This window comes from Microbacterium sp. A20, from assembly GCF_004794515.1.
Classification (GTDB): Bacteria; Actinomycetota; Actinomycetes; order Actinomycetales; family Microbacteriaceae; genus Microbacterium.
In genome coordinates, this window is the sequence record NZ_SSDF01000070.1 from 1 (window position 1) to 166,569 (window position 166,569).

Consider the following 166,569-nt stretch of genomic DNA (forward strand, 5'->3'; position numbering starts at 1 on the left):
TCCGCCCTGCCAGCATCCGCCCTGCCAGCATCCGCCCTGCCAGCATCCGCCCTGCCAGCGTGCGGCTTGAAGGAGTTCTCACGCTATGAAGGACGGAATCGGGCATCCGGTCCTTCATTCCGCGAGATCTCCTTCGGAACGTGCGGCGGATGCGCGGGCGGGCGGTGGCTGACGGATGCTCAGCCGCCGAACTCGCCCATCAGGATCAGTGGGCTGTGGTTCGTGTTGCAGGTATCGCTGATCGGGTCGATCAGGCTCGTGTCGTGCAGCACTGCTCCGGGGGTGTAGCCGTCGCCGCGCACCCAGGCGAGCAGGGCGTCGAATGGCTCCGCCATGGTGGTTTCCGAGGTGTCGGCGAGCGTGGCGAGCTCGGCGGCAGCCGCATCGACCCGACGCTTCCACTCCGCCTCGTCAAACGCCTGGTATCCGGTGAAGCCGATATCGGCGTTCGAGAACGCGCTGTAGACCGAGGAGAAGGCCTCGCTTTTCCCTGATGTCTACCATGCCGACCCGTGCCCGTGCCCGCGCCCGCGCCCGTGCCCTGCCCCTGCGGCGGTACAGATGTCGGGAGAATGCACGGATGCAGGACGACACGCCGTGCTTCGGCCCTGCACCCGTGCATCCGTCCGACAAATGATCGGCAGCGGACGAGACCCCGGCGGACGGGCTGCGGACGAGACCCCGGCGGGGCCGCGGACGAGACCCGGGCGCCGCGGACGAGACCCGGGCCCTGCGGACGAGACCCGGGCCGCCTACTTGACGCTGCCCGCGGTCAGACCGCCGACCAGGCGCTTCTCGATGAGCATGAACAGGATGACCACCGGCAGGATCGCGACGATCGAGACGCCGAACACATACTGCCAGCTGGTCTCGTACTGCCCGACGAACTTGGTCAGTGCGACCGACAGCGGCTGGTTCTTGTCGGTCGACAGGATCACGAGGGATGCCGCGAACTCGTTCCAGCAGGCGACGAACGTGAACACGATCGCGGTGACGATGCCCGGCCACACGAGCGGCAGGTTGATCTTGAACAGCACGGTGAATCGCCCGGCGCCGTCGATCTGCGCGGCCTCGTCGACCTCTTTCGGGATGCCCGCGAAGAAGGAGTGCATGATCCACACCGCGAACGACAGGTTGAACGCGGCGTTGATGAAGATCATCGCCATCCACGTGTCGCCGAGGCCGAGCACCGTGAACTGTCGGAACAGGCCCGAGGTGAGCACGGCGGGCTGCAGCATCTGCGTGATGATCACGAGGAACAGGAACACCATGCGGCCGGGGAACTTGAACCGGGCCGTGTAGTACGCCGCCGGCAGCGACACCAACAGCACGAGCAGCGTCGCGAACACCGCGATCACGATCGTCGAGATCAGGTTGTAGGGCAGGGGCGTCTCGGGGGTCGACCACATCGTGATGTAGTTCTCCCAGTGCCACTCCGTGGGCAGGTACGTCGGGTCGACCGACCGGATCTGCGGCTTGGTCTTCACGGAGCCGAAGAACATGATCAGGTAGGGCAGCACGAAGATCGCGAGCACCAGGAATCCAGCGACCGTGCGGAGGATGACGCGGGGAAGCGTCACCTGGTCCTCGGTGTAGCGGCGCTTGCGGCCCGGGATCGGCGGGGTGCGACGGCCGTGGCGGTCGGCGGTGGTCACGAGGGCGGTCTCGGTCACGGTCACGATCAGACCTCCTTCATGGGCTTGACGATCTTCACGTAGGCCGCGACGATCACGATGACGATGAGGAACGCGACCACCGAGAGGGCGCTCGCGACATCCACCTTCTTCTGCAGCTCGATGTACTTGAAGATGAGGGTCATGATCGTGTCGGCGCCGTATCCGGGGATCGACCCCGTCATCACCTTCAGGATCGGCAGCGAGTTGAACACGTTGATGATGTTGATGAGCACCGCGACGGCCAGCGCGCTGCGCAGCTGCGGCAGGATGATCGACCAGTAGGTGCGGGCCGGTCCAGCGCCGTCCATCTTCGCCGCCTCGATCGCGTCGGCGGGAACCGACTGGAGCCCGGCGAGGATCGTGTACGTGGTGAACGGCAGCGACACGAAGATCGCGATCACGATCGACCAGATGAAGGCGGTCGTCGGGTTCTTGGTCCAGCCGTACCCGACCGCGTCGTCCGAGAGGCCGATGTCGTAGAGGAACTTGTTGAAGACCCCGAAGTACGGCTCGAGGCTGTAGTAGAAGACCATCGTCGTCATGACGACGGATGCCGCCCACGGCACGATGACGGCCATGCGCACGAGCTGGCGTCCGGGGAACGCCTTGTTGAGGATCTGCGCGAGGCCGAGCGAGATGACGACCGTGAACAGCACGACCGACACGACCCACACGATCGTGCGGAAGAAAATCGGCCAGAACTCGGCGAACGTGAAGACCGTGATGAAGTTGTCGAAGCCGACCGACCCCTTGTCGAGGCCGGACAGCGAGATGTCTCGCGTCGAGTTGAAGAACATCACCCCGGCGGGGAAGAACACCACGCCGATGATGAGCAGGAGTGCGGGGGCGATCCAGGGCAGCGCCTGGAGGAGGTCCTTTCCGCCCGGCCTGCCGCGGAGGGCAGCCGGGGTCTTCCGGGGGCGGGGGCGGCCGGTGGTGGCCGCCCCCGCGAGGTTCGAGGACTCTGTCTTCTGGCTCATTCGGGTACCCGAACCTCTCCGTCAGCGGGCTCAGCCCGCGTCGACCTGCGCCTGGATCTCGGTCAGCACGTCCTGTGCCGGCTTCGTCTGGAGCTGACCGAACAGCGACTTGAACGCACCGTCGGCGGCCGACCACTTCGGGTTCGTCGACGGGTAGAACTGTGCGTCGGGCAGCACGTCGAGGAACGGCTTGAGTGCCTCTTCGCCGGCCAGGGCCTCGGACCCGGACTTGGTGACGGGCAGGAAGCCCTCGGCCTGCACCCACGGCACGTACACGTCGGCCGAGTAGTAGTAGTCGAAGAACTTGGTGATCGCGTCCTGCTTGTCGCCGTCGTTCTCGAACGCCATCAGCTGGTCCATGACACCGAGCGTGAAGGGCGAGCCGTCCTTCGTCGGGATCGGGACGATGGAGTAGTCCAGGTCGGGGTTGCCGTCGGCGATCTGGCCGACCGTCGGCGGGAGGCCGACCTGCATTCCGATCTTGCCCTGGATGAAGATGTCCATCAGCGGCGAACGCTGCGTCGAACCGGGGTCGGCCTGGGTCGCACCGGCGTCGATCATCTTCTTGATCTGCTCGGCGCCGACGAGGTTCTCCGGGGTGTCGATGGTGATCTCGGACTCGTCGCCGAACGATCCGCCGCCGCCCCACAGCCACACGGCTGCCTCGGCCTGCGCCTCTTCAGATCCGAGCGGCATGCCGTAGCCGGCCACGCCGCCGCCGAGTGCCGACACCTTGGTCGCGGCATCCAGCAGCGAGTCCCAGTCGGTCGGTGCCTCGACGCCGGCCTGCTCGAGCAGCGCGTTGTTGACGAACAGGGCGCGGGCCGACGCGATCATGGGCAGCGCGTACGCGGTGCCGTCGACCTCGGCGTTCTTGAGGAACGACTCCTGGAAGTCGGAGAAGGTCTCCTCGGAGACGACCTCTTCGGTCGGGTAGAGCAGCTCGTCGCCGACGAAGCCCGCGAACGGACCGCCGTTGTAGATGTCGGGAGCCTCGCCCGCCTGGATCTTGGTGGAGACGACCTTCTCCAGGTTGTCCCAGGACTGCACCTCGAGCTTGACGTCGATGTCGGGGTTGGCCTTCTCGAACCCCTTGATCACCGTCTCCCAGTTCGCCTTGGTGCCGTCGGAGTAGCTGGGGACGAGGAGGTCGAGGGTCGTCGACCCCTCTTCGCCTCCGCCGTCTCCGGACGATCCGCCGAACCCGCACGAAGCGAGCGAGAGCGTGGCGACGGCCGCAATGGCGGCGGCGCCGAACCGCAGTGACTTCTTCATGTGTATTGCATTCCTCACTGTGAGTGTCCGCCCCTCGGCGGCGGGCCGCTTCGGGAGGGGGTGTGGTGCACAGTCGCAAGCACAACTCACGCGACGGTGCGTGGTGATCGTTTCGCCGGGTGGCATCCGCGATCGTTCAAGCCGGGGCTCGGGGTTCTCGGCGACGATCGGAATCGACGACGAGGGTTTGGAACTTCTCGATTATTTGTCAGGGGAACAAACAAATCAAGAGTAACCGGGGGTTGCTCTTCTTTGACGCCATACTATGATTGATTCCGGCTTCAAACGATCACAAGTATGCAACATATCGCAGGAAGGGCATCTCGATGACTGAATCACTTCCCGGCGCGTACATGCGCGAGGAACTCCACTCCCAGCCGAACATGTGGGCACGGGCCGCCGATCTGAAGGCCGAGCAGGGCATGCTGCCGGCCACGGGCGCGCGCGTCGCGGTCGTCGGCTGCGGCACGTCGTGGTTCATGGCCCAGTCGTACGCCGCCCTCCGCGAGTCCGCGGGGCACGGCGAGACCGATGCGTTCGCGGCCTCGGAGGCGTTCATCGACCGCGGATACGACGCCGTCGTCGCGCTGACGCGATCCGGCACGACCAGCGAGGTGCTCGAACTCGTCGACCGCGTCAAGGGCCGCGTCCGCACCATCGGCGTCATCGGCGACCCGACATCGCCGCTCGTGTCGCTCGTCGACGACGCGGTACTGCTGCCGTTCGCAGACGAGAAGTCCGTGGTGCAGACGCGGTTCGCCACGACGGCGCTCGCCCTGTTCCGCGCGTCGCTCGGCGAGGACCTGACCGCCGCCATCGCCGATGCCGAGGCCGTGCTGGCAGAGCCCGGCGATGACGAACTGCGCGACGCCGAGCAGTACACGTTCCTCGGACGCGGCTGGACGATCGGTCTCGCCCACGAGGCCGCTCTGAAGCTGCGTGAATCGTCGCAGTCCTGGACCGAGGCCTACCCGTCGATGGACTACCGGCACGGCCCGATCGCCATCGCCGCTCCCGGCCGGGTGACGTGGCAGTTCGGCGAAGCTCCCGAGGGACTCGCCGGCGAGGTGGCCGCCACCGGCGCCCGCTTCGAGCAGCGCGCGATCGACCCGCTCGCCGACCTCGTGCGCCTGCACCGCACGGCGCTGGATCGCGCGGTGGAGCGCGGGCTCGACCCGGATCAGCCGCGCAACCTCACGCGATCCGTCATCCTGGATGCATGACCCCCACGCACTGCCGGAGCCGATGATGATCGACCCTGACGCGGCATCGGCCGTTCCCGACGTCGAGCGCGACGCGGCGGGAGAGAAGCTCTCCGACGTGCGCGCGCTCGGACGGGGCGCGCCGGTGCTGGCGTTCGACGTGGGCGGAACAGACATCAAGTCGGCGCTGTTCGACGCCGAGGGGACCGCGCTCGGACTCCGTCGCACACCGACGCCGGTCGTCGAGGGCGACCGCACGCACGTGCTGCTCGAACGGCTCGAGGTGCTGGCGGCCGAACTGCGTGACGCGCATCCCGAGGTGGTGCCGCAGGCGGTCGGCCTCGTGGTGCCGGGCATCGTGGATGCGGATGCCGGCCTCGGCGTGTTCGCGAGCAACCTCGGCTGGCACGACTCACCACTGCGTGATCTCGCCTCCGCGCGGCTGGGCCTTCCTGTGGCCTTCGATCACGATGTCCGCGCGGCGAGCTGGGCGGAGCGTCGGTTCGGGGGCGCCCGCGACTACGCCGATGCCGTCGTGCTCGTGATCGGCACGGGCATCGCCGGCGCCCTGCTGGTGGGCGGCGTGCCGTACACGGCAGGCGGGTACGCGGGCGAGATCGGGCACTCGCCCATCGCCGACGGGCCGATCTGCCCCTGCGGCGCGCGCGGCTGCCTGGAGGCCGTGGCATCCGCGGGGGCCATCGCGCGGCGCTACCGCGAGGCGACCGGCATCGCGCCCGACGGGGCCAAGGACGTGATCGCCCGCGCGGCGGCCGGAGACGGGGTGGCGGCAGAGATCTGGAACTCGGCGCTCGACGCCCTCACGATGTCGCTCGCGCAGCTCACCGCGGTCGTCGCTCCTCAGGCCGTGGTCATCGGCGGCGGCCTGTCCCGCGCGGGTGGAGCCCTCTTCGATGAACTGCGCGCGCGCCTCGCGGCCCGGCTCAGCTTCCACCGCATCCCCGTGCTCGTCCCCGCCGAGCTCTCCGGCAACGCCGGCCTGCTCGGTGCCGCCCTGCGAGCGAGGGAGCTCACGTGATCCTGACCGTCACCCCCAACCCCGCGCTCGACCTGACCTGGCACGTGGATCGACTCCGCGAGGGCGGCACGCACCGGGCGGATGCCGGAGTCGCACGCGCCGGGGGCAAGGGCCTCAACGTCGCCCGCGTGGCATACGCGGAAGGCGCGGATGTGCTCGCGGTCACCACCATGGGTGGGCGCGTCGGCGAGGAGTTCGCCGCCGAGCTCGGTGCCAGTGGCGTGCCGCACGCCCTCGTATCGGTGGCCGCCGAGACCCGGCGCAGCATCGCCGTGGTCGACGGGTCCGCCGGGGACACCACGATCATCAACGAGCGCGGCGTCAACCCGAGCGACAGCGAGTGGGCGGACCTCCTCGCCGAGGTCGTCGAACGGCTGCCGACCGCGACGGTCCTCGTCGTGTCCGGCAGTGTGCCGCCCGGCGCCCCGGAATCGCTCCTCCCCATGCTCATCGCGGTGGGGAAGGATGCCGGAGTCCCGGTGATCGCCGACACCTCGGGGCCCGCGCTCCTGCGTGCGGCGGATGCCGGCGCCGACGTCCTGAAGCCCAACGCGGCCGAACTCGTCGAAGCCACCGGCATCGCCGACCCCGTCGAGGGCGCCCGTTCGCTGATCGCCCGCGGCGCCGAGCTCGTGCTGCTCTCGCTGGGGGCCGACGGCATGCTCGCCGTCACCGCGTCCGACCTCGTGCACGCCCGGCTCGACGAACCTCTCGCCGGCAATCCGACCGGCGCCGGGGATGCCGGGGTGGCCGCGTGTGCCGCGCTGTATGCGGCGGGCGAGCGCGACCCCGAGCAGATCCTCCGTCGCGCCACAGCCTGGTCCGCAGCCGCGGTGCTCACTCCGCTCGCCGGCGACATCTCCCCGCGCTGGCGCGCACTCGAACAGCAGCTGCTCGTCTCGCATCCCGCCCCCGAATCGTTCCGGAAGGACCCTTCGTGACCCTCGTCTCCGCTCGCGACCTCGTCTCCGCGGCATCCGCCGCCGGCACCGGGATCGGCGCGTTCAACGTGATCCACCTCGAGACCGCCGAGGGGCTGGTGCGCGCAGCCGCGCTCGCCGAGCTGCCCGTGATCCTGCAGATCTCGCAGAACTGCGCCGACTATCACGGTGGGCTCGAACCGATCGCTCTGGCCACGCTCGCGGTGGCACGACGCGCGGAGATGCCGGTCGCCGTGCACCTCGACCATGCCGAACGGCCCGAGCTGGTCGACGAGGCCATCGAGCTGGGCTTCGGCTCCGTGATGTTCGACGGCGGAGCGCTGCCCTATGACGACAACGTGGCCCTCACGGCGGCCGTCGCGGCACGGGCGCATGCGGCCGGGGTCTACGTCGAGGGCGAGCTGGGCGAGGTGGGCGGCAAGGACGGAGCCCATGCGCCGGGTGTGCGCACCGACCCCGACGAGGCGCGGGCGTTCGTCGCGGCCACGGGTGTCGATGCACTCGCGGTGGCGGTGGGCTCGTCTCACGCCATGACCGATCGCACGGCGTCGCTCGACCTCGACCTGATCGCGCGCCTGCATGCAGCCCTGCCCGTCCCCCTCGTGCTGCACGGATCCTCGGGGGTGGCGGATGCCGTGATCGCCGACGCCGTGCGCGCGGGGATGACCAAGATCAACGTCTCCACGCACCTCAACGGGTTCTTCACCCGGGCGGTGCGCGAGAAGCTGGATGCGGACGAGCGGCTCGTCGACTCGCGGAAGTATCTGGCACCCGCGCGTGACGCTCTGGCCGCCGAGGCTGCCCGCATGCTGCGGTTGTTCGCCCTGCAGGGAGCATGATGAAGCGGGCGGCGCGGCTGAACGCGATCCTCGACCTCCTGGCCACGAGCGGCGAGGTCACGGTGGAAGACCTGGTGGAGCAGTTCGGCGCCTCGTCGGCCACGACCCGCCGCGACCTCGACTCGCTCGCCGAGCAGCGGCTGCTCACCCGCACGCACGGCGGTGCGGTGGCGCAGGCCGTCGCCTACGAGCTGCCGATCCGCTACAAGAGCCACCTGCGCACCCACGAGAAAGCCAACATCGCGCAGACCGCGGCGGGCCTGGTCGCCCCCGGCATGGTGGTCGGGCTGTCCGGCGGCACGACCACCACCGCGATCGCCGCGGCCCTCGCCGCCCGCGACGACCTGTCCGGCAATGGCGGCATCACCGTGGTCACGAATGCCGTGAACATCGCGGCGCAGCTCGCCACGCGACCCGATATCAAGGTCGTCGTCACCGGCGGAGTCATCCACTCCCGCAGCTACGAGCTCGTCGGCCCGTTCGTCGAACAGCTGCTGCGCGGGGTGCGGCTCGACATCGCGTTCATCGGCGTGAACGGGATGGATGCCGCCGCGGGCGCCACCACTCAGGACGAGCGCGAGGCCGCAGTGAACCGCATGATGGCCGAACGCGCCCGGCGCGCGGTCGTGGTCACCGACGGCAGCAAGCTCGGGGTCGAGGCGTTCTCGGCGGTCGGCGGCGTCGACCTCTTCCCGACCGTGATCACGGATGCCGGAGCGGATGCCGAGGCGCTCGCCGCCCTCCGCGCCGCCGGCTACGCGGTGCTCGTGGCCTGACGGTCGCGGTGGCTCGCCAGCGCCGGCGCCCGGCGCTTGACCTGCCCTGCCGACGCACAGCCTGAAGGAGTTCTCACGTTCTGAAGGACCGATTCGAGCATCCGATCCTTCATTCCGCGAGATCTCCTTCGAAACGGGTCCTCCCCGACCGCGCGCCGAGGTGCTGCAGTCCTGACCCCGGACACCCCAAGGGCCCCGACGTCCCCAGAACGTCGAGGCCCTCTGAGAGCGCCGCGGCTGCAGGCCGCGACACCCTCGAGCAGATGGTGTCCGTGTCGTATTCACGCTCCCCAGCGCGCATGATTCCCCAGATCCGACTGCGCCTCCCTCGCGCCTCAACCCTTCGAGGCCCTTCGCATGGCACCTTCCGAAGAACAGGAGCGTGCGGCACCCGTTCTGATACACCGAATGGAGGAAAAGGTCAGAATCCGTCACCGTGGCACTGGAACGGCGCGCTGAGGCCGGTGTCGACGGTGGCCCGGGCGAGCGCCACGGCGGGGGTCGCGCCTTCGGAGAGCCCGATGTGCACGGCGCTCAGCAGCTCCGCCGCCACCTCATCGGGCACGGCCACCGGAGCGGCGATCACGCAGTCGGCGCCCGCGTGCAGCCACACCCGCGTCATCCCGAGCGCCTCCTCGCCCCACCGCACCGAGGAACGCCCGAGCTCGCACGCCGAGAGGATCACGGTCGCCGGGACGCGCGGGATCAGGTCGACGTCGTAGCCGAAGAGGATGCCGTCGGCGAGCTCGAATCCCGAGAACAGCGGGTTGTCCACCGCGTGCCTGCCGTGCGCGGCGATGTGCAGCACGTCGCTGTTCGACGCGAGGTCGGTGGCCGCCGCCACCGTCGCCTCACCGCTGTCGAGGATCCGCGTCGCCACGCCGCCGCCGCTCCAGGCATCCGCTGCCCGCCGCACCTCTTCGCCGGCGCGGGGGACGCGGGGCCCCGCGGCGAATCCGATCATTGACGGGCGTCCGCGGACGACGGTCCCGCTGCCCAGCAGTCGCGAGACCGACGTCGCGAGCGTGAACGGGACTCCGGCCATGCCCGGCAGCATCGCCCACGGCACCCCGCCGAGCGCTCCGGGCACGGTGATCGCCAGACGACGTGCCGACGGTGCCGCCGAGAGCAGCGGCGCGAGCAGCTCGGCATCCAACAGTGCCAAGCGTGTGGCGAGTGCGCGTGCGGTCACGGCCCCCATCAGCCCGCCGCGGGTGAGCGCGGCCATGTCGAGATCGGCGCGCAGACCGTCGAGTGCGGACTGCACCCGCGACCAGGACAGGTCGGCGACCGTGGCCCCCGACGACGTCACCGCGACGGCGTGCAGCGCGGAGCCGGTGAAGACGTATGACAGGACGGCGGTGTCGGGATCGAGCAGTGCCGTCGCCTCGGCGAGCCCCAACCGCTCACGGGTGCCGCCCGAACCCGTCGCGGCCCACTGCCGCTCGCGCACCCGATCGCGCAGGGCGCGCACACGAGCATCCGTGGTCCAGTCCGCGCCCGCGAGCTCGGCGCGCAGCATCCGCAGCTCCGCGAGATCGACCGCCAGCGAGTCGTCGCGGGGAGGGCGCACCGGAGCGACCTGCTGGCTCAGGTGCCGGGCGCGCTCCGACCACTCGAACAGCGTCGCCGGGTCGTGCAGGCGGGCCGCGGCGGAGAGACCGGCGTACATCAGGTCGCTTCCGTGCATGGCGACCGAGGCCTGCAGGTCGAGGGCGCCGAACGACTGCTGCCAGGCGGTGAGCAACTCGAGTCCGTCGGCGGCGGCCTGCAGCGCGTCGCGGTCCCGACCCCGTGCAGCGGCACGCGCGGCTCGCACCTCGTGGGCGCGGAGGCGGAGCGGCGTCGGAGCGCTGTCGTCGAGTCGCGGGAGGCGCCCTGCCCCGTCTCGTCCCGCGCTCAGGCGCAGACCGGTGGCCTCGGTGCGGAACCCCGCGTGGTCGAGGGCCCTGGCGGTGCGGGCGAAGGCGGGCGCGTCGATCGGCTGGTCCGGCTTCGCCCGCTGCCGCGCTTCGAGCCGCACCGCTTCGGCACGCGCCGCCCATCCCTGGTTCCCGAGCGCGGTGAAGTGTCGTGCCGACGTGCGGGCGGTGCGCTCGGCGGCAGCCGGATCATGCCGCAGCAGCGAGCGGGCGAGGTGGAACTCGGCTTCACCCCTGGCCTGTCGCATCCGCTGCGCGCCGAACTCCGCGGCGACCCGACCCAGCAGGGCCTCCGCCTCGGTGGTGAGGCCGGCGTCGCGAAGCACTTCTGCGCGGTCGAGGTCGCTGATCGCGGCGGCCAGGTCACTGATCGCGGCGAGCGTCGGACGGGAGCGGGTCATCAACGTGAGCGCGGTGACGAGGTCGCCGCCCAGCAGCGCCGCGTAGCCCAGGTTGTGCCGCGCTTCGGCGAGCGGCTCCTGATCGTCGTTCGCCTCGTACACGGCCACCGCGCGCCGCAGATCTTCGACGCAGGTGTCGAGCTCCCGCCGCTGCATCCGCACGACCGAGCGGTTCATCAGGCAGTTCGCGAGCTCGGTGGTCTCGTCGCCGATGGCGGTGAACGTGTCGATGGCGCGGCTGAGCTCGACCTCCGCCTCCGCCAACGTGCCGGCGTGCATGAGGAGGACGCCGAGCTGGCCGCTGAGCACGGCGATCGTCTCGGAGCGCAGCCCGGAGCGGCCGAGCGCGTGTCGGCACAGCTGCTCGGCGGCCGCCGGCTGCCCGGTCTGCGCGAGCACATAGGCGGTCGTGCCGTCGATGCGGGCGCGCAGATCGGGATCCTCGGTGCGGGAGGATGCCGCGTCGAGCGTGCGCCTCGCCTGCGTGAACCGCCGCGCGTTCGCCGCCTCGACTCCGCGCCGATGCAGCTCGTTGGCGGACAGGGGCATCCGTCCAGAATGCCCTGCCCCGCGGCTGCGCGGAAGAGCACGGGTGCAGGCCGTGCGCCCGCGGCATCCTTCGGCGAGTCCGCCGGGTGGGCCTACGCACGGATGTCGGGAGGAAGGTGTGCGGATGTCGGGAGGAATCACGGATGCCGGGTGACACGCCGAGGTTCCGTCCGACGGGTGTGCATCGGTCCGACAAGTGGACCGGTGGACCGGGCGGGGACGGGACGGGACTGGGCGGGAGCCGGCGGGTCGGGGTGCACGGATGTCGGGAGGAATCACGGATGTCGGGTGACACGCCGAGGTTCCGTCCGACGGGTGTGCATCGGTCCGACAAGTGGACCGGGCGGGAGGGGACGGGCCGGGACGAGTGCGGGAGGGGACCGGCGGGCCGGGACGAGTGCGGGAGGGGACCGGCGGGAGGGGAGGGGACGGGACGGGCCGGGCCGGGCGCCGCGCACCAAGACGGACCGCCCGTATCGGTGCGGACGGTCCGTCTCGGGGGTCGTCAGGCCGGGTCGACCGGAGTCGGCAGCGACTTCAGCACGGCGGCGACGGCCTTCTTCGCGGCATCCGGGGTGGCGCCTGCGACCGGCACGGTGCCGAGCTGCGCGGCGATGCGTCCGGCGACGTACGGCGCCGCGAAGGATGTGCCGCTCCAGATCGCGAACCCGCCCCGATAGTCGTCGGGATCGATCGTCTCGCGGCGGATGCCGTCGACGTCCGCACGTGTGGCCGCCTGGGAGCCGCCGACGAACGCGGGCGAGGTGCTCACCACGGCAGCGCCCGGCGCGTAGGTCTTCACCCACGGGCCCACGTTCGAGAAGAGGGCGACCGACTGCGCCGAGGGGTTCAGCGCGCCGACCGACACGAGCGGGGTGCCGTCGTCGTGCGGGATGCCGTTGTGCGAATCCGGCCACGGCCACAGCGACGCCGGGAACGAGGGCCGATCGATGGCGTCGTTGCCCGCCGAGCACACGACCACGCAGCCGAGCTCGCGCGCCTTGGCCAGGAGCTGGTGCAGGGTGAGGCTGAACATGCCGTCGGTCGGCGTCTCGTGGTAGTAACTGAGCGACAGGTTCAGCACGTCGATCGGGAAGCCCGTCGTCGGGTCCTCCCGGTGGCGGATCAGCAGCATCACGACCTGCGCGACCGTGTCGAGCAGAGTGCTCTCGTCGACCACACCGAGTGCACCCGCCACGCGGATCGAGAGGATGTCGGCATCCGGAGCCGTCTGTCGGACGAGCCCGGCGATGAACGTGCCGTGGCCCGCGACCGCATCGATCGCGCCGTCGAGCTGCCCGTACAGGTCGGGGTAGCGCTCCGGATCGGCGTCGGCCGTGAGGCCCACCGGAACGCCGTCGAGGTCGACATGACGGGTGACGATGTCGTCGGGAAGCCAGGCGTGTTCGCCGCAGCCCGTGTCGAGCACCGCGACGACGGCCCGCCGCCCGCGCTTCGGCGCCGGTCCCCGCACGGGAGCCGGTCCCAGCCAGGTCACCGGCTGACGCGCGCCCCGTCCGGGCTCGAGGTAGTCGTCGCTGCCCGCGGCGCCCTCGCCGCGCACCGGGTTCGTGCGGGTGAACGGGTTGGTCCGCGTGAAGGGGTTGGTCCGGGTGAACGGGTTGAGTCCGACCGGGTCGATGGACAACACGTGGTCGAGGCTGGTCCGCGGCATGGTCGAGCGCGACATGCGGCGGGCGCGCTGGAGCACCCGCCATGCGTCGGGGGAGATCGGCGACTCCCCGCGCACGGGCTCGTCCGGGGTGGTCAGCCGCAGGCGCTGGAATCCCACGACGCCCGGCACGAGCTCCCCGTCACCGATCTCACGCGCTCCGTCCTCGGTCTCCAGCAGCCACCCGAACGTATCGGCCGCGTCGCGCAGCGTGCGCAGTTCACGGTCGTACGCCTCCTGATCGCCGAGCGTTCGGGTGATCAGGAGCCGCTCGGGCAGATAGGCGGTGGGAAAGGCGCGGATGCCGTCCACGGGCTCCGCGCTCGGGTCGAGGGCCGTGCCGCGGCGGATGGATCCCTCCGCGCGGTCCTGCCAGGTCCATCCCTTGGGCTGCTCCATCGTCATCCTCTCGGTGCGGGTCGCCCCGCGGCTTCATCGACGGGCGGTGCCCGTGGTCACAGCTCGAACTGCGGGGTCGCGAGCGTGCGCGTCTCGTCCCCGATCGCGGTTGTCAGGCGCACGCGCGTGAGACCGGGTGGCACCTCGTCGAACGCGAAGCGTCCGGTCTCCTCCGGCGAGGTGGAGATCGTCTTCTCGCCCTGGGTGAGGAACACCTCCGCGGCGCCGGTGTCGACCCAGCCGTCGACGCGGCGGCGGCCGGATGCGGTGGTCGTCACATGCAGCAGGATGCTGGTCGTGCCGTCGCTGAACTGCAGGGTGAGCGCATCCGCCTCGCCCCGCACGGCGCCGAGCTGCCCCTCGACGAGGGTGAGCAGCGCATACTCGCGGTTCAGCCCGTCGGCGGCGACGGCGGCGACCATGCGGTCGATCAAGCCCGCAGGCACGGGGTCGACCTCGCTCCACAGCGTGCGGAGTCGTGCGAACATCTCGGCGTCGTCGTGCGCGCTCATGCGAGTCCTCCTGCCTGGGCGGTCGGCGGTGCGTCCAGCAGCGCGCGCAGCTTGGCCAGGCAGCGGTTGCGCGTCGGGCCGATGCTCCCGATCGGCATCGCGAGGTCGGCGGCCAGCCGGGCGTAGTCGGGTCGGTCTTCGAAGGCGATCACGCGCAGGAGCTTCTGGCAGCGTTCGTTGAGGAGGCGCACGGCCGTCCACAGCCGGCGGTTCTCGTCGCCCAGCGTCGCGTGCTCCTCCGCCGAAGCCTGCTCGGGAAGAAGGGCGTCGAGGTCGTCGTCCACGGTGGTGTCGACCTTGCCGTGCGCTTTCGCGACCTTCCAGGCCTCACGGCGGGCGGTGGTCGTGAGCCAGGCCGATACGGCCCGGTGGTCGCTGATCGAGCCGTGGCCGCGGACGAGCTGCAGCCACGTGGTCTGCACCACGTCTTCGGCGAGCGTGCGTTCGAGTCCGTACGCGCGCACCACGTGCCAGAGCACGGGGGTCATGAGCCGTACGAGCTCGTCCATCGCGCGGCCGTCTCCCTCGCGCCATGCGTCGAACAGACCCGCGGCGCGCTCCCAGCGTGCGCGCCCGTCGTCCGAGGCAGGATCGAGAGCGGCGCCGGGTGCACCGTCGATCATGAAGCCCATTGTGATCACATCTACCAGGAGCACGGCAAGAGGTTTCTGATACATGACTTCATCCAAGAATTCCGCGGCTGATACGCGGTCGGACGCGGTGGCGGTTCTCGATAGCGTTGAGGGGTGATCGCCCTCTCCGTCCTGCTCTTCCTCAACGCCGCATTCAACGCCCTCGTCTGGCCACGGTTCTACAAGCGTGTGGCCGACGACCCGCGTGCCCGCGACGAGAACGGCAAGCCCACGACGTTCCTCAAGGTGCACGCGATCCTCATCGCGATCGCCCTGGTGCTCGCGCTGGTCTCGGCACTCGCCGGCATCGCCGCGCTGACCGGAGCCCTCTAGCGACGCACCGCTCCGGGATGCGGGTCAGGCCGACTCGAACTGCTTCGCATGCGCGGCCCACCGCGACTCGACGGGGAGTGCGCGCAGCGCGCGGTTGCTCACGGCCAGGGCCACGGAGGCGAGGCACAGCGCGGCGCAGAGCAACAGCGTCCACTCGCGGCCGATCCATGCGAGACCGAAACCGGCGATGAGGGGCGCGAGCGGCATCGCCCCCATGCCGAGCACACCGGCGGCACTGTTGGCGCGGCCGAGCAGGTGCGTCGGCGTCGCGACCATGAAGTAGCCCATCATCCCGGCGTTGAGGGCGGGCACGAGGAGCACCGAGGCGCCGAGCACGACGGCGATGGCCCAGGGCGACGTGACCGTCGTGAGCAGGATCACCCCGACCGCGGCGACCGACAGCCCCACGATCGTCAGGACCCCGGCCTTGATGCGGGGAACGAGCAGGGGTGCGCACGCGGCGCCCACGAGCATCACAGCCCCGATCGATGCGCTCAGCGTGCCGATCAGGAGCTCGGAGTGGCCGTCCTGCTGGAGCGCATAGATGACGGTGGTGATCGCGGCATTGAATCCCAGGTTCACGACCGTGGTGATGAGCAGGACTCCACCGAGGTCGGGCCGGGAGAGCAGCCAGCCGAACGCCTCGCGCAGCTCCGCCCAGGCGTTCGGCTTCGTCGGCGCGGCAGTTGGGGCGCCGAAACCCAGGTCATCCGTCGTGGCGGCGGCGTGTTCAGCCACAACACGCTGCAGGTCGTCCGGGTCGTCTGTGTTTTCGTCGGCCGCTCCGGTGTCGACCACTCCCGCGCGACGTGCCTGGCGCCCCAGCATCCAGGCGGTCAGGGCGGCGATCGCGTGGCAGAGCGTCATGACGACGCCGACCGCCCAGCCGCCGAAGCCCAGGAGCAGACCCCCGAGCGGTCCTCCCGCGAGCTGGAGCGCGGCATCCCTCCCCTGGTTCGCCGCCTGCGCGCGCCCCATGGCGTCGTCGGGCACGATCTCCTTGATCGCGCTCTCGCCGGCCACGTCGAACAATCCGCTGCGTGCGGCGAGGAGCACGTCGATCACGAGAAGGGTTCCGAAGGTCATCGCATCGCCGAGCGTGAGCAGGGTGAACGCCCCCGCCAGCACGATCCCGATGAGAGATCCGAGCAGCATCAGGGCGATGCGGCGGTGGCGGTCGGCGAGCACTCCGCCGGCGAGGGTCATGAGCAGGCGGGCGACCATTCCCGCGGCGCCGATGATGCCGGCCTGTGCGGGGTCGTTCGTCACGATGAGCGCGAGCAGCGGGATCGCGAACCCGAACAGGGCGCCCGCGAGGCCCTTGCTCGTGTCGCTCACGAGCCAGGTGAGGTACCGCGTGTTGCGCCACAGGCGGTGCGGCAGGGTGACGGTGGTCATGAGTCGAGAGTAGATGCGCAAGAACAATTGCGCAAGTTCTATTGCGCAAGTTCGGGTGCGGGTAGGATCGGCACATGACGGAGGACACCGCGAAGGGCACGAGCGAGGATCCCGTCTGGATGACCTCGGCCATGCTCAAGGCCTACTCCCACCCCTTGCGGCGCCAGATGATCCGCCTGTTCTCGCGGCGGGACTTCCTCCGTGCCGCCGACATCGCCGCCGAACTCGGTGTGCCGGCCAACAGTGCGAGCTTCCATCTGCGTGCGCTCGCGGATGCCGGTCTCATCGAGGAGGCGCCCGAGAAGGCCCGCGACCGGCGCGACCGCGTCTGGACCGGACACAAGGGGCCGCTGAACGTGGGCGGCCCGGAGAGCCCGGTCGCCGATGAGGAGCTGGGCAGCGCCGTGATCGCCGCGCTGGTGGAGGACCACCAGGATCTGATGCGCCGGGTGACCGCCTGGACCCCCGAGTATGTCGCCGGACGCACGACCGAGGTGCACGCCGCCTTCACCCAGCGCACGATCCGGCTGACCGAGGCCGAGTTCGACGACGCGATGGTGAAGTTCAACGATGTGCTGACCGCCGCCGAGGAAGCGCACGACGACGCCGACCCCGACGGCCGCTACTGGCAGATCGACGTGATCGCCGCCGACGACACCATCTGACGCGGTCCGGATTCAATCCTCGGTCGACGAGCCCGTTCCGCTGAGGATCAGGATGCGACGCAGGTGCATCGCGGAGAGCACTCCCGGGCCCATCGAACTGCGTTCGTCGACGGTGCGATCGTTCACGGTCTCGAGCAGGAGCCGGGTCGCACGGGCGGCCTCTGCGCGCGCACGGTGGTCCTCGCCGGATGAGGCGTCGCCGCGTGCGATGACCTCCGCCACCGCATGGCAGGCCTCCGACAGCGGCCCGGGCAGAGCGGGATCGAGCGGCAGCCCGGCCGGGCGGTCCCAGATGGTGTCGGCGATCTCGTCCGAGATGTCGCGGATGAGGTGCGCGATCCGGTCGAGTGCGGCGAGCTCCTCGTGGCTCTGCTGCATCCGCGGTCGATGGCCCTTCGCCCGGGGATTGCCGCGTCGGCTCTCGTCCGCCTCCGTCAGCGCCGCCCGCAGCTCGCCCGCCGTGTCGGCGAGCGAGGCCGCGTCTTCGGCCCACTGCTCGTGTTCCGGGGGCCACGATTCGGCCACCGCCGATCCGATGTCGTCGAGGTGCCGGGCGAGCTGTTCCCGGAAAGCCTCCAGACGTGCCGCCGCCACGCCGGTGAGCGGCGCGGGGGCGATCAGGAAGTTGACCACGAGTCCGACGGCCACCCCGACCGCCGTCTGGGTCAGGTAACCGAGCGAGTAGTCATCGGCGTTCTGCCCACCGATGATCAGCACGAACAGGGCGGCCATCGGGATGTACTCGCGTCCGACGCCGAACCAGCCCGTGCCCGACAGCAGCACGCCGACGCCGACGACGAGGGGGATGGTCCACCACGTCGGCCCGACCGTGAGCACCACGATCGTGGCGAGGCCGATTCCCGTGGCCAGCCCGAGCAGTGTCTGGAAGCTCGACTTCGCGGAGCCCATCAGCGTCGGGTACATGCTCAGCAGGGCGCCGAGCGGGGCGTAGTACGGGTATTCGTCGGTGACGCCGGGCATGTGCGGGGCGATCATCCAGGCGAGTCCGACCGCGAGCATCGTCTTCGCGACGAGCAGCAGGCGGGCGGGGAGGACGGCATCGTGCAGCGCGCGCGCGATGCCCGCACGTCGAAGGCGGGGATGGCTCTCGGCCACGGCATCCTCCCTTGGTCGGTATCGGATGGTCCGGTGTCGGATGTTCTGCAGGAGCGGTGCCGTGATCGTACGCACCCTCGACCCTGGAACGCGAACGGGTTGCTTCCGCGAGCGTGCACCGGTAGCGCGCGAAGACGCCGGCCGCCCGGGAGGGGCGACCGGCGTCGACGAGGAACGCTCGGCGTGGGTGGCAGGCCTACGGGATGGTCCGTCGGAATGCCAGGAAGGAGACGGCCGTCAGCACGGCGACCGCGACGAGCCCCCACAGGGCCAGGCCGACAGCGCCGAGATCCAGGATCCCCAGCCAGACCTGTTCCCACATCTCGAGCCGTGTCGCGAGGAAGGCGAGCCCGACGAGAACCAGGGTCAGCGCGATGCTGACGATCATGAGCACCAGCTGCCCCCAGCTCTTGTAGATCGTCGCCCCGGTGAAGCCGATCACGAAGAAGAACAGGGCTAGGGCGAAGTAGGTCACGAACGCGCCGAGCGGCCCGGCTTCCCACACCCACGGGAGGTGGAACACGTAGCCGTTGACCCCGTAGCCGTTCGTCGCCAGCTCGATGCCGCCGCCGATCAGGAACAGGATGCCCATGAGCGCGCTGGCCAAGACCGCGGTCAGCATCGTGCCGAAGAAGAACTCACGACGGGTGATGCTCATCGCCTGCGAGAACGGGAAGGTGAGCGTCATCGCCGACATGCCGACGGCGAAGAAGTACCAGAGCGGAGCCTGGCCACCGCCCCCGTATTTGGGGGTGTCGACCGGGATCAGGGCGTAGATGAGTATCGAGATCACGACGGCGGCCGCGAGGATGACGAGTGGGTACCAGACGAACGTGCCCTTGTTGATCAGCTGCAGGCGGATGACGTTGAATGTGCGTCGCATCAGCGTGCCTCCTCTTTCTCGATGGAGCCGGTGGCGGAGTGGGCGTCCGCCTTCTGGGTGAGCCGCACGATCAGCTGCTGCAGCGAGACCGGGGCGAGATCGAGACCGGATGCAGCGATCTCGGCGCGCTCCTCCGCGGAAAGCGTGCCGAGGACGGTGACGGATGCCACGCGCCCGAGAGCCTCGCGGTGCAGCACCTCGCGGCCCTGGATCCAGCCTTCGATCTTGGCGGCATCGCCGACGATGGTCACGGCACGGTCGCGGACGGTATCCGTGTCTTCGTGCAGGAGGATCTGACCGTTGTCGATCACGATGACCTTCTCGATGAGGTTGGAGACCTCGTCGATCAGGTGCGACGACAGGATGATCGTGCGCGGGTGCTCGGCGTAGTCCTCGACCAGGCGGTCGTAGAAGATCTGCCGGGCGACCGCGTCGAGACCCAGGTACGGCTCGTCGAAGAACGTGATCTCGGCGCGCGAGGCGAGTCCGATGATGACGCCGACCGCGGAGAGCTGACCGCGGGAGAGCTTCTTGATGGTCTGCTTCATCGGCAGCTGGAACTCGGCGACGAGCTCGTCGGCGAACGCCTGATCCCAGTGCGGGAAGAACAGGCTCGCGGCCTTGAAGGCGTGCTTGGGATACGCGTCGTCCGGATACTTCTGGCTCTCGCGGACGAAGCAGATCCGGCTGAGCACGTGCGCGTTCTCGTACGGGTGCTCGCCGAACACCTTGATGGTGCCGGAGGACTCGAAGTTCTGCGCCGTGAGGATCGACATGAGTGTCGTCTTGCCGGCGCCGTTGCGACCGAGGAGGCCGTAGATCGCGCCTCCCTCGATGGCGAGCGACACGTTGTCGAGCGCTCGCTTCTCCTTGTAGCGCTTGCTGAGGTTCTGCACCTCGATGACAGCGGTCATGCGGGGGTCTTCCCTTCTGAATCAGTGGTCAGTGCGGCGCGCTGCCGGAGCAGTGCGGCGAGGTCGTCGGCGCCGAGTCCGAGCGTGCGGGCCTCGGCGAGGAGCGGGTCGATGTAGCGGTCGGCGAACAGAGCGCGGCGCTCGCCGAGGAGGACCTCCCTGGCGCCGTCGGCGACGAACATGCCGATGCCTCGGCGTTTGTAGAGCACTCCCTTTTCGGTGAGCACGGCGACTCCCTTCGCGGCGGTGGCGGGGTTGATCCGGTAGAACGCGGCGAGCTCGTTGGTCGACGGCGCCTGGGCCTCTTCGGCGAGCGATCCGTCGACGATCGAGTCCTCGATCTGCTCGGCGATCTGGAGGAAGAGCGGCTTGCCTTCTTCGATCACAAGTCCTCCGGTGGGTTGGTGGGTTAGTTACTTGACTAAGTAACCATAGAACCCGGCCGGATGTCAACCCCCGCCGCCCGCCGCCCCCGAGCCGTGCACAACTTCGGAGATCGCGCGCGACTGGCCGGCCTCGGGGTGAAACGGCCGGCGTGTCGGCTTCGATCTCCGAAGTTGTGCACGGGGAAGAAGTGGGCAGGACAGGGCAGGGCCGGGCAGGGCAGGGCAGGGGAGGACAGGGTCAGGTGGGGCGGTGGTCGCGCCAGTCCTCGACGATCTGCAGCATCCGCGCCGAGAGGAAGCGGAAGAACTCGGCGAGCTCGACGGCCCGGTCATGGGCGCCCTGATCGTCGTCGTGCTCGGCGGCGATGTCGTCGATGCACTCCGAGAGGCGGGCGTACACGGGCATGTTCCCGACGATCGAGCGGTAGAACGGGTCGTGCACGAACTCGTAGCGGTCGCGCCGGTCGCCGGGGCGGGAGCGCCGCTGGATGAAGTGCAGCTGCTGCAGGTAGCGCACCGCGCCGGACACGGCGGCGGCCGAGACGCCGAGACGCTCGCCGAGCTGCGCTGCGGTGTATCCGCCCTCGGGCGCCGCGACCAGCGCCATCATCACGCGCGCCGGCATCCGCGGCATCCCGGCAGCGGTCATCATGGCCGCTGCCTGCTCGGCGGGTTCGATCCCCCGATGGGAGGCGGATGCTGCGCCGAGGGCATCGCCTGAGCTCGCGGCATCCACGTCGGGTCCGTTCTCGGTGCTGTCGTCGGGCATCGGGCTGCTCCTACGCGCCGGGGGCGAACTCGCGTCGTCGCATCAGAGCCGGGGTGGCCGCGCCGCCCGCGGCCAGGGCGAGCACCAACCACCAGAGTCCGCGCACATCCACACCGCTTCCGTCCACCACGGGCGTCACCGCGAAGGGGGAGATGTTCGCCGTCCACTCCGGCAGCCCGAACAGCGGCCCGAACATCCCGAGCATCGCCGCCAGCAGCACGAGGCTCCATGCCAGGGCGGTCGTCGCCCGGGGAACGAGCACGAACGCGAGGGCGGCGAGCACGGCGAACACGGCCGCCGCGACCGCCTGGCCGAGGCCCGCCACCGCGACGATCCGGTAGAGCGAGTCGTCGCCACCGTTCGCCCAGACGCCGATCCAGGCCGCCAGCACGGCGGCGGCGATCACGATCAGCACCGCGACGACGCCGACGATCACGAAATCCGCGAGCCAGCGCACACGTCCGATCGGGGTGGCGAGCACGGCTTCGGCGGTTCCGCGGGCTTCCTCCTGCCGCGCGCGCACGACGGTCTGCACCGCGCAGCAGGCGGCGAGGATGCCGAGCAGCGTGAAGAACACGGTCACGACGACCTCGTCGAGGCCGCCGGTCGCGCCGCCGATCTTCGTCAGGATCTCGGCGACGGCCGGGTTCTCGCCCGAGATCTGATCGACCAGGCCGCTCAGCGTCGTCGCCAGGATGCCGGTGATCGCACCGCCGACCGCCCAGCCGATGATGGAGCCCGAGGTGAGCCGCCACACGAGCGCGTGCGGCGAGGCGAGTGCCGGCCGCGCCGACACCCGGCCGCGACGCTCCGCCACGAAGCTCGCATCGATGTCGCGCAAGGACTGCAGTGCCAGGGAGGCACCCGCGAGCACGACGCCGAACCCGACGCCGAGGACCATCGGCCAGACGAGATCGGCATCGTACGGGCGCGTCTGCTCGGCCCAGCCGAACGGCGACAGCCACACCGGCCAGGCGCTGGTCATGCTCGACAGGTCGTCGCTCGGGGTCCCTGCAGCATTGCCGATGCCACGCACCAGGAACGTCGCGACGAGCACCCAGACCGTCAGGGAGTTCGCCCCGCGCGAGGTGCGCATGAGCTGCGCCGCGACGAGTCCGATGCCGAGGAACGCGATGCCGCAGCTGCCGGCCGCCGCGCCCGCGAGCCACGACCCGGCGGCCGGGAGACCGGTCGCGATCAGGGCGAGCGAGGTGAGCAGCGCGAGGACGATGTTGGCCAGGAGGCCGTGCACGATGGTGGCGAGAGTCGGCAGTCGGCGCCCGGCCGGGGTCGCCCACACGAGCTCCGCGCGACCGGCCTCCTCATCGCCGCGGGTGTGGCGCACGGCGAGGAACGTGCTCATCAGGGCGGCGAGGAGGGCGAGCCACGGGAGGATCTCGAACGCCAAGAACGCACCCTCGGAGGTGCCGGACGGCAGGCCACGGAACATCAGGATCACCGGGTTCGCGAGCGCCGCGGCGAGGATGTTCTGCCGGTCGGCGAGGGTCGCATACGACTGACTGACGCCGGCGTATCCCGCGAATGCCATCAGCGCGGTGCCGAGGATCCACAGCGGCAGCTGTACGCGGTCGCGCCGCAGTCGCTGCTGGAGCAGCACGGCGAAGCGCGTCATCATGCACGCTCCTTCTGCATCCGGCGTTCGCGGCGGCTGGTGGGGACCACGTCGTCCGGACCACCGTCTTCCGCCGCCTCGAGCGTCGCCAGGTCGTCTCCGTAGTGACGCAGGAACAGCTCCTCCAAAGAGGGCGGTGCCACCCGCAGGTCACTGATGCCGAGTGCGGCGAGTGCGGGCAGCACGGTGGCCGTGCGGTCGCTGTCGACCGCGAGGCGGATCCGGTCCCCGTGCTGCTCGGGGTCGTGCACGTCGGGGATGCGGGTCACCTGTTCCAGGGTGGCTCCGGATGGCGTGAACGAGACGTCGCTGCGGGTGAGGTGCCGGAGCTCCGCCAGCGTGCCGGTCTCGACGATGCGTCCGGCGCGGATGATCGACACCCGGTCGCACAGCTGCTCCACCTCGCTCATGATGTGACTCGACAGCAGCACGGTCGCACCGTTCGCGTGGGCGCGGGCGACCTCGCGCTGGAAGATCACCGCCATCAGGGGATCCAGTCCGCTGGTCGGCTCGTCGAGGATGTAAACGTCGGCGGGCACGGCGAACGCCGCGATCAGCGCGACCTTCTGCCGGTTGCCCTTCGAGTACGCGCGGCCCTTCTTGCGCGGGTCGAACTGGAACGCCTCCATGAGCCGCTTCTTCTCGTGCTGGTAGGCGGCATCCTTCGTGCGGGCGCCGCGCAGACGGGCGAGCAGGTCGACGGCCTCTCCGCCCGACAGGTTCGGCCAGACGCTGACGTCACCCGGGACGTACGCGATGCGTCGGTGCAGGTCGACCGCGCGCTCCCAAGGGTCCTCGCCGAACACGGTCGCGTCGCCCGACGTGCGGAGTGCGAGGCCGAGGAGGATGCGGATCGTGGTCGACTTGCCCGCGCCGTTCGGGCCGAGGAAGCCGTGCACCTGGCCGTGCTCGACGGTGAGGTCAAGGCCGTCGAGCGCGTGCACGTGGCCGTAGTGCTTGGTGAGGTTGCGGGTCGTGATGACGGTGGTCATGCGCGGGAGCGTACGCCCGTTTCACCAACTTGTGAATCGGCCGAAATCAACGCATGCGAAATCCTTACGACGCCTGGCCGGCACAACTTCGGAGATCGCGCGCGGCTCGCCGGGTTCACGGTGCCACGCCCGGCGTGTCGGGCCCGATCTCCGAAGTTGTGTCGGCGGATGGGGACGGCGGGTGGACGACGGTGGACGGCGGGCGGACGGCGGGTGCGGGCGACCGCCGCGTACAGTGGGCTGGTGCCGGAGTTCCCCTACAGCCGCCTGCGCCGCTGGCCCGATGTCGAGGCGGACAACCTCCAGGCGTACGACGCCACGGATCTGCTGCTCGTCGAGCGGGCGCTCTCCCTCGACATCCCCGGCTCAGAGACTGCTGTGATCGGCGAGGACTTCGGGGCGATCACGCTCGCTCTGACGGATGCCGGGCGCCACGGCATCCGCGTGCATCAGGACCTCGCGACCGGTCGCCGCGCCCTGCAGCGCAACGCCGAGGACCTCGGACTCGCGGGCTTCCGCGGCCGAAACGGAGACGAGGATGCTGCGGCGCGGCGCGTCGAGGGGCGACACCCCGACGGCGGGCCGGATGGTCTGGGTTCTCGCACCCCCTTCACCGCGCACGAGCTCGACGCCGAACTGCTCTCCGGTGCGCGGCTCGTGCTGCTGCAGCTGCCGAAGTCGCTCGCGGAGCTCGAGGAGATCGCGGATGCCGTGGCCCGCTGGGCCGCATCCGACGTGGTGCTCGTCGCCGGCGGCCGCGTGAAGCACATGACCCTGGCGCAGAACGAGGTGCTCGGGCGCAGCTTCGCGCACGTGCAGCCCCAGCGTGCGGAGCGGAAGTCCCGCCTGATCGAGGCATCCGGCCCGCGCGCCGTGCCCGCCGATCCACCGTTCCCGGTGTCCGCACAGCACGACGGACTGACACTGATCGCGCACGGCGGGGCGTTCGCCGGCGCTCGCCTCGACATCGGCACCCGGGTGCTGCTGGAGGTGCTCGGTCTTGACGGTGGAGCCCTTCGACAGGCTCAGGGACCCACCTCCGGTTCTGCGGGTGGGGCGTCTCGTCTCGCTTCGCTCGCTCAACGACCGACGTCCGGTGCCTCCGCCCGTTGGGTCGCTGAGCCTGTCGAAGCGTCGCGGCACGTGCTCGACCTCGGTTGTGGCACCGGTGCGCTCGCCGTTTCGTACGCCCTCGCCCACCCCGAGGCGCAGGTCATCGCCTCCGACCGGTCGGCTGCGGCGGCCGCATCTGCGCGGGCGACGGCCGCCGCGAACGGGGTCGCCGACCGCGTCACGGTGATGCACGACGACGCAGCCTCCGAGATCCCGGACGCGAGCATCGATGTCGTGCTGCTGAACCCGCCGTTCCACCTCGGCACGAGCGTGCACACGGGTGCCGCGACCCGTCTCTTCGAGGCCGCCGCGCGGGTGCTCCGACCCGGCGGAGAGCTCTTCACCGTGTACAACTCCTCGCTCGGATACCGTGCCGAACTCGCCCGTCTGATCGGCCCGACGGAACAGCGGGAACGAACTCCGAAGTTCACCGTCACGCGCAGCATCCGGAGCTCCGAAACGCCCGATATCTGACCACGGCGCCGCCGACTCAGGGATCGTTGAACACTCGTGCAATCCCCCGGTCAGCCGCCGAAACCCACACCCCTCACGGCCCCCAGGATTTGCCCCTGATCGGCCATTTCGTTACGTTGGAATGCGGGCCTGACGGTCCGAAGACCAGTCCGCGGTCACGTCCTTCTTTCGATGAGCTGTGCTGCGAAGAGGCGTGGGCGTACGGTCGATGCTCTATCGCGGCGGATCCGAAATCCGCCGTCTGTGCCGCCACAGCGATCATGTCGAACGGCCCCGAGAGCCTCACCCGGGCGTAACCGAAGCAGGCTCAGCCACCCGAAGGCGAGCCGCGGGGGAAACGTGTCCGAAATCGCTCTTGAAGCGCGCAATCTATACAAGGTTTTCGGTAAGAATCCGAACACCGCCGTCCGTCGATTGAAAGCCGGTGAGAGCCGCGCCGCCGTCGCGGATTCCGGTACCGCGGCAGTCATCGACGCCAGCTTCACCGTGAACCGCGGTGAGATCTTCGTCATCATGGGCCTGTCCGGATCGGGCAAGTCCACCATCATCCGCATGCTCAACGGGCTGCACGACGTCACCGACGGAACCGTCACGGTGAACGGCGACCCCATCACCGGGATCCCCGCCTCGAGGCTCCGCGAGATCCGTCGCGACCGCATCTCGATGGTGTTCCAGCACTTCGCGCTGCTGCCGCACCGCACGGTCGCCGCGAACGTCGCGTACCCGCTCGAGCTCAAGGGCACACCGAAGGCCGAGCGCCTGGCCAAGGCCGAGGAGATCCTCTCGCTCGTCGGACTCGAGGGCCAGGGCGAGAAGCTCCCCTCCGAGCTCTCCGGCGGGATGCAGCAGCGCGTCGGCATCGCCCGTGCGCTCGCCGCCGACAGCGACATCCTGCTGATGGACGAGGCGTTCAGCGCGCTCGACCCGCTCATCCGCCGCGAGATGCAGGAGCAGCTGCTCGAGCTGCAGCAGAAGCTCCAGAAGACGATCGTGTTCATCACGCACGACCTGAACGAGGCCATGTTCCTCGGCGACCGGATCGCCGTGATGCGCGACGGCCGCATCGTGCAGATCGGCACGCCCGAGGACATCCTGATGGACCCGGCCAACGACTACGTCGAGCAGTTCGTGCAGGACGTCGACCGCGCCCGCGTGCTCACCGCGGCGAACGTGATGGAGCGCCCGCGCCCCGTCGTACCGCACACCGCCGGCCCCCGCACGGCCCTCCGCCAGATGCGGGATGCCTACATGTCGGCGACCTACGTCGTCGGCCGCGATCGCCAGCTCATGGGCGTCGTCACCGATCGCGATGCGGTCAAGCTCGTGCGCAACGGCGCGACCACCCTCGACTCGATCATCAAGCCCGTTCTGCAGAGCGTGCGCGAGGACGAGGTGCTGATGAACCTGTTCGTCCCCGCCGTCGAGTCCCCGCTGCCGCTGGCAGTGGTGGATGCCGAGGGGCGGCTGGCCGGTGTGATCCCGCGCGTGACGCTGCTCGCCGCGCTCGGCCCCGGACCCGGCGCCACGGAAGAGATCATCCTCCCGATGATGCCGATGCCGCAGGCCGAGATCGACGCCGTGCTCGATGACGGGTGGACCGCCGACCCGGTCCCTTCGACAAGCTCAGGGACCCAGGTCGAGACGGAGGAGGTGCGCTGATGGACGGCTTCCGCATCCCCGTGGGGACCTGGATCGAATCCGGCGTCGACTGGATCAAGGCCAACCTCGACGGTCTGCTCGATGTGATCTCGTTCGTCGTGACGTTCCTCGTCGACGGACTCACCTCGCTTCTGCTGCTCCCGTACTTCTTCGTCGTGATCGCGATCGCCGCACTCATCGCGTGGCTGGTGCGTTCGTGGCAGCTCGCCATCGGCACGATCATCTCCTTCACGCTGATCGTCGCGATGGGACTGTGGGTTCCGGCCATGCAGACCCTCGCTCTCGTGCTCGTGGCCGCGGTGATCGCCGTGCTGATCGCGGTGCCGCTCGGCATCTGGTCGGCGCGCAACGCCACGGTCAGGGCCGTGCTCAAGCCGGTGCTCGACTTCATGCAGACGATGCCCGCGTTCGTGTACCTGATCCCCGCGATCGTGTTCTTCAGCATCGGCGTCGTGCCGGGTCTCGTCGCGACGGTCATCTTCGCGCTGCCTCCGGGCGTGCGACTGACCGAGCTCGGCATCCGCGGTGTCGACTCCGAGACCGTCGAGGCGGGCCAGGCCTTCGGTGCGAAGCCGGGGCAGATCCTGCGCGGCATCCAGCTGCCGCTCGCCATGCCGACGATCCTCGCCGGCATCAACCAGGTCATCATGCTCGCGCTCTCCATGGCGGTCATCGCCGGGATGGCGGGTGCCGACGGCCTCGGGAAGATGGTCGTCGAAGCGATCTCGACCGTGAACATCGCCAAGGGTGTGGAGGCCGGACTCGGCGTCGTGCTGATCGCCGTCTACCTCGACCGCGTCACCGCCGCACTCGGAACGCTGGGACAGAACCCCGGTTCGCTCCTCGCGGTCATCCGTCGCCGCGGTGCGCAGCGCCACGTGAGTGCCGCCGCGGCATCCGCTCCGATCGCGGAGACGCCCGTCGAAGAGAAGGAGCTCCAGAATGCGTAAGCGCAGGATCATGACCATCGCGGCCATCGGCGCCGTGGGTGCCCTCGCCCTGTCCGGCTGTGCCAGCGACGGTGCCGGCGGCACCATCGAGCTCGGCGGCGGAGGCGGCAACACCGGCGGCGGAGGGGACAAGGGCACGATCACGCTCGGCTTCCTTCCTTCGTGGACCGACGGGCTCAGCACCGCGTATCTGCTGCAGGACCAGCTCGAGAAGATCGGCTATGACGTCGAGCTGAAGACGCTCACCGAGGCGGGACCGCTGTACACGGGTCTCGCTCAGGGGGACGTCGACCTGTTCCCGTCGGCTTGGCCCGAGGTCACGCATGCCGAGTACATGGAGACCTACGGCGCATCGATCGAGGACCTGGGCACGTACTACGACAACGCCCGGCTGACGATCGCGGTGCCGGAGTACTCGGAGCTGACCTCGATCGAGGATCTCGCCGGCGCCGATCTCGGCGGCAAGATCTACGGCATCGAGCCGGGGGCGGGGCTCACGGCCCAGACGCAGAAGATGCTCCCCGCGTACGGTCTGGACAGCGAGTACGAGCTCGTCACCTCGTCGACCGCGGCGATGCTCACCGAGCTCAAGTCCGCGACCGAGAAGCAGGAGGACATCGTCGTCACGCTGTGGCGTCCGTTCTGGGCCAACGACGCCTTCCCCGTGAAGGACCTCGAAGACCCGAAGGGTGCGATGGGCACGGCCGAGGGTCTGCACTTCCTGGGCACCAAGGGCTTCGCCGAGGAGTTCCCGGAGGCCGCTGAGCTGATCGAGCAGATCAAGCTCGACGACGAGCAGTACGGTGCGCTCGAAGACCTCGTGGTCAACGAGTACGGCGAGGGTGAGGAAGCGGATGCCGTCGACGAGTGGCTGAAGGAGTACGGCGACCAGTTCGAGTGGGTCGTCAGCAGCTGAGCTGAGTTGAGCTGAGTCGCTGCCGCTCTGACTCGCAGCATCCGCTCTGAGTCGGCACGCGATACGAAGGAGATCTCGCGCTTCGAAGGACCTGTTCGCGCAGGCGCTCCTTCATAGGGCGAGATCTCCTTCATTGCGTGCGGGTTCTTTGCGTGCCGGGGGTTCCGGGCGCAAGCCCCCTTCCGTGCGGATGCCTGCGGCGTAGCCTGTGCCCGTGGACGGGTTCGCGGCGGTCGACTTCGGGTTCGCGCGCGAGGTGCTGCAGCGGGGCATCGCGGCGCTGTACCTCGTCGCGTTCGTGTCGAGCCTGAACCAGTTCCGTCCGCTCCTGGGCGAGCACGGGCTGCTCCCGGCGCCAGCCCTCCTCGAGTGGGTCGGGCAGAAGGCGGAGCGGCGGCGGATGCTGCATCCGACCCTGTTCTCCCGCATCCGCTACACCGACCGCCGGCTCGTCGCGCTGTGTGCGGCTGGGATCGTGGTCGCGGCGCTTCTCGTCGTGGGTGTCCCGCAGTGGGGCCCGCTGTGGGTGCCGATGCTGTGCTTCCTGGCGCTGTGGCTCGGCTACATGTCGATCGTCAGTATCGGGCAGACCTTCTACTCCTTCGGCTGGGAAATGCTGCTGCTCGAGGCCGGGTTCCTCGCAGCTTTCCTCGGCTCGAACGACCAGCCGCCGCCCACGGTCGTGCTCGTGCTGTTCTGGTGGCTGGTGTTCCGGCTGGAGTTCGGCGCCGGGATGATCAAGATCCGCGGCGGACGCGAGTGGCGCGACCTGACGGCCCTCATGTATCACCACGAGACGCAGCCGATGCCGGGTCCGCTCAGTCGGCGGGCGCATCTGCTCCCGCGCTGGTTCCATCGCGGCGAGGTGGTGGGCAATCACTTCGCGCAGCTCGTGGTGCCGTTCTTCCTGTTCGCGCCGCTGCTGTCGCTGTGGGTGGATGGTCCGGTGCCGCAGATCGTCGGCGCGGTGGCGGCATCCGTCGTGATCCTGACACAGTTGTGGCTCGTGCTGACGGGCAACTTCGCGTGGCTGAACTGGGCGACGATGGTCATCGCGGTCTCGGCGATCGGGCTGCCGGGGGTGGGGTCGGCGGACGTCACGCCACTCACCGACGCGCCCTGGATACTCTCCGGCATCCCCCTGTACTGGGTCGTGATCACCTCGGCCGTGGGGCTGCTCTACGTCGTGGTGAGTGTGCCGGCGCTGCGGAACCTGTTCGCGCGGCGGCAGCTGATGAACGCGAGCTTCAACCGGTGGCAGCTCGCCAACGCCTACGGGGCCTTCGGCACGGTCACCAAGGAACGCATCGAGATCGTCGTCGAGGGCTCAGCCGATGAGGAAGGGGTGGAGTGGCGCGAGTACGAGTTCAAGGGCAAGCCCGGTGACGTGCGACGGATGCCGCGGCAGTTCGCGCCGTACCACCTGCGGCTCGACTGGCTGATGTGGTTCCTGCCGCTCGGGCACTCGTTCGACGACTGGTTCACCGCGTTCCTGGTGCGGTTGTTGGAGGCGGATGCTCCGACGCTCGCGCTGATCCGGGTCGATCCCTTCGACGGCGAGCGGCCGCGGTGGGTCCGGGCCGTTTCCTACCGCTACTGCTTCGCCACCCGCGCCGAGAAGCGCGCCGAGGGTGTGGTGTGGGTGCGGAGTCGTCGCCGCGTGGTGCTGGGGCCGTTCGGGCTGCGGTGACGGATCCCCCGGTTCAGGTCGCGTCCCCCGCTCCCGCCCTGTCCCCTCCGGCGCTCCCCCCCCGCTCCCGCAGTCCCGTTCCGGTCGCACTTTCTGCCGCGCCGGCGGCCTTTTGGCGACAGAAACTGCGACCGGAGCGGGAGGGGGACGGGCCGGGACGCCGTCAGAGCTCGGCGGTCACCAGGGGGTCGGGCTTCGCACGGGAGACCACGTCGGCAACCTCGACCTCGAAGCCGTTACGGACCCAGTACTCGTATCCGCCGAGCAGCTCCCGCACGTCGAGGCCGGCGGCGAGCAGCACGCGCGCGGTCGCCGTGGCACCGTTGCATCCCGGTCCCCACCCGTAGACGACGAGCGTGCGATCGCGCGGGAGTGTCGCGATCCCCGACGCGATCTCGGCCTTGGGCAGATGCACCGCACCGGCGATGTGACCGTGCTGCCAGGACTCCAGCCGTCGCGTGTCGACCAGCACGGCCTCACCCGCAGCCACGGCCTCGTGCGCCGCGACCGCGTCGATCTCATATGCCAGGCGCGCATCGACATAGGCGAGCCGCGCATCGAGATCGGTCATGGGCGTGGCGCCGCACCGAGGATCGCGGCCAACTGCGGCAGCTGGGCGGGGTCTTCGAGCGCCGAGCCGACGGCGACGACGTGCGCCCCCGCGTCGAGGTACTCACCCGCATTGGCCGCGTTCATGCCACCCGTCGTCACGAAGCGCGCCTGCGGGAAGGGGCCGTTCATCGCGGTGAGCCACTGCGGACCCAGCACCGAGGCGGGGAAGGCCTTGAGCCACGTGAGGCCTGCGGCGAGGGCGGACTGCACCTCGCTCGCCGTGGCGACGCCGGGAAGGCTCAGCAGCCCCGCCTCCTGCGAAGCACGCACGACGTCAAGGTCGAGACCCGGGCTGACCGTGAAGGATGCGCCGGCGGAGACCGCCTGGGCGACATGCTCGACCGACACCACGGTGCCCGCGCCGACGACCTTGCCGCGTTCGCGTCCGGCGGCGGCGACGACGCGCAGCGCCTCGACGTCGTCAGCGGTCTGGATGGGGAGTTCGACGACATCGATTCCGAGATCCCAGGCGGTGGTCGACACAGCGAGGCTGCGTTCCGCCCCCATGCCGCGGAGGATCGCCATCAGCCGCGTGCCGCCGAAGAGCTCGTCGAATCCGGAGTTGTCCATCGTCATCCCTGTTCCCGTCATCCCTGTTCCCGTCATCCCTGTGTGCGTCATCGTGTTCTGGCCTCGTCGAGGTAGGAGTATGCGGTCACGCGCGAGATGCCGAGCCGCTTCGCGATCGCCTCGACGGACTTGCGCATCTGTGTGGCACCGCGCTGATCCAACCGCTCCAGCACCGTGATCTTGTCGTCGCGGGTCATGCTCTCGAGCGGGCGGCCGATCTCGCGGATGGCCTCGGTGATCATCGAGTCCATCACCGAGACGAGGTCGGCGCCGAAGTGCTCTTTGGGAGCATCCGCGGGCACGGACGATGGCAGCAGGGCGTCGAGCGTCTGGCGGGCGAGCAGCAGCGGGCTGAGGTCGACGTTCACGCACAGCGACGCGATGATGTCACCCGCGCGGTTGTGGAAGTAGACCGAGGAGCAGCGGAGCTCCCGTCCGTCGCTCGTGTAGCCGGTGTAGCCGAAGGCGTCGTGGTTCCCCCGGCGGTCCTTCAGCACGTCCAGGCCGAGCGAGGTGGAGGGGCCGCCGACGGCTCGCCCGGTGACGTGCCCGTTCTCGATGGCCATGATCGTGTGGCCGAGGTCGACGTCGGTGCCGTCGAGGTTGTGGAGCACGACCTCGACGGTCGGTCCGGCCGCGGTGGCGAGGGCGCGCAGCACCGGTCGATAGAGGCGGAGGACCTCCTCGGCACTCTCGTACGTCTCTCGCGTGAGGTCGTCGGCGAGGGCCGCGACCGCGTTCTCTGCTGTCGTCGATGTCGGCATTCTGTGACTCCAATCCGGAGCAACGATACAGGCGTACGAAAAATACGAGAGATAGACAGATTGTCTATTTCGCTGTTAGTTTATCCACGCCCCAGACGATCCGTCGAGGCCGACTGCAACGGATGCGGTCGCGCATCCCCCCGAAGAAGGAGCCCCGGATGGCCACTGTCGCCTCATCTGGCCTGACCCCGAAGCAGCGCAAGACGATCGCCGGCGGGGCGATCGGAACGCTCATCGAGTACTACGACTACTACCTGTACGGCCTCGCGGCAGCTGTCGTCTTCCCCGCGGTGTTCTTCTCCTCGAACGATCCGCTGATCGCCGAGCTCAACTCGTTCGCGACGTTCGCCGTCGGGTTCTTCCTCCGCCCGGTCGGAGGGATCATCTGGGGGATCGTCGGTGACCGCAAGGGCCGCAAGGTCGTGCTGATGAGCACGGTCATCGGCATGGGCATCGCGACCACCGGCATCGGCCTCATCCCCTCCGACCAGGTGATCGGCATCGCCGCACCACTGCTGCTCGTGCTGTGCCGGCTCTTCCAGGGGTTCTTCGTCGGCGGCGAGATGGGCGGCGCGGCCACCATGGTCGTCGAAGCCGCACCGACGGGCAAGCGCGGGCTCTACGGCGCCTTCCTCATCAGCGGCGCGGGCATCGCCAACGTGGTGTCGGGCGGCCTGATGGCAGGACTCGGCCTCGCTCCCGAATCGTGGTTCCTGCAGTGGGGCTGGCGCATCCCGTTCGTCTTCTCGATCGTGCTCGCGATCGCCGCTGTGCTGCTGCGTCGTCAGCTCGAGGAGTCCGACGCGTTCACCGAGACCCAGACGCTGCTCCTCGCCGCCACCGGCAAGAAGCCCAACCCGCTCGTCGAAGCGTTCCGGCACCCGAAGAACGCGATCATGGGCATCCTGATCGGCCTCCCGCAGTCCATCGCCGGCTACGTGGTGCTCACCTACGGTCTCGCGTACATGCTGGCCGACAAGGACATCCCGGTGTGGTTCGGCTTCGCCGGCACCATGCTCGTGGGGTTGCTGCAGATCGTCGTCGCACCGCTATGGGGAGCGATCTCCGACCGCATCGGCCGACGCACCGTCTACATCATCGGCTGCCTCGGCTTCGCCGCCATGGTCTACCCGGCGTTCATGCTGTTCGACACGGGCAACATGTGGCTGATCTGGCTCGGACAGATCCTCGGCTTCGTCGTGTTCGGCGTGGCGATGCAGGCGACGCTCTCGACGATGCTGGTCGAGATGTTCGACCCGGAGGCGCGCACCACCGGTGTCAACATCGGGTACCAGTTCTCCAACACCTTCGGCGGTGGCCTCGCTCCGCTCATCTGCACGGCGCTGGTCGCGGCCGCGGGAGGTGCTTTCTGGCCGGTCGTCGTCTACGCCGCGGTGATCGCGGTGGTCGGTGTGATCGCCACACTGGTCGCGTCGATCCAGCCCGACGTCGAAGGTGCGGGACGTCTGCACGAAGTGCGCTCGACCGCTCCGGTCGAGGCGGGTGCCTCGCGATGACGATGGGGGATGCGGAACTCCTCACGGTTCGCGACAAGGGCCTGCCGCTGCGCGCGGCGGGCCTGACGGTGGAGGAATTCCTCGCCACGGGACCACGGCTCGATGAGTTCTGGACGCCGCTGATCGTGCTCGACGACGCCGCGATGAGGGCCAACGTCGCGACGATGGCACGGTGGTGCGCGGAGCGGGGTCTCGCCCTCATGCCCCACGGCAAGACCACCATGGCGCCCGCGCTATGGAAGCGGCAGACGGATGCCGGTGCGCTCGGGATCACGTTCGCGACCATGGGGCAGGTCCGCACCGCCCGCGACCTGGGCGTCGACTCGGTGATGCTCGCGAACGCCGCCGTCGATCGGCCTGCGCTGGCGTGGCTGGCGCAGGAGCTGGCTGATCCGGACTTCCGGTTCGTGAGCTGGGCCGACTCGATCGCGACGGTCGAGGCGATGGAGGAGGCCCTGCTCTCCACCGGCGCACCGCGTCCGGTCGATGTCTGCGTCGAGCTCGGTGGCGCGGGCGGTCGCACCGGCGCGCGCTCGATCGAGGAGGCGGTGCGCGTGGCTGAGCGCATCGCCGCATCCTCCGTGCTGCGCCTGGCCGGGGTGGCCGGATACGAGGGGAGCCTTGCGCACGATCGCTCCACCGCGGCGCTCGCCGCCGTCCGCGCGTACCTGGAGTCGCAGCTCGAGCTGCACGCCGCGATCGCGCCCCTCTACGACGACGGTGAGCTCTACGTGACCGCCGGTGGCAGCGCGTACTTCGACGTCGTCGCCGACGTCTGGGGTGCGGCCCCGCGAGACGACCGCACGCACTTCACGCTCCGCTCCGGCGCCTACATCGTGCACGACGACGGGTTCTACCGCGGCATCTCGCCGTTCGACGAGGGGGCCGCGCAGCCGGAGGGCTCCCCGCGATTCGTCAACGCGATGCACGGCATCGCCCGCGTCGTGTCGGCGCCCGAGCCGGGCCTTGCTCTCGTCGACGCCGGCAAGAGGGATCTGCCCTTCGACGAGGGGCTGCCGATCCCGCGCTCCTCGTCCACCGGCGTCTCCGGCCCCTGGCAGCCGCTGCAGGGCGAGGTCTCGGCGATGAACGATCAGCACTCGTACGTGCGGTCGGAGCAGGCTCTCGCGATCGGCTCGGTCGTGCGTCTCGGGCTGTCGCATCCCTGTACTGCCTTCGACAAGTGGCGCGTGCTGCCGGTCGTCGAATCCGCCGACTCGGATGTGGTCACGGGCCTCGTCCGCACCTACTTCTGAGGGGAGCAGTGATGAACCGGGTGATCCTCCGCGGCGGCTCCGTCGTCGACGCGACGGGCCTCGTGCGCGCCGACGTCGCGATCGAGGGAGAGCTCGTCACCGAGGTCGGGCATGTCGACGCCCGCCCCGGTGACGAGGTGATCGACGTCTCCGAGCGCCTGGTGCTTCCCGGCTTCATCGACGCGCACTCCCACGCCGACGGCCTGCTCAGCGACCCGGATGTCACACTGTCGCTGCTGCGGCAGGGCGTCACGACCGTGATCGCCGGACAGGACGGTGTGTCGTATGCGCCGGGCGACGGTTCGTACGCCTCCGAGTACTTCGCCGCGATCAACGGGACGCACCCCACCTACCGGGGCGGGGGCGTGGATGCGTACCTGGCATCCGTCGACGGAACCTCGCCGGTGAACGCGGGCTACCTCGTGCCGGCGGGCACCGTGCGCTTCGAGGTGTGCGGGCGCACGAGCGGCTCGGCATCCGACGAGGAGCGCCGCCGCATGCAGGAGCTGGTCGCGCAGGGGATGCACGACGGTGCCCTCGGTCTGTCGACCGGGCTCGACTACACGCCCGGCATCTTCCAGGACGCTGCGGAGATCGCCGCCCTCTGCGAGCCGGTCGCTCGGGCCGGAGGCGTGTACGTGACGCACATGCGCGGAGGGTACGAGGCGAACACCGCTGCCGGCACGGGCGAGATCGCCGAGATCGCGCGGCTGGCCGCCGAGCAGTCGGGATCGCCGCTGCCGGTGCACATCTCGCACTTCCACGCCGATGCCGACATCGTGCTCGATCAGCTCGACGCGCTGGATGCCGCCGGGGTGGATGCGACCTTCGACGCGTACCCCTATACCCGCGGGTGCACGCTGCTGGGCATGCCGCTGCTCCCGCCCGAGGTGTCGGCGCTGCCCGTTGCCGAGGCGGTCGCCGTGATCGCGGATCCGTCGCGCCGCGCCGAGCTGCGCGCGCTGTGCACCCTGCGGGCGGAGACGAGTGCGAGCCTCGGTCCGGAGTGGGCCGACATGATCACCCTCGCCCACCTCGCCGCCCCCGAACTGGCCTGGGCGCACGGGCTCACGCTGCGCGAGGCCGCCGCGCGCGCGGGCGTCGCCCCGATCGACTTCGCGCTCGACGCGCTCGCCGCATCCCGTCTGGAGTGCAGCGCCGTCATGGCCGTACGCAGCCCTCGCTCGGGCGTCGAGCTCGCCCGCATCTTCCACCACCCCGCGCACATGGGCGGCTCCGACGGGATCTTCATCGGCGCCCATCCGCATCCGCGTGCTGCCGGTTCGTTCTCGCTGTTCCTCCGCGAGTTCGTGCGCGAGCGGGCGACGTGGACCTGGGCGGATGCCGTGCACCACCTGTCGGCCCTGCCTGCCCGACGGTTCGGGGTCGGACGCCGCGGCACCGTCGAAGCGGGCGCGGTGGCCGACCTCGTGATCGTGGACCCGGCGACGGTCGCCGACACCGCCACCTACGAGAGCCCGCGCGGACGCGGAGCCGGTATCGACGATGTGTTCGTCGCCGGCATCCGCGTTCTCGCCGACGGTGAGCGCACCGATGCCCTGCCGGGTCGGGGCCTGCGCCGTTCACCACAGACCTGAGTCGTCAACGAAAGGAAAGAAAGATGCCGAAGACCGGATTCTACGCAGACGGGGCACCCACGCCCGCCGGACCCTACAGCCACGGAGTGGTCGCCAACGGATTCCTGTACACCGCGGGTTTCGGCCCGCAGGACGCGGCGAATGACCACGCCGTCCCCGAGAGCGTGGGCGATCAGACCCGCCAGGTGCTCCGGAACATCCAGAAGGTGCTCGCCGTGCACGGGCTGACCACGGACGACGTCGTGAAGTCGACCGTGCACCTGCAGGACCTCGCCGATTTCGCCGAGTTCAACGAGGCCTACGAGGAGTTCTTCACCGCGCCGTACCCCGTGCGCACCACCGTGGGCTCGCAGCTGGCGAACATCCTGGTCGAGATCGACGTCGTCGCGGCGCTGCCCCAGGCCTGACGCCGCGTCCTCGACGCGGGTGCGACCCGCGTCGCCCGCATGATGCGAAGGAGATCTCACGCTTCGAAGGAGCCTTTTCACAAACAGCTCCTTCAAAGCGTGAGATCTCCTTCATAACGTGCGGCTCGCATCAGGTGACGCCCTCGATCCCGCGTGATCTGTCCGTCCGGGCGGAATCCTCCGCGTCGGGAGGAGTATCCCCGCGAGAGTCTCCTCCCGTCACGGAGTTCTCCGCCCTACACGTGGCGCCGATCCCCTACACGTGGCGCTGACCCCCGACGCGTGGCGCCGACCCCCTACACGTTGCGCGAAACCCTCGCCGAACCCTCGCCGAGCGCGGCGAAACGCCCCGGCCGGGTCGAGTGACCCGGTCGGAGCGTCCCGTCTCGCTGGGTGAAGATCAGCTGACCTTCTTCCGGTAGGAGATGATCGCGAACACGTAGGCGACCACGAGGATGCCGACGCACCAGGCGAGGGCGACCCAGATGTCGTTGCCGACGGGCTGTTCGGCGAACAGCGCCTGGATGGTGTTGACGATCGAGGTGACCGGCTGGTTGTCGGCGAACCACTGCACCGGAGCCGGCATGGTGTCGGTCGGCACGAAGGCCGAGCTGATGAACGGCAGGAAGATCAGCGGGTAGGAGAAGGCGCTCGCGCCGTCGACCGTCTTGGCGTTCAGGCCCGCGATGATCGCCAGCCAGGTGAGAGCCAGGGTGAACAGCATCAGGATGCCGATCACTCCGAGCCAGGCCCAGAAGCTCGCTCCGGTGCGGAAGCCCATGAGGAATCCGACGCCGAAGATGATCGCCAGGGTGATGGCGTTCGCCGTCAGAGACGTGAGCACGTGGGCCCACAGCACGCTCGATCGGGCGATCGGCATGGAGTGGAACCTCTCGAAGATCCCGCTCTGCATGTCGGTGAACAACCGGAACGCCGTGTAGGCGATGCCGGATGCGATCGCGATGAGCAGGATGCCGGGGAGCAGGTAGTTCACGTAGTTGTCGGTGCCGGTGCTCTGCTGGAGTGCACCGCCGAAGACGTACACGAACAGGAGCATCAGCGCGATCGGGGTGACCGCCGTGGTGATGATCGTGTCGGGGCTGCGGAAGATGTGCCGCATGGAGCGGCCGGTGAGTGTCGCCGTATCGGCGGCGAAGTGCGTGCTCATGCTGCGTTCTCCTTTCCAGGCTGGGTCCCTGAGCCCGTCGAAGGGCGGGGGCCGATGAGGGTGAGGAAGATCTCCTCGAGGGTGGGCTGCTTCTCGACGTACTCGACCTTGGCGGCCGGAAGCAGGCGCTTGAGACCTGCGAGCGTGTCGTTGGCGATGATGCGGCCTTCGTGCAGGATCGCGATGCGGTCGGCCAGCTGCTCCGCCTCGTCGAGGTACTGCGTGGTGAGCAGCACCGTGGTTCCGGTGTTCGCGAGTTCCTTGACCACGTCCCACACCTCGATGCGGGCTTCGGGGTCGAGGCCGGTGGTCGGCTCGTCGAGGTAGATGACCTCGGGGTGTCCGACCAGGCTCATCGCGATGTCGAGCCGGCGACGCATGCCGCCGGAGTAGGTGCCGACCTTGCGGGCACCGGCATCCGTCAGGCGGAACTTCGCCAGCAGGTCGTCGGCGACCTGCCCGGCGTCGGACAGGTGCCGCAGCTTCGCGACCAGCACGAGGTTCTCGCGACCGGTCAGGATCTCGTCGACGGCCGCGAACTGCCCGGTGAGGCTGATGCGCTCACGGACGCCGACCGGGTCGGCGGCGACATCCACGCCCTGCACGGTCGCCGTGCCGGCGTCCGACTTCAGCAGGGTGGAGAGGATGCGCACCATGGTGGTCTTGCCGGCGCCGTTCGAGCCGAGGAGGGCGAAGATGCTGCCCTTCTCGACCTCGAAGTCGACGCCGCGCAGCACATGCAGATCCTTGTACGACTTCTCGATGCCGCGCACCGAGATGGCGGGGTTCGTCATGACTCGTTCTCCTTCTTCTTCGCGTCGTCGAACGCCTTGATGAGGCGTGCGCGCTCCTTGTCGATCCACTGGCGTCCGCCGTACGCGGCGGCGTAGTTCTCGGCGAACTCCACGGGGTCGTCGCCGACGATCGCGGAGACCGGGGTGCCGTCGAGCGCTGCGCGCTCCCACATGTCGGCGATGTCGAGGAACATCTTCACGATGGTGTCGCCGTCGGTGATGCCGCCGTAGTACATGTTGTAGCGCTGCTGGGCCTTCGCGACCTCGCGGTACGGCTCGGGCAGAGCGTTGATGCGGGCCTGCGCCTGCTTGTAGAGCTTCTTCTCTTCGAGTGATCCGGTGATCGCTTCGATCCACTTCGCGGCCATGGTCAGTTCTCCTTGTTCTCGGTGTTGCGCTTTTCCAGCTGTTCGATGTGCGTCTTGAGGAAGCTCCAGGTGGTCCAGAACTCCTCGAGCTCCTGCCGGCCCTGTGCGTTGAGTGTGTACACCTTGCGGGGCGGACCCTTCTCGCTCGGAACCTTCGCGACGTCGACGAGGTTCTTCTGCTCGATGCGCACGAGGAGTGCGTAGATCGTGCCCTCGGCGATGTCGGTGAAGCCGTGGTCTCGGATGCGTGTGGTGATCTCGTACCCGTATGCCGGCTGCTCGGCGAGGAGGGCCAGGACGATGCCCTCCAGAGTGCCCTTGAGCATCTCGGTCATCTGCTTGCCCATCAGGTCCTCCTTTCGTTTCGGTTGGTACTCAGTGTTGCTGGGTACCGGTACAAAGTAACACTGAGTACCGGTACTTAGCAACACCGAATACCAAACTTTTTTTTGAGGCGGATGCCGAGACCCCGGGTACGCGTCGAGACCCCGCCCTGCGCGCGACGGCAGGGCGGGGTCTCGACGCCAGGGCGGGGTCTCGGCGAACGGCCCGCGGCGAACGAGCGTGCTGCTACGAGCACCAGAGCGGATGCCGGTCAGGTGCGCAGATACGCCAGCACGGCCAGCACGCGCCGGTGCCCGCTGTCGCTGGAGGCGAGCCCGAGCTTGCCGAAGATGTTGCCGATGTGCTTGCTCACAGCCGTCTCGGTGACGAAGAGCCGCCCGGCGATGGTGCCGTTGTCGAGGCCCTCGGCCATGAGCCCGAGCACCTCGCGCTCCCGCGGGGTGAGCGTCTGCACCGGATCGTCGGCGCGACGGCGGCTCATCAGCTGCGAGATGACCTCGGGGTCCATGACCGTGCCGCCGGCGGCCACGCGGTTGAGGGCGTCGATGAACGAGGCCACCTTGCCCACCCGCTCCTTGAGCAGGTAGCCGAGGCCATCGGCCCCGGCCGCGAGGAGTTCACCGGCGTAGCGGTCTTCGACATAGGCCGACAGCACCAGCACGGGGAAGCCGGGTCGGCGGGCACGGGCCTCGGCTGCGGCCTTGAGTCCCTCGCTCGTGAAGGTGGGCGGCATCCGCACGTCGACCACCGCGGCATCCGCCTCGTCGAGTCGCTCCAGGAAGCCCTCGGCGTTGTCGACCGCGGCCACCACGTCGAAGCCCTCGCTGCGCAGCAGCAGTGCCAGGCCCTCGCGAAGGAGGGTGTCGTCTTCGGCGATCACGATCCGCATGGCAGCTCCGCTCTCAGGGTGGTGGGTCCGCCGGCGGGGCTCGACAGCTCCAGCGTGCCCTCGAAGGCTTCGATGCGACGGCGGATGCCGGCGACCCCGCCGCCCGGACGCTCCACGGCTCCGCCCACCCCGTCGTCCTCGACCGTGATGAGCAGCACCTCGCCCGCGCGCGCGACTTCGACGGTCGCCCGCGTCGCCGCGCTGTACTTGCTGACGTTCGTGAGGGCTTCGGCCACGACGAAGTAGCTGGCGGACTCGACGGCTGCCGGCACGCGTCCGACGTCAGCGGCCTCGATCGTGCAGGGCACGACGCTGCGTCCGGCGAGCGAGGCGAGAGCGCCTTCCAACCCGAGCTCGTCGAGGATCGGCGGATAGATGTCGTGCACGGTGCGGCGGAGTCCGGCCAGCGCATCGGTCGCGGCATCCTGCGCTCGCCGCAGCGGTTCGAGCACGTCGCCCCCGGTCTCCTGCGCACGCTCGGCGATCCCGAGCATCATCACCACATTCACCAGACGGTTCTGCGCGCCGTCGTGCAGGTCGCGCTCGATGCGCCGGAGCTCGGCGGCATGCGCGTCGAGAGCGGCGGCACGGCTGAGGGTCAGGGCGTCGACCCGGGCGGCGAGGCGCGACTTCTCGGGCGTCGCGAGCAGCTGGGCGGAGACGAAGGACACCAGGCGAGCGACGGCCGGGATGAGGAAGACGGCGAGGATCCCGTACGCCAGAGCTACGAGCGGCATGGTCGCCGCGAGCTCCCACGAGGTGACCGGATACACGGCGCTCACGGGGTCGTCGGCGGGCGCGAACTGCCAGTAGTAGGTGATGGCGAGCGCGTTGACCGCCGCGACCGGGAGCGAGATCGTCAGCAGCGTGAGGAACAGCACCGGGATCCCCTGCACCGCCAGCCACAGCACGTCGCGACCCGTGGCACGCGAGAACGCGAAGCGCAGACGGTCGTCGATGGTGGATGCCGGCGGGAGCACGTGGCCGATCGGCGCCAGCTCCTCGCCGCGGTAGGCGCCGACGCGACGGCGGCTCAGGTCGGTCCACCCGTGCAGGCCCCGCACGGCCTCGGGCATGAGGAGCACACCGCCGGTGATGATCATGAGCGGGAGCAGCGCGATCCCGAGGCTGAGGAACACCACGGATGCGATCGAGACACCGGCTTCGATCGCCAGGTATCCCCACGCGCGCAGCCAGCGTCGCATCCGTCCGTCCTTCACTCTCACAGTCTGCCGGAGCGGTCGCAGCGGCACGGTATAGCCAGCACCAGCATCGATGCGGCAGCGGGCGGGATGGGATGCCGGATCGGCCGTCCCTAGCGTCGAATCATGACCCCCACACCACTCGCCCCCGCCGTCGAAGCGGGCACCTCCGAAGCGCTGCGCCTGCAGTCCGTCGCCAAGACCTACGGTTCCGGCGCCAGCCGCGTCACCGCCCTTCGCGGCGTGAACCTCGCCATCGCGAAGGGCACCTTCACCGCGATCATGGGCCCTTCCGGCTCGGGCAAGAGCACGCTGCTGCACAGTGCAGCCGGACTCGACCGGCCGAGCAGCGGCACCGTTCACCTCGGCGGAACCGAGATCTCGAGTCTGAAGGCCCGTCAGCTCACGGCCTTCCGACGCGACCACGTGGGCTTCGTGTTCCAGGCGTACAACCTGCTGCCGGCCCTGAACGTCGAAGACAACATCACGCTCCCCCTGCGCCTCGGCGGTCGGAGTCTCGAGGCGCGCTGGCTCGACTTCCTGCTCGACGCGGTGGGGCTCACGGAGTTCCGTCACCGGCGCCCCACCGAGCTCTCCGGAGGCCAGCAGCAGCGGGTGGCGATCGCACGCGCCCTCATCACGCGCCCGCACGTGGTGTTCGGCGACGAGCCGACCGGCGCCCTCGATTCCCGCTCGGGCAAGCAGGTGCTCGACCTGCTCGCGCACACGGCGCGTGAGCTGAACCAGACCGTCGTGGTCGTGACGCACGATCCCGTGGTGGCCTCGCACGCCGATCGGGTGATCTTCCTCGCCGACGGCGCCTTCGCGGGATACCTCGACGGCGCCGACCCGGCGCAGATCAACGACCGCATGAGCGCATTGGGGGAGTGGTGATGTCGGGGCCGCTCACGCTGGGCCGCCTCGTCCGGGCGGATCTCCGTCACCATCGCGGCAGCTTCGCCGGAGTCGCGGTCGCGGTGCTCGTCGCGAGCGCGCTGGTGACGGGTCTGGGAGTACTCGTCGAATCCGGGATGCGCGGCGGGCTCGCGCCGGAGCGCTATGCCGCGGTCGACGTCGTCGTGGGTGCGCCGCAGCAGGTGGATGTGCCGGAGGACCTCCCCGTCCCCCTGCGGGAGCGCGCGGCGCTGCCCGCCGATGCGGCGCGTGACATCGCCGGGCTGCCGGGCGTCGACCGCGTCGTGGCCGACGTGACGGTGCCGCTCGCTCTGCAGGGCGCAGGTACGGATGCGGATGCGGCGTCCGTCGTCGTCGAGGCGCACCCGTGGGAGGCCACGGCGCTGACCGGTTTCGAGCTGCGCGAAGGGCGCGAGCCCACGGCTGCCGATGAGGTCGTCGTCTCCGCCGGCAGCGGGCACGCCGTGGGAGACACGCTCGTGCTGGCCCACGGCGGCGTGCCGTCGGAGTACCGCGTGGTCGGCGAGGTCGCCGCTCCTGTGGCGCCCGAGCGGAGTGCGCATGCGTTCCTCACGAAGCAGCGCATCGGTCAGCTCGATCCGCACGGCGGTGCCGCCCAGGCGCTGGGTGTGTTCGTCGCCGGGGGCGACCCCGAGCAGACGGCCACCGCGATCCGCGATGCCTTCCCCGACCTGGTCGCCCGCACGGGAGATGCCCGCGGCGACGTGGAGTTCCTGGACTCGGGGGCGGCGCGTTCGATGCTCGTCGCCATCGGCAGCGCCTTCGTCGGCACGTGCATCCTCGTGGCGATGTTCATCGTGGCGGGCACGTTGTCGCTGTCGGTGCAGTCGCGTCGACGTGACTATGCGCTGCTGCGCGCCGTCGGTGCGAGTCCGTCCCAGGTGCATTCGCTCGTGGCCCGAGAGGTGCTGTGGGTGGCTGCGGTCGCCGCGGTGCTGGGCATCGCGCCGGGATACCTGCTGTCGACCGTGCTGCAGTCGGCGTTCGTCACCGGAGGCGTCATCCCGGGCGACTTCGCCCTCGCGTTCAGCCCGCTTCCCGCGGTCGGCGCGGTGCTGCTCGTGCTCGCCTCCGCCTGGGGTGCGGCCCGTATCGCGGCCTCGAGGGTCGCGAAGCTCGACCCGGTCGAGGCGCTGCGCGAGTCGGCCACCGGCGCTCCGCAGATCGGTCTGACTCGCATCATCATCGGCATCGTGCTGGCCGCGGCGGGCATCTCGGTGTCGACGGTGCCGCTCGTGGTGCGCGGGCAGATCGCGGCGGGCGCCGCGGCCGGGGCGGCGATGCTGCTCATCATCGCGCTCGCCGTGCTCGGTCCGTGGCTCGTGTCGCTGAGCGTGCGCCTGATCGGATCGGTGCTGCGGCGGATGTCGTCCGCGGGCTTCCTGGCTTCGGCGAACGCCACGGCGAACAGCAGGCGCCTGGCCTCGGCGATCCTGCCGATCGCTCTCGGCATCGGGCTGGGACTCGTGCAGATCGGAGCCCCGTCGATCATCGCGGCCGAGGCGGCGACGCAGGCCAGTGCCGGCGTCATCGCCGATCTGCGGGTGTCGGCGCCGACCGGGCTCTCCCCCGAGGGGGTCGAGGCGATCCGCGAGACCCCGGGTGTGACCGAGGCGTCGGGCATCGCGCTCAGCGCGGCGGTGGTCGATTCCCACGACTTTGAGGGGAAGCTCCAGCGCGAGGAGCACGTGCTCCAGGGCATCGATCCGGAGCGAACCGGGAAGAGCCTCGACCTGCGCGTGCGCGAGGGGTCGCTCGCCGACCTCGACGGCGCCACGACGGTCGCCGTGAGCACGGATGCCGCCCAGAGCCTCGGGCTCGACATCGGCGGCACGGTCTCCGGTCACCTCGGCGACGGTTCGCCGTGGGAGGCGACGGTCGTCGCGGTGTACGAGCGCGGTCTCGGGTTCGGCGACCTGACGATGGCTGCTGATGACGTCAGGGCGCACACCACGGCCGGCCTCGATGCGTTCGCGCTCGCGACGGTCGAGTCGGAGGCCCTCGACGAGGTCCGTGCGACTCTGACCGAGCGCGGCTTCGTCGTGAGCGACGGGTCGGGTCAGGAGGCCGCGGGTGCGGGTGCGCAGTCGCAGCAGGGTTGGGTGAACCTCATCGCGCTGCTGGTGATCCTCGGCTACATCGCGATCGCCGTGATCAACACGCTCGTGATGGCGACGGGGGAGCGCTCGCGGGAGTTCGCGCTCATGCAGCTGATCGGCTCGTCCCGCGGACAGGTGCGCTCGATGATGCGGATCGAAGCGGTGCTGGTGGCCGTGATCGGCATGGTGTTCGGTGTCGTGGTCGCGATCCCTCCGCTCATCGGGGTGAGCATGGGCATCTCGGGTCAGCCGATTCCCGTGCTGCCGGTGCTCGGCTCGCTGGCGATCATCGGCGCGATGGGCGCCCTGGCGCTCGTGGCGCTGTGGGCGGGAACCACCGCAGCCATGCGCACCCGCCCGATCGACGAGATCGGGTCGCGGCAGTAACGCCCGCCGAGACCCCGGGTTCGCGCCGAGACCCCCCGCTTCCGCCGACAGGAGCCCGGGGTCTCGGCGGCAGCCCGGGGTCTCGGCGGCACGCCTGCAACTTCGGGTCAGTGATCCCGCGGGCGACCCCGCCGACCGAGCTGTCGCCACGGCGCGGCGAGCCGCGACCAGACGGACGGCTCCCGCTCCGCTTCCGGAGCGGCGGGCAGCGCCACGGCGAACTGCACGAACTCCTCCGCCCCGTGATGCACCACCCGGTACAGCGCGGTGCCGATCAGCACGCCGAGGGCGATCGACATGATCGAGGTGAGCGCGGCCGTGAAGTCGGCGAGCCCGTTGTCGGTCGCGAACGCCTCGGTGAGGCCCACGAGCCCCGCGGCGCCCGGCACGAGCAGCCAGAACGCCGGGAGGAAGGTGAGCTGCGACGGAGCACCGTGACGCAGTCCGGCGATCCAGAACACGACCGGCGTCACAGCGACCGCCCCCACGAAGCCGCCGATCGTGGGGTCGATGAACTCGGTGCCGCCCCACTGCCCGACGTACGCGACCACCAGCGCGAGGAGCACCCATCCGAACGTCGAGGCGGGGGCGGAGAAGTGCAGGTAGTTGCCGAGCGCGAACACGAGGACGCCGAGCATGCCGACCCACCAGGGGAGGAAGGAGGAGGCGGCGAGCGGCTCGTACGACCGGGAATCGACCCCGACGACCGCGCCGGCGGCGAGGATGCCGAAGGCCAGCAGTGCGAGCTGCACGAATCCGTAGACCAGCCGTGCGGCCCCGGAGATCATCTGCCCGGCGGCGAGCTCGACGGTGGCGGTGGTGAGGACGCCTCCGGGGAGGAACGTCACCAGCGGCGCGATCAGCAGCCGGATGGGGTCGCCGATCTCGATCACCTCCGCGAGGAGGAAGACTGCGCCCGCGCACACGAAGGCGGCCGCGATCGGCAGGATCAGCTGCAGCGTCGGGGAGCGGACGAGCTTGAGCAGACCGATGCCGAAGCCGAGCACGAACGCGACGATCACGCCCTGCCAGGTCGGTGCCAGCAGCAGCGCGAGACCGGCGGTGAGCACGCCGTGTCCGAGAGTGCGGGTGAACCACCCCAGTCGCGGCCGCATCGCCCCGATCTCGTTCAGCCGGCGGATGCCGTCGAGCGGGGGGACGGCGCCGGTCCGCGCCTCCCCGATCAGGTCGTACAGCGCCGCGATCTGATCGAAGCGGAACGAGGCGTTGGTCGCCGAGCGGATGGCGACCCTGGACTCATCCGACTCGCCGGTCTCGACGAGGATGATCGTCGGCAGCACCACGAAGTCGGTGTCGTCGCCGCCGTACGCCCTCGCGATGTCGGTGAGGGTGTCGCGGATGCGGTCGACGGACTCCGCCGAGGCGTTCATCCCCTGCGCCAGTCCGAGTAGGAACTGGCGGAGCGCCGACCGGTCGACGGTATCGGTCATGTCAGCTGATCAGGAACGAGAGGCCGACTCCGACGATGATGGCGACTCCCACGTACACGAGGTTCGGCAGCTGGAACGAGTGGTCGAAGACGTACTTGCCCATCTTCGTCGTGCCGGTCTGGTCGAAGGCGACGGTCGCGACCTGGCTGCCGTTGGCCGGCAGGGTGTAGATGCCCATCGTCGCCGGCCACAGTCCCACCAGCAGCGGGGCCGGGAGTCCGATCGTGATGCCGATCGGGACGATCGCGTTGGTCGCGCTCGACTGGCTGGTGGTGAGCATCGCGACCGCGAACAGCGCCATCGCGAACAGCAGCGCTCCGAGGAATGCCGAGGATCCGGAGACCACCGATCCGAGGCCGTCGACGATGAGCGTCTGGTTCGCCGCGACGAAGGTGTTGGCGAGCCACGCGATACCGAAGAGGGCGATCGCACCGACGATGCCGGCGGGGAACGTGGGCTGCTTGGGGACGTCGGCGGCCTTGACCTTGCAGAACACGAAGATCAGCGCGGCGATGATGCCCATCGTGACCTCGATGATGACCGTGACGCTGAGGCGCACCGGGTCGCCGGCGTCGTCGGTGCCGATCACGGGTCGCAGTCCCTCGAACAGGCCGAAGAACACGATCACGCCGACGCCGATGAGGAAGAGCGTGGCCGAGAGCACCGCGGTCTTCGGCAGCTTGTTCTCGTGCGCGTCGACCTGCGGCGGCTTGATCTGTCCCTCGGTCAGACGGCGCTGGAACTCCGGGTCGTCTTCGAGGTCCTTGCCGTGGCGCATCATGACGAGCGCGGCGACGAAGAGCCCGGCGATCGAGGCCGGCCACATGATCAGCAGCAGTTGGCCGAGGTCGACGCCCTGCGGGGCGAGCAGCACGACCATCGAGGCGGTCGCGGCCGAGACGGGCGAGCAGAGGATGCCGACCTGCGAGGCGACGGCCGAGACCGACAGTGCGCGCTCGGGGCGGATCTTCTGCTGGTACGAGACGTCGTAGATCACGGGCAGCAGCGGGTAGAAGATGTTTCCCGTGCCGGCGCCGACCGTGAAGAGGAACGACATCGCGGGGGCGAGGAACACGACGGATTTCGGCTTGCGCCGGATCACTTTCGCCGCGACCGACACCATCCAGTCGATGCCGCCGGCCGCCTGCATGGTGGATGCCGCGGTGATGACCGTGATGACGATGAACACCGCATCCACCGGGGCGTTGCCCGGGGCTTCGCCGAACACGAAGATGAGCACGGCCACGCCGACCAGGCCCCAGACGCCGAGACCGATCCCGCTCGTGCGGGTGCCCATGTAGATCGCACCGATGACGACGATCAGCTGCGCGATGAGGATCCACACGTTGTCGTTCATGACGAAGGTCCCTTCACGATCGGGGCGTTCCCGGTGAGCACGGTCGTCGGCAGCTTCGTCTCGACGATCTTCCCGTCGATCGCTTCGACCCGGAGCGCGAGAGCATCCTCGACCGGGCTGATCGCGGTGACGAACTCGGAGTTCTCGAAGTGCAACGACTGCAGGTTGCCGACCGCGTATCCGGTGGAGAGCTCGCCGCTCAGCAGCGAGGCGTGGAAGAGGGGACGGCGCTGGTCCTCGGCGTCGTAGTGCGGGCAGAAGCTCCCGTGCAGGAAGCCGAGTCCTTCGGGCAGCACCTGCAGGGTCGGGCCGTAGCTGTCGGTCGTGCCGCCCTCGAACCAGCAGATGCCGCCGGCGCTGCCCCCGGTGAACACGACGTTCGAGTCGGGGTCCTCCCACATCTCCCGCATGATCTCGTCGAGGCCCTGGCGCTTCCAGACGTCGAGCATGTTCGCGGTGTTGCCGCCGCCGACGTGGATCACGTCGAAGCCCTTCACGAAGCCGGCCAGGTCGTCCACCGCCCGATGGAACAGCGGGAGATGGTGCGGCGCGCACCGGTCCGAGTCGTAGGTCGAATAGAAGCTCAGGATGTAGGCGGCGTCGTCGCCGGTCGCCGTGCCGACGAAGAGGACCCGGGGTCGCTCCTTGCCGGTCAGCTCGAGGATGTAATCGTGCGTCGGGTCGTTCCGACGCTCCATCATGGCCTTCCCGGCCCCTGTTGCCACCACGTGAGACATGCCCCCACCTCTCCGACGACTGCGAATGCGCTCAACCTAGTCGTGCGCACAGCCCGTCGTCCAGAGTGCTTTCACCCCGGGCGGGCGACCTGGCGGACGGGTGCTCAGCCGTTGACGCGTGCGGTGGCGACGAGACCTTCGAGGAGGGCGTGCGTGCGCGCCCGAGGTCCGTCGGGGCGGATGCCGAGGACGTTCGCGAGTTCGAGTGCCAGCGCGGCGTGGCCGGTGGCGCTCGGGTGGAACGGGTCGTTCATCAGCCCCCACGGCACGCCGCCCGCGCCGAGCTCGGCGAATCGCGCGAACTGGTCGACGAGGATCACGTCCTCGCTCGCGGCGACCTCGCGCACGGCCTGGGCGAACTCGCCGATCCGCGCCCGCTCCGGGGCGTTGCGGGTGTCGATAGCCGGCGGGGTCTGCAGCACGGGGATCGCCCCGAGTGCGCGCACCCGCGCCACGAAGTCCCGCAGTGAGCCCGCGTAGTCCGCCGCCGAGATCACCTCGCGGGGTCCGCCGTCGGAGGCGTCGTTCGTGCCGATCATGAGGGTGACCACATCCGGCTGCCAGGACGCGACGCGGCGGTCCCAGTCGCCGAGGAGATCGACGATGCGGTTGCCGCTGATCGCCGTGTTGAGCACGATGTCGCGCACGCGCTCGAGCTCGCCGCGGATCAGCTCGTGCAGGTGCTCCGGATAGCTGCGACCGCCCTGGGTGTGCACGAGGCCGTGCGTGATCGAGTCGCCCGTGATGATCCAGTTCAGCGGAGCCGGATCGGCCAGTGCGGCGGCGAGGCGGCGAAGGTCGGCGGCAGCGGATGCGGGAGCGGGGGATTCGGCGTTCGACACGGCTCCGAGCCTATCGGCGGAGCGGCTCCCGTCGACGAATGCCGGAACGTCGATATACGCACCCGGATTCACGCGGTCGACGGACGCGGTGACACGTACTGTCGGTGCGGACCCACCGGCAACCACTCATCACGTCGGCCACGGGAAGCCTCCCGGGGGCCGATCGAGGTACCCATGAACAAGTGCTCGACACCATCCGCATCCGCCCACCTGCCGACATCTTCGGTGATGGTCGTGTTCGGAACCCGCCCCGAGATCGTCAAGCTCGCCCCGCTGGTCCGCAGCCTCGGCGACGCTGCCTACGTCGTCCATACCGGTCAGCACTACGACCGCGACATGTCGGCCGTGTTCCTGAAGTCCTGCGGGATCACGCGGGTGCACCGCCAGCTTCGGATGGGCGGGCTCCCGCGGGCGGCGCAGATCGGCCGCGGGGCCGAGCAGATCGCCGAGACCATCGCCCAGGTCGAGCCGAGCTACGTCGTCGTGCAGGGAGACACGAACGCCACGATCGCCGCCGCCCTCGCGGCGAACGCCTCGGGTGTGCGGCTCGGCCACGTCGAAGCAGGGCTCCGCGCCAACGATCGCCGGATGCCCGAGGAGCACAACCGGATCATGGTCGACCACATCGCCGACGACCTGTTCGCGGCGACCCTGGCGAACCGCGCCAACCTGCTCGCGGAGGGCATCGACGAGGAGCGCATCCTCGTCACGGGGAACCCGGTGGTCGAAGCCGTCCGCACGCAGCGCGCCGCCGCCGGATCCGACGTCGACGAGCTGGAGCGTCTCGGTCTCGAGCCCGAGACGTACGTGCTCGCCACGCTGCATCGGCAGGAGAACGTCGATTCGCCGGACAACCTCCTCGCGACGCTGCATGCGTTCAACGAGATCGCCGCGTCGGGGTGGCCGGTCGTCTTCCCGGTGCACCCGCGGACGCGCGCGATGCTGACGGCCCTCGGCGCGGAACACCTGCTCGATGCGCTGATCGCCGAGGAGCCGTATACCTACGAGCGGTTCCTCGCTCTCGCCTCGCACGCCGCGGTGCTGGTCTCCGACTCCGGCGGCATCCAGGAGGAGGCCACGGTGCTCGGACGACCGGTGCTCGTCGTCCGCGACTCGACCGAGCGACCGGAGGCGCTGGGATCCTTCACCCGGCTGGTCACCCCGCAGACCCTCGCGGGAGAGACCTCCGCACTGCTCTCGACGGTCACCCGCACCCTCGCCGACCTCGATGCCCTCCCGTCGCCGTTCGGCGACGGCCACGCCACGGAGCGCATCGCCGAGCACATCCGCGCCGCGGTCGCCGGCGCGCGCGACGAGAGCGCATGATGCATCCTCGGCTGTCCGCTGCTGTTCGAGGTCGCGATGCTCGTCGCCGCTAGCGCCATATCGTTCATCGTCACGCTGACGTTCCTCGTCTACGTGTTCATGATCATCGTTCCCTTCCTGCGCCGCACGCCGGACCCCGATGGTCGCGTGGATGCCTTCGCGTGGCACATCTTCGTGCCCTGCCGAGATGAGGAGGTCGTCATCTCGCGAACCATCCGGATGCTCCGCTCCACGGTGCCGGAGGCGCACGTCTGGGTGATCGACGACGACAGCGACGATCGCACCGCGTCGATCGTCGGAGCCGCCGCAGAGGCGGACTCCTTCGTGCACCTCGTCCAGCGCCGGCGCCCCGACGCGAGGACCGGCAAAGGGGATGCGCTCAACGCGGCGTACTTCGCGCTGAACGCGTTCCTCCCCGCCGACACCGACCGCTCGCGCGTCGTCGTGTGCGTCGTGGATGCCGATGGCGAAGTGGCCGAGAACATCCTCCGCAAGGCCGCCTCGCCCCACGCGTTCGGGGACCCCGAGGTGGGGGCGGCGCAGGTCACCGTCTACATGAAGAACCGAGACGATCGGCGCCCCGTCCCGGATGCCGGGTGGGCCCGCAACACCTTCGGACGATTCCTCATCCGGATGCAGGACCTCGAGTTCCGCGGACCGATCGCCGCGATCCAATCCCTCCGTGGCTGGACCGAGACCGTCGGGCTCGGCGGCAACGGCCAGTTCACGCGCCTCTCGGTTCTGGACGACATCGCCGCGAGATCGGACAGGCCGTGGCACGGTTCTCTTCTGGAGGACTACGAGCTGGGGATCCACGTGCTGCTCGCGGGGCACAAGAACCGTCACCTTCACGACACGTACGTCGCTCAGGAGGCGCTGCACGACTTCCGGCGGTTCACGGTCCAGCGCACGCGCTGGGCGCAGGGGAACATGCAGTGCATCCGCTACATCCCCGAGATCGTCCGATCTCCGATGCTCACGAACGCCGGTATTCTCGAGATCTGCTACTACCTGCTTCTCCCGGTCTTCCAGGTGGTGGCCAGCCTCGCTGCGGTGACCCTGGTCGTCGGGGCGATCGTGGGAGTGGTCTCCGGGGCCTTCGCGCTCCCCTGGGGCATCCTGCCCGTCCTCGGCATCCTCTTCCTCCTGTTCGGCATCGGGCCCTTCTTCATCTGGGGGCCGCTCTACCGCCGGTACAGCGAGCCCGACGCCGGATTCTGGACGGGGGTCCTCTGGGGATTCGGGATGTGGGTGTACGACTACTACGTCTATCTGACGGGTGCCCGCGCTCTCTACCGGATCGTCCGCGGCCGGAACGGGTGGGCGAAGACCCGCCGCAACGCGGAGATCGATGTGGCCGGTCCGATCGCGAAGGACGCCTGATGCCACGCACCGCTTCCCCGTCTCCCACCGTTCGCGTCAGGACTCCTCGCCGCTCCTCGTTCGCGATGAAGCTGCGGCTGATCGCGGGAGCGGGGTTGATCGCCGCCGCTGTCGTGCTCGTCTTCCTCGAGGCGCAGGTCGTCTTTCTCGAAACGGAAGTCGCCCGCTTCTGGCTGCCCGTGATCGGCGCGGGCGCGCTCGACGCCGCGATCGAATCCCCGGTGGCTTTCCTCGCGGCGCCGCTGTGGGTGCTCGGGGGTGTGATCCTGGCAGCGACGCGCGTGAGTGGGCGCCGAGTGTGCATGTCGGTGGTGCTCTCCACGCTGCTGATCCTGGTGACGAATCAGCTGCGGCTCGGCGTCGTCGCGTGGGGAGCGGAGGCGGCGGGATCCGCTGAGGGCTACGAGGTCGCGCTGCGGCTGGGCGGGTCCGTGCTGAGCATCCTCGGGTTCAGTGCCGCCTATCTGCTGTTCGTGATCGTGATCGCCGACCTGCCGCTGTTCGGCCGGAGGCGGACTCCGTCGGCCGGAACTCCTGCGGTACGGTGGGCGGGTGAGCCCTGAGTCGGATAGACGCTAGATCGCGGGTGTGAGCGCACGTCGTGCGCTCCCCGCATCCTCGTCGACCTCACTCACCCGCCGCACGGCGCGCCTCGGAGCGCGCGCGGCTCTGCGCGTCTGGATGCTCCATGCCTCTGCTCATCCCTGTCCTCGCTCTGGCGATCTTCGCCCAGGGCACCAGCGAGTTCATGCTCGCCGGTCTTCTGCTCCCCCTCGCCGCCGACCTCGGTGTCGATCCGTCGACCGCAGCCCTGCTTACCTCCGCCTTCGCGGTGGGCATGGTCATGGGTGCGCCGCTGATGGCCGTGTTCGCCAGCCGCTGGCGTCCGCGGCAGACCCTCGTGCTGCTCCTCGTGATCTTCATCGCCGCGCACGTGATCGGTGCGGTGGCCTCGTCGTTCCCGCTGCTGCTCCTCACCCGAGTGCTCGCCGCCCTGGCGAACGCCGGTTTCCTGGCGATCGCTCTGGCCACCGTGCGGGGAATCGTCGCACCGGCCCAGACGACCAGGGCTGTCGCCGTGCTGCTCGCGGGCACCACGCTCGCCACGATCGTCGGCGTGCCGGCCGGTGCGATGCTCGCGAACGCCTTCGGGTGGCGCTCGACGTTCTGGGCCGTGGTGCTGCTCTGCCTCCCTGCCGTCGTCGCGCTGCTCCTCGACCGCACGCTCGGCACCGTCCCGCGCTCGCCGCAGATCGACGTGCGCACCGAGGTCGCCGAGCTTCGTCGCCGCCCGGTTCTCGTGGCCGTGGTGCTCGCCGTGCTCGTCAACGCCGCGACCTTCGGGGTGTTCACGTTCCTCGCCGTCATCGGAGCGGATGCCGGGGTCGGAGCCTCGTGGATCCCGCTGCTTCTTGCGGTGTTCGGGGTCGGTGCCTTCCTCGGGGTGGCGGCCACCGGGCGCTGGGCGGCGCGCCGACCGCGCACGTGGATCGTCGTCGGTGCCGCGGCCACGACCGTCGTCTGGGGAGTGTGCGGCCTCGCCGTCGCGTCGATTCCGGTCGTGTTCGTCGGTGCGCTGATCGGCGGGATGCTGTCGTTCGCGGTCGGCTCGGCGCTGATCGCACGCATCGTCGGTGAGGCCGAGGGAGCACCGGTGCTCGGCGGCGCCTACGCCACGGCGGCGCTGAACCTCGGCGCAGTCGGCGGTCCGGTGCTCGCCGGCATCGGGTACTCGGGCGTCGGTGCGCCGGGCGTGCTGTTCGTCGCGACGGGGATCACCGCCGTCGGGGTGATGCTCACGCCGTTGCTGCGACGATGATCGCCCCGTACCGCGATGGATGCGAAAGACTGGAGGCATGACTTCGCCTGTGCTCGACTCGCTCCTCGCCCGCATCGTCGAGAGCGGGCTGCTCGAAGACCCGATCGCCGAGAACGGTCTCGTGTACGGACGGGCGAGCATCGATGCGGCCGGCACCGTGGTGAACGTGAACATCGATCCGGAGCTCGACGAGCACGGCGAAGATGTCGACCATGAGGCACTGATCGGGGCGGTCTCGCGCATCCTCTCGGTCGGGGAGTCCCGGTGGCGGGCCATCGTCGACGAGGTCGCCACCGACATCGATGACGCCGTCGACGACGAGCCCGTGATCGAGCAGATCGACCTGCGCGACGACCTCGAGGCCACGTCGGTCGTCGTCTTCGCGGATGCCGTGCTGCTCGCGTTCCTCGCCCCAAAGCAGTTCCCGGAGTCGCGGATCCTGGTGCAGCTCGACGAGGAGCTCGAGGTCGACGGTGTCGAGGTGCGCGAGCTCGACGGCACCGAGACCATCGACTTCGACACCCTCGACGAGCTGCTCGACGAGATCAGCCGCGCCGACGAGAGTTGAGTTGTCGCGAGTTCAGGCGGTCCCGCCGGATCAGGCGATTGAGCCGAGAATTTGCCTGATTCGGCGCGATCGCCTGACGTGCGCGGTCGCCTGAGTGGCGACAGGCCGCGGAGGGATGGGAAAGGGAACGGATGAGCAGCAGCGCGGGCTCCGTCTCGCCCCCGGAATCTCGCCGGCCGGGACGGGGGAGCATCCTGCTGTCCGTGCTGGGCTCGGCGGTGGTCGGATGCGTGGTGGCCTGGTGGATCACGGTGGCGCAGCGGGTGCCCGTGCTGTCCGACGCGGACCTGGCGGACGTGCGGTTCGGGTTCCCGCTGCCCTGGATCACGCAGGACCATTCGTCGAACCCGTTCGCGGCGTATCCGGCCGACGTCGCCCTGCGGCTCACCGGTCGCACCGGCATCCCCTATCCGACCACCTACGACTGGCTGCCGTTCATCGGCGATGCGCTGATCTGGGGCGCCGCGGCCTGGGCGCTCGGGATGCTCGTTCTTCCGGCGGTGGTTCGCACGATGCGCGCGAGGTCAGAACCGTGAGCTGTTCGACCGAGCTCGCATTCTGCGCGTACGAGACTCGAACCCGCATCTCGTGAGGCACATCGCCGGGCGGAGAACTCCGCGTCGGGCGGAGGAATACGCCTGGATCCTCCGCCCGACGGCGAGTTCTCCGCCCGACGCGGCGGCGCCTACAACCACTTCTTGTAGCGGAAGACCCCGTACAGCGCCACGGCGAACGCGGCCATCGCACCGATCGCCATCGGATAGCCGAAGGCCCAGTGCAGCTCGGGCATCACGTCGAAGTTCATGCCGTAGACCGTGCCGACCAGCGTCGGCGCGAAGATGATCGCCGCCCAGGAGGAGATCTTCTTGATCTCGTCGTTCTGTGCGAGCCCGGCCTCGGTCTGACGGCGGGCGACGAGTGCGGAGTGCACGGTCAGCGCGTTCTCGAGGATCGCCCGGAACGAGTCGACCCGCTCGTTGACGCGGATCGTGTGGTCGAGCACATCGCGCAGGGAGCGCTGCAGCTCCTCGTCGATGCGGTACTTCTCCGACCCGCGACGCAGCCACTCCAGCATCCCGTTCAGCGGGTGCACGGCCCGCTGGAAGTTGATGACCTCGCGGGAGAGCTCGTAGATGCGGCGGGAGAGCGCGCTGTCGTCATCGCCGTCGCCGAAGAGCTGGTCCTCGATCTCGTCGATGTCGTTCAGCAGGCCCGCGACGATCGGCTCGTACCCGTCGACGACCTCATCGAGGATCGCGTAGAGCACCGCCTCGGGGCCCATCGCGAGCAGTTCGGGGTTGGCCTCCATGCGCATCCGCACCGCGGCGAGGTTCGGCGACTCGGCGTGGCGGATCGTCACCACGAAGTCGGGGCCGACGAACAGGTGCAGCTCACCGAACTCGATCGACTCCTCCTTGTCGCGGTAGCGCGCCGGACGCAGCACGGCGAAGAGCGTGTCGCCGTAGCGCTCCACCTTCGAGCGCTGGTGCCCGGAGAGCGCGTCCTCGACGGCGAGCGGGTGCAGGTCGAACTCACGGGCGACCGACGCGACCTCTTCGGGGCTGGGTCGATACAGGCCGATCCAGGCGATGCCGCCGGCGGCATCCAGCATCCGGTAGGTCTCGTCCAGGTTCTTGGGGGTCTCCACGCGACGTCCGTGGACGTACACGCCGTTGTCGATGAGCGCCATGATTCGGCTCCGTTCTCGCAGGTGCACGGCAGCGGAGAGCTCCGTGCGCGGATTCGTCAGGGGGCGGATGACGCCGCCGACGGCTGCGGGAAGGACGTGCGAGAGCGGACCGGAAAGGTCAACGCATCAGTGCAGGGAGTCTCGACGCAGCGAGGGCGGCGTCGTAACTATCACCGGACATCGCCATCACCGCCTTTCGGGACTCTGCGGGCCGAGCGACCCAAGGGGTCAGCATACTCCTGCCGCCTGGGAGGAGGTGTACGGGCGATGGCCTGCGGCTCGGGCGCGGGCTGGTGGCACGGTCATCCGAGAACCGTCAGATAGGTGTCGTACCAGGAGGCGGCGATCTTCGTCGCCGTATGAGCGAGGGGCACGCGGACGGGGGTGCTGAAGGTCCCTGCGGTGTTGCCGACTCCGGCGCCACCGGTGTCGTTCAGCCCCGCGAAGTAGACAGCGCCCGTGTTGAGGAGGAACAGGGTCGTGTCGTTGGCCATGGCGACGTCGGTGACCACGCTGCCGGCGGGCATCGCCACCGCGGTCAACGTCGTGCCCGGCGTAGCGGAGCTGCCGATGCCCTGTGAGCTGCTGGTGTTCGCGCCGAGGGCGTAGACCGAGCCGTCGGTCATGATGACGAGCATCCGATACTGCCGGACGATGACCTTCGCGGCGGTCTTGCCCGCAGGCAGCGCTTTCTCCACGAGGTAGAACGTGCCGCTGCCGCCGTACGCCGCCGTGCCCGCGGTGAACAGTCGGCCGTCTTCGGTGACCACGGCCGACGAATGCCAGCCGATCCCCCCGGAGACGACCCCCGTGATCGGCGTGCTCGGCGCGGTGAGCATGACCAGCCCCGTCGAGCCGGCCGCGGCGCTGACCGCGCTCCCCTGCGCGGAGTATCCGTAGCTGTCGGCGCCGGCGACCATGGCCTGCCCGTTCTCCAGCACCATGAGGACCGCTCCGTAGGGGTTGACCTCCGCGGAGAGGGCGCCGGACGGCATCGTGTAGTTGTCGCTCACGCGCTGCCAGTAACGGGTGTTCGTGTAGCCCGTGCCGAAGCCGCTGAGCTCGTTGTCGCCCGTGGCCCAGACTCCGCCCGACGCGTCGACGGCGGTGGAGGAGAGCTGGTCGGTGCCGGTGCCGATGTAGGTGATGCCGCCGAGCTGGGTGCCCGGTCCGGTGAGTGCCGCGACGACGGTCGACCGACTCGTGGTGGTGCCGTCGCCGATGATGCCGGAGGCGTTGTAGCCACGCCCCCACAGGTTTCCGTTCTGGTCGGAGTAGAGCAGTGTCGAATAGCTGGAGCCGATCGCCGTGGCCCCGGTGATGGAGAGGTTGTCCCACAGGGGCACGGCGCTGGTGCGCGCCACGCTCAGGTCATCCGAGCCGGTCTGCCCCTGCGCCGCGTAGCCCCACGCCACGAGCGGCACCGAGGTGACCGGCTGGGCCGACAGGATCGTGAAGGCTCGCGGGGACTCCACCCGCACCGGGCCCTGCGCGGGTTCCGAGCGGTTGCCGACCACGCGGAACTCCACCGTCCCGGTGGCGCTCGTGGTGAAGGTGCCTTCGCTGAGATCTGCGAACGGGCCCGACTCGAACGCGAGGCCGTCGGGGAGCACGATCGTCACCGCGGTGTTCGGCACGAGGGCGTTGGTGGTGATGTCGCGGACGGTCACGGTGTAGATCGGCGTGCGTCGACGGTCCTGCAACGATGGGGGCAGCGACGACGTGGCCGAGGTGCCGACCGGGATGACGCGGGAGATCGGCGGCGTCGTGGCGATCAGGCCCGTCAGGGTGAGCGTGTGTCCGAGATCGCAGGTCGCCGAGCCTCGCCCTCCGTCGAGGGTGCCGACGGCCACGGTCCGCGACGCGGGCGCCGATCGCCACTCGGTGCCCGCCCGCGTCGACACCGCGACCCCCACGCTCGCCCCCGCGAGCGGCCCCAGCGCCCCTTCGAGTTCTGTTGCGGTCACCGTGACCGTGTAGGTGTACAGCCCGGCGGCCGGCCCCGTCACCTGGATGCGATCGGTGGGAGCCTCGAAGCTCGCCCCCGCGCCGACTGCGAATGTCGCCAGCATCCGTGCGGGATCGTCGAGCTCGGAGGTCCACACGATGGTGACGCCGCTCATCGCCCCGTTCGTCCCCTCGTTCTCCGTCGTGCAGGCCGTGATCGTGGGAATGTCGAGCGTGCCCGCCTCGACCGGTCCCTCGGCGTATTGGGCGTCGAGCCACGCGGCCTCCGTCGTGCTGAGGAGGGCATCACCGCCGACGCCCGCGGGAGCGACGGAGACCGTCAGCGCGGCGAGACAGGCCGCGGTGAGCAGGACGAGGAGTCGACGGAGCGCCTTCATTCCGTCCTCCCCGGGACCGTGCGGCGGCGGGCGAGCAGGGCGATCCCGATTCCGACGAGCACCGCAGCGGGGGCGGCCAGCATCACGAAGCCGGAGCCACCGGTCGGCGGAAGCTCCGACTCACCGTCGATGCCGGTGTCGACGGTGTCTCCGGCGGCGGTCGCTCGCACTGTGACGGATGCTCCGGCCGCGGCGGCCTCGGGCGTCTCGGGTTGCGCGGTGAGAGCGACCTGCACGTGGACCACCGCCGGCGTCGTGGCCGTGTCGAGTGGCTGCCACAGGCCGTCGGGAAGCAGGGGTCCTTCGGGGCGGAGCACCCGCTCACCGGAAGCGCACGTCCCGTCGGATAGCCATGGTTCGGCGCAGGCGCGCACCTCGGCCCGCAGCCCGAACCGCGCATCGCCCGTCGACGAGAGGGCGAGCGCCAGTTCCCCGTCCGGAGGCGCCGCCGACGCATCCACATCGAGGTGCCAGAGGAGGGGGTCGAGCGGGTCCAGCCCCTGGACGCCGGCGCCGGCGAGGTCGGAGCGGACGACGAGGTAGTCGGACGTCGTCGCGGCATCGGCCGACGAAGGAGTGAGTGTGGCGCCCATGGCGGACGCCGTGACGATGAGCACGGTCGCCAGCGCGCCCCGACCCGCGGAGACCTGCGTCGCGGTCTCCTCCGGCGGGGGCATCGGGCCGGGTGGCGCATCATCGTCGTCGGGCCGTGTCGTCTCCCGCCGCGGCCAGAACGCCCACGCGACGAGGAACGCGGTGCCGAGGGTGAGCGAGCCGAGCACCCAGGGGTTGCCGAACTGCGCGATCACGGGCGCGAGATTCGGCACCGATCCGCGCACGATCCGCGCCTCGGTGATCGTGTAGCTCGTCGGGTCGTCCACCGGGTTGGCGTCGCCGCGCATCGTCAGCACGCGTTCGGCCGGCCCCGCGCCATCGCGGACGCTCGTGACCCGGTGGGTGATGGGCAGTGTGCCCGCGCGGTCGACCGTGACCACGTCGCCGACGACGATGTCGGATGCGGGGACCCGCTGGACCAGCGCGACCGAACCCGCGGGGATCGTGGGCGACATGGAACCGGTCTTGAACATCATCAGCGAGTAGCCACCCGTGAACGCCAGGACGGCGAACACGATGCATGCGGCCCCGCCGATCGCGGCCATGGCGAGCACCACGTCCCGGACGAGGCGGCTCGTCCGGGCGGCACCGCGTGCGAAGGAGGTCATCCCGTGCTCCCCGTGATGACCCAGGTGGGAGTGAGGGCGACACCCTGCGTGATCGCCGGCGCATCGATCGGCAGGGTCAGGACGATGCAGTACGTCACCGTGGAGCCGCCGGCGGCTGCGACCTGCTGGGCCGGAAGAACCGGGATCTGCGTGAGACCGGTGACCTCGACTCCCGGAGTGCTCGCGGTGCACTCGGGTGGGGTCGGATCCGTCGACGACGTCACCGAGGCGCGCACGAGCAGCGCGTCCCGCAGCGCCGCCTCGGGACTGCCGGCGGCCGGGTCCACCGAGAGCGCGACGCCGCTCAGGCTGACGCTTCCATCCACCGACCCCGTGCCCTGCACCTGCACCCACGCCGCCGCACTGTCACCCGGGTAGAGAGGTGCGAGCGTCCAGCTCAGCGCAGCGGGATCGGCCTCGGGATGCGTCGCGAACGCGCCATCGTCGGTGCGGGATGCCAGGGCGAAGCTCCCCGCAGCGAACGGCGACCGAGCGATCTCACTGTCGGACCAGGATGCGAGGGTGCCGGCCGAGCCGACGCCCAGGAGCAAGGCGCAGGCGAGCAGGGCCTGGACACGCGTGAGCGCTGTCCGGCCTCGGTCGCGCGTGCGCCGAGCCACGATCCGGTCGTCCGGTTACTGGGAGACCGCGTCCCACTGCCAGAGCGCGGTGCCGGTGTCACCCTGAGCGATCGCCGCGCCCGCCGTGACCTGCAGGCACAGGTACACGATGTCGCCCGGATCCATGGTGGCGGGGACAGCGGTGCCGGCGGCGAAGGCCGCGGCGTCACAGCCGAAGGCCGCCGTCGAAACCGCGCCGAAGGTCAGCTGGCCGGCGAGATCTCCGGTCACCACCGGCGCCACGGCCGTCAGTCCGGCCGGCGACGTGCTCGCCGCAGTCAGCTGGAGCGCGAAGGGCGCGTAGACGACGTCATCCGGTGAGAGGTTGTCGAAGCCCGTGCTGAACGTCAGTGTGGCCGCGTCGCCCTCCACCGCATGATCCGCCCACGTGGCGCCATCGGTCGAGCCTTGGAATTCGAATGTTCCTGCCGCGAAGTCGCTCGTCGCGAACTCCGAGTCATTCCACGCGGCGAGTGTCAGCGCGGAACCCACGCCGACGACGAGCCCACCGGCGAGGACGGCGAAGATCTTCCTTCGGGTCTGAGCAGAGCGCTCCGATCCCGTCAAAGCAGTGCGAACCATGATTCCTCCTGGTCATCCTGCTCCCCCGCGTGAAGCATAGCCATCGGCGGGAGCCCGCATAAGGGGTCGTTCGTGCGGGGCGGCGCCCGATTAGTACCCCCGCCACCGACGGGCGATCACCGGAGGCGAGCTCGCGCTCCCGGCATGCGTCTCAGGGAACGATCGAGTCGATGTAGCCGCCGTCGACCCGCACGGCGGCGCCGGTCGTCGCGGAAGCGAGAGGAGATGCCAGGTAGACGACCATGTTCGCGATCTCCTCGGGCTCGATCAGCCGCTGCAGCAGCGACTGCGGGCGGTGCAGGCGCATGAACTCGCGCTGCGCCTCGTCCCACGGCAGCGTCGGGTCGACCAGCTCGTACACGAAGTCCTCGACGCCGCCGGTGTGGGTCGGGCCGGCCAGCACCGAGTTGACGGTGACCCCCGTGCCCGCCGCCTCCTTGGCGAAGCCGCGGGACACCGCGAGAAGGGCCGTCTTCGACATTCCGTAGTGGATCATCTCGGCGGGGATCACCACGGCCGAGTCGCTGGCGATGTCGAGTACCCGGCCCCAGCCGCGCTCGGTCATGCCCGGCAGCGTCGCGCGGATGAGGCGGACCGCGGCCAGGACGTTGACGTCGAAGTATCGCCGCCACTCGTCGTCGGTGATGTCGAGTGCGGGCGTCGCGCCGAAGATCCCCAGGTTGTTGACGAGGATGTCGACATCGCCGGTCGCGGCCAGCACCGCATCCGCTCCTGCCTGGTCGGTGACGTCTCCCGCTGCGGCGACGAGATCCCGTGCAGAATTCTCCTGCTGCAGCTCGGTGATGACGGAGGCGACCGTTTCGGGCTTGCGGCCGTTGACCGCCACGCGTGCGCCCGCGTCGGCGAGTGCCGCGGCGATCGCCCGCCCGATGCCCTGCGTGGAGCCGGTGACGAGTGCGGTCCTGCCCGTGAGATCGATGCGCATGGTGTTCCCTCCGTGATGGATGCTGCCAGCTGGTGCAACGGTGGTCGCAGCGATTTCATGCCCGAGGCGTCCGGCATTCGCGGGGGAAACGAGTGTGGACGAAAGTAAAACGTTAGCTGGTCAAATGTCGTATAGGATGGATGTGTCGTTGCTCGGAGCGGACTGGGGAAGCTGTCCGAGCGCAGACGTGGGCCGCGATCCCTTCGCTGCCGCGCGTCACTGGCCGCGGCGAGAGCCGCCTATTCTCGGTGCGCCTCCCCCTCCCGCACCGGGCAGCGCCCCCCGACGTGGAACCCGAGGGTCCACGTCGGGGGGATGTGTCGTCCACCCGATCCTGACGCGGCGTTTCGTCGGCCTCTCGTTCGGCAACGTGTAACATTTCACTCAACTCTGCCGGGCAGGTGCGAGGAATGGATTGCGAGGCGTCTCCATGGACGACGAAACGGATCGGGCGACACGGCTCCGACTCGGACTGCGATGGCTCGTCGGCGGCGCCGCGAGCGCCATGATCTTGATCGTCGCGTGGTTCGCCTACGGTGCGGCCATCGATTCGCCCGTGACCATGACGGCCGCGGCCGGGGTCTTCGCGGCTGTCCTGGCCGCCGGGAGCAGTTGGCACGCGGCACTGCGGACGCAGCTCGATCTGATCGCAGCGGAGGCCGAACCGCTCGCGGACGCCTCCCGCCCGCTGTACGGATCACGCTGAAGCCGGCGCCCGGGTCGCGCCGGAAGCGGCGTCTCCGGGGATGTGGCGTCAGGCGAGGAGGGCGGTCGCGTTATCGGACGTGATCGCTCGCAGCGCGGAGGGTGAAAGCGCAGAGGCCGCGAGCTGCAGCGCCGTGGCCTCCGGGGCCTGCACGGGGAAGGCGCTGCCGAACATCCAGCGCTCCGGGTCGCCACCGAGGCCGTCGGCGACAGCCGTGGGGCCGTTGACGTGCCACAGGTCGAGCCGCAGCCATTCGGGCGCAGCGTCACCGAGGTGCCGGTTCAGCGTGATCCAGTCCGCGCGGTTCAGCCCGCTCAGCAGCAGTGGATGAGCGGGGCTCTCGCGCACGAGGTCGGCGATCCGGTGCAGCTCGAGGTCGACGGCGGGGGAGAGCGGATGCCGCACCCGGGCATCGTCGAGCCGGGCGATCAGCTGCAGGGGCAACCCGCGGTCGGCGCACACCTCGAGCACGGGGCGCACGGCAGAGACCTCGTATCGGTGGAAACCGGGAGCGACGCGCACGCCGCGCGCACCGGCGGCCACGGCATCGTCGAGCTCCTCGCGCCACGTCGGGTCACGCGGATCGATGGTCGCGAACACCCGGAACAGCGGGTCGTCGGCACACGCCGCGAGCGCGGCCTCGTTGCCGGTGCGCGTGTCGAAGCCGAAGAGCGATGCCAGATGCGAGACCCAGACCGAGTGCAGGCCGAGGCGGTCGGCGTGGGCGCGCAGGGCGTCAGCATCCGCGGCGGCGGAGAGCCGGTACGGCCACTGCCCGAGGAAGCACGTGGTGTCGGTGGCGCCGAGGTCGGCGAACGCGCGAAGCATCCGTCGGGCCTGCACGGTCATGCCGCGACCTCCGCGAGCCAGCGGGCCACCGTGGCGCCGAAGACCCGCTCTTCCGCCTCGGGGTCGAGCCCCGCGCCGAGCACCTTGCCGACGTTGGCCGCGAGGTCGATGTGGGGCAGGTCGGAGCCGAAGACCACCCTATTAGGGCCGAGCCGCTCGACGGCCAGCGCCACCTCGCCGGCACCGATGATCGTGCCCGAGGTGTCGACCGCCACGTTGGCGCACGAGCGCACCGTGTTCACCGCCGACTCGGGCTGACCTCCCAGATGCGCCATCAGGAAGCGCACGTCGGGGTGGCGGCGGGCGGCGGCCGCGATGTGCTCGGCCGTGGACTCGTAGGGGAAGCGGTCGACGGTCTTGCGCCACGCATGGGCGAGCACGATCAGGCGGTGCTCGGCGGCGTACTCGAGGATCGGGTCGCTGAGCGGATCGTCGGCCAGCGTCGCGATCCAGAGCTTGATGCCGATCATGCCCCGGTCCTCGATGTTGCGGCGCAGATCGTCGAGGCTGTCGCGACCGAACCGCGGATTGACGTAGCAGTAGCCGCGCAGCCGGTCGGGGTATCGGCGGAGTTCGCCGGCCAGCACGGTGTTCATCTCGCGCACCTCGTCGAGGCTCGGGTGGGCTTGGAAGCCTCCGAGGTTGCTGCACAGGAACAGCTCGATGCCGAGGCGGTCGCCGGCGTCGAACACCGCAGGATCGAAACGGCCCTCGTCGAGGTGCGTGTGGGCGTCGATGCCGGTCATGCCATCGCCTCACTGACGGCGACCGCGGCCCGGCGCAGCGTCTCGTCGATGTCGGCCTCGGTGTGTGCGGCATTGACGTACACGACCCGATAGAAGGAGAGCCCGTGGCGGAAGGCCGCCCGCAGGAACGCCTGGATCTGGGCGTCGGCGCCGACGAGCTGCGGGCACGCCGGGTGCCCGACGAGTCGGATGTCGGAGCCGGCCTCAGCGAACACCGAGTTCATGCCGTTCTGCAGTCGGGCACCGGAGGCGAGCAGTCGCGCGATCACGTCGCGGTCGCGGATGGCGGTCATCGTGGCGGTGGCGGCTGCGAGCGACAGGGTCTCGCCGCCGTAGGTCGAGGTCACGACCACCTCGCCGCGGTCGAGCACGCCGAGCACCTCCCGGCGCCCGCAGTAGACCGCGAGGGGCATCCCGTTCGCGATGCCCTTGCCGAACACCGACAGGTCGGGGAGGACACCGGTCGCCTCGGCCATGCCGCCGAGCGCCACCCGGAAGCCGGTGACCATCTCGTCGTAGGCCACCAGGGCGCCGTGCCGGTCGGCGAGGTCGCGCAGGTAGCGGTAGAAGCCGGCCGCCTCGGGGATGTCGGGGTAGTCGGCGGCGACGAGGATGACCGCGATCTCCGAACCGCGGGTGAGGAACAGGCGGTCCAGGGTGGCGCGATCTTCCCAGTCCACCGCGTGGTGCAGCGCAGCGAGGGCGGCCGGCACGCCGGGCACAGCATCCGTCGTCGCACCGGGCAGCACGCGGGCGCCCGCGGCGAGCGAGTTGAGCCAGCCGTTGTAGCCGATCTGCACGACACGGTCGCGACCGGTGTGCGCACGAGCGATGCGGATGATCGCGGCCAGCGCTTCGCCGCCGGTCTTCAGGAAGCGCGCGGCCTCGGCGCCGGGCACGAGGGAGCAGAACAGTTCGGCCGTGGTCGTCTCGAGCGGATGCGGGTGGCCGAACAGGATGCCGTCGTCGAGCTGGGCGCGGATCGCGGCGTCGACCGTCGGATCCGCATACCCGAGGGTCACGGGCCCGAGAGCGCAGCGGTAGTCGATGAACTCGCGGCCGCGGTCGTCCCACACCCGGCATCCGCGTCCGCGGACGATGACCTCGGGCTCCTCCGGCAGCAGCGTCGGCGCCTTGGAGTTGGTGCTCGACCCGACCGGGATCACGGCCAACGCGCGCTGCCGCCATCCGGTGGTGGTGTGCGCGGTGTGCATGCCTGGCCTCTCTGCCGTTCGGATCCTGCGGGTGTGGTGTCTAGGCGAGAGTGACGACCTCGCCGGCGCGGGCGGCGGAGAGCTGGGCGGCCTTCGCGATCTCGACCGTGCGGATGCCGACACCGGCATCGGGCTGCGGCTGCCGTCCCTCGCGCAGGGCGCGGACGAACTCGTCGAGCAGCAGCGCATCGAGGTCGGCCCCGACGGGACTCCACGTCTCGCCGAGCGCATCGTGGCCGGCCACGCCCTTCGCGAAGGGGCTGACCGTGACGGTGCCGCGCTCGGCCACGACCTGCAGCGTGAGGCCGCCCCAGGTCGCCGAGCTCATCGGCCAGCTCCAGGAGCAGTCGATCGTGGCGATCACACCGCTCGGGTACTGGATGGTGACGAGTCCGCCGGTCTCGACCGCGAGCTCGCGCTGCGCGTGCAGGATGCTGTTCGACACCGCCCGCACGGACTGCGCCCGCTCACCCAGCAGTTCATCGAGCAGGTCGGCGCAGTGCACGACGTGGTCGACGAGTGCGCCACCGCCCGCCAGCTCGGGGTCGGTGAACCAGGCCCGATCCTGCGGGAGCTTGCCATTGTTGATGCCGGTGACGCCGAGGACCTTGCCGAGCCGGCCGCTGCGCAGCTCGGCGATCGCGTCGCGCACGCCCGGGGCGAAGCGCACCGGGTACGCGACCATCAGGATCACGCCGGCCTTCTCGCAGGCCTCGCGCATCGCGATCGCGTCGTCGACGGTCGTGGCCAGCGGCTTCTCGCACAGCACGTGCACCCCCGCGGCGGCCGCGCGCTCGACGAGGGCACGGTGCCGGGAGTTCTCGGCGGCGATCACGACGGCATCCGGCTTCCAGGCGAAGGCCTCGTCGTATGTGTCGACATACGCGACGTTCAGCTCGGCGGCCAGTGCGGCACCGCGGGGGGCGTCGTCGGGCGCCGTGGCGCCGTCGGGGTCGGTGGCGATCAGCTCGATGCCGGGCATCTGCTTCAGGGCATGCACGTAGCTCAGGGCGTGGGTGTGCGCGAACGACAGCACGGCGATGCGCAGCGGCTTGGGGGCGGTCATCGGACGGCCTCCTCGGCCTCGGAGCGGTCGGGGGCGGGGGCCACGAAGGGCAGCGCGACGGGGGCGCCGGCGGCGATCGAGGCGTAGGCGGCCTCGGCGACCGCGACGGCTTCGATGCCGTCGGCCGGGCTGACCCTGGCGTCGCGGCCTTCGCGCAGCGCGGCCACGAAGTCGGCGATCTCGGCGTAGTACGGGCTCTCTTCCGGCGACATCGGCGGCAGGTAGTCGGTGGCTCCGGCATCGAGCACGGCATCCGTGCGCAGCGAGGCGTCTTCGGCACTGTCGTAGCGCAGTCGCCCCTCGGATCCCGCGACCTCGACGCTCGTGCGGAACGGCATGCCCGGCGCGACCCAGCTGGCGTGCAGATGGCTGATCACGCCGCTGCGGTGCGTCAGTACGACGTGCGCCGTGACGGGCGCGGGAACCCGGTCGTCGACGGTCGGCGGGTTCTGCACCGCGAAGACCGTGGCGACGGGGCCGGCGAACCAGACCGCCTGATCGATGTCGTGGATCATCAGATCGCGGATGACCCCGCCGCCCGTGCTCTCCGAGAAGAACCAGGGTGTCTGGGGAGCGGAGCCGGCGCGGCTGAACCGCTGCACGGCGAGTGTGCCGATGCGTCCGGCGTCGATGCCGGCCTTGATCTGCGCGTACTCGCCCATGTACCGCACGACGTGGGCGGGGAAAAGTCGCACACCGGCATCCTCGGCGGCTCGAGCGACCGTCGCCGCGGCCTCGGCGGTGGCGGCCAGCGGCTTCTCGCAGATGACGTCGCGCCCACGCCGGATGGCCCGCAGCGCGAAGTCGGCGTGGGTGCTGCTGGGGGTCACGATGTCGACGATGTCGACCAGCTCGATGAGCTCGTCGACGTCGGGGACGAGCGCGAAGCCGTACTCCTCGGCGATCTCCTCGGCGCCAGCGAGAGAGGTGACGTAGCCCTCGGCGCCCAGCGCCCGCCACGCGTCGGCGTGCACGCGGGAGATGCCGCCGGCTCCGATGAGTCCGACCTTCAACGTGCTCACTGCTTCTCCTCGGTGTTCTCGGCGGTCGTGTTCTCGGACGTGGCCGACTCAACCGGCAGGGGGGTGATCGGCGGGGCCGGCATGTCGTCGATGCCGTAGATCTCGGCGGCGTGCCGCTGGAAGGCATGCACCACCGCACCGTGCGCTGCGGCCTCGGCGCCCAGACGGGCCTCGGCGAGCGGCACCTGGAACGGCAGGCCGAGGTGTCCGGGGAGCGCGGCCCGCAGCGGGTCGAGCAGCTGCTCGTGCGCGGCGGAAAGGCCGCCGCCGATGACGATCATCGCCGGGTCGACCGTCATCGTCAGGGTAGCGATGCCGTGGGCGAGCTCGTCGATGAAGCCGTCGAGCTCCTGCTGGGCGGCGGCGTCTCCGCCGCGCGCCAGAGCGAAGACCTCGGCGGCGGTCGGGGCGGTGCGCCACGAGATCTGTCCGGTCTCGCTGTTGAGTCCGCGGAAGGCGAGGCGACCGATGTCGCCGGCGGCGTTGTGGATGCCGCGCCGCGGGCGACCGCCGAGGATGAGACCCATCGCGATGCGGTTGCCGACCGAGAGGTAGATGACGTCGTCGACGAGCTGTGCGACGCCGAGGTGGTGTTCCGCGACCGCGGCCAGGCGCACGCCGTTGTCGACCGCGACGGGGCATCCGAACGCCTGCCGCAGCTGCGAGCCGATGTCGATGCCCGACCACTCGGGGATGACGACCGAGGTGGTCACCCGCCCGGTGTCATCGACGATGCCGGGGAGCGAGACGCCGACCGCGCGCAGCTTCGACGCGGGGATCGCGACGTCGGACAGGGTACGGCGCACGTCGTCGATGACCGCGGCGAGCTTGGAGGCGCCGTCGGGCTGCTCGGCGACGCCGGGGTAGCTGCGCTGCACGATCACGGCTCCCGCGAGGTCGGCCAGCACGACGCGCACGCTGGCGACGCCGATGTCGACGCCGACGACGGTGCCGGCGGCGGCGTGGAACGAATAGCGGCGGGCAGGGCGGCCGGCTCCGCCGCCGTTCTGCGCCGGAGCATCGACGATCAGCCCGGAGTCGCCCAGGGCGGTCACGGCATTCTCGACCGACGTGCGCGAGATCTCGAGGGAGCGGGAGAGGTCGTTGACGGTCGCGGGGCCCGTGTCGCGCAGCTGCTGAGCCGACCGCGCGACGATCGAGCGCGGACTGTTCACGGCCATGTGCTGCCCCCTCTTCTTCTCCGTCGTCGGGTGCGATCAAATTAGCACACCGAATTCTCAGATCAAGCTTTGTTGTTTTCGAACGGGAAACACGCCTGAAACAAGCGCCTGAGAACTTGTACTTGACGAATTATCCCATCCCAGTGTCATAATGAACCGTACTCAGCACGGTTCAAGCAAAGGAGCACCATGCGCGTCAGCAAGTTCATCGGCGTCGCCGCGGGAGTCGCGGCCGCCACCCTGTTGGCCGGATGTTCGGCCGGCGGAGGCAACACCGCAGAGGGTGAGCAGGACATCACGGTCTGGCTCTACCCGGTCATCGCCGACGAGGCGGTGCACAAGGACTTCTGGGACTCGACGATCGCCGACTTCGAGAAGAAGAACGAGAACATCAACGTCGACTACGAGATCTTCCCGTGGGCCAACCGCGACGAGGCCCTGCAGACGGCTATCGCGGCCGGCAAGGGCCCTGATGTCGTCTACCTCATCCCCGACCAGCTCGCGGCGTACCAGAAGTCGATCGCGCCGCTCAACGACCTGCTGAGCGAGGAGCGTCAGGACGACCTGCTGCCCAACGTGAAGACCTCGGTCACCCTCGACGGCGACATCCTCGGAGCGCCGCTGCTCACCAGCGCCCAGCCCCTTCTGTGCAACGCGGCCGCGTTCGAGGCCGCCGGCGTCACCGAATACCCCGAGACCTGGGACGACATCGCCGAGATGGCCCCCAAGTTCACGGCGAAGGGCATGTACGCCCTCAACTACCCGGCATCCGCCGAGAACACCCTGAACCTCACCTATTACCCGCTGCTGTGGCAGGCCGGTGGCGAGGTCTACACGAAGGACGGCGACGTCGGCTTCGACAGCAAGGAAGGCGAGAAGGCGCTCACCTTCCTTACCGACCTGGCCGAGGCCGGAGCGCTCGACCCCGAGGCGCTCACCACCAACGTCCCGCTCGAGCAGACGGCCGTCGCTCAGGGCAAGGTCGCCTGCACCTGGAACAACGCGGTCCCCGAGGTCCTGCCCTTCTGGGGCGAGGAGAACGTCAAGGTCCTCGCACCGCTGACCGAGAAGGAGACCGTGGCCTACGGCACGGTCGGCTCGCTCTCGGTGCTCAAGGGCTCCAAGGCACAGGATGCCGCGGCGAAGTTCGCGGAGTACGCGACCGGCGCCGACGTCATCGAGCCGTACCTCAAGGCGGCCGGATTCTTCTCGGCGCTCAGCACCACCGAGCCGCTGTACGCGGACGACCCGCTGCTCGGCGAGGTCGAGAAGTACGTGCCCGACACCACGGTCGGCGAGCTCAACGCCTCGTCGCGTGCGCTCATGGGTGTGCTCGCACCCGAGATCCAGGCCGCCCTCCTCGGGGACAAGTCCCCGGAGGACGCGCTGAAGGATGCCGCGACCGCCGCAGCACCGCTCACCAAGAAGTAAGCAGCATCCGGGGGCGTGCAGAGCCCGAACTCCGCACGCCCCCGTTCCCTTCACTCCCCCACGTGAGGAATCACTGATGACGACGGCAACCACGGCGAAGAGGCCCGCAGGGCGGGTCGCACGGGTGCTCGCACGGCGAGAGGCGCGCATCGCGTTCCTGTTCGTGCTCCCTGCGTTCCTCCTCTTCATCGCCTTCCGCTTCGGCCCCAGCATCGTCGGCGTCGCCTTGAGCTTCTTCGACTACGACATCACCGGCGAGATCTCCTGGCGCGGGCTCGATCACTTCCAGCGCATGATCGCCGACCCGCTGTTCTGGCGGGCGATGGGCACCACGCTGATCTACACGGTGTTCGCGGTGCCGATCGCGCTCGTGCTCTCCACCGTGATGGCGCTCGGCGTGCGCCGCGCCTTCCGGGGTGCGCGCTTCTTCCGCTCGATCTTCTTCCTCCCCGTCATCACCTCGCTGGTGCTGGCCGGGTCGATCTTCGTCTGGATCTTCTCCGCCAACGGCCCCTGGTCGGCGCTGATGACCCCGCTGGGTCTCGGCGGATCCTGGCTGGGCAGCACCGTGCTCGTCATCCCGGCCATCGTCGTCGTGGGCGTCTGGTCGCGATTCGGCTACGGGATGATGATCCTCATCGCCGCGCTGCAGGACGTGCCGCGCGAGCTCGAAGAGGCGGCCCTGATGGACGGAGCAGGCGCCTGGCAGCGCTTCCGCTACGTCATCCTCCCGGTGCTGCGTCCGACCTTCTTCTTCCTCGCGGTGATCGAGACGACCGCCGCGTTCCAGGTGTTCGACGTCATCTACGTGATGACCCAGGGCGGACCCGCGAACGCCAGCTACTCGCTCGTGTACATGCTGTACGACCAGGGCTTCCGCTACTTCGACTACGGCTACGCGGCCGCCATCGGCGTGGCCCTGTTCATCATGACCCTCGTCGTCGCGCTCATCCAGCGCCTGGTGATCGGAAAGCAGAAATGACCGCTCTGTTGCAGCCGCCGACCCAGCCGCCGACGCAGTCGCCGGTGATGCCGCCGAAGCCGTCGACCAAGCAGCGCCGCGCGTACCGCGCACTCCAGCCCACCGGTTGGGGGATCGTCGGGCGATGGATCTGGCTGAGCCTGGCCGGCATCCTCAGCTTCTTCCCCTTCTACGCGATGGTCGTGCTGAGCCTGAAGCCGGGCATGGTCGTCGAGCTCCCCGGTTCGCTGCTGCCGTTCCAGGACATCTCGTTCGAGGCCTACGAGCAGGTGCTCGCCGGACAGAACATCCTCGGCTGGCTCGGCAACACTCTCATCTACTCGCTCGTCTCGGTCGTCGCGGTGCTGTTCCTCTCGGCGCTCGCGGGGTACGCCTTCGCCAAGAAGCGCTTCCGCGGCAAGGAGGTGATGTTCTGGTCGTTCCTCGCGATGGTCATGGTCCCGTTCCACGTCACCCTCATCCCGACGTTCATCCTCATGGCCAACCTCGGCGGCGTCGACACGTACTGGGGTCTGATCCTGCCGTCGCTCGCCAACGCGCAGGCCGTGTTCCTGATGCGGCAGTTCATCTCGGGTCTCCCCGACGAGCTGTTCGAGGCCGCCCGCATCGACGGCGCCGGCGAGTTCCGCATCTTCCTGCAGATCGTGCTGCCGCTGTGCAAGCCGATCCTCGCGACCCTCGGCATCTTCGTCTTCCTGTGGCACTGGAACGACTTCCTGTGGCCGCTCATCATCGCGAAGTCCAACGCGATGTTCACACTCACCGTCGGCATCTCGTCGCTGCAGCAGCAGAACGTCCCGCTGAGCACCATGCTCGCCGGATCCGTCGTGGCGCTGCTGCCCATCTTCCTCGCGTACCTCATCGCTCAGCGGTACGTGCAGGAGGGCGTGGCCGGTACGGGCATCAAGGGCTGAGAAGAAGGGAAAGCACCACATGACTCAGCACAGTTTCACCTCGGAAGCCGATCTCGAGGAGGCGCTCGCCACCCCGAGCGCCGGCTTGATCGACGACCTCTCGCGCGGGGCGGGCGACCTCGTGATCCTCGGTGCGGGCGGCAAGATGGGCCCGACCCTGGCGATGCTCGCGCGCCGCGGGATGGATGCCGCCGGCCGCCAGGACGACGCGGTCTACGCCGTCTCCCGCTTCGGCGACGCCGCGATCCGCGAGCGCCTCGAAGCCGCGGGGGTGAAGGTCGTCTCGTTCGACCTGATCGAGAACGATGACTTCGCGTCGCTGCCGGATGCCCCGAACGTGGTGTTCATGGTCGGCGCGAAGTTCGGCGCCGCGACCAACGCCTCCTGGGCGTGGGAGGTCAACGCCGCCCTGCCCGACCGCGTCGCCCGCCGCTACCGCGACAGCGCCATCTCGGTGCTCTCCACGGGCAACATCTACCCGTTCCTGCCCGCCTCGTCGGGCGGCGCATCCGAAGAGGTGCAGCCGGCGCCGATCGGCGAGTACGCGCAGTCGTGCCTCGGGCGCGAGCGGGTGTTCGAGTTCGGCGCCCAGGAGCGCGGCACCAAGGTCGCGATCATCCGCCTGAACTACGCCGTCGACCTGCGCTACGGGGTGCTCGCCGACATCGGCAGTGCCGTGCACGCGGGGCAGCCGGTCTCGGTCGCCACCGCCAACGTCAACGTGATCTGGCAGGGCTACGCGAACGAGGTCGTGCTGCGCAGCCTCGTGCATGCCTCGACCGACCCCTTCACGATCAACCTCACCGGTCCCGAGCTGCTGAGCGTCGAGTCGATCGCCCGCCGCTTCGGCACGCTGTTCGACCGCGAGGTCGAGATCGTCGACGAGCCGCAGCCGACCGCGCTGCTCAGCGACGCCCGCCGGTGCATGGCGCTGTTCGGCTACCCGGCGGTCTCCGCCGAGACCCTGATCGGCCTGCAGGCCGACTGGATCGAGAAGGAGCTGCCGATGATCGCCAAGCCGACCAAGTGGGCCGTGCGGGACGGGAAGTTCTGATGACGGAGTCCGCCGCACGCACCGCGACCGTGCCGTCGCTGCGCCCCGAGGCCGCCGCCACGCTGGCGCGCGGAGCGGTCATCCCGGCGCATCCGCTCGCGCTCACCGCCGACCGCGCGCTCGACGAGCGTCGTCAGCGCGCGCTCTCCCGGTACTACCTGGATGCCGGTGCCGGGGGCCTCGCCGTCGGCGTGCACACGACCCAGTTCGAGATCCGCGACCCGGAGCACGCGCTGTTCGAGCCGGTGCTCGCGCTCGCAGCCGAGGAGATGGACGCACGCGGCGACGCGAGCCTCGTGCGCATCGCCGGAGTGGCCGGCGACACCGCCCAGGCGGTGGCCGAGGCGGAGCTGGCCCGCTCGCTGGGCTACGACGCCGTGCTGGTGAGTCCCCGCGTCGCGGGCGCCGACGAGCGTGCCCTGCTCGAACGCGCCCGCGCCGTCGGCGAGGTGCTGCCGCTCGTCGGCTTCTACCTGCAGACCGCGATCGGCGGACCCGTGCTCGACCGCGACTTCTGGCGTGAGTTCGCGTCGATCCCGGCCGTCGTCGCCGTCAAGGCCGCGCCCTTCGACCGGTACCGCACCCTGGAGCTGGTGCGCGGCGTCGCCGCCTCCGGTCGCGCCGACGAGATCGCGCTCTACACCGGCAACGACGACGCGATCGTCGCCGACCTGCTCTCCGAGTTCCACGTGGAGTCGCCGTCGGGTCCGCGCACGCTGCGCTTCGTCGGCGGACTGCTCGGGCAGTGGGCGGTCGGCACGCGTGCTGCCGTCGCGCTGCTCGAACGCGCCCAGCGGGCGATGGCCGGCGACGCGGAGGCCTACCGCGAACTCGGGCTCGTCGCCTCCGACATGGTCGACGTCAACCAGGCCGTGTTCGACCCGGGCAACGACTTCCACGGGGTGATCGCCGGCGTGCACGAGATGCTCCGCCAGCAGGGCCTGCTCGACGGCACCTGGTGCCTCGACCCCGCAGAAGGGCTCTCGCCGGGGCAGGCCGAGGAGATCGCACGGGTGCGCCACGCCTACCCCGACCTGAACGACGACGCCTTCATCGCCGAGAACCTCGAGGCCTGGCTGGCATGAGTGCTGACACGAGCTCGGGCACGGGTGCGCCGGCCGTGGTCGCGGTCGTCTCCGCGGAGCTCTTCGCGGAGTTCTTCTCGGCGGAGGATGCGGGGCGGCTGCAGACGGTCGCGGACCGTCTCGGCGGATCGTTCGTCCGCGTAGATCGACTCGCCGATGCCGAACTCACCGAGGCGCGCATCGTCATCACGAGCTGGGGCGTCGGCCCGTTCGACACGGCGGTGCTCGCCTCGCTGCCGAAGCTCGAGCTCATCGCGCACACCGGCGCCACGATCAAGCCCTTCGCGACGGATGCGCTGTTCGACCTCGGTGTCGTCGTGACCCAGGCGGGTGCGGGCATGGCGCGGCCGGTCGCCGAGGTGTCGCTGACGTCCACGCTCGCACTGCTGCACCGGGTGCCCGAGATGCACAACGCCCTGCGCGGCGGCGACGGTTGGTACGACGCGGATGCCGTCGGCGTGCAGCGCGAGATCCTCGGCACGCCTATCGCCGTGATCGGGGCCTCGCGTACCGGACGCGCGTACCTCGAACTGATCCGTGCGCTCGGGGCCGAACCGCTGCTGGTCGACCCGACTCTCGATGCGGCGACCGCTGCCGTTCTCGGGGCCGAGCTGGTCACCCTCGACGAGGCACTGCAGCGCGCGCAGATCGTCGCCGTGCACGCGCCGACCCTGCCCGAGACCCATCACCTGATCGGCCGCCGTGAGCTCGCGCTCATGCGCGACGGCGCGGGGCTCGTGAACACGGCACGGTCGTGGCTGGTCGACGAGGCCGCGCTGATCGAGGAGGTGCGCAGCGGTCGGCTCAGCGCCGCGATCGACGTGTTCGACGAGGAGCCGTTCGCCGTCGACAGCCCGTTCCGCACGCTGCCCGGAGTGCTGGTCACTCCGCACCGGGCGGCCGGCACGAGCCAGGGACGACTGCGTCAGGGGCGGATCGTCGTCGACGAGGTCGAGGCCTTCGCCGCGGGGCGTCCGCTCGCGCACACCATCTCCCGCGACCAGCTGTCGTCGATGGCATGACCGGGTCGGCGCTGCGGGTGGCCTTCGCCGGACTCGCGCACTCGCACCCGTACACCGATGCCGCGAACGTCCGCGCGCTGGGCGCCGAGGTCGTCGGGGTGCACGATGCGGATGCGGTGGTGGCCGACGACTTCGCGGCACGGTTCGGCGGTGCGGCGGTGGACTCTGTCGGCGCCCTCGCCGCACTGCAGCCCGACTTCGTGATCGCGACACCGCGGCCGGATGAGACGGTCCCTTTCCTGGAGGTTCTCGGCGGTGGGGGCGCTCCCGTGTTCGTGAACAAGGTCATCGCGGCGACGGCGGCCCAGCTCGATGAGGTCGACCGCGCGCTCGCAGCATCCTCGGTGCCGGTCGGCACGAGTTCCGTCCTCCGTTTCGCCCCTGCGCTCGCCTCTCTTGCCGGGGAGATCGCGGTCGACGACGTCCTCGCGCTCCGGGTGCACGCCCAGCACGACAACGCGGCGTTCCAGTTGCCGGGCCGCTCCTGGCAGGACGACCCGCAGCGTGGCGGGGGCACCGCCGTGACGGTCGGCGTGCACGCCTGGGAGATGGTCGACGTGCTGCTGCCGGGAGCTGACGTCGTCTCGAGGTCCGGCTGGACGCGCACGAGCGGCGGATCCGCCACTGCGTCAGAGGATGCCGCCGGCGTCGACGGTCTGCTGCGCGTGCCCGGGGCGCATCGCGAGGTGCCGGTGCAGGTGCTCGTCACCGGGGCGCCCGGCGCGGATGCGTACGCGGTGGACGTGGTGATGGCCGCCGGCATCCGATCCGTCTCGCTCGGTGTCGATGACGGTGCCGATGGTGAGGGCGTGAACGCGACGCTGGGTTTCCTCGGCCTGATCCGTGCACTGCTCGACGCGGCGGCACAGCGCGCGACCGCGGCTCCCTGGAGCGAGGCACGGGGCGTCGTGGCGAACACCGTCCGTGCCGCCGAGATCGCTCGAGGTGTCTCGTGAGCGCGGCGACGATCCGTGTGGCCCGCGCCGCCGACCAGCAGGCACTCGCCGCGCTGTGGGCGACAGTGTTCACTCCGCCGCTCGCCCCCGACCAGTGGCTCGTCGACGACGAGCGGCTCGCGCACACGCTGGTGGCCGAAGACGGCGACGGTCTGTGCGGGTCGATCTACGGACTGCCCAAGCGGCTGCGGGAAGCCGACGGCGGGATCGCCGAGGTGCACGCCATCGGCAGCGTCGCGGTCGCCGAGCGGGCCCGGGGTCAGGGGCTCGCACGTCAGTTGGTCGCCGCGACGCTGCAGGCGGGTCGCGACGCCGACTGGGCGCTGCTGTTCACCGGAACCCCCGAGGTGTATCGCTCCAGCGGGTTCGAGACGTTCTCGATGGCGCGCACCCTGGCCGGACCCTGGCGCGCTCCCGCTCCTGATCCCGGTCCCGTCGAGGCCGATGGTCGCGTCGAGCGGGAGACCGTCGGGCTCGGGAGTCTCCGCCCGCTGCGCGAGATCTACGAGCGTTCGCGCGACGGCAGGGTCGTGCTCGCCCCGGTGCGCGGCGATCGCGACTGGGCGATGGCGGAGGTGCGGATGAGCGGCGCCACCCTGTACCGGCGGGTCGAGGGATCGACGGTGGTCGGCTACGCGATCGCCGAGCGCCGTGGCGAGGTCGGCGTGCTCCTGGAGGGCGCGGTGCTTCTGGAGGCCGCCGTCGCGCGCGGTGAGCTGCTCGCCGCGGTCGCCGCGGACTGGGCTGCGGCCGGGGTGACCTCGTGCGAGCTCGCCGTGCCCGCCCTGCCGGAAGACGACCTCGCGATGAGCGATTTCGCGCCCGAGGCCGTGCGGCAGGACGACCGCACCGGGATGATCCGCCCGCTTCGGCGCGCGGCTCGATTGCACGGCATCCGCCACTTCACGGCGGGCGACTACTTCTGAGCATCCGCTCGGAGCACGGCACTGGGGACTGGGGATCAATCGGATGATGCGGCTCGGCCGGACGGCCGGACGCCTGACCGCGGTGATGACGCCGCACGGAAGGATGAGCATGACCCCGCAGGAGATGACCCAGACCGAAACCGCCGCGCTGCGCAGCAGGCGCATGCTGCTCGCCGGGTTCGGCGCCGCCGCGATCGGCGGAGTGGCGGCCGTCGGCATGCCCGCGGCCGCGCAGGCCGCAGGACCCGTGGCACCGCAGAGCTCGTCGGGCTCGGCGAACGTCGCCAACGGCGGCACCGCGACCGACCTCGCGAAGCGCAAGGGCAAAGACGGCGACCTCGTGCGCACGGTCGGGTACGCGGCGGCCGGAGACGGTGGCGACGGGCTGTACCGGTTCGTGAAGAAGGATGCCCCGAAGGCGAACGGCGGCACCGTGATCGCGGCCCCCAAGGGCGGTGCCTGGCTGCTCGTGCACGACGGGGTCGTCGACTTCCGCCTGTTCGGCGTGATGGACGCGAAGGTCAACGCCGATGATGCTCTCGACGCGATGGTGAACGATGCGAGCATCCATCGGATCGAGGCCCACAGCGACCTGAACTTCGTGCGCCGCCACAAGTTCTCGCGGTCGAACATCGCGTTCGACTTCGGTGGCCACCTCATGACGACGGTCGGCATCGAGAACGCCGGCAAGGACGACCCCTTCGCCGCGGTCATGTTCTTCCGCGGCGAGGTGACGGATGCCGTGCACGAGGCGCGGCTGAATGAGGTGGTCCCCGACCTCGGCGACGTCTTCCCGGTCGCCGACTCCTCGTTCTTCGCGGTCGGCGACTGGTACGCCGCCGAGGTGAACGCGTTGGCCGGCCGCTGGGAGCGCGAGCTGCAGCGGCTCGTGCAGGTCACGCAGATCGTCGACGGCACGCACATCCGCATCAATTACAAGAACGGCTGGCCGCTCGGCAAGGACCGCACGATGACGTGGCGCCGAGTGGTGCCGGTGCAGGACGTGACCGTTTCGAACCTGAAGTTCCTCGGCACGGGGAAGGACGAGTACACGGGCTCGCACCCGCTCGCCTTCGAGTACGCGGTGCGCTGCGACGTCGACCACATCGACGGCACGGGAACCTTCTGGCCGCTGATCCAGCGCCGGTGGAACACCTACTTTTCGACCGTCAGCTGCACGCTGAAGAACCCCACCTCGGTGACGTGGGGTGGCGCCGGCTACCTGACGCAGCAGATCTACTGCCTGTACGGGTACGTCGCCAACTGCCACACCGCCAACTCGCGGCACCTGAACGACTTCACCGCGAGCGCCTACTGCCTCGTCGAGAACTGCCACGGCGACGGCGACGACCAGGGTCCGTTCGTCACGCACGGCCAGTACGAGCACGACCTCACCTACACCGGCAACTCCGGGCTGATGACGTTTGCGAACTCGGGGGCGGCCTGGGGATCGGCGGCCAAGCGCATCACGGTGCGCAAGCACGTGTGCTCGTGGTTCGTCGCCCGCGTGCGCATCACCGACCTCACCCTCGAAGATGTGCAGGTGATCGGCAAGCCCTCGCTCGCCGGCTCCGGGATGCTGTGGATCAACGCCGACGGCGCGCAGCTGCGCGGGTGCACGGCATCCGACACGCTCGTGATCACGCAGGCATCCGACAACTCCGGTCGCCCGACCGTGATCGCCGACTCGCACTTCACGTTCGTCGCGCCGGGCGAGCTCACCAACGCCACCGTGAAGACCCCGGTCACTTTCGTCGACACCGTGCTCGACCGGGTCGGCGGCATGAAGATCGCGGGCTCGGGGGCGGTCACGTTCCGCGGTTCGACGCTGAACGCGGCGGATGACGCGGCGCCGATCGTCTCGTCGTCGGCGCAACTGCGGTTCGAGGGGTCGACGCTGCGCAACGCCCGCATCGCTGCGGCGCGGGCGGAGCGCCAGGTGGTCGAGATCGCGGGATCGGATGTGTCGATCAAGGGCGGAACCGGTGTATCCCGGACGGGCGACGGCGAGCTGCACCTGACGTTGTCGGACAGCAGCTTCCGCGCCGAGGGATCGTCGACCCATGTCGCGATCACGAAGGGTACGACGCACTACCGCGCGGTCGGCAACCGGTTCGAGGGCGGCGCGCTGGAGCTGGCGGATGCCGCGTTCGGCGGTTCTTCGACCCTGCTGCACACCGGCAACGTCGAGTCGGGCGTCACCCGCACGGCCTTCCCCGCCGAGGGCGACCGCGTGGTCGACACCGCCAACCTCGTGGTCTGAGTCGCGGAGCGCCGCCCGCGCCCCGCTGCGCGTGCCGAGTGCCGCCGCCCACCTCCACCCCCCTGCCGCCCCGGCCCCCGCTGTCGCCGAGTGCACGGGTTGTTCTCGAGTGCACGGCTTCTCGACGTGAAGATGCCGTGCACTCGGCGCGAAGCCGTGCACTCGGCGCAGGGGTGAAGGGGGTGCAGGGGCGCAGGGGGCGAGGGGCGGGAGTGACCGGGCGGGAGTGACCGGGCGTCAGCGCGGGCGGCGGGGGCTGTCGGGGTTCATCAGCGAGTGGCGGCGACCGTAGGCGAAGTACACGATGAGCCCGATCACGAGCCAGACGCCGAAGCGCAGCCATGTCTCCCAGTGCAGCTGCGAGATGAGGAACAGCGAGAAGCCGACGCCGACGATCGGCACCACCGGCATGAACGGCAGCCGGAACGTGCGCGGGGCATCCGGCTTCGTGTAGCGGAACACGACGACGGCGATGCACACGACGACGAACGCCGCCAGGATGCCGATGTTCGTCAGGTCGGCGACGGCCCTGATCGGGAAGATTCCCGCGAAGAACGCGGACCCGATGCCGGCGATCCAGGTCACCCGCTGGGGCACACCGCGACCGTCGACCTTCGAGAACCAGCCGGGGAGCAGTCCGTCGCGGCTCATCGAGAACCACACGCGGGTGGCGCCGAGCAGGAACGTGAGCATGACCGTGAGGATCGAGAGCACCGCGAACACGGAGATGATCGACGCGATGACGGGCAGCCCGACGCTGGAGAACGCCGACGCGAAGCCGGCCTTCGGATCGATGTCCTGGTAGTTCTGCATCCCGGTGAGTACCAGCGTCGCGGCGACGTAGAGCAGCATGGCGATGACGAGCGACAGGATGATCGCCTTCGGCATGTGCTTGCGCCCGTCCTTCGCCTCTTCGGCCGCGGTGCTCATCGCGTCGTAGCCGAACACGGCGAAGAACACCGTCGCCGCCCCGGTGAAGACCGGACCGAAGCCGGAGGGCATGAACGGGGTGTAGTTGTCGGTGTTGATGTAGAAGATGCCGAGCCCCACGATGAACAGGATCAGCAGGATCTTGATCGCGACCGCCACCAGCTCGAATCGGCCGAAGGTCTTGGTGCCGCGACTGAGGAGGAACGTCACGAGCAGGCAGATCAGGATCGCCGGGATGTTGACGACGCCGCCCGGCTGGTCGAACGTCTCGGTGACCGCGGTCGGCAGGTGCACGCCGAAGCCGGAGAGGAACGCGTCGAGGTAACCGGAGATCCCGATCGCCACGACGGCCACGATGGCCACGTACTCGAGGAGCAGATCCCAGCCGATGAACCAGCCGGTGATCTCGCCGAGCGCGACGTAGCCGTAGCTGTACGCCGATCCGGCGCGGGGGATCATTCCCGCGAACTCCGCGTACGAGAGTGCGGCGGCCGCCGAGGCCAGCCCGGCGATGAGGAACGAGATGACGACGGCGGGTCCGACGCCGGGGTTCGTGGCATCGCCGTGCGCGACGAGTCCGGCGAGCGAGAAGATTCCGACTCCGACGATGCCGCCGACGCCGATCGCGGTGAGCTGCCACAGCCCGAGGGACTTGAAGAGACCGCTGCTCTCCGCCTCTTCGTTCAGATCGCCGACGGGCTTGCGCCGCCAGACGGAGTACGCCGGATTCTTCGGATTCGTGCGGGGCATCCTTGCCTCCCTTAGTGGCCGCCCTGGTGGGGGCGGCGAGCGATGGCTGAGCTTTTGGCCTGTAACACGTTACGCCCGCCTCAGCTGCCGCTCAATCAGACTTCTGGCCAGTTCCGACGCCCGGGCGTGCGCCCATCCGCAGCATCCGTCGGGCCACCACCACCGCCGCTGCCGCTGCCGCTGCCGCTGCCGCCGCTGCCGCCGCTGCCGCCGCTGTCGCCGCTGCCGCTGCCACCGCTGTCGAGTGCGCGGGATGTTGCCGAGTGCACGGGGTGCTCCCGCGACGAAGCCGTGCACTCGGCGGGAAGCCGTGCACTCGGCGAAGGGGGAGGGGGAAGGGGGCGGGGCGGGGCGAGGGGGGAAGAGGAGGGGGCTCAGCCCGCGGGGATGCCGACGAGCTCGGCGCTGCGCTGCCAGAGGGCCTCGGCGAGATCCGGGTCGTGCACCTGCGGATTGACCTTCGTGGTGAGGGTGCGCTCGTCGTAGTAGGCGCCGGAGAGCCACGTCTCGCCGGGAGTGCCCTCGAGGAACCAGCGGAGGGTGTCGCCGCCCTTGTCGGCCCCGATCAGCAGCAGGTGCTTGAGGGGCGTGCGGTAGAGCAGCCGCATGACGCTCGACGAGTCGGACGCGAAGTTCGTCTGCACGGTGCCGGGATGGAACGCGACCGCGCTGAGCCCCTCGGCATGGAACTTCGTGTGCAGGCTCTTCGCGAACAGCACGTTGGCGAGCTTCGTGTCGCCGTACGCCTTGTTGGGGGTGAAACGGCGGGTGTTGTCGAGGTCGTCGACGTCGATGTGCCCGAAGATTCGGTGGGCGATGCTCGAGGTGTTGATGACCGCCCCGCCGGATGCCCGCAGCTGCGGCAGCAGCAGGTTCGTGAGCAGGAACGGTGCGAGGTGGTTGACCTGCATCGTCTTCTCGAAGCCGTCGACGGTCGGCGTCTGATCCCCGAAGATGCCGCCGGCGTTGTTCGCCAACACGTGGATGCCGTCATCGCCGACGGCATCCGTGATCTTCTCCGCCAGGGCCCGCACGTCGTCGAGGCGGGCGAAGTCGGCGGTGAACCACTCCGCCCCGGCCTCCTCCGCGATCGCGCGGGTCTTCTCGACGGACCGGCCGATCAGGATGAGCCGGTGCGGTGACGGCGCGAGTTGGCGGGCGGCCGCAGCTCCGATGCCGTCGGATGCTCCGGTGAGGACGATCGTCTTCTGAGGCACGGGTCGCGTCACTCGGCCGTCGGGGTGATGCGACGGACGGCCCGGGTCACGTGCTCGGCGATGACCGCCTGCGCCCGGCCGGGGTCGCCGCTGGCGATGGCGTCGACGATCTGCTGGTGGCTGTGCACGTGCTCCTCCTGCTCGGCGGGGTCGAGGGCCGCGTTCGCCGCGTGCAGGAAGCCGGTGATGCGGCCGCGCAGCTGCCCGCTCAGCTCGTCGAGGAAGCGATGCTCGGCGAGATCAGCGAGGGTTTCGTGGAACAGGCGGTCCTGGCGCAGGACCTCGTCGATGTCGCCGGGTGCCGCATCCGACATCGCCTGGATGATGGCCCCGAGTCGGGCGGCGGATTCCTCGTTCCACCGCTCCTGCACACGGATGGCCATGAACTGCTCGAGCACGATTCGCAGGCTCGAGATCTCTTCCAGATCCTGGGCACTCAACTGCGCGACGCGGGCGCCGCGGCGGGGCTCGCGGGTGATCAGGCGTTCTTCGGCGAGGCGGGTCAGGGCTTCGCGCACGGGGATGTGACTCACCCCGAGGCGGTCGGCGAGCTTGCGCTCGACGAGGCGCTCGCCGGGGGCGAGCTCTCCGGAGTGGATGGCAGCGCGCAGCTCGTCCGCGACCTGTTCGGCGATGTTCTGATCCGAGACGCTGCGCATTCGGGGGCCCTCTCGATCCGCGGCGCAGCCCCGTCGAGCGGGCGCGCATTCGTTCGCTCGATGCTATGGCATTTCGCGGATGGGTGGACACCGGCCGAGATCTGCTAGATGCTATAGCAAGCCCACACCAACGAAGGAGTTGTCATGTCCAGGAACGCAATCGCCCCCGATACGCGCACGCCTGACCAAGTCGGGGCCTCCGCCATGAAGAAGGCGATCTGGCGGCTCGGCCCGTTCCTCGGGCTGCTCTACCTCGTCGCCTACATGGACCGCAACAATGCGGGCTTCGCCAAGCTCGAGATGACGGCGGCGCTGCAGATCACCGAAGCCGCGTTCGGGTTCGCCGCCGGCATCTTCTTCATCGGATACCTGCTGTTCGAGGTGCCGAGCAACCTCCTCCTCGAGCGCTTCGGCGCCCGCAAGTGGATCGCGCGCATCATGGTCTCCTGGGGTCTGGTCGCCGCCCTCACCGCCTTCGTGCAGGACGCCACCCAGTTCGCGATCGCCCGCTTCGTCCTGGGCATCGCCGAAGCCGGCTTCTTCCCCGGCGTGCTCCTCTACCTCACGCTCTGGTTCCCGCGGCAGTACCGCACCCAGGTGCTCGCGGTGTTCGTACTGTCCAACCCCATCGCGAACGCGGTGGCCGCCCCGCTCTCCGGCTGGATGCTCGAGCTCCACGGCATGTGGGGACTCGACGGCTGGCAGCTCGTCTTCCTGCTGCAGGGCATCCCCGCCGTGCTCCTCGCCTTCGTCGTCTTCTTCTGGCTGCCCGACCGTCCGCAGGATGCGCGCTGGCTCGATGCGACCGAGCAGCGGTGGATCAACGACACCCTCGCCGCCGAGACCGCCGCGACCGAGCAGAAGCACGGACGTCTGCGCCTGCGCGAGGTGTTCAGCAACGGACGCCTGTGGACCCTGATCGTGCTGTTCTTCGGCGTCGTGTTCGGTGCGTACGGTCTGGGCATGTGGCTCCCGACCATCGTGAAGAGCATGGGCGACTTCTCCAACGTCACGACCGGCTGGCTCGTCGCGCTGCCGAACCTGTGCGCAGCGCTCGTCATGCTGCCGTGGGAGCGCGCCGCCAGGAAACAGGGCAACATCCCCCTGCAGATCGGCATCACGCTCACCATCACCGCCCTCTCGCTCATCGCGGCGGTCGCGGCGCAGGGCACGCCGATCCTCGCGCTCGCCGCGCTGTGCGTCGGCATGTCGGCCCTGTTCTCGACGACGCCGCTGTTCTGGAGTCTGCCGCCGATGGTGCTCACGGGCACCGCGGCCGCTGCCGGGCTCGCCTTCATCAACTCGGTCGGCAATCTCGCCGGGTTCGCCGGTCCGTACGCGATCGGCTGGATCAGCGAGACCACGGGATCGGCGATCTGGGGGTTGCTCCTCATCGCGGGGCTCACGTTGCTCGGCGCGACCATCGCGTTCGTGCTGAGCCGGCGCGCGGACTTCACGGTTCCCGCCGAGGTCCTCCTGAAGGCGGACGCGAAGACCGGGGTGCGCTGATGGTCGCTGACGCGGAGGGGAGCGTGCGCTCCACCGGGCGCCGCGCCCTCATGGCCGGGCTCGGTGCGGTCGCGCTCGGCACTGCCGGCTCCCTCGCCGCCACGACACCCGCGCAGGCGTCGCCCGTCGCCATGGGGGCGAAAGACATCACCCGGGCGGAATCCGTCGCCGAGCTGTCGCGGCTCCGCGCGCGGGACGGCGAGGTGGCGATCGTCGCCGGGTACCGGACGCCGGGCGACGCCGGGCTGCTCGTGTACGTGGGCAGCGAGAACGGGAAGCTCAAGCCCAACGGCGGCACGGTGATCGCCGGCAAGCGCGGCACCAGCTGGCTGCTGCAGCACGACGGCACCGTCGACTTCCGGGTGTTCGGCATCACGGGGCCGAAGACGGCGGCCGACGATGCGCTCGCCGCGATGGTGAACGATCCCCGCATCGCCCGGATCGAAGCCCACACGGATCTGCTGTTCCAGCGGCGGCATCGCTTCACGCGGTCCCACCTCGAGATCGACTTCGGCGGTCACGTCATCTCGACGGAAGGCATCGAGGCGAACTCCCACGACAACCCGTTCGGTGCGGTGATGTTCTTCACCGGGGTGTCGCGAGACGTCGTCGTCGAGCATCAGCTGGCGGAGGCCTGGCCCGAGCTGACGGATGCCGTCGCCGTGCCCGACGCGTCGAAGTTCCCGGTGGACTCCTGGTGGGCGGTGCAGTGCGACCCGGTCGCCGGAGGCGGAGCCGATGAGCGCGAGATCCAGCGGTTCGTCCAGGTGACGCAGCAGATCGACGGGACGCACATCCGGATCGACTACCTCAACGGGTGGCCGCTGGACAAGGGACGCAAGCTCACCTGGCGACAGATGGCCCCCGTCGAAGGAGTGCGCATCTCGAACATGCGGTTCCTCGGCGCCGGCCCCTTCGACGGGCCCACCGACGGCTCGTTTCCCGACTCCCGCGAGCTGACCGGATCGCATCCGATCGCCTTCGAGTACGCGATCGGATGCGATGTCGCCGATGTGCACGCGAGCCGCACCTGGTGGCCGGTCGTGATGCGGAGGTGGAACACCCACTTCACGACCGAGCGCTGCTCCGTCGAGAACCCGCCCACGGTGTTCTACGGGGGCGCGGGGTACCTCACGCAGCAGATCTACTGCCTCTACGGCCGGGTGAGCGACTGCACGTCGTCGAACGCGCGGCACCTCAACGACCTGACCGCCAGCGCGTACTGCATCGTCGAGAACTGCCACGGTGACGGCGACGATCAGGGCGGGAACCCCTTCACCACCCACGGTCAGTACGAGCACGACCTCACCTTCATCGGCAACTCGGGGCTGATGGACATCGCCAACTCCGGCGCGCAGTGGGGCACCTCCGCCAAGCGGATCACGGTGCGCGATCACGTCTGCTCGTGGTTCGTCGCCGGCACCAAGATCAGCGATCTGACGCTCGAGAACGTCCGCGTCATCGGACGGTCGACCTTCGACCCGCAGGCGACCATGACGATCAACGCCGACGGCGCCCAGCTGCGCGGCTGCACCGCCGGACTGCTGGCCATCGGTCAGCGCTCGGCCCGATCCTCGCGGCCGACGACGATCGAGGACTGCACCTTCGCGCTCTCCAAAGACCAGGTGCTCATCCAGACCCCGGTCACGGTGCCCGTGAGCTTCGTGCGCTGCACGATCACGGGGATCGACGGGGTGAAGGCGCGCGGTGCCGGCGCCGTCGAGTTCGTCGACTGCCGGTTGAGCGGTCCCGCGAAGGGTGCTGCGGCCGAGTTCGGTGCGTCGCGGGTGACCATCCGAGGCGGCGCGGTGCGCGATGTCCTGCTCACCGCGACCGCGGTGCGCGACCAGGTCATCGCGGTGGACGGGGTCGAGCTCAGCACCGAGCGCGGCGAGGGAGCCATGCTGTCCCGAGCCGCCGGTTCCGGGGTCATCACCTGGCGTCTGAACGGCGTGACCTCGACGGCGCCGAAGGGCGTGGCGCACGTCGACATCGGCACGGGCGTCAACCACGCACGCGTCACCGGCAGCCAATTCGTCGGCGGACGGCTGCGGCTGGCCGACGGCTTCTCGGAGCCGTCCACGCTGCTGTTCAGCGACGACGTCGTGCGTGGCGCCGAGGCGGATCTCCCCGAGGCCGGAGACCGCGTGCTGATCGCCGACGTGCTGACGATCGCGTGAGCGGCGGCATCATGGAGCACATGGAGGACTTCGAGTGAACGACACCTCAGCCGCGACGCACGTCGGCGATCGCATCCGGATCCCGCGCACGCGGGCGCGCATCGGCGTGGCCCGGCAGGACATCACGCCGCCGCTCGGCATCCGCGCGAAGAACTGGGGTCCGGCCGACTGGGAGCGCTCCGAGGGGGCGCATCGGCCGTTCGAGCTGACCGCGCTCGCCGTGATCGGCGGTGACGAGCGCCCGCGGCTGCTGCTCGCCGTGGACGGCACCTGGTGGCGGCGGGTGGCCGACGAGCAGGGCGTGCGCGGGGCGATCCTGGCCGGACTCGGGCTCGACCCCGACCAGCTGATGCTCTCGCTCTCGCACACCCACGCGGGCGCGGTGCTCTGCGCGGCCGACGCGCACCTGCCGGGCGGAGAGCTGATCCCGGGGTACCTCGAGGCGCTTGCCGCCGCGGGCATCGCCGCCGGGCGGGAGGCGCTCGACGGGGCGGTCCCCGGACTCATCGAGTGGACCAGCGGGCGCTGCACGCTCGCGGCCGATCGAGAACTCGACGTCGACGGTCGCGCGCTGGTGGGCTTCAACCCCGCCGGCGCCGCCGACGACACGGTCATGATCGGCCGCCTCAGCGTCGACGGGGTCGTGCGCGGCACGCTCGTGAATTACGCGTGCCACCCGACCACGCTCGCCTGGCAGAGCCGGGAGGTGTCGCCGGACTACGTCGGCGCGATGCGCGAGATCGTCGAGGCCGCCACGGGTGCGCCGTGTCTGTTCGTGCAGGGCGCCTCCGGCGAGCTGGCCCCGCGCGAGCAGTACACCGGCGACGTCACGGTCGCCGACCGCCACGGACGCTCGCTCGGGCACGCGGTGCTCGCGGCCCTCGACTCGCTGCCGGCGCCCGGGGAGGAGTTGACGCTCGAGGGCGTGGTGGAGTCCGGTGCTCCGTTGGCGATCTGGGCAGGGCAGGCTGCTCGGGGCGGGGAGGGCGCGGCCGGTTCGGTGACGAGCGTCGAGTTGCCGCTGCGCGACCTTCCGACGCTCGACGAGCTTGCCGAGGAGTGGAAGGACATCGACCCCCGCTCGCGCGAGGAGCGCCTCGGTCGCGCGCGCAACCTGCGCGACGGCTACATCGACGGCCCGACCGTGCAGCATCCGGTCTGGGCCTGGCGGCTCGGGGATGCCGTGATCCTCGGGCACCCCGGCGAGGCGTACTCGCGCTTGCAGACGACGTTGCGGGTGAGGTTCCCGGAGACGCCGATCGTCGTGATGAACCTCACCAACGGTCCCGGCTTCGTGTACCTGCCGACGCGGGACGCGTATGAGCGCGGGGCGTATCAGGCGTGGCAGACCCCGCTCGCGCCGGGCGCCCTGGACTTGCTCGTGGAGCACGTCACGGCGGTCGTGGCGGACCTGATCCCCCGCTGACCCGCCCTCCGACTACACTTGCTATAGCAAATCTCGAACCCCTGAGGAGAGCAATGACCGCGCCCGTCGCCATCGTCACCGGAGGATCCGCCGGCATCGGCTGGGAGATCGGCCAGCGCCTCGCCGCCGACGGCTACACGGTCGTCGCCGCCGACCGCGTGCCCGGACTCACCGCGGGAGAGAACCCCGCCGGCATCCTGTGGCGCGAGCTCGACGTGACCGACCACGCCGGCGTCGACCGGGTTTTCGGCGAGATCGAGGCCGAGCTCGGACCCATCGAGGTGCTCGTCAACAACGCCGGCATCCAGCGCCATCGCGGCATCGAAGACCTCAGCTGGGACGAGTGGTCGGCCGTGGTCGACGTGAACCTGCACGGCGTCTTCTCGGCACTGCAGGCCGCCGGCAAGCGGATGCTGGAGCGCGGCGAGGGCCGCGTCGTGAACATCTCGTCGATCTCCTCGCGCGGTTCGTCGGGGCGCGCGCCGTACGCCACCACGAAGGCCGCGGTGATCGGCCTCACCTCGACCGCCGGTGCGGAGTGGGCCTCGCGCGGTGTGCGGGTCAATGCGGTCGCCCCCGGCTACGTCGACACGGGTGTCTTCCGGCAGGGCGTCGAGGCGGGCACCCTCAGCCTCGACACGATCCTGTCGCGCATCCCCGCGAAGCGCCTGGGTGAGGCGAGCGAGATCGCTGCGGCGGTCAGCTTCCTCGTCTCCGACCAGTCGCGCTACATGAACGGTCAGACCCTGTACGTCGACGGTGGTTTCATGGTCGACTACGGCGTGCCCCTGGCGAAGAAGCCCGAATGAGCGCGATCGCCCGCATCGACACGGCCACGGCCGCGCTGCCCCTGCCCGCCCCGCTGCAGCTGGGCGCGATGACCGTGACCCGCCGCGAGTACAGCGCGGTGCGGGCGACGGCCGACGACGGCACGACCGGAGTGGCGTACTGCTTGTCGCGCGAGGCGCCGATGGCCGAGATCGTCGATCGGCTCGTCGCCGCGCACGCAGTGAGTGCGGATGCCGACGACCCCGCGTCGACGTGGGAGCGGATGCTGCGCGGCAGTGCCATCGTGGGTCGGGTGGGGCTCGTGCGGCGGGCGATCGGGCTCGTCGACATCGCGCTGTGGGACATCGCGGCCCGGCGGGCGGACGTGCCGCTGTGGAAGATGCTCGGCACCGGAGACGCCCCGCGGGACTCGATCCTCGTCGCCGCGTATCCGTCGGCTTCCCGCACGCCGCGCGAGGTCGCCGACGAGGTGCTCGCGCAGGCAGACGGCTGGACGCACGTGAAGATCTCGCGCATTCCGGATCCGGCATATATGCGTGAGCTGCTCGCTCTGCTGAACGCCGAGCTGCCCTCCGCGACCGGCCTGATCGTCGATGTCGGCTTCGGTTGGCCGGATGCCGATGCCGCCCTGGCCGAGATCGCGCAGTGGGGCGACCCGCAGCTGGCCTGGCTCGAAGACCCGCTGCTCCCCGAAGACGCCGCGGGGGTCGCGCGCATCCGTCGGGAGTCGGGACTTGCCGTCTCGGTCGGCGATGAGGTCACCGACCCTGCGGTGCTGAAGGCTCTGGTCGGGGTCGGTGGAGTGGAGGCGCTGCGGATCGACGTGGTCGCGATCGGTGGTGTGACCCCCGCGCGCGAGCTGATCGCCTGGGCGGCCGAGCGCAGCGTGCCGGTCTCGGGGCATGTCTATCCGGAAGTCACCGCTCACCTCGGCATCGGCGTCGAGACCTTCGCGCGGGGCGTCAACCCCTACGACCCGGCGCCGTCTTTCGTGCGCGGCGGACCGTCGTTCGAGGGGCGGATCCGGCCGACGGATGCCGTGGGCCTCGGGTTCGCGCTCGATCCGGGCGTGTTCCGGTTCCGGAAGGGCTGAGGGCGGTCACGCCGCACGTTCTGAAGGAGAACTCGCGGAATGAAGGCTGTCCTGCGCTGTCGGCTCCTTCATTTCGAGAGTTCTCCTTCGCGACGGGGGCCGCGCGGCCGGGGAGAGCGACCTAGCGCCGCACGCTGCACGGAGCCGGACGCTGCTCGACGCCTGGCATACCTAGAACCACATCACCGGAGATACGCGTCCACGAGGAGTGCGCCGCGGATCGCCCGCAGCTCGTCGAGAATCCGCGCGATACTCTTCCCGCTCACCGACGACAGCGCGAGGTCGTGCGGCCCGAGGGGCTCGAGCTTCCCGGTGCGGATGCGGATGACCTCCCACCCCGCGGCGCGGAGGGCGCGGTCTTTCCGCAGATCGGCATCCTGTCTCTTGCCGACGTGCTCCAGACCGTGACGGCCGACCGTGTCGTACTCGAGCGCTACCCGCAGCTCCGGGAACACGATGTCGGGCCAGATCTCGGTGTGGCGGAAGAACGGACGCGACACCTTCACCGCGTTCACGGCCGCGTCGAACTCGATCCGTGCCGCGAGCTCCGCGCGCAGGCGTCCTTCCGTCGCGGATGCCGGCCGCGGCGCGCACTCGCTCACGAACGCGGTGCCGGCGGGAAGGTCGGGAGTCTTGGTGCAGAGTGCGGGTGCGGGGCGACGGGGCTTGCGGGGAATGGCGCGTGCTTCGCCGAGCACGACCGGTTGCGGGCGGGCCAGCGCGGAACACTCCGGGCACCAGGCGGAGCGGCGCCGCACCTGCCCAGGGCGTTCGCGCTGCTCGGCCGGGGTGGCGGCGAACCGATGCCCGACCGGGCACTCCCAGCACAGGAGCACGTCCGCGGCGAGCGGGATCTGCGAGAGGGCGATGCCGTGGTTCAGCTCCGGGTGGTACTGGCGGATCAGCTCGGGGTACGCCGCCCATCCGGCGCGGTAGGTGCCCACGTCATACGGAACGGCGCGACCGCGGGAGAACTGCCGTCGCGCCCACCACTGCATCACCGGTTCCGGCACGCGCCGACGATATCCGCGAGCACCGACATCCCGCCGCCCCTGCTCGATTCCGACCCGGATGTCCCCGGTCCGTGCGACGATCCGCACGTCGACGGGAGAACGGATGCGCGGGGAAGCCACGGTGCTGCACGCCGACCTCGATGCGTTCTACGCCTCGGTCGAGCAGCGTGATGCGCCCGAGCTGCGCGGTCGTCCCGTCATCGTGGGCGGCGGGGTCGTGCTGGCCGCGAGCTACGAGGCGAAGGCGCGCGGTGTCCGCACGGCGATGGGCGGCCGGCAGGCGCGCGAACTCTGCCCCGACGCCGTCGTCGTCCCTCCGCGCATGGACGCCTACTCCGCCGCGAGCAAAGACGTGTTCGCGATCTTCCGCGACACCACGCCGCTCGTCGAGGGCCTCTCGATCGACGAGGCGTTTCTCGAGGTCGGGGGTCTGCGACGCATCGCCGGTACGCCGGAGCAGATCGCGGCGCGGCTGCGCGAACGCGTGCGCGCGGAGGCCGGGCTGGCGATCTCGGTCGGGGTCGCTCGCACGAAGTTCCTCGCCAAGGTCGCCAGCGCCGTGAGCAAACCCGACGGCCTGCTGGTCGTCGAGCCCGAGCGGGAGGAGGAGTTCCTGCTGCCGCTCCCGGTCGAACGGCTGTGGGGTGTGGGAGCCGTGACGGCCGAGAAGCTGCACCGCTACGGCATCCGCACCGTCGGCGAGCTCGCCGAGCTCGAAGCCGCGACAGCGGAGCGGATGCTGGGCAAGGCGACGGGCGCGCATGTGCACGCGCTCGCTCGGCTACGGGATCCGCGACCGGTCGACGCCACTCGGCGGCGGGGATCCATCGGCTCGCAGCGTGCGCTCGGGAGACGCCCGCGATCTGCCGAGGAGCTCGACCTCATCCTCACGCAGATCGTCGACCGGCTCGCTCGGCGGCTCCGCGACGGCGACCGCGTCTGCCGCACCGTCGTGCTGCGCCTGCGCTTCGGCGACTTCACGAAAGCCACCCGTTCTCGCTCGCTGCGCGCTCCCACCGACCGCACCGCCATCGTGCTCACCGTTGCCCGTGCCCTGCTCGCCGCGGCTCAGGCCGACATCACCGCGCGCGGCATCACTCTGATCGGCATCTCGCTGTCGCAGCTCGACCGCGCAGGAGACGTGCAGCCCGAGCTGCCGATCGACTGGGGTGATGAGGCGCGCCTCGACTCCGTGCTCGACACGCTGCGTGACCGCTACGGGTCGACTTCGGTCTCGCGGGCGGCGCAGCTGGGTCGCGACCCGGGGTGGTCGTCGCCGATCCTGCCCGAGCACGAGTGAGCCGCGCCGGGCCTCGCACGTTCGGCCGCTGCGACCGCGCGTTCGGCAGCTGTGCCCGCGCGTTCGGTCGCTGTGACCGCACGTTCGGCCGCTGTGACCGCGCGTTCTGAAGGAGATCACACGATATGAAGGAGTCTTTTCGCGGATGGCTCCTTCATTTCGCGAGATCTCCTTCATTTCGTGAGATCTCCTTCATGTCGGGAGGGCTCCTAGCGGCGAGATCTCTTTCATGTCGGAGGTCATGTAGCCGGGAGGGCTCCTAGCCGCGAGATCTCCTTCAGGTAAGGAGGGCGCCTTCTCGCTGGGAGGGCTCCTTCGCGTCGGGACGGCTCTATCGCCCACCGCTCGGACGTCTACCGCCGAATGTGACGCCGCGTCCTGCGCAGCATCAGGCCTTGAGCATCGAGGCGCGGGAGATCAGCCCGTCGACCACGTCGAAGGTCGCGATGGTCTCGGTGGCGACGCCCCCGTTGATGACCTGCTCCTGCGCGACGACCCACCGGGCACCGAACAGCACGCTCGTCTCGATCACGCACGACAGCTCGGGGTTCTGCAGCCGCGGCTCGTAGAACGCGCGGATCGCGGCCGACCCCACCACGGGCTCGGGAGCGACGCCGGTGATCACAGCATCCGCGGCATAGGTGGCCACGAAGGCGTCGAGGTCGTGCGCGTTGAACGCGTCGAGCTGCGCCTGCACGGTGTCCAGGGCAGAGCGGGAGGCGGCAGAGCGGGAGGTGGCAGAGCGGGAGATGAGGTCAGTCAATGCGAACGCCTCCGTTGACGTCGTAGGTGGCTCCGGTGATGAAGCGAGCGCGCTCCGATGCGAGGGAGGAGATGATCCAGGCGACGTCTTCCGGCTGCCCGAACGCCCCGAGCGGGATGCCGGCTTCGAGCTTCTCGCGGCCCGCGCCCTGCAACTGGTCGGTGATCGCGCTCTTGACCGGGCCGGGGGTGACGGCGTTCACGCGGATGCCCTCGGATGCGAGGTGCCGGGCGAAGCTGCGCGTGATGGCGAGCATCGCTCCCTTGCTCGCGGCATAGTGGATGCCGGTCTGCAGCGCGCCGACCTGCCCGGCGATCGAGGCGATGTTGATCACGGAGCGATCTCCCTCGGCGGACCGTAGCAGCGGGAGGGCGCCGCGGGTCAGGAAGAACGTGCCGCGGGCGTTGGTCTCGAGGACCATGTCCCACTCGTCGAAGTCGATGTCGTCATAGGGGGTGTACGGGCAGACGCCGCCGTTGTTGACGAGCACGTGCAGCGAGCCCCAGGCGGCCGTGATCTCGTCGACCAGCGCGTCGATCGACTCGCGTTCGCGCAGGTCGAGGCGCGAGACGTGCACCTCGGGCGATCCGGCAGCGCGGCATTCCTCGGCGACACGGAGGGCTTCGGCCTCCCGCCCCGCATACGTGATCCAGAGGGCGGTGCCTTCCCGGGCGAGGTCGAGGGCGGCGGCGGTTCCGATGCCGGAACTGGCCCCCGTGATCAGAGCGCGGCGCGTAGTCATGCGTCCGATGCTATAGCAAAATGCGGGTGCGGCGCCGAGGCCAAAAAAGGGAGACGATCGAGGGCGGCTACGGCGCGCCGAGCCTCGACACGCGGATGCCGCATCGGTTCGTCTGGGTTTTCGCCCCGCTGGCCTCGACCCGAGCGACCCCCACAGCCTCACCCCACTGCCTCACCCCACGGCGCCCGCTCGCCGCAGCGCCGTGCAGACATTTGCTAGATGCTATAGCATCGCTGTCATGACTGAGCCCTTCATCCTCGTCAGCGACTGCGACCTGCCAGGAATCGTCATCGAAGACACTCTCCGGCAGGCGGGGCTGCGTGCCGAGCGCGCGGCCTCCGGCAGCCTCGAAGACATCGCCGCAGCCGGTTCCGACGCCGAGGGGCTCGTCGTGCAGTGGGCGCAGATCACCGGCGACGTGATGGACCGGATGCCGAACCTGCGCATCATCAGCCGCGTCGGCATCGGCTACGACATGGTCGACGTCGAGGCCGCCACTGCGCGCGGCATCGCGGTCGCGAACACCCCCGGCTATTGCATCGAAGAGGTCGCCGCGCACACGATCGCGATGATCATGACGCAGGCCCGCGGCCTCCCCGCCTACGACCGCGCCGTGCGCGCCGGCACCTGGAAGGCCGTCGACGCCCGCCCGCTCGCCGTGCGCCCCTCGGCCACCACCGTCTCGGTGCTCGGCTTCGGTCGCATCGGATCGATGGTCGCCCGCGGCTGCCGTGCGCTGGGCTTCCGGGTGCTCGTCGCCGACCCGTACGCCCCCGCCGACGCCGTGCGCGAGGCCGGTTGCGAGCTCGTCGAGATCCCGGATGCCGTGGCTCGGGCCGACATCCTCACCCTGCACGTGCCGCTGACCGACGAGACACGGCACCTGATCGATGCCGCAGCCATCGCGACCATGAAGCCGGGGGCCGTCGTCGTCAACACCTGCCGCGGTCCGCTCATCGACGAGGAGGCGCTCGCGGCCTCACTCCGCGCCGGGCACCTCGGCGCCGCCGCCCTCGACGTGTTCGCGGGCGAACCCCTCGCCGCCGACTCCCCGCTCCGCGACCTCGAGCAGGTGCTGCTGACCCCGCACGCCGCCTGGTTCTCTCCCGAGGCGTTGGCGGATCTGCCCGTGCACGCGGCCGAGAACATCATCCGGTACCTCGCCGGCGAGTCCGTGCCGATCGTCAACCCGACCTACGCCCCCGCGCGCTGACCGAAGGATCATCATGGAACTGCTGCGACTCGGCGCCTCCGGCCAGGAACGCCCGTACGTCCGCGAGGCCGGTGTCGTCTACGACCTCGCACCCCTCACCGCCGAGATCGACGGAGCCTTCCTCGCGTCCGACGGCATCGCGCGCGTCCGCGCGGCACTGAGCCGCAGCGAGCTGCCCACGGCGGAGGTCGAGGGGCTGCGCATCGGCGCCCCGGTCGCTCGTCCGACCGCGGTGGTCTGCATCGGCCAGAATTACGCCGCGCACGCAGCCGAGTCGGGGTCGCTGCCGCCCGAGCATCCGGTGATCTTCTTCAAGCATCCGAACACCGTCGTCGGCCCGAACGACGTCGTGCTGCTGCCGCCGGGCGCCGAGAAGGTCGACTGGGAGGTCGAGCTGGCGATCGTGATCGGCAAGACGGCTCGGTACCTGTCGTCGCCGGATGCCGCGCGCGAGGTGATCGCCGGGTACACGATCTCGAACGACGTGTCAGAGCGGGCCTACCAGCTCGATGTCTCGGGCGGCCAGTGGTCGAAGGGCAAGTGCTCCGAGACCTTCAACCCGCTCGGTCCCGTGCTCGTGCCCGCCGACGAGGTCGACCCGCAGGCGCTGCGGCTGCGCTCGTTCGTGAACGGCGAGCCGCGTCAGGACTCGTCGACCGCCGACATGATCTTCCCGGTGCTGCAGATCGTGCACGAGCTGAGCCAGTACCTCGTGCTCGAACCCGGTGACGTGATCAACACCGGCACCCCGCAGGGCGTCGCGCTCTCCGGCCGCTTCCCGTACCTGCAGGACGGCGACGAGATGACGATCGAGATCGAGGGTCTCGGCCGCCAGCACCAGCGCACCGAGCGGGTGCACCTGGGCTGAGCCTGCGCCACCCGGCGGCCTGTGTCCGAGGCACGGTTCCTTTTGCTGAGTGCACCGTGCCTCGGGCAGAGGTCGTCGGGGGTCCGTCGGTGTCGCGGAGGGATGTCCCGGATCAGGCGATCCGGCGAAATCAGGCGGATTCGCTGCGAAGGAGCCTGTTTTCGTGGACTCGCCTGATTCGGCGGGGCCGAAAGGGCGCGCAGTCCGCGGCGCGCCCGTCTCAGCCGGCGAACAGCGCGACGGGCAGCCCCCGCACGCCGGGCCGCACCGCGAACACCGAACCCGCCTCCGTGCCGTGGTCGTCCGGGAGCCCCTGCGCCGACGTCGTGATGTAGAGCGTGCCGAGGTCGTCGCCGCCGAACGTGCAGGCCGACACCTGCGGCACGGGGAGCTCGATCGTCTGCACGAGGGATCCGCTCGCGTCGTAGCCGTGCACGGCGCTGCCACCCCAGAGGGCGACCCACACGCTGCCGTCCGCGGCGACCGTCAACCCGTCCGGCGATCCCTGCTCCTCGGGAATCGAGACGAACGCCCGCCGCCCGCGCAGCTCGCCCTCGGCCACATCGAACACGTCGATGCGGTGCGTGGCGGTGTCGACGTAGTAGGCGCGGCGGCCGTCGGGCGAGAACCCGATGCCGTTCGAGATGGTGGCCCGGGGCAACACGGTCGAAGTGCCGAGCTCCGCGTCGACGCGCAGCACGAACCCGGCGTCCGGGGTCGAGTCGTAGGCCATCGACCCGGCCAGCAGGCGGCCGCGCGGGTCGCAGCATCCGTCGTTCATGCGCACGTGCGGGTCGTCGCCCAGGGTCGCCGCCGCGCGGGTCTCGCCGTCGACGTCGTCCGCCAGGTAGAGCGTGCGGGCGCCGACGGCCACCAGCCCGCCGTTCGTGCGTGGCCGTGCGAAGGCCAGGTATTCGTCGTCGATGTGCTGGCGGGTCACTCCGTCGGAGCGCAGCGTGAGCAGATCGCCGGCCTCGCCGTCGACCCACCGCAGCCCACCCCAGCCGGGCCACCACACGGGACCTTCGGCGTGATGGGCGACGGGACCGGTGACGTTCTCCGGGGTCATGCTTCATCTCTCGGCTGGGTGCGCGGGGGTGCCGGGCGGAGCGGGTCGGCGATCGGCATCCGCTCGGGTTCCGGTGCGGTTCCGGGCGCGGAGTCGGCTGCGGATGCCGGAGCGGCGGCTGCCCCGGCCGGAAGCTCCCGCGCCACCTGCTTCTCGAGCACGGTGACCGCATCGTCGGAGAGCAGGATGAGGCCGTCGAGCTCTTCGCGCACCCGCTTGTAGGCCACGTTGCGCTCGGCCTGCGTGGCCGATTCGTCGACCGCGACCTTGAGCAGCTGCTGGGCGCGCTCGAGGCGCTTGCGCTCCGGCTCGGTGAACGTCGAGTCGCGCAGCCGCCGCGCATCCTTCTCGGCGATCTCGAACGCGACCGCGTAGTCGCCCACGGCCTGCAGGTACTCGGTGATCTGCTGCTCCGAGACCTTCGCCTCGGCAGATGCCGGACGCAGCGCATCCGCGGTCTTCTTGGCCCGCAGGAACGCGGCGGTCAACGGCTGACGGCCATCGCTCATGGCGGGGAAGGCGATGAGCTTCGCGACGTCGAGCTCATAGTCGAGCCAGCGTGCGGTGATCTCGTCGTGCTCGGCGAACAGTCGCGCGACGAGGTCGTTCGGGGCGACGGATGCCGTGGTGTCGACCACCGAGGGTCCGCGGCGCTTGGCCTGCTGGGTGAGTGCGCGCGCCTCGATCTCGGCGGTCTTCAGCTGCGCCTTCATGCGCAGAGTCTCCAGGCGGCGCTCGTGGCGGCGCTTGGAGCCCTGCTCCCACGCCTTCGCGGCACCGCCGGCCATCCCCATGATGGGGAAGATGAGCCACCAGTAGTTGCCCGCGAAGTTCCAGAAGCCCTGGATGAACTCGTCCATGATGCGTTCAGCCTACTTCTCGGGGTACTCGCGCGATGCGTGGTCTTCGTCGGAGACCCGCGCACCCGAGCGCCGACACCATCCGTTCACCCGACGTTCCATTCGGAGTACGGCGGTCTCGTAATTGCCCGTCACCTTCGGGAGTTGGAATACCGATGTTCTCGGAATTCCGAGGACTCTCCTCCCGAAAGGTCATCATGCGCCGCTTCACCCTGCCCGTCGTCGGCCTCCTGGGCGTGGCCGCCCTCGCCCTCACCGCATGCCAGAGCCCGACCGCCGAGGCGGCCCCGGCCGATCCCGACGCCCCCATCACGATCGCCACGCTTCCCGTCGGCGACGATCCCACCGCCGAGAACCCGATCGAGGTGTTCGCCGAGCTGTTCGAAGCCGCGACCGGCCGCGACGTCGAGGTCACCGACGTGCCCGACTACCTCAGCGTCGTCGAGGCGATCCGCGCCGACCACGTCGACATCGGCATCATGAGCGGCTTCCCCTCCGCGCTCGCCGTGAACACCGGAGAGGTCGATGCCCTGGTCGCCTTCGAGGGCGACGGCAAGCCGGTCTCGACCTGCGTCGTGCTCGAGGACTCGCCCATCCAGACCGTCGAAGACCTCGAGGGCAAGACCGTGGCGTTCGCCGACCAGGCCTCCAGTTCGGGCTACTTCATGCCCGTGTACATGCTGCACGAGGCCGGGCTCGAGCAGGGCGCCGACTACGAGGCCATCTTCGCGGGTGGACACGAGGGCAGCTTCGCCGCGCTGGAGCAGGGGCAGGTGGATGCCGCGTGCACCGCGGTCATGCTCACCGAGCTCGGCGCCCCGATGTTCCCGTTCGCGGACGGCGAGTGGCGCGCGGTGGGCGAGAGCCCGGCGATGGACATCCAGGGCGCCGTGCTCGGTCGTCAGTCGCTGGATGCCGAGACCCGCAAGGTGATCCAGGACGGTATCGCCGAGGTGTTCTCCCCCGAGAACGCCGAGCGTCTGGGCGCATTCGGCGCGTTCGCCGCCGCCCCGCAGACGGCCGACCCCGAGGGAGCGGACTTCGAGTCCTTCGCCGAGATCGCCGCTGTCGCCGGCGTCGAGCTCAAGGACCTCAAGTGACCGTGCTGATCCACCGCCGAAACGGAGACGAAGCGGCTCCGGGTGGGCGTGTTGCCGACCGACCCGCCGCACCCGGCACGGATGGTCTGGGTTTCGGCGCGGAGGCCCCCGCGGTGCGCACCCCCACCGCCGAGCTGCGCCAGGCGCTCCCCCTCGTGACGGTGCGCGGCCTGCAGGTGGCGTACGACGAGAACACGGTGCTCGACGGCGTCGACCTCGACCTGTTCCCGGGTGAGATGGTGGCTCTGCTCGGGGCCTCCGGTTCCGGCAAGTCGACCCTGATGCGCAGTCTGACCGGGTTCGCGCCGATCTCGGCCGGCACGGTGCGGGTCGCCGGGCACGACGTCACGAACCTCGCCCGCGGTGAGCTGCGCACGCTGCGCTCCGAGGTCGGGCAGGTGTTCCAGCAGTTCAACCTGATCCCGCGGCTCAGCGTCATGACCAACGTGCTCACGGGCGCACTGCACGGCGCGGGGCCGATCAACCTCGCCGGGGGCTTCTCGACCGCACACCGCCGTCGGGCGCTCGAACTGCTCGATCGGGTCGGCATCGCGCACAAGGCATCCGCCCCCGCGCGCTCGCTCTCGGGCGGGCAGCAGCAGCGCGTCGCGATCGCCAGGGCGCTCATGCAGCAGCCGAAGGTGATCTTGGCCGATGAGCCGGTCGCCTCGCTCGACCCGAAGCTCGCGGGCTCGGTGCTCGAACTGCTGCGCGAGATCGCGACGCAGGACGGCATCCCCGTGCTGGTGAGCCTGCACGTGCTGCCCCTGGCCCTCGCCCACAGCGATCGGATCGTGGGACTGCGGCACGGCGAGATGCTCGTCTCGGGAGTGACATCGCAACTGGATGCCGCCGCCCTCAGCCCGCTGTACGACGACGAGGAGGACGGCGATGACCACGACCACTGAACCGCGGGCCGACCGAACGGACCGCACCGCGCGCCCCACGCTCGATCCGGCCGAGCGCGCCCGGCTCGAGAGCGCGTTCCGGGTGCCGCGCGCCCGCTTCCTGATCGGCCTGCCGGTGGCGTTCCTGCTGCTGCTCTGGTCGTTCAACGGCGCCGAGTTCAACTTCGTGAAGCTCGGCGAGGGCGCGGTCAACATGGGCGAGTTCCTCTCGCGCCTGTTCCCGCCCGACTTCTCGAAGATCGGCACCATCCTGGCGCTGCTGCTCGAGACCTTCCAGATGGCGGTCGTCGGCACCGTGCTCGGCGCGGTGCTGTCGCTCATCGTCGCGTTCGGGGCCACGTCGACCCTCGCGCCGAAGTGGCTGTACTACCCGACGCGCTGGATCATGAACATCATCCGCTCGGTGCCCGATCTGGTGTTCGCGCTCATGTTCGTCTCGGCCGTCGGGCTCGGCCCCTTCGCCGGCATCCTGGCCATGACGCTCGGCTCCATCGGCTCGATCGGCAAGATCTTCGCCGAGGCGATGGAGCAGGTCGACCGCGGGCCCGTCGTCGCCATGGAGGCCGTCGGCGCCTCCAAGCGCCAGGTCATCCAGTACGGCATCCTGCCGCAGGCCGCGCCCCTGCTCACCTCGTACACGCTGCTGCTGTTCGAGGGGAACGTGCGCGGTGCGACCATCCTCGGCCTCGTCGGCGCGGGCGGTATCGGCCTCGAGCTGACCACCGCCATGCGCATGTACGACTACGGCCACCTCAGCGCCATCATCATCTGCATCATCGTGCTCGTCACGGTGATCGACCAGGGCAGTGCCCTCATCCGAAGGAGAATCACATGACCATCATCGACACCGACCTCGTCCTCAGCGCACCGGTCAACCTGCGCGACCTCGGCGGCATCGCGATCGACGGCGGCGTGCTCCGCGAGGGGGTCGCCATCCGCACGGACGACCTCGCCTACGTCACCGAGCAGGTCGCGGACGAGCTCGTCGCGGGCGGGCTCACGGCCATCATCGACCTGCGCTCGCCGCTCGAGGTCTCGGTCACCGGCCGTGGACCGCTGGGCGAGCATCCGGTCGCGTACCACCACCTGCCCCTGATCGCGGATGTCGGGGAGTCGATGGACCGCGACAAGCCGGCCCTCACGCACGAGGCCATGGGTCTGATGTACCGGCGCATGGTCGACGGGGCGGCGCCGCAGCTCGTGATCGCGCTCAACGTGATCGCGTACACCCCCGGCACGGCGGCCTTCCACTGCGCGGCGGGCCGCGACCGCACCGGGGTGCTCGCGGCCATGCTGCTGCTCGCCCTGGGGGCGCACGACGACGACATCGTCACGGACTACGCTCGCACGGGCGACAACATGGTCGCGATCATGGCGCGCACCGCACCCGTGATGGGGGCGATGTGGAAGGCCCTCGGCTTCGACGCCGACGCGCTCGGGAAGACCTCATCGCTGCTCGAAGGCTCGATGGACGTGTCGATGCGCAGCCTGCTCGACACCCTCCGTGCGCAGCACGGTGACCCGCTGACCCCGCTGCGCGCCGCGGGGCTCTCGGATGCCACGATCGCCCGGCTGCGGGAGCGGGCGCTGGCCGTATGACGGTGCCGACCACGGATGCCGGGGCCGCGGTTCGCCGCCGCCCCGGTCGTCCGCGCGACGAAGACCTCGACGCGCAGATCGTCGCGGCGACGCTCGCGATCATCGACGCCGGCGACGAGGTGACGGTGTCGCGCGTGGTCGCCGGCAGCGGGGTGAGCAGGGCGGCGCTGTATCGGCGCTGGCCGTCGCTCACACTGCTGATCGCGGCGGCGCTCGACGTCGGTCGCGAGGTGCCGCCCGAGTACCCCGCGGATGCCGACCTGCACGAGATCCTGCTCGCGGGGCTCGGGCTCGGAGCCGAGGGAGTCGCCCCCTCAGCACCCGGATACTCCGAGGAGCGGTTCCGTCAGCGCATCCGTCTGGTCATGGCCGACCGTGCCCTGCAGCGGACGTATTGGGAGTCGCACGTGTCGCGGCGCCGGGTGCCGTTGCAGAACGCGCTGCGCGCGGGGATGGCGCGGGGTGAGCTGCGGGCCGACCTCGACGTCGAGGCCTGCTTCGACGCGATCGCCGGGGTGGCCTACTACCAGCTCGTCGTCCGCGGCGACCGGGTCAGCGACCCCGCCGTGGTCGATCGGATGCGGGCCGCGATCGAGGTGATCTGGCGCGGGATGGTGGCGTGAGAGGCAAGTATGTACATAATCTCTCTAAAGGTGATTATGCCTATAATGGAGACATGACCACGCTCACCCGCAGCATCCCCTCCAAGGACCTTCGCGACAGCCTCGCCGATGTGCTCGGTGGAGTCGCTTACGGGTCGGAGCGCGTCGGGGTGACGCGGCATGGCAAGCTCACCGCTGTCGTGATCAGCGTCGACGATCTCGAGCTGCTGGAGGAACTGGAGGCCGCGCGCGATGCGGCGGAGTTCCGTGCGGCGAAGGCTGCGGATGACGGCGAGCGCATCTCGCTCGACGATCTTCGCGCCGAGCTCTCGTGACGGCGTATCGCGTCGAATTCACTGCGCCAGCTGCGAAGGAGATCCGCAAGCTCGACCCCCAGGTCAGGCGTCGCATCCTCGCCGGCATCGCCGCGCTGGAGAAGGAGCCGCGTCCGAGCGGAGTCCGCAAGCTGACCGGGTTCGACAATGCCTGGCGCATCCGGATCGGCGATCACCGCGTGTTGTACGAGGTCGTCGACGATGTCGTGGTGGTGACCGTGTTCCGGGTCGCGCATCGTCGGGACGTGTACGGCGAACTGTGATGTGTGCTGCCGGCGTCAGCTCTTGGTGAGGTCCTGCGCGAACATCACGAGGATGCCGCTGGGGCCGCGGAGATACGTGAGTTTGTAGACGTCCTGGTAGTTCGCGACGCCGCGCAGCGGGTGGTAGCCGTGGCGGGCGGCGATCGCGAGCGACTCGTCGATGTCGTCGACCGAGAAGGCGATGCGGTGCATGCCGATCTCGTTCGGCAGGGTCGGCTCCGTCTCGATCGCGTCCGGGTGGATGTACTCGAACAGCTCGATCTGGCCGCGTCCGTCGGGGGTCTGCAGCACGGCGATCTTGGCGTGGTTGCCGTCGAGTCCGACCGCGGTCGACGCCCACTCCCCGCTGACCTCGTCGCGACCGAGCACCGTGAGGCCGATGTCGGTGAAGAAGGAGATGGTCGCTTCCAGGTCGCGCACGGCGATCCCGACGTTCTCGAGTGTGATGGGCATGGGAGGGATGCTACTCGCGCGCGCCCGCCGTGTCCCCGGGCAGTTCCCGCACAACTTCGGATCCTGGAACCGGCGCGCCGACGTATGCCCTTCGTGATCGGCGTGTCGCTCGCGATCTCCGAAGTTGTGCGTGCGGGGACGGACGGGCGGGGGAGTCGGGATGGCGCGGAGATGACGGGAGCGGGGACGGGGAGTCGGGGTCAGTGCCCGAGCTTCTCGGCGCAGGCCACGCAGTACTCGGCGAACGGGCGCGCCTGGAGCCGGCCCGCGGGGATCGGCCGGCCGCAGTTGGCGCAGACGCCGTAGGTGCCGGCATCCACTCGGGCCAGCGCGTCGTCGACCTGGCGGAGCTCGGATGCCGCGGCCTCGGCGAGCCCGGTCAGCCGTGACCACTCCGACGACAGGGTGACGCCCTCGGGGTCGTGCTCGTCGTCGTCGTTCGAGCTCTCGCGGTCGTGGGTGAGCTCGTCGAGGGTCGCGGCCGTCGCCTGCACCCGCGCCTCGGCCTGAGCGCGCAGTGCGAGCAGACGTTCCCGGGCGGTCATGCCCTCACTCTAGGCAGGTCCACCGACACCCGGGTCGACGTCGGCGGGTGTCGTTTGGCGCCCGGGCCTCCAGGCGGAGAACTCCCCGTCGGGCGGAGAACTCCCCGTCGGGCGGAGAACTTCCCGCCAAGCGGAGAACTCCCCGTCGGGCGGAGAACTTCCCGCCAGGCGGAGAACTCCCCGTCGGGCGGAGCTTTCAGCCCAGTTCGTCCTCCCGACACGGAGAACTCCGCCCGACGCAGACTGCCCGTCGACCGACACTCCTCGCCGACACCGGGCACTCTCAGGACGAGTGCCGTGCCGTCGGCACCGAGTCGGTCGTCGTCGGAACGGCCACGGCCTTCATGCCGGGGTGGTCGCGTTCGAGCGCCGCGCCCTCCATGTCGACGTTGGGCAGGATGCGGTCGAGCCAGCGCGGCAGCCACCAGGCCGAGCGGCCGAGGAGGTGCATGAGCGCGGGCATCAGCAGCATCCGCACCACGAACGCGTCGAGCAGCACACCGAACGCGAGACCGAACCCGATCGAGCGGATGATGGTCGACTCCGAGAAGATGAACCCGCCGAACACCGACACCATGATGAGGGCGGCGGCGGTCACGACCGAGCGTCCGGCGCGGAAGCCCTGGGCCACGGCATCGCGCGCCGAGGCTCCGTGCACATACGCCTCGCGCATGCCGGAGGCAAGGAACAGCTGATAGTCCATCGCGAGCCCGAACAGGATGCCGACGAGGATCACCGGCAGGAAGCTCAGGATCGGCCCGGTGCTGTGCAGCCCGATGACCTCGGCGCCCCAGCCGAACTGGAACACCGCCACGATCAGGCCGTACGTCGCGAACAGCGACAGCACGAAGCCACCGGTGGCGATGAGCGGCACGAGCAGCGAGCGGAACACCACGATCATGATCAGCAGCGAGAGCCCGACCACGACCACGAGGTACAGCGGCAGGACTCCGGCCAGCGCCTCGGAGATGTCGATGTTGATCGCGGCCTGACCGGCGACGCCGAGAGTGATCCCGTCGCCGACCGCCGGCATCGAGCGCAGGTCCTGCACGAGCTTCTCGGTGGAGGCGCTGTTCGGCCCCTCCTCCGGCAAGACCTGGAACGCGAGGAGGGTGTTGTCGTCGGATGCCGCGATCGGCGCGACGGCCACCACGTCGTCCTGGTCGGCGATGGCCTGCGCGATCGTGACCTGGGTGGAGAGCAGGTCGTCGTCGCTGACCGCGTCGTCGAGGGTGGCGGTGACCAGCAGCGGGCCGTTGGCCCCTTCGCCGAACTGCTCGTCGACGGTCTGGAACGCGCGGTAGCTGGTCGAGTCGCTCGGCTCGCTCGATCCGTCGGGCAGGCCGAGCCGCATCGACATGGCGGGGATCGCGATGATCAGCAGCGCGACCACGCTCACGAGCGTCGTGACGACGGCGCGCAGGGTCGACATCCGCTTCACGGGCTTGCCGGCCGCGTGCTCCTGACCGACCGTGGCGCGAGCGCGACGGCTGAGTAGACGGTCGCCGACGAGGCCGAGGATGGCGGGGGCGAGGGTGATCGCGACGAGCACGGCCACCGCGACGCACACGGCGCCGACCGTGCCCATGAGGCCGAGGAACGGCACGCCGGTCACGTTGAGCGCGAGCAGTGCGACGATCACGGTGGTCCCCGCGAACACCACGGCCGTGCCGGAGGTGCCCGTGGCGAGGCCGATCGATTCGCGCACCGGGACGCCGGCGAGCAGCTGCTTGCGGTGCCGGTTGACGATGAAGAGGGAGTAGTCGATGCCGACCGCGAGACCGAGCATCACACCCAGCACCGGGGTCACCGAGGCCATGTCGACCACACCGGAGAAGGCGAGGGATGCCGTGACTCCGACACCGACGCCGACGATGGCGGTGACGATGGGGAGGGCTGCGGCGATGAGCGAGCCGAGCATCACGATGAGGACGATCGCGGCGAACACGAGGCCGACCGCTTCGCCGACGCCGAAGATCTCGGGCACGCCCTGCGCGATGTCGGTGCCGAAGTCCACCTCGGTCCCCTCGACCGGAGCGGAGGCGAAGTGATCGATCGTGCCCTGCTTGACCTCTTCCGAGAGCTCCAGGCGCGGGTCGACGAACGAGACGTTGACGATGGCGGTCGAGCCGTCTTCGGACACCACGCCGATGCCATCGGCCAGGTCGAGCAGGGTCGAGCCCAGCTCCGCCTGGTCGGCGTTCTCCTGCAGGGTGATGCGGGACTGATCGAGCTTCGCGTTCTGCGCTTCGAGTTCGGCGGCCTGGGCGTTCAGTGCCGCGACCTGGGCGTCGAGGGCGGCGAGCTGCTCGGGACCGGCGCCGGCCTGCTCCGCCTGGGTGCGGGCGGCCGCGAGCTGCGTGAGACCGGCTTCGATCTGGGCTCTGCCCTCGTCGATCTGCGTCTGAGCGGCATCCAGCTGGGTGCGGCCGTCGGCGATCTGCTTCTCGCCGTCGGCCAGCTCCTGGGCCCGATCTGCCTGCTGCTGCTGTGCGTCGAACGGATCGATCACGGACGCGACTCCGTCGAGGTCCTCCGCGCCGGCAGCGAGGTCCGAGATCTCCTGCTTCTGCTCGTCGGTGAACGCCGAACCGTCGGTGGTCCGGTAGACGACCGTTCCGGTGCCGCCGGCGGAATCCGGGAGCTTCTCGGCGAGCTCGTCGGTCACCTCGCCCGAGGCGGTGCCGGGGATGTCGAAGCTGTTGCTCAGCGTGCCCCCGAGGGTGAGGAAGGCGCCGACGCCGAGACCGAGGATCAGAATCCACGACACGATCACCGTCCACGCCTTGCGCGCAGCGAACGAACCCAGACGGTACAGCAGTGATGCCACAGTGGTCTCCTTCAGACTCAAAGATCATACGGCACGTCTCGTCTAGCGATCTGTGGCTATCCTGAACGCATGGTAAACGAGCATCGGAGCGGGCCTGTGCGCAGCACGGCGGCGCGCGAGGCGATCCTCGATGCGACATCGCGACTTTTCCACGCGCAGGGGTACGACCGGCTCACGATCGAGGGCATCGCCAAGGAAGCCGGCGTCGGAAAGCAGACGATCTACCGCTGGTGGCCCTCGCGCGGTGCACTGATCGCCGATTGCCTCGTGGACGGGCGTCTGATCCCTGTGGACTTCGTCGTGCCCGACACCGGCGACCTGCTCGCCGACGTCGAGAGCTGGCTGCGTTCGGTGCTGTCGATCCTGGAGGCGCCCCAGGGTGATGCGCTGCTGCGGTCGCTCGTCGCCGCAGCCGCCGATGACGCCGACGTCGGAGTGCATCTCAGCGAGAGTCTCGGAGTCGAGCAGCATCTGTCGGAGCGCCTGCGCGGCGGCATCCGAGACGGGCAGCTGCCGGCCGATGCGCCGGTCGCCCAGATCGGGAGGGCCATCCTCGGGGCGATCATCGTGGAGTCCCTCGGCCGTGAAGCCCGGGACTCCGCGGCGGTCGTCGAGCTGGTCGGGTACCTCCTCCGCCGCTGAGTGCGGGCGGATGGCACACGGAATTGCGGTCACGTCAGGTGGCCTCGTTCGCCGGTCTGCGCTTCCCGGCCGGACCGGTGCCCGAACGCGAACGCACCGGCATCGGGATTGCGCCGCGGCCGGGCGTGCCGGGTCGCCATCGCATCGACCGCCTCGTCCACTCGATCGCGGCGGGAGGCCAAGACGAGTGCGGTGCCGGTGCCGGCCTCCTCGACGATCGATCGTCGGCTGTCCTGGATGCGGCTCATGACGCCCCGGGCGAAGCCTCGCAGGAAGCCGCTGCGCGCGCGCCGCTTCTCGGATTCCGTGTGCCGCCCGTAGATCTCGCGGTGCACGGACCACCACTTCCGCATCGCGACCATCGCCTGCACCTCGAGGCTCGCCGTGAGGGTGCGCACCTGCGCGACGTCGGACGCATGCCCGACCAGGAGGAGAGCCGCGCCGGGGGAGATGTCGATACCCAGCGGCCGCACGGTGCCCAGCGCCTGCGCGACTCCCGAGCCGATCTCCTGCAGATCCCGGGCGTACACGCCGCTGAACAGCATCCGCTCGTGAACGATCTGCTCCTGAGCCTTCCCGAGTCGACCGCGACGCTCGTCGATACGGGCCTGATCTATGCCGTACTTCACGATCAGCCGCTCGGCGTGCTCGGTCAGAGCCTCCGCCTCTTCCGGCGTCGTGCTCTCGGCCTTCGCCAGCAGTTTCGTGATCAGATCGAGTTTCGCCTCGGTCATGGCATCCCCCTTGGTGGTGTGATGCTTCGTATCCTCCGCGGGGGCACCCGCATTCAGAGGGGCGATCACGACGAGTGGGGAGAAGGCTGTTCTCGGATGACCTGTGGAGGATTGCTCCGCGGTTGCCGGTCGCGAGTACGAGCGGATGCCGTGACTACTCGAGCCACTCCGTGACGAAGCGGTCGTTCGCGTGGATGTGGGTCGCCTCGTACGTGCCGCCATCGAGCACCTCGAAACGGTGGGAGACGAGTGCGGGGACGACGAGGATCTGACCGCCGACGCCGACGACCTGCTCGTCGCCGACCGTGAACAGCGCGCGGCCCTGGTGGATGACGAACGTCTCGGCATACGGATGCTGATGCAGTCGCGGTCCTCGACCGGGAGTCGTGATGAACTCGCGCATGATGCTCACGGGCGAGCCGAGCAGGTATCCCTCGATGTCTTCATCGCGGGCCACGTCTCTGGGCTGGATGGTCATGGTGCCTCCGTTCCCGCCCGAGGGTACGCGCGCGGCGCGACGGCGTCGAGAGTCAGGACTGTTCCTGCGGAGAAAAGCGCCTGCCGCGGCCTTCTGCCCGCAGCGAGGCCGCGGGAAGTGCATTCTGCCGACGGAAGCGACGCGCGCCGCCCGTGCGACTCCAGCCGCGCCGTCCTCGGCCAACTACGCCTGCCGCGGCCTTCTCGGCGCGAAGAGGCCGCGGGAACTGCTTTATGCCGACGGAAGCGACGCACGACGGAGGCGCCGCTGCCCACGGAAGCGACGCACGACGGAGGCGCCAGCGGCCCGGAGCCGCCGCCTCAGCCCAGGATGAGCGTGATCACGGTCGCGCCGCCACCGCCGAGGATGAGCGCGATGATGACGGTCCAGGCGACGATGCGGATGCGCCGGTTGCGCTTCTCGCCGAGGTCGCCGTAGTCCTCTTCGTTCGGGTTCTGCCGGCTCAGGTCGCTCATGCGCTGACCTCCGTGACCGTCGGACCGAAGTACGAGGGCAGCGTGGCCTGCGAGCGCTCGCGCAGTTCGGCGATCGAGACGGTGAAGACGTCCTGCACCTCGAGCTTCGCGCCCTCGGTGTCGGTCACGCCGATGCGCATCACGGGGTAGTCGCGTCCTTCGCAGAGTCCGCGGAACTTCACGTCGTCCTCACGCGGCACGGTCACGATCACGCGGCCGGTCGACTCGGAGAACAGGGCGGATGCGGCATCCACGCCGTTGCTCTCGATGATCTCGTTCAGCCAGACGCGGGCGCCGACACCGAAGCGCATGACGCCCTCGGCGAGAGCCTGTGCGAGGCCGCCTTCGGAGACGTCGTGCGCCGAGGAGATGAGCCACTCGTCACGGGCGGCCGAGAGCAGACCCGCGAGACGCTTCTCGCCCGCGAGGTCGACCTTGGGCGGCAGGCCACCGAGGTGGTCGTGCACGACGTCGGCCCAGGCCGAACCCGAGAGCTCGGTCGAGGTGGTGCCGAGCAGGTAGATGTTCTGACCCTCGTCCTGCCATCCGGAGGGGATGCGGCGCGAGACGTCGTCGATGATGCCGAGCACGCCCACGAGCGGGGTCGGGTGGATCGGCACGTCGCCGGTCTGGTTGTAGAACGAGACGTTGCCGCCGGTGACCGGGGTGCCGAGCTCGTAGCAGCCGTCGGCGAGGCCGTCGACCGTCTGACCGAACTGCCACATGACCTCGGGGTTCTCGGGAGAGCCGAAGTTCAGGCAGTCGGTGATGGCCGTGGGCACGGCACCGGTGACGGCGACGTTGCGGTAGGCCTCGGCCAGGGCGAGCTGCGCACCCGCGTACGGGTCGAGCTGGCAGTACCGGCCGTTGGCGTCGGTCGAGATCGCGAAGCCGAGGCCCGACTCCTCGTCGACGCGGATCATGCCGGCGTCGTCGGGGAAGCTCAGGGCCGTGTTGCCGAGCACGTAGTAGTCGTACTGGTTGGTGATCCAGCTCGTGTCGGCCAGGTTCGGCGAGGCGACGAGGGCGAGAAACTGCTCGCGCAGCGTCTCCGGGTCGTTCGCGCGGGGCAGGTTCTCGGCGGCATCCGCCTGCAGGGCGTCGATCCACGTCGGGTACGCGACCGGACGGTCGTAGACGGGGCCGTCGACGGCGACGGTCGAGGGGTCGACGTCGACGATGCGCTCGCCCTGCCAGTCGATGATGAGGCGTCCGTCGCCGGTGACCTCGCCGAGCACGGAGGTCTCGACCTCCCACTTGTTCACGACCTCGAGGAAGGCGTCGAGCTTCTCGGGAGCGACGATCGCCATCATGCGCTCCTGCGACTCCGACATGAGGATCTCCTCGGCCGTGAGCGTGGGGTCGCGCAGCAGCACGTTGTCGAGCGAGACCTTCATGCCGCTGTTGCCGTTGGCGGCGAGCTCGCTGGTCGCGCAGGAGATGCCGGCGGCACCCAGGTCCTGGATCGCCTCGACGAGCTCACCGCGGTAGAGCTCGAGGCAGCACTCGATGAGCACCTTCTCGGCGAACGGGTCACCCACCTGCACGGCGGGGCGCTTGGTCGGGCCGGTCGAGTCGAACGAGTCGGAGGCCAGGATGCTGGCGCCGCCGATGCCGTCGCCACCCGTGCGGGCACCGAACAGGACGACCTTGTTGCCGACGCCGGTCGCGTTGGCGAGCTTGAGGTCTTCGTGACGCAGCACGCCCACCGCGAGCGCGTTCACGAGCGGGTTGGCCTGGTAGACGGAGTCGAAGACCGTCTCGCCGCCGATGTTCGGCAGGCCCAGGCAGTTGCCGTAGAAGCTGATGCCGCTGGTCACGCCGTGCACGACGCGGGCGGTGTCGGGGTGGTCGACCGCACCGAAGCGCAGGGCGTCCATGACCGCGACCGGGCGAGCGCCCATCGAGATGACGTCGCGGACGATGCCGCCGACGCCGGTCGCCGCACCCTGGAAGGGCTCGATGAAGGACGGGTGGTTGTGCGACTCGGCCTTGAAGGTGACGGCCCAGCCCTCGCCGACGTCGACGACGCCCGCGTTCTGGCCCATGCCCACCATGAGGCGTTCCTTCATCTCGTCGGAGACCTTCTGGCCGAAGCGGCGCAGGTAGTTCTTCGACGACTTGTAGGAGCAGTGCTCCGACCACATGACCGAGTACATCGCCAGCTCGCCCGACGTGGGGCGGCGGCCGAGGATCTCCTTGATGCGCTCGTACTCGTCGGGCTTGAGTCCGAGGGCCGCGTACGGCTGCTCCTTCTCGGGCGTCGCGATCGCGTTCTCGACGGAGTCGGGGACGTGCTGGTGGGAAGGTGCAGGGGCGGTGGTCACGCGCACTCCAAAGGAAGGGGCCGGCGGGGCATGCTCAGTCTACCGGCGCGGGTGGCGAGGCTCTCCCGCGAGCGCGGGCGGTCAGATCGCTCTCGGTGAGGGCGGCAGCGATGTCTCTCCTCGTGTGAAGCACGCGATGGACTCGCACGGCGTCCGGATCATCGGTGTAGATGACGAGGTACGGATGGTTTCGAAGAGGGAAGGCGCGGATGTCGGGAATCTCGGTCACCAGCTCGAAGCGCGCCGATCCCAGCGAGGGATACGCAGCGAGCCGGCTCATCGCATGCTGGAGGTCGTCGATGAACGCGATCACGACCGGCGGCCCTGCTTCGCCGAGGTAGCGCGCGACCGCGCCGTCGATGTCCTCATCCGCCCGCCTGGTGGAGACGACTCGCCCCGCAGTCACGCGTCGGCGGCGTCTGCGTGGACGCGGTCTCGGAGGCGATCGAAGTACGCCTGGTCCACTTCGGAACCCGGCCCCGACGTCATCCCGTCGACAACCAGGGATCGCAGCTGCTCGCGGGCCTGCTCATGGCGGATCAACTCACGCATGAACTCGCTGCTGTTGCTGTAGCCGCGCTCGGCCACCTGCGTTTCGACGAAGTCCTTCAGCGCGTCCGGAAGAGAGATGTTCATCGTGGCCATACCTCCACGCTAATACCGATGGCAAAGTTTGTCATTGCACTAGTGAACGTCATCGCCGGCACCGGCTCTGCCCCGTGGCCGCTCAGTTGCAGTGAATGAGGAAAGGTCGCGAAACTCCCGGAATCCGGAGGGGGAGTCGACCGATGTAGAGAGCCGGGACGGATGCAGGGAGTGCGGACGGATGTAGGGAGATTTGCGCGCTTTCGCCCCTGCATCCGGCCACACTCCCGACAGGTGTACCGCCCCAACCGAGCACGCCGCCCCGCGCGCCGACCGTCACGCGGGAGGCCACTGCGGATGCCGTGCCACAGCGACCCGCGCGGTGAGATCCGCGAGCACGGGCGACCCGGCGCCGCCGACCCCGACCGCCTCGGCCCACCGGAGCGCGAGCAGGGCGTGCCCCGCCGCGCTCGGGTGGAACGCGTCGTCGAGCAGGCCCCACGGCATGCCTTCGTTGCCCGGCCCCGTCCCCGCCGAGAACTCCGCGAACGCGGCGTGCTGATCCACCAGGACCACCACGTCCCGCGCGGCCACATCCCGGACCGCTTGGGCGAACTCGCCGATGCGGGCGCGGTCGGGCGCGTGCAGCAGGTCGACGGTCGGCGGCGTCTGCAGCACGGGCACCGCACCGAGCGCCCGCACCCGCCGCACGAACTCCGCGATCGACTCCGCGAACGCCGACATCTCGATCACAGGGTCGAGCCACTCCGTCGTGCAGTCGTTCGTGCCGATCATGAGCGTCACCACGTCGGGCCGCCAGTGCGCCACGCGACGGTCGAAGTCCCCGAGGATCAGGTCGGCCCGCCACCCCGTGATCGCGGTGTTGATCACGGCATCCTGCACCCGTCCGGCATCGCCGCGGATCAGCTCGTGCAGGTGATCGACGTAGTTGCGGGCACCGCGGGTGTGGATGAGGCCGTGGGTGATCGAGTCGCCCGTGAACACCCAGGTGACCGGCGCTCCGGAGGCGAGCAGCTCCCGGAGCGCCGCGCGATCATCCGTCATCCGGTGACCTTCAGCTGCACGTCGATGAACCGCGGCCGGTAGATCGAGGCGTCGTCGTACACGTCACCCACGTTGTCGAACGTGTTCACGTTGTAGGAGACGAGGATGCGGTTGCCCTGACGCAGATTCGGATGCTCGTGCGCGTTGTAGGTGAACACGTCGGGGTCTCCGTAACTGCCGAGCGCCCCGGTCTCGGGCGTGCGGTACAGCTCGACCGGATCGGTGAACGGACCCGTCGGCGAGCACGAGGTGCGCGCGACGATGCGGGTGCTGAACAGCTCGGACGTGTCCTGCGTCACCAACAGGTAGCCGTCACGGAAGGGGGCGACGCTGAACTCGTTGGCCACGTAGGGCACCACGGGCACGGCATCCGCCTCGTTCGCGGCCCAGGTCGTGCCGTTCCAGTACGTCCATGTGCCCTTGAGGCCGTCTTTGCCCTGCACCTTCGCGACGTACGCCGAGCGTACGCCGCCCGGGTCGGCGATGCCGTAGATGTAGGTCGTGCCGCGCTCCTCCAGCGTCCACGACCCCCAGTTGATGCCGGTGGCCGAGGGCAGATCCACGATGCCCTCGAGCTGCAGGGTCTGCCCGTCGAGCGTGGCGAGGCGGTTCGCGGTCCACGCGAAGTCCCACTGCCCGGTGCCGGTGCGCGCGAACTGCAGCAGCGGCACCTGCACGGTGCCGTGACGGCCGGGCGTCGGGTCGCCGATCCAGTACCACTTGCCGTCGGGTTCGGGCGGGATGATGCCGGCCGGGTCCTCGGGGGTGCCGCCGGTGATGGTGGTGAGGTCGCCGCGGCGGTCCTGCACCACGACGGAGTTGTTCACGAACGGCGAGTCGGTCGGGCGCGACCCGTCGGGGTTCACGGTGCCGAGGAAGGTGTCCGAGAAGAACCAGCCGGTCTTCCCCTTGCCGAGCGGCAGCGAGTAGGTGCTGTCGCCGCCGGTCCACTCCCCGCCGGTGTTCCCGTAGGTCGTGAAGGTCTCGGTCAGGTTCTGGTTCACAGTCGATGTCGCCGTGAGCGTCTTGTCCACCAGCGAGCACTGGCCGGGTCCGTGCCCGCCGCCATGTCCGCCCCCGGCCGGAACCGTCGCGCTCGCCGGGGCGGCGAACAGCGCTCCGGCGCACAGGAATGCGGCGGCGAGACCCGCCGTGATCATGCGTCTTCTCATCTCGATCACTCCTTCGTGTTCGTGTGGGTACAGCGTGGTCCTGCGGGTCGTGCAGTGCTCCGGCGGTCGTGCTCAGCGCCCGGCGGTCTCGGCGATCCCTCCCGAGGCGTCGATGTCGTAGGTCTTCTCGCCCACGCGCAGCCCGCGCAGCACCGCATGCGGGTCGAGTGCGGCGACGCAGCCGGCCGCGCGCACCGTGCCGTCGGTCGCGACCGAGACGCCGAAGAGGGCCTCGATCACGAGCTCGACCCAGGCGCCCGACGACGAGCACGACCAGTCGATGATGTACGGCAGCTGCGGCGGGGCTTTGCGCGCGCCGCCGTTGATCCCGGGCACGGCCTCCTCGACGAAGTGCGCCTGCCCCATCGGGCCCTGGTTCGCCGTGCGCGACAACCCTTCGACCCACGAGGTGAGTACCTCGGGGGCACCGAGAGCGGCGAGCGCGCGTCCGGCATCCGCGGGCCAGGCGGGGTAGGCGCCGTTCCACTGATGGTCGGGTCGGGGGCTGTAGCTGGCGTCGGGGTCCCACGGCGAGAGCGCGCGCATCCAGTTGTCGGTCTGCAGTTCGCGCTGGAAGAACGAGACCATCTCGTCGCGGATGCTCGGCGCGAGGTCGTCGGCCACGGTCGTGCCGACCACGCTGAAGTCGTAGCAGTGCCGCACCGGCAGCATCGTGCCGTCGGGCTGCCCGGCGGCGAAGATGCCCTCACCCGGGAGGTAGCGCTCGATCACGGCCGGGAGCAGGGCGTCGGCCTCGGCGCGCAGCTCCGCACCGCCCGGCGCGTCGCCCTGCAGGTCGGCGAGGGAGGCGGCCGTGCGCATGCTCCACACGTTCGCGGCGTTCAGGCTCGCGACCTCGTGTGTGTACGAGCTCACGCACTCGAGCAGGTTGTCGATCTCTCCGTAATCGGCCAGGGCGGTGTCTCGGCGTAACTCCTTCCACGCCATCGCCCACTGCCGCACCGACTCGGCGACGGTCTGATCGCCGACGATCTCGTCGAGGAACGCGGTGTCGCCGGTGAAGCGCACGTAGTCGTGCACGAGCCGGGTCATGGCGTAGTCGTTCACCGAGTACCAGCGCCCGACCGGCCCGCCGGTGAGCGAGGAGGTGCCGAAGTGCGAGTGGATGTCGAGAGAGATCCAGTGCCGCACCTGGTTCCGCATCTCGGCGGGGTCGAGCAGCGCATGGCTGACCGAGCTCAGGCTGTAGTCCCAGATGAACGTGGTGGTGCCCCAGTAGTTCGGCATGAGGGTGTCGTACGAGCGGCCGAGCACGTTCCCGGCGAAGTCGCGGCGGAACCAGATCACGCCCAGCACCGCCCACCAGTACAGGCGGCGGAGCGGCGCGGATGCCGTCTCCAGCACCGGCAGCGCGCCGGAGAACTCCCCGTCGTCGGGGTCGAAGGCGGCGTGCAGCTGTCGGTTCCAGAACTCCTCGGCCGCAGCGACGGCACCGGGCACATCCGCGGCGACGGCGTCGTACGCGCGCGCCGCATCGTCCTCGGAGATCCCGACCGCCTGCACGTAGGCCGTGCGCGCGACGCCCCCGTCCGGCACGGCGAGCACCACGGCCAACTCGCCGCCGCGCCCGTTCCCGCCGATGCCCGTATCGAACGCCTCGGGCAGGTCGGCCACTCCGCTCAGCACCGCTGATCCGCCCGCCAGCCCCTGCACGCTCCAGGCCGCGGCATCCGCCGACGAGAACACCAGGCGCTCGCCGTCGACGGTCGCGGTGTCGCGCTCCGAGGGCGACTCCGCGTCGAGCCAGGCCTCCTGCGAGCGCGTGACCCGTGCCGCGGCCGAGAGCCCGATCCGCACCTCCCGATCCTGCGATCCGGTGTTCCGCACCGCGATGTCGATCGCCACCGCCGTCTTCCCCGGCACGCACACCGTCGTGGTCTCGATCTCCAGGTCGCCGACGGTGGCGCGCCGCACCACCCGATCCGCCCGCCACTCGTGTGTCACGGGCGCCCCGTACGAGGCGAACAGCCGTCCGTCGACGAACAGCACCGCGGTCTGCGTGAGTCCCTGCGACACGGGCGGGAACTGCACCGCGCTGATCGCGGTCAGGTCGTGATCGACGCGCACGGTCCCGAACATGTTGGTCAGGCCGGTGGGCGCGATCATGTCGTCGTAATGGTGGGTGACGGCGTCGGCGGCGAGGTCCTCGACGGTGGGGATGAGCAGATGCATGATGCCTTTCGAGGGGCGGGAGAGAGGGTCAGTACTGGCCGAGCGCGAGGCCCTTGGCGAAGAACCGCTGGGTGCAGAGGAACAGCACCACGGTGGGGAGCGAGACGAGCACGGCCGCGGCGAGCACGACCGACATCTGCGCGCCGCCGTAGGTGCTCTGCATGCCCGACAGGGTCGTGATGATGGGGCGGATGTCGTCGGACTGGCTGAGCGTGAGGCCGAGCAGCAGGTCGTTCCACACGAACGTCGCCTGCAGGATGAAGATCGCGACCAGCGCGCTCGACGCCATCGGCAGGTACAGCCGCACGAAGATGCGCCAGGTGGTGGCGCCGTCGAGCACCGCGGCCTCGAACACGTTGTGTGCGACGCCGGTGAAGAAGTTGCGCATCACGAAGGCGGAGAACGGGATCGAGATCACCGTGTAGATGATCACCATGCCGACGCGGGTGTCGAACAGGCCGATGCGCGAGTAGGCGTCGAACAGCGGCAGCAGCACCATCTGCAGCGGGAACACCGTGCCGCCGAAGATCACGACGAACCACAGGAAGCCGCGCTTGAGTCGCAGGGCCACGATCGCGTATCCGGCCGCGGCGCCCACGAGCACGGCGATGGTCGGCGAGACGATCGAGTAGATGAGGGTGCTGAGGATGCTGTCGCCGAGGCCCGACAGCTCGAACGCGTCGGCGAAGTTCTGGAACAGGTGGAAGTCGGTGGGGATCCAGGATTCTTTCGAGGTGAAGGTCATCGGGTCCTTCATCGCGTTCACGACGAGGAGGTACGCGGGCAGCAGCCACACGAGTCCGAGGATGACGAGCACGGCGGTGCGGATGATCTTCGACATCACATCTCCTTCTTCGGGGAGAGCTGCTGACGCAGGTACAGCACCGACGCGACCAGGGTGATGACGGTGAGGAACACCGCGATCGCCGAGCCGAGTCCGTAGTCGCTGTTCACGAACGTCTCCTTGTACATGGTCAGCGCGAGGGTCTCCGAGACGGTGCCCGGTCCGCCCTTGGTCATGCCCCAGACGATGTCGAAGGTCTTCAGGCTCGCGACGATCGAGAGTCCGACGACCACGGCCGTGAGCGGGCGGAGCATCGGCCAGAGGATGCTGGTGAACAGGCGCACGCCGCCGGCGCCGTCGATGCGGGCGGCCTCGAGGGGCTCCTTCGGGATGGCCTGCAGGCCGATGGTGAACAGCAGCGCGTTCACGCCGACGCCCTGCCACGACGAGGCGATGATCATGACGATCGTGTTGAGCGGAGCATCCAGCAGCCACCGCGGCGGGTCGGTCACGCCGAACGCGGCGAGGGCCTGATCGAGCGCTCCGCCCGAGGAGAGGATGAACGACCACACCACGCCGACGCCGATGCCGGAGAGGGCGTAGGGGATGAGGAAGGGGAGGCGCAGCCAGATGCCGCCGCCGAGGTTCCAGGTGAGCAGCGCGATCGCCAGGCCGATGCCGACCGGGATGATCAGGGTGCCGATCACCCAGAGCACGGTGTTCATCGCGGAGCCCACGAAGTCGCCGTCGGTGAACATCTCGACGTAGTTGTCGAGCCCGATCCAGTCGGGGCTGCCGAGGCCGTTGTACTTCGTGAAGCTGAGGAAGACCGTCCACAGCAGGGGGAGGTAGAGCAGGACCGCGACCAGGATCACGCCCGGGGCGATGAAGCCCCGGGCGGACCACTGGTACGGCGACTTCTGATGCGCCATCCGGTGCTTACTCCTGCTCTGCCCAGTACTTGTCAGCCGTGGCCTGGATCTTCTCCAGGAACGGCATCGGGTCGCCGGGGTTGGCGTTGAAGGCGCCGAACTGCTCGATCGCGGTGGTCACGATCTCGGTCGGCATGGCCTCGAAGAACCGGTCGTACAGCATGTAGTCGTCGCCGGCGATCTCGGTGCCGAGCTCGGCGAGCGCGGGGTCTGCGACCTTCGCCTTCGGGTTGAACGCCACGTCGCCGTGGGCGTCGTTCCAGGCGGTCTGCGCGTCGGGCGACATCCACCATTCGGCGTAGGCGAGTCCGAGGTCGCGCTGCTTCGAGTTCTCGGCCGTGCAGATCGGGCCCGACTCGACGGCGACCGGGGTGGCGTCGAGGTCGTCGCTGACGGCCGGGATCGCGAACATCCCGTAGTCGTCGGTGGTCATGCCCGCGCCTTCGAGGTTGCCCGCGAAGAACGTGCCGAAGTTGATCATGGCGTAGTCGCCCTGCTTGAGGCCGACCGCGGGATCGGTGGTGCTGCCCGCGTCGCTGAACCAGCCGGCCTCCTGCTCTTCGAGCCACAGGTTCATGACGTCGACGATCTCGGGGTCGGTGTACTTGACGTCGCCCGTGGTGAGGCCGGCGTACAGGTCGGGGTCGGTCGAGGCGACCAGGTGCTGGAACCACTGGAAGGTGAAGAGCACGCTGGTCTGGTAGTACGGGGTGACCCCGGCATCCTTCAGCGTCCCGGCGGCGTCGTTCAGCTCGTCCCAGCTGGTGGGCACCTCGATGCCGTTGTCGGCGAAGGCGGCCTTGTTGTAGAACATGATCCAGTAGGCGATGTTCATCGGCACGCAGTACTGCTTGTCGTCGAACGTGTAGCTGTCGCGCAGGTCTTCGCTCACCCAGCCCTCGTCGACGGCCTTGGTCCAGATGTCGGTGGTCTCGGCGACCAGGCCCTCGTCGACCAGCTGCTTGAGCGAGTCGCCGGTGTGCCAGGTGAACAGGCCCGGCGACTTGTCGGTGCGGAACGACTGCTTGATGAAGGCGTCGTACTGGTTCGCGTCCGAGTACCCGGTGGTCTTGAGGGTGATGTCGACGGCGTCGCCGCTGACCTCGTTGAGCGACTCGAAGTCGGGCTTCCACGCCGCCTTGTCGGTGTAGAAGTCGAGCGTGCCGGTCACCTCGCCGGCGTCTCCGGATCCGGAGTCGCCGGAGCATCCGGCCAGAGCCAGGGTGCCGAGGAGGAGACCGGCCGCGGCAGCGGCGATCGTGCGTCGCGAAATCATTCAGAACTCCCTTGTTCGTTTGGTATCGTTACCAGAAAATCTGGTTTCACGCTACCAAGGTGATGAGTGCGGTGCAAGGGATTCCCTCGCGGGATCCTCGCGGGTGCTGCGTCATTGCGGGTGCTGCTTCGGGTTGCTGTGTTCGGTGCGTGTTCAGTTGTCGCTCGTGCGCGAGCCGCGTACGTACGCCTTGACGGTCGCGAAGCGGGCGCTGCGCGAGTTCTCGGTGCGCTCGATCCGGTACGCGCCCACCGCGGCCGGGACGATGAACGTCTCGGCGTAGTGGATGACGAAGGGCTCGAAGGCGTGGGTCGGGCTGACGACCTGCACCTCATCCCCCTCGACCAGGTTGAGCACGTTGACCGTGCCCTCCGTGTCGTGGTCGGCACCCTCGGCGAACCAGTGCCGGCGCACCTCGATGAACTCGAGCTCGTGCAGGCCCGTGCTCTCCTCGGTCACGTCGCCCTCGGTGCGGATGGTCTTCACCTGGCCGAGGAGGTTGTCGCCGACCCAGGTGGTGTCGCGGTCCCACTGGATGTTGCGGGCGCCGTGGTCGAGGTGCACGGGGCGGGGGATGCCGTCGAGGCCGACGCGGCCCCAGTCCCAGAGCTTGAAGGTGAAGATGAACGGCGTCGCCGAGATCTCCAGCACCATCGAGTTCGCGCCCGAGCAGTGCACGGTCCCGGCCGGGATGGCGAAGTGGTCGTGCTTGCGGGCCGGGAACGAGTTGACGTACTTGTCGGCGGGGAACGGATGCTCGCCGTCCTGCGCCGTCGCCAGATCCTGCAGCATCTCGGTGCGGTCGATGCCCTCCTTGGTGCCGAGGTAGACCACGGCATCGTCGCCGCCGTCGAGCATGTAGTAGCTCTCGTCCTGCGTGTAGTGCATGCCGAACGTGTTCTGGATGTAGTCGGTCAGCGGGTGCACCTGCAGGCTGAGGTTGCCGCCGTCCATCGTGTCGAGGAAGTCGAAGCGGATCGGGAACTCGGCGCCGAAGCGGGAGAACGTCTTCGGGCCCAGCAGGTCGACCGGGCGGCGGAAGACCAGGTCGAGTGCGGGGATCTCGATCACGCCGCCCTCTCCCTCCAGCAGCAGGGAGTTCTCCTCGGGCACGCAGTCGAAGCACCACGCGTAGTTGTCCTTCGAGGGGTCGAGGCCGATGAGGTTCTTCATCCACTGCCCGCCCCACACTCCGGGGTCGAAGAACGGCACGACGCGGAACGGCCGGTGCGCGGCATCCTTCAACGCCTGGCGGAACGCAGTGCCGGTGATCATGCCGGCTTCGGGGGAGTCCGGATGCTGCTCGGCCGGGGCGATCGCGTTGCCGTCGAGCACGAAGTCGACCGTGTCGAACAGGCTGCGCTTGTGGCGGTCGGCGACGCGCCATTCGACGAAGAACCCGCGCTTGTACTTACGCAGATTGTCTTCCGCGGCGTTGTCCGCGCGCCAGTTCGTGGCGCCCTTGCGCTGGCGCAGCTGGATCTCCCAGCGGGCCATGTCGACGAGCACGGTCGCTGCGGCGCCGTCGAGCCGGGGGCGGAGGAGCTCGGATCCCCAGCCGATCACGACGGTCGGGTTCTGCGCGATGCTGCCCGCGAGGGCATCGAGCTTCGCGGCGTCGTAGAAGTCGGTCAGGGTGAAGTGGCTCATCACACCGAAGACGCGGTCGTCGGTGAGGTTCGGGGCGATCAGCTGCTCGACCTCGGCGACCGGGCGGGCGGCGGTCTCGACGTCGACCACGGTCCAGTCCGGCAGGGCCGCGCGCACGGCGGTCGTGAGGGCGGGGATGTCGACTCCCGGATAGGCGTCCACCAGCAGCACCGGGGCGGTGCCGGTCACGCGGGCGCAGGCCTCGGCGAGTTCGGCGGCGGCGGTCCAGCCCTCGGTGCCGCGGAGGATGCGCTCGCCCGCGGGGAGCGCCACGGTGGGCTGGGTGTCGTAGCGACCTCGGGTGGTGTGCCCTTCGTGCATGTCGCTGATCGGGGTGGTCACTGTTCCTCCTGCGGTGTGGCGGTGTGTGTGGTCGTGGCGCGGGCGAGGATGCTGAGTCCGCGGGCGACGGAGAGTTCGGGCTCGGGCGGGACGATGAAGCGCGGCGGCGTCATCGAGGGCCAGAGGTGTGCGCGGACGTGGGCTTCGATCGGGGCGCGGACCGCGTCGCCCGCGCGCAGGATCCCGCCGGACAGGATCACCACCGCCGGGTCGTACGAGTGCACGAGCGAGGTGACGACCGCGCCCCACACGTGCAGGAAGCGGTCGCGGATCTCCGGGTGCGCGTCGGTCGTGAAGACCTCGGTCATGGTGGTGCCGGCGGGGAGCGCCCACGTGCTCGCGAGCGCCTCTCCGCATCCGAGATTCCCGCACGGGCAGACCGGCCCTTCGAGGTCGACCGTGAGGTGTCCGCCGAGGATGCCGGCATGCCCGGTGCGTCCGCGCAGGGGTGTGCCGTCGATCAGGGCGGCGGTGCCGATGCCGGTGCCGAGCGTGACGAGCACCGCATCGCGCTCGCCGGCCGCGCTGCCGGTCGAGGTCTCGCCGATCAGGGCTGCCCTGGCGTCGTTCTCGACCACGGCGGGGACGCCGAACTCGGTGAGCGCCCAGGTGTTCAGGTCGAAGTCCTCGAGGAAGTCGTACTTGGCGTTGGCGTGCAGCATCCGTCCGGTGCGGGGGTCGACGACGCCCGGGACGGCGATGGCGACTGCATCCGCGGTTCGGCCGGTCTCGGCGGGGTCGGTCTCAGCGGGGTCGGGCGAGGTTCGGCCGGTCTCGGTTCGGCCGGTCGAGGTTCGGCCGGTCTCGGCGAGGTCGGTCTCGGCGAGGAGTCGGCGTGCTTCGGCGGCGGCGGCGGGCAGGTCGGCGGGGCTGCCGAGGACGGGAATGCTGCCCGTTGCGACGACACGGCTGCCGTCGGTCACGGCGAGCTTGATCTCGGTGCCCCCGAAATCGATGCACAGCTCCATCCGGCCTCCTCGTCGCGTCATCCGACTGCCTCGTCGGTGATTGGTAACGTTATCAACGAGGGGTGGGGGTGTCAAGACTCGACCGGATGTCGGGAAGTTCTGCCGAGTGCACGGCCTCCTGGCGGGGATTTTCCCGACAGGTGTCCGAACTCCCGACGGGTGTCCGAACTCCCGACAGGTGTCCGAACTCCCGACGGGTGTCCGAACCCCCGACGGGCCTTCCGAGCCCCTCGCGGCGACGATTCGCCGAGATCATGACGATTCGCCGACTTTTCGTCACGAATCGTCCGGGAATCGTCCGACCCTCGGCGAATCGTCCGACCTCGGCGCGAGTCGTCGCCCCACCCGCCCCGCGGCGAGTCAGCGCACGCTGCGGAGCGACACCGGCAGCTCGACCTCGCGCGGCGCGGTGTCCCCGTCCCCACCGTCGAGGCGGTCGAGCAACAGGCGCGTGGCGGTGCGGCCGAGTTCGCGCGGGTCGTGGTCGATCACACTGATCGGCACCGGCGAGAGTTCGGCGAGCTCGAAGTCGTCGAAGCTCATGATCTCGGGGAAGTCGGCGGGCGTCCGCAGTCCGGCGTCGAGCTGGGTGCTGATCTCCTTGAGCGCGCCGATGGCGTTGCGGTTGTTGGCGCAGAAGATGGCGGTGGGCGGATGCTCGGCGCCGAGCAGTGCGCGCGTGGCTTCACGGGCCTGATCGACGGTCTGCTGGTTGGCGGCGACGATGTGCGGGTCGACGGCGAGTCCGCGTTCTTCGAGTGCCCGCACGTAGCCGGCGAATCGGCGTTCACCGGTGAAGATCGACAGGGCGTTGCCGAGGTAGCCGATGCGGGTGTGGCCGTGGTCGATGAGCGCGATCGTGCCGCGGTAGGCGCCGTCGTCGTCGGCGAGCACGACGCTGTCGACCGCGAGTCCGTCGATGCGGCGCGAGGCGAGCACCACGGGCACGCCCTGGTTCTGCGAGTGTGCGAGGTGGGCCGAGCTGGGGCCGGCCGGGACCACGATGAGCCCGTCGACGCGGCGACCGAGGAAGTCGCCGACCAGGTCGGCCTCGCGCACGGCATCCTCCGACGTGTTGCCGAGCAGGATGCGGCGGCCGGTGAGTGCGGCTTCCTCTTCGACGCCGAGCGCGAAGGTGCTGTAGTACGGGTTGGCGATGTTCGTGATCGCGACGCCGATGAGTCCGCTGCTGTGGCCGGGGCGGATGCTGCGGGCGTTCTCGTTGCGGTGGTAGCCGAGTTCGGCGACGGCTTCCATGACGCGCTGCTGCACGTCGGGTTTGACGTTGAGTCCGCCCGAGAGCGTGCGCGAGACGGTCATGGGGCTGACGCCCGCACGGATGGCGACCTCTTTGACGGTCGGGCGGCGCGTGCGTTCGCTCATCCTGCCCTCCGGAGTGTCGTGCCTGCGATCTAGGGAACGTTACCAGCGGGTTCTGGGATCCGCGGGGCCGTCGCGGGATGCCGCGCCCACCGTCACGCACGGAAACGCGAGGTGCGACCGCGCCGGACCGTCCGTAGATTGGATGGACCCCGCTGTGAATGGAGTCTCCCGTGCCCGGAATCCGCGCCCTGCGCCCGTCCTGTACGAACGCCGTCGGCTGAGCCACCGGAAACCACGACGATGACCGCGCACACCTCACCGCATCCGTTCGACGAACGCACCCGCCTCTTCCTCGACAGGCCGCAGAGCCGCAAGTGGAGTCTGCACCCCGGTCGCATCGGGGCGTGGGTGGCGGAGATGGACTTCGGGGTCGCGCCCGAGATCGCCGAGGCGCTGCACCGGGCGGTCGACGACGAGAACCTCGGATACCTCTCTCCGCCGCAGGCCGCAGAGCTGGGTGAGGCCACCGCCGAGTGGATGCAGGGGGAGTACGGCTGGGCGGTCGACCCGGAGCGCGTGCATCCGGTCTCCGATGTGATGGCGGCTCTCGGCGTCGCGGTGCAGGAGTATGCGCCCGCAGGTTCGCCAGTGATCGTGCCGACTCCGGCCTATATGCCGTTTCTGACATATCTGCCGGCGATCGGGCATCCGGTGATCGAAGTTCCCGGTGTGGAGGTCGACGGACGCTGGCAGCACGACCTGCAGCGCATCGATGAGGCGTTCGCCGCCGGTGCCCGGACGCTCGTGCTGTGCAACCCGCACAACCCGACCGGAACGATCGTCGGCCGCGAAGAGCTCGAGGCCATCGCCGAGATCGTCGAGCGGCACGGCGGCCGGGTGTTCGCCGACGAGATCCACGCGCCGCTGCGATACGACGGCGCGCCGTTCGTGCCGTACGCGTCGGTGTCGGAGGCGACGGCCGCGCACACGGTGACCGGCACGAGCGCGTCGAAGGCGTGGAACATCCCCGGGCTGAAGACCGCGCAGCTCATCACCTCGAACGAGACGGATCAGCAGCTGTACAAGCGGTTCGGGTTCGCGGTGCAGCACGGGGCTTCGACCCTCGGCGTGGTCGCCTCGACGGCCGCGTATCGGGCGGGCAAGCCCTGGCTGTCGGACGTGCTCGACTACCTCGACGGGTCGCGGCGGGAGCTCGCCGCGCTGGTCGCGGAGCATCTCCCCGGCGCCGTGTACCGGGTCCCCGAGGCGACCTACATCGGCTGGATCGATACCCGTGCGCTCGGTATCCCGGGGCCGCCGGCGGAGTTCTTCCGCGAGCAGGCCGGGGTAGTGCTCACAGAGGGTCGGCTGCTCGGGCGGGGTGCCGAAGGCTTCGTCCGGGTCGTGTTCGCGACTCCGCGCCCGATCCTCGAAGAAGCGTTCGCGGCGATGGGCGATGCCGTGCGGCGGGCCGGCTCCGCGCGCTGAGGCGATCGAATCGGACACCTCCGCGGAAGGTGTCAAGGGGCTCTGCCGTTGTCGGTCTTCTGTCGTACAAAGGGAGGCGAGAGAAGGGATCCCGCATGGCTGCAGGTGATATCGAGACGTTCCAACGCAATGGCATCTGGTTCAACCGCATCGAGGGTGAATCGCAGACGTTGGGCGCGAGCTTCGAGACCGAGGCCGAGGCGGTGAAGGCCGCTCGTGGTGCGGCGATGGCGCGGCAGGTAGCCCACACGGTGCGCACCGAAGAGGGGCCGTCGAAGGATGAGAGCGCGTACGAGCGTCACCCGCGAGACCTGATCGGATGAGCGTGCCGCCCGAATCGACACCCGTTGCCGGGTCCGAGCGACGGATGCTGTTGCAGGCATGTGTCAACGGTGCCAGGGATCCGGCGGAGCATCCGTGGCTGAGCCTGGATGAGGGCGTGGTCGCCGACGATGCCGCCCGGGCCGTGGCCGCCGGTGCCCGCGAGGTGCACGTGCATCCGAAGGATGCGGCCGGGCGAGACAGCCTGGCGGCCGACGATGTCGCGCGATGGGTCGCGGCGGTGCGTCGAGCGGCGCCGGGTGTTCCGGTCGGGGTCACGACCGGGGAGTGGGCCGAGCCCGACGTCGAGCGTCGCCTGGCCGCGATCGAGTCGTGGACCGAGCTGCCCGACCACGCATCCGTCAACTGGCATGAGTCCGGTGCCGATGAAGTGGCGGCCCTGCTGTTGCGGCGAGGCGTCGCGGTCGAAGCGGGGCTGTGGGATGCGGCGGGCTTCGAGGTGTGGAAGCGCTCGCCCGTGCGTGCACGGTGCCTGCGGGTTCTGATCGAGCTTCCGGATGAGCCGGCCGAGACCGTTCGCGAGCACGCCGAGGGGATGATCGCGCACGTGTCGCTCGAGGAGCCCGATCTGCCCATCCTGCTGCACGGCGAGGAGGGTTCGACGTGGCCGTTGTTCGACCTCGCGGTCGAGCTCGGCGTGGATGCGCGCATCGGCTTGGAAGACACACTGCTGCTTCCCGATGGGAGCACGGCGCCGGGGAATGCGGCCCTGGTGCGCGCGGCAGTGGAGCGGATGCGGGGAGTCTGACGCGAGGAGCCGTGGGTCTGCGGCATCCTGAAGCCATGTTCGGCGACAGCATCCTCCTCATCATCCTGTTCTGGTCGGCCGTGATCCTCATCGGCGTCCTCATCACGTGGCTGGTGATCTACTCGGCCGTGCGTGCGGCTCTCACGTCGCACCGGCAGGCGATGGCGAGGGACGGGCGTCCCGGTCAGGTCTGAGCAGCGGGCGGAGCGACGGACGGCGGGTGTCGTCGTCTGCTCGCGGATTCGGTCGCGCCTGCCTTGAGCGGCGGGTTCCATCTGGCAGGGTCTCCCCATGACCGAAATATCGCCCGCTGCCGATCAGCCCGCGCGCGCTCGCGCCCTGCCCTTCGCGATCGGCGTCGGCGGGGGCGTGCTGGGGATTCTGCCCTGGCTGATCGGCGGCGGCATCCTTCCGCTGCAGAACCTGTGGGCGACGGCGACGATGCCCGAGGACATGCCGTTCGTGCTGTTGCCGCTGAGCCAGTACTTCGCCACGTTGCTCTTCTCTGTGTTGTTGCTCGGTGGGGTCTTCGCCGGGTTCGTGCTGCACTTCGTGGCGCGCCGTCGCGCGGTCGCCGTGTGGCCCGCGGCGCTCGGGGTGCTGCTCGTGCACGTGATCGCGGTGGTGCAGAGCTTCGCTGTGCTGGCAGGAGGGCTCGGGCTCGGGCGCGGTGGCGACAGCCGGGTGATGCTCTACTTCGCCGGGCTCCTCGGTGGTGTGGTCGCGGCGATTCTCCTCGCGCAGCTGGGGTGCTGGATGACGTCGCGGCGTTCGGTCGGCGTGGTCGCGCTCGGTGTGGTGCTCGCGGCGGTGCCGTTCGGCACCTGGGTGGGCCGCTGTTTCCTGGCCGTCACGGGCGACGCGTTCCCGCCGGTGTTCCTGCCCTATCTGTCGCCCTGGCTGCCGGCGATCGTCGTCGGTGCGGCGCTGGTGTGGTGCGGAGTGCGGCCGGCGTGGCGGATCGTGGTCTGGGTCGCAGGACTGCTCGCGCTGTGGATCCTGCCCGCGCTGTTCACGGCGATCCAGTACGGACTCGGCATGCGGGTGCTCGACGGCGATGTTCCCGAGATGATGAGGGCGTCGGTGGGGGTGTTCCCGATGGTGCTCGCCGAGGTGTGGCAGCCGGTGATGGTGGCGTTCGTGATCGGGGTGGTCGGCACGGTGGTGCGGATGGTGGTCGAGCCGGATCGGACGCCGGCGGTCGTGAACGACGCCGCGCCCGACGTAGCGGTCTGAACGCACCCCGACCGAGGTACTCCCCGGGGGTCTGCTAGCGTCACAGACGTCGCTCGACTCCCTCCCAGAAAGAAGCCATGAACGCTGCTGCCGCCAAGACCGTGTCCGCCCTCGCCCTCCTCGCACTGTTGGGTGTGGGAGCTGTCGGGTGTGCCGGCGAGCCGGCGTCGAACGGAACCAAGGAAGACACGCAGTCATCGTCGGAGCAGAAGGAAGAGGCGCCCCAGCCGGTCGACCTGACCGGTGAGTGGAAGCAGAGCAATTCCAACGACCCGGAGAGCTTCCAGACGGCGACGATCACGGCCGACACCATCGAGGTCTTCTGGAACGCGCCCGACACCAAGTCGCTGTACTGGGCAGGCACGGTCGAGGTTCCGGAAGACGGTTCGACCTCGTTCACCTGGGACTCCGTCAACGACAAGACCAAGACCGACTCGGCGATGCTCGCATCGGGCGACGACACGAAGACGTTCACTTTCGAGAACGGCGAGCTCTCCTACGACGTCACGGCCATGGGCACGACGATGACGGTGCGCCTCACGCAGGAGTGATGTCGGGGTGCGTCGCGGCGGTCACTCGTCGCCCGCGCGCTCCCATCCCGACCAGTCGGGGCGGTCGACGATGCAGAACCGGTTGCCCTCCGGGTCTTCCATGATCACGTAGTCCGCGTCGGCGGGGCGGTTGTCCCAGTGCACCTCGCGCGCGCCCAGCTCAGTGAGTCGACGCACTTCGGCGGCCTGGTCTTCGGCGTAGATGTCGAGGTGGATGCGCGGCGGCAGCACCCGTTCGGAGTGGTGCGCGTCGAGGGAGATGCAGGGGGCGTCGGCGTCGCGGGGCTTCAGCACGACCCAGTCGTCTTCCGCCGGGTCGCGCTCGACGTAGTCGAGGGCCGCTTTCCAGAAGCGTGCCTGTGCGGGGAGATCGTTCACGCGGATCACGATCGATGCGAGCTTCAGCATGCGGTCGAGTGTAGGGCGGGGTGGGACGGCCGACCATGGTTGATTCCGATATGAAGCACCACGATCGAGCACTCAACGTCTCTCTTCGTGCGAGAGTGTTCGGCTGACGTACTGTGACAACTCAGCCCCACCGGAGATCACATGAATCGCTCACCTGCGCAGATGGCCCCTGACTCGTACACGAACTCGTTGCGCACACGGCTGCGGGTTCTCTTCTCGCCTGTGCGTCTGACTCTCTACATCGCGGCGATCACCTTCTCGGTGGTGGCGAATGTGATCTACCTCCGCGACGGCACCGGCACCGAGTGGCTCGGGCCGGCGTCCGTGGTGCCGCTCCTCGCTTTGGTCGCCTGGCAGTTTGCGACCGACAAGAAGATGAGGCGGCTCGACCGCGAGAGCGCAGACCGCGACTCATAGCGGGTCCGCTCGCAGCGCGACAGGTGAGCGGTCTCCTCGGCCAAGGGCGTAGGAACGCGAAACGCCCCCGCCGTTCGGGTCGGCGGGGGCGTTGGTTTCGCGGGTGCGGGTTACTGCACCGACCATCCGCCGTCGGAGGCGAGGATGGCGCCGTTGATGTTCACGGCGTCGTCCGACAGCAGGAACGTGATGGATGCCGCCAGGTGCTCGGCCGTGGCGACGGTCGGGATCGCCTGCTGGAACGGGGCGAGGCGGCCGGAGCCGTACTCCGACATGTTCGGGGGCATCGGGATGCCGGTGGCGACGCCGCCCGGGGCGACGGAGTTCACGCGGATGCCCTTCGGCCCGTACATGAAGGCTGCGGACTTCGTGACGCCGATGATGCCGTGCTTGCTGGCCGTGTAGGCGTTGCCCGAGGCGTTGCCGCGCAGACCGGCCTCGCTTGAGACGTTGAGGATCGCGCCGCGACCGGCTGCTTCCATGACGGGGATGACCGCGCGCATGAGCTTGAACGGAGCGGTGAGGTTGATCGCGATGACGCGGTCCCAGACGGCGTCCGGGGTCTCGCCGGCGGGGGAGAAGTCGTCGTTGATGCCGGCGACATTGGCGAGGCCGTCGATGCGGTCGCCCGCGGCGGCGACGACGGCGTCGATCGCGTCCTGCTTGGTGAGGTCGCCGGCGACCGTGACGATGTCGGCATCCGGGAGCTCGGCCTTGAGGGCGTCGAGCTTCTCGGCGGCGATGTCGCTGGCGATCACGCGTCCGCCTTCGCGGGCGATGCGCGAGGCGGTGGCCTTGCCGATGCCCGAGGCGGCGCCCGTGACGATCACGGTCTTGCCGGCGAAGCGGCCGGCGGTGACCTTCTCCGTCCAGCCCTCGGAGGCGTCGTCTTCGGGGATCTCGCCGCCGTTGGCCGCGCGCACGAGGTCGTCGACGACCGACTGGGGGAGCTGGCCCTGGCTCATCGCGACGAGCTGCTGAAGGGGCAGGCCCAGCACGGGGGTGAGAAGTTCGGGGTCGGCGCCGGTCTGCTCGAAGAGTGCGCGGATGAGGGGCCCGCCGGTCGGGTCGTTCATCCAGTCGCCGATGGTGGAGTGTGCGGTGAGGGCCATGCTCTTTCTCCTTGTTCGAGTTTCGCAACGGTGCGTCTACTTATATTCCAGTGTACGCCTGAGTACGCTCGAAAGGTGCCCCGTCCTCGTAGTGAAAAAGCCCGCCAATCCGTGCTGGAGGCGATGCGGCGCGCGCTCGCCGCAGACGGGTACGAGGCCGTGACGATCGAGGGTCTCGCCGAGTCGGCGGAGGTCTCGAAGCAGACGATCTATCGGTGGTGGCCGTCGAAGGCCGCGATCCTCGGTGAGGCGCTGCTCGAGGGCGGGTTGCCCGGGGCGGATGTCGCGGTACCGATGACCGCCGACCTCGGGGCGGATCTGCGGGCGTGGTTCTCTGCGATGAGCGCATCTCTTGCAGATGCCGACGGCGTGGCGATCGCGCGGGCGCTGATCGTGATCACGGCATCCGATCCGGAGCTCGGTCTTGCGCTGAACGAGAAGCTGGCCGCGCCGATTCGGGAGTGGGTCGCCGCGCGGATGGCGCTGGCGGTGTCGGCCGGCGGTGTGAGAGGGGATGCGGATGCTGCCGCTGTCGCGGACCAGTTCATCGCGATGGCGAGTTACGCAGCGCTGCTGGGCCAGCCGTTGAGCGCCGAGCGGATCGATGCGACGGTGGCCGTGCTGCTGCGGGGGATCTCGGCGCATCCCGGTCGGTGAGCGTCGTCAACGGTGGGCGAGGCCCTCGCAGGTCACGGCATCGCGGAACTCTCCTTCTTCTACCTCGACCTTCACTGACGCCGTGTATGCGCTCCTCGGGATGATCGAGATCTCGGCGGCGCCCGCGCTGCTGATGTGAGGATCGTCGGCGCAGATCGCCACGACGATCCATTCCGTCGGATCCGACGTCGACAGGTTGAAGGATGCGGGCTCGCCCACGCGTGGGGACGAGTCCTGGATCAGGAACTCCGTGTCCGTCGACGCGACGTCATTCACCCAACTGAGGCGCTTTCCGATGGCCTCACCGGTCTTCACGGCAGGTGCTCCCGAGCAGGCCGTGGCCGTCACCATCAGAGTCATGGTGACGATCCCGACAGCTGCGGCTCTGGCTACAGTCCGCACGAGATCGCTGAGCGTGAAGGGTTGAAAGCGGTCAGCGTACCGCTCGTCCCGACGGTGTTCCGGGTCACTCCTCGGCGGCGGACTGAGTGACGAGTGAGAGCGGACAGGAAGACCCCCTTGCGTAGTGTTCCTTGAGATCACGAGCACAGCCGCAGGGTCTCTGTGATGATCGTGATATTCACATCAAAGACACATATGACGACATAAGCAATATATTTGACGACGGAGTGGATGTGGATGCTGCCGCGATCGCGGACCAGTTCATCGCGATGGCGACGTACTTCGCGTGATCGGGGCGAACGGCGACTCCGGACCACCGCTCTGCGTCACACCTCTATGCGAGTGGCCTTGTCCGTCAGACGCCACGGCACCGAGTACTCCGCATACTTCATGCCGTTCGAGGACATGTGCTTGATCTCTTCCGCAAAGGCCGCCGCATCCTCAGGATTGTCGAAGACGCCGTAGATACCAGCGTCATCCTCGTCATCGAACACAATCCACACAGAGCTCATGCCTACATCCTCCATGCGGCGACCAGCTACCCAAAGCGCACCCCGCTCCACCGCCCGCAGCGTCCGCGCCGGTCGCTCAGGGGGATGAAGAACCGCCTCGCTACTGAATGAGCAGCGAGGCGGTTCGGTGACGGAATCAGGACTCGCGGGAGCGTCGGTCGCGCCAGATGATGCGCAGGACCAGAGCCAACGCGCCGAGCATGAGCACGAACGCTGCGAGCCAGAAGATCCACACAACGTCCTGGAACAGGGGGAGCTTGGCGACGATCGGGAGCATTGCGCCGACGAGGATCATCGCCGCGACGGTCGTACGCTCACGCGCGGTGCCGCGGACACGCTGAGTCATCGCGAGACCGTTGCCTTCGCCGCGCAGTCTCCCGTGCTGAGTCCGATCACGCCTCCGGTTGCTGTGACGCATACTGCGATTTCCACGTGGCTCCTTATCGATCAACCCTGCATGATGTGTAAGATGTTACGCCGTCCGACGGGGCTCGTCTGTCCACCGTTAGGGGACCTGGGAGGGTCGGCTCCGACGCCGGTGGCAACCGGCCGACGCTCAGATGACTAGATGTCCCCCTCGGCGACCTGGAAACAGATGGGCATGGTGCGAGGGTACTGGTTCGCGGTGGTCGCTCAGCGCTTCACTCGGTAACGCAGGTGGAGCACCCCGGCGCCCGGAATGACGTCGACCGGATCCTCCAGCAGCTGCTGCGCGTCGATGGGGCCGAAGAAGCGCTTGCCCGTGCCGAAGACGACGGGCGCGACGTCCATCCGCACCTCGTCGACCAGCCCGGCCGCGAACACCTGTCCGCCGACGTCGCCCGCCGATACCTCCACGATCCGATCCCCCGCCAGCTCCTGCGCCTTGGTCACGGCCGCCTCGATGCTGTCGACGAAGTGGAACGGCGCCGCGGGATCCCAGCCCTCGGGCGCAGGGCGGTGGGTGACGACGACCACGTGCTCGACGCCGCCCGGAGGCACGCCATCCCAGCCGTCGGTGAGGTCGAAGACGTGGCGTCCGACGATGGTCGCCCCGACCTGGTCCCAATACGGGCGGGTGTAGTCGAAGGATGCCTGCGACACCTTCAGGGCTCCGCTCTCGTCGAGCGGCACGTCGCCGCTCATCAACCAGTCGAAAACGGGACCTGGTTGGTCGTTCTCGTCGGCGATGAATCCGTCGACCGACACCGATGCGTACATGACGACTCTGCCCATGGGGTGCTCCTCTGCTCTGCGGTGTCCTCAGGCTAGGCGCGCGGCTCACGGGAGCGCTTGTAAGAAATCAATCGGTCGGCAGCGACCAGTTGTCGAGTGCATGATCGGGATGCTCGCGCAGGAACCGCTGGCGCACCTCGACGTACCGGGTGGGGGTGAGGCCGGTGAACGCGCGGAAGTCGTGCCCGAAATGCGCCTGGTCGAAGTAGCCCGCGCGCGTGGCGACGTCTGCCCAGTCGATCGGCGCGGCGAAGTCGATCGCGAACAGGGTGGCGGCGAAGCGGCGGGTGCGGGCGAAGCGCTTGGGCGTGACGCCGATGATCTCCTTGAACCGCTGGGTGAGATGGGTGCTGCTGACACCGGATGCCGCGGTCAGGTCGCCGATCGCGACGGTTCCACTGGTCTCGACGATGGCGCTTGCCGCGTCGCGCACCAGGTCCAGGCCCGGGACATCGCGCAGCTGCCGCCCCAACTCCTCTTCGAGGATCGCCATCATCCCTTCCGGCCCGTCGGCCGCGACCAGCCTCTGTCGAAGTTCGGTGACAGCGGGCCTTCCCCACACTTGCTCGAGCGTCACCGGTCGATCGCAGAGGGCGGATGCCGGCATTGGCACGAACGGTGCCAGACCCCAGGCTTGGAAGTGCACGCCGACCGATCGCGTCGTGGGTGGGTATGCGAAGTCGATCGCGCGGGTGGGCGTGCTGACCACGCATCCGTCGGCATACTCCGATGCTTCGGGCTCTTCGCCGGCGCGGATGCGGAACGGCTCCCCGAGGTTGACGATGAGGAACGACCCCGGCATCGGCGGGAGCGTCAGGCGAGGGTACGGCGGCGCGCCCTCGAGGAAGTAGAGGTCGTCGATCAGGCCGTCGAGCGGCGGCTGCGGCACTGCGGATACGTACTCCACGGGATCACAGTAGCCCTGGCGGTGCGGACCCCCGCATGCCGCCAGCCGAAACATCCCGGGCGTCCGCACGTGTGTGCTTTGATCTGTGGGTATGCCACCGGTCGTCGAGGTTTCATTTGTCTCGTTCGGCCCTTTCTTGAGGAGCGCGAAGTATGACCGGGTCCATGTTCAGCTGGTGGGGTCTCGTCATCAGCGTGGTCGTTCTCGTCGTGATTCTGGCGATCGTGTTCTTCGTCGTGCGGGGGATCGTTCGGTTCTTCCTGCGACGCCGGCCGGAGCGGCCGGGGCCGCCTCGTTCCTCTCTGGAGTGAGGCGGCTCCGGCCGTCGTTCGATCGGTCGTTACTGCTCGACGCTGGCTGAAGACTGCGCCTCCGTCCGCCCCTCCGCGAACCGCGCCTGCGCCCGGTCCTGACGCCGTCCGACCTCGACGAGCTCCGTCGCCTTCGGCAGTCCCATGGGCTTCGTCGAGACGTAGACGCTCTCGGCGGTGTCGACGCGGAAGGTCTCGTGCCAGACGCCCACCGCTCCCGGAGCCTTGCGGGCTGCGCGGTTGAAGGCGGTCCAGGCGGGGCGGTGCTGCTGGTTCGGGCTGGACGCGTAGGCGTAGAGCTTGTCGACGGATGACCAGTACTGCACGACGTAGGGTCCACCCGAGCCGAAGAGCAGGTGGTAGCCGAGCATGCCCGAGTCGGGGTCGGTGCTGAGTTCGCGCAGCATCCCCGGCATGGCGAAGAAGGCCGGCATCCACAGGTCGGGGCGCCACCAGCGGTTGATCTGCATCCCGATGTGGAACACGACGAGCTCGCCCTCGTGGCGGTGGGTCATGCGGCCCGTGATGACTTTCGACATGATGACTCCTTGGTTGGATAGTTTCACTATCCATAATGGATAGCGCTACTATCGAAGTCAAGAGGTGGCCATGAGAATTTCCGAACTGTCAACCCAGACCGGCGTGACCGTGCCGACGATCAAGTACTACCTGCGAGAAGGGCTGCTGCCCGAGGGTGAGCGCAGCGCGCCGACTCAGGCCGCGTACGGCGAGAAGCACGTGGAGCGGCTGCGGGTGATCCGGGCGCTGCTCGACGCGGGGGTGAGCATCGCCGAGACCCGGCGGGTGCTGACGGCCCTGGATGAGCCGCCGGAGAGTGCGCACAACCTGCTCGGGATGGCGCATGCGGCGATCACTCCGCCGGTGGATGAGTCTTTGGATCTGACGGACGCTGAGGCTCTTGTCGCGGGGCTCGGGTGGAAGCCGGGTATGTGTGACGAGGCGGTGCTGCATGCGGTCGCGCGGGCGTTGCAGGGGCTGGAGCGCGTGGGGTTCACCGTTCCGGATGCGGCGATGGCGGAGTACCTCGCGAGCATGCGGCGGATTGCGGATGCGGAGATTGCGGGGGTGCCGGAGGAGTCTGCGGAAGCCGCGGTACGGTACGTGGTGTTGGGGTCGGTGCTGGTGGAGCCGTTGTTGTTGGCGTTGCGGCGGGTGGCGCAGCAGGTGAGCTCGGGGGAGAGGTTTGGTGGGGACGGATAGCGTCATTCTCAGCGAGCGCTGAGATATCAACCTGATTCACCCCGGCCGCCGATAGATGCGCCTACCGTTGCGGCGATGATCGCTGCTACGCCCTCGGGTGCCTCATGCTCCCAGAAGCGCAGCACTGTCCATCCTGCGAGTTGCAGGCGCGCGTCCGACTCGCGATCGCGCTCGATATTCCGCCGAAGTTTTGGAAGCCAGTAGTCGCTATTACGTTTCGGGTAGGTGGCATGAATCGGGCAGCCGTGCCAGAAGCAGCCATCGATATAGATGGCGACACGGGCGCGAGTGAACACGATATCGGCGCGGGATCGACCGCCAATCGGCGCGAAGTCCACCCGATATCGGAGACCAGCAGCATGAATCAACCGTCGGACGGCCAACTCCGGCTTGGTGTCGCGGCGTCGATTTCCGCGCATCGAACGTCGTGACCCCTCGGTGCTCGCCCACGACATGAGAGCAGCTTATGTCGCCCTGGTTTAACCGAGTACGAACTATCAGCTGCTCGCTTTATCGTCAGGAAGTCGACTCCAGAAGATACAGATGCCCTTCGTTCAACAGAGTCGCATAGCGCTGACGGACACTTGAGGCGAAATCCGGGTCTCGGATGATGACGCCAGCCTCAAGGTTCTTCTCGTGAGCGGCCTCGGAGAGATTCGCACTGGTGATGAAAGCAGTGCTGGAGTCGACGACGACCACCTTGGAGTGTTGAACACCGCCGAGGGGGCCGGGCTTGAAGCCGAGGAAGCGCGCGCCGTGCAGCTTCTCCTGCATCCAGGCGGCTGTTTTCCCATCATTCAAGTTCGCATCCACAAGTACGGTTGTTTTCACCCCGCGCGCCACGGCTCGCCACAGGGATTGCATGTACGCCGAGTTCGATGAGGCAGAGTACGTCGAGGCGAAGACGTCCTCGGTGGCTTCGTCGATGAGGTGCGCGATGGCGGCAGTGGTGTGGTCGCCGTCGCCCGCAAAGGTCGGTCCGCTCCACACTGCACGCAGGTCCATCCCGTTCGACTTCGCCGCTGCAGAGAACCCACGGAGCACCGCCGCCAGATTGGCCGCGCCGAGCACCGTGAAGCACTCGGCAAGCGATGCTTGAGATAGACCAGCCGGTAGTTTCGCCGACGCCTTCGCGAGGCTTCCGTCGATCTCGAGGCTCGAAGCGAGCTTGAGTGCGAGCGACGGCGATATCGCCCGAGCCAGCTTCTCGATCGCCTCGGCCACGCGTCAGCTCCAGCTCTCGTAATCGATGCCGGCGAGCAGCGGGGCGAGCCCCTGGGAACCGGCACTCAGGTCGAGCACGAACCGTCGATCGAGGAATCGATTCGCCCGCTCGCAGGAGGTCTCCGAGACGAAGGCGCAGAAGTGGCAGGCGGCTCCGTGCAGGAAGTCCTCCTGATCGCGCGGCACGCGGTGGGCGCATATCGGATCGGATGAGCATCGTCGAGAGCGGTGCAGAGCCTCATGCATCACCGACTCGAGCCGCTCCGTGCGTGCCAGGTCGACTAGCCCGCCGAGTGTGCCCTCGCTGTCGGGCGAGGTCGTCGTGATCAGGATGCCGGCCGCTGGCGCTCTGCCGTCTGCCTCCCGCCACGCATAGATCCGCTCCGACAGCGATGCCGATCCGTAGCCGCTCGACATCGCCATCTCGCGGATCAACAGGTGCGACAGGGTATGCAGCGCCCAGTAGCGGGGCGGAGGCATCCGCGCGTCGGCGTCGAGTTCGGCGGCGGTGCGGCTCTGGCGCCGAGCGAGGTTGCGTTCATGTGCTGCGACGTGCGCATCCCAGACCTCGTTCTCCAGGACGCTCGACTCCCATGAGGAGATGACTTTCTCGTCGAAACGGAGGAAGACGCCTTCACCACGGTCCTCGGTGGCTGGCACCCATGTCGGCTTGCCGGACAACGAGATGGGTGCGACCCGGCCGGGCTCATCGCCAACCCGGTCGAGCGCATCGATTCGGGTGAATCCGATGAAAGCGTTAGCTTTCCGGATGCGGTCGACGGCAATCACTTCGTGGAGAGGAGCTGCGATGGAGGATGCGATCTCAACCGAATGCACTTTGAACCCGTTCCTCCGATCCTCGGCGAGGAACTCGTCCGGGTGTGTGAGCGTTTCCCATTCGGGCACCAAGAGGTGGTTGGGGTCGTAGACCGTCGACACCGGCGAAGCCGGGATGAGTGGAGGAAGATCGCCCTTCGCCACCTGAACGGCGTGCCAGAGGTCTTCGTCAGAGATACCAGCGAACTTCCCGGTCATGCTCTCAGGTGCGAACTCGCGCCACGAGCTCACCGCTGCGAGCGAGGTGAGCTTCATCACCTGGGCCGGAGGCAGTCCCATGACCTCACCTACGGTGTCGGCGGGCTTCGGTTCCCTGCGCGATGGCAGCACGAGCACACTCGCCGTTGCCGGAAACCACTGATTCGCCGCACCGAGCAGCATCAACCGAACCTCGCCCTCGCAAGGATCGGTCGTCGAGGCGAATGAGGGCAGGTGCGGGTGCCGCCCGCGGCAGTTCGGCAGGGAGGTTTCGCCACCGGCCCGCGTCAGCTCGGCGATATTACGGGACGAGTCGCACTGCACGCATTTGATCGTCACCTGCGGGCCGAGGTTCGAGCGCCACTCCAGCATCCGCAACTGTGGATTCGGCACGCAGTCGGTGGGATGCCCGTCGGCGCCGTGCACCCAGTCAATGTAAGGGAACTCGTCGAGATGACCGTTCGTGCAGGCGATCAAGTAGCGGGCCGGTACAGCGATGCGATCCCGGCCAGTGCCACCCTTGAATCGCCCCTTGCACTTCCGGTGCAGGAAGCGTGCGAGGTCGGGCCGGTGCTTGCGGGTGTTCTCGAAGTCGAAAACCCCCGCCGAAACGGGCGCGAGCAGGTCGCATCCGGTGCAGCGCAACCACTGAGGGAAAACTCGGGTCGGGATGCCGATAGGCGCCGTCTCTCCACCGCCGAACATCTCTGGCATCCACGGCGGCTGGCGAAGCTCGCCGACCTTCTCGAGCCCGGGCTGGGAACGCACCGCCTGAAGAAGTCGGGGCACAAGAACGAGCGTCGGGTCCCCGCCCATACGCGCGTACGCTTTGTCCCACGCATCGATGCCTTGTGGCATGACCGCGATGTGCGGGAGGTCCACGGTCGCACCGATACCCGACGTGTAGAGCATCGCATTCGGCCTGACGGATCCGACTCGCGCTCGATTCTTCGTCTTCAGCTCGGAATCGACGAACGGGTCGGCGACCTCACCGGGCACCCCTGGTGCGACGTTAGGAATGACGCCTTCGGATGCTGCGGGGGCGTCGCTCTCGAGATCGGTCATTTGTCGTCCTTCCTCCGCGTAAAGGTCCACTTCGGGGTCGCGGTCGACGCGGGTTCCGTCAGTTTGCCGGGGAACGGCGATACGAGCAGGTCGATCTCAGGCTGCACCTCGCGCATCGAGTTCGCGACCTGGAAGAGTCGGTCTCCGTCTTCGCCGATCGTGTCCTCGGGGCTGACCAGCAGCGGCACGATGTGTTGCTTGGGCAACGACTTGCGGGCATACGTCAGCCCACCGCCGTGCAGGTCGGACCGCTCGGTCCATTCGTCGAGTCGGAAGACGAGCTTGCTCTTCGTCAGCGCGGCCGCGGCGTCATCGCTCGCCTGTGCGACGCGGTCTACGAGCCTGTCGACGAGCGCGTCGACGGTTGCACGTCGGTACGTGATGCGCCCGGCGCCGGCTACTGCATCCGGCGAGAGCGAGACGTCAGCCGCGGCACCCGCATCGATCACGCGGGCAGCCGAGACGATAAGCCCCGTGAGTCCGCGTTCGAGGGAGGCCTCCGAGAACGGTGTGACCGACAGCGCCTCAACGTTCGCGTAGAACGTGTCGTGGTAGTGCTCGAACTGCTCGTAGTGCGCCATGTCGCGAGGACGCGATCGGTTTGCGAGGGTCACGACCAGACCCGGCTTCTCCTTCTCACGACCGACTCGGGAGGAGGCCTGGATGTACTCGGCCGTGTTCTTCGGCTGACCGACGATCAGCATGAGTCCGAGACGGGGCACGTCGACACCGACCTGGAGCATGGATGTTGCGAGCACGACATCGAACGGCAGTTCGCGATCGGGCAGCTTCTCGCCGGCTTTGAGCTTCGTGGCGATCAAGGCACGACCCGTGGTGGAGTCGAGCTCGGCATCGAACGGCGATGCGAGGTGCGTGAGCGTCTTGCTGATCTCCGACGACGAGATGCGCGAGGTCAGCTCGCCGATGCGTAGCGGGGTCCGCCGACGCGGGTACCCGCTCGACTTGTCCGGGTTGCTGACACGTGTTGTGACATCATCCTCGAGGTAGCGCCGCATGCCCGCGAGCTCGCGCGTGGCCGAGAAGTAATCGACCACGGTGAGGTACGGCTCGGCGGCATCCCCGTGAGTGTCGAAGAGCCGCTGTCCAGCGAGCAGCAGGATTTCGCTGAGACGGATCTCCGCGAGCGTGAGCCGGGCGCCGTGGAGACAGACACCCAGGTACTTGCGCCCGGGCTCCTCGTCGAGCGGAACCTCCTTCGAGAAGAAGGTGTCGCTGACGCTGAGCACCTGAGGCGGGAACACCTCGACATCGCGCGCGTATAGCCGTTGCACCTGCTCGGCCGCCTTGCGCACGGTCGCCGTGGACGCGATCACGAGCGGCTTGGCCGTCTTCGCGGCATCCGCTTCGCCGAGCTCCCAGCTCGACAGCACATCGATGGCGCCTTCGAAGAGCCCGACGGCGGTGCCGAGGGCGCCGGTGATGAGGTGCAGCTCGTCCTGGATGATGAGGTCCGGCGGTCGGAGTCGACCGGTCGGCTGCACCTGCGTCGGCGGGTACGTGCTTCCGTTCGCCGTGCTCGCGTTGTGGTGGTCAGCCCCGCAGATGCTCGCGTCCGTGTCCGGGTGCTTGTACCCGTGGCGCGGGCACTTCTTCGCCACGTAGCCGAAGAGGCTCGCCGCCTCGCCTTCGCGTGCGAGTCGAGCGAACTTGTCGACCGTCGCGAGCAGGAAGGTCGGCGGGTGCCGGTAGATCTCATCGTCGACCGTGAGCACCGGGAGGCCCTCGACAGCCGTACCACCTGCACTGAACGGGCATCCGTTGCGATTGTTGCCGCAGTAGACCCGGATGCGTTTCGCGACGTCGTCGGCCTCGACGTTCGCCTTCGGATTGATCGGAGTTCCGCACCACGGGCAGTGGCTGAATTGCAGCACCGTGAGACCGAAGGCGGCGCCCTCGCTGTCGCGCACGCTCTTCACCTGGTCGGCCGCTTCGGCGTACCGCTTCGGGCTCACGCTCGATCCGACCCAGAGTCCGATGCGGAACGGCACATCGCCCCAGACGGTCGGATCTTCCCGGCGCACTATCTCGGCGGCACACATCAGCGTTGTCGCTCGCAGGAACTGCTGCGATGTGAGCAGTCGCAGCGTGTACCGCATGAGTACGGCGACACCGTCGCCGCCGTCGAGCAGCCCGTCGGGTGTCTCGACCTTGCCCTGCAGACGACGGATGCCGAAGGTGAACGCCGCGAGACCGAGATACGCCTCGGTCTTGCCGCCACCGGTCGGGAAGAACAGCAGCTCGGCGCGAGGGAAGTCGGACGAGCGGCGCTTGTGGGTCGGATCGACGACCGCCGGCAGCTGCATCAGGATGAAGGCCAGTTGGAACGCGCGCCAGGATGCCGCCTTGTCTCCGTAGCCCTCGATCTTCGTGGTCGCCGCAGCGATCGTGACAGAGGGCTCGGCGATGCGCACGGCCGCGATCTGCGAGCGGATGCGCTGGTCGCGCATTGTGCGATTCATGAACCAGAACGCCCGCTGCGCATGCTGGTCGGTCGTGAGCAGGTCGAGGCCGGCGCGGAGCCGGTCGAGCGCAGCTTCACCGTCAGCAATACCGATGGCGCCTTCCTTGCGGAGCCACTCGGGGAGCTGCTCCTTCGCAGCCGCCTGCTTCTTCAGCCACACGTCGTAAGCATCGATGAGCGGTTGGAGCCCGGCGCGCAGCTGGGTAGGGTCCGCTTCCATGAGCGCACGCATGCTGAGTACGGCACCCGGTACGTCCGGCGCCTGGGTCTGCGGTACCTCAGCGGTCGGCAGCCAGGTCGTGCGCACGGCCGATGCGCGACGGACATCCTCGGGGGAGACATCCCAGGTGGCGGACGCGGTGCGACCGACGGCAAACTCCAGACGGTCGCGGTACAGCAGGTCGAGACGACGAACCTCCTCATCGCGCGAGGCGCGATCGTCGACGAGCGCATCGCGAGTCGGGAGGAATACGGCGGATGCCGCGTCGGGGGCGGTTACTTCGAGCTGGGCTTGGAACAGCCAGAGTCTCGGAGGCAGCTCGCGCCCGGTCTGCTTGGAGTTGAGCAGGGCCGCCTCCACGACGCGACGACCTTCGTGATCGAACACCTCAACGGAGAGGTCCACATCGTCGGCGAACGCACGGCGCACGGATGCCCCGCTCTCGATCGTGGAGATGCCGATATCGACGGTCTCTTCGAACGGGGTGCGGTCGTAATAGGTCTGGGTCCGGCCCTTCTCATCGACCTTGCGGTGCGACTCGTACCTGCCCCAGCGGGCGATGAAGCGCAGCGTCAACGTCTCGGCGCTGACCTGGAAGCGGATGCCCATCGACGACGGAGCGATGATCTTGGACTCGGGTCCACGATCTTCATCAGAGTCGGTGGGAGACGCCTCACCGATGGTCTCCTCTTCATCGGCCGGCACGCCCTGCACTTCGTGCGCAGCCGACAGATCGGCGACCGCGAGCGTTTCGTCATTGCGGACGTCGTCGAGCGTCGCCGCGGAGGCGGTGGGGGTCGTCGCTGAGTCGGGCCCCTCGAGCAGAGAGATCGGCGCCAACGCGCCCGCCAGGTAGCGACCGCGCGGCGTGCCGACGATCGTCTCGGTCGGCCCGTCCCACGGCCCGACGAGGTCGCGTTCGAGCAGGTCGAACAGCTCGTTGCGAACGTGCGCCGAGGTTGTGCTGGTTTCGTCGCTCACTAGAACATCGCTCCTTCGGGCTTCGCGGAATCCTCCAGCGACTTGCCCTTCTTCTTCGAGCCGAGCCCGGCCGCGGCCTCGGCGGCCGCGCGTCGGTGGTTCTCCTCGAGCAGCCGGTCGAGGATCTCGACCCGCGCCGCTGGGCTCACCGTCCACCGCTCCATCTGACGGTATGTGTGGAAGCCGTGGTCGAGCAGAATGTCGGTCCATCCGTACGCATCCACCACTGCCTCATCGATCTGCACATGGATCGAGCGGATGAGGTCGACATCCGCATCGCCCTGCGCATCGGGTGAATTCACGAGATTGTAGAGCGCGGTCAGCCCGAGCTGACGCCGCAACATGATCTCTCGGCGTAGGTTGTCCAACTGCCATCCGGCCTCGGCGAGCTGCGCCGTACTCCTCGGTCGAGGAAAGGTTACAAACACGTCCGACGGCGTATAGCGGGGGTCTGAGCGAAGGCCGGACCCGTAGTAGATCGCCCAAACTTGGTGTGTCGTAGACGACAGGACGGCCTGCTGGGCGAAGTTGTCGGTTGCGAACACGACGACGGAGTGAGTGAACACCTGTTGAGCCGGCACCCGAAGTGGCATAAGCGCTTTGCTGGTGATAGCGATGGCAAGCACAGAGCTCAAGGAGGAAATCGCGGTCCGCATTGCCCTCGCGTCCCGCTCGTATCTCCACCACCGCGCCTGCAGCTTTGGTTTCTTGTCCAGAGTCATTCGATGCGGTCGAACGTGAGTTTCAACGTGGTCGAGGACTGCTCTGTACTCCTGAGCCTCTGTCAACTCCATGTTGTAGAAGTCCGCCGCCCACATTGGGGCCGAACCGGACGGGTTGCTGTTGATGTCGATTCCACCGAGGGTGGGGAAAAGGACACGCGAGTTCCGCGAATCTAGCGCGATGAATTCTTCTGCGCGGTCAAGAGTGAGTTCGAATCCCGTCCCATTCATATAGCATCCGACAAACGCTTGGTTCAGATTCTCAGCCAACGATTCGGGCAATCGCTCAGACCGCCCGCTTGGCTCAAGGAAAGACGAGATCCTTGCCGTCGGGACCCCGTCGCAGATGGCTCGAACACCCTCGGCCAACGGTCGTCTGGTTGCCCATACAGCTGCGTACTCGACGTTGGCGCCACTGGCAGGCCACGGGCGACTCTGAATCGCCCGAACTATAGTCATCCCTTTCCCTGAGAGCCGGTCAAGTGCCACTTCGCGCGTGTCGCCTTGCGCGATGGTGTTGGTCGCAATCAGCCCAATCGTGCTTCCCGCCGAAGAGATGTCCGCTTGTCGGCAGAAGAAATAGGCAGACAAGTCGGCGTTGCCCCGCGCTCCGTCGGCCACGACGCTCACGAGCCACTCGCGCAGATCAGATCCGATCGCGTTGGAGACCTGTTTCCCGGGTACGAACGGCGGATTTCCGATGATCGCGTCAAACCCTCCATGATCGTGGAGCACATCGGGGGCTTCGATGATCCAATGCAACGGCTTCCAGCGCGCTTCACCGGTGTTGACTGTCGGGGTGAGCCCGGCTCGGGTGATGGTTTCGAGGCGTCGATGGTCGGGAGTGGCGTCGCTTTCGGGGTACGCATCGCGAAGCGCATCGGCAAGTTCGTCATAGCGAGCATCAAGCTTCATGCCTGGCTTGCCCCCCTGAAGCAAGCCAGCTGCGATGATCCCGTCAGCAACATCGCGCAGCTTCGACGTGACCCGCTTTGACTCTTCAAGCAGCGCTCGCTTTGCCCGTGTCGAGCGCATTCGATCCGCGTCGTCAACCTGCCCCGAGGCGAGCTCCCGTCGCAGTCGAGCCGCCTTCTCCAAGTCTGCATCGACATCGAAGCGCAGCAGCTTCCGCGGCTTTATCTTGCTCTTCGACGGATCGATGTGCTGGTAGCGCAGTTGATCCTCAGTCGTCACCCCGAGCAGCGAGTTCCCATGGAACACTCGGTCGTCGACGAACGAGAACGGTTTTCCAGGATCCATCGAGATGAGCCAGAGCGAGAGCTTGCACATTTCGACGGCCATGCCGTTGATATCGGCACCGTAGAGGCAGCGGGCGACGACCTCGCGGATCGCCCAGCGTTCGAGCTCGGGCTCCTTCGCGACATCCAGACCTTCGAGTGCTCGCGCCTCGACGAGTCGGGCCGCTAGATACCGTGCCGCCGCGACGAGGAAAGCGCCGGAACCCACGGCGATGTCGGCGACCTTGAGGTCGAGGATCTCGGTCGACGACTTCAGCTTCCACTGAGTTTCGTCTTCGGTATCGAGCGGGCCGGGGGAATACACGAGCGGCTGGAGTGCGTGCATCACGACCTCTTCTGCAAGAGATCGCGGGGTGTAGTGCGTGCCCGTGTTCGCGCGCTGCGGTGATTCCGTCATCACGATGCCGCCGGCTGGGACGACATAGGGGAAGTCGCGCAGGTCGGTGCGGATGAGGCCGGCGAAGGGCAACAGCTGCTCTGCGGTCTCGTCATCATCGAGCAGCGTATGGCGGAGCTTCGTCCGGGCCTCGGCCTCCTGCTCGTCATCCGCTGACGCATACGACTTCGCGATTTGATTCGCGGTCTTCGGCTTCGCGTGCTCCTGCGTCTTCTTAAGATGCTCGATGAGGCGCTTCGCGAAGTTCGCCGGTGTTGTGGCCGCTGCAGCGATCGCTTCGAGTTCGGTAAGCGGGATCTCGGGCTCGAAGCCCGCCTTCCCCTTGAGTCCGACCGTGAGCTCGGTCGCATACTCTGCCGAGTAGCCGAGCAGGCCTTCGTACACGTATCCGATCTGTTCGACGTCGAGCTCACGGAACGAGAGGTGCCGTGCGTCGCCGGCGACGATTGCGATCTGCACCGCATTCAGCACCTTGAGCATCGCCCGGTCGGAAACGCGGACGAGGAGGCGGCCTTGTTGGTTGGTGGCTTCGAGCCATGGGAAGCGGGCCGGTTCGAATAGCGACCCCCCGTAGGCCGGCATCCGTATGTCTTCGAACGAGGCACCGTTGTAGACCGCGTTGCTCGCGGCGAGCAGGCGGTGCCAAGTCTCCCAGGTGTGATCGAGCGCCTCAGCGGAAGTCGCCTGCGCTTCGGTCGCGAGCCTATCGCGGATGTCCGAGATCGCGTATGCGGTGCGGTAGAGCTCATGCTCGGGCAATAGACCGCGTTCTTCGGCGAAGAGGAGGAACACGACACGCATGAGCACAGTGACCGCGCCTTCGTAGACGAGCTTCGGGTCCTCGGGCATTGGCGACTCACCATGCTCGGCGAGAGCACGCAGGTGAACATCCGAGAAAGACTGCAGCACGAGCTCCACCGCGCGACGCACCTGATCGCCGAGTGCCTCTGTGATCTGCTCGGCGCTCGCGACACTCTCGGTGAACAGGAGGTCGAGCCGCTTCTCGGGCAGGCCGCCCGCGATCGAGGTGAAACCCGCGAGCGCCAAGAACGCGTCGCGGCTCGGGCGCTCCTGCCGCCACAGGTCCGCGTCGAAGACACCGCTCGCCGTCGTGACGTCCTTCGCCGCGGAGACGATCGCCCACCAGCGGCCGTCGGTGACGATGCCGACCGTGACGCCTGTCTCGCGGAGGAGGTTCGCCATGCGGTCGATCGCATTCGCCGACCACCCGTCGGCGCCGGTTGAACGCAGGTTCGCCGTGCTATTGACGACCGTGACGAGCGCGCGCGGCGCACCATCCGTCTCAAGAGTCGCCCAGGGAGCGACCGTGGCCGCGCTGTTCGGTGAATGAGCTTGGAGAGATGCCGCTGGCGCGAGGTTCAGGTCGTCCTCCCACTGCAGGAGATCGCGCAGAACGACGGTGACCCAGCGGTCGCGCGCCTCGCGGGCGACGTCGGCCGAAGCCGAAGCGGATGCCTTCAGCCAGCGCGTATGCTCCTCGACGAAGGTCGCGTTGACATCGTCGACCGAGGCATCGGGCTTCGGAAGGCCATGCGGGTAGAACGAGCGAAGCGCTGCCTTCGAGATGAACGGCCCATCGGTGTCGACGAGCGTCAGCCACTCCCACGTGTCTTCGGTTCGGGTCCTAGCGCCCACCAGCGGCCTCCAGCTTCTGCACATCATCGGGAGTGAGGGCGAATACGAGCGCGGCCACGAACGTGTGGGCGGTTACGTTGCGATAGCGGCGCTCTACGGACTCGCGCTCCGCTCGTTGCTCGTCGTCGAGGGTAGCGAGGCGCTTGCGTACGCGTTCGAGATCCTTCTCCCGCTGCGCTTTCTCCTCATCGAACTGGAACAACATCTGCTCGCCGGCTAGACGCGCCTCTTCAGCTGCTGCGAGGGTGCCCGTAAGGGTACCTCGGAAGCGATCGAAGATCGCGTCGATGGCGGCGAGGTCGGCGACGCGGCGTGATTCGAGATCGTCGGAGACTTCGCGCTTGCGGCGTTCGGCGCGCTTCTCGACAGCGTCCTTCACACGGGCTCCGAGGCCCTCGGAGTGGCCGGCGTCCGTGTTCCAGTTCTCGGCTACGCGCTGCAGCGCCGACTCGCTAGGGGCCGAGAGCCGAGAACCGTCGAGCGCCGACGCGAGCAGATCCTCTGCCTTCTCGATGCCCAGTTCCTGCCTGCGGGAGATGCGAGTTCCCGCCAGGAAGATCTCCTCGTGCAGGCGAACACCGCCCTCTCCGACGAGAACGAGACGCGCGACGCCGGCGGCGAATGACTGGTCGAGTCCTTCAACGACCACCGCGCTGACGCCGCGCACCTGGTCGGTTCGAGTCCAAACCTGGCCTCGCAGTTCCCGTGCCGCGCGCTGGATCAACGGATGGCCGAGATGAGCGAATACGGTATCGGTGCCGATGCGCGCCCGCTGCTCCTCGAAGGTCAGCGCGCGGTAGACGCCGCGATTGAGGCGCGTGTCCAGCCCGTCGAGGGCTGGGACCCACGACTTCGAGAGTCCGCGGGGAACCTCGTACAGCACGCCGTCCCGTCGGGGATCGTCTATCTCGCGCAACGGTGGCTGCCCCGACAAGCGCAAGCCCTCCTCCATCACACGGAGCAAGTTCTGTTCGTGGAGGTGCATCCGGTCACGTGAGCTGTCGAGGCGCTCCGCAAGTCGCGTGAGTTCTCGGCCCAGCTCGTGCTCCTCCTGGAGCACCCTATTTATGACGTGCTCGCCGGCATCCGTCTTCTGCTTGCGTGCCGGGCCCTCGCCGAATCCGAGCTCGCGCTGGAGGTCTGGGGCGATGATCTCGTTCGCCGATCCGATGTCGCGACGAACCTGTGAGATCTTCTGGGCCACGCGCAAGAGCAAGTCGACGTCCTTCGCGTAGGCGCTCTCTCCACCCGTCGCCTGGGGGTGCCATACCAGCGGCGTCTGTGTCTGCCCGTACCGGTCGATGCGACCGATGCGCTGCTCGAGGCGGTTCGGATTGAACGGGATGTCGAAGTTCACCAGGCGGTAGCAGTTGTTCTGGAGGTCGATGCCCTCGCCCGCGGCATCCGTCGCGATCAGAATGCGCACGGGCTCGTCCAGTGGGGGTGCGGTGAACCGCGCGCGGATGTCCTCCCGCGTCTCGGCATCGACCGAACCATCGATTACAGCGAGGCGGTCGCCTCCGTATCCATGCGCGGTGAGCACGTCTTTCAGCCAGTCGAGGGTGCTCACGTACTCTGTAAAAACGACGATTCGTTCGTCGCCCCAGCCGTGGCCAGGTACCATCACGATGCCATCGATCAACCGCATGAGTGCTTGGAGTTTGGTGTCTGGGCGGCCCTCGTGCTGTGAGCCCCAGGCGATCAAGGCCTCGAGGTCGGCGATGTCCTCCGCGGTCAGTGCGACTTGCGCGCGCTTCGCGCTGCGGAGTGCTTCGAGCTCTGGCTGCTCTGCGCGTCCCTCCTCCTCGTCGGCCGCTTCCTCGCCAAGTACGTCGTCGTACTCGGGCAGATCGAGGGCATCGTCGCCTCGTGCTGCGAGGTACGCCTCGGCTGTCGATGCGAACGCCACTGGCGAAGAGAAGAACCGCTTCTTGAGGATGAGAGTCGCGAGATCCGTCGCCCGTTTGCCGCGATCCTGCTTCACCGCGGCGTTGCGGCGCTTCGTGAAGGCGATGAGCCGCTCGTATGCCTCGGCTTCGCCTGCGGTCGGCTCGAAAGCGAGGGTCTGGACCTTGCGTGGGAGGAACCCCTTCTTCGGGAGGTCGCGCTTCAGGCGCCGCACGGCCACCTCGCGGAGCGCCTGCTCATCGAGGTCAGCCCCCCGCGCGAACCGCTGCTGGTCGATCATCTCGAGTAACGCCGTGAACGACTCCGTGTAACCGTTGTGCGGGGTCGCGCTCAGGAACAGCCGGTGCTCGCAGGCTTCCGCGAGACGGCGAACGGCGACGGTGCGGTGGCTGTCGATGGCGTAGCGGGCCTTCTGGTCGTTGGCACCGCGACCCGGCGTAGCGGGGGCTACGTGATGTGCCTCATCGACGACGAGGATGTCAAACGCGCGACGCGAGGCGGTACCGGCATCTTTTACGCTCGCGTACACCTCCTCGAGCATGCGTTCGGCTCGGGGGGCGGGAAGCCACGACATCGAGACGATCACGCGGGGGTAGACGCGGAACGGATTCGCATGCACGCCGAACGTGCGGCGGAAGGTCTTCATCGTCTCGGAGTTGACGATCTCGAAAGTCAGACCGAATTTGTCGCGCGTCTCCTCTTGCCACTTGAGCTGCAGGCCGGCCGGACAGACGATGATGACCGAGCGGGCGCGATGTCGAAGGAGAAGCTCCTGGATCACGAGGCCCGCCTCGATCGTCTTGCCGAGGCCGACGTCGTCAGCGAGGAGCATGTTGGCTCGCGGCGACTCGAGCGCTCGCCGCAGCGGCTCGAGCTGGTAGTCCTCAACGGTTGCGCTGCTACGGAACGGCGCCTGGAGCGTCTTAGGATCAGCACTCGTCAACGCGCCCCAGCGGAGCGCGTCGACGTAAGCGGCGAAGGTGCTCGGGTTGTCGAACTTCGACGGGTCGATGTGCTCGGGGAGGCCCTGTTCGCGAACCACGCTGCGACCCGGCTCGAGCTCCCAGATTACGGTTAGCTCGCGGCCGTAGTGATCGTCCTCGATCGATTGCAATGTCACAGCATGCTGCAGCTCGGCTCGACCATCGTCCGCACTGCTGCGTGGAAGCGACTGCGCTGAGACGTCGGTCACCGACCAGCGGGCGCCTCTCACGTTCACCAGGCGACCGACCTCGGGCACCTCGATCGAAGCCACTGTTGCCTCCGCAATCGAACTCACGCCTTCATCCCCCTAACCGCTGTTGGCCTGTCGCGCTTTTTACAACTTCACGCTGAATGAGCCTCGCTCACGACGCCTGAGCCCTGCGAGAACTCGCGGAAATCGAGGACTGCTTTCACAATTGCCGCTCCAAGTTGTGGAGGGACTGCGTTCCCGATCATCGTTGCCAGGGCCGAGCGCGTTGGACACGCCGAGAAATCGAAGTAATCGGGGAAACCTTGAATGCGTGCTGCCTCATGGGCGGTGAGAGCACGTGGCTGGTCTGGATGCATGTAGCGCCCCTGACCGATGCTGCCAAAACCGCTGGTGATGGTCTGCGCCGGCTCGCTCCAACGAAGCTGTCCATACATCGACTTGTAGCTGTGCTCACCCTGGTGGCACTCCGGGCGTAGTGCGTTTGGCAGGTCGAACACATCAGGATGCTCGAGGAGCCATTTCATTCGGGCGAGGTTGTCACCTTTCGCCTGGGGGCGGCGGTCGAAAGGCGTGCCGTCGTCAGCATCGCGCAGATCGGCAATCGCCCATTCGAGATCCCGTTCGATGGCGTTCGCGGCAAGCTGCTGAAATGCGTCCTTCGGAAGCACCTCACCGCGCTGTGTGGCCAAGAGCAAGTGACGTCGCCGATTCTGCGCAACCCCGAGGCTTGCGACGGAGACGACTTCGTCGGCGACCTGATAGCCCAGGTTCTCGAGATGTCGGCGGGCACGAACGACCACGCTTTCGCCCTCGTGTCGATCTCGCAGCACCGCCGGCACGTTCTCGACGAGAAGCACACGCGGCTTGAGCACCTCGGCAGCGCGAACCATCCGTAGATAGAGCGCATTCTTCGTGTCCACGCGCCGAGTGTGGTTGTTCAGGTTGCTGTGCCCTTGGCAAGGGGGCCCGCCTACGAGAACATCGACCGCTCCTGTCGACTCGCGTGTCCGAGTCTCCCTGAATGTCAACGGAGCACCGAGGTCGCCATCGAAGAATTCCTCTACCGAGGCGAGCTCGACCCGCCGAGCGTCAGGAAAGTTGTTGCGGTAGACGTCGATCGCTGTCTGCTCGAAGTCGACGGCGAGCGCGATGTCGGTCGCCACACCGTGCTGATGGGCAGACTGGTTGACGCCCAGAGTGATCCCGCCGCAGCCGGCGAACAAGTCGACCAGAGTGATCGACTCCGCGCCGGCGCCGAATTCCGGACGAATAACCTGGCGGAGAGGATGCTCGACTGGGGACCCCTCTGCGCTCATGTATGAACTGTATCCGAGTCTATGAACTGTATCCGAGTCCAGATCTACCGCGCCGTGGCGCGCTGTGCGGTAACTCGGCCGAAGGAAGGGATCGGCTGGCGGGGTCAATGCTCCTATCGGCCTGCTTCTCCATTACGACGTGGGGCGGAGGGAGCATTGGGGCCCCGGGAGGCGGCCCAGGTTCGGTCTGCCTTCGCATCTCCAGCGGTAGCGCTGTTACGGTCCTCGATCATCGCTGAGGCAGCACCTCCTTGCGAGAGCTGGTGCGGTGTTACGCACCGGCCGCACCAGCTCTCGACGCTAGGCCCTGCCCTTGCCCTTCTGGCTGAGCGCGCTGGCCGCGGCGGTTTTCGAGGCCACCGAGGTGCGCCCATCGCGGAGCACCTTGCTTGCTGCGGTCGCTGCCTTACTGCTGGTCTGCTTAGAGTTCTTCGACATACTGGGTCCTTACTTTGGTTGATCCTTGAGGGGGCGTTGCGCTTGGGTGCCGAGCCGCACCGAAGCGCAACGCGTATCCATCACCGATCAGCCGCGGGGCTTGATACGAATACGGATACGGACAGTGCGACGTGTGATACGCGCCATGGCCGACCTGCCTTTCCCGAAAGCTCAGGTTCCCGCTCCGGGGGAGATTGACATCTCCCCCTCAGGCTCGTAAGGTCGATGACTGTAGGTTCGCAACTACGATCATCACCCGGAGTGGAAACGTAACCTCGGACGTTCCGAAGCTTTCTTTCGACTTGTGTGGCATACCTCCGACTATTTCTTCGGGCGCCAAGTGAAACATGATTGGTGAGCGGAGCGGCTCGGCTAGACATCTCGACCCCGCTCCTTCGTCTCGGAGTTCGGGCGAGTGACGATGCCGAACTTCTCTTCCAGTTCACGACGGTTCCGCTCGATCTCCACTCGCTCGTCGCGTTCAGCGCGAGAAATGCTCTGCTCCCTGGCGTGAACCACGTCTTCGTTGTGGCGAGTGGCGCGCATAAGCTCTTCTTCGGCAAGGCGCGCACTCCGCAGCAATTCGCGTTCTTGTGCTGATCCTCCGGACGCGAGATCTCGCTGAGCGTCCTGTTCATCGAGCAGTTGGCGTCGGCCAGCGCTGGCCGAATGGGTCACGCTATTGCGCGCCTTGCTCATTGGTGTGACACCTCGTCGATAAATGTAGGTGCCGCGCTCTTCGTTGCGCTCCACGCCACTGTCGTTCTCCTCGGCGAGCCGTCGCAAGGCCATGTCGTAAGCGGCGATCCCCGACTTCATCTCTGTGTTCACCATGCCGTGCTCAACGAGGTAGTCGTAGATGCGCCGCGGCGTGAAGTTGTAGCCGGGTCGACGCTTGAGTACGTGCAGCACAGCATCGCGGGGGCGCATGTTGGCTTCCGTCTCTTGCGGCCCCGCAGCCCCGTTCAGCGTGTCTGGGCGAGGACGCGCGACTCCAACGTCCACACCCGCGGCGTTGAGAAGCCCAGTCAGGCCATCGACGACCTGTTCGAGGTGTGCAACGCGCACACGAGCTTCGTTCAGTTCTCGTCGAGCGTCACGAAGCATCATTGAGGCTGCCCCGATGTCCATGGCCCCTCCAATCGTCTTCGTCGGCCAACATCATCATGCTAGCATCTTGCGTTGAATAACTAACAACATCTGTTGGTGTTTGCAGCTAACTCCCAGCTTTAACCTGATATTGATCCTGCGCGGGGGCAACGACGTGTACTCATCTGGGGCGTCTCGGCTGCCGCAGGGCGGAACTGCGTGTAATCCTTGTCGACTTATGAGGTCGGCCCGTTGCGCTGCGCGACGCGCGGATCAACCCACTTAAGGCTTCGTTCCGCTCGACTACCGCGGACCCCCCGCGACCGGCGATCCGTCTCCCGGCCTCCTGAGGCGTCACCGACTCCTCAACACATCCCCGCAGGCCTCGAGCCTGACGGCCTAATGCGTGATCGTTCCGTCGCACTGGGTGCAATCCCTGCACCGCAGTCCGCACGCCCGCAGCCCCATCAGCCGGCCAGAAACTGCCCGCACGCTGAACACACATGCTGTACGACACGTCCGTCGCCGGATTTTTGGCGAACCCACAGAGCGACCGGTGATGCACAGGACCCCACAGGACCCCGCAAGCCCCGGCGCCGCCGGCGCCGCGCCAGCGCCCGTCTGCTACCGCAGCGGCTTGCTTGAGGTATCGGCTCGATCCGCGGTTGAGGTCAGGGGCTGGCCCGTAGGCTCTCATGTCGAGCCGCGACCATGTCGGCGTCGCCGTAGCTCAGCAGCTGAACGCGCGCGGGGCGACTTCTCGTGGAGTATCGCAGCCTACTCGAACCCACCCGTCAACCGCCCGCGCATCCGCGAACTACTCTCATTCATCCCGACGATCTCCACCGTCTTCCCCAACGCCTGATACTTCGTCTCGATCGCATCCAACGCGGCAACGGTCGACGCATCCCACACATGCGACCCGGACAGATCAATCACGACCCGAGATGGATCGTCTGAGTAAGAGAACAACGTCGTCAGGTCATTGCTCGACGCGAAGAACAACTCCCCCTCCACGACGTACGTCACAACATCCCCTGCCTCAGACAACACGCGCGTCACCGACACGAAGTGCGCCACCCGCCGCACGAACAGCACCGACGCAACCAGCACCCCGCCGACCACCCCGACCGCGAGATTGTGCGTAATCAACACCAGCACCACCGTCGCGACCATCACGAACGTCTCGCTCTTCGGCATCCGCTTCAACGTCGACGGTCGCACGCTGTGCCAGTCGAATGCCCCGATCGCGACCATGATCATCACGGCCACGAGGGCTGCCATCGGGATCGTCCCGACGAAGTCCCCGAAAACGACGACTAGCAGGAACAGGAAGATTCCGGCGCAGAACGTCGAAATTCGGGTCCGCGCGCCGGACGCCTTCACGTTGATCATGGTCTGACCGATCACGGCGCAGCCGCCCATGCCGCCGAAGATCCCCGACAGCACGTTCGCCACGCCCTGTCCCCACGCCTCACGACTCTTGCGCGAGTGGGTGTCGGTGATCTCGTCGACGAGCTTCGCGGTGAGCAGCGACTCCATCAGCCCGACCAGCGCAACCCCGAGCGCGAACGGCGCGATGATCGTGAAGGTCTCCCACGTCAGCGGAACGTTCGGGATGAACAACTCCGGCAGACTCTTCGGCAGTTCGCCCTGGTCGCCGACCGTGGGCACGGTGATGCCGAACGCGAGCACGACACCCGTCACGATGACGACCGAGACGAGCGGCGCCGGCACGATCTTGGTGATCTTCGGCATCAGGATCATCACGACGATCCCGAGCGCGACCAGCGGATACACCAGCCACGGCACGTCGATCAGCTGCGGGAACTGCGAGCTGAACACGAAGATCGCCAGCGCGTTCACGAACCCGACCATCACGCTGCGGGGGATGAAGCGCATGAGCTTCGCGACGCCGATCACCCCGAGGATCACCTGGAAGATGCCGGCGAGGATGACCGTCGCGATGAAGTAGTCGAGCCCGTACGTCGGCGCGACGGGTGCGATCACGAGCGCCACGGCTCCGGTCGCCGCTGTGACCATCGCCGGACGCCCGCCGAGGAACGCGATCGACACCGCCATGATGAACGACGAGAACAGCCCCACCTTCGGGTCGACGCCCGCGATCACCGAGAACGCGATCGCCTCGGGGATGAGCGCGAGCCCGACGACGAGCCCGGCCAGCACCTCCCGGGTCAGCATCCGCGGGTTCTTCAGCGCGGTCAGCACCGAGGGGTTCGCCCGGTACCGGGCGCGATCGTCGATCGTCATTGCAGACATGGATGCTCCAGGGAAAGGCGCCTCGAGAGTGAGGCAGACGTTCCAGCGTAGATCCGTCATGGAGCGGCGCGTCACCTCCACTAGTCTCAGAATCGATCGGGCGCGGGGCTCGGCGACGCGGCAAAGGGAGATCCGTGGAAGAGACGAACGCACCGGATCGACGCACCGTGTTGCGAGCGGCCGTATGGGCCGCGCCCGTCATCGCCGTCGCCGCCGCGACCCCGCTCGCCGCAGCGAGCACGCAGGCCCTGACGTGGACATGGACGGCCCAGATGGTCACATCCCGACAGGCGGAGACCTACTTCACCGCGACGAACTCCAGCGACGACCCCATCGACGTCGTCTTCGTCGCCCCCAGGTCGCAAGGGGCCGTGGAACTCTACGGATACGGGTTCGGCCCCTGGGAGGTCTCGCTCACCTCGACCACCGCCGTATGCACGGCGACCATTCCCGCGCAGGGATCGCTGACCACCCCGTTCCTCGGCTACTTCACGCGCACGCCGCCCACGACCGAGGTGCTCGTCGCTTCGCTGACTCCCAGCGCGTCGTCCGCGCCGAGCCTCACCCTCACCTTCACCTGAGCGCCGCTCGGCGCGCTCGGCTCCTCCGCCCTTCCGCCCCGCCGGTTCCTCCGACATGATGAAGGGGACCGACCTCGAAGGAGTCCGCCGTGTCACTCACCCCGCCCTCACCCGCGCAGGCCGACACCGCCGTCTCCGGGCTCCCCTTCGCCGCAGTGATCGCGGGCATCCGCCGAACGCTCATCTGGACGATCGTCGCGGGACTCGTGTACGCCACCTTCATGACCGGCAGCAAGGGCCTCTGCCCAGGCGGCGTCGACGCCAACGGTGGGTTCATCGACGCCGACGGCCGGTCGGTCGACCAGGCTCCGCTCTGCGTCTCACTGACGCTCCGCCCCAGCGTGTTCGTCTACGCAGGCATCGCGCTGATCGTCCTGCTCGCGATCGGCCGCGTCGCCAAGGCATCCGACGAGCGCGCGGCCCTGCGGACCCTGGAGCGTGCGATCCAAGGAGCCGGCCTGCTCGTCGCCATCGCGCTCGTCGTGTCGCATGTGTGGTTCCAACTCACCCCGCTCGAGCACTTCTCCTCCGGCTCGTGGACTTACTTCAGTCCGTTCCCGCTCGGGGTCATCGACGTCGTGACCGAGCCGATGACGGGGTCCTGAGCTCAGCATCGCGCACCACCGACGGTCGGACGAGTACACCGGTATTCCCTGGAGGAAAATCCGCCCGTCGGCCTCCCGTCGACGGATGCCGTCCCTACATTGACGGCATGCAGCTCGGATCCGTCGCAGACGTCGTCACCGCCCTCACCGCCATCGGAGCTCTCCTCGCCGCCGTCTTCGGTGCGAAGAATGCGGCCCGCCTGTTCGGCATCGAAGCGAAGCGGGACGCCACCGCAGCAGCGCGCGAAGTGCAATCACAGGCGAGCAAGGCGTTCGCGTGGGTGGCGACCCGGATCAGTCAACGAGAGTTCTACGGGGTCGTCATCGTGAACTCCTCCGAGCAGGCGATCTACGACGTCGAAGTTCGGGTGACCGGCGCCGACGAGGTGGAGCGGACTCCGGTGCGGCTCACGATTCTGCCGCCCGGTTCCTACTACCTCGAGGAAGGTCCGCAGGCCTATGGCTGGACGTTCGCCTCACGGTTGCGTTCGTTCGACGAGGAGATCCGCCCGGTCACGAAGTCGAGAAAGCGCCGCATCGTCGGGATGTCGTTCCGCGACAGTTCGAACGTCGCCTGGGTTCGCGACACCGAAGGTCTGCTCGCACGCGCATAGGGTGCTGGCGCCCCCGATCATCCTGGGTTGATCGCAGGGCGCTCCCGCTGATCGGGCTCCCATAACGAAGCAGCAACGCCGCCGATCCGGCTCACAGCGTTCTGCCAGGATGAGCCCATGACAACACCGAACACCCCTCCCGCCGGCTGGTACGACGACGGTTCCGGTCGTCAGCGCTGGTGGGACGGTCAGCAGTGGGGAACGTTCGCCGATGAGTTCAACGCTCCGGCAGCCACGACGACCGCCGCGCCGGTAGCTTCCGCCGAGCCGGCTCCCAAGAAGCTCAACGTTCTCGCGCTCGTTTCTGCCATCGTCGCTGCGGTCGGGTTCATCTTCGCCTGCATCCCGGGCGCCCTCATCGTCGGCTGGATCCTGCTGCCGACCGCCTTCGTGCTCAGTATCGTGTCGCTCTTCCTGAAGGGCGACAAGAAGTGGCTCGGCATCATCGGCCTCGTGCTGTCGATCGTCGGCACGATCATCGGGGTCGTCGTGTTCGCCAGCGTCGTCGCGGCCTCTGTCGATGACGCGTTCGGGAGCGGTGAGACCACTGTCACTGAACCCGGCGATTCGGAAGAAGAAGCCGCCCCGGCAGAGGAAGAGTCCACTGACGCAGAGGCCGGCACGCGCGACAACCCGCTGCCGCTCGGATCCAAGATCAGCAACTCCGACTGGACCGTTGTGGTCAACTCCCACAACCCCGACGGCAACACGATCGTCGCCGAAGCCAACCAGTTCAACGAGCCGGCGCCGGCAGGTTCTCACTACGAGATCGTCAACTACACGATCACGTACACAGGCGCGGACTCGTCGTACTCGATGGAGGTCATGGTCGATGCCGTCACGTCGGCGGGCAACGTCATCGACAGCTACGACAGTTTCGTGAGTTTGACGGACGACTTCTCGCTGGACGAGCTGTATTCGGGCGGGAGTCTCACCGGCTCACAGGCGTTCCTGGTCCCGGACGGCGAGGCGATCCTCATCCGTGTGCAGCCCGGATTCCTGGCCGATGAGGTCTTCATCAAGCCGTAGCCGTTTCGCAGTCGCATCGAACCGAGGCCCCGGTCAGCTCATGCTGCCGGGGCCTCGATTCGTGAGCGGATCTACCGCCCCGCCCGCACGCGCAGTCCGAACGCGACCCCCGCCAGCGCGATCACCACGACCCCGTATCCCACGCACACGGCCTCGAGTCCGACCACCCCGACCAGTGCTCCGGCGATCACGGCCGGCACCCCGAACGCCAGGTATGCCAGCAGGTAGATCACGGCGAAGGTGTCGGCGCGCTGCGTCGCCGGGATCCGCGGTGCGAGCGATGCGACGACTCCCGAGAACGCGGTGCCGAAGCCCATTCCGGTGACGGCGGCGGCGAAGAGGTAGAACGGCAGCGAACCGACGCCCAACGCGATCAACGACAGCAGAGTCCCGACCGCGAGCGCCGACGTGCCGAACAGCACCATCGACCGCGCGGCGATCTTGCGCAGCACGAACGCCGTCACGGCGCCGACCCCGGCGAGCAGCACGACCCCGAGCCCCTGCCACACATGTGCCTCGCCGCCGAGCTCCCCGCGCACGATGTTCGCGCCCAGCGACAGGAACAGTCCACCCGTCGCCCAGCCCGCGATCACGGCCGGAGCCCCGCGCCAGAAGTCCGCGCGGATGGCGGGCGGGATCGACAGCCGGAAGCTCAGCGACGCCCACACCCCTGGCTTGCGCGGCGCCGTCTCGGGCACCAGGAAGAACAGCGCCGCGAGCAGGATGTACGCCGAGCTCAACGGCGCGAACACATCGAGCAGCGCCTCGCCGCTGACGTCGAGCACCACGGCCGACACGAGTGCTCCGAGCGCGAGTCCGATCCCCGGGCTCAGCGCGTTCCACAGTGCCGCGACCCCGGCGCGCCCGCCCGGCGCGAAGTCGAGCACCGTCGCCGACAGCGCCGAGATCAGCAGACCGCTCGCGACCCCTTGCAGGATGCGCGCGAGGAACAGCATCGCGACGGCATCCGCGTGCCAGAACAGGAACATGCTCCCCGCCAGCAACAGGAACCCCGCGATCACGACCGGACGACGGCCGGCGTGGTCCGAGAGCGACCCGGCGGTGAGGAGGGTGAGCAGCAGTGCCACCGCGTAGACGGCGAACACGGCGCTGATCACGACTGCCGGGAACCCGATGTCGTGCGCGAGCACCGGATAGAAGGGCGACGGCGCACTCGCCCCGACCATCATCAGGATCTGCGCCACGATCGCGAGCACGAACCCGAACCGCGTGCGGGGGACGGCACCCGACGACGCGCTGCCCGCGATCGACGGGCGGATGATCGGCGCGGTGCTGGTCATGGCGACTCCTTATAAGGTTCGAGAATCATCGAACTATCGGAGCGTACTCGCCATCCATCGATTGTTCAACTATTCTCGAACCATGCCTGGCGATCTTCCGCACCCGGAGCGCTCCGAGATCCAACTCACCGATGTGCTCTTCGCGCTCAGCGACCCCGAGCGCCTCGCCATCACGCGCCAGCTCGCCGACGGTCCCCTCGACATGGCGTCCTGCCACGCCACCGACCCGAACCTGCCGAAGTCGACCAAGTCGCACTTCATGAAGGTGCTGCGCGAGTCCGGCGTCATCCGCAACGAGCCGAACGGGCGCCGACGGATGCTGACGCTGCGGCGCGACGACCTCGACGCGCTCTTCCCCGGGCTGCTGGACTCCGTGCTCCGCTGACGGATGCGATCCGTCGGTTCAGCCCTTCTTCCGGCTCCCCGCTGACCGCGGCGGGTTCGCCCGCAGGTGGGTGCTGACCTGCGTGAGCACGCGCTCGAGTCCGTCGACATCGTCGGCGGTGAGCGAATCGAACAACAGGCTCTTGACCGTCTCGATGTGCCCCGGGAAGACCGCCGCGAGCACGCCGCGTCCCTCCTCGGTGATCGTGACGTTCGTGCTCCGCTCATCCTCCGGTGACGGAGTGCGGGTGACGAGGCCCCGCTGCTCCAGCAGCTGCGCCTGATAGGTCAGACCGCTGCGGCTGTAGACCACTCCGTCGGCGAGGTCGGTCATGCGCTGACTCCCGCCCGGAGCGTCGCCGAGCCGCGCGAGCAGCTGGAACTGCACATAGCTGAGCTGCCCGGCATCCTTCAGCTGCTTCTCGACCGAGTGCCGCAGCAGGCTGCTCACCTCGGTGAACGCGAAGTATGCCGAGAGCTCTTTCGGCGACAGCCGGGGAGGAGTGGGGCTCATCCGTCCAGTATACGTGTTGCTTCGAATTCGAAGCAGTGCTACTGTCGCGTTATTGCTTCGAATTCGAAGCATCAGACGAAGGAGAGAATCATGAAGGCAGTACGGTTCCACGAAGTGGGCGGACCTGAAGTCCTGCAGTACGGCGAGATCGAGCAGCCGAATCCCGGCGCGGGTCAGGTGCGGCTGCGGGTCGCAGCCTCGGCGTTCAGCGCGGCGGACAACGGCATGCGGGCGGGCTTCCTGCCGATCCCGCTGACCCTGCCGCACATTCCCGGCTACGACGTCTCGGGCACGGTGGATGCCGTCGGCGAGGGTGTCACGGGCTTCGCGATCGGCGACCCCGTGATCGGCTTCCTGCCGATGGGCGAAGACGGCGGCGCGGCGGAGTGCACGATCGCGCCGGCGGATGCCCTGGTGCCGGCCCCGACGAGTGTTCCGCTCGCCGATGCCGCGGCATTCCCCTCGGTCGTGCTCACCGCGCGGCAGGCGCTCTTCGAAGACGGCGACCTGCAGGCGGGCCAGCGCGTGCTCATCGTGGGCGCCGGAGGAGTCGTGGGGAAGTATGCGATCGCGCTCGCGGCCAGGGCGGGGGCGCACGTCGTCGCGACCGCGAGCCCGCGGAGTGCGGATGCTGTGCGCGCCGCCGGTGCGCACGAGATCATCGACCACACGGTCACGCCCGTGCTCGAGGCGGTCTCCGAGCCGGTCGACATGCTCCTCAACCTGGCCCCGATCGAGCCGGACGAGTTCGCCGCCCTGGTCGCGCTGGTCCGCGACGGAGGCATCGTCCTGAGCACGACCGCCTGGATGCCGGCGCCCGACGACGCCGACCGCGACGTGCGCTCGGTGGTCGTGTTCGTCCGCAGCGACGCCGCACGGCTGGCGGAGCTTGTCGGACTCGTCGATTCGGGTGATCTGCACCTCGAGGTCACGCGGCGTATCCCGCTGGCTGAGCTCCCGGCGCTTCATGCCGAGGCGGCTGCCGGGCCGATCGCGGGCAAGGTGATCGTCGTGCCGTGACGACGGTGTGGGGGGTGCGGTGCGGATGTCGGGAGGATGTACGGATGTCGGGTGACACGCTGTGCATTGGTCCGACAGGTGTGAATCGGTCCGACAGGTGTGCGCCGCATCTTGCGCCTCGAAGACGAGTGAGTGTACAGTCACTCATATGTTCACGACGCGCAGTTCCATCCTCTCGACGGCCGATGCCCGCCGGCCCCTCGTGGCCGCGGCGGCGTTGGCGGCGTTCGCGCGCAGTGGCTACCACGGCACGACCGTCGCCGACGTGGCCCGCGAGGCCAAGATCTCCCCGGCCTACGTCTTCAAGCTGTACTCCGGCAAGGAGGCGCTGTTCGTCGTGGCGCTCGAGGCCTGCTTCGACGCGATCGTCTCCGCCCTCGAAGAGGGTGCGGATGCCGCGGCCGACACCTCGCCCGAAAGCGTGCTCGACGCGATGGGCGACGCCTACGCGCACCTCATCGCCGACCGGAAACTGCTGATGCTGCAGGTGCACGCGCAGTCGGTCGCCGAGATCCCCGCGATCGGGGAGGCGTTGCGCAAAGGGCTGGAGCGCGTGACCACCTTCGCGAAGATGCGTTCGCGGGCGAGCGACGACGACGTGCAGCGCTTCATCGCCTACGGGCAGCTCTGCCACCTGATCGTCACGACGCAGCTCGACGGGCGCCCGGGAGACTGGGTCGCTCTGTTGACCAGGGGGATCACGCACCCCGACTGATGCACCCGCCCGGGGCGTCGTCCCTTCTGCATGCCCGCAAGAGTGAGTGAGTAATCACTCATCAGATCGACTCTGAGCCATCACAGACAAGAAATCAGAAACGGAGCACGTCATGACCACTCTCACCTCCCTCCCGACTGCCGCCGCGCCGCGCAGTACGCGCCGCTGGCTCGCCCTCAGCGTCCTCGCGCTCGCGCAGTTCCTCGTGGTGCTCGACGCCTCGATCGTGAACATCGCCCTCCCCGTCCTCGGCCGCCAGCTCGGCATGGACACCGCCGCCCTCGCCTGGGTCATCACCGCCTACGTGCTCGCGTTCGGCGGACTGCTCCTCCTCGGCGGACGCCTTGCCGACCGCTACGGGCACCGCCGGGTGTTCCTGATCGGAACGGCCGGATTCGTCGCGGCGTCCGCCCTCGCCGGCCTGTCCGTCTCGAGCGAGATGCTTCTCGCCGCCCGCGCCCTGCAGGGCGTCTCGGCTGCACTCCTCGCCCCCGCCGCCCTCGCGCTGCTGACCCAGCTGTTCCCGAACGACACCGAGCGCACCAAGGCGCTGGGCGTGTGGGGAGCCGTCGCCGGCATCGGATCGGCCGCGGGGGTGCTGCTGGGCGGGGTGCTCACGGCGACACTCGGCTGGCAATCGGTGTTCTTCGTGAACGTGCCCGTCGGAGCGCTCGTGCTCATCGCGATCCCGCTGCTTATCAACCGCGACGGCATCCGCACTCCCGGACGTCTGGATGCCGCCGGGGCTGTGACCGTCACCGCTGCACTCGTCGCGCTGGTCGGCGCCCTCAGCGCAGTCGAGCGGGTCGGCTTCGTGCACCCGCTCCCGCTGGGTCTGCTCGCCCTCGCCCTGGTGCTCGGCGTGGTCTTCGTGGCGATCGAGCGCCGTGCCGCCGAGCCCCTCGTCCCGCTCCGCGTGTTCCGCAACCGCAATCTCGCGCTCGGCAACACCGTCATGCTGCTCGGCGGGGCCACCATGGTCGCGCTCTTCTTCGCCCTCTCGGTCTACATGCAGGCCGTGCTCGGCTACGACGCCCTCACTGCGGGCCTGACCCAGCTGCCCCTCGCCGGTGTGCTCGTGATCGTCGCCGGTGGCGTGCCCGCCCTGATCGCCCGCGTCGGCACGCGGCCGGTGCTGATCGGCGCGTTGCTCGTTCTGGCCGCTGGCCTCGTCTGGCTCGCCGCATCCCCGGCGGATGCCGTGTTCGTCACACACCTGCTCGGCCCGACCCTCCTGATCGGGGTCGGACTCGGTGGCGCAGTCGTCGCGACCACTCAGCTGGCGGTCGATGGCGTCGAAGGTGGAGAGGCCGGGCTCGCCGGCGGACTCGTCAACACCAGCCAGCAGATCGGCGGCGCGATCGGACTGGCCGTGCTCGGCACGGTCGCCGGTTTGCGCACCGCCGCGCTGTCGGCAGAGGGTGCGTCGTCTGCGGAGGCGCTCACCGGCGGATTCTCCTGGCTCTTCCTCGGGGCAGCAGGGCTCGCGGTCGTCGGGGCGGGGATCGTCGCGGTCTGGCGTCGCGACTGAGGTCCCGGATGCGCGGGCCCGCGGAGTGCGTCTTCCTGTGCTCCACGGGCCTGTCGGTTTTGCAGGGAGAGCGATATGTCATCTCGTTGGTGATGAAAATAACCGTAATGGCACATGACGGAGGTAAGTCACTTGTCACATTGCTCCCAGATTTGGAGCGAATGCAGCGATGGGCGGATACTTCTGGCATCCGGACCGCCCCCACTCGGCCGGGGAATCGACATGCAGACCCCCACCACCCTTGCGCCAGGAACGACCATCGCCATCGTCGGCGCCGGTCGTCTCGGACGCGTACTCGCCCGCTCGCTGCGCGGGGCCGGATTCGACGTCCTCGGACCGCTCCGCCGTGACCAGTCGATGCCGAACGCCGACATCGCGCTGCTCTGCGTCCCCGACGCCGCGATCCCGGCGGTCGCGTTCGTCGCTCGGCCGCACGTGCGGCTCGTCGGACACGTCTCGGGTGCCACCTCGCTCGACGACGTCGACTTCAGCCTCCACCCGCTGCAGACCTTCACGGGTGCGGAGACGCCCGACGTGTTCCACGGCATCGGAGCCGCGCTCGCCGGCCGCACCGACGACGCCCGCGCGGTCGCCGAACAGCTGGCCCGGGCTCTGGGGGCTCGTCCCTTCACCGTCGACGACCGCGCGAGCTATCACGCGGCGGCATCCTTCGCCTCGAACTTCGTGCTGACGGTGCTCGATGCGGCGGAGCAGCTCGCCGCGGCCGCCGGCATCCCGAGCGACGATGCTCGCGAACTCCTCGCCCCGCTCGTCGGGCAGACGGTCGAGAACTGGAAGGGCCTCGGCGCGCAGGACGCCCTCACCGGGCCGATCGCCCGCGGCGACGGGGAGACGGTTGCCCGCCAGAGGTCTGCCGCCGAAAAACTCGCCCTGCAGGAACTGTTCGACGCCCTCGCGGCCGCCACGCGGACGATCGTCTCCCGCGCTGAAGACCCGGTACGGATGTCGGGAGAAAGTACGGATGCAGGAGGAAACGCGGCCGTTCCGCCCGACATCCGTACATTCTCCCGACAAGTGACCGGTGAAGCGGCCGGCGAGGTAGCCGGCGACACGACCAATGAGACGGCCGGCGAGGTGTCCGGCGACACGACCGGCGACACGACCGGCGCCCCGAAGGAGCCTTCCGCATGAGAATCCTCCGCACGATCCCCGAGGTGCGCGCGGCCATCCGCGAAGCTCGGCTCGCCCACCGCACGGTCGGCCTCGTCCCGACGATGGGCGCCTTCCACGACGGGCACCTCTCGCTCATGCGGGCCGCGCGTGCGGCATCCGACCTCGTCGTCGTCTCGCTCTTCGTCAACCCGACCCAGTTCGGCGCGAACGAAGACCTCAGTAGCTACCCGCGCGATGAGGCCCGCGACGCGGCGCTCGCCGAAGCCGAGGGCGTCGACATCCTCTTCGCACCGGCGGCATCCGAGATCTACCCTGACGGGTTCGCGACGAACATCCACGTCGCGGGGCTCACGGAGGTGCTCGACGGCGCGAGCCGCGGAGCGCACCACCTCGACGGCGTCGCCACGGTCGTCACGAAGCTGTTCGGGATCGTCCGGCCGGATGCGGCGTACTTCGGGCAGAAGGATGCGCAGCAGGTGCTGGTCGTCCGCCGCGTCGTGCGCGACCTCGACCTCGACGTGCGGATCGTCGCATGCCCGATCGTGCGCGAGGCCGACGGGCTCGCCATGAGCTCGCGCAACGTCTACCTCGACGATGCCGCACGGCTGCAGGCGACCGCGTTGAATCGGGCGCTGGATGCGGCGGCATCGGTGTTCGCGGCGGGGGAGCGCGGGGCTTACGGCATCCTGTCGGCGGCGCATCGGGTGCTCGATGCGGCCGGGATCTCGCCCGAGTATCTGGAGCTTCGCGATGCCGAGACCCTGGAGCCGGTCACCCGCGTCGAGCGGGATGCGCTGCTCGCGGTCGCCGCACACGTCGGCGCCGCCCGACTGATCGACAACCATGTGCTGTCCGCTGTTGATCCGGATGCTGCTGGTTCGGATGCTGCACATCCGGAAGCTGTCGACCCGGATGCCGGCCTGCACGGTGCCGATCCGGATGCCGCTGTCCCGGATGCCGCCGATTCCGCGACCACCGACCCGGATGCTGCCGACCTGCTGTCCGCCACCGACCCGAAGGGCGACGCCTGATGCGACGCACGATGCTGAAGTCGAAGATTCACCGCGCGACCATCACCGCCAGTGACCTGCACTACGTGGGCTCGATCACGATCGACCCCATCCTGCTCGAGGCCGCCGACATCCTGCCGCATGAGCAGGTGCACGTCGTCGACGTCGACAACGGCGCCCGCTTCGAGACGTACACGCTGGTGGGGGAGCGCGGATCCGGCGTCATCCAGGTCAACGGCGCCGCCGCCCGCCTCGTGCACACCGGCGACACGATCATCGTCATCTCCTACGCCGACTACTCGCGCGAAGACCTCGAGGGCTACGAACCGGTGGTGGTGCACGTCGACCGGGACAACGCGATCATCCAGGTCGACGACGCGGTCGACCTGCTACTGACGGAGGCCCGCGCATGAGCGCGCACGCCGCCCCGCGAAAGCGCGTCACGCTCGCCGCCCTGGCCGCGAAGAGGGATGCCTCCGAACCGATCGTCATGGTCACCGCCTACGATCACCCGAGCGCGCAGATCGTCGAAGCCGCCGGCGTCGACGTCGTGCTCGTCGGGGATTCCGCGGCGATGACCGTGCTCGGCTACGACAGCACCGTGCCGGTCACGGTCGACGAGATGCTGATGCTCACCAAGGCGGTGCGCCGCGGGCTGACCGTTCCGCTGCTGGTCGGCGACCTGCCGTTCGGGTCGTACGAGGCATCGGACGAACTCGCCATCGCGACCGCGCAGCGCTTCGTCAAGGAGGCCGGCTGCGACCTGGTGAAGATCGAGCGCGGCGGCACGACCGTCGACCGCGCGCGGGCGCTCGTGCAGGCCGGCATCCCCGTGGTCGGTCACGTCGGACTCACCCCGCAGACGGCCACGGCCCTCGGCGGCTACCGCGCCCAGGGTCGCACCGCCGAGGCTGCGCTCGCCGTGATCGACGACGCCCTCGCCCTGCAGACTGCCGGATGCTCGATGCTCGTGATCGAGGCGGTGCCGTCCGAGGTGACCGCCGCGCTCGTGCCGCTGCTCGACATCCCCGTGATCGGCATCGGGGCCGGAGCGGATGCCGACGGGCAGGTGCTGGTGTTCCACGACCTGCTCGGTTTGTACGACGGTGCGGCGGCCAAGTTCGTCAAGCGGTACGCCGACCTGCGCGCGGCCTCGATCGGCGGGGTGGAGGCATATGCGGCGGAGGTGCGCGCGGGTGTGTATCCCGCGCCCGAGCACGGGTATGCGATGCCCGAGGGTGAAGCCGCGCGGCTCGGGGAGTTGCTCGCCGGGCGTTGAAGGGACTAGTGGATAGTTTCGAGGCGAGTGGTGTCTGTGGAGGAGTGGTCGCGGGTGCGCTGTCGCGGGTTTCTGCGGAATTCCGGGATGTGATGCGGAGAAGTCTTCGAAGGTAGCGTGTTACTCGGTTAGAATGAAGCATGTCCACTTTGACCGGGTTGCACGAGGCGA

The 166,569-nt window shown here is 68.9% G+C and carries 160 protein-coding genes; 72 read left to right on the forward strand and 88 right to left on the reverse strand.

The window, feature by feature from the left end:
* Positions 1-179: 179 nt before the first annotated feature.
* The 4 genes from DW298_RS19275 to DW298_RS06945 form a co-directional block, all read right to left on the reverse strand.
* On the reverse strand, positions 180-335 hold the full coding sequence (locus DW298_RS19275; protein ID WP_168429484.1) for a hypothetical protein: 156 nt from the start codon (positions 333-335) through the stop codon (positions 180-182).
* A 417-nt stretch (positions 336-752) separates the two neighbouring features.
* Positions 753-1,679 carry a carbohydrate ABC transporter permease gene (locus DW298_RS06935; RefSeq protein WP_205820283.1) on the reverse strand — a complete coding sequence of 309 codons (927 nt, stop codon included), beginning with the start codon at positions 1,677-1,679 and terminating at the stop codon, positions 753-755.
* A 2-nt stretch (positions 1,680-1,681) separates the two neighbouring features.
* Positions 1,682-2,656, reverse strand: coding sequence for a sugar ABC transporter permease (locus DW298_RS06940; RefSeq protein WP_136041724.1), 975 nt, complete (start codon positions 2,654-2,656; stop codon positions 1,682-1,684).
* Between the two features lie 30 nt (positions 2,657-2,686).
* On the reverse strand, positions 2,687-3,931 hold the full coding sequence (locus tag DW298_RS06945; RefSeq protein WP_136041725.1) for an extracellular solute-binding protein: 1,245 nt from the start codon (positions 3,929-3,931) through the stop codon (positions 2,687-2,689).
* Positions 3,932-4,257: 326 nt separating this feature from the next.
* Here DW298_RS06945 and DW298_RS06950 point away from each other — a divergent pair, with 326 nt between their 5' ends.
* Genes DW298_RS06950 through DW298_RS06970 form a run of 5 tightly spaced genes read left to right on the forward strand, consistent with a single transcriptional unit; the run spans position 4,258 to position 8,728 of the window.
* Entirely contained in the window at positions 4,258-5,154 is an 897-nt protein-coding gene (locus tag DW298_RS06950; RefSeq protein ID WP_136041726.1) for a sugar isomerase, read from the forward strand.
* Positions 5,147-6,172, forward strand: coding sequence for an ROK family protein (locus tag DW298_RS06955; RefSeq protein WP_240745042.1), 1,026 nt, complete (start codon positions 5,147-5,149; stop codon positions 6,170-6,172). Before DW298_RS06950 ends, DW298_RS06955 begins: the two co-directional genes overlap by 8 nt.
* Positions 6,169-7,113: a 1-phosphofructokinase family hexose kinase gene (locus tag DW298_RS06960; protein WP_136041727.1), complete on the forward strand. Its 945-nt coding sequence runs from the start codon at positions 6,169-6,171 to the stop codon at positions 7,111-7,113. The genes DW298_RS06955 and DW298_RS06960 overlap by 4 nt, the downstream gene beginning before the upstream one ends.
* Positions 7,110-7,952, forward strand: a complete 843-nt coding sequence (locus DW298_RS06965) for a class II fructose-bisphosphate aldolase (protein ID WP_136041728.1) — start codon at positions 7,110-7,112, stop codon at positions 7,950-7,952. Before DW298_RS06960 ends, DW298_RS06965 begins: the two co-directional genes overlap by 4 nt.
* On the forward strand, positions 7,949-8,728 hold the full coding sequence (locus tag DW298_RS06970) for a DeoR/GlpR family DNA-binding transcription regulator (protein WP_240745043.1): 780 nt from the start codon (positions 7,949-7,951) through the stop codon (positions 8,726-8,728). Before DW298_RS06965 ends, DW298_RS06970 begins: the two co-directional genes overlap by 4 nt.
* A gap of 421 nt (positions 8,729-9,149) precedes the next feature.
* Here DW298_RS06970 and DW298_RS06975 read toward each other — a convergent pair whose 3' ends face one another.
* The 4 genes from DW298_RS06975 to DW298_RS06990 form a co-directional block, all read right to left on the reverse strand.
* On the reverse strand, positions 9,150-11,600 hold the full coding sequence (locus tag DW298_RS06975; protein WP_136041729.1) for a CHAT domain-containing protein: 2,451 nt from the start codon (positions 11,598-11,600) through the stop codon (positions 9,150-9,152).
* Between the two features lie 505 nt (positions 11,601-12,105).
* Positions 12,106-13,671 (reverse strand): S8/S53 family peptidase, encoded by a 1,566-nt coding sequence (locus tag DW298_RS06980; RefSeq protein WP_136041730.1) that lies wholly within the window; start codon positions 13,669-13,671, stop codon positions 12,106-12,108.
* 56 nt (positions 13,672-13,727) lie between these two features.
* On the reverse strand, positions 13,728-14,183 hold the full coding sequence (locus tag DW298_RS06985) for a hypothetical protein (RefSeq protein ID WP_136041731.1): 456 nt from the start codon (positions 14,181-14,183) through the stop codon (positions 13,728-13,730).
* Positions 14,180-14,806, reverse strand: a complete 627-nt coding sequence (locus DW298_RS06990; protein ID WP_240745044.1) for a sigma-70 family RNA polymerase sigma factor — start codon at positions 14,804-14,806, stop codon at positions 14,180-14,182. Before DW298_RS06990 ends, DW298_RS06985 begins: the two co-directional genes overlap by 4 nt.
* Before the next feature lie 123 nt (positions 14,807-14,929).
* On the opposite strand from DW298_RS06990, the gene DW298_RS06995 reads away from it, so the two are divergent.
* Entirely contained in the window at positions 14,930-15,148 is a 219-nt protein-coding gene (locus DW298_RS06995; protein ID WP_136041732.1) for a hypothetical protein, read from the forward strand.
* A 24-nt stretch (positions 15,149-15,172) separates the two neighbouring features.
* Here the strand turns inward: DW298_RS06995 and DW298_RS07000 are convergent, their stop codons facing one another.
* The gene (locus DW298_RS07000) at positions 15,173-16,546 is read right to left on the reverse strand and encodes an MFS transporter (RefSeq protein WP_136041733.1); all 1,374 of its coding nucleotides are present in this window, start codon (positions 16,544-16,546) and stop codon (positions 15,173-15,175) included.
* 74 nt (positions 16,547-16,620) lie between these two features.
* On the opposite strand from DW298_RS07000, the gene DW298_RS07005 reads away from it, so the two are divergent.
* Positions 16,621-17,211 carry a helix-turn-helix domain-containing protein gene (locus tag DW298_RS07005; protein ID WP_136041734.1) on the forward strand — a complete coding sequence of 197 codons (591 nt, stop codon included), beginning with the start codon at positions 16,621-16,623 and terminating at the stop codon, positions 17,209-17,211.
* A 12-nt stretch (positions 17,212-17,223) separates the two neighbouring features.
* On the opposite strand, the gene DW298_RS07010 is transcribed toward DW298_RS07005, so the two are convergent.
* The 7 genes from DW298_RS07010 to DW298_RS07040 all read right to left on the reverse strand — a co-directional run bounded on the left by DW298_RS07010 (position 17,224) and on the right by DW298_RS07040 (position 23,904).
* Positions 17,224-18,327, reverse strand: coding sequence for an aromatic acid exporter family protein (locus DW298_RS07010; RefSeq protein ID WP_136041735.1), 1,104 nt, complete (start codon positions 18,325-18,327; stop codon positions 17,224-17,226).
* Between the two features lie 196 nt (positions 18,328-18,523).
* Positions 18,524-19,210 (reverse strand): hypothetical protein, encoded by a 687-nt coding sequence (locus DW298_RS07015; RefSeq protein ID WP_136041736.1) that lies wholly within the window; start codon positions 19,208-19,210, stop codon positions 18,524-18,526.
* The gene (locus DW298_RS07020) at positions 19,210-20,124 is read right to left on the reverse strand and encodes an ABC transporter ATP-binding protein (protein WP_136041737.1); all 915 of its coding nucleotides are present in this window, start codon (positions 20,122-20,124) and stop codon (positions 19,210-19,212) included. Before DW298_RS07020 ends, DW298_RS07015 begins: the two co-directional genes overlap by 1 nt.
* Entirely contained in the window at positions 20,121-20,510 is a 390-nt protein-coding gene (locus DW298_RS07025) for a GntR family transcriptional regulator (protein ID WP_136041738.1), read from the reverse strand. Before DW298_RS07025 ends, DW298_RS07020 begins: the two co-directional genes overlap by 4 nt.
* Before the next feature lie 238 nt (positions 20,511-20,748).
* On the reverse strand, positions 20,749-21,279 hold the full coding sequence (locus DW298_RS07030; RefSeq protein ID WP_240745045.1) for a MarR family transcriptional regulator: 531 nt from the start codon (positions 21,277-21,279) through the stop codon (positions 20,749-20,751).
* Positions 21,280-21,289: 10 nt separating this feature from the next.
* Positions 21,290-22,915, reverse strand: a complete 1,626-nt coding sequence (locus DW298_RS07035) for an ABC transporter permease subunit (protein WP_136041739.1) — start codon at positions 22,913-22,915, stop codon at positions 21,290-21,292.
* The gene (locus tag DW298_RS07040) at positions 22,912-23,904 is read right to left on the reverse strand and encodes an ABC transporter ATP-binding protein (RefSeq protein ID WP_136041740.1); all 993 of its coding nucleotides are present in this window, start codon (positions 23,902-23,904) and stop codon (positions 22,912-22,914) included. The genes DW298_RS07035 and DW298_RS07040 overlap by 4 nt, the downstream gene beginning before the upstream one ends.
* 243 nt (positions 23,905-24,147) lie before the next feature.
* Between DW298_RS07040 and DW298_RS07045 the strand changes: the two genes are divergently transcribed.
* The 5 genes from DW298_RS07045 (at position 24,148) to DW298_RS07065 (ending at position 30,706) form a co-directional block, all read left to right on the forward strand.
* Complete coding sequence (locus tag DW298_RS07045) at positions 24,148-25,491, forward strand: methyltransferase (protein WP_136041741.1); 1,344 nt, start codon at positions 24,148-24,150, stop codon at positions 25,489-25,491.
* Positions 25,492-25,830: 339 nt separating this feature from the next.
* On the forward strand, positions 25,831-27,150 hold the full coding sequence (locus DW298_RS07050) for a glycine betaine/L-proline ABC transporter ATP-binding protein (protein ID WP_136041742.1): 1,320 nt from the start codon (positions 25,831-25,833) through the stop codon (positions 27,148-27,150).
* A complete protein-coding gene (locus DW298_RS07055) occupies positions 27,150-28,100 on the forward strand; it encodes a proline/glycine betaine ABC transporter permease (RefSeq protein WP_136041743.1) in 951 nt (316 codons plus the stop codon). Before DW298_RS07050 ends, DW298_RS07055 begins: the two co-directional genes overlap by 1 nt.
* A complete protein-coding gene (locus DW298_RS07060) occupies positions 28,093-29,016 on the forward strand; it encodes a glycine betaine ABC transporter substrate-binding protein (RefSeq protein WP_136041744.1) in 924 nt (307 codons plus the stop codon). The genes DW298_RS07055 and DW298_RS07060 overlap by 8 nt, the downstream gene beginning before the upstream one ends.
* A 214-nt stretch (positions 29,017-29,230) precedes the next feature.
* Positions 29,231-30,706: a lipase maturation factor family protein gene (locus DW298_RS07065; RefSeq protein ID WP_136041745.1), complete on the forward strand. Its 1,476-nt coding sequence runs from the start codon at positions 29,231-29,233 to the stop codon at positions 30,704-30,706.
* 163 nt (positions 30,707-30,869) lie between these two features.
* On the opposite strand, the gene DW298_RS07070 is transcribed toward DW298_RS07065, so the two are convergent.
* Genes DW298_RS07070 through DW298_RS07080 form a run of 3 tightly spaced genes read right to left on the reverse strand, consistent with a single transcriptional unit; the run spans position 30,870 to position 32,652 of the window.
* Positions 30,870-31,277: a rhodanese-like domain-containing protein gene (locus tag DW298_RS07070; RefSeq protein WP_136041746.1), complete on the reverse strand. Its 408-nt coding sequence runs from the start codon at positions 31,275-31,277 to the stop codon at positions 30,870-30,872.
* A complete protein-coding gene (locus tag DW298_RS07075) occupies positions 31,274-31,939 on the reverse strand; it encodes a bifunctional 4-hydroxy-2-oxoglutarate aldolase/2-dehydro-3-deoxy-phosphogluconate aldolase (RefSeq protein WP_240745046.1) in 666 nt (221 codons plus the stop codon). The genes DW298_RS07070 and DW298_RS07075 overlap by 4 nt, the downstream gene beginning before the upstream one ends.
* Entirely contained in the window at positions 31,936-32,652 is a 717-nt protein-coding gene (locus tag DW298_RS07080) for a PAS domain-containing protein (protein ID WP_136041748.1), read from the reverse strand. The genes DW298_RS07075 and DW298_RS07080 overlap by 4 nt, the downstream gene beginning before the upstream one ends.
* Positions 32,653-32,810: 158 nt before the next feature.
* Between DW298_RS07080 and DW298_RS07085 the strand changes: the two genes are divergently transcribed.
* From DW298_RS07085 to DW298_RS07100, 4 genes are read left to right on the forward strand one after another with little or no spacing between them, the layout of a single operon-like run.
* Positions 32,811-34,169: an MFS transporter gene (locus tag DW298_RS07085; protein WP_136041749.1), complete on the forward strand. Its 1,359-nt coding sequence runs from the start codon at positions 32,811-32,813 to the stop codon at positions 34,167-34,169.
* Complete coding sequence (locus tag DW298_RS07090) at positions 34,166-35,425, forward strand: alanine racemase (RefSeq protein WP_168429483.1); 1,260 nt, start codon at positions 34,166-34,168, stop codon at positions 35,423-35,425. The genes DW298_RS07085 and DW298_RS07090 overlap by 4 nt, the downstream gene beginning before the upstream one ends.
* Before the next feature lie 11 nt (positions 35,426-35,436).
* Positions 35,437-37,023: an amidohydrolase family protein gene (locus DW298_RS07095; RefSeq protein WP_136041750.1), complete on the forward strand. Its 1,587-nt coding sequence runs from the start codon at positions 35,437-35,439 to the stop codon at positions 37,021-37,023.
* 23 nt (positions 37,024-37,046) lie between these two features.
* Complete coding sequence (locus DW298_RS07100) at positions 37,047-37,430, forward strand: RidA family protein (RefSeq protein ID WP_105527066.1); 384 nt, start codon at positions 37,047-37,049, stop codon at positions 37,428-37,430.
* 400 nt (positions 37,431-37,830) lie between these two features.
* Here DW298_RS07100 and DW298_RS07105 read toward each other — a convergent pair whose 3' ends face one another.
* The 6 genes from DW298_RS07105 to DW298_RS07130 all read right to left on the reverse strand — a co-directional run bounded on the left by DW298_RS07105 (position 37,831) and on the right by DW298_RS07130 (position 42,199).
* Complete coding sequence (locus DW298_RS07105) at positions 37,831-38,598, reverse strand: ABC transporter permease (RefSeq protein WP_105722791.1); 768 nt, start codon at positions 38,596-38,598, stop codon at positions 37,831-37,833.
* Positions 38,595-39,392 carry an ATP-binding cassette domain-containing protein gene (locus DW298_RS07110; RefSeq protein ID WP_136041751.1) on the reverse strand — a complete coding sequence of 266 codons (798 nt, stop codon included), beginning with the start codon at positions 39,390-39,392 and terminating at the stop codon, positions 38,595-38,597. The genes DW298_RS07105 and DW298_RS07110 overlap by 4 nt, the downstream gene beginning before the upstream one ends.
* Positions 39,389-39,760: a DUF1048 domain-containing protein gene (locus tag DW298_RS07115; RefSeq protein ID WP_136041752.1), complete on the reverse strand. Its 372-nt coding sequence runs from the start codon at positions 39,758-39,760 to the stop codon at positions 39,389-39,391. Before DW298_RS07115 ends, DW298_RS07110 begins: the two co-directional genes overlap by 4 nt.
* Before the next feature lie 2 nt (positions 39,761-39,762).
* Positions 39,763-40,107 (reverse strand): PadR family transcriptional regulator, encoded by a 345-nt coding sequence (locus DW298_RS07120; RefSeq protein WP_136041753.1) that lies wholly within the window; start codon positions 40,105-40,107, stop codon positions 39,763-39,765.
* Between the two features lie 248 nt (positions 40,108-40,355).
* Positions 40,356-40,994 (reverse strand): response regulator transcription factor, encoded by a 639-nt coding sequence (locus DW298_RS07125; protein ID WP_029263193.1) that lies wholly within the window; start codon positions 40,992-40,994, stop codon positions 40,356-40,358.
* Positions 40,982-42,199, reverse strand: coding sequence for a sensor domain-containing protein (locus tag DW298_RS07130; protein ID WP_136041754.1), 1,218 nt, complete (start codon positions 42,197-42,199; stop codon positions 40,982-40,984). The genes DW298_RS07125 and DW298_RS07130 overlap by 13 nt, the downstream gene beginning before the upstream one ends.
* Before the next feature lie 123 nt (positions 42,200-42,322).
* Between DW298_RS07130 and DW298_RS07135 the strand changes: the two genes are divergently transcribed.
* Together DW298_RS07135 and DW298_RS07140 are read left to right on the forward strand one after the other, a co-directional pair.
* The gene (locus DW298_RS07135; RefSeq protein ID WP_136041755.1) at positions 42,323-43,090 is read left to right on the forward strand and encodes an ABC transporter ATP-binding protein; all 768 of its coding nucleotides are present in this window, start codon (positions 42,323-42,325) and stop codon (positions 43,088-43,090) included.
* Positions 43,090-45,618, forward strand: a complete 2,529-nt coding sequence (locus DW298_RS07140) for an ABC transporter permease (protein ID WP_136041756.1) — start codon at positions 43,090-43,092, stop codon at positions 45,616-45,618. Before DW298_RS07135 ends, DW298_RS07140 begins: the two co-directional genes overlap by 1 nt.
* A gap of 107 nt (positions 45,619-45,725) precedes the next feature.
* Here the strand turns inward: DW298_RS07140 and DW298_RS07145 are convergent, their stop codons facing one another.
* The 4 genes from DW298_RS07145 to DW298_RS07160 all read right to left on the reverse strand — a co-directional run bounded on the left by DW298_RS07145 (position 45,726) and on the right by DW298_RS07160 (position 50,005).
* Complete coding sequence (locus DW298_RS07145) at positions 45,726-47,069, reverse strand: threonine/serine exporter family protein (protein WP_136041757.1); 1,344 nt, start codon at positions 47,067-47,069, stop codon at positions 45,726-45,728.
* 1 nt (position 47,070) lies between these two features.
* Positions 47,071-48,426, reverse strand: a complete 1,356-nt coding sequence (locus DW298_RS07150; protein ID WP_136041758.1) for an anaerobic C4-dicarboxylate transporter family protein — start codon at positions 48,424-48,426, stop codon at positions 47,071-47,073.
* Positions 48,423-49,163 carry a peptidase E gene (locus DW298_RS07155; RefSeq protein WP_136041759.1) on the reverse strand — a complete coding sequence of 247 codons (741 nt, stop codon included), beginning with the start codon at positions 49,161-49,163 and terminating at the stop codon, positions 48,423-48,425. The genes DW298_RS07150 and DW298_RS07155 overlap by 4 nt, the downstream gene beginning before the upstream one ends.
* Positions 49,164-49,267: 104 nt before the next feature.
* Positions 49,268-50,005 carry an SGNH/GDSL hydrolase family protein gene (locus tag DW298_RS07160; protein WP_136041760.1) on the reverse strand — a complete coding sequence of 246 codons (738 nt, stop codon included), beginning with the start codon at positions 50,003-50,005 and terminating at the stop codon, positions 49,268-49,270.
* A gap of 174 nt (positions 50,006-50,179) precedes the next feature.
* On the opposite strand from DW298_RS07160, the gene wecB reads away from it, so the two are divergent.
* From wecB to DW298_RS07190, 6 genes are all read left to right on the forward strand, one after another.
* Entirely contained in the window at positions 50,180-51,331 is a 1,152-nt protein-coding gene (gene wecB / locus DW298_RS07165; RefSeq protein ID WP_136041761.1) for a UDP-N-acetylglucosamine 2-epimerase (non-hydrolyzing), read from the forward strand.
* A 36-nt stretch (positions 51,332-51,367) separates the two neighbouring features.
* Positions 51,368-52,714, forward strand: a complete 1,347-nt coding sequence (locus tag DW298_RS07170) for a glycosyltransferase (RefSeq protein WP_136041762.1) — start codon at positions 51,368-51,370, stop codon at positions 52,712-52,714.
* On the forward strand, positions 52,714-53,277 hold the full coding sequence (locus tag DW298_RS07175; protein WP_136041763.1) for a hypothetical protein: 564 nt from the start codon (positions 52,714-52,716) through the stop codon (positions 53,275-53,277). Before DW298_RS07170 ends, DW298_RS07175 begins: the two co-directional genes overlap by 1 nt.
* 125 nt (positions 53,278-53,402) lie before the next feature.
* Positions 53,403-54,533: an MFS transporter gene (locus tag DW298_RS07180; RefSeq protein ID WP_136041764.1), complete on the forward strand. Its 1,131-nt coding sequence runs from the start codon at positions 53,403-53,405 to the stop codon at positions 54,531-54,533.
* Positions 54,534-54,570: 37 nt separating this feature from the next.
* A complete protein-coding gene (locus DW298_RS07185) occupies positions 54,571-55,101 on the forward strand; it encodes a cytochrome C5 (RefSeq protein WP_136041765.1) in 531 nt (176 codons plus the stop codon).
* A 131-nt stretch (positions 55,102-55,232) separates the two neighbouring features.
* Positions 55,233-55,637: a hypothetical protein gene (locus DW298_RS07190; protein ID WP_136041766.1), complete on the forward strand. Its 405-nt coding sequence runs from the start codon at positions 55,233-55,235 to the stop codon at positions 55,635-55,637.
* Between the two features lie 149 nt (positions 55,638-55,786).
* Here the strand turns inward: DW298_RS07190 and DW298_RS07195 are convergent, their stop codons facing one another.
* The 6 genes from DW298_RS07195 to DW298_RS07220 all read right to left on the reverse strand — a co-directional run bounded on the left by DW298_RS07195 (position 55,787) and on the right by DW298_RS07220 (position 62,507).
* Positions 55,787-56,791: a magnesium and cobalt transport protein CorA gene (locus DW298_RS07195; protein WP_136041767.1), complete on the reverse strand. Its 1,005-nt coding sequence runs from the start codon at positions 56,789-56,791 to the stop codon at positions 55,787-55,789.
* Positions 56,792-57,093: 302 nt separating this feature from the next.
* The gene (locus DW298_RS07200) at positions 57,094-59,136 is read right to left on the reverse strand and encodes a hypothetical protein (protein ID WP_136041768.1); all 2,043 of its coding nucleotides are present in this window, start codon (positions 59,134-59,136) and stop codon (positions 57,094-57,096) included.
* Positions 59,133-60,359: a hypothetical protein gene (locus DW298_RS19500; protein ID WP_205820284.1), complete on the reverse strand. Its 1,227-nt coding sequence runs from the start codon at positions 60,357-60,359 to the stop codon at positions 59,133-59,135. Before DW298_RS19500 ends, DW298_RS07200 begins: the two co-directional genes overlap by 4 nt.
* The gene (locus tag DW298_RS07210) at positions 60,356-60,979 is read right to left on the reverse strand and encodes a SipW-dependent-type signal peptide-containing protein (RefSeq protein ID WP_136041769.1); all 624 of its coding nucleotides are present in this window, start codon (positions 60,977-60,979) and stop codon (positions 60,356-60,358) included. The genes DW298_RS19500 and DW298_RS07210 overlap by 4 nt, the downstream gene beginning before the upstream one ends.
* A 15-nt stretch (positions 60,980-60,994) precedes the next feature.
* On the reverse strand, positions 60,995-61,561 hold the full coding sequence (locus tag DW298_RS07215; RefSeq protein ID WP_136041770.1) for a SipW-dependent-type signal peptide-containing protein: 567 nt from the start codon (positions 61,559-61,561) through the stop codon (positions 60,995-60,997).
* A gap of 151 nt (positions 61,562-61,712) precedes the next feature.
* Positions 61,713-62,507: an SDR family oxidoreductase gene (locus DW298_RS07220; RefSeq protein ID WP_136041771.1), complete on the reverse strand. Its 795-nt coding sequence runs from the start codon at positions 62,505-62,507 to the stop codon at positions 61,713-61,715.
* Between the two features lie 430 nt (positions 62,508-62,937).
* On the opposite strand from DW298_RS07220, the gene DW298_RS07225 reads away from it, so the two are divergent.
* On the forward strand, positions 62,938-63,213 hold the full coding sequence (locus DW298_RS07225) for a hypothetical protein (protein WP_136041772.1): 276 nt from the start codon (positions 62,938-62,940) through the stop codon (positions 63,211-63,213).
* 48 nt (positions 63,214-63,261) lie between these two features.
* Here DW298_RS07225 and DW298_RS07230 read toward each other — a convergent pair whose 3' ends face one another.
* Genes DW298_RS07230 through DW298_RS07255 form a run of 6 tightly spaced genes read right to left on the reverse strand, consistent with a single transcriptional unit; the run spans position 63,262 to position 69,291 of the window.
* Positions 63,262-64,062, reverse strand: coding sequence for an amidohydrolase family protein (locus DW298_RS07230; protein ID WP_136041773.1), 801 nt, complete (start codon positions 64,060-64,062; stop codon positions 63,262-63,264).
* Positions 64,059-64,808 (reverse strand): amidohydrolase family protein, encoded by a 750-nt coding sequence (locus DW298_RS07235; protein WP_136041774.1) that lies wholly within the window; start codon positions 64,806-64,808, stop codon positions 64,059-64,061. The genes DW298_RS07230 and DW298_RS07235 overlap by 4 nt, the downstream gene beginning before the upstream one ends.
* Positions 64,805-66,022, reverse strand: a complete 1,218-nt coding sequence (locus DW298_RS07240; RefSeq protein ID WP_168429482.1) for an aminotransferase class III-fold pyridoxal phosphate-dependent enzyme — start codon at positions 66,020-66,022, stop codon at positions 64,805-64,807. The genes DW298_RS07235 and DW298_RS07240 overlap by 4 nt, the downstream gene beginning before the upstream one ends.
* Positions 66,023-66,062: 40 nt before the next feature.
* Positions 66,063-67,088: a Gfo/Idh/MocA family oxidoreductase gene (locus DW298_RS07245; RefSeq protein WP_136041776.1), complete on the reverse strand. Its 1,026-nt coding sequence runs from the start codon at positions 67,086-67,088 to the stop codon at positions 66,063-66,065.
* Complete coding sequence (locus DW298_RS07250) at positions 67,085-68,110, reverse strand: Gfo/Idh/MocA family oxidoreductase (RefSeq protein ID WP_136041777.1); 1,026 nt, start codon at positions 68,108-68,110, stop codon at positions 67,085-67,087. Before DW298_RS07250 ends, DW298_RS07245 begins: the two co-directional genes overlap by 4 nt.
* On the reverse strand, positions 68,107-69,291 hold the full coding sequence (locus DW298_RS07255) for an ROK family protein (RefSeq protein WP_136041778.1): 1,185 nt from the start codon (positions 69,289-69,291) through the stop codon (positions 68,107-68,109). Before DW298_RS07255 ends, DW298_RS07250 begins: the two co-directional genes overlap by 4 nt.
* A 189-nt stretch (positions 69,292-69,480) precedes the next feature.
* Here DW298_RS07255 and DW298_RS07260 point away from each other — a divergent pair, with 189 nt between their 5' ends.
* The 9 genes from DW298_RS07260 (at position 69,481) to DW298_RS07300 (ending at position 79,924) form a co-directional block, all read left to right on the forward strand.
* Positions 69,481-70,722 (forward strand): sugar ABC transporter substrate-binding protein, encoded by a 1,242-nt coding sequence (locus DW298_RS07260; RefSeq protein ID WP_136041779.1) that lies wholly within the window; start codon positions 69,481-69,483, stop codon positions 70,720-70,722.
* Between the two features lie 76 nt (positions 70,723-70,798).
* On the forward strand, positions 70,799-71,704 hold the full coding sequence (locus tag DW298_RS07265) for a sugar ABC transporter permease (RefSeq protein ID WP_136041780.1): 906 nt from the start codon (positions 70,799-70,801) through the stop codon (positions 71,702-71,704).
* Positions 71,701-72,618, forward strand: coding sequence for a carbohydrate ABC transporter permease (locus DW298_RS07270; protein ID WP_136041781.1), 918 nt, complete (start codon positions 71,701-71,703; stop codon positions 72,616-72,618). Before DW298_RS07265 ends, DW298_RS07270 begins: the two co-directional genes overlap by 4 nt.
* Positions 72,619-72,637: 19 nt before the next feature.
* Positions 72,638-73,672 (forward strand): epimerase, encoded by a 1,035-nt coding sequence (locus DW298_RS07275; protein ID WP_136041782.1) that lies wholly within the window; start codon positions 72,638-72,640, stop codon positions 73,670-73,672.
* Complete coding sequence (locus tag DW298_RS07280) at positions 73,672-74,757, forward strand: dihydrodipicolinate synthase family protein (protein WP_136041783.1); 1,086 nt, start codon at positions 73,672-73,674, stop codon at positions 74,755-74,757. The genes DW298_RS07275 and DW298_RS07280 overlap by 1 nt, the downstream gene beginning before the upstream one ends.
* Positions 74,754-75,779: a hydroxyacid dehydrogenase gene (locus DW298_RS07285; RefSeq protein ID WP_136041784.1), complete on the forward strand. Its 1,026-nt coding sequence runs from the start codon at positions 74,754-74,756 to the stop codon at positions 75,777-75,779. Before DW298_RS07280 ends, DW298_RS07285 begins: the two co-directional genes overlap by 4 nt.
* On the forward strand, positions 75,776-76,735 hold the full coding sequence (locus DW298_RS07290; RefSeq protein ID WP_136041785.1) for a hypothetical protein: 960 nt from the start codon (positions 75,776-75,778) through the stop codon (positions 76,733-76,735). Before DW298_RS07285 ends, DW298_RS07290 begins: the two co-directional genes overlap by 4 nt.
* Positions 76,732-77,661, forward strand: coding sequence for a GNAT family N-acetyltransferase (locus tag DW298_RS07295; RefSeq protein ID WP_136041786.1), 930 nt, complete (start codon positions 76,732-76,734; stop codon positions 77,659-77,661). Before DW298_RS07290 ends, DW298_RS07295 begins: the two co-directional genes overlap by 4 nt.
* Before the next feature lie 109 nt (positions 77,662-77,770).
* The gene (locus DW298_RS07300; protein WP_240745047.1) at positions 77,771-79,924 is read left to right on the forward strand and encodes a peptidase C14; all 2,154 of its coding nucleotides are present in this window, start codon (positions 77,771-77,773) and stop codon (positions 79,922-79,924) included.
* A gap of 237 nt (positions 79,925-80,161) precedes the next feature.
* On the opposite strand, the gene DW298_RS07305 is transcribed toward DW298_RS07300, so the two are convergent.
* The 4 genes from DW298_RS07305 to DW298_RS07315 all read right to left on the reverse strand — a co-directional run bounded on the left by DW298_RS07305 (position 80,162) and on the right by DW298_RS07315 (position 83,480).
* Positions 80,162-81,604 (reverse strand): amino acid permease, encoded by a 1,443-nt coding sequence (locus tag DW298_RS07305; RefSeq protein WP_136041787.1) that lies wholly within the window; start codon positions 81,602-81,604, stop codon positions 80,162-80,164.
* A 95-nt stretch (positions 81,605-81,699) separates the two neighbouring features.
* On the reverse strand, positions 81,700-81,873 hold the full coding sequence (locus DW298_RS19730; protein WP_205820285.1) for a hypothetical protein: 174 nt from the start codon (positions 81,871-81,873) through the stop codon (positions 81,700-81,702).
* Positions 81,874-81,978: 105 nt separating this feature from the next.
* Complete coding sequence (locus DW298_RS07310; protein ID WP_136041788.1) at positions 81,979-82,821, reverse strand: SDR family NAD(P)-dependent oxidoreductase; 843 nt, start codon at positions 82,819-82,821, stop codon at positions 81,979-81,981.
* 8 nt (positions 82,822-82,829) lie between these two features.
* A complete protein-coding gene (locus DW298_RS07315; protein ID WP_136041789.1) occupies positions 82,830-83,480 on the reverse strand; it encodes a GntR family transcriptional regulator in 651 nt (216 codons plus the stop codon).
* A 144-nt stretch (positions 83,481-83,624) separates the two neighbouring features.
* Between DW298_RS07315 and DW298_RS07320 the strand changes: the two genes are divergently transcribed.
* From DW298_RS07320 to DW298_RS07340, 5 genes are read left to right on the forward strand one after another with little or no spacing between them, the layout of a single operon-like run.
* Positions 83,625-84,989 (forward strand): MFS transporter, encoded by a 1,365-nt coding sequence (locus DW298_RS07320; RefSeq protein ID WP_136041790.1) that lies wholly within the window; start codon positions 83,625-83,627, stop codon positions 84,987-84,989.
* Positions 84,989-87,169, forward strand: coding sequence for a DUF4148 domain-containing protein (locus tag DW298_RS07325; protein ID WP_240745048.1), 2,181 nt, complete (start codon positions 84,989-84,991; stop codon positions 87,167-87,169). The genes DW298_RS07320 and DW298_RS07325 overlap by 1 nt, the downstream gene beginning before the upstream one ends.
* 34 nt (positions 87,170-87,203) lie before the next feature.
* Complete coding sequence (locus DW298_RS07330; protein WP_136041791.1) at positions 87,204-88,595, forward strand: hypothetical protein; 1,392 nt, start codon at positions 87,204-87,206, stop codon at positions 88,593-88,595.
* Positions 88,596-88,648: 53 nt separating this feature from the next.
* Entirely contained in the window at positions 88,649-89,404 is a 756-nt protein-coding gene (locus tag DW298_RS07335; RefSeq protein WP_136041792.1) for an SDR family oxidoreductase, read from the forward strand.
* Entirely contained in the window at positions 89,401-90,477 is a 1,077-nt protein-coding gene (locus tag DW298_RS07340) for an enolase C-terminal domain-like protein (RefSeq protein ID WP_136041793.1), read from the forward strand. The genes DW298_RS07335 and DW298_RS07340 overlap by 4 nt, the downstream gene beginning before the upstream one ends.
* Positions 90,478-90,659: 182 nt before the next feature.
* Here DW298_RS07340 and DW298_RS07345 read toward each other — a convergent pair whose 3' ends face one another.
* Positions 90,660-91,475: a zinc-ribbon domain-containing protein gene (locus tag DW298_RS07345; RefSeq protein WP_205820292.1), complete on the reverse strand. Its 816-nt coding sequence runs from the start codon at positions 91,473-91,475 to the stop codon at positions 90,660-90,662.
* A 118-nt stretch (positions 91,476-91,593) separates the two neighbouring features.
* Between DW298_RS07345 and dinB the strand changes: the two genes are divergently transcribed.
* Entirely contained in the window at positions 91,594-92,790 is a 1,197-nt protein-coding gene (gene dinB / locus DW298_RS07350) for a DNA polymerase IV (RefSeq protein WP_136041795.1), read from the forward strand.
* 388 nt (positions 92,791-93,178) lie between these two features.
* On the opposite strand, the gene DW298_RS07355 is transcribed toward dinB, so the two are convergent.
* Positions 93,179-93,553: a nuclear transport factor 2 family protein gene (locus DW298_RS07355; RefSeq protein WP_240745049.1), complete on the reverse strand. Its 375-nt coding sequence runs from the start codon at positions 93,551-93,553 to the stop codon at positions 93,179-93,181.
* Positions 93,546-94,295, reverse strand: coding sequence for an SDR family oxidoreductase (locus DW298_RS07360; RefSeq protein ID WP_136041796.1), 750 nt, complete (start codon positions 94,293-94,295; stop codon positions 93,546-93,548). Before DW298_RS07360 ends, DW298_RS07355 begins: the two co-directional genes overlap by 8 nt.
* A gap of 238 nt (positions 94,296-94,533) precedes the next feature.
* Between DW298_RS07360 and DW298_RS07365 the strand changes: the two genes are divergently transcribed.
* Both DW298_RS07365 and DW298_RS07370 read left to right on the forward strand, forming a co-directional pair.
* Positions 94,534-95,508: a C-terminal binding protein gene (locus DW298_RS07365; RefSeq protein ID WP_136041797.1), complete on the forward strand. Its 975-nt coding sequence runs from the start codon at positions 94,534-94,536 to the stop codon at positions 95,506-95,508.
* A 13-nt stretch (positions 95,509-95,521) separates the two neighbouring features.
* Positions 95,522-96,376, forward strand: a complete 855-nt coding sequence (locus tag DW298_RS07370) for a fumarylacetoacetate hydrolase family protein (RefSeq protein ID WP_136041798.1) — start codon at positions 95,522-95,524, stop codon at positions 96,374-96,376.
* Between the two features lie 220 nt (positions 96,377-96,596).
* Here the strand turns inward: DW298_RS07370 and DW298_RS07375 are convergent, their stop codons facing one another.
* Together DW298_RS07375 and DW298_RS07380 are read right to left on the reverse strand one after the other, a co-directional pair.
* The gene (locus DW298_RS07375) at positions 96,597-97,445 is read right to left on the reverse strand and encodes an SMP-30/gluconolactonase/LRE family protein (RefSeq protein ID WP_136041799.1); all 849 of its coding nucleotides are present in this window, start codon (positions 97,443-97,445) and stop codon (positions 96,597-96,599) included.
* On the reverse strand, positions 97,442-98,305 hold the full coding sequence (locus DW298_RS07380) for a hypothetical protein (RefSeq protein ID WP_136041800.1): 864 nt from the start codon (positions 98,303-98,305) through the stop codon (positions 97,442-97,444). The genes DW298_RS07375 and DW298_RS07380 overlap by 4 nt, the downstream gene beginning before the upstream one ends.
* Positions 98,306-98,502: 197 nt before the next feature.
* Here DW298_RS07380 and phnD point away from each other — a divergent pair, with 197 nt between their 5' ends.
* Genes phnD through DW298_RS07415 form a run of 7 tightly spaced genes read left to right on the forward strand, consistent with a single transcriptional unit; the run spans position 98,503 to position 103,112 of the window.
* Complete coding sequence (phnD, locus tag DW298_RS07385; protein WP_136041865.1) at positions 98,503-99,405, forward strand: phosphate/phosphite/phosphonate ABC transporter substrate-binding protein; 903 nt, start codon at positions 98,503-98,505, stop codon at positions 99,403-99,405.
* Entirely contained in the window at positions 99,402-100,313 is a 912-nt protein-coding gene (locus tag DW298_RS07390) for a phosphonate ABC transporter ATP-binding protein (protein WP_240745050.1), read from the forward strand. The genes phnD and DW298_RS07390 overlap by 4 nt, the downstream gene beginning before the upstream one ends.
* Complete coding sequence (gene phnE / locus DW298_RS07395) at positions 100,297-101,148, forward strand: phosphonate ABC transporter, permease protein PhnE (protein WP_136041801.1); 852 nt, start codon at positions 100,297-100,299, stop codon at positions 101,146-101,148. Before DW298_RS07390 ends, phnE begins: the two co-directional genes overlap by 17 nt.
* Positions 101,145-101,912 carry a tyrosine-protein phosphatase gene (locus DW298_RS07400; RefSeq protein ID WP_136041802.1) on the forward strand — a complete coding sequence of 256 codons (768 nt, stop codon included), beginning with the start codon at positions 101,145-101,147 and terminating at the stop codon, positions 101,910-101,912. The genes phnE and DW298_RS07400 overlap by 4 nt, the downstream gene beginning before the upstream one ends.
* Positions 101,909-102,535 (forward strand): TetR-like C-terminal domain-containing protein, encoded by a 627-nt coding sequence (locus DW298_RS07405; protein ID WP_136041803.1) that lies wholly within the window; start codon positions 101,909-101,911, stop codon positions 102,533-102,535. The genes DW298_RS07400 and DW298_RS07405 overlap by 4 nt, the downstream gene beginning before the upstream one ends.
* A gap of 53 nt (positions 102,536-102,588) precedes the next feature.
* On the forward strand, positions 102,589-102,849 hold the full coding sequence (locus tag DW298_RS07410) for a type II toxin-antitoxin system prevent-host-death family antitoxin (RefSeq protein ID WP_136041804.1): 261 nt from the start codon (positions 102,589-102,591) through the stop codon (positions 102,847-102,849).
* The gene (locus tag DW298_RS07415; protein WP_136041805.1) at positions 102,846-103,112 is read left to right on the forward strand and encodes a type II toxin-antitoxin system RelE/ParE family toxin; all 267 of its coding nucleotides are present in this window, start codon (positions 102,846-102,848) and stop codon (positions 103,110-103,112) included. The genes DW298_RS07410 and DW298_RS07415 overlap by 4 nt, the downstream gene beginning before the upstream one ends.
* A gap of 15 nt (positions 103,113-103,127) precedes the next feature.
* Here DW298_RS07415 and DW298_RS07420 read toward each other — a convergent pair whose 3' ends face one another.
* The 3 genes from DW298_RS07420 to DW298_RS07430 all read right to left on the reverse strand — a co-directional run bounded on the left by DW298_RS07420 (position 103,128) and on the right by DW298_RS07430 (position 106,940).
* Positions 103,128-103,565: a VOC family protein gene (locus DW298_RS07420; protein WP_136041806.1), complete on the reverse strand. Its 438-nt coding sequence runs from the start codon at positions 103,563-103,565 to the stop codon at positions 103,128-103,130.
* A gap of 200 nt (positions 103,566-103,765) precedes the next feature.
* Entirely contained in the window at positions 103,766-104,110 is a 345-nt protein-coding gene (locus DW298_RS07425; protein WP_136041807.1) for a TraR/DksA C4-type zinc finger protein, read from the reverse strand.
* 283 nt (positions 104,111-104,393) lie between these two features.
* A complete protein-coding gene (locus tag DW298_RS07430; protein WP_136041808.1) occupies positions 104,394-106,940 on the reverse strand; it encodes an MMPL family transporter in 2,547 nt (848 codons plus the stop codon).
* Positions 106,941-107,009: 69 nt separating this feature from the next.
* Here DW298_RS07430 and DW298_RS07435 point away from each other — a divergent pair, with 69 nt between their 5' ends.
* Positions 107,010-107,582, forward strand: coding sequence for a TetR/AcrR family transcriptional regulator (locus DW298_RS07435; protein WP_136041809.1), 573 nt, complete (start codon positions 107,010-107,012; stop codon positions 107,580-107,582).
* A gap of 29 nt (positions 107,583-107,611) precedes the next feature.
* Here the strand turns inward: DW298_RS07435 and DW298_RS07440 are convergent, their stop codons facing one another.
* From DW298_RS07440 to DW298_RS07505, 15 genes are all read right to left on the reverse strand, one after another.
* Positions 107,612-108,316, reverse strand: a complete 705-nt coding sequence (locus DW298_RS07440; RefSeq protein WP_168429578.1) for a DUF2786 domain-containing protein — start codon at positions 108,314-108,316, stop codon at positions 107,612-107,614.
* Between the two features lie 154 nt (positions 108,317-108,470).
* Positions 108,471-108,794, reverse strand: coding sequence for a cupin domain-containing protein (locus DW298_RS07445; protein WP_136041811.1), 324 nt, complete (start codon positions 108,792-108,794; stop codon positions 108,471-108,473).
* Between the two features lie 320 nt (positions 108,795-109,114).
* On the reverse strand, positions 109,115-109,270 hold the full coding sequence (locus DW298_RS19285) for a hypothetical protein (RefSeq protein WP_168429579.1): 156 nt from the start codon (positions 109,268-109,270) through the stop codon (positions 109,115-109,117).
* Entirely contained in the window at positions 109,267-111,597 is a 2,331-nt protein-coding gene (gene purL, locus DW298_RS07450) for a phosphoribosylformylglycinamidine synthase subunit PurL (protein ID WP_136041812.1), read from the reverse strand. Before purL ends, DW298_RS19285 begins: the two co-directional genes overlap by 4 nt.
* Before the next feature lie 34 nt (positions 111,598-111,631).
* Complete coding sequence (locus DW298_RS07455) at positions 111,632-112,003, reverse strand: type II toxin-antitoxin system RelE/ParE family toxin (protein WP_136041813.1); 372 nt, start codon at positions 112,001-112,003, stop codon at positions 111,632-111,634.
* Positions 112,000-112,242, reverse strand: a complete 243-nt coding sequence (locus DW298_RS07460) for a ribbon-helix-helix protein, CopG family (RefSeq protein ID WP_029263097.1) — start codon at positions 112,240-112,242, stop codon at positions 112,000-112,002. Before DW298_RS07460 ends, DW298_RS07455 begins: the two co-directional genes overlap by 4 nt.
* A 276-nt stretch (positions 112,243-112,518) precedes the next feature.
* Positions 112,519-113,247 (reverse strand): SGNH/GDSL hydrolase family protein, encoded by a 729-nt coding sequence (locus DW298_RS07465; RefSeq protein WP_136041814.1) that lies wholly within the window; start codon positions 113,245-113,247, stop codon positions 112,519-112,521.
* Positions 113,244-114,419 carry a DUF4185 domain-containing protein gene (locus DW298_RS07470; protein ID WP_240745051.1) on the reverse strand — a complete coding sequence of 392 codons (1,176 nt, stop codon included), beginning with the start codon at positions 114,417-114,419 and terminating at the stop codon, positions 113,244-113,246. The genes DW298_RS07465 and DW298_RS07470 overlap by 4 nt, the downstream gene beginning before the upstream one ends.
* Positions 114,420-114,491: 72 nt before the next feature.
* Positions 114,492-116,612 carry a hypothetical protein gene (locus DW298_RS07475; protein WP_205820286.1) on the reverse strand — a complete coding sequence of 707 codons (2,121 nt, stop codon included), beginning with the start codon at positions 116,610-116,612 and terminating at the stop codon, positions 114,492-114,494.
* A gap of 28 nt (positions 116,613-116,640) precedes the next feature.
* Positions 116,641-117,453 (reverse strand): carbohydrate ABC transporter permease, encoded by an 813-nt coding sequence (locus DW298_RS07480; protein ID WP_136041817.1) that lies wholly within the window; start codon positions 117,451-117,453, stop codon positions 116,641-116,643.
* The gene (locus DW298_RS07485) at positions 117,453-118,328 is read right to left on the reverse strand and encodes a sugar ABC transporter permease (protein ID WP_105711773.1); all 876 of its coding nucleotides are present in this window, start codon (positions 118,326-118,328) and stop codon (positions 117,453-117,455) included. Before DW298_RS07485 ends, DW298_RS07480 begins: the two co-directional genes overlap by 1 nt.
* A 7-nt stretch (positions 118,329-118,335) precedes the next feature.
* Positions 118,336-119,604 carry an ABC transporter substrate-binding protein gene (locus DW298_RS07490; RefSeq protein WP_136041818.1) on the reverse strand — a complete coding sequence of 423 codons (1,269 nt, stop codon included), beginning with the start codon at positions 119,602-119,604 and terminating at the stop codon, positions 118,336-118,338.
* Between the two features lie 153 nt (positions 119,605-119,757).
* Positions 119,758-121,596, reverse strand: coding sequence for a class I mannose-6-phosphate isomerase (locus tag DW298_RS07495; protein ID WP_136041819.1), 1,839 nt, complete (start codon positions 121,594-121,596; stop codon positions 119,758-119,760).
* Positions 121,593-122,564: an ROK family protein gene (locus DW298_RS07500; protein WP_136041820.1), complete on the reverse strand. Its 972-nt coding sequence runs from the start codon at positions 122,562-122,564 to the stop codon at positions 121,593-121,595. Before DW298_RS07500 ends, DW298_RS07495 begins: the two co-directional genes overlap by 4 nt.
* 360 nt (positions 122,565-122,924) lie before the next feature.
* Complete coding sequence (locus DW298_RS07505; RefSeq protein WP_136041821.1) at positions 122,925-123,947, reverse strand: LacI family DNA-binding transcriptional regulator; 1,023 nt, start codon at positions 123,945-123,947, stop codon at positions 122,925-122,927.
* 240 nt (positions 123,948-124,187) lie between these two features.
* On the opposite strand from DW298_RS07505, the gene DW298_RS07510 reads away from it, so the two are divergent.
* The 6 genes from DW298_RS07510 to DW298_RS07530 all read left to right on the forward strand — a co-directional run bounded on the left by DW298_RS07510 (position 124,188) and on the right by DW298_RS07530 (position 128,252).
* Positions 124,188-125,375: an aminotransferase class I/II-fold pyridoxal phosphate-dependent enzyme gene (locus tag DW298_RS07510; RefSeq protein ID WP_136041822.1), complete on the forward strand. Its 1,188-nt coding sequence runs from the start codon at positions 124,188-124,190 to the stop codon at positions 125,373-125,375.
* A 95-nt stretch (positions 125,376-125,470) separates the two neighbouring features.
* Positions 125,471-125,698 (forward strand): DUF2188 domain-containing protein, encoded by a 228-nt coding sequence (locus DW298_RS07515; protein ID WP_136041823.1) that lies wholly within the window; start codon positions 125,471-125,473, stop codon positions 125,696-125,698.
* Positions 125,695-126,465 carry a 3-keto-5-aminohexanoate cleavage protein gene (locus tag DW298_RS07520; protein ID WP_240745052.1) on the forward strand — a complete coding sequence of 257 codons (771 nt, stop codon included), beginning with the start codon at positions 125,695-125,697 and terminating at the stop codon, positions 126,463-126,465. The genes DW298_RS07515 and DW298_RS07520 overlap by 4 nt, the downstream gene beginning before the upstream one ends.
* Before the next feature lie 35 nt (positions 126,466-126,500).
* Positions 126,501-126,659, forward strand: a complete 159-nt coding sequence (locus tag DW298_RS19290; protein ID WP_156027153.1) for a hypothetical protein — start codon at positions 126,501-126,503, stop codon at positions 126,657-126,659.
* 97 nt (positions 126,660-126,756) lie between these two features.
* Positions 126,757-127,701 (forward strand): hypothetical protein, encoded by a 945-nt coding sequence (locus DW298_RS07525; protein ID WP_136041824.1) that lies wholly within the window; start codon positions 126,757-126,759, stop codon positions 127,699-127,701.
* Between the two features lie 77 nt (positions 127,702-127,778).
* Complete coding sequence (locus DW298_RS07530; protein WP_136041825.1) at positions 127,779-128,252, forward strand: hypothetical protein; 474 nt, start codon at positions 127,779-127,781, stop codon at positions 128,250-128,252.
* 21 nt (positions 128,253-128,273) lie between these two features.
* On the opposite strand, the gene DW298_RS07535 is transcribed toward DW298_RS07530, so the two are convergent.
* Positions 128,274-128,660, reverse strand: coding sequence for a VOC family protein (locus DW298_RS07535; RefSeq protein WP_136041826.1), 387 nt, complete (start codon positions 128,658-128,660; stop codon positions 128,274-128,276).
* 141 nt (positions 128,661-128,801) lie between these two features.
* Here DW298_RS07535 and DW298_RS07540 point away from each other — a divergent pair, with 141 nt between their 5' ends.
* Positions 128,802-129,077, forward strand: coding sequence for a hypothetical protein (locus DW298_RS07540; RefSeq protein ID WP_168443195.1), 276 nt, complete (start codon positions 128,802-128,804; stop codon positions 129,075-129,077).
* 110 nt (positions 129,078-129,187) lie between these two features.
* On the opposite strand, the gene DW298_RS07545 is transcribed toward DW298_RS07540, so the two are convergent.
* Positions 129,188-130,189, reverse strand: a complete 1,002-nt coding sequence (locus DW298_RS07545) for an SDR family NAD(P)-dependent oxidoreductase (RefSeq protein ID WP_136041828.1) — start codon at positions 130,187-130,189, stop codon at positions 129,188-129,190.
* Between the two features lie 75 nt (positions 130,190-130,264).
* Here DW298_RS07545 and DW298_RS07550 point away from each other — a divergent pair, with 75 nt between their 5' ends.
* Positions 130,265-130,846 carry a TetR/AcrR family transcriptional regulator gene (locus tag DW298_RS07550; protein ID WP_240745053.1) on the forward strand — a complete coding sequence of 194 codons (582 nt, stop codon included), beginning with the start codon at positions 130,265-130,267 and terminating at the stop codon, positions 130,844-130,846.
* A gap of 6 nt (positions 130,847-130,852) precedes the next feature.
* Here the strand turns inward: DW298_RS07550 and DW298_RS07555 are convergent, their stop codons facing one another.
* The 5 genes from DW298_RS07555 to DW298_RS07575 all read right to left on the reverse strand — a co-directional run bounded on the left by DW298_RS07555 (position 130,853) and on the right by DW298_RS07575 (position 133,882).
* On the reverse strand, positions 130,853-131,197 hold the full coding sequence (locus DW298_RS07555; protein WP_205820288.1) for a hypothetical protein: 345 nt from the start codon (positions 131,195-131,197) through the stop codon (positions 130,853-130,855).
* Positions 131,198-131,574: 377 nt separating this feature from the next.
* Positions 131,575-131,760 (reverse strand): hypothetical protein, encoded by a 186-nt coding sequence (locus DW298_RS07560; RefSeq protein ID WP_136041830.1) that lies wholly within the window; start codon positions 131,758-131,760, stop codon positions 131,575-131,577.
* 136 nt (positions 131,761-131,896) lie between these two features.
* Positions 131,897-132,106 (reverse strand): hypothetical protein, encoded by a 210-nt coding sequence (locus DW298_RS07565; RefSeq protein WP_136041831.1) that lies wholly within the window; start codon positions 132,104-132,106, stop codon positions 131,897-131,899.
* Between the two features lie 287 nt (positions 132,107-132,393).
* Positions 132,394-132,975 carry a dihydrofolate reductase family protein gene (locus tag DW298_RS07570; RefSeq protein ID WP_136041832.1) on the reverse strand — a complete coding sequence of 194 codons (582 nt, stop codon included), beginning with the start codon at positions 132,973-132,975 and terminating at the stop codon, positions 132,394-132,396.
* 67 nt (positions 132,976-133,042) lie between these two features.
* Positions 133,043-133,882, reverse strand: a complete 840-nt coding sequence (locus tag DW298_RS07575) for a helix-turn-helix domain-containing protein (protein ID WP_205820289.1) — start codon at positions 133,880-133,882, stop codon at positions 133,043-133,045.
* Between the two features lie 152 nt (positions 133,883-134,034).
* Between DW298_RS07575 and DW298_RS19295 the strand changes: the two genes are divergently transcribed.
* The gene (locus tag DW298_RS19295) at positions 134,035-134,193 is read left to right on the forward strand and encodes a hypothetical protein (protein WP_168429580.1); all 159 of its coding nucleotides are present in this window, start codon (positions 134,035-134,037) and stop codon (positions 134,191-134,193) included.
* Positions 134,194-134,222: 29 nt separating this feature from the next.
* Here the strand turns inward: DW298_RS19295 and DW298_RS07580 are convergent, their stop codons facing one another.
* Complete coding sequence (locus DW298_RS07580; RefSeq protein ID WP_136041834.1) at positions 134,223-134,732, reverse strand: DUF4188 domain-containing protein; 510 nt, start codon at positions 134,730-134,732, stop codon at positions 134,223-134,225.
* A gap of 70 nt (positions 134,733-134,802) precedes the next feature.
* Here DW298_RS07580 and DW298_RS07585 point away from each other — a divergent pair, with 70 nt between their 5' ends.
* The gene (locus DW298_RS07585) at positions 134,803-135,414 is read left to right on the forward strand and encodes a MerR family transcriptional regulator (protein WP_136041835.1); all 612 of its coding nucleotides are present in this window, start codon (positions 134,803-134,805) and stop codon (positions 135,412-135,414) included.
* Between the two features lie 26 nt (positions 135,415-135,440).
* Here the strand turns inward: DW298_RS07585 and DW298_RS07590 are convergent, their stop codons facing one another.
* From DW298_RS07590 to DW298_RS07630, 10 genes are all read right to left on the reverse strand, one after another.
* Positions 135,441-135,869: a very short patch repair endonuclease gene (locus DW298_RS07590; RefSeq protein WP_136041836.1), complete on the reverse strand. Its 429-nt coding sequence runs from the start codon at positions 135,867-135,869 to the stop codon at positions 135,441-135,443.
* A gap of 61 nt (positions 135,870-135,930) precedes the next feature.
* Positions 135,931-136,638 carry a DISARM system phospholipase D-like protein DrmC gene (gene drmC, locus DW298_RS07595; protein WP_136041837.1) on the reverse strand — a complete coding sequence of 236 codons (708 nt, stop codon included), beginning with the start codon at positions 136,636-136,638 and terminating at the stop codon, positions 135,931-135,933.
* 3 nt (positions 136,639-136,641) lie between these two features.
* Positions 136,642-138,738 (reverse strand): DUF1998 domain-containing protein, encoded by a 2,097-nt coding sequence (locus DW298_RS07600; protein ID WP_136041838.1) that lies wholly within the window; start codon positions 138,736-138,738, stop codon positions 136,642-136,644.
* Positions 138,735-142,421 carry a DISARM system helicase DrmA gene (drmA, locus tag DW298_RS07605; RefSeq protein WP_136041839.1) on the reverse strand — a complete coding sequence of 1,229 codons (3,687 nt, stop codon included), beginning with the start codon at positions 142,419-142,421 and terminating at the stop codon, positions 138,735-138,737. Before drmA ends, DW298_RS07600 begins: the two co-directional genes overlap by 4 nt.
* Entirely contained in the window at positions 142,421-146,455 is a 4,035-nt protein-coding gene (locus tag DW298_RS07610) for a DNA methyltransferase (RefSeq protein WP_205820290.1), read from the reverse strand. The genes drmA and DW298_RS07610 overlap by 1 nt, the downstream gene beginning before the upstream one ends.
* Entirely contained in the window at positions 146,445-149,618 is a 3,174-nt protein-coding gene (drmD, locus tag DW298_RS07615; protein ID WP_240745054.1) for a DISARM system SNF2-like helicase DrmD, read from the reverse strand. Before drmD ends, DW298_RS07610 begins: the two co-directional genes overlap by 11 nt.
* 71 nt (positions 149,619-149,689) lie before the next feature.
* Positions 149,690-150,874: a DNA cytosine methyltransferase gene (locus tag DW298_RS07620; protein WP_136041840.1), complete on the reverse strand. Its 1,185-nt coding sequence runs from the start codon at positions 150,872-150,874 to the stop codon at positions 149,690-149,692.
* A 300-nt stretch (positions 150,875-151,174) separates the two neighbouring features.
* A complete protein-coding gene (locus tag DW298_RS19300; protein WP_168429451.1) occupies positions 151,175-151,312 on the reverse strand; it encodes a hypothetical protein in 138 nt (45 codons plus the stop codon).
* Positions 151,313-151,684: 372 nt separating this feature from the next.
* Positions 151,685-152,443, reverse strand: coding sequence for a hypothetical protein (locus DW298_RS07625; protein WP_136041841.1), 759 nt, complete (start codon positions 152,441-152,443; stop codon positions 151,685-151,687).
* A gap of 735 nt (positions 152,444-153,178) precedes the next feature.
* Positions 153,179-154,681, reverse strand: a complete 1,503-nt coding sequence (locus DW298_RS07630) for a SulP family inorganic anion transporter (RefSeq protein WP_136041842.1) — start codon at positions 154,679-154,681, stop codon at positions 153,179-153,181.
* A gap of 134 nt (positions 154,682-154,815) precedes the next feature.
* On the opposite strand from DW298_RS07630, the gene DW298_RS07635 reads away from it, so the two are divergent.
* The 4 genes from DW298_RS07635 to DW298_RS07650 all read left to right on the forward strand — a co-directional run bounded on the left by DW298_RS07635 (position 154,816) and on the right by DW298_RS07650 (position 157,510).
* Positions 154,816-155,262, forward strand: a complete 447-nt coding sequence (locus DW298_RS07635; RefSeq protein WP_136041843.1) for a hypothetical protein — start codon at positions 154,816-154,818, stop codon at positions 155,260-155,262.
* 89 nt (positions 155,263-155,351) lie between these two features.
* Positions 155,352-155,867: a hypothetical protein gene (locus tag DW298_RS07640; protein ID WP_240745055.1), complete on the forward strand. Its 516-nt coding sequence runs from the start codon at positions 155,352-155,354 to the stop codon at positions 155,865-155,867.
* Between the two features lie 107 nt (positions 155,868-155,974).
* Positions 155,975-156,481 (forward strand): hypothetical protein, encoded by a 507-nt coding sequence (locus DW298_RS07645; RefSeq protein WP_136041844.1) that lies wholly within the window; start codon positions 155,975-155,977, stop codon positions 156,479-156,481.
* 117 nt (positions 156,482-156,598) lie between these two features.
* Positions 156,599-157,510: a DUF2510 domain-containing protein gene (locus DW298_RS07650; RefSeq protein WP_136041845.1), complete on the forward strand. Its 912-nt coding sequence runs from the start codon at positions 156,599-156,601 to the stop codon at positions 157,508-157,510.
* Positions 157,511-157,581: 71 nt separating this feature from the next.
* On the opposite strand, the gene DW298_RS07655 is transcribed toward DW298_RS07650, so the two are convergent.
* The gene (locus tag DW298_RS07655; protein WP_136041846.1) at positions 157,582-158,811 is read right to left on the reverse strand and encodes an MFS transporter; all 1,230 of its coding nucleotides are present in this window, start codon (positions 158,809-158,811) and stop codon (positions 157,582-157,584) included.
* Between the two features lie 82 nt (positions 158,812-158,893).
* Here DW298_RS07655 and DW298_RS07660 point away from each other — a divergent pair, with 82 nt between their 5' ends.
* Positions 158,894-159,196, forward strand: coding sequence for a helix-turn-helix transcriptional regulator (locus DW298_RS07660; protein WP_136041847.1), 303 nt, complete (start codon positions 158,894-158,896; stop codon positions 159,194-159,196).
* Between the two features lie 18 nt (positions 159,197-159,214).
* Here the strand turns inward: DW298_RS07660 and DW298_RS07665 are convergent, their stop codons facing one another.
* Positions 159,215-159,709 (reverse strand): MarR family transcriptional regulator, encoded by a 495-nt coding sequence (locus DW298_RS07665; protein ID WP_136041848.1) that lies wholly within the window; start codon positions 159,707-159,709, stop codon positions 159,215-159,217.
* A gap of 90 nt (positions 159,710-159,799) precedes the next feature.
* Here DW298_RS07665 and DW298_RS07670 point away from each other — a divergent pair, with 90 nt between their 5' ends.
* From DW298_RS07670 to panB, 7 genes are all read left to right on the forward strand, one after another.
* The gene (locus DW298_RS07670; protein WP_136041849.1) at positions 159,800-160,729 is read left to right on the forward strand and encodes an NADP-dependent oxidoreductase; all 930 of its coding nucleotides are present in this window, start codon (positions 159,800-159,802) and stop codon (positions 160,727-160,729) included.
* Between the two features lie 148 nt (positions 160,730-160,877).
* Positions 160,878-161,444, forward strand: coding sequence for a TetR/AcrR family transcriptional regulator (locus tag DW298_RS07675; protein ID WP_136041850.1), 567 nt, complete (start codon positions 160,878-160,880; stop codon positions 161,442-161,444).
* Between the two features lie 112 nt (positions 161,445-161,556).
* Positions 161,557-162,975 carry an MFS transporter gene (locus tag DW298_RS07680; protein ID WP_136041851.1) on the forward strand — a complete coding sequence of 473 codons (1,419 nt, stop codon included), beginning with the start codon at positions 161,557-161,559 and terminating at the stop codon, positions 162,973-162,975.
* Positions 162,976-163,197: 222 nt separating this feature from the next.
* Complete coding sequence (locus DW298_RS07685) at positions 163,198-164,127, forward strand: Rossmann-like and DUF2520 domain-containing protein (protein ID WP_136041852.1); 930 nt, start codon at positions 163,198-163,200, stop codon at positions 164,125-164,127.
* The gene (gene panC / locus DW298_RS07690; RefSeq protein WP_136041853.1) at positions 164,124-165,140 is read left to right on the forward strand and encodes a pantoate--beta-alanine ligase; all 1,017 of its coding nucleotides are present in this window, start codon (positions 164,124-164,126) and stop codon (positions 165,138-165,140) included. The genes DW298_RS07685 and panC overlap by 4 nt, the downstream gene beginning before the upstream one ends.
* A complete protein-coding gene (gene panD / locus DW298_RS07695) occupies positions 165,140-165,532 on the forward strand; it encodes an aspartate 1-decarboxylase (protein WP_136041854.1) in 393 nt (130 codons plus the stop codon). Before panC ends, panD begins: the two co-directional genes overlap by 1 nt.
* Positions 165,529-166,398 carry a 3-methyl-2-oxobutanoate hydroxymethyltransferase gene (gene panB / locus DW298_RS07700; protein ID WP_136041855.1) on the forward strand — a complete coding sequence of 290 codons (870 nt, stop codon included), beginning with the start codon at positions 165,529-165,531 and terminating at the stop codon, positions 166,396-166,398. Before panD ends, panB begins: the two co-directional genes overlap by 4 nt.
* Positions 166,399-166,569 lie beyond the last annotated feature (171 nt).

Coding starts and splice junctions, on each gene's coding strand:
- DW298_RS07560 (WP_136041830.1), bottom strand. CDS start 131,760: ATGAGCTCTGTGTGGATTGTGTTCGATGACGAGGATGACGCTGGTATC.
- DW298_RS19275 (WP_168429484.1), bottom strand. CDS start 335: ATGGCGGAGCCATTCGACGCCCTGCTCGCCTGGGTGCGCGGCGACGGC.
- DW298_RS07150 (WP_136041758.1), bottom strand. CDS start 48,426: ATGAACGACAACGTGTGGATCCTCATCGCGCAGCTGATCGTCGTCATC.
- DW298_RS19500 (WP_205820284.1), bottom strand. CDS start 60,359: ATGACCTCCTTCGCACGCGGTGCCGCCCGGACGAGCCGCCTCGTCCGG.
- DW298_RS07120 (WP_136041753.1), bottom strand. CDS start 40,107: ATGGGCAAGCAGATGACCGAGATGCTCAAGGGCACTCTGGAGGGCATC.
- DW298_RS07435 (WP_136041809.1), top strand. CDS start 107,010: ATGGTAAACGAGCATCGGAGCGGGCCTGTGCGCAGCACGGCGGCGCGC.
- DW298_RS07530 (WP_136041825.1), top strand. CDS start 127,779: ATGAACGCTGCTGCCGCCAAGACCGTGTCCGCCCTCGCCCTCCTCGCA.
- DW298_RS07470 (WP_240745051.1), bottom strand. CDS start 114,419: ATGAGAAGACGCATGATCACGGCGGGTCTCGCCGCCGCATTCCTGTGC.
- DW298_RS07650 (WP_136041845.1), top strand. CDS start 156,599: ATGACAACACCGAACACCCCTCCCGCCGGCTGGTACGACGACGGTTCC.
- DW298_RS07270 (WP_136041781.1), top strand. CDS start 71,701: ATGACCGCTCTGTTGCAGCCGCCGACCCAGCCGCCGACGCAGTCGCCG.
- DW298_RS07655 (WP_136041846.1), bottom strand. CDS start 158,811: ATGACCAGCACCGCGCCGATCATCCGCCCGTCGATCGCGGGCAGCGCG.
- DW298_RS07215 (WP_136041770.1), bottom strand. CDS start 61,561: ATGGTTCGCACTGCTTTGACGGGATCGGAGCGCTCTGCTCAGACCCGA.
- DW298_RS07645 (WP_136041844.1), top strand. CDS start 155,975: ATGCAGCTCGGATCCGTCGCAGACGTCGTCACCGCCCTCACCGCCATC.
- DW298_RS07130 (WP_136041754.1), bottom strand. CDS start 42,199: ATGCGACGCTGGCTGCGCGCGTGGGGATACCTGGCGATCGAAGCCGGT.
- DW298_RS07540 (WP_168443195.1), top strand. CDS start 128,802: ATGAATCGCTCACCTGCGCAGATGGCCCCTGACTCGTACACGAACTCG.
- DW298_RS07500 (WP_136041820.1), bottom strand. CDS start 122,564: ATGGAGCTGTGCATCGATTTCGGGGGCACCGAGATCAAGCTCGCCGTG.
- DW298_RS07665 (WP_136041848.1), bottom strand. CDS start 159,709: ATGAGCCCCACTCCTCCCCGGCTGTCGCCGAAAGAGCTCTCGGCATAC.
- DW298_RS07465 (WP_136041814.1), bottom strand. CDS start 113,247: ATGACGGATGATCGCGCGGCGCTCCGGGAGCTGCTCGCCTCCGGAGCG.
- DW298_RS07135 (WP_136041755.1), top strand. CDS start 42,323: ATGACCCCCACACCACTCGCCCCCGCCGTCGAAGCGGGCACCTCCGAA.
- phnD (WP_136041865.1), top strand. CDS start 98,503: ATGCGCCGCTTCACCCTGCCCGTCGTCGGCCTCCTGGGCGTGGCCGCC.
- DW298_RS07405 (WP_136041803.1), top strand. CDS start 101,909: ATGACGGTGCCGACCACGGATGCCGGGGCCGCGGTTCGCCGCCGCCCC.
- DW298_RS07445 (WP_136041811.1), bottom strand. CDS start 108,794: ATGACCATCCAGCCCAGAGACGTGGCCCGCGATGAAGACATCGAGGGA.
- DW298_RS07230 (WP_136041773.1), bottom strand. CDS start 64,062: ATGACCGTGCAGGCCCGACGGATGCTTCGCGCGTTCGCCGACCTCGGC.
- DW298_RS07235 (WP_136041774.1), bottom strand. CDS start 64,808: ATGACCGGCATCGACGCCCACACGCACCTCGACGAGGGCCGTTTCGAT.
- DW298_RS07685 (WP_136041852.1), top strand. CDS start 163,198: ATGCAGACCCCCACCACCCTTGCGCCAGGAACGACCATCGCCATCGTC.
- DW298_RS07460 (WP_029263097.1), bottom strand. CDS start 112,242: ATGGCCACGATGAACATCTCTCTTCCGGACGCGCTGAAGGACTTCGTC.
- DW298_RS07370 (WP_136041798.1), top strand. CDS start 95,522: ATGGAACTGCTGCGACTCGGCGCCTCCGGCCAGGAACGCCCGTACGTC.
- DW298_RS07245 (WP_136041776.1), bottom strand. CDS start 67,088: ATGACCGCCCCCAAGCCGCTGCGCATCGCCGTGCTGTCGTTCGCGCAC.
- DW298_RS19300 (WP_168429451.1), bottom strand. CDS start 151,312: ATGTCGAAGAACTCTAAGCAGACCAGCAGTAAGGCAGCGACCGCAGCA.
- DW298_RS07525 (WP_136041824.1), top strand. CDS start 126,757: ATGACCGAAATATCGCCCGCTGCCGATCAGCCCGCGCGCGCTCGCGCC.
- DW298_RS07060 (WP_136041744.1), top strand. CDS start 28,093: ATGCGTAAGCGCAGGATCATGACCATCGCGGCCATCGGCGCCGTGGGT.
- DW298_RS07225 (WP_136041772.1), top strand. CDS start 62,938: ATGGACGACGAAACGGATCGGGCGACACGGCTCCGACTCGGACTGCGA.
- DW298_RS07340 (WP_136041793.1), top strand. CDS start 89,401: ATGAGCGCGATCGCCCGCATCGACACGGCCACGGCCGCGCTGCCCCTG.
- DW298_RS07475 (WP_205820286.1), bottom strand. CDS start 116,612: ATGCATCTGCTCATCCCCACCGTCGAGGACCTCGCCGCCGACGCCGTC.
- DW298_RS07670 (WP_136041849.1), top strand. CDS start 159,800: ATGAAGGCAGTACGGTTCCACGAAGTGGGCGGACCTGAAGTCCTGCAG.
- DW298_RS07180 (WP_136041764.1), top strand. CDS start 53,403: ATGCCTCTGCTCATCCCTGTCCTCGCTCTGGCGATCTTCGCCCAGGGC.
- DW298_RS07510 (WP_136041822.1), top strand. CDS start 124,188: ATGACCGCGCACACCTCACCGCATCCGTTCGACGAACGCACCCGCCTC.
- DW298_RS07070 (WP_136041746.1), bottom strand. CDS start 31,277: ATGACCGATCTCGATGCGCGGCTCGCCTATGTCGATGCGCGCCTGGCA.
- DW298_RS07030 (WP_240745045.1), bottom strand. CDS start 21,279: ATGCCCGACGACAGCACCGAGAACGGACCCGACGTGGATGCCGCGAGC.
- DW298_RS19290 (WP_156027153.1), top strand. CDS start 126,501: ATGTTCGGCGACAGCATCCTCCTCATCATCCTGTTCTGGTCGGCCGTG.
- DW298_RS07125 (WP_029263193.1), bottom strand. CDS start 40,994: ATGCGGATCGTGATCGCCGAAGACGACACCCTCCTTCGCGAGGGCCTG.
- DW298_RS07110 (WP_136041751.1), bottom strand. CDS start 39,392: ATGACGAACCCCGCCATCTCGGTGCGCGGCATCGAGAAGTCGTACAAG.
- DW298_RS07580 (WP_136041834.1), bottom strand. CDS start 134,732: ATGTCGAAAGTCATCACGGGCCGCATGACCCACCGCCACGAGGGCGAG.
- DW298_RS07055 (WP_136041743.1), top strand. CDS start 27,150: ATGGACGGCTTCCGCATCCCCGTGGGGACCTGGATCGAATCCGGCGTC.
- DW298_RS07015 (WP_136041736.1), bottom strand. CDS start 19,210: ATGCGACGCACATTCAACGTCATCCGCCTGCAGCTGATCAACAAGGGC.
- DW298_RS07480 (WP_136041817.1), bottom strand. CDS start 117,453: ATGTCGAAGATCATCCGCACCGCCGTGCTCGTCATCCTCGGACTCGTG.
- DW298_RS07360 (WP_136041796.1), bottom strand. CDS start 94,295: ATGACTACGCGCCGCGCTCTGATCACGGGGGCCAGTTCCGGCATCGGA.
- DW298_RS07255 (WP_136041778.1), bottom strand. CDS start 69,291: ATGGCCGTGAACAGTCCGCGCTCGATCGTCGCGCGGTCGGCTCAGCAG.
- DW298_RS07315 (WP_136041789.1), bottom strand. CDS start 83,480: ATGCGCAGCGTCTCGGATCAGAACATCGCCGAACAGGTCGCGGACGAG.
- DW298_RS07325 (WP_240745048.1), top strand. CDS start 84,989: ATGGTCGCTGACGCGGAGGGGAGCGTGCGCTCCACCGGGCGCCGCGCC.
- DW298_RS07570 (WP_136041832.1), bottom strand. CDS start 132,975: ATGGGCAGAGTCGTCATGTACGCATCGGTGTCGGTCGACGGATTCATC.
- panB (WP_136041855.1), top strand. CDS start 165,529: ATGAGCGCGCACGCCGCCCCGCGAAAGCGCGTCACGCTCGCCGCCCTG.
- DW298_RS07145 (WP_136041757.1), bottom strand. CDS start 47,069: ATGACCGATACCGTCGACCGGTCGGCGCTCCGCCAGTTCCTACTCGGA.
- DW298_RS07000 (WP_136041733.1), bottom strand. CDS start 16,546: ATGACCACCGTCACCCTGCCGCACCGCCTGTGGCGCAACACGCGGTAC.
- DW298_RS07625 (WP_136041841.1), bottom strand. CDS start 152,443: ATGGACATCGGGGCAGCCTCAATGATGCTTCGTGACGCTCGACGAGAA.
- DW298_RS07035 (WP_136041739.1), bottom strand. CDS start 22,915: ATGATGACGCGCTTCGCCGTGCTGCTCCAGCAGCGACTGCGGCGCGAC.
- dinB (WP_136041795.1), top strand. CDS start 91,594: ATGCGCGGGGAAGCCACGGTGCTGCACGCCGACCTCGATGCGTTCTAC.
- DW298_RS07600 (WP_136041838.1), bottom strand. CDS start 138,738: ATGACCGATCTCGAGAGCGACGCCCCCGCAGCATCCGAAGGCGTCATT.
- DW298_RS07335 (WP_136041792.1), top strand. CDS start 88,649: ATGACCGCGCCCGTCGCCATCGTCACCGGAGGATCCGCCGGCATCGGC.
- DW298_RS07265 (WP_136041780.1), top strand. CDS start 70,799: ATGACGACGGCAACCACGGCGAAGAGGCCCGCAGGGCGGGTCGCACGG.
- panD (WP_136041854.1), top strand. CDS start 165,140: ATGCGACGCACGATGCTGAAGTCGAAGATTCACCGCGCGACCATCACC.
- DW298_RS07170 (WP_136041762.1), top strand. CDS start 51,368: ATGCTCGTCGCCGCTAGCGCCATATCGTTCATCGTCACGCTGACGTTC.
- DW298_RS07305 (WP_136041787.1), bottom strand. CDS start 81,604: ATGCCCCGCACGAATCCGAAGAATCCGGCGTACTCCGTCTGGCGGCGC.
- DW298_RS07075 (WP_240745046.1), bottom strand. CDS start 31,939: ATGACGCACACAGGGATGACGGGAACAGGGATGACGGGAACAGGGATG.
- wecB (WP_136041761.1), top strand. CDS start 50,180: ATGAACAAGTGCTCGACACCATCCGCATCCGCCCACCTGCCGACATCT.
- DW298_RS07195 (WP_136041767.1), bottom strand. CDS start 56,791: ATGGCGCTCATCGACAACGGCGTGTACGTCCACGGACGTCGCGTGGAG.
- DW298_RS06950 (WP_136041726.1), top strand. CDS start 4,258: ATGACTGAATCACTTCCCGGCGCGTACATGCGCGAGGAACTCCACTCC.
- DW298_RS07490 (WP_136041818.1), bottom strand. CDS start 119,604: ATGATTTCGCGACGCACGATCGCCGCTGCCGCGGCCGGTCTCCTCCTC.
- DW298_RS07365 (WP_136041797.1), top strand. CDS start 94,534: ATGACTGAGCCCTTCATCCTCGTCAGCGACTGCGACCTGCCAGGAATC.
- DW298_RS07440 (WP_168429578.1), bottom strand. CDS start 108,316: ATGACCGAGGCGAAACTCGATCTGATCACGAAACTGCTGGCGAAGGCC.
- DW298_RS06945 (WP_136041725.1), bottom strand. CDS start 3,931: ATGAAGAAGTCACTGCGGTTCGGCGCCGCCGCCATTGCGGCCGTCGCC.
- DW298_RS06955 (WP_240745042.1), top strand. CDS start 5,147: ATGCATGACCCCCACGCACTGCCGGAGCCGATGATGATCGACCCTGAC.
- DW298_RS07105 (WP_105722791.1), bottom strand. CDS start 38,598: ATGAGCACGCACTTCGCCGCCGATACGGCGACACTCACCGGCCGCTCC.
- DW298_RS07080 (WP_136041748.1), bottom strand. CDS start 32,652: ATGCCGACATCGACGACAGCAGAGAACGCGGTCGCGGCCCTCGCCGAC.
- DW298_RS07410 (WP_136041804.1), top strand. CDS start 102,589: ATGACCACGCTCACCCGCAGCATCCCCTCCAAGGACCTTCGCGACAGC.
- panC (WP_136041853.1), top strand. CDS start 164,124: ATGAGAATCCTCCGCACGATCCCCGAGGTGCGCGCGGCCATCCGCGAA.
- DW298_RS07545 (WP_136041828.1), bottom strand. CDS start 130,189: ATGGCCCTCACCGCACACTCCACCATCGGCGACTGGATGAACGACCCG.
- DW298_RS07380 (WP_136041800.1), bottom strand. CDS start 98,305: ATGGACGAGTTCATCCAGGGCTTCTGGAACTTCGCGGGCAACTACTGG.
- DW298_RS07620 (WP_136041840.1), bottom strand. CDS start 150,874: ATGAGCGCAGAGGGGTCCCCAGTCGAGCATCCTCTCCGCCAGGTTATT.
- DW298_RS07155 (WP_136041759.1), bottom strand. CDS start 49,163: ATGTCTCACGTGGTGGCAACAGGGGCCGGGAAGGCCATGATGGAGCGT.
- DW298_RS07585 (WP_136041835.1), top strand. CDS start 134,803: ATGAGAATTTCCGAACTGTCAACCCAGACCGGCGTGACCGTGCCGACG.
- DW298_RS07630 (WP_136041842.1), bottom strand. CDS start 154,681: ATGTCTGCAATGACGATCGACGATCGCGCCCGGTACCGGGCGAACCCC.
- DW298_RS06940 (WP_136041724.1), bottom strand. CDS start 2,656: ATGAGCCAGAAGACAGAGTCCTCGAACCTCGCGGGGGCGGCCACCACC.
- DW298_RS07040 (WP_136041740.1), bottom strand. CDS start 23,904: ATGACCACCGTCATCACGACCCGCAACCTCACCAAGCACTACGGCCAC.
- DW298_RS07555 (WP_205820288.1), bottom strand. CDS start 131,197: ATGGTGACGGCCACGGCCTGCTCGGGAGCACCTGCCGTGAAGACCGGT.
- DW298_RS07115 (WP_136041752.1), bottom strand. CDS start 39,760: ATGGCCGCGAAGTGGATCGAAGCGATCACCGGATCACTCGAAGAGAAG.
- DW298_RS07185 (WP_136041765.1), top strand. CDS start 54,571: ATGACTTCGCCTGTGCTCGACTCGCTCCTCGCCCGCATCGTCGAGAGC.
- DW298_RS07515 (WP_136041823.1), top strand. CDS start 125,471: ATGGCTGCAGGTGATATCGAGACGTTCCAACGCAATGGCATCTGGTTC.
- DW298_RS07200 (WP_136041768.1), bottom strand. CDS start 59,136: ATGAAGGCGCTCCGTCGACTCCTCGTCCTGCTCACCGCGGCCTGTCTC.
- DW298_RS06970 (WP_240745043.1), top strand. CDS start 7,949: ATGATGAAGCGGGCGGCGCGGCTGAACGCGATCCTCGACCTCCTGGCC.
- DW298_RS07590 (WP_136041836.1), bottom strand. CDS start 135,869: ATGTCGTGGGCGAGCACCGAGGGGTCACGACGTTCGATGCGCGGAAAT.
- DW298_RS07090 (WP_168429483.1), top strand. CDS start 34,166: ATGACGATGGGGGATGCGGAACTCCTCACGGTTCGCGACAAGGGCCTG.
- DW298_RS07095 (WP_136041750.1), top strand. CDS start 35,437: ATGAACCGGGTGATCCTCCGCGGCGGCTCCGTCGTCGACGCGACGGGC.
- DW298_RS07085 (WP_136041749.1), top strand. CDS start 32,811: ATGGCCACTGTCGCCTCATCTGGCCTGACCCCGAAGCAGCGCAAGACG.
- DW298_RS07100 (WP_105527066.1), top strand. CDS start 37,047: ATGCCGAAGACCGGATTCTACGCAGACGGGGCACCCACGCCCGCCGGA.
- DW298_RS07675 (WP_136041850.1), top strand. CDS start 160,878: ATGTTCACGACGCGCAGTTCCATCCTCTCGACGGCCGATGCCCGCCGG.
- DW298_RS07345 (WP_205820292.1), bottom strand. CDS start 91,475: ATGCAGTGGTGGGCGCGACGGCAGTTCTCCCGCGGTCGCGCCGTTCCG.
- DW298_RS07660 (WP_136041847.1), top strand. CDS start 158,894: ATGCCTGGCGATCTTCCGCACCCGGAGCGCTCCGAGATCCAACTCACC.
- DW298_RS07680 (WP_136041851.1), top strand. CDS start 161,557: ATGACCACTCTCACCTCCCTCCCGACTGCCGCCGCGCCGCGCAGTACG.
- DW298_RS07175 (WP_136041763.1), top strand. CDS start 52,714: ATGCCACGCACCGCTTCCCCGTCTCCCACCGTTCGCGTCAGGACTCCT.
- DW298_RS07280 (WP_136041783.1), top strand. CDS start 73,672: ATGACGGAGTCCGCCGCACGCACCGCGACCGTGCCGTCGCTGCGCCCC.
- DW298_RS07320 (WP_136041790.1), top strand. CDS start 83,625: ATGTCCAGGAACGCAATCGCCCCCGATACGCGCACGCCTGACCAAGTC.
- DW298_RS07505 (WP_136041821.1), bottom strand. CDS start 123,947: ATGAGCGAACGCACGCGCCGCCCGACCGTCAAAGAGGTCGCCATCCGT.
- DW298_RS06985 (WP_136041731.1), bottom strand. CDS start 14,183: ATGAGCGCGCACGACGACGCCGAGATGTTCGCACGACTCCGCACGCTG.
- DW298_RS07400 (WP_136041802.1), top strand. CDS start 101,145: ATGACCATCATCGACACCGACCTCGTCCTCAGCGCACCGGTCAACCTG.
- DW298_RS07220 (WP_136041771.1), bottom strand. CDS start 62,507: ATGCGCATCGATCTCACGGGCAGGACCGCACTCGTCACCGGCTCCACG.
- DW298_RS07190 (WP_136041766.1), top strand. CDS start 55,233: ATGAGCAGCAGCGCGGGCTCCGTCTCGCCCCCGGAATCTCGCCGGCCG.
- DW298_RS19295 (WP_168429580.1), top strand. CDS start 134,035: ATGACCGGGTCCATGTTCAGCTGGTGGGGTCTCGTCATCAGCGTGGTC.
- DW298_RS07485 (WP_105711773.1), bottom strand. CDS start 118,328: ATGGCGCATCAGAAGTCGCCGTACCAGTGGTCCGCCCGGGGCTTCATC.
- DW298_RS07535 (WP_136041826.1), bottom strand. CDS start 128,660: ATGCTGAAGCTCGCATCGATCGTGATCCGCGTGAACGATCTCCCCGCA.
- DW298_RS19285 (WP_168429579.1), bottom strand. CDS start 109,270: ATGAGCGACCTGAGCCGGCAGAACCCGAACGAAGAGGACTACGGCGAC.
- DW298_RS07565 (WP_136041831.1), bottom strand. CDS start 132,106: ATGACTCAGCGTGTCCGCGGCACCGCGCGTGAGCGTACGACCGTCGCG.
- DW298_RS07240 (WP_168429482.1), bottom strand. CDS start 66,022: ATGCACACCGCGCACACCACCACCGGATGGCGGCAGCGCGCGTTGGCC.
- DW298_RS06975 (WP_136041729.1), bottom strand. CDS start 11,600: ATGCCCCTGTCCGCCAACGAGCTGCATCGGCGCGGAGTCGAGGCGGCG.
- DW298_RS06980 (WP_136041730.1), bottom strand. CDS start 13,671: ATGGAGCAGCCCAAGGGATGGACCTGGCAGGACCGCGCGGAGGGATCC.
- DW298_RS07425 (WP_136041807.1), bottom strand. CDS start 104,110: ATGACCGCCCGGGAACGTCTGCTCGCACTGCGCGCTCAGGCCGAGGCG.
- DW298_RS07300 (WP_240745047.1), top strand. CDS start 77,771: ATGACCCCGCAGGAGATGACCCAGACCGAAACCGCCGCGCTGCGCAGC.
- DW298_RS07275 (WP_136041782.1), top strand. CDS start 72,638: ATGACTCAGCACAGTTTCACCTCGGAAGCCGATCTCGAGGAGGCGCTC.
- DW298_RS07290 (WP_136041785.1), top strand. CDS start 75,776: ATGACCGGGTCGGCGCTGCGGGTGGCCTTCGCCGGACTCGCGCACTCG.
- DW298_RS07020 (WP_136041737.1), bottom strand. CDS start 20,124: ATGACCGCTGTCATCGAGGTGCAGAACCTCAGCAAGCGCTACAAGGAG.
- DW298_RS07005 (WP_136041734.1), top strand. CDS start 16,621: ATGACGGAGGACACCGCGAAGGGCACGAGCGAGGATCCCGTCTGGATG.
- DW298_RS07375 (WP_136041799.1), bottom strand. CDS start 97,445: ATGACCCCGGAGAACGTCACCGGTCCCGTCGCCCATCACGCCGAAGGT.
- DW298_RS07260 (WP_136041779.1), top strand. CDS start 69,481: ATGCGCGTCAGCAAGTTCATCGGCGTCGCCGCGGGAGTCGCGGCCGCC.
- phnE (WP_136041801.1), top strand. CDS start 100,297: ATGACCACGACCACTGAACCGCGGGCCGACCGAACGGACCGCACCGCG.
- DW298_RS06990 (WP_240745044.1), bottom strand. CDS start 14,806: ATGATCGACGGTGCACCCGGCGCCGCTCTCGATCCTGCCTCGGACGAC.
- DW298_RS07285 (WP_136041784.1), top strand. CDS start 74,754: ATGAGTGCTGACACGAGCTCGGGCACGGGTGCGCCGGCCGTGGTCGCG.
- DW298_RS07520 (WP_240745052.1), top strand. CDS start 125,695: ATGAGCGTGCCGCCCGAATCGACACCCGTTGCCGGGTCCGAGCGACGG.
- DW298_RS07420 (WP_136041806.1), bottom strand. CDS start 103,565: ATGCCCATCACACTCGAGAACGTCGGGATCGCCGTGCGCGACCTGGAA.
- DW298_RS07140 (WP_136041756.1), top strand. CDS start 43,090: ATGTCGGGGCCGCTCACGCTGGGCCGCCTCGTCCGGGCGGATCTCCGT.